Annotated in this window: 235 protein-coding genes, 4 tRNA genes and 1 other RNA gene (2 of these 240 only partly in view); 111 read left to right on the top strand and 129 right to left on the bottom strand. The window is 61.5% G+C overall.

Translation table 11 applies throughout. The features are described from left to right. From gp17 to E4662_RS11205, 22 genes are all read right to left on the bottom strand, one after another. Positions 1-341, bottom strand: the 5' portion of a protein-coding gene (gene gp17 / locus E4662_RS11310; RefSeq protein ID WP_136441632.1) for a tail completion protein gp17. The gene continues 64 nt to the left of window position 1, outside the view; 341 of the gene's 405 nt are visible here — the first part of the coding sequence; its start codon is at positions 339-341; its stop codon lies beyond the left edge, outside the window. Beyond that, positions 338-778 carry an HK97-gp10 family putative phage morphogenesis protein gene (locus E4662_RS11305; protein ID WP_136441631.1) on the bottom strand — a complete coding sequence of 147 codons (441 nt, stop codon included), beginning with the start codon at positions 776-778 and terminating at the stop codon, positions 338-340. Before E4662_RS11305 ends, gp17 begins: the two co-directional genes overlap by 4 nt. Then, positions 762-1,109 (bottom strand): phage head completion protein, encoded by a 348-nt coding sequence (locus E4662_RS11300; protein WP_136441630.1) that lies wholly within the window; start codon positions 1,107-1,109, stop codon positions 762-764. Before E4662_RS11300 ends, E4662_RS11305 begins: the two co-directional genes overlap by 17 nt. Continuing rightward, the gene (locus tag E4662_RS11295; protein ID WP_136441629.1) at positions 1,106-1,396 is read right to left on the bottom strand and encodes a head-tail connector protein; all 291 of its coding nucleotides are present in this window, start codon (positions 1,394-1,396) and stop codon (positions 1,106-1,108) included. The genes E4662_RS11300 and E4662_RS11295 overlap by 4 nt, the downstream gene beginning before the upstream one ends. Before the next feature lie 5 nt (positions 1,397-1,401). Then, on the bottom strand, positions 1,402-2,016 hold the full coding sequence (locus E4662_RS11290; protein WP_136441628.1) for a hypothetical protein: 615 nt from the start codon (positions 2,014-2,016) through the stop codon (positions 1,402-1,404). A gap of 70 nt (positions 2,017-2,086) precedes the next feature. Beyond that, positions 2,087-3,391 (bottom strand): phage major capsid protein, encoded by a 1,305-nt coding sequence (locus E4662_RS11285; protein ID WP_136441627.1) that lies wholly within the window; start codon positions 3,389-3,391, stop codon positions 2,087-2,089. Positions 3,392-3,403: 12 nt separating this feature from the next. Then, positions 3,404-4,252 carry a head maturation protease, ClpP-related gene (locus E4662_RS11280; RefSeq protein ID WP_136441626.1) on the bottom strand — a complete coding sequence of 283 codons (849 nt, stop codon included), beginning with the start codon at positions 4,250-4,252 and terminating at the stop codon, positions 3,404-3,406. Then, positions 4,252-5,475 (bottom strand): phage portal protein, encoded by a 1,224-nt coding sequence (locus tag E4662_RS11275; RefSeq protein ID WP_136441625.1) that lies wholly within the window; start codon positions 5,473-5,475, stop codon positions 4,252-4,254. Before E4662_RS11275 ends, E4662_RS11280 begins: the two co-directional genes overlap by 1 nt. After that, positions 5,472-7,196 carry a terminase large subunit domain-containing protein gene (locus E4662_RS11270; protein WP_136441624.1) on the bottom strand — a complete coding sequence of 575 codons (1,725 nt, stop codon included), beginning with the start codon at positions 7,194-7,196 and terminating at the stop codon, positions 5,472-5,474. Before E4662_RS11270 ends, E4662_RS11275 begins: the two co-directional genes overlap by 4 nt. Beyond that, on the bottom strand, positions 7,196-7,678 hold the full coding sequence (locus E4662_RS11265) for a hypothetical protein (RefSeq protein ID WP_136441623.1): 483 nt from the start codon (positions 7,676-7,678) through the stop codon (positions 7,196-7,198). Before E4662_RS11265 ends, E4662_RS11270 begins: the two co-directional genes overlap by 1 nt. A gap of 105 nt (positions 7,679-7,783) precedes the next feature. After that, positions 7,784-7,912, bottom strand: coding sequence for a hypothetical protein (locus tag E4662_RS24420; protein ID WP_276606305.1), 129 nt, complete (start codon positions 7,910-7,912; stop codon positions 7,784-7,786). 314 nt (positions 7,913-8,226) lie between these two features. Continuing rightward, on the bottom strand, positions 8,227-8,481 hold the full coding sequence (locus tag E4662_RS11255) for a hypothetical protein (RefSeq protein ID WP_136441621.1): 255 nt from the start codon (positions 8,479-8,481) through the stop codon (positions 8,227-8,229). A gap of 108 nt (positions 8,482-8,589) precedes the next feature. After that, the gene (locus E4662_RS11250; RefSeq protein WP_168797958.1) at positions 8,590-9,285 is read right to left on the bottom strand and encodes a hypothetical protein; all 696 of its coding nucleotides are present in this window, start codon (positions 9,283-9,285) and stop codon (positions 8,590-8,592) included. A 5-nt stretch (positions 9,286-9,290) separates the two neighbouring features. Further along, positions 9,291-9,890, bottom strand: coding sequence for a hypothetical protein (locus tag E4662_RS11245; protein ID WP_136441619.1), 600 nt, complete (start codon positions 9,888-9,890; stop codon positions 9,291-9,293). A gap of 15 nt (positions 9,891-9,905) precedes the next feature. Continuing rightward, a complete protein-coding gene (locus E4662_RS11240) occupies positions 9,906-10,586 on the bottom strand; it encodes a helix-turn-helix domain-containing protein (RefSeq protein WP_136441618.1) in 681 nt (226 codons plus the stop codon). Next, positions 10,583-10,885, bottom strand: a complete 303-nt coding sequence (locus E4662_RS11235; RefSeq protein WP_136441617.1) for a DUF4031 domain-containing protein — start codon at positions 10,883-10,885, stop codon at positions 10,583-10,585. The genes E4662_RS11240 and E4662_RS11235 overlap by 4 nt, the downstream gene beginning before the upstream one ends. Continuing rightward, positions 10,885-11,169: a hypothetical protein gene (locus tag E4662_RS11230; protein WP_136441616.1), complete on the bottom strand. Its 285-nt coding sequence runs from the start codon at positions 11,167-11,169 to the stop codon at positions 10,885-10,887. The genes E4662_RS11235 and E4662_RS11230 overlap by 1 nt, the downstream gene beginning before the upstream one ends. 190 nt (positions 11,170-11,359) lie before the next feature. Continuing rightward, complete coding sequence (locus E4662_RS11225) at positions 11,360-11,845, bottom strand: hypothetical protein (RefSeq protein ID WP_136441615.1); 486 nt, start codon at positions 11,843-11,845, stop codon at positions 11,360-11,362. After that, a complete protein-coding gene (locus E4662_RS11220; RefSeq protein WP_136441614.1) occupies positions 11,842-12,252 on the bottom strand; it encodes a hypothetical protein in 411 nt (136 codons plus the stop codon). Before E4662_RS11220 ends, E4662_RS11225 begins: the two co-directional genes overlap by 4 nt. Continuing rightward, positions 12,249-12,452 (bottom strand): hypothetical protein, encoded by a 204-nt coding sequence (locus tag E4662_RS11215; protein ID WP_136441613.1) that lies wholly within the window; start codon positions 12,450-12,452, stop codon positions 12,249-12,251. The genes E4662_RS11220 and E4662_RS11215 overlap by 4 nt, the downstream gene beginning before the upstream one ends. Next, positions 12,449-12,658 (bottom strand): hypothetical protein, encoded by a 210-nt coding sequence (locus E4662_RS11210; protein ID WP_136441612.1) that lies wholly within the window; start codon positions 12,656-12,658, stop codon positions 12,449-12,451. The genes E4662_RS11215 and E4662_RS11210 overlap by 4 nt, the downstream gene beginning before the upstream one ends. Next, positions 12,658-12,903 carry a hypothetical protein gene (locus E4662_RS11205; protein ID WP_136441611.1) on the bottom strand — a complete coding sequence of 82 codons (246 nt, stop codon included), beginning with the start codon at positions 12,901-12,903 and terminating at the stop codon, positions 12,658-12,660. Before E4662_RS11205 ends, E4662_RS11210 begins: the two co-directional genes overlap by 1 nt. Positions 12,904-13,097: 194 nt before the next feature. Here E4662_RS11205 and E4662_RS11200 point away from each other — a divergent pair, with 194 nt between their 5' ends. Continuing rightward, on the top strand, positions 13,098-13,952 hold the full coding sequence (locus E4662_RS11200) for an exonuclease domain-containing protein (protein WP_136441610.1): 855 nt from the start codon (positions 13,098-13,100) through the stop codon (positions 13,950-13,952). Between the two features lie 128 nt (positions 13,953-14,080). On the opposite strand, the gene E4662_RS11195 is transcribed toward E4662_RS11200, so the two are convergent. Then, positions 14,081-14,323 (bottom strand): hypothetical protein, encoded by a 243-nt coding sequence (locus tag E4662_RS11195; protein WP_136441609.1) that lies wholly within the window; start codon positions 14,321-14,323, stop codon positions 14,081-14,083. On the opposite strand from E4662_RS11195, the gene E4662_RS11190 reads away from it, so the two are divergent. Further along, positions 14,313-14,726, top strand: a complete 414-nt coding sequence (locus E4662_RS11190) for a hypothetical protein (RefSeq protein ID WP_136441608.1) — start codon at positions 14,313-14,315, stop codon at positions 14,724-14,726. The two genes, E4662_RS11195 and E4662_RS11190, sit on opposite strands and share 11 nt — an antisense overlap. A 174-nt stretch (positions 14,727-14,900) precedes the next feature. Next, positions 14,901-15,629, top strand: coding sequence for a helix-turn-helix domain-containing protein (locus E4662_RS24515; RefSeq protein WP_420819265.1), 729 nt, complete (start codon positions 14,901-14,903; stop codon positions 15,627-15,629). Here the strand turns inward: E4662_RS24515 and E4662_RS11185 are convergent. Next, positions 15,522-16,250: a hypothetical protein gene (locus E4662_RS11185; protein ID WP_136441607.1), complete on the bottom strand. Its 729-nt coding sequence runs from the start codon at positions 16,248-16,250 to the stop codon at positions 15,522-15,524. The genes E4662_RS24515 and E4662_RS11185 overlap by 108 nt on opposite strands. Before the next feature lie 234 nt (positions 16,251-16,484). Between E4662_RS11185 and E4662_RS11180 the strand changes: the two genes are divergently transcribed. The 11 genes from E4662_RS11180 (at position 16,485) to E4662_RS11130 (ending at position 21,646) form a co-directional block, all read left to right on the top strand. Next, positions 16,485-16,757 (top strand): hypothetical protein, encoded by a 273-nt coding sequence (locus E4662_RS11180; protein WP_136441606.1) that lies wholly within the window; start codon positions 16,485-16,487, stop codon positions 16,755-16,757. After that, the gene (locus tag E4662_RS11175) at positions 16,754-16,945 is read left to right on the top strand and encodes a hypothetical protein (RefSeq protein ID WP_136441605.1); all 192 of its coding nucleotides are present in this window, start codon (positions 16,754-16,756) and stop codon (positions 16,943-16,945) included. Before E4662_RS11180 ends, E4662_RS11175 begins: the two co-directional genes overlap by 4 nt. Further along, positions 16,942-17,250 (top strand): hypothetical protein, encoded by a 309-nt coding sequence (locus tag E4662_RS11170; protein ID WP_240705169.1) that lies wholly within the window; start codon positions 16,942-16,944, stop codon positions 17,248-17,250. The genes E4662_RS11175 and E4662_RS11170 overlap by 4 nt, the downstream gene beginning before the upstream one ends. Then, positions 17,250-17,525 (top strand): hypothetical protein, encoded by a 276-nt coding sequence (locus tag E4662_RS11165; RefSeq protein ID WP_168797957.1) that lies wholly within the window; start codon positions 17,250-17,252, stop codon positions 17,523-17,525. The genes E4662_RS11170 and E4662_RS11165 overlap by 1 nt, the downstream gene beginning before the upstream one ends. Positions 17,526-17,636: 111 nt before the next feature. After that, positions 17,637-17,942 carry a hypothetical protein gene (locus E4662_RS11160; RefSeq protein ID WP_136441603.1) on the top strand — a complete coding sequence of 102 codons (306 nt, stop codon included), beginning with the start codon at positions 17,637-17,639 and terminating at the stop codon, positions 17,940-17,942. 16 nt (positions 17,943-17,958) lie between these two features. Beyond that, positions 17,959-18,282, top strand: coding sequence for a hypothetical protein (locus E4662_RS11155; protein ID WP_136441602.1), 324 nt, complete (start codon positions 17,959-17,961; stop codon positions 18,280-18,282). A gap of 33 nt (positions 18,283-18,315) precedes the next feature. Then, a complete protein-coding gene (locus E4662_RS11150) occupies positions 18,316-19,125 on the top strand; it encodes a DUF2303 family protein (RefSeq protein WP_136441601.1) in 810 nt (269 codons plus the stop codon). A gap of 67 nt (positions 19,126-19,192) precedes the next feature. After that, positions 19,193-19,615, top strand: coding sequence for a hypothetical protein (locus E4662_RS11145; protein ID WP_136441600.1), 423 nt, complete (start codon positions 19,193-19,195; stop codon positions 19,613-19,615). A 96-nt stretch (positions 19,616-19,711) separates the two neighbouring features. After that, positions 19,712-20,392, top strand: a complete 681-nt coding sequence (locus E4662_RS11140) for a hypothetical protein (RefSeq protein ID WP_136441599.1) — start codon at positions 19,712-19,714, stop codon at positions 20,390-20,392. Position 20,393: 1 nt separating this feature from the next. After that, positions 20,394-20,606, top strand: a complete 213-nt coding sequence (locus tag E4662_RS11135) for a hypothetical protein (protein ID WP_136441598.1) — start codon at positions 20,394-20,396, stop codon at positions 20,604-20,606. Next, positions 20,603-21,646: a tyrosine-type recombinase/integrase gene (locus E4662_RS11130; RefSeq protein ID WP_136441597.1), complete on the top strand. Its 1,044-nt coding sequence runs from the start codon at positions 20,603-20,605 to the stop codon at positions 21,644-21,646. Before E4662_RS11135 ends, E4662_RS11130 begins: the two co-directional genes overlap by 4 nt. A 79-nt stretch (positions 21,647-21,725) precedes the next feature. Here the strand turns inward: E4662_RS11130 and E4662_RS11125 are convergent. Further along, positions 21,726-21,809: transfer RNA gene (locus E4662_RS11125), tRNA-Leu, on the bottom strand. Between the two features lie 147 nt (positions 21,810-21,956). On the opposite strand from E4662_RS11125, the gene E4662_RS11120 reads away from it, so the two are divergent. The 3 genes from E4662_RS11120 (at position 21,957) to E4662_RS11110 (ending at position 24,238) form a co-directional block, all read left to right on the top strand. After that, positions 21,957-22,571 (top strand): exopolysaccharide biosynthesis protein, encoded by a 615-nt coding sequence (locus E4662_RS11120; RefSeq protein WP_136441596.1) that lies wholly within the window; start codon positions 21,957-21,959, stop codon positions 22,569-22,571. Positions 22,572-22,639: 68 nt separating this feature from the next. Next, positions 22,640-23,098 (top strand): disulfide bond formation protein B, encoded by a 459-nt coding sequence (locus E4662_RS11115; RefSeq protein WP_136441595.1) that lies wholly within the window; start codon positions 22,640-22,642, stop codon positions 23,096-23,098. Positions 23,099-23,155: 57 nt separating this feature from the next. Next, the gene (locus tag E4662_RS11110; protein ID WP_136441594.1) at positions 23,156-24,238 is read left to right on the top strand and encodes an AbrB family transcriptional regulator; all 1,083 of its coding nucleotides are present in this window, start codon (positions 23,156-23,158) and stop codon (positions 24,236-24,238) included. Here E4662_RS11110 and E4662_RS11105 read toward each other — a convergent pair. The 3 genes from E4662_RS11105 to E4662_RS11095 form a co-directional block, all read right to left on the bottom strand. Beyond that, the gene (locus E4662_RS11105) at positions 24,235-26,043 is read right to left on the bottom strand and encodes an ABC-F family ATP-binding cassette domain-containing protein (protein WP_136441593.1); all 1,809 of its coding nucleotides are present in this window, start codon (positions 26,041-26,043) and stop codon (positions 24,235-24,237) included. The genes E4662_RS11110 and E4662_RS11105 overlap by 4 nt on opposite strands. 137 nt (positions 26,044-26,180) lie before the next feature. After that, positions 26,181-26,909, bottom strand: a complete 729-nt coding sequence (locus E4662_RS11100) for a GNAT family N-acetyltransferase (protein ID WP_136441592.1) — start codon at positions 26,907-26,909, stop codon at positions 26,181-26,183. Between the two features lie 44 nt (positions 26,910-26,953). Continuing rightward, entirely contained in the window at positions 26,954-27,436 is a 483-nt protein-coding gene (locus E4662_RS11095; protein ID WP_136441591.1) for an outer membrane protein assembly factor BamE, read from the bottom strand. Between the two features lie 97 nt (positions 27,437-27,533). Here E4662_RS11095 and E4662_RS11090 point away from each other — a divergent pair, with 97 nt between their 5' ends. The 8 genes from E4662_RS11090 (at position 27,534) to E4662_RS11055 (ending at position 34,512) form a co-directional block, all read left to right on the top strand. Next, positions 27,534-28,091 (top strand): YceD family protein, encoded by a 558-nt coding sequence (locus E4662_RS11090; RefSeq protein ID WP_136441686.1) that lies wholly within the window; start codon positions 27,534-27,536, stop codon positions 28,089-28,091. 170 nt (positions 28,092-28,261) lie between these two features. Further along, positions 28,262-28,468 (top strand): 50S ribosomal protein L32, encoded by a 207-nt coding sequence (rpmF, locus tag E4662_RS11085; RefSeq protein ID WP_136441590.1) that lies wholly within the window; start codon positions 28,262-28,264, stop codon positions 28,466-28,468. A 23-nt stretch (positions 28,469-28,491) separates the two neighbouring features. After that, complete coding sequence (plsX, locus tag E4662_RS11080) at positions 28,492-29,604, top strand: phosphate acyltransferase PlsX (protein WP_136441589.1); 1,113 nt, start codon at positions 28,492-28,494, stop codon at positions 29,602-29,604. After that, the gene (locus E4662_RS11075) at positions 29,601-30,572 is read left to right on the top strand and encodes a beta-ketoacyl-ACP synthase III (RefSeq protein WP_136441588.1); all 972 of its coding nucleotides are present in this window, start codon (positions 29,601-29,603) and stop codon (positions 30,570-30,572) included. The genes plsX and E4662_RS11075 overlap by 4 nt, the downstream gene beginning before the upstream one ends. Positions 30,573-30,671: 99 nt before the next feature. Continuing rightward, complete coding sequence (ihfA, locus tag E4662_RS11070; RefSeq protein ID WP_136441587.1) at positions 30,672-30,974, top strand: integration host factor subunit alpha; 303 nt, start codon at positions 30,672-30,674, stop codon at positions 30,972-30,974. A 10-nt stretch (positions 30,975-30,984) separates the two neighbouring features. After that, positions 30,985-32,265 carry a MerR family transcriptional regulator gene (locus E4662_RS24320; protein ID WP_136441586.1) on the top strand — a complete coding sequence of 427 codons (1,281 nt, stop codon included), beginning with the start codon at positions 30,985-30,987 and terminating at the stop codon, positions 32,263-32,265. Between the two features lie 181 nt (positions 32,266-32,446). Beyond that, positions 32,447-32,523, top strand: a tRNA-Pro gene (locus tag E4662_RS11060). A gap of 231 nt (positions 32,524-32,754) precedes the next feature. Next, positions 32,755-34,512: a PA14 domain-containing protein gene (locus E4662_RS11055; RefSeq protein WP_136441585.1), complete on the top strand. Its 1,758-nt coding sequence runs from the start codon at positions 32,755-32,757 to the stop codon at positions 34,510-34,512. 2 nt (positions 34,513-34,514) lie between these two features. Here the strand turns inward: E4662_RS11055 and E4662_RS11050 are convergent, their stop codons facing one another. Both E4662_RS11050 and E4662_RS24070 read right to left on the bottom strand, forming a co-directional pair. Further along, a complete protein-coding gene (locus tag E4662_RS11050) occupies positions 34,515-35,345 on the bottom strand; it encodes a sulfotransferase family protein (protein WP_136441584.1) in 831 nt (276 codons plus the stop codon). A 62-nt stretch (positions 35,346-35,407) separates the two neighbouring features. Further along, positions 35,408-36,406, bottom strand: a complete 999-nt coding sequence (locus tag E4662_RS24070) for a hypothetical protein (RefSeq protein ID WP_168797956.1) — start codon at positions 36,404-36,406, stop codon at positions 35,408-35,410. Between the two features lie 347 nt (positions 36,407-36,753). On the opposite strand from E4662_RS24070, the gene E4662_RS11040 reads away from it, so the two are divergent. Beyond that, the gene (locus E4662_RS11040; RefSeq protein WP_136441582.1) at positions 36,754-37,833 is read left to right on the top strand and encodes a 2'-deoxycytidine 5'-triphosphate deaminase; all 1,080 of its coding nucleotides are present in this window, start codon (positions 36,754-36,756) and stop codon (positions 37,831-37,833) included. A gap of 2 nt (positions 37,834-37,835) precedes the next feature. On the opposite strand, the gene E4662_RS11035 is transcribed toward E4662_RS11040, so the two are convergent. From E4662_RS11035 to E4662_RS10990, 10 genes are all read right to left on the bottom strand, one after another. Further along, positions 37,836-39,218: a GGDEF domain-containing protein gene (locus tag E4662_RS11035; RefSeq protein WP_136441581.1), complete on the bottom strand. Its 1,383-nt coding sequence runs from the start codon at positions 39,216-39,218 to the stop codon at positions 37,836-37,838. A 130-nt stretch (positions 39,219-39,348) separates the two neighbouring features. Continuing rightward, positions 39,349-40,647, bottom strand: a complete 1,299-nt coding sequence (locus tag E4662_RS11030) for a hypothetical protein (RefSeq protein ID WP_136441580.1) — start codon at positions 40,645-40,647, stop codon at positions 39,349-39,351. A gap of 86 nt (positions 40,648-40,733) precedes the next feature. After that, positions 40,734-41,345 carry an SMC-Scp complex subunit ScpB gene (gene scpB / locus E4662_RS11025; RefSeq protein WP_240705173.1) on the bottom strand — a complete coding sequence of 204 codons (612 nt, stop codon included), beginning with the start codon at positions 41,343-41,345 and terminating at the stop codon, positions 40,734-40,736. 58 nt (positions 41,346-41,403) lie between these two features. Next, positions 41,404-42,201 carry a segregation and condensation protein A gene (locus tag E4662_RS11020; protein ID WP_136441578.1) on the bottom strand — a complete coding sequence of 266 codons (798 nt, stop codon included), beginning with the start codon at positions 42,199-42,201 and terminating at the stop codon, positions 41,404-41,406. Then, on the bottom strand, positions 42,198-43,199 hold the full coding sequence (locus E4662_RS11015) for a glycoside hydrolase family 3 N-terminal domain-containing protein (protein WP_136441577.1): 1,002 nt from the start codon (positions 43,197-43,199) through the stop codon (positions 42,198-42,200). Before E4662_RS11015 ends, E4662_RS11020 begins: the two co-directional genes overlap by 4 nt. Beyond that, complete coding sequence (locus E4662_RS11010; RefSeq protein ID WP_136441576.1) at positions 43,196-44,188, bottom strand: SPOR domain-containing protein; 993 nt, start codon at positions 44,186-44,188, stop codon at positions 43,196-43,198. The genes E4662_RS11015 and E4662_RS11010 overlap by 4 nt, the downstream gene beginning before the upstream one ends. Positions 44,189-44,266: 78 nt before the next feature. Continuing rightward, positions 44,267-46,009, bottom strand: a complete 1,743-nt coding sequence (argS, locus tag E4662_RS11005) for an arginine--tRNA ligase (RefSeq protein WP_136441575.1) — start codon at positions 46,007-46,009, stop codon at positions 44,267-44,269. 60 nt (positions 46,010-46,069) lie between these two features. Beyond that, positions 46,070-47,917 (bottom strand): cation:proton antiporter, encoded by a 1,848-nt coding sequence (locus E4662_RS11000; RefSeq protein WP_136441574.1) that lies wholly within the window; start codon positions 47,915-47,917, stop codon positions 46,070-46,072. An 87-nt stretch (positions 47,918-48,004) separates the two neighbouring features. Beyond that, entirely contained in the window at positions 48,005-48,619 is a 615-nt protein-coding gene (locus E4662_RS10995) for a hypothetical protein (protein ID WP_136441573.1), read from the bottom strand. 131 nt (positions 48,620-48,750) lie between these two features. Continuing rightward, positions 48,751-49,911, bottom strand: a complete 1,161-nt coding sequence (locus E4662_RS10990) for a deoxyguanosinetriphosphate triphosphohydrolase (protein WP_136441572.1) — start codon at positions 49,909-49,911, stop codon at positions 48,751-48,753. Positions 49,912-49,991: 80 nt separating this feature from the next. On the opposite strand from E4662_RS10990, the gene E4662_RS10985 reads away from it, so the two are divergent. Beyond that, positions 49,992-50,315 (top strand): HesB/IscA family protein, encoded by a 324-nt coding sequence (locus tag E4662_RS10985; protein WP_136441571.1) that lies wholly within the window; start codon positions 49,992-49,994, stop codon positions 50,313-50,315. A gap of 58 nt (positions 50,316-50,373) precedes the next feature. On the opposite strand, the gene E4662_RS10980 is transcribed toward E4662_RS10985, so the two are convergent. The 3 genes from E4662_RS10980 to E4662_RS10970 form a co-directional block, all read right to left on the bottom strand. Next, positions 50,374-51,246 carry a DMT family transporter gene (locus E4662_RS10980; protein ID WP_136441570.1) on the bottom strand — a complete coding sequence of 291 codons (873 nt, stop codon included), beginning with the start codon at positions 51,244-51,246 and terminating at the stop codon, positions 50,374-50,376. Then, positions 51,243-52,304: a DUF6902 family protein gene (locus tag E4662_RS10975; protein ID WP_136441569.1), complete on the bottom strand. Its 1,062-nt coding sequence runs from the start codon at positions 52,302-52,304 to the stop codon at positions 51,243-51,245. Before E4662_RS10975 ends, E4662_RS10980 begins: the two co-directional genes overlap by 4 nt. 67 nt (positions 52,305-52,371) lie before the next feature. Continuing rightward, complete coding sequence (locus E4662_RS10970; protein ID WP_136441568.1) at positions 52,372-52,974, bottom strand: DUF6749 family protein; 603 nt, start codon at positions 52,972-52,974, stop codon at positions 52,372-52,374. Between the two features lie 376 nt (positions 52,975-53,350). Between E4662_RS10970 and xth the strand changes: the two genes are divergently transcribed. The 10 genes from xth to E4662_RS10920 all read left to right on the top strand — a co-directional run bounded on the left by xth (position 53,351) and on the right by E4662_RS10920 (position 60,492). Then, positions 53,351-54,160, top strand: coding sequence for an exodeoxyribonuclease III (xth, locus tag E4662_RS10965; protein WP_136441567.1), 810 nt, complete (start codon positions 53,351-53,353; stop codon positions 54,158-54,160). Between the two features lie 86 nt (positions 54,161-54,246). Continuing rightward, positions 54,247-54,594: a transfer-messenger RNA gene (gene ssrA, locus E4662_RS10960) on the top strand. Positions 54,595-54,695: 101 nt separating this feature from the next. Next, a complete protein-coding gene (locus E4662_RS10955; protein ID WP_136441566.1) occupies positions 54,696-55,070 on the top strand; it encodes a DUF4345 family protein in 375 nt (124 codons plus the stop codon). Positions 55,071-55,101: 31 nt separating this feature from the next. Next, entirely contained in the window at positions 55,102-55,746 is a 645-nt protein-coding gene (locus E4662_RS10950) for a DUF1194 domain-containing protein (RefSeq protein WP_136441565.1), read from the top strand. 123 nt (positions 55,747-55,869) lie between these two features. Then, positions 55,870-56,685 (top strand): chromate resistance protein ChrB domain-containing protein, encoded by an 816-nt coding sequence (locus E4662_RS10945; RefSeq protein WP_136441564.1) that lies wholly within the window; start codon positions 55,870-55,872, stop codon positions 56,683-56,685. A gap of 1 nt (position 56,686) precedes the next feature. Further along, positions 56,687-57,922 (top strand): chromate efflux transporter, encoded by a 1,236-nt coding sequence (gene chrA, locus E4662_RS10940; protein WP_240705172.1) that lies wholly within the window; start codon positions 56,687-56,689, stop codon positions 57,920-57,922. A gap of 66 nt (positions 57,923-57,988) precedes the next feature. After that, positions 57,989-58,456, top strand: a complete 468-nt coding sequence (locus tag E4662_RS10935) for an SspB family protein (protein ID WP_136441562.1) — start codon at positions 57,989-57,991, stop codon at positions 58,454-58,456. A 142-nt stretch (positions 58,457-58,598) separates the two neighbouring features. Next, complete coding sequence (fumC, locus tag E4662_RS10930; RefSeq protein ID WP_136441561.1) at positions 58,599-59,993, top strand: class II fumarate hydratase; 1,395 nt, start codon at positions 58,599-58,601, stop codon at positions 59,991-59,993. Positions 59,994-60,079: 86 nt separating this feature from the next. After that, a complete protein-coding gene (locus E4662_RS10925; RefSeq protein ID WP_136441560.1) occupies positions 60,080-60,253 on the top strand; it encodes a DUF4169 family protein in 174 nt (57 codons plus the stop codon). Then, positions 60,250-60,492 (top strand): ribbon-helix-helix domain-containing protein, encoded by a 243-nt coding sequence (locus tag E4662_RS10920; protein WP_136441559.1) that lies wholly within the window; start codon positions 60,250-60,252, stop codon positions 60,490-60,492. Before E4662_RS10925 ends, E4662_RS10920 begins: the two co-directional genes overlap by 4 nt. Here E4662_RS10920 and E4662_RS10915 read toward each other — a convergent pair. The 4 genes from E4662_RS10915 to E4662_RS10900 all read right to left on the bottom strand — a co-directional run bounded on the left by E4662_RS10915 (position 60,487) and on the right by E4662_RS10900 (position 64,897). Then, positions 60,487-61,578: an ABC transporter ATP-binding protein gene (locus tag E4662_RS10915; RefSeq protein ID WP_240705168.1), complete on the bottom strand. Its 1,092-nt coding sequence runs from the start codon at positions 61,576-61,578 to the stop codon at positions 60,487-60,489. The genes E4662_RS10920 and E4662_RS10915 overlap by 6 nt on opposite strands. Before the next feature lie 47 nt (positions 61,579-61,625). Further along, positions 61,626-62,996 carry an SLC5/6 family protein gene (locus E4662_RS10910; RefSeq protein WP_136441557.1) on the bottom strand — a complete coding sequence of 457 codons (1,371 nt, stop codon included), beginning with the start codon at positions 62,994-62,996 and terminating at the stop codon, positions 61,626-61,628. A gap of 156 nt (positions 62,997-63,152) precedes the next feature. Then, positions 63,153-63,701 carry an RSP_2648 family PIN domain-containing protein gene (locus E4662_RS10905; RefSeq protein WP_136441556.1) on the bottom strand — a complete coding sequence of 183 codons (549 nt, stop codon included), beginning with the start codon at positions 63,699-63,701 and terminating at the stop codon, positions 63,153-63,155. Beyond that, complete coding sequence (locus E4662_RS10900) at positions 63,698-64,897, bottom strand: RSP_2647 family RNA methyltransferase (protein WP_136441555.1); 1,200 nt, start codon at positions 64,895-64,897, stop codon at positions 63,698-63,700. Before E4662_RS10900 ends, E4662_RS10905 begins: the two co-directional genes overlap by 4 nt. Positions 64,898-65,032: 135 nt before the next feature. On the opposite strand from E4662_RS10900, the gene edd reads away from it, so the two are divergent. Both edd and eda read left to right on the top strand, forming a co-directional pair. After that, on the top strand, positions 65,033-66,838 hold the full coding sequence (gene edd, locus E4662_RS10895) for a phosphogluconate dehydratase (RefSeq protein ID WP_136441554.1): 1,806 nt from the start codon (positions 65,033-65,035) through the stop codon (positions 66,836-66,838). Positions 66,839-66,898: 60 nt separating this feature from the next. Then, positions 66,899-67,543, top strand: coding sequence for a bifunctional 4-hydroxy-2-oxoglutarate aldolase/2-dehydro-3-deoxy-phosphogluconate aldolase (gene eda, locus E4662_RS10890; protein WP_136441553.1), 645 nt, complete (start codon positions 66,899-66,901; stop codon positions 67,541-67,543). Between the two features lie 45 nt (positions 67,544-67,588). Here eda and mfd read toward each other — a convergent pair whose 3' ends face one another. Both mfd and E4662_RS10880 read right to left on the bottom strand, forming a co-directional pair. After that, positions 67,589-71,059: a transcription-repair coupling factor gene (gene mfd, locus E4662_RS10885; RefSeq protein ID WP_136441552.1), complete on the bottom strand. Its 3,471-nt coding sequence runs from the start codon at positions 71,057-71,059 to the stop codon at positions 67,589-67,591. A gap of 48 nt (positions 71,060-71,107) precedes the next feature. Continuing rightward, positions 71,108-71,632 (bottom strand): component of SufBCD complex, encoded by a 525-nt coding sequence (locus tag E4662_RS10880; RefSeq protein ID WP_136441551.1) that lies wholly within the window; start codon positions 71,630-71,632, stop codon positions 71,108-71,110. 110 nt (positions 71,633-71,742) lie between these two features. Here E4662_RS10880 and hemB point away from each other — a divergent pair, with 110 nt between their 5' ends. Together hemB and E4662_RS10870 are read left to right on the top strand one after the other, a co-directional pair. Next, positions 71,743-72,741: a porphobilinogen synthase gene (hemB, locus tag E4662_RS10875; protein ID WP_136441550.1), complete on the top strand. Its 999-nt coding sequence runs from the start codon at positions 71,743-71,745 to the stop codon at positions 72,739-72,741. A gap of 132 nt (positions 72,742-72,873) precedes the next feature. Next, complete coding sequence (locus E4662_RS10870) at positions 72,874-73,428, top strand: lipid-binding SYLF domain-containing protein (RefSeq protein WP_136441549.1); 555 nt, start codon at positions 72,874-72,876, stop codon at positions 73,426-73,428. A 97-nt stretch (positions 73,429-73,525) separates the two neighbouring features. Here the strand turns inward: E4662_RS10870 and E4662_RS10865 are convergent, their stop codons facing one another. Then, on the bottom strand, positions 73,526-73,795 hold the full coding sequence (locus tag E4662_RS10865) for an usg protein (RefSeq protein ID WP_136441548.1): 270 nt from the start codon (positions 73,793-73,795) through the stop codon (positions 73,526-73,528). Positions 73,796-73,986: 191 nt separating this feature from the next. Between E4662_RS10865 and gyrA the strand changes: the two genes are divergently transcribed. Both gyrA and E4662_RS10855 read left to right on the top strand, forming a co-directional pair. Then, complete coding sequence (gene gyrA / locus E4662_RS10860) at positions 73,987-76,728, top strand: DNA gyrase subunit A (protein ID WP_136441547.1); 2,742 nt, start codon at positions 73,987-73,989, stop codon at positions 76,726-76,728. A 50-nt stretch (positions 76,729-76,778) separates the two neighbouring features. Continuing rightward, a complete protein-coding gene (locus E4662_RS10855; protein ID WP_136441546.1) occupies positions 76,779-77,129 on the top strand; it encodes a DUF6614 family protein in 351 nt (116 codons plus the stop codon). 271 nt (positions 77,130-77,400) lie between these two features. On the opposite strand, the gene E4662_RS10850 is transcribed toward E4662_RS10855, so the two are convergent. After that, positions 77,401-78,372 carry a DUF808 domain-containing protein gene (locus E4662_RS10850; RefSeq protein ID WP_136441545.1) on the bottom strand — a complete coding sequence of 324 codons (972 nt, stop codon included), beginning with the start codon at positions 78,370-78,372 and terminating at the stop codon, positions 77,401-77,403. Positions 78,373-78,645: 273 nt separating this feature from the next. Here E4662_RS10850 and gap point away from each other — a divergent pair, with 273 nt between their 5' ends. Then, complete coding sequence (gene gap, locus E4662_RS10845; protein WP_136441544.1) at positions 78,646-79,650, top strand: type I glyceraldehyde-3-phosphate dehydrogenase; 1,005 nt, start codon at positions 78,646-78,648, stop codon at positions 79,648-79,650. A 218-nt stretch (positions 79,651-79,868) separates the two neighbouring features. Here the strand turns inward: gap and E4662_RS10840 are convergent, their stop codons facing one another. The 7 genes from E4662_RS10840 to purC form a co-directional block, all read right to left on the bottom strand. Next, positions 79,869-81,203, bottom strand: coding sequence for a sigma-54-dependent transcriptional regulator (locus E4662_RS10840; RefSeq protein ID WP_136441543.1), 1,335 nt, complete (start codon positions 81,201-81,203; stop codon positions 79,869-79,871). Between the two features lie 11 nt (positions 81,204-81,214). After that, positions 81,215-82,978: a sensor histidine kinase gene (locus E4662_RS10835; protein WP_136441542.1), complete on the bottom strand. Its 1,764-nt coding sequence runs from the start codon at positions 82,976-82,978 to the stop codon at positions 81,215-81,217. 37 nt (positions 82,979-83,015) lie between these two features. Continuing rightward, complete coding sequence (gene purQ, locus E4662_RS10830) at positions 83,016-83,681, bottom strand: phosphoribosylformylglycinamidine synthase subunit PurQ (RefSeq protein WP_136441541.1); 666 nt, start codon at positions 83,679-83,681, stop codon at positions 83,016-83,018. Positions 83,682-83,750: 69 nt separating this feature from the next. Then, complete coding sequence (locus E4662_RS10825; RefSeq protein WP_168797955.1) at positions 83,751-84,248, bottom strand: hypothetical protein; 498 nt, start codon at positions 84,246-84,248, stop codon at positions 83,751-83,753. Positions 84,249-84,261: 13 nt separating this feature from the next. Beyond that, positions 84,262-84,492: a phosphoribosylformylglycinamidine synthase subunit PurS gene (purS, locus tag E4662_RS10820; protein WP_136441539.1), complete on the bottom strand. Its 231-nt coding sequence runs from the start codon at positions 84,490-84,492 to the stop codon at positions 84,262-84,264. A 91-nt stretch (positions 84,493-84,583) separates the two neighbouring features. Further along, complete coding sequence (locus E4662_RS10815) at positions 84,584-86,788, bottom strand: right-handed parallel beta-helix repeat-containing protein (protein ID WP_136441538.1); 2,205 nt, start codon at positions 86,786-86,788, stop codon at positions 84,584-84,586. Between the two features lie 269 nt (positions 86,789-87,057). Continuing rightward, on the bottom strand, positions 87,058-87,819 hold the full coding sequence (gene purC / locus E4662_RS10810; protein WP_136441537.1) for a phosphoribosylaminoimidazolesuccinocarboxamide synthase: 762 nt from the start codon (positions 87,817-87,819) through the stop codon (positions 87,058-87,060). A gap of 194 nt (positions 87,820-88,013) precedes the next feature. On the opposite strand from purC, the gene E4662_RS10805 reads away from it, so the two are divergent. Then, the gene (locus E4662_RS10805) at positions 88,014-88,328 is read left to right on the top strand and encodes a DUF1476 domain-containing protein (protein ID WP_136441536.1); all 315 of its coding nucleotides are present in this window, start codon (positions 88,014-88,016) and stop codon (positions 88,326-88,328) included. A gap of 70 nt (positions 88,329-88,398) precedes the next feature. Here the strand turns inward: E4662_RS10805 and prfB are convergent, their stop codons facing one another. From prfB to E4662_RS10780, 5 genes are all read right to left on the bottom strand, one after another. Next, positions 88,399-89,523 (bottom strand): peptide chain release factor 2, encoded by a 1,125-nt coding sequence (prfB, locus tag E4662_RS10800; protein ID WP_136441535.1) that lies wholly within the window; start codon positions 89,521-89,523, stop codon positions 88,399-88,401. 163 nt (positions 89,524-89,686) lie between these two features. After that, on the bottom strand, positions 89,687-89,914 hold the full coding sequence (locus tag E4662_RS10795; RefSeq protein WP_136441534.1) for a hypothetical protein: 228 nt from the start codon (positions 89,912-89,914) through the stop codon (positions 89,687-89,689). Positions 89,915-90,076: 162 nt separating this feature from the next. Then, on the bottom strand, positions 90,077-92,614 hold the full coding sequence (locus tag E4662_RS10790) for a penicillin-binding protein 1A (RefSeq protein ID WP_136441533.1): 2,538 nt from the start codon (positions 92,612-92,614) through the stop codon (positions 90,077-90,079). Between the two features lie 92 nt (positions 92,615-92,706). Beyond that, positions 92,707-93,876, bottom strand: coding sequence for an N-acetylmuramoyl-L-alanine amidase (locus E4662_RS10785; RefSeq protein WP_136441685.1), 1,170 nt, complete (start codon positions 93,874-93,876; stop codon positions 92,707-92,709). Positions 93,877-94,032: 156 nt separating this feature from the next. Then, positions 94,033-95,187 (bottom strand): pyridoxal phosphate-dependent aminotransferase, encoded by a 1,155-nt coding sequence (locus tag E4662_RS10780; protein ID WP_136441532.1) that lies wholly within the window; start codon positions 95,185-95,187, stop codon positions 94,033-94,035. Between the two features lie 57 nt (positions 95,188-95,244). Here E4662_RS10780 and E4662_RS10775 point away from each other — a divergent pair, with 57 nt between their 5' ends. The 3 genes from E4662_RS10775 to E4662_RS10765 are packed head-to-tail and all read left to right on the top strand — an operon-like array spanning position 95,245 to position 97,848. Next, entirely contained in the window at positions 95,245-96,576 is a 1,332-nt protein-coding gene (locus E4662_RS10775; RefSeq protein WP_136441684.1) for a M48 family metalloprotease, read from the top strand. 25 nt (positions 96,577-96,601) lie between these two features. Beyond that, entirely contained in the window at positions 96,602-97,375 is a 774-nt protein-coding gene (locus E4662_RS10770; RefSeq protein WP_136441531.1) for a DsbA family protein, read from the top strand. Then, positions 97,375-97,848 (top strand): hypothetical protein, encoded by a 474-nt coding sequence (locus E4662_RS10765; protein WP_136441530.1) that lies wholly within the window; start codon positions 97,375-97,377, stop codon positions 97,846-97,848. The genes E4662_RS10770 and E4662_RS10765 overlap by 1 nt, the downstream gene beginning before the upstream one ends. Here the strand turns inward: E4662_RS10765 and E4662_RS10760 are convergent. The 4 genes from E4662_RS10760 to hemA form a co-directional block, all read right to left on the bottom strand. After that, positions 97,833-99,218, bottom strand: a complete 1,386-nt coding sequence (locus tag E4662_RS10760) for a sensor histidine kinase (protein ID WP_136441529.1) — start codon at positions 99,216-99,218, stop codon at positions 97,833-97,835. The two genes, E4662_RS10765 and E4662_RS10760, sit on opposite strands and share 16 nt — an antisense overlap. Before the next feature lie 4 nt (positions 99,219-99,222). Beyond that, complete coding sequence (ispG, locus tag E4662_RS10755) at positions 99,223-100,356, bottom strand: flavodoxin-dependent (E)-4-hydroxy-3-methylbut-2-enyl-diphosphate synthase (protein ID WP_136441528.1); 1,134 nt, start codon at positions 100,354-100,356, stop codon at positions 99,223-99,225. 105 nt (positions 100,357-100,461) lie between these two features. Then, positions 100,462-102,087 carry a helix-turn-helix domain-containing protein gene (locus E4662_RS10750; RefSeq protein WP_240705167.1) on the bottom strand — a complete coding sequence of 542 codons (1,626 nt, stop codon included), beginning with the start codon at positions 102,085-102,087 and terminating at the stop codon, positions 100,462-100,464. A gap of 156 nt (positions 102,088-102,243) precedes the next feature. Next, positions 102,244-103,473 carry a 5-aminolevulinate synthase gene (gene hemA / locus E4662_RS10745; protein WP_136441526.1) on the bottom strand — a complete coding sequence of 410 codons (1,230 nt, stop codon included), beginning with the start codon at positions 103,471-103,473 and terminating at the stop codon, positions 102,244-102,246. 219 nt (positions 103,474-103,692) lie between these two features. Here hemA and E4662_RS10740 point away from each other — a divergent pair, with 219 nt between their 5' ends. After that, on the top strand, positions 103,693-104,553 hold the full coding sequence (locus E4662_RS10740) for a VPLPA-CTERM sorting domain-containing protein (protein WP_168797954.1): 861 nt from the start codon (positions 103,693-103,695) through the stop codon (positions 104,551-104,553). Between the two features lie 65 nt (positions 104,554-104,618). Continuing rightward, positions 104,619-105,992, top strand: a complete 1,374-nt coding sequence (locus E4662_RS10735) for a M20/M25/M40 family metallo-hydrolase (RefSeq protein ID WP_136441524.1) — start codon at positions 104,619-104,621, stop codon at positions 105,990-105,992. A gap of 159 nt (positions 105,993-106,151) precedes the next feature. On the opposite strand, the gene E4662_RS10730 is transcribed toward E4662_RS10735, so the two are convergent. Beyond that, positions 106,152-106,562 (bottom strand): SufE family protein, encoded by a 411-nt coding sequence (locus tag E4662_RS10730; RefSeq protein ID WP_136441523.1) that lies wholly within the window; start codon positions 106,560-106,562, stop codon positions 106,152-106,154. Positions 106,563-106,683: 121 nt separating this feature from the next. Between E4662_RS10730 and E4662_RS10725 the strand changes: the two genes are divergently transcribed. The 4 genes from E4662_RS10725 (at position 106,684) to grxD (ending at position 108,156) form a co-directional block, all read left to right on the top strand. Continuing rightward, positions 106,684-107,187 (top strand): hypothetical protein, encoded by a 504-nt coding sequence (locus E4662_RS10725; protein WP_136441522.1) that lies wholly within the window; start codon positions 106,684-106,686, stop codon positions 107,185-107,187. Positions 107,188-107,316: 129 nt separating this feature from the next. Continuing rightward, positions 107,317-107,553 carry a BolA/IbaG family iron-sulfur metabolism protein gene (locus tag E4662_RS10720; RefSeq protein WP_136441521.1) on the top strand — a complete coding sequence of 79 codons (237 nt, stop codon included), beginning with the start codon at positions 107,317-107,319 and terminating at the stop codon, positions 107,551-107,553. A gap of 1 nt (position 107,554) precedes the next feature. After that, entirely contained in the window at positions 107,555-107,797 is a 243-nt protein-coding gene (locus tag E4662_RS10715; protein ID WP_136441520.1) for a hypothetical protein, read from the top strand. Continuing rightward, on the top strand, positions 107,794-108,156 hold the full coding sequence (gene grxD, locus E4662_RS10710) for a Grx4 family monothiol glutaredoxin (RefSeq protein ID WP_136441519.1): 363 nt from the start codon (positions 107,794-107,796) through the stop codon (positions 108,154-108,156). The genes E4662_RS10715 and grxD overlap by 4 nt, the downstream gene beginning before the upstream one ends. A gap of 70 nt (positions 108,157-108,226) precedes the next feature. Here grxD and E4662_RS10705 read toward each other — a convergent pair whose 3' ends face one another. Both E4662_RS10705 and E4662_RS10700 read right to left on the bottom strand, forming a co-directional pair. After that, complete coding sequence (locus E4662_RS10705; protein WP_136441518.1) at positions 108,227-108,634, bottom strand: cell division protein ZapA; 408 nt, start codon at positions 108,632-108,634, stop codon at positions 108,227-108,229. Next, the gene (locus E4662_RS10700) at positions 108,634-109,257 is read right to left on the bottom strand and encodes a hypothetical protein (protein WP_136441517.1); all 624 of its coding nucleotides are present in this window, start codon (positions 109,255-109,257) and stop codon (positions 108,634-108,636) included. Before E4662_RS10700 ends, E4662_RS10705 begins: the two co-directional genes overlap by 1 nt. Positions 109,258-109,504: 247 nt before the next feature. Between E4662_RS10700 and tkt the strand changes: the two genes are divergently transcribed. Continuing rightward, the gene (gene tkt, locus E4662_RS10695; RefSeq protein ID WP_136441516.1) at positions 109,505-111,523 is read left to right on the top strand and encodes a transketolase; all 2,019 of its coding nucleotides are present in this window, start codon (positions 109,505-109,507) and stop codon (positions 111,521-111,523) included. A 265-nt stretch (positions 111,524-111,788) separates the two neighbouring features. After that, a complete protein-coding gene (locus E4662_RS10690; protein ID WP_136441515.1) occupies positions 111,789-113,351 on the top strand; it encodes a Ppx/GppA family phosphatase in 1,563 nt (520 codons plus the stop codon). A 27-nt stretch (positions 113,352-113,378) separates the two neighbouring features. On the opposite strand, the gene E4662_RS10685 is transcribed toward E4662_RS10690, so the two are convergent. The 3 genes from E4662_RS10685 to E4662_RS10675 all read right to left on the bottom strand — a co-directional run bounded on the left by E4662_RS10685 (position 113,379) and on the right by E4662_RS10675 (position 116,493). After that, positions 113,379-113,735 (bottom strand): hypothetical protein, encoded by a 357-nt coding sequence (locus E4662_RS10685; protein ID WP_136441514.1) that lies wholly within the window; start codon positions 113,733-113,735, stop codon positions 113,379-113,381. A 330-nt stretch (positions 113,736-114,065) separates the two neighbouring features. Then, complete coding sequence (locus tag E4662_RS10680) at positions 114,066-115,862, bottom strand: methyl-accepting chemotaxis protein (protein WP_136441513.1); 1,797 nt, start codon at positions 115,860-115,862, stop codon at positions 114,066-114,068. 58 nt (positions 115,863-115,920) lie between these two features. Then, positions 115,921-116,493, bottom strand: coding sequence for a hypothetical protein (locus E4662_RS10675; RefSeq protein ID WP_136441512.1), 573 nt, complete (start codon positions 116,491-116,493; stop codon positions 115,921-115,923). A 141-nt stretch (positions 116,494-116,634) separates the two neighbouring features. On the opposite strand from E4662_RS10675, the gene E4662_RS10670 reads away from it, so the two are divergent. The 3 genes from E4662_RS10670 to E4662_RS10660 all read left to right on the top strand — a co-directional run bounded on the left by E4662_RS10670 (position 116,635) and on the right by E4662_RS10660 (position 119,463). Further along, positions 116,635-116,964, top strand: a complete 330-nt coding sequence (locus E4662_RS10670; protein ID WP_136441511.1) for an SMR family transporter — start codon at positions 116,635-116,637, stop codon at positions 116,962-116,964. Positions 116,965-117,075: 111 nt separating this feature from the next. After that, a complete protein-coding gene (gene typA, locus E4662_RS10665; protein ID WP_136441510.1) occupies positions 117,076-118,893 on the top strand; it encodes a translational GTPase TypA in 1,818 nt (605 codons plus the stop codon). 231 nt (positions 118,894-119,124) lie between these two features. Next, complete coding sequence (locus E4662_RS10660; RefSeq protein ID WP_136441509.1) at positions 119,125-119,463, top strand: hypothetical protein; 339 nt, start codon at positions 119,125-119,127, stop codon at positions 119,461-119,463. Positions 119,464-119,513: 50 nt separating this feature from the next. On the opposite strand, the gene E4662_RS10655 is transcribed toward E4662_RS10660, so the two are convergent. The 3 genes from E4662_RS10655 to recA all read right to left on the bottom strand — a co-directional run bounded on the left by E4662_RS10655 (position 119,514) and on the right by recA (position 123,873). Then, positions 119,514-119,801, bottom strand: a complete 288-nt coding sequence (locus E4662_RS10655; RefSeq protein ID WP_136441508.1) for a DUF1330 domain-containing protein — start codon at positions 119,799-119,801, stop codon at positions 119,514-119,516. Positions 119,802-119,882: 81 nt separating this feature from the next. After that, entirely contained in the window at positions 119,883-122,558 is a 2,676-nt protein-coding gene (alaS, locus tag E4662_RS10650; RefSeq protein ID WP_136441507.1) for an alanine--tRNA ligase, read from the bottom strand. A 244-nt stretch (positions 122,559-122,802) separates the two neighbouring features. Then, positions 122,803-123,873 carry a recombinase RecA gene (gene recA, locus E4662_RS10645; protein ID WP_136441506.1) on the bottom strand — a complete coding sequence of 357 codons (1,071 nt, stop codon included), beginning with the start codon at positions 123,871-123,873 and terminating at the stop codon, positions 122,803-122,805. A 181-nt stretch (positions 123,874-124,054) separates the two neighbouring features. Here recA and E4662_RS10640 point away from each other — a divergent pair, with 181 nt between their 5' ends. Then, positions 124,055-124,648, top strand: coding sequence for a sulfotransferase family protein (locus E4662_RS10640; protein WP_136441505.1), 594 nt, complete (start codon positions 124,055-124,057; stop codon positions 124,646-124,648). Here the strand turns inward: E4662_RS10640 and E4662_RS10635 are convergent. Continuing rightward, entirely contained in the window at positions 124,645-125,661 is a 1,017-nt protein-coding gene (locus E4662_RS10635) for a nuclear transport factor 2 family protein (RefSeq protein ID WP_136441683.1), read from the bottom strand. The two genes, E4662_RS10640 and E4662_RS10635, sit on opposite strands and share 4 nt — an antisense overlap. A 117-nt stretch (positions 125,662-125,778) precedes the next feature. Between E4662_RS10635 and E4662_RS10630 the strand changes: the two genes are divergently transcribed. From E4662_RS10630 to E4662_RS10560, 15 genes are all read left to right on the top strand, one after another. Continuing rightward, on the top strand, positions 125,779-126,828 hold the full coding sequence (locus tag E4662_RS10630) for an ABC transporter ATP-binding protein (protein WP_136441504.1): 1,050 nt from the start codon (positions 125,779-125,781) through the stop codon (positions 126,826-126,828). A gap of 79 nt (positions 126,829-126,907) precedes the next feature. Then, positions 126,908-128,134: an ABC transporter substrate-binding protein gene (locus E4662_RS10625; RefSeq protein ID WP_136441503.1), complete on the top strand. Its 1,227-nt coding sequence runs from the start codon at positions 126,908-126,910 to the stop codon at positions 128,132-128,134. A gap of 71 nt (positions 128,135-128,205) precedes the next feature. Next, positions 128,206-129,231, top strand: coding sequence for a carbohydrate ABC transporter permease (locus E4662_RS10620; RefSeq protein ID WP_136441502.1), 1,026 nt, complete (start codon positions 128,206-128,208; stop codon positions 129,229-129,231). A 1-nt stretch (position 129,232) separates the two neighbouring features. After that, complete coding sequence (locus tag E4662_RS10615; RefSeq protein ID WP_136441501.1) at positions 129,233-130,114, top strand: carbohydrate ABC transporter permease; 882 nt, start codon at positions 129,233-129,235, stop codon at positions 130,112-130,114. Between the two features lie 27 nt (positions 130,115-130,141). Next, complete coding sequence (gene hisD, locus E4662_RS10610; protein ID WP_136441500.1) at positions 130,142-131,452, top strand: histidinol dehydrogenase; 1,311 nt, start codon at positions 130,142-130,144, stop codon at positions 131,450-131,452. After that, on the top strand, positions 131,449-132,489 hold the full coding sequence (locus E4662_RS10605) for an ester cyclase (RefSeq protein ID WP_136441499.1): 1,041 nt from the start codon (positions 131,449-131,451) through the stop codon (positions 132,487-132,489). Before hisD ends, E4662_RS10605 begins: the two co-directional genes overlap by 4 nt. Continuing rightward, entirely contained in the window at positions 132,486-133,253 is a 768-nt protein-coding gene (locus E4662_RS10600; RefSeq protein WP_136441498.1) for an SDR family NAD(P)-dependent oxidoreductase, read from the top strand. The genes E4662_RS10605 and E4662_RS10600 overlap by 4 nt, the downstream gene beginning before the upstream one ends. Next, complete coding sequence (locus E4662_RS10595) at positions 133,253-134,290, top strand: LacI family DNA-binding transcriptional regulator (protein ID WP_136441497.1); 1,038 nt, start codon at positions 133,253-133,255, stop codon at positions 134,288-134,290. Before E4662_RS10600 ends, E4662_RS10595 begins: the two co-directional genes overlap by 1 nt. Next, positions 134,287-135,255, top strand: a complete 969-nt coding sequence (locus tag E4662_RS10590; RefSeq protein ID WP_136441496.1) for a nuclear transport factor 2 family protein — start codon at positions 134,287-134,289, stop codon at positions 135,253-135,255. The genes E4662_RS10595 and E4662_RS10590 overlap by 4 nt, the downstream gene beginning before the upstream one ends. Before the next feature lie 12 nt (positions 135,256-135,267). Next, a complete protein-coding gene (locus E4662_RS10585; protein WP_136441682.1) occupies positions 135,268-136,257 on the top strand; it encodes a nuclear transport factor 2 family protein in 990 nt (329 codons plus the stop codon). After that, positions 136,257-136,868 (top strand): pyridoxamine 5'-phosphate oxidase family protein, encoded by a 612-nt coding sequence (locus E4662_RS10580; protein WP_136441495.1) that lies wholly within the window; start codon positions 136,257-136,259, stop codon positions 136,866-136,868. Before E4662_RS10585 ends, E4662_RS10580 begins: the two co-directional genes overlap by 1 nt. A gap of 139 nt (positions 136,869-137,007) precedes the next feature. Beyond that, complete coding sequence (locus tag E4662_RS10575; RefSeq protein WP_136441494.1) at positions 137,008-137,973, top strand: cupin domain-containing protein; 966 nt, start codon at positions 137,008-137,010, stop codon at positions 137,971-137,973. A 63-nt stretch (positions 137,974-138,036) separates the two neighbouring features. Continuing rightward, positions 138,037-139,158, top strand: coding sequence for a cobalamin-independent methionine synthase II family protein (locus E4662_RS10570; RefSeq protein ID WP_136441493.1), 1,122 nt, complete (start codon positions 138,037-138,039; stop codon positions 139,156-139,158). Next, complete coding sequence (locus E4662_RS10565; RefSeq protein WP_136441492.1) at positions 139,155-139,847, top strand: alpha/beta fold hydrolase; 693 nt, start codon at positions 139,155-139,157, stop codon at positions 139,845-139,847. The genes E4662_RS10570 and E4662_RS10565 overlap by 4 nt, the downstream gene beginning before the upstream one ends. Beyond that, a complete protein-coding gene (locus E4662_RS10560) occupies positions 139,847-140,551 on the top strand; it encodes an RraA family protein (RefSeq protein WP_136441491.1) in 705 nt (234 codons plus the stop codon). Before E4662_RS10565 ends, E4662_RS10560 begins: the two co-directional genes overlap by 1 nt. Here the strand turns inward: E4662_RS10560 and E4662_RS10555 are convergent. Next, on the bottom strand, positions 140,548-140,736 hold the full coding sequence (locus E4662_RS10555) for a hypothetical protein (RefSeq protein ID WP_136441490.1): 189 nt from the start codon (positions 140,734-140,736) through the stop codon (positions 140,548-140,550). The two genes, E4662_RS10560 and E4662_RS10555, sit on opposite strands and share 4 nt — an antisense overlap. A gap of 179 nt (positions 140,737-140,915) precedes the next feature. Between E4662_RS10555 and E4662_RS10550 the strand changes: the two genes are divergently transcribed. After that, a complete protein-coding gene (locus tag E4662_RS10550; RefSeq protein ID WP_136441489.1) occupies positions 140,916-142,235 on the top strand; it encodes a cytochrome-c peroxidase in 1,320 nt (439 codons plus the stop codon). 65 nt (positions 142,236-142,300) lie between these two features. After that, positions 142,301-142,735, top strand: coding sequence for a type II 3-dehydroquinate dehydratase (gene aroQ, locus E4662_RS10545; protein WP_136441488.1), 435 nt, complete (start codon positions 142,301-142,303; stop codon positions 142,733-142,735). A 1-nt stretch (position 142,736) separates the two neighbouring features. Here the strand turns inward: aroQ and E4662_RS10540 are convergent, their stop codons facing one another. After that, complete coding sequence (locus tag E4662_RS10540; protein ID WP_240705166.1) at positions 142,737-143,924, bottom strand: FAD-dependent monooxygenase; 1,188 nt, start codon at positions 143,922-143,924, stop codon at positions 142,737-142,739. 74 nt (positions 143,925-143,998) lie between these two features. Continuing rightward, positions 143,999-144,421: an RNA polymerase-binding protein DksA gene (gene dksA, locus E4662_RS10535; protein WP_136441680.1), complete on the bottom strand. Its 423-nt coding sequence runs from the start codon at positions 144,419-144,421 to the stop codon at positions 143,999-144,001. Between the two features lie 165 nt (positions 144,422-144,586). Between dksA and E4662_RS10530 the strand changes: the two genes are divergently transcribed. The 8 genes from E4662_RS10530 to E4662_RS10495 all read left to right on the top strand — a co-directional run bounded on the left by E4662_RS10530 (position 144,587) and on the right by E4662_RS10495 (position 153,590). Continuing rightward, positions 144,587-145,429, top strand: a complete 843-nt coding sequence (locus tag E4662_RS10530) for an AAA family ATPase (protein WP_136441487.1) — start codon at positions 144,587-144,589, stop codon at positions 145,427-145,429. Between the two features lie 72 nt (positions 145,430-145,501). Beyond that, the gene (locus E4662_RS10525; RefSeq protein ID WP_136441486.1) at positions 145,502-146,647 is read left to right on the top strand and encodes a cytochrome-c peroxidase; all 1,146 of its coding nucleotides are present in this window, start codon (positions 145,502-145,504) and stop codon (positions 146,645-146,647) included. A gap of 46 nt (positions 146,648-146,693) precedes the next feature. Continuing rightward, positions 146,694-147,596 (top strand): AEC family transporter, encoded by a 903-nt coding sequence (locus E4662_RS10520; RefSeq protein WP_136441485.1) that lies wholly within the window; start codon positions 146,694-146,696, stop codon positions 147,594-147,596. A gap of 357 nt (positions 147,597-147,953) precedes the next feature. Continuing rightward, a complete protein-coding gene (locus E4662_RS10515; RefSeq protein WP_136441484.1) occupies positions 147,954-148,409 on the top strand; it encodes a GNAT family N-acetyltransferase in 456 nt (151 codons plus the stop codon). Next, positions 148,409-149,794, top strand: a complete 1,386-nt coding sequence (locus E4662_RS10510) for a DUF2927 domain-containing protein (protein WP_136441483.1) — start codon at positions 148,409-148,411, stop codon at positions 149,792-149,794. Before E4662_RS10515 ends, E4662_RS10510 begins: the two co-directional genes overlap by 1 nt. Next, positions 149,791-149,958, top strand: a complete 168-nt coding sequence (locus E4662_RS10505) for an apolipoprotein acyltransferase (protein WP_136441482.1) — start codon at positions 149,791-149,793, stop codon at positions 149,956-149,958. Before E4662_RS10510 ends, E4662_RS10505 begins: the two co-directional genes overlap by 4 nt. A gap of 144 nt (positions 149,959-150,102) precedes the next feature. Continuing rightward, positions 150,103-151,287: a vWA domain-containing protein gene (locus E4662_RS10500; RefSeq protein ID WP_136441481.1), complete on the top strand. Its 1,185-nt coding sequence runs from the start codon at positions 150,103-150,105 to the stop codon at positions 151,285-151,287. 236 nt (positions 151,288-151,523) lie between these two features. Continuing rightward, positions 151,524-153,590 carry a methyl-accepting chemotaxis protein gene (locus tag E4662_RS10495; RefSeq protein WP_136441480.1) on the top strand — a complete coding sequence of 689 codons (2,067 nt, stop codon included), beginning with the start codon at positions 151,524-151,526 and terminating at the stop codon, positions 153,588-153,590. Between the two features lie 65 nt (positions 153,591-153,655). On the opposite strand, the gene E4662_RS10490 is transcribed toward E4662_RS10495, so the two are convergent. Continuing rightward, a complete protein-coding gene (locus E4662_RS10490; protein WP_240705165.1) occupies positions 153,656-154,219 on the bottom strand; it encodes a putative pterin-binding protein in 564 nt (187 codons plus the stop codon). 369 nt (positions 154,220-154,588) lie between these two features. Here E4662_RS10490 and E4662_RS10485 point away from each other — a divergent pair, with 369 nt between their 5' ends. From E4662_RS10485 to E4662_RS10425, 13 genes are all read left to right on the top strand, one after another. Next, positions 154,589-155,332 (top strand): ChaN family lipoprotein, encoded by a 744-nt coding sequence (locus E4662_RS10485; protein WP_136441479.1) that lies wholly within the window; start codon positions 154,589-154,591, stop codon positions 155,330-155,332. Positions 155,333-155,518: 186 nt separating this feature from the next. Continuing rightward, complete coding sequence (locus E4662_RS10480) at positions 155,519-155,779, top strand: DUF1289 domain-containing protein (protein WP_136441678.1); 261 nt, start codon at positions 155,519-155,521, stop codon at positions 155,777-155,779. 44 nt (positions 155,780-155,823) lie between these two features. Next, positions 155,824-156,246, top strand: coding sequence for a hypothetical protein (locus E4662_RS10475; protein WP_136441478.1), 423 nt, complete (start codon positions 155,824-155,826; stop codon positions 156,244-156,246). A gap of 103 nt (positions 156,247-156,349) precedes the next feature. After that, on the top strand, positions 156,350-156,820 hold the full coding sequence (locus E4662_RS10470) for a Dps family protein (RefSeq protein ID WP_136441477.1): 471 nt from the start codon (positions 156,350-156,352) through the stop codon (positions 156,818-156,820). Between the two features lie 162 nt (positions 156,821-156,982). Then, positions 156,983-157,417, top strand: coding sequence for a hypothetical protein (locus E4662_RS10465; protein WP_136441476.1), 435 nt, complete (start codon positions 156,983-156,985; stop codon positions 157,415-157,417). Beyond that, positions 157,414-158,073: a MotA/TolQ/ExbB proton channel family protein gene (locus tag E4662_RS10460; protein WP_136441475.1), complete on the top strand. Its 660-nt coding sequence runs from the start codon at positions 157,414-157,416 to the stop codon at positions 158,071-158,073. The genes E4662_RS10465 and E4662_RS10460 overlap by 4 nt, the downstream gene beginning before the upstream one ends. Further along, positions 158,066-158,449, top strand: coding sequence for a biopolymer transporter ExbD (locus tag E4662_RS10455; protein ID WP_136441474.1), 384 nt, complete (start codon positions 158,066-158,068; stop codon positions 158,447-158,449). Before E4662_RS10460 ends, E4662_RS10455 begins: the two co-directional genes overlap by 8 nt. Then, positions 158,446-158,832, top strand: a complete 387-nt coding sequence (locus E4662_RS10450; RefSeq protein ID WP_136441473.1) for an ExbD/TolR family protein — start codon at positions 158,446-158,448, stop codon at positions 158,830-158,832. The genes E4662_RS10455 and E4662_RS10450 overlap by 4 nt, the downstream gene beginning before the upstream one ends. After that, entirely contained in the window at positions 158,832-160,043 is a 1,212-nt protein-coding gene (locus tag E4662_RS10445) for a TonB family protein (RefSeq protein ID WP_136441472.1), read from the top strand. The genes E4662_RS10450 and E4662_RS10445 overlap by 1 nt, the downstream gene beginning before the upstream one ends. A gap of 139 nt (positions 160,044-160,182) precedes the next feature. Beyond that, entirely contained in the window at positions 160,183-161,442 is a 1,260-nt protein-coding gene (locus E4662_RS10440; protein ID WP_136441471.1) for an imelysin family protein, read from the top strand. 69 nt (positions 161,443-161,511) lie between these two features. Beyond that, complete coding sequence (locus E4662_RS10435; RefSeq protein ID WP_136441470.1) at positions 161,512-163,065, top strand: di-heme oxidoreductase family protein; 1,554 nt, start codon at positions 161,512-161,514, stop codon at positions 163,063-163,065. Next, positions 163,062-164,048, top strand: coding sequence for an imelysin family protein (locus E4662_RS10430; RefSeq protein WP_136441469.1), 987 nt, complete (start codon positions 163,062-163,064; stop codon positions 164,046-164,048). Before E4662_RS10435 ends, E4662_RS10430 begins: the two co-directional genes overlap by 4 nt. Positions 164,049-164,052: 4 nt before the next feature. After that, positions 164,053-165,123, top strand: coding sequence for a DUF1513 domain-containing protein (locus E4662_RS10425; protein ID WP_136441468.1), 1,071 nt, complete (start codon positions 164,053-164,055; stop codon positions 165,121-165,123). A gap of 84 nt (positions 165,124-165,207) precedes the next feature. Here the strand turns inward: E4662_RS10425 and E4662_RS10420 are convergent. From E4662_RS10420 to E4662_RS10410, 3 genes are all read right to left on the bottom strand, one after another. Next, a tRNA-Val gene (locus E4662_RS10420) sits at positions 165,208-165,283 on the bottom strand. A gap of 116 nt (positions 165,284-165,399) precedes the next feature. After that, positions 165,400-165,474 (bottom strand) — tRNA-Val (locus E4662_RS10415). Between the two features lie 18 nt (positions 165,475-165,492). Then, positions 165,493-165,918, bottom strand: coding sequence for an HU family DNA-binding protein (locus tag E4662_RS10410; protein WP_136441467.1), 426 nt, complete (start codon positions 165,916-165,918; stop codon positions 165,493-165,495). Between the two features lie 201 nt (positions 165,919-166,119). Here E4662_RS10410 and E4662_RS10405 point away from each other — a divergent pair, with 201 nt between their 5' ends. Both E4662_RS10405 and E4662_RS10400 read left to right on the top strand, forming a co-directional pair. Next, on the top strand, positions 166,120-166,308 hold the full coding sequence (locus E4662_RS10405; RefSeq protein ID WP_136441466.1) for a hypothetical protein: 189 nt from the start codon (positions 166,120-166,122) through the stop codon (positions 166,306-166,308). A 177-nt stretch (positions 166,309-166,485) separates the two neighbouring features. Next, positions 166,486-166,965, top strand: a complete 480-nt coding sequence (locus E4662_RS10400; RefSeq protein WP_136441465.1) for a tail fiber domain-containing protein — start codon at positions 166,486-166,488, stop codon at positions 166,963-166,965. Positions 166,966-167,033: 68 nt separating this feature from the next. On the opposite strand, the gene lon is transcribed toward E4662_RS10400, so the two are convergent. The 3 genes from lon to tgt form a co-directional block, all read right to left on the bottom strand. Next, entirely contained in the window at positions 167,034-169,442 is a 2,409-nt protein-coding gene (lon, locus tag E4662_RS10395) for an endopeptidase La (protein WP_136441464.1), read from the bottom strand. 201 nt (positions 169,443-169,643) lie between these two features. After that, the gene (locus tag E4662_RS10390) at positions 169,644-170,198 is read right to left on the bottom strand and encodes a hypothetical protein (protein ID WP_136441463.1); all 555 of its coding nucleotides are present in this window, start codon (positions 170,196-170,198) and stop codon (positions 169,644-169,646) included. Positions 170,199-170,218: 20 nt separating this feature from the next. Further along, positions 170,219-171,346 carry a tRNA guanosine(34) transglycosylase Tgt gene (tgt, locus tag E4662_RS10385; RefSeq protein WP_136441462.1) on the bottom strand — a complete coding sequence of 376 codons (1,128 nt, stop codon included), beginning with the start codon at positions 171,344-171,346 and terminating at the stop codon, positions 170,219-170,221. Positions 171,347-171,505: 159 nt separating this feature from the next. On the opposite strand from tgt, the gene E4662_RS10380 reads away from it, so the two are divergent. The 4 genes from E4662_RS10380 to E4662_RS10365 all read left to right on the top strand — a co-directional run bounded on the left by E4662_RS10380 (position 171,506) and on the right by E4662_RS10365 (position 176,395). Next, a complete protein-coding gene (locus tag E4662_RS10380) occupies positions 171,506-173,239 on the top strand; it encodes a glycosyltransferase family 2 protein (protein WP_240705164.1) in 1,734 nt (577 codons plus the stop codon). Next, positions 173,236-174,210, top strand: a complete 975-nt coding sequence (locus E4662_RS10375; protein WP_420819264.1) for a glycosyltransferase family 2 protein — start codon at positions 173,236-173,238, stop codon at positions 174,208-174,210. Before E4662_RS10380 ends, E4662_RS10375 begins: the two co-directional genes overlap by 4 nt. Before the next feature lie 58 nt (positions 174,211-174,268). Next, positions 174,269-174,736 (top strand): cupin domain-containing protein, encoded by a 468-nt coding sequence (locus E4662_RS10370; RefSeq protein ID WP_136441461.1) that lies wholly within the window; start codon positions 174,269-174,271, stop codon positions 174,734-174,736. A 240-nt stretch (positions 174,737-174,976) separates the two neighbouring features. Further along, entirely contained in the window at positions 174,977-176,395 is a 1,419-nt protein-coding gene (locus E4662_RS10365; protein WP_136441460.1) for a DEAD/DEAH box helicase, read from the top strand. Positions 176,396-176,472: 77 nt separating this feature from the next. On the opposite strand, the gene E4662_RS10360 is transcribed toward E4662_RS10365, so the two are convergent. The 25 genes from E4662_RS10360 to E4662_RS10240 form a co-directional block, all read right to left on the bottom strand. Continuing rightward, positions 176,473-178,140: a ribonuclease J gene (locus E4662_RS10360; RefSeq protein WP_136441459.1), complete on the bottom strand. Its 1,668-nt coding sequence runs from the start codon at positions 178,138-178,140 to the stop codon at positions 176,473-176,475. Continuing rightward, positions 178,137-178,931: a type III pantothenate kinase gene (locus E4662_RS10355; RefSeq protein ID WP_136441458.1), complete on the bottom strand. Its 795-nt coding sequence runs from the start codon at positions 178,929-178,931 to the stop codon at positions 178,137-178,139. The genes E4662_RS10360 and E4662_RS10355 overlap by 4 nt, the downstream gene beginning before the upstream one ends. Before the next feature lie 13 nt (positions 178,932-178,944). After that, complete coding sequence (locus E4662_RS10350) at positions 178,945-179,676, bottom strand: biotin--[acetyl-CoA-carboxylase] ligase (protein ID WP_136441457.1); 732 nt, start codon at positions 179,674-179,676, stop codon at positions 178,945-178,947. 139 nt (positions 179,677-179,815) lie between these two features. Continuing rightward, positions 179,816-181,258, bottom strand: a complete 1,443-nt coding sequence (nuoN, locus tag E4662_RS10345; protein ID WP_136441456.1) for an NADH-quinone oxidoreductase subunit NuoN — start codon at positions 181,256-181,258, stop codon at positions 179,816-179,818. A 12-nt stretch (positions 181,259-181,270) separates the two neighbouring features. Further along, a complete protein-coding gene (locus tag E4662_RS10340; RefSeq protein WP_136441455.1) occupies positions 181,271-182,824 on the bottom strand; it encodes an NADH-quinone oxidoreductase subunit M in 1,554 nt (517 codons plus the stop codon). Next, positions 182,824-184,899, bottom strand: a complete 2,076-nt coding sequence (gene nuoL / locus E4662_RS10335) for an NADH-quinone oxidoreductase subunit L (RefSeq protein ID WP_136441454.1) — start codon at positions 184,897-184,899, stop codon at positions 182,824-182,826. Before nuoL ends, E4662_RS10340 begins: the two co-directional genes overlap by 1 nt. A gap of 117 nt (positions 184,900-185,016) precedes the next feature. Further along, on the bottom strand, positions 185,017-185,322 hold the full coding sequence (gene nuoK / locus E4662_RS10330; RefSeq protein WP_136441453.1) for an NADH-quinone oxidoreductase subunit NuoK: 306 nt from the start codon (positions 185,320-185,322) through the stop codon (positions 185,017-185,019). 129 nt (positions 185,323-185,451) lie between these two features. Beyond that, positions 185,452-186,054 carry an NADH-quinone oxidoreductase subunit J gene (locus tag E4662_RS10325; protein WP_136441452.1) on the bottom strand — a complete coding sequence of 201 codons (603 nt, stop codon included), beginning with the start codon at positions 186,052-186,054 and terminating at the stop codon, positions 185,452-185,454. Further along, complete coding sequence (locus E4662_RS10320) at positions 186,051-186,458, bottom strand: carboxymuconolactone decarboxylase family protein (RefSeq protein WP_136441451.1); 408 nt, start codon at positions 186,456-186,458, stop codon at positions 186,051-186,053. Before E4662_RS10320 ends, E4662_RS10325 begins: the two co-directional genes overlap by 4 nt. An 84-nt stretch (positions 186,459-186,542) precedes the next feature. Then, positions 186,543-187,037 carry an NADH-quinone oxidoreductase subunit NuoI gene (gene nuoI / locus E4662_RS10315; RefSeq protein WP_136441450.1) on the bottom strand — a complete coding sequence of 165 codons (495 nt, stop codon included), beginning with the start codon at positions 187,035-187,037 and terminating at the stop codon, positions 186,543-186,545. Between the two features lies 1 nt (position 187,038). Continuing rightward, positions 187,039-188,076: an NADH-quinone oxidoreductase subunit NuoH gene (gene nuoH, locus E4662_RS10310; RefSeq protein WP_136441449.1), complete on the bottom strand. Its 1,038-nt coding sequence runs from the start codon at positions 188,074-188,076 to the stop codon at positions 187,039-187,041. A 7-nt stretch (positions 188,077-188,083) separates the two neighbouring features. Beyond that, a complete protein-coding gene (locus E4662_RS10305) occupies positions 188,084-188,455 on the bottom strand; it encodes a hypothetical protein (protein ID WP_136441675.1) in 372 nt (123 codons plus the stop codon). Positions 188,456-188,475: 20 nt separating this feature from the next. Continuing rightward, positions 188,476-190,494 (bottom strand): NADH-quinone oxidoreductase subunit NuoG, encoded by a 2,019-nt coding sequence (gene nuoG / locus E4662_RS10300; protein WP_136441448.1) that lies wholly within the window; start codon positions 190,492-190,494, stop codon positions 188,476-188,478. 273 nt (positions 190,495-190,767) lie between these two features. Continuing rightward, complete coding sequence (locus tag E4662_RS10295) at positions 190,768-191,175, bottom strand: DUF5333 domain-containing protein (protein ID WP_136441447.1); 408 nt, start codon at positions 191,173-191,175, stop codon at positions 190,768-190,770. Positions 191,176-191,290: 115 nt separating this feature from the next. Continuing rightward, entirely contained in the window at positions 191,291-191,641 is a 351-nt protein-coding gene (locus E4662_RS10290) for a hypothetical protein (RefSeq protein WP_136441446.1), read from the bottom strand. 219 nt (positions 191,642-191,860) lie between these two features. After that, positions 191,861-193,159: an NADH-quinone oxidoreductase subunit NuoF gene (gene nuoF, locus E4662_RS10285; RefSeq protein ID WP_136441445.1), complete on the bottom strand. Its 1,299-nt coding sequence runs from the start codon at positions 193,157-193,159 to the stop codon at positions 191,861-191,863. 6 nt (positions 193,160-193,165) lie between these two features. Further along, the gene (locus E4662_RS10280; protein ID WP_136441444.1) at positions 193,166-193,387 is read right to left on the bottom strand and encodes a DUF5337 domain-containing protein; all 222 of its coding nucleotides are present in this window, start codon (positions 193,385-193,387) and stop codon (positions 193,166-193,168) included. A 12-nt stretch (positions 193,388-193,399) separates the two neighbouring features. Then, entirely contained in the window at positions 193,400-194,014 is a 615-nt protein-coding gene (locus tag E4662_RS10275) for a hypothetical protein (protein ID WP_136441443.1), read from the bottom strand. Positions 194,015-194,229: 215 nt separating this feature from the next. Further along, positions 194,230-195,318 carry a hypothetical protein gene (locus E4662_RS24225; RefSeq protein ID WP_206080284.1) on the bottom strand — a complete coding sequence of 363 codons (1,089 nt, stop codon included), beginning with the start codon at positions 195,316-195,318 and terminating at the stop codon, positions 194,230-194,232. A 34-nt stretch (positions 195,319-195,352) separates the two neighbouring features. Further along, positions 195,353-196,483, bottom strand: coding sequence for an NADH-quinone oxidoreductase subunit E (locus E4662_RS10265; RefSeq protein WP_136441442.1), 1,131 nt, complete (start codon positions 196,481-196,483; stop codon positions 195,353-195,355). 59 nt (positions 196,484-196,542) lie between these two features. After that, complete coding sequence (locus E4662_RS10260) at positions 196,543-196,848, bottom strand: hypothetical protein (RefSeq protein WP_136441441.1); 306 nt, start codon at positions 196,846-196,848, stop codon at positions 196,543-196,545. A gap of 50 nt (positions 196,849-196,898) precedes the next feature. Further along, a complete protein-coding gene (locus E4662_RS10255; protein ID WP_206080286.1) occupies positions 196,899-198,119 on the bottom strand; it encodes an NADH-quinone oxidoreductase subunit D in 1,221 nt (406 codons plus the stop codon). A gap of 266 nt (positions 198,120-198,385) precedes the next feature. After that, on the bottom strand, positions 198,386-198,982 hold the full coding sequence (locus tag E4662_RS10250; protein ID WP_136441439.1) for an NADH-quinone oxidoreductase subunit C: 597 nt from the start codon (positions 198,980-198,982) through the stop codon (positions 198,386-198,388). Continuing rightward, on the bottom strand, positions 198,979-199,503 hold the full coding sequence (locus E4662_RS10245) for a NuoB/complex I 20 kDa subunit family protein (RefSeq protein WP_136441674.1): 525 nt from the start codon (positions 199,501-199,503) through the stop codon (positions 198,979-198,981). Before E4662_RS10245 ends, E4662_RS10250 begins: the two co-directional genes overlap by 4 nt. Continuing rightward, entirely contained in the window at positions 199,503-199,868 is a 366-nt protein-coding gene (locus tag E4662_RS10240) for an NADH-quinone oxidoreductase subunit A (RefSeq protein ID WP_136441438.1), read from the bottom strand. Before E4662_RS10240 ends, E4662_RS10245 begins: the two co-directional genes overlap by 1 nt. A gap of 319 nt (positions 199,869-200,187) precedes the next feature. Here E4662_RS10240 and E4662_RS10235 point away from each other — a divergent pair, with 319 nt between their 5' ends. Further along, positions 200,188-201,147: a hypothetical protein gene (locus tag E4662_RS10235; RefSeq protein WP_168797952.1), complete on the top strand. Its 960-nt coding sequence runs from the start codon at positions 200,188-200,190 to the stop codon at positions 201,145-201,147. Between the two features lie 12 nt (positions 201,148-201,159). On the opposite strand, the gene E4662_RS10230 is transcribed toward E4662_RS10235, so the two are convergent. The 14 genes from E4662_RS10230 to E4662_RS10165 form a co-directional block, all read right to left on the bottom strand. Then, complete coding sequence (locus E4662_RS10230) at positions 201,160-201,543, bottom strand: hypothetical protein (protein ID WP_136441436.1); 384 nt, start codon at positions 201,541-201,543, stop codon at positions 201,160-201,162. 35 nt (positions 201,544-201,578) lie between these two features. Then, positions 201,579-202,100 carry a P-loop nucleotide/nucleoside kinase family protein gene (locus tag E4662_RS10225; protein ID WP_136441435.1) on the bottom strand — a complete coding sequence of 174 codons (522 nt, stop codon included), beginning with the start codon at positions 202,098-202,100 and terminating at the stop codon, positions 201,579-201,581. Continuing rightward, positions 202,097-202,948 carry a hydroxymethylglutaryl-CoA lyase gene (locus E4662_RS10220; protein ID WP_136441434.1) on the bottom strand — a complete coding sequence of 284 codons (852 nt, stop codon included), beginning with the start codon at positions 202,946-202,948 and terminating at the stop codon, positions 202,097-202,099. The genes E4662_RS10225 and E4662_RS10220 overlap by 4 nt, the downstream gene beginning before the upstream one ends. A gap of 41 nt (positions 202,949-202,989) precedes the next feature. Beyond that, on the bottom strand, positions 202,990-203,655 hold the full coding sequence (locus tag E4662_RS10215; protein WP_136441433.1) for a glutathione S-transferase family protein: 666 nt from the start codon (positions 203,653-203,655) through the stop codon (positions 202,990-202,992). A 17-nt stretch (positions 203,656-203,672) separates the two neighbouring features. Further along, the gene (locus E4662_RS10210) at positions 203,673-205,616 is read right to left on the bottom strand and encodes an acetyl-CoA carboxylase biotin carboxylase subunit (RefSeq protein ID WP_136441673.1); all 1,944 of its coding nucleotides are present in this window, start codon (positions 205,614-205,616) and stop codon (positions 203,673-203,675) included. A 20-nt stretch (positions 205,617-205,636) separates the two neighbouring features. Next, the gene (locus E4662_RS10205; protein ID WP_136441432.1) at positions 205,637-206,059 is read right to left on the bottom strand and encodes an ASCH domain-containing protein; all 423 of its coding nucleotides are present in this window, start codon (positions 206,057-206,059) and stop codon (positions 205,637-205,639) included. A 4-nt stretch (positions 206,060-206,063) separates the two neighbouring features. Further along, positions 206,064-207,665, bottom strand: a complete 1,602-nt coding sequence (locus tag E4662_RS10200) for a carboxyl transferase domain-containing protein (protein ID WP_136441431.1) — start codon at positions 207,663-207,665, stop codon at positions 206,064-206,066. A 50-nt stretch (positions 207,666-207,715) separates the two neighbouring features. Continuing rightward, on the bottom strand, positions 207,716-208,303 hold the full coding sequence (locus tag E4662_RS10195) for a hypothetical protein (RefSeq protein ID WP_136441430.1): 588 nt from the start codon (positions 208,301-208,303) through the stop codon (positions 207,716-207,718). Next, positions 208,300-209,847 (bottom strand): AMP-binding protein, encoded by a 1,548-nt coding sequence (locus E4662_RS10190; protein WP_136441429.1) that lies wholly within the window; start codon positions 209,845-209,847, stop codon positions 208,300-208,302. The genes E4662_RS10195 and E4662_RS10190 overlap by 4 nt, the downstream gene beginning before the upstream one ends. Further along, positions 209,847-210,335 carry a lysozyme inhibitor LprI family protein gene (locus E4662_RS10185; protein ID WP_136441428.1) on the bottom strand — a complete coding sequence of 163 codons (489 nt, stop codon included), beginning with the start codon at positions 210,333-210,335 and terminating at the stop codon, positions 209,847-209,849. The genes E4662_RS10190 and E4662_RS10185 overlap by 1 nt, the downstream gene beginning before the upstream one ends. After that, on the bottom strand, positions 210,332-210,649 hold the full coding sequence (locus E4662_RS10180; RefSeq protein ID WP_136441427.1) for a hypothetical protein: 318 nt from the start codon (positions 210,647-210,649) through the stop codon (positions 210,332-210,334). The genes E4662_RS10185 and E4662_RS10180 overlap by 4 nt, the downstream gene beginning before the upstream one ends. A 3-nt stretch (positions 210,650-210,652) precedes the next feature. Next, entirely contained in the window at positions 210,653-211,816 is a 1,164-nt protein-coding gene (locus E4662_RS10175) for an isovaleryl-CoA dehydrogenase (RefSeq protein WP_136441426.1), read from the bottom strand. Between the two features lie 375 nt (positions 211,817-212,191). Further along, a complete protein-coding gene (locus E4662_RS10170) occupies positions 212,192-213,385 on the bottom strand; it encodes a DegT/DnrJ/EryC1/StrS family aminotransferase (RefSeq protein ID WP_136441425.1) in 1,194 nt (397 codons plus the stop codon). A gap of 31 nt (positions 213,386-213,416) precedes the next feature. After that, positions 213,417-213,758 (bottom strand): DUF2794 domain-containing protein, encoded by a 342-nt coding sequence (locus E4662_RS10165; RefSeq protein ID WP_136441424.1) that lies wholly within the window; start codon positions 213,756-213,758, stop codon positions 213,417-213,419. A gap of 214 nt (positions 213,759-213,972) precedes the next feature. On the opposite strand from E4662_RS10165, the gene E4662_RS10160 reads away from it, so the two are divergent. Both E4662_RS10160 and serA read left to right on the top strand, forming a co-directional pair. Continuing rightward, positions 213,973-215,127 (top strand): phosphoserine transaminase, encoded by a 1,155-nt coding sequence (locus E4662_RS10160; protein ID WP_136441423.1) that lies wholly within the window; start codon positions 213,973-213,975, stop codon positions 215,125-215,127. Positions 215,128-215,208: 81 nt separating this feature from the next. Next, positions 215,209-216,810 carry a phosphoglycerate dehydrogenase gene (gene serA / locus E4662_RS10155; RefSeq protein WP_136441422.1) on the top strand — a complete coding sequence of 534 codons (1,602 nt, stop codon included), beginning with the start codon at positions 215,209-215,211 and terminating at the stop codon, positions 216,808-216,810. A 75-nt stretch (positions 216,811-216,885) separates the two neighbouring features. Here serA and E4662_RS10150 read toward each other — a convergent pair whose 3' ends face one another. Next, positions 216,886-217,374 carry a response regulator gene (locus E4662_RS10150; protein ID WP_136441421.1) on the bottom strand — a complete coding sequence of 163 codons (489 nt, stop codon included), beginning with the start codon at positions 217,372-217,374 and terminating at the stop codon, positions 216,886-216,888. A 160-nt stretch (positions 217,375-217,534) separates the two neighbouring features. On the opposite strand from E4662_RS10150, the gene E4662_RS10145 reads away from it, so the two are divergent. Further along, on the top strand, positions 217,535-218,314 hold the full coding sequence (locus tag E4662_RS10145; protein WP_136441420.1) for a metallophosphoesterase family protein: 780 nt from the start codon (positions 217,535-217,537) through the stop codon (positions 218,312-218,314). 9 nt (positions 218,315-218,323) lie between these two features. Here E4662_RS10145 and E4662_RS10140 read toward each other — a convergent pair whose 3' ends face one another. Continuing rightward, positions 218,324-219,673, bottom strand: coding sequence for an aminotransferase class III-fold pyridoxal phosphate-dependent enzyme (locus E4662_RS10140; protein WP_136441419.1), 1,350 nt, complete (start codon positions 219,671-219,673; stop codon positions 218,324-218,326). Positions 219,674-219,932: 259 nt separating this feature from the next. Between E4662_RS10140 and E4662_RS10135 the strand changes: the two genes are divergently transcribed. Next, positions 219,933-221,276, top strand: coding sequence for a sensor histidine kinase (locus E4662_RS10135; RefSeq protein ID WP_136441418.1), 1,344 nt, complete (start codon positions 219,933-219,935; stop codon positions 221,274-221,276). A 56-nt stretch (positions 221,277-221,332) separates the two neighbouring features. On the opposite strand, the gene E4662_RS10130 is transcribed toward E4662_RS10135, so the two are convergent. Further along, entirely contained in the window at positions 221,333-222,790 is a 1,458-nt protein-coding gene (locus E4662_RS10130) for a DegQ family serine endoprotease (RefSeq protein ID WP_206080285.1), read from the bottom strand. A gap of 263 nt (positions 222,791-223,053) precedes the next feature. On the opposite strand from E4662_RS10130, the gene E4662_RS10125 reads away from it, so the two are divergent. Continuing rightward, positions 223,054-223,791, top strand: coding sequence for a hypothetical protein (locus E4662_RS10125; RefSeq protein ID WP_136441416.1), 738 nt, complete (start codon positions 223,054-223,056; stop codon positions 223,789-223,791). Between the two features lie 3 nt (positions 223,792-223,794). After that, a protein-coding gene (locus E4662_RS10120; protein WP_206080283.1) for a pentapeptide repeat-containing protein crosses the window boundary here: on the top strand, positions 223,795-223,821 show its start. It continues 1,440 nt past the right edge of the window; only the first 27 of its 1,467 coding nucleotides appear in the window; the start codon lies at positions 223,795-223,797; its stop codon lies off the right edge, out of view.

Raw genomic sequence — 223,821 nt, 5'->3', positions numbered from 1 at the left:
CCGGTTGTCTTGTCCGTCAGGTCGCGCTCATCGCTCACGAAAACACCCTGAAAATGGATGCCGCCGGATGTGCCGCGATAGCCTGACAGGAAGTCGTCCACCGTCCGCGACACAGCCTTCGCGGCGGCATAGGTTTCGGCCCAGGCGTCCACCTGAACCCGTGTTGAGCGCAGCGCCGAAGCGCCCGCCATGTGATAGGCGCGCGGGTCGGAAATCACCGCCAGGTTCACATAAGGAAACCCGGACACGCTTCTGGGCTGCATGCGCCAATGAACCCGGTTTTCGACCAGAGCGGCCAGGGGCGCATGCCCCAACATGAGGGCTGTCAACGCTTCGTTCATCGCTTGGCCCTCTTCGCTGCGCGTCTTTGGTATCGGGCGATGGCTTTGACCACATCCGCCCAAAGGAATTCCTTGATCACATCCAGCAGCGAGCCTTTGTGCGCATCCCACGCAGGGCGCAAATGCGGCTCCGCCTCCTGATGCTCATTGCCAAATTCAGTCTGGATCGCACCCGGATCGTTTGGCCCGGCGTAAACCTCGACCTCGCTTTCCTTCCGCGACAGTTTGCGCTGGCGCTTGGTCAGGCGCGTGCCGACACCGTAGCTGGCTTTCAGATCCCCCATGCGCTCCGGGGCATTGCCGCGCCCGGCGTCCGCAATCGGCTGAGCCGCCCGTTTCAGGACCCGCCGCACGCTGGCTTTCGCCGCAGCTTTCGGCAAGTCCATCAAAGCGTTTTCGAGATCCCGGAAACCCTGGACCTTAAAGCTGGTGCGCATCGGTACTCACCGCCGAGATTTCCAGAAACAGGTTCCTGCCTTCCGACACCTGCTTGATGCCCTCGATCGACCAGCGACGGCCGTCGCAGTCAAACACATCAGCTGCTGTGATCTTCCGTGTCGCCGGTCGGGAAAGCAGAAGAAAGCGCGCCATCACGACACTGGCTTCTTTGCCAGCGGACACCCGCTCCTGATCGGAAACATCCCTCCGCCGAACCTTGGCCCGCAGCTTGGTCGGCGCACCCATGACCGGCTCGTTAAATGCGTTCCGGCTAGTTTCGCGCTCCTGCAGAAAGACCACCGTCCTGTCCAACTCCCCGAGGCCGATCATGACAAATCCCGAAACCCCGAAAGCAAGTCCCGAGCGCCAAGCGGAACCTCGTTGACAGTTCCGCTCGCCGTGGCCTCGCGATGGCTGAAAAAGTGGATCGCGATCATCCGATGCGCCTGTTCCAGATCAGCAGGGATTCCCGTTGAGAAGTCCGCAGTCAGGTCGCGGCGCGTGAACCGGCAGCAATAACTCCAGGCCGCGTCGATGAACGACTGCAGCATGGCATCCTCGACGGCGTCGCCTTCATCGAGGATGCCCAGAAAGGGCCGAAGATCAGCCGGCGTCATGTGGCTCACTTCTTAGCCTCTTCAAGCGCGGTCAATTTAGCCTTCAGATCAGCGTTTTCCGACTGTGCGGCTTCGAGCTGGGTCCCCGTTTCGGCCAAGTCGGCTGCCGATGCGCTCAGCTCGGCCTGAACCTTGACAAGTTTCGTTTCCGACTCGGACAGCGCCTTCTCCGCCTCGACGGCGCGCTGTTCTGCGGCCGCCAGCCGCTTTCCCGTTTCGGCCAAGTCGGCTGCCGATGCGCCCAGCTCGGCCTGAACCTTGGCAAGTTCTGCTTCCGACTCGGGCAGCGCCTTCTCCGCTTCAATGGCGCGTTGTTCTGCGGCTTCCGTCTCCGCCTCGGCCTCAGCCTTCGCCTTCTCGGCCGCCGCAAGTTTACCCCGCAGGTCTGCGGCAGACGCATCCACATCCGCAGGCGTCGCCTTCGGGGTAAACTGCATTGGCGCGGACCGCTCCTTTTCCGCCTGCGCTTTCGAGATTTTCTCAAGCGCGGGCGTGTCGCCCCCCAACAGAGGCAGAACATGCTTGCGGATGCCCCCGTCCTTTTCGTCGATTTCGTACACAACGCCATAGCGAAAAGTCCCTACGGTGGTGTGCCGCGTCGATAGTCCTTTGACGAACATAGTTTTTGTCTCCTGAAACGATTAACGGCGCTCTCTGAGAGCGCCGTTGATAGAGGATTGCAGACGCCGATCAGGCGAAGGTGAAGTTGCCCTTGCACATGGCCAGCGCGCGTTTGATCGCAAGAACAACCCGCTTCTTGGCTTTCATCGTCACCATGTCTTCGATGAAGTTCTGATCATGCTCCGTCGAAAGCGTAACCTCGGTTTCAGCGCGGTCATAGTAGGTTGCCGCCATGGCCAAATCACCGGCCAGCCATTCCCCTGCCGAGATGGTATTGGTTTCCGCAACGTCCTTGCCCCAGAGCCGCGGCGTCGCCTGGGCGCCAGGGTTGCCATAGATGTAGCGTTCATCGGTGCCGCCAACTTTCTGAAGCTCGATCGCGGCCCAGTCGGTTGGGTTCAGCAGGATTTCAGCGGGCATGTAGTTTTCCAGCGTGATCTGCAGAAGCGCCAGGCGCAAACGATCAATGCGGTTGGCGTTGGGCAGACCAGCCGCCGCGACAAATGCCGGCGCTTCAGTCAGCAAGCCAGACAGGTTTTCACCTACCCCGTCCCCGGCGACAATCTGGCTTTCTTCCTCGAAGTCGATCAGGTAACGCAGCTCGCCATCAACCTCCGACTGCAACTGGTCCGCGTCCTGGAGAGCCTCTTCGCTGATGTTGGTGTGCGTCGCGATCTTCTTGACGCGTTCGACGGCCTTGTCCCAACCGAAGTCCGATGCGCCACTGGCTGCGGTCTCAGCCACCATGCCTGCCCCGCTCGTGCGCAGAACCTGTTTGCGGTAGTGAACCTGATCCGATCCGGTCTTGGCCTGGGTCAACATCGAGCGAACAAGAAGGCGGCGGCGCGGCATACGAACCGGCTCACGTTCTTCTTCGTGATAGATCAAGCCGCCACCGGAACCCGTACCAGTGGTGACGGCGTTGGAGATGGTCAGGGACAGTGTGCCGCCCTTGTAGTTCTTCAGCTTCTCATGTTCCGCGACCACGGCCTGACCGAGGGTCATCACGGCGGATTTACCACCCGAGCCGCCTTCGGCGACTTGTTGGGAAATCTCCAGGACCTTGCCATCAACGCCCTCGACGAGCGCCTTCAACCCTTCAACGACCTTGTTGGTTTCGGTCTGAGCTGCAAGAAGCTTGTCAGCCGTCGCCTTGGTCTCGGCAGAAACATCGCCGGCCGTTTTGGCCTGTTTCAAGGCGTCTTCTGCGGTCTGTTTGATCTCGCCGTTCAGCTTGTCGAGCTGCTGACTGACCTTCTTCAGCATGACCTCCGGATCTTCGCCACCGTCTGCACGAACGCCGCCAATGATGGCTTTCGGGCGCGAGTCTGCCATTGCCGCCATGGCAATGGCGGGCATCATAAGCTTTTTCATCTGCTTACCTCTTTAAAGTGAGTTGAGTTTGTCCAGCGCAGATTGCGCCACTTCGGTAACGGCAGCGCTTGACGTGCCGGATGGGGCAGCGCCAGACATGCCCCCTTTCACAGCGGCGTACAGTTCACGCCGCTGGGATTTCGTGAAATCGCTGCGTGCCAGCGCGATGTCGATTTTCTTCTGGGCCGCCTGCGGTGTCAGAGCGGTAGAATTGGACGCACCAGACCCCACCTCTTCCGCGCCCAAAAGCCCGTCCGCAAACCCGTTTTCGACGGACTTTGAACCCGGGAGCCAGGTTTCCTTGTCCAGCATGTTCTGGATGTCCTTCAGATCCATTCCGGATCGGTCCTGGTACAGCTCGGCCGCGGCGAAGTCGAAGGGCTCAAGCCAATCCGCGACTTCGCGAAACGCGTGTCGGTCTCCCGCGGCCACCACCCATGTGTTGTGGATCATGAGGAATGCCGACTTCGCGATCAGGACATTGCTGCCCCCCATAGCTATGACCGACGCTGCCGATGCGGCAAGGCCAAGCACTTTGACCGTAACGGCGCCTTTCTCTCGTGCGTGTTCGGCCAACAGATTGTAGATCGCCAGACCTTCGAAGAAGTCGCCACCGGGTGAGTTGATGTTGACCACCACATCACGCGCCCCGATGTTTCGCAGCGCCGAAGCGATGCGCTTGGCGGTTACACCTTCCCCCCACCAGTCCTTCCCGATCGTGTCCAAGACCGAAATCGTTGCTTCATCATCGCTCGATGATGCACGAATATCCGGGTTCCATTGCTTCAGAGCTTTCAGCGAGAAATCAGACCGCAACCCGCGCTCGCGGACGTCCCCGAGATTGATCACTTTCGAAGTCATCACTTGTCCTTTCCGAGATTTTCGAGCGGCGTCATTTGCGCCTGCGCCAAAAGTTTGTCCGCGTTGGCGTCTTCATGGCGCGGCAGGTTGAGACGCGCCCGGCGCTCATTGGCCGTCATGGTCCCGCCCATGCCCAGCTTGAGCATCAGGTCACCCTTGGCCTTGCTGTCCATCTGGATCATGGCCTCGCGGTTGTATTCAAAATACTCGCTGCGGCGTTTCGCTGCCGGGATCAGGTCCTTCTTCAAACGCTTCTCCAAGCGAATGAGGAACGGGTTAATCCCCAGAGTCAGCCAGGAAAGCAGAATTGCTTCGACACCGCTGCCCCACATGGTCTGCCCCTCCGACGCATGCCCAATCACAATGGGCGGCACCCCGAACCAGCGGCAGATGTCTTCGATACTGAAGCGGCGCGTGTCGAGTAGCTGCGCATCCTCGGGATTCATTTGGAGCTGCAACCATTTCAGGCCCGCCTCAAGCACCATGGTTTTCCCTGACTTCTTGGAGCCCGTGTACTCATCCATAATCGCTTGCAGCTGATCGCGCTGGTTAGGACTCAATGTCTGATCTGAGTACAAGACCCCTGCAGGCATCGCCGAATTCGAAAAAATGGAGCTGGCCGTTTCGTCCGCAGCCAGAGCTGCACCGATCGAATTTGCGCCGTACCGGACTACGGACATTCCGAGCCCATCGCCCGCGCCAAAGCCACGCAGATGAAAAACCTTGTCAGCCGGCAGGACTTCCTTCTTGCCGCGGTCGATCACGCCATACCGAAAGCTCCCATCACGGCCGCGCTCTGGCGTGCACCCGAGCAAGGGACGAAGGCCGACAAGGCGATTGCCGATGAAAAGCCGTTCCGAATAGGCGTTGCCCTGCAACAAAGTCTGAGCAACCACCCCTTCCCAGTATTCCGTCGCGGTCTGATCGCGATTGGGAGAGTCCTTGATGATCTCCGCCAGATCATCGTCCATACGCTCTCGGCTCCCGCTGGACGTCTTGCGGTAGTGATCAACCGGCAAAGCCGAAATCATTTCGGCGGTCTTGCGCACGCAAGCCCAAACAGCGGAATGCTCCATTGATGACTTGGCGCTCACCATCGTTCCGGCTTTGGACGTCACGCCGCCCGAAACCCAGGGCGAGCCTCCCGCGTAAGGAACCCAACCGGCCCCCACAGAGTATTCGGCCCGAACGCCCTGGACGGCAGCTTTCAAGAAACGGATCATATGACCTTCACCGGGTTTGCAAGAAAATCATCCAGGCCCCGCCCTGACGGGACCGGATTGCGAAACATCAGCTCGGATGCGTTCAAAAGGCCGATCACAACGTCGATCTTGGCTGCACCGGCCAGTTCCTTTTCGATGTAAGAGTTAGACCGGCGCACCTCGACGCGGGCATTGCCGATCGACCATGCGAAAATCGGTTGAGCACCATGCAACATCAGGCGCGCTTTCAACCGCAGCGGCAGAGATTTGACCGCAGACTGCAACCGCCACCCCTGAGGAACAGACGTGATGAACGGCTCTTCAAGACCTTCCAGGTTCAAGGCTGTCAGCAGTTCAGGCAAACCCGCGATGTCGAGGCCAACAGCAAACTCTTCAGGCATCTTTCCCGTCGCCTTCAGTTTGCACGTCAGCTCCACGACCTGGTCGACGTGTTCGAAAGGCTGCGAACAGATCACCAGATCCCCGTCCTTCTTGAACGTTTCAAGTGACGGCGCGATCGACTTTCGAAGCTTCAGAACCTCAGGTTGACACCATGCCCGGCACCAGGCGAGATAGACGCCAGTGTCTTTTTCCTTGCCCAGAACAACCGCACCGCAAAGGTCATCGTCACCGCCCCCGTCAACGCCTAGAGTGATGACTTCGGATCGTTCTATCAGCTCATCCAGAGTCAGGGTTTCCTCCCCCGCTCCATCCCAATAGGCCTGTGCGCGCCAGCCATCGTCGCCCTGCGCCGTCCCGATCTCGACGTTGAAATGCTGGCTCGCAACCAAAGCCAGAGATTCCGCGCCTTCGTCCTCCGCCGTTTGGACCGCGTCGCGCAAAAAATCCCAATCAACGCTGCGCCCCAGATGCGGATTGACCAGCGCCCATGTGTCTTCGTCCTTCCAGCCGCCGTCTTTCACCAGCTCGGTCGGCAACTCATACAGCAGCGCCAGCATCGGCTTCTTGATCTTGCCGTCACGCACACGGCGGGCCGTGGTCACCTCGCTGCGAAACACGCCCACCGGCGGCTTCTTCGACTGCGTGGTGATCTGCAGAAGGAAGTGCTTGTTCGATGGGTGCGAAAGCGCACCCCGGATTTCCACGAACAAACCCTTGGCCGCGGGCTTGGTGGCGAACACATGCGTCTCGTCGATCAACACTGTTGCGTTCTTCAGGCCCGTGATGATGTCACCATCAGCGGCCTTGATCATGATTTTTGACGGGATCCGCTTGTTCAGATTGAAAATGGTCCGGGTGCTTTCCCGAGGCTCCGAAAAGACCTTGGTAATGCGCGCTGTGCGTTTGATGATCCCGGCTGCGCAATCAAAGGCGTTGCGCGCCAGTTCGATCGATGGAGCCACCAGGATGAACTGCGCTTCCGGGCTCATGTTGAGAACACAGGCCGTGACAATGATAGCGGCTGCGATGGCTGTCTTGCCGTTCTTCTTCGGGATCATCACGAAGAACTCGCGAAGATACCGTTTTTTGATCTCGGGATCGAAGCTTCCGAAGATCACCCGAACCAGGTCAAAGACCCAGACGTCACAGGTCTCGCCAAAGGTCGGAAACCCATCAAGGTCTGGGTTCCTCAGCTCCTTGAAGATTGCCAACGCCTTCTCGGCGTAGGCGTCATGCAGCGGCAACTCCGGAACCAGCGAGCGACCGGACTTGATACGATCCGCCCAATCCGGAACGGCGGTGCACCACTCGTTGAACGCTGCGTGGTTCAGAGCCGACATCAGTGCAAGTGCTCCGGATTCAGCAGCGGGTCAGCATCGATCGCTTGTTCAGCCGCCGCCGTCAGGGCTTCCTTCTTACCCTTCGGCAAAGCGGCCGGCTTAGTGGCCGTGGGTGCCGTCGCAGCTTCTTGAGCTGCGTCACGAACATCCTCTTCGTCAAGGATTTGCTTCATGGTGCGCATTGCGGACACGTTGCCTTTGCCGACTTGCTCATCGAGCTTCAGCATCAGCTTTGCCCGCAGATCGGCGCGCGCTTTGCGCCGCGCATTCTTCACGCTCAGCTTGCCAGATTGAAAATAATGCTTCGTCAGCGTCGGAAGAGTGATCCCCAACTCAAGGGCAATGTCCCGCTTGTCTTTGCCAGACGCGAGCAAGCCTCTGACTTTGCTAACATTTTCCGCAGTCGCAATATGCCCGTTGGCGCCGGGTTTCCCGTGATTGTCCGGGATGGGGTCACCAAGTAGGTCAAATTTCTGAGTCACAGAAAAAAATTCTCCGAATGAGGGGGGCGCGGGTCTAGGGTCTGGCACCTTTCAGACTTTTGACCGCCCCCCCCCTTTCATTGATGGTTGGTGATGCGCCGGGCATCAGTATTGCCCGCGCTTCTCGATGCTTTGCTTGACCCCGTCGTGGTATTCCTTCGACACGGCCTGAAGGTTGTCTTCATCCCAGAACAGGTGAAGGTCACCACGGTGAGGGATCTTATGATCGATCACAGCACTGTTCCGCGCGTGCTTGCCACCGACAAGCAGGACACCAGTTTGTTGGCATACAGGCCAGAGCCATGGGTGATCCCGGAAGAGTGGCGTCCGCTTAAAATCCGGCCACTCGTTTAAGGGAACCAGTTGCGGGCGCGATCGGAAGCACTGTGCATCCCGAAACAGTATCTTGATCCGCAACCTTTGCCACTTTGCAGTGTTAACCGGACCATCCGAACGCCGAATTCCCTTTCGCGCGCCATCCGTCGCGGCGCCCAAGCGCGACGGCATGGACCCAAGACGCGGCTTTGCCGCAGATAAGCGACCCACCGTTAGACCGGGTCAGGCTCCGGGCCGACACTCAGCATCATCGGTGCTGGCATCGTGCCGTCGATGTGAACGTGGATCGCGGCACCGGCATTCAGCGCCTTCAGCTCTTCCGGAGACGGGAACCAAGCGCTGGTCATGGTTGGAACCTCGCCACCCGCGACGTCGCAATGCCGCGTCCCGTCACGCAATGGCAACCCAAGGAAGCCTTGAGACTTGCCGCAGATGCGGGTCACGCCTTCGATTGTTCCAATGTCCATTTCTTCGCCCTTCAACCACGGCCACAAGTTCAAACGAAAAAGCGCCCGGCAGTTTCCTGCGGGCGCAATTCGGTTCGGAGGCAAGATGTCAACAGAAGCTCGATTGTGTCAACAACTATTTCGCCAAGGCTGCATCGGAGGCATGCGATCGGACACTGAATAGCGGGCCAAATCCATCCTCCGCAGGTCAGACCGCACCGACAGAAGAGCGCCCCACCACCGCAGATAACCACGGCGCGCAGCAGCGACTTCGCCAACGGACGGCGCCCAGACACAGGGCACCCAAAGCTCCTGACGAACCCGCTTCCTCCGGCCCTGCATGTACTCGACCTCGCGGCAGACTTCCGTTTTGCCGAGCTGGCCCAAATGGTTGCGCTTGGACCACGCACGCGGTTGCAACTTGGGCTGCCCCAAATTCCAGCGCGGCACGCGGCACATGCGCGCCAGTTCAGCCACCCAAATGGCCACGTCAAAAGGCACCGCATTGCGAAGCGCTGTCGCGACCAGCTCCGCGTCATCATGCGGGTGACTGCGCCCGAAAGACGTATCAGGCCGAACGCCCTCACCCCGCTCGAAGCCCATGGCCAGCATCTCACCAACCCGATGTTCTGCACTGACCCCCGGCAAGCCGATCCCAAGGGCGGCGCCAACCTCATCGAAATCGAGAGTGGCGCATTCCGTCGCGAACGCCCATTCCAGCAGCCGCTTGATCGAAATGATCTCACGCCCCTGCTCATCAACATTCCGCTCTCCGACATCAGCCGCTACCATTGACTCCGCCGCGTGCTCTTTGCCTCTGCTCATGACCGTCACGCTGCGTCCCCTTGCTCAGCCGCCTCAACATAGCCGCGCACCCGAGCCTCAAGGCTCCGATACCACGCCAACCACTGCAGATCGTCCGGCCAGCGCGGCGGCATCCCCCGCTCCTGCCGGTCCTCGATCTTCTTCCGCTTGTCCCGGTGCTCTGCCGCCCTCGCCTGGACCGCCGCCTGATGCTCTGGCTTGACCGGCGGAAACTTTTTCGCCTCCCAGAACTGATACTCCGCGACAAGCCGATCCCCCTCCAATGCCGCCCTGCCCGCAGCCGAGGCAAACCACCGCAACAGGTTCGGATGCTCGACCAAAGGCCTACGCTCAAACGACTCGGCAATCCCGAGGAACGCAGCCCGGCTCGGCCAGAAGTCCTTGCTCGCACCCTCACCCTTCGTGGCCATGCTCGCCACAAGCGCCCGCAGCGCATCATCGCTCAAATACGCCAGGTCATCGCAGATCTGATCAAGCATGCCCCGGCCCTGCTCAGCCGTCACGCCTTTGCGAAACCGAAAGCCCCTGCGCTCCAAAGGCTGGATCAACAGCACTCGCACCCGGTCCCGCTTGCTCTGAAAGTCGCCTGTCTCACTGCCCGTCATGATCGTTTCCCTTTCTCAGCAAATCCCGGCTTGCCGACACTCGGCATCGGTCAGCATTCCCGCAGCGACGATATGCCGAGACACGAGCCCCGCAGGATCGTGCAACTCGCGGATCGCATTCGCTCGCCCTTCCCGGAAATCCCGCACCGCCCGCTCGGCCTGCGAAACGGTCATCGGATTGTCCGAAAACCCGGCTGGCTTCTCGCGCGCCTTGGTTATTTCCTGGTTACTTACAGGTTCCTCTCCAGTGGGCTGGAGACGGGTCGGCCCTGAAATTGGAGTCGGGTCTGCCTCCAGATTGGAGACGGCTCCGACTCCAGATTTTGGAGACGGCTTTGTCGATTTTTTGGACCCACCACCGCCCGACTTTGGCGGATTTCCGTCTCCAGATTCTGGAGTCGGGTCTTGTGGGCCGTCAATTTCAAAGCCCAAGATGTAGCGCGTCGGGTTCTGGCGTTTCGTCCGGCCATCGCGCGTCTGGTGCCGCTTGATCAGCCCCTTGCGCTCAAGGCTGTTCAGAACGTTGTTGACGGTCCCGTTCGACACACCGGCCCGCTCCCGCAGATAGGCCTGCGACGGAAAGCACCCGGCGCTTGCGTTGTGACAATCGCACAGATGAAACAGCACCCGGAACTCACTGGCGCCGAGCAATGAGGGGTCCAGATCACTCAGCCAATTGGTTGCCTTGTGGCTCATCTCAGGCCACCTTCCGCGCACGTCACGCAGTCCGGGTCAAACGATTTGCCACTGCGCTTGCGCATCAGCATGCCCAAATCACGGCGCTTGACCTCGACTGCACCGCCAGCGACGGCCAGCCGCCTCTTGGACAGCGCAATGTCAAAGTGCTCCCTATGGGAACCGGGTTTCTGAAGCCATTTGCGTGACACACCGATCCGGTCGGCCATCGCCAACAGCTCTTCGGTCGAATCCGCCATCATGTGGCACATTTTCATCCGGCCAAAAGGCGCCTGCATGTCATCGACATAAACGGCCATCACGCCCCCTTTCCCAGCGCCATATCGCGCCAATACCCATGCACCGCCGTGAAGAGCGCATAGCGCCCCGCCGCGAACGCTTCCTCATCCGCGCGCAACTGCGCGGTGATCACATCACCGGCCGGGCCAAAGAGCGGGCCCAAACGGCCACCTCCGCGCGGCAGCACCTTCAACGCATCCGAAACGGCGCAAACAAGCGGCGCGCTTTCAACGAGACCGCCCCTGGACAGCGCCAAAGCGCTGCAGGACGCCACGAAGGCCGCGCGTGGAGGCAATCCGCTCATGACCGCCCTCCCCGCCCGAAAGGCGTCCCAAAGGCTTCGCAACACTGAAACCCGCGCGTGTCCGTCAGGCAGATGTCAGGCACGGCCTCATCCGGCAAAGCATAGCTCGGGAACAAGCAGGCCCCTCGATCCGCTGTCCGGCACGATGCCACAAGGAACGGAACCCACCACGCGCACACCGCACAGCCCATCAGCGCCCCCACTCCAAACGTGACCGCCCGCGTATCGCTTGCGCATCCGCATGCATTCGCGCGAGCACCGGGGCGAGCTGCGGACGCGCTTTCTTTGGCTCCACAGGTGGCGGCGGCGCGTCCAGAACAGGCGCAGACAATTCAGGCGCCGGCTCAACATCACCGCCGTGATCAACCATATCGAGCCGATCCCGCCGCGCGACGTGCCGCACCCGCGCCTCTGTCGTTTTGAGAAACACCGCCGCCGACTGCACGGAATGCCCCAGCGCCGCCGCACTTTGAAAGGCACGCGCCGATGGCGAAACACCATCCGGAAACGTGACCCCCAAATAGCCCGCCATCCGATTGACAGACCGCTTGTCCAAACCGATCACCGCGGCGGCCTCGGTGCAACAAAGCCCCGCATCCGCAAAGGACTGGAGCCACGCGCGCCGCAAGTCGCGCTCTCGCTCCAACTGTTTGGCGTACGTCACGAACCCCGTCATGCCCGCCTCCGCGCCTTACGGGTTTGCGCCGAATTGTACAGGTTCCGCTCACCATGAACGGTCTGCCACCAGCGCAGCGGCTCACCCGCCGCAATGAAATCCTCCTGGAACAGACGCCAACGCGACATCACCGCCCCAGGGTCAAGCCCCGCCAAATGGACAACATCCGCAAAGTCAGCCGTTCCGAACCACGCCCGAGCCGAGGAAAGCAGCTTGCCCCGCCCCCAGACCGGATCTCTGCGAAGCTCCGACGCGGTCCACGACCCGGAATTGAAGCTGTCGAGCCATGATTGCATCAGAACAAACGCCCACAGATCACGACACCGCACCGCATCAACCGGCCCTTCAAGATCAGCCGGAATCACGCGCAGCGCACTGTCATCAATCGGAAATCTGGCAAGGTTCACCGGCCAATATCTCCCTCGGAAAGGCCCCGGGGCACAGTGGCCCCGGAGAAGTCCAACAGGGAGGCGCGTGGAACCGCCGCCACGCCCGGCATCCCGGAAAAAGCCCGCGCGAGGAACGCCCCCGCGCGGGTCAGGTGGCCGCGCACCATCAGGCGCGGCGCAGGTATCGGGCAGGCGCCCGACTGAAATTCGGAACTCATGACGGCACCGCCTGGGAAACCCCATCGAGGTGATCCGCAACGGCCCGCAGCTCGGCGGCCAGATCAGAGGCCGCACAAACCCCCGTCGCCAAGGCTTTCTCTTTGCCGAACTCAGGCGACGGCGCGAGCCGCCAGCACACGTCCCCACCACCGGCAGGCGTCACGCGCAGCGCAACATGATCGACATCGAACACATGCCCCGCCATCACGCCCACCAGCGCGCGGGCATGCCGCCGTCCTGGTTTTCCGGCTTGATCGCAGCATCAGGACAAACCTTCGACGCTTCGATCATCCGGTGCTTGATGCCGGAAACCTGACCTTTGGTGAGACCCATCCCGCGCCCAACCTGCGCCGGACTGGCCAGATCCACATCAAGCCGCGCCATCACTTCGAGATCGAACTCATCGTCCTTGCGCGTTTGCTCGGCTACCAACCCATTCACACGGCCCATGTCAGACCTCCACAGCCGAACGCCCGGCCCATCCACCCCACACGCCCCGCGAGTGTTGGAAAGGAACACAGGCCCGGATGGGCCGGGCGTCCGGCTCGAAAAGATGAAAGGAAGGCGCGCGCGGCAGAACTGGACTTCCCCCGCTCGCTGAGGATAGCGTCAACCTGACGTTGATCAGTAACAAAGGATTTCAAATGAACTTTTTTGCATTGGATTATGAAACCGCGAACGCAGACCAATCGAGCATTTGCCAAATCGGCATGACAGAAGTCCGAGACAGCGCGATCCTCGGAACGAAGACATGGCTGGTAAACCCGGAAGTCGAGTTTGACCCCATCAACAGCAGCATTCACGGCATTAGTGCCTCTACGGTCTCCGGTTCTGAGAAACTCAGCAACCGACTGCCGACCCTCATAGCATCGCTGGAAGGTTCTACGGTTGTCAGCCATACCGCGTTTGATCGCGTCGCGACCTTCCGAGCATGCAAAAAGCTTGGAATCGCCCCACCGCAATCCACTTGGATGGATAGCGCCAGAATTGCACGGCGGGCATGGCCAGATGATTTTGGCAGTTCTGGTTACGGCTTGAAAAACGTTGCCAAAGTCCTCGGGATTTCTTTTGAGCATCACGACGCCGGCGAAGACTCCAGAGCATGCGCCCAAGTCGTTCTGCTCGCCTCCGAACATACGGGATTCACGCTTGCAGATTGGCAATCCCGGATTAAGAAACCGATTATGTCGATGCCTGAACAGACTGGGACGCCAAGTCCGGATGGGCCTTTCTTTGGTGCGACGCTTGTTTTCACAGGAAGCCTGGACCTCCCGCGCAGAGAAGCGGCGATGCTCGCTGCGGCAGTCGGCTTTTCCGTGGGCAAAAGCGTTACCCAAAAAACTGACTTCCTCGTTGTTGGCGATCAAGACGTTTCCAGGCTCGCGGGCAAAGAAAAGAGCAGCAAACACATCAAGGCAGAGCAACTTGCGAGTGGTGGCCACCCAATCCGAATTCTTTCCGAAAGCGACTTCCGATCTCTGATACCGGTCACTCCCTGATGCAGAAAAACCGCCTTTCACAGCTTTTGCGTCCCGGCTCAGGGAGGAGGCGAGAGCCGAGGTGCGCTGACCTGACGCCGGGAGGAGGTTGGCGACCGGTGTTTCGTGAAATGGGGCATCAGGACGGGTCATTGCGGGGCCTCGATGTCGTCGGGGCGCAGACAGTGAAACTTGGAACGGTCGAGGCCGCGCTTGTCGACTTCCTCGCCGAGTCTCTCCTCGGCTCGCCTTAAGGTCTCGGGAAAGTTCCTGCCGTTGTTCTTCAATCGGCTCACCAGCATCCCATTGCTAGCCAAGAGCCAGCCGACCCGGTAGTCGCTCAAACCGGTGAGATCTTGGAACTTAAGGATGTCTTCTTTGATGCTGCTCATGGCGGCATTATGCACTCTAAAGAGTGCAGTTCAAGGTGCAAAAATTGTGATGCATCGCACTCAGGCGAGTGCAATAATTAACGCCATGGAAGATAATCGCTTGAAAAGATTGCTCGAAGTTTTGGAGCGCGACCCTAGATCACCGAACCGCATTAGCGAAGACGCGCGGCTCGGAAGGAATTACGTGCGCACCATTACCAAAGACGGCAAAATGCCGAAACTCGATCATTTCGACGCACTCCTTAACACTATGAGCTATCAAGATAAAATGTACGTCTTAATCGGTCAGCGCCTAACGGAACAGGATCTTGAATTCGTCAGAATTCTGGCTGATCTTTCTCCTGAAGCTCGCCGTCATGCTGTAGATTTTTTCCGCGCTCTCGCAGAGCCCGCAGATAGCTAAGCGCCTCGCTTTTCCCCTCCTCTGAAAGCTTCACCCAAAGGTCGACTAGAACGCGATAGTCGCTCTCAGAATCGGTCATTTTAATATTCCCCACAACAAAGCACACCTGAGGGTTGCATTCTAAATCATCATATGCCTAATAGTAGGTTATTCAATATACAAGTGTAGATTGTCATGACTGACCTTGGACGAAGAATTGAAGAGATTTGCCGTCAGCGCGGCTTGAAGCTCAAACACCTCTGCGATGATGCTGGCGTTCCATACGGAACCCTCCACCAACAGCTAGCTCGCGGCTCCCGGATCCCCTTTGATACGGTTGATCGACTTTCGGATGCACTAGGGTTGCCGCTTGAGCACTTCAGCTCCATGCCATCACGAAAAAGAACAATGGAGGAAATCACGGGAGAGATTGTCTCGCTATTGCAGAGAGCGGAATCAAATCAGACGCATGAAATCGATACCCGCCCGACCGTTGAGACCATCTTTAGGCGCCTCAATGAAGCTGACTTTCGCACTGATCGGCTTGGCGACTTAGCGGATCGTTGTGATCTCTACCACCCGCTAGCGCCAGAAGACCGTTGCGCCCACCCCGTCTCCTTTGGGATGCGCAGCCTGTCGAGGCATGTCCTTGGAATGACAAGCACAACGGAATACTACAAGCGTATCGCAAAATTCGACGCCGACTTGAGACGCAGATCCTTTACCTCCCATAGAGACGCCACCGAACAGCAGTTCAATGTAAGCTCTGAGAACATAAACGAGGTTATTGAGGGTCAAAAGGTTAGCGGATGCTATCTAAGAGCTACTGCGCGCGTCCTCGACAACAGAAAGAGGGACAGAACCCTTATCTTTACTCAGTTCGTGTTCGCCAACGAAAAGGAGTTCAATCTGCCTTCGTGTTGACGCTAGCAGCGCATGTGAATCCTTGCGCCCGTGCGGTTCTGGCTTTCGCCAAATCATTGCTCGCCGAATGACGCAGGAAAAGCCATACAGCCGATTCAACGGAATGTCTGTTTCATCAACAAACCCATACATCCAATCGAATTTCCAGCGAGATACTATGATCAGCTTCATAACTTTCAGAAATTTTGCGAGATCGGTTATGGAGATGTTGTCGCGACCTTGGACTTTTTCGACGGTTTGCACCTGGCCAGTGTAAACAACCACACCGCGTATCAAATCAAACATCTGATCCAAGTAATCTATCGCGTCAGACCGCCGATCGTACTGACCAACAGAGACACGTCGAGTATAGGAACCCAATGTTTCATTCCGAAGATCAATAACTCGGGCTGAAACACTGGCTACAGGAACTCCATCACGTTCCAAGAAAAGCCAATATGCCTCGCCCTGCTCGAAGTCGAGCCTGCTTGGATCCATCATTGGAATAAACTCGAGCCTGCCGATCTCTCCAACTTTTGAAACAGCGCGTTCGTAATCATCCTCAATCGAGACGACATACCCCTTACCCTCCAGGGCCTTAATCAAGGGGCCTCCAAGACGTATTAAGTCGATCTCGTTCATGCGTCCCCCTCAGGCCTGTCACAAGGCTTGTGTGCCGCAGACGTTACCATGATTCCAGTATGGCGGAACGAAAACGGCGAACCCCTCATGCACTGGACGCACCTTAAAGAGTGCATCTTTCTTGACAATGCACTCGATAGAGTGCAGTTTCTCCACACCACCGAAGAGGCAAATGCCCGATCCGGCCATCGAGCCAACAGGGCGCTGATCGTGGACACATGATGGAGTGACCTTATGCGGAATGCCCCCGACTTGATCCATAGCCTGACCTGCAACAACCCGATCCCTTGCCTCGCACAGGACGCATGGCTGTCCTTGAAAGAAGCGCAACGGCTCGAAGACGGCACCAGCGGCGCAATCAACCCGGAACGTATGGCCCGGCTCGAAGCCATGCCCTCCCACTGGCCCACCGTCCGGCAGCAGCAGAACGAAGTACTGGCCAGCCTCGACGCCGCCCGCCCCCGCATCACCGCCGCGATCCTGCGGCTTCAGGGGGCCAGCGCATGACCTTGCTCTTTTCAATCTTCACCGCCTTCAGCGGCGCAGGCCTCTTCCTCTCCGCCCTCGCGATGATCAGCATGGCGCGGAGCTGGCCGGAGCTCGAAACCGGATCACGCACGATCGGCTTCACCATCATCGGCGGCCTGATCACCGTCTCCGGATGCTCAGGCACCGCCGCGTGGGTGCTGGCATGAAATCCCGCCAGCCCATGTCCGCCCTGCCCCGATCCCAACAGGCCGGGATCCTCTGCAACGATGAAACCTTTCAGAAATTCGTCGGCGCGCGGATCGGTCTGGCAGACGGCGAACCCGCCGCCCCCGGCATCGCGGCGGATCACGTCCGCTGGCAATGCGGCGTCCACACCCGCGGCGATCTGGACAACCCGGACACCCGCGCCTTCCACAACCGCCGCTCTGCCGCCGAGCTATGGGACGAACTCCGCACCGAATACGACGCCTGGCGCGGCGCCATCCCCCGCCCGGAAAGGGAGCCAAGCTGATGAATGACGAAAACATCCAAATAAACCGGATCATGATCCTTCGCAGACCCACCTTACCAAGGGCGCTGATTGCTCCCGGCCTACAACTCACTCTGATCGGCGTTGGCATTGCCACGGACAGCGCTGCGATGCAGTGGTCCGGCTTCGTCGCGCTTTGCCTGATGGCGCTAGCCGCCGCTGTGCTGTCTCGGATCGAACCTATGACCGTGGAAGAAGCGCGTCAGACGCTGGACACAATCGAAGCCAAAGAAGCCCTGCACACTCCCCGGCCTTGAGCCGGGGGCTTTGATGGCTTGCCGGGCCGACAGCCCCACGCGGTGTGGGGCGGGCACATCCTGGCAGATATTCCGGCAAGCCTTCCAAGCCACCACGAAGGGAACCAACACATGACCCGCGCCACCCCGGACAGCGTGATCGCCGCGCTGGACCTGACCGACCCGCCACAGCGCCACGCCGCAGACATGATCCGCCATCTCGCCGCCAAACGCAGCGACCAGCGCGGCTTCTACATGATCTGCCGCAAGCCCACGCACCAAGGCAGCAAGACCGAACCCAAGGCCCGCATTGCCCACTTCAACACCGCCCGGGACGACGCCCGCCGCCTCGCCCGCAGCGCAGGCGCCCCTTTCGTGGTCCTGGGCGTGGTCGATGTCGTGAACCCCACCGACGACCTCACCGGTCGCCTTCTCTGAGAAAGGACCCCAGCCGATGAAAGACCATTCCATCAACTTCCTCGAATTCCTGCAGACCTTCCGCCGCGGCGAGCTTCTGCGCGAAGTCGATCACCAGCTCGCAAAGGTTACGGACGCCATGCACGAGACCGGCGGCGACGGTGAGCTGACTATCAAGCTGCCCTTCAAGTTCAACAAGGCCGGGCAGATCGAATGCGTGCCCAGCATCGCTGCGAAACCGCCCAAAAAACCCATGGGCACCGGCCTTTACTTTCTGACGGACGAAGGTCGCCTTTCGCGCCGCGACCCCAATCAGATGGACATCGAAGACGAAATCGAACGCCGCCGCGCGGCGGAATGATCCTTACCAAAACTGACCAAACGGAGAAACGAAATGGAACAAACCCAAGACCCTCGCGCCGTTCTTGACGCGACCATCGACGCGGCGCGCCTGGCCGAGCCTGTGATCCAGCACGACGACGGTCGCAAGCACGCCTTCATCCCCGAGGGCTATGATCTGAAGGACGTGTCCGACCCGTACCTTTTGCCGCCTCACATCAAGCGGCATCTGATCGTGGATGATCGCGCTTCGCTCTCTGCCTATGCCAACCGGTTCAGCGACAAGCGCAGCCTGATCGTGGCCGACTATGACAACGGCAAGATCACGGCGTTCCTCGACTGGGACAGCGACAACCAGAACAAACTGCAGCCGCAACCTCGTGATCACAGTGCAACGCTGCTCCTTCGCGACAGCGAGGAATACAAGCGCTGGAGCAAGATGGAGGGTGCTCTGCATTCACAGGAAGACTTTGCCTTCTTCATTGAAGAAAACGTCGCCGACGTGACGTACCCCGACGCCTCCACCCTTTTGGAAATCTGCCGGGAACTCGAAACGACCTCTGGCACGGTGTTCAAGAGCGGCGTGCGCCTCGACAATGGCGACCGGTCCTTCACCTATGAGACCGAAACCCGCGTGAAAGGCGAAATGGTCGTTCCGACCGAAATCACCCTCGCCATCCCGCTCTATCAGGGCGAAGAACCCACCACGATCTCCGCAAAGTTTCGCTTCCGGCCCCGGCCCGATGGTCTGGTGCTTGGCTTCCAGTGGCACCGGGTCGAGTACCAGCGCCAGGCCAAGTTCACCGAACTGGCAACCGCCGCAGCCGAGGAAACCGGCCTGCCGGTCTTCTTTGGGCGCTCCTGATTTCTCTTTCTGGCCATCGGCGACGGTGGCCAGCGACGGAAACCAGCCCCCAACCGGGAGACACCCCATGCTCCAAAAACCAATTCTGAGAATCCTCCCCCTCGCCAGCGCCCTGCAGGCCCTCAAAGAAGCGCCGACAGCGGAAGCCCGCACCGAGGTCATGGCCAACATCATCATCGCAGGCGGCGGGATCTGGATGTTCGGCCCGGACCAGCCCGAGGGCATGGCCGAAATCTCGCTGTGCAATGTCGTCGGTCTCGGCGAGACCGCAGAGCAAGCCACGGCCGATTGGATGGCAGCCGCCGCGCGGACTCTAGAACATGGCGTCTGCATCCTTTGGTACGCCCGTCAGGTTCAGGCCGATTGCACCCAACACGACGACGTCACCGTCGCCGAGGCCTGTCGCATCATCGAGGCGCGCAGCGACGACCCCACCGAATCCGCACGCGCCCGCGACCTGCGGGTCCTGATCGAAGGCGAAGCCGCCTAAGCCCCCATTCGACCGCCGGTCGAATACCCCCGCCGCACAGATGCAAAGCCGGTGTTTGAAAGCGGCGGGGGTTGGAAATCCGAAAGGATCGAAGCCATGAAAGTGCTGATCGGATGCGAAACAAGCGGCATTGCGCGGCGAGCCTTCGCAGCTCTCGGGCACGACGTTTGGTCCTGCGACATCGAGGCCGCCGAAGACGGGAGTAACCGCCACATCCGCTGCGACATCCGCGACGGTATTCTTTCCGAAGGCTGGGACCTGCTCGCAGTTATGCACCCGCCATGCACCCGGCTTTGTCGATCGGGCAGACGCTGGATGTCCGGCCCGGGCAAATGGACCCAGCCCAAGCGCCTGCCGAACGGGCGAACATGGGCCGACATGCGCGCGGAGTTTGAAGAGGGCGTCGACATCTTCACAACGTGTTGGACTGCTCCCATCGAACGTGTCGCGATCGAGAACCCTGAAATGAACGACCTGGCGAAAGACCGCATGCCAGCCGATCTGCCGCCGCCCGCATTGGTACAACCGTTTTGGTTCGGGGAACCCGCATACAAGGCGACTGGGTGGTATCTACGCGGCCTCCCCGCCCTGCAGGCAACCAACAAGCTACAAGAGCCCCGTCGCGGCAGCGCCGACTGGAAAGCATGGAATGCGGTGCACCGCATGCCACCCGGCCCGGAACGCGCCCGCCTTCGCAGCCGGAGTTTTCCCGGCATGATGCAAGCCGCCGCGCATCAGTGGACAGATGCTGCAACAACCGAAATCAGGAGTGCATGACATGGGAGCCCCGAAAATCGTCTTGGCACTGGACGAAAAAGGAGCCGCTGCCGCGCTGACCTTGTCCGTTGCCAAGTTTCGACGCCTGGTCAATGCTGGGTCTTTGCCCCAGGCGCGCCGCGTTGGCGACGAGGAAAGGTGGTGGGTTGCCGATCTGGAAGCAATTCGTACCGGGGAGAAAGCCATCCCAGAGGATGAAGGATTCACGATGTGAGACCGCCAAAGCCGCGCATAACGAAGCCAAAGCTTGTCTGGAAGCTGAACCGCCAGAAGACTGCATGGGTGCCATATCACCGGGTGCGCTGGACCGTGAACGGCAAGCGCAAGGAAAAGGCGATCATGCTCGACTGGAAGGGCGATGCGCGCCTTCTCGACGAACTATATTGGAGTTGCGAAAGCGGAAGACACGAAGGGCAGAAAAGAAAGCCCAAGCACACTTGGCGCGAATGCATCGAGGCGTGGCGCAAAGATCCTAAAGGGCAAGGCAGGTTGGCGCGCAGCACCCGGGCCAGTTACCGCCGAGCAATGGACCGGATCAATGTGAAGAACGGCGACAAGAGTATGGGTCAGACCACGCCAAAAAACCTGTACCAAGCGCATCTCGCCATGAGCGCCACGCCGCGCGAGGCTGACCGGATGCTGCAAACCGTGTCTCTTCTCTGGAACTACGCCAAGTCAAAACTGTTCTGGCCGATCGGCGACAATCCGGCCAGCGGGATCGAACACTTTGGCAAGCAGCGCGAGTTTGAGCCTTGGCCCGCATGGATGGTTGGCAAACTGGACGAAGCGCCGGAGACAGTGAGAACCGCTGCAAAGCTGATCCTTGGCACCGGGCAGAGACCAGGAGCCGCGATCCAAATGCGCCGCGACGCCTTCGAGGGCGAGTATATGACGGTGACAGACGAAAAGGGCGGCCAGAAATTCGAGGTCTATGCTCCGGATTTCCTGCGCTCCTACGTGGCGTCCCTGCCTCACCGGGGCGATTACCTGCTGGCCCGGAACATCAAGCAGCCCCTTGGCTATGACGCCGTAGAGAAGGCGTTCCGCGCGTGGCGTAAAGACCTCGGGGTCAAGGCCAAGCCCTTTGTCCTCCATGGGCTGCGGAAGCTGGCAATCATCGAGCTGGCAGAATCAGGCGCAACCGATGCGCAAATTCAGGCGGTCACCGGACAGTCCGCTGAAATGGTCGCCTTCTACAGGGCCAAGGCAAGTCGCAAGGCATTGAGCCGAGCAGCGCAAAAAGGCCGGGAATAGAACATGAACAGAACAGGAATGGGGGAGTCGCTTCGGGGAGTCGCTGCGGAAGATGACCGCCAAAGATCGGCTAAGTCATTGGTACCCAAGGCCGGACTCGAACCGGCACGCCCGAAGGCGGGGGATTTTGAATCCCCTGCGTCTACCATTCCGCCACTTGGGCACGAGGCTGGTTTATCGCCCTGCCAAAGCGCCTGCAAGGGACTTCTTGCCGATCTTTGCCGGTCCCGATGGATTGCCCGGCCATCGCGGTTGACCTCTGGCGGCGTGCGTGATCTGACGCGGCCTATACCAGTTCGGAGCCGCGCAGATGACAGGTCATTCCTCGCAGACCATGGCAATCTCGGACCGGCTCGACCGATTGGCGGACGAGGCCGAGGGCGAGGCCGTGACGCTTGACTGGGTGTTGGCGCAATTGCACGAGCGCGCCTTTGGCCTGTTCCTGCTGATCCTCGCCCTGCCCTGCTGCATTCCCTTTCTCTATGGCATCCCGCAGGTGGTGGCGCTGCCGTTGATGTTTGTCTCGGCGCAGATCGTGTTTGGACGCGATGTGCCGTGGCTGCCGAAAAAGCTGGGCGCGCGGAGCGTTTCTGCCGAAGGGCTGCGGTCGCTGGCGGAGCGCGCCGGGCCGTGGCTGCGCCGGATCGAAGCGGTGAGCCGACCGAGGCTGACCGGGCTGACGCGCCGCCCGGCGGACCGTGTTATCGGTCTGGCGCTGGTGCTGTTCGGCGCGTCGATCCTCGTGCCGCTGCCCGGCACCAACACCGTGCCCGGTTTTGCCGTGGTGGTTGTGGCCATGGGGCTGTTGCAGCGCGACGGCGTTCTGGTTCTGCTCGGCGCGCTTCTGGGGACTGCCTGGATTGCCTCGCTGATCTTTGCCGGGGCCACTCTCATCAACGTGATCAGGACCTGGATCGGGCTTTGACCACACCGCTTGCAAACGGCCCCGCCATGGCGCACCAGTTGTGCGGGCAGGCCCATTAAGAGGACACCATGAACCGCACCCTTCTGATCGCAATTGCCGCGGGCGGCTCCGCCGCCATGATGCTTGGGGCTTTTGGCTTCCAGTTCCTGGGCGAGATGCCGCCCTGCAAGCTGTGCATCTATCAGCGCTACGGCCATGTGATCGCCATTCTGGCCGGTCTGGTGGCTTATATGCGCCCGGTGAACCCGGTGCTGTGGATCGGTGCTTTGGGCGCGCTCAGCAGTTCGGTGATCGGTGCCTATCACGCCGGGGTCGAGCTGAAGTGGTGGGAAGGCCCCAATACCTGCACCTCCGGCTCGATCGAAGGGCTGACACCGGAAGAACTGCTGGCGCAGATCACCGCCGCACCGATCGTGCGCTGCGACGAAATCCCGTGGGAGATGTTCGGCATCTCCATGGCAGGCTGGAACGCCATCGCCTCGCTGGGACTGGCTCTGATCTGGGTGCTGGCGACGCGCCAGCGCTGATCCCGCGCCGGGTTTGGGGCCATTGTCGCGGCCCCGCTCAGGCGGTAAAACACCGACATGTTTCACGCCAAAGGTGCGCTGCGCACCGGCCTTATCACCTGTGTCCTTTTGGTTTTCGGCGCATTGGGCGGCTGGTGTGCTGCGCTGTTGGCCGTGCCGATGCCGTGGATGCTGGGCAGCCTGCTGGCGACGGCGCTGCTTGTGCTGTGGGTGAAGCCGACCAGCCTGACCGGCTACAGCTTCCCCCTGCCCTTGCGCACCGGTTTCATCGCCCTGATCGGCGTGATGATCGGCGCGCAGCTCGAACCTTCGTTCCTGTCGATGATGGCAGAGCTGGCGCTGAGCGTCAGCATGCTGGCGCTGTTTGTCGGCCTGACCCATGCGGGCAACATGCTGATCTTCCGCCGTCTTGGCGGCTATGACCGGGCCACGGCCTTCTACGCGGCTACACCGGGCGGGTTGATGGAGAGCATTCTTCTGGGCGAATCCGCCGGTGCGGACCTCAAGATCCTGACCGCGCAGCAGTTCCTGCGCATCATCTTTGTCATCACGCTGGTGCCGTCGGGCCTGTCGCTCTGGCTCGGCCATCCTGTGGGCAGCGCGGCCGGTCTGAACCTTGGGGACGCGCCCGAGGCGCCCCTGACCGCCGTGGATTTCGGCGTGATCAGCCTCATCGGCCTGACCGGCCTTGGCATCGCGCGGCTGATCCGCCTGCCCGCCGGGCATCTGACCGGGCCGCTCCTGCTCGCCGCCGCGTTTTCCGTGGCAGGGGTGCTGGACCTGCATGTGCCGTTCTGGCTGGTCTCTACCGCGCAGGTGGTGATCGGCGTGAGCCTCGGTCTGCGGTTCAACGGCATGAACGCCCGGCTCTTGCGCAATTGCGCCGGGTTGTCCTTTGTCTCGGTGGTTTTCATGCTGGGATTGGGCGCGGGGTTTGCCTCTGTGCTGCACGTGATGACAGAGCTGCCGTTCCTGCATCTTTTCATCAGCTACGCGCCGGGCGGCGTGACGGAAATGTCGGTGATCGCGCTGAGCCTCGCCGCCAACCCGGCCTTTGTCAGCCTGCACCATGTGCTGCGCATTCTGATGACGGTGTTGGAACTGACGGTCTTGTCGAAACTGGTCGACTTGAAGCGTTAGGCCTCGGCCTTCTCCGCCAGTTCCAGCCATTCTTCCTCGGCGGCGGCCAGCGCCTCCTGCCGTTCGACCAAAGCCTCTGTCGCCTTTTGAAACTTCACCGGCTCTTTGGAAAACAGCTCCGGATCCGCCATGAAGTCCTCTAGCTTGGCAATCTCCGCCGTCAGCCGGTCAATGACCCCCGGAAGCGCTTCGAGCCGGTGTTTTTCCGTATAGCTGAGGCCGGATTTCGGCTCTGCTGCGGGTTTGGCCTTTTCTGCGGCCTGTTTGGCTTTGACCTTCTCCTGTGGGGCTTCCGCTTCCCGTCTCTGGCTCTGATAATCGCTCCAGCCGCCCGCATAGACCGTCGCCCGCCCGCGCCCTTCCATGGCGATGGTTTGCGTCGCCACCCGGTCGAGGAAATCGCGGTCGTGGCTGACCAGCATCACCGTGCCGTCGTAGTCGTCCAGAAGCTCCTGCAAAAGATCGAGCGTTTCCACGTCGAGATCGTTTGTCGGCTCGTCCAGAACCAGAAGATTCGACTCGCGCGCCATGATTTTCGCCAGCAGAAGCCGCGCTTTTTCGCCGCCCGACAGCGAGCGTACGGGCGCGCGGACCTGCCGTTCATCGAACAGAAATTCCTTGAGATAGCCCACCACATGTTTCGGCACGCCGCGCACCATGACCTGATCGGACTGGCCTGAAACACGCATGTCCGGGTCCGTGGTCATATTGTCCCAAAGCGAGGCCTCAAGGTCCAATCGTGCACGATTTTGGTCGAAAATGGCCGGAACGAGGTTCGTACCCAGCTTGATCTGCCCGGAATCCGGCGCGATCTCCCCCATGAGGATCTTCAAAAGCGTGGTCTTGCCGACGCCGTTGGGCCCGACAAAGGCCACGCGGTCACCGCGCTGGATGGTCAGATCGAGGCCGCGGATGATCGGCTTGTCGCCAAAAGCATGCGCAATCCCCTTGGCGTCCACCACCTTCTTGCCGGACTTCGGCCCGGAGGCGAGGTCCATCGCCGCCTGCCCCTGCCGCCGAATCTGGCCCGCCCGCTCGCTGCGCATGTCCTGAAGCCGCCGCACACGGCCCTGGTTGCGCTTGCGCCGGGCGCTGATGCCTTCCACGGCCCAGCGGGCCTCGGACTTGATCTTGCGATCCAGCTTGTGACGCTGAACGTCTTCCTCATCCCAGATCTTGTCGCGCCAGGCCTCGAAGGCGGCAAAACCCTTCTCCTGCCGCCGCACCGCCCCGCGATCAATCCAAAGCGTGGCGCGGGTCAACTCGCTCAGAAACCGCCGGTCGTGCGAAATCAGGACAAAGGCCGAGCGCGTGGACTTCAGCTCATCTTCGAGCCACTGGATAGCCTCGATGTCGAGATGGTTCGTCGGCTCGTCCAGAAGCATCAGTTCCGGCTCTTCCGCCATCAGCTTGGCCAGCGCCGCGCGCCGCCGCTCCCCGCCCGAGGCCGTGGCCACAGGACGATCCGGATCGAATTTCAGCCCCTCGCTCGCCCGCTCCACCCTGTACATTTCGGACGCCTCCAGTGCCGAGGTGGCAAACTCCCCCAGCGTCTCGAATCCGGACAGATCGGGCTCCTGCTCCATGTAGCCTACGGAAACACCCGACGGGACCACGCGCGCGCCTTGGTCGGCTTCTACCAGCGCCGCCATGACCTTCATCAAGGTCGACTTGCCGGAGCCGTTGCGCCCCACCAGCGCCACCCGATCGCCGGGCTGCACGGTCAGTGACAGGTCATGAAAAACGGGCTCTCCCCCAAAGGTCAGAGAGATATCGGTGAGTTGCAAAAGCGGTGCCATAGCCATGCGCGCCAGCTAGGCAGACATGCGCCAGAGGTCAATCCCCTGCACCCGCCCCCTGTTTCTTCTCTGTAAAAATATCCAAAGAATCGCGCCCGCAGGGCGCGCCGGTCGGCCAGCGCCAGTTGGCCGAAACCCCTCCGTCACCCGGCCAGCGCCCGCAAGAGCCGTTTGCGCTCCGGGGGAATCGCCGCAACTTCGACGCCGGTGAAGACGTGCAGCGTGTTCATCTCAGTGTCCACCACAGCGTGATCCGACACCCAGCCGCCCATCATCAGGTAGGTCCGGAGCAGCGGCGGGATGGCGGAGAGCGCCGCGCGCCCGGGCGCTGCCCGGTCCGGCAGGTCCGAAAAGCGCACCACGTCCGAGGCTCCGATCCCCGGTCGCCAGCGGTCCGGGCCGAGGTGGCGGGCCTGCAAAAGCGCAAAGGCGGCGGCATAGGGCGCCGGGTCCGTGCCGGGGAACGACGAGCAGCCGAACAGCATCTTCACGCCCCCCGCATCCACCTGCGCCGCGATCATCCCCCAGGCAAGACGCAGGATGTCCGGGTCGGTGCAGTCCGGGTGCAGGCAGAAGCGGCCGATCTCCATCATCGCCCCGTCAAACGCCTCGAGTTTAGACAGATCATAGACCTGCGACGCATAGCTGCGATGGATATCCCGCCCCTTGGCCAGCGGCAGGAAGCGAAAGCAGCAGACCAGATCGCCGCCGGTCTCTTCGATCAGCACATGAGAGCAGAAGGCGTCAAATTCATCCGCGTCCCGCGCGCCATCGCTGCGAAAGGCCAGTCCGCGCAGGTCCTGCGCGCGGCGGATGTCCGCCGCCTCATGCGCCAGCCATGCGCGGTATCGACCTTTGCTCAAGGTTGTCATGCCACGCTCCTGTGGCAACAGCAGATCACGTGCAGAGCCGGGCCTCAGCCGCCGATGTCGCCGAGGTTGAGCGCCCCGAGGTTGCCGAAGAGTTTGCGCACAAAGCTGATGTCGCCATCGGTGGTGCGGGTGATGCGGCGCTCCAGCGGCACCACGATCCCGTCCTCCAGACCGTAGGTTGTGATGTTGGACACCACGCCGGCCTCATCGAAAGCGATTTCAAGAATGGTGCGGTCCACCACTTCCGGCCTGCGCCAGGCAAAATGCTTCACTTCGCTCTGGATGTAATAGAACCCCGTGTCGCGGCGAACGCCGGAGGTGGTCGGCACGCCGATCAGATCCTCGACCGAGGCGCGGGTGTCCACGCCGGGGATGATCTGCTGCAATTCGTCTTCGGGCGGCACAAAGCCATGGTTGCGGTAATTGGCCGTACACGCGCTCAGAACGGCCACGGCGACCACCGCCAGAGCCAGTTTCGATCGTGTCCGTGTTTGGGCACCTGTTACACCCGGAAACCTGCGTCGCATCCCACACCTCTTGCCTAAGCCGTTCCGGCCTCTTAATTCCGATTACAGAAGGACGCCTCTGCATTCAAGCCAAGGAAATCCCGACCTGATGCCCAAGATGACCCAAAGCAACGCCCGTTTGCGTGTTTCAGACCTGCGCCAGCGCCGCGAAACGCCGTTCCTGCTGGAGCCGGATGCCACCGGACGCGCGGCCGCGGCCGAAGCCGCCGGAGCGGACAGTTTGCGCAAGCTGCGCTTTGAAGGCGCCCTTGCGCCGCGTGGCAAATCGGGCTGGGAACTCAAGGCCCGGCTGGGCGCAACCGCCGTGCAGCCCTGTGTGGTCACGCTTGAGCCGGTAACGACCCGGGTGGACACGGACGTGCTGCGCCGCTTCCTGCCCGAAGACCAGATGGACGCCCCGCCCGAATCCGGCAGCGAGACGGAAATGCCCGAGGACGACAGTCTCGAACCTCTCGGAGAGGTGATTGACCTTGAGGCGGTGATGGTCGAGGCGCTCTCGCTCGCCCTGCCCGCCTACCCGCGCAAGGATGGCGCGGATCTGGGTGAGGCGGTCTATGCGGAGGACGGCGCAGAGCCTTTGAAAGACGCGGATTTGAAGCCATTTGCCGGGCTGGCCGCGCTGCGCAGCAAGTTGCAGGAAAACGGCGGCGATTAATTCTGCGCGCGCGAAAGAATCACCTTGCCAAAACGCGCTTTGTGCGTATTTTCGCGCCTTCACGAGAAATGATCCTTGTGTCCGATGCTTTCTTGGCATTAAGAGGCCGGACACGAATGCAAATCACCGGGCAGAGCCCCTGCCCGGATTACTGAGATAGAGGTTGAGACATGGCTGTCCAGCAGAACAAAGTGTCCAAGTCGCGCCGCAACAACCGCCGCGCACATGATGCACTGACCGCAGCGAACCCGAACGAGTGCCCGAACTGCGGTGAACTCAAGCGTCCGCACCACGTCTGCCCGTCCTGCGGCCACTACGGTGATCGCGAAATCGTCGCCATGGCCGACGAAATCGAACTGGACGAAGACGCAGCATAATCCATAACGATCTCGGGCCCGACATGACCTCATTGAAGGATCACACACGGACGGGTTCTGACAAGGTCGTTATTTCCGTCGACGCCATGGGCGGAGACAGCGGACCGGCAACCGTGGTTGCCGGTATTTCGCATTCTGCGGAAAAGAATCCGCGTCTGCACTTCCTGCTGCACGGCCCCAAGGACACGCTTGAAGCGCTTGTCGCCAAGCGGCGTGTGCTTGATGGGCGCTGCGAGATTCGCGCGGCTGATGGTGTTGTCTCGATGGAAGACAAGCCGAGCCAGGTGATGCGCAACGGCAAGGGGACCTCCATGTGGTCCACCCTTGAGGCCGTGCGGGACAAGGAAGCGGAAGTGGCCGTCTCCTGCGGCAACACCGGCGCGCTGATGGCGCTGTCGATGATCCGCCTGCGCAAGCTGCCCGGCGTGGACCGCCCCGCCATCGCGATTCTCTGGCCCTCGCGCAACCCGCAGGGCTTCAACGTGATGCTGGACGTGGGCGCGGATATCCGGGCCGACGCGCGCGATCTGCTGCAATACGCCCTGATGGGCGCATCTTACGCACGCAACGGGCTGGACCTGCAAAAACCGCGCATCGGGCTGCTGAATGTCGGCACCGAAGAGCACAAGGGCCGCGCCGAACTCAAGGAAGCCTATGAGCTGATCGGCGATCACGCCGAAATCGGCCGCTTCGAGTTTGTCGGCTTTGTCGAAGGCGGCGATATTCCCGGAAACCGCTGCGACGTGATCGTGACCGACGGGTTTACCGGCAACGTCGCGCTGAAAACCGGTGAAGGCACCGCCAGCCTGATTGGCGAGCTTCTGCGCGAGGCCTTTGCCTATTCGCCGCTGTCGCGCCTTGCCTCCCTGCTCGCCCTGACCTCCCTGCGCCGCCTGCGCAAGCGGATTGACCCGCGCCGGGTGAACGGCGGGGTGTTCCTTGGCCTCAACGGCACGGTGGTGAAGTCCCATGGCGGGGCAGATGCCACCGGGGTTTCGGCGGCGGTAAAGCTGGCCTTTGAACTGGCGGACAGCGGATTTGGCGATCGCCTCGCCGCTCGGGTTGCGTCTACCGCCAAGCAGGCGCAGGATGCCCCTCAGAAAGACGACGACCAAAAGGACAGCAAAGCCTCATGACCACCCGTTCCGTTGTCATCGGCGCAGGCCATTATCTCCCCGAACGCGTCGTTGAGAACGCTGAATTTGAAAAGACCCTCGATACGTCAGACGAATGGATCCGCGCGCGCTCGGGCATCGAGCGCCGCCATTTCGCCGCCGAGGGGCAGACCACCTCTGATCTCGCCTGCCGGGCGGCCCGTGCCGCCATCGCAGACGCGGGGCTTGAACCCGATGACATCGACGCCATTGTACTGGCGACTTCCACCGCAGATCTGACCTTCCCCTCCGCCGCCACCATGGTGCAGGCGGAACTGGGCATGACGCGGGGCTTTGCCTTTGACGTGCAGGCGGTCTGCGCCGGGTTCGTCTTTGCCCTGACCAACGCCAATGCGCTGATTGTCTCCGGCCAGGCCAAGCGCGTGCTGGTGATCGGCGCCGAGACCTTCAGCCGGATCATGGACTGGACCGACCGCGGCACCTGTGTGCTCTTTGGCGATGGCGCGGGCGCAATCATCCTTGAGGCGCAGGAGGGCGACGGCAGCAGCGCGGATCGCGGCATCCTGTCGACGGACCTGAACAGCGATGGTCGCTTCAAGGACATTCTGTACGTCGATGGCGGCGTGTCGACCCAGAGCACCGGCTATCTGCGCATGGAAGGCAAGGAAGTGTTCCGCCATGCCGTGGAAAAGCTCGCCTCGACCGCCACAACCGCGCTGGAAAAGGCCGGGTTGGCCAGCAGCGACGTCGATTGGGTGGTCCCGCATCAGGCCAACATCCGCATCATCAAGGGCACCGCGAAAAAGCTGGGCCTGCCGATGGAGAACGTCGTGGTGACGGTTCAGGACCATGGCAACACCTCTGCCGCGTCGATTCCCCTCGCCCTGTCTGTTGGCAAGGCGCGCGGGCAGATTCGCGAAGGGGATGTGCTCGTGACCGAGGCAATTGGCGGTGGCCTGGCCTGGGGTGCCGTGGTTTTGCGCTGGTAAGCGGCTTTCGCGTCACCTGAAAACGTTAATGCAAGTCGTTGATATTGACTTGGCTTTTGCCATGCGCCTATCCTTCTGAAAACCTCGGGAGGGATGAAGATGAGTGACAAGACGCTGACCCGGATGGATCTGAGCGAAGCCGTGTTCCAGGAAGTGGGACTCTCGCGGAACGAGAGTTCAGAACTCGTCGAATCCGTGCTGCAAATGATGTCCGACGCGCTTGTCGCCGGGGAGCAGGTGAAGATTTCTTCCTTCGGCACCTTCTCTGTCCGCGAAAAAGCAGCGCGCATCGGGCGCAACCCGAAAACCGGCGAAGAGGTTCCGATCCAGCCGCGCCGCGTGTTGACGTTCCGCCCCTCGCATCTGATGAAAGAGCAGGTCGCCGCCGGCAACAAACGCTGAGGACTGCCCCATGGCGAAATCCCGTGACGCCTTCCGGACCATCTCGGAGGTGGCGGAGTGGCTCGACACGCCGGCCCACGTTCTGCGGTTCTGGGAAAGCAAGTTCACCCAGGTGAAGCCGGTAAAACGCGCCGGTGGACGGCGTTATTACCGACCTGCGGACATGGACCTGCTGGGCGGGATCAAGAAGCTGTTGCACGACGATGGGATGACCATCAAAGGCGTTCAGAAAATCCTTCGCGATCAAGGCGTTAAACACGTCTCTTCACTCTCTGACCAACGCGCGGACGATGACGCCGCAGGCGGCGAGGTGATCGAGGACGCGCCGTACGTCGAAGTTGAGATGGACCCGCCGGAAGACACGGTGGTGGCCTTCAACCGCGAGAAAACAACAGATTTGTTCGAGGCCGAGCCCGAAGCGGATGGTGCCGAGCCAGAGCAGGAAACGCCCCCTGCAGAGCCCGTAGCAACCGAGGTTGCGCCGGACCCAGAGCCGGAGCCGGAACCCGCGCCCCCGGAGCCTGAGCACGTTGACGTAGCCGCCGAACCCGAAGCGGTCGTGGAAGAGTCGCCGGAGCCGGATCCGGTTCCTTTTGCCTCTGAACCGATGGATGCAGCCCCGGAACCGGAGCCCGCGGCACCCGAGATCGCAGACTCGGAGCCGGTCCCAGCCGCAGCACCCGAAGACGCGCAACCTTTGGATGAGGATGCGCCGGTGATTTCCGAAGCGGAGGCCGCGCCGGAACCTGAGCCTGCCGCCGCGCCCGAAGAATCGCTGCAAGAGGCCGAGCCTGTGCCAGAGCCGGATCCCGTGCCGGACCTTGAGCCTGTTCCAGAGCCTCTACCGATGGCCGCAGATCAGGCCGCGCCCGAAACGCCGCAGGACTTGGAGGACGGTCCGGTGGATGCCGAAGCCATTCCCGCAGACCCCGAGCAAGCGCCCGAGCCGGAAATCGCCGCAGCAAACCCCATTCCTGAGGCGGTTGAAAGCCCTTCGGCGGAGCCCGAACCGGTCCCTGCCCCGGAACCGGAGGCCCCTGCCCCTGAGCCAGCCGCTGCCGAGGAACCGGCAGAGGAGCGCCCTGTGGCGCCCGGTCTCAGCGCGCGTCCGCTCGATTTGCCGGACTTCGAAACATCGCCTCTGCCGGAGGTCGCGGACACGTTGCCTGCGCCCGCCACACCCGGCCCGTTGGCGTATCTGTCCGGTTTGGATCGGCTTTCGGGTGGTGATCTCAAGCAGCTGCAAAGCCAGCTTGCCGCGCTGCGCGCGCTGGTGGAAAACCGCACCTGAGCGGTTCGCAGACAAACCCCGGACGCGGTGCAGAAAATTGCAGCTGGGGGGTTGCTCCCGCGCGGAATTCCAGTATGACACACCTCATTCAGGCGTTGCCAAACGCCGCTGATGTGTCCCCCTGAACCCCTTCGGGAGACCACGACCACCCGGTCAACCAGCGACATGGCACAACTGGCGTCGGGCTATGGCGCAGCCTGGTAGCGCGTCCGTCTGGGGGACGGAAGGTCGCAGGTTCGAGTCCTGCTAGCCCGACCAATTCACACCAATCAACAATGCAAACCACCGGCAAGCATTGTCTCGCCCATGGAAACAGCGATGCGTGACGATCCGCTCATCGTTTTTTTCCCCCTCCCAAACGCAGCTGTCGCCTTTTAGGACTTGGTTAAGCTAGAATCGCCCTGGGTGATACGAGCAGCGCGAACACAACCCATGAGCGTGGCAGTTTCCGCACGCGTTCGGCGGTCAGATCAGAGGGGTGACAGCACAGTGCCTGTCAGCGTTTCACAATATCTCTTTGGCAATTCCCTTGTGAACTATGCCGAAGGCGGGGATTTGACCAATGTGCCGCATTGGATGGACCTGTTCGCCGATACCGCCGGCCACACCTATGAAGTGGCCGGGGGGTATGGGTTTCTCAGGGAATTTGCCGATGCGGTGGAGCCGCCCTCGCTTTGGGGGTTTGCCGGGGTGGATGCCTCGATCGAGGAAGGGGAGAGCTTTTCCTCTGTTGAGTTGAACTCCGTGCTGATCACCCCGGCCAATTTCATTCAGGACAACAGCCCGGACACGAACTACGCCTTTGACACGCGCAGCCCGCTCGACGCAGTGATCGACACGGTGCAGACGGCGCTGGCCAGCCAGCCCGGTGCGCAGATCCTGATCTACGAAGGCTGGGCCGATATGGCGCCGTTTGACAGCAGCGGCAGCCCGGATGCGGCGGCGCTGGCGGCCTATCATGACTACAACATGGGGGCGTATCACGATTGGTACGTGACCCTGGTTGAACAGGTGAACGCCGCCCTGCCCGAAGCGGATGTCCAGCTTTTGCCGATTGCCTCTATCCTGTCGGATCTTCTGACCACGACGCTGTCGGATATTCCTGCGGACGAGCTCTACGTCGACGACGCGCCGCATGGGACGGAGACGGTTTATTTCCTGTCCGCGATGATCACCTACCAGGCCAACTATGGTGAGCCCGCGCCGCTTCCCGCAAGCCTGCCGGACGAGATACACCCTTCGGTGTTCGAGCACTTCGACGAGATTAACGACGTGATCGAAGCCGGGCTGGCGGAGACCGGTGTGGATCAGGCCGGTGACGAGGTTGTAGTGCCGGGTGATCCGGATCCGATCCCTGATCCTGAACCCGAGCCTGCACCCGAACCCGAGCCACAGCCAGAGCCGGAACCTGAGCCGGAGCCTGCGCCCGAACCTGAGCCGGATGTGGATGACAGCGACGATGCCGAAGCCCCTGCCCCGGATGCACCGGTGGAGCCGGTTGCCCCCGAATTGCCCGCGGGAGACCGCGAACCCCCCGATCCGGTCCCGGAACCGCCCGCGCCCGAACCCGTGCAAGAGCAAGGCTCCGATCAGGACGAGCCGGACACCGCCGCGCCGCCTGCCCCTCCCGTTGGCGTCTTTGCCGCGAACTTCTTTACGCTGGCCAATGCGGATATGGCGCTTGAAGAGATAGACTTTGCCGCCACGCCCGATGCCACCGGCACCGAAGATGCGCTCAACTTCGTGGGTGAAGCGGGCGGCATCTGGGACGGTGGCCCGTCCGATCAGGTGGCCGCGCAGTACTTGCAGACGCTCGAATCGCCCGAGGGCGGCGTGTATCTGTTCAACATGCTGGCGGACGATCAGGCGCAGCTGTTCGTCGACGGAACGCTGGTGGCCGACACCCGCGATGTGCCGTTCGAGACCGCACAGGAAATCACCGTGGAACTGCAACCCGGCGATCACGAAATCGAGGTGCTCTACGTGGAGCACACCGGCGAGGCCAGCCTGCAGATGAGCGTCAACCGCATTGGCGATCTGCCGACCAGTCAGGAACAGGCCGAAGAAACACCGACCTTTCAGGAGCAGGTTGACGATACGCCGACCATTCAGGAACAGGTTGTCGATCTGGACGACATCAACGCTATCTTCATGGCCCTGGCGAACAATTGGAACGCCATGGAGGCCGAAGCAGAAAACAACGGCCGCTTGGAAGCCGAAGCGGAAGAAAACGACCCGCTAATCTGACCTCAGCCCGGCTCTGGCAGCACTGTCGGGATGCCAAGCGCCAGCATTTCCGGGCTGGCCCAGAAGGCATCGTGGTTGAAGTGCTCAAAGAGGTCCGGGGGCAGAACGGTCTTGCGCGGCTTCCATTCGACCTTGCGCCGCACCGTGTGCAGATCGGGCGTGCCAAGCGCCATGTCAAAATCGCGCGCGTCATAATCGACGTTGTTGAAATCGTGCGGGTACCACGGCTCGCCGATGAAGTCATACAGCGCGCGCAGCGTGCGTTCCGGATCCTGCACCAGCGCCTCGTAGCTGACGAGGAAGAGCCGGTCGGACTGACCGCCGAAATAGGCCTCGCGCAGTGCATCGAGCGCATAGCCCACAAGCCCGTCACTGCCAGCCAGACGGCTGACGCGGGTGAACACAGTGCTGGACGGCTCGTAGCCAAAAATACCCGAGAGTTCAAAAGGATTGGCGCGGATCAGCCGTTCGATCGAATCCATGATCCAGGCCACGTTGCGCACGCAGCAAATCACCTTGGCCTCCGGGAACATCTGGGCAAGCGCGGGCAGTTTGGAGTTCCATGCGCGGTTGGTGTCAAATACCACGTCCTTGTCCGGATAGGCGGAATAGACTCCGGTGAAGACACCGCGCAGAAGCTCGATTTTCTGCTCTTCGTTGAGGAAAACAGCGGTCTCGTTGCGGCGGCTGGTTGCGCCCTGCATGGCCATGAAGAGCGAGGCGACCGGGCTCGACATGCCCGCGTGAAAGCGCGGGTTCTGCCGCAGGATGGCAGAGAGCAGCGTGGAGCCCGACCGCGGCAGGCCGGATATGAAATGGGTGGTCTTGTCCATGGGATCCTCAAAAAAATGGAGGCCGCGCAGTGGCGGCCTCCGAAATCATATCTGCAAAAGGCTCAGGCGGCTTTTGCCTTTTTCCGCCGACGCAGGCCAGCGCCGCCAAGCGCGGCCACACCAAGACCCAGCATCGCAGCACTTGCGGGCAGCGGCACCGGAGACGGGCCGCTTGCGGGCGGGGTCTGGTTCTCTGCCAATGCGAAGTACAGCGAACCGTGCCCGGGATCCTCTGCCAGGCTGAAGCTGCCCGTCACACCGTCTACCAGGAACGAAGAGCCGCCCTGCGCAGACGCCGAGCTGGTTCCGCCCGCGCCGCCGGTGAAACCGCCACCGCCGCCGCTGCTGTAAGTTGTCACCGACAAGATGTAACCGGGTAGAGGCACGTTGCCGTAGAATCCGCCGCCGCCGCCACCAAGGCCGCCGTTCGGAATGCCGTAGCCGTAGTAGTTGGAAAACCCGGTTCCGCCCGCGCCTCCGCTGGCAAAGGACGCGCCGCCGGTGTTGCCACCGCCGCCACTGGGGGCCTCGCCCGCGCCATAAGCGCCGCCGCCACCGGCACCGCCAAGATAGGTTCCGGAGCCAACGTCAACACCCGGTGCAGCACCGCCGAGGCCGCTGCCCGCGCTGCCTCCGCCGACATTGCCCGCCGTAGCCGCAGTGCCGTTGTACGTCAGAGACCCACCGCCGCCGCCACCGGCCACGGCAAGGAGCGTGCCAGCCGAGCTCAGGAAGGAGCCGCCGCCGCCGCCCGAAGCGTAATAGTTGAAGCTGCCCATGCCACCGGCAAGGAAATCCAGCGTTGTTCCGGCATCGAACCAGAAATCGGCCTTTACAATGCCACCCGAGCCACCAAGTCCTTCAAGAGAAGAACCGCCGCTCGCCCCGGTGAGGGTGATGGTGTAGCGCGCCGCCTGATAGGTGGTGCAGCTTCCCGCCGCATTTGTGAAATAGTGGTGGCCCAGACAACCGGCTATGCCAGCATAAGACGACCGTGCGCCATAAGAAAAACTCGCAACTGCAAGTGCGGCCCCCGCGAGGGTCGTTTTCGTATCACTCAAAGGAAATCCCCCTGCAACCCACAGCACCCTAATGCGCGCTGCTTAGACTTACCCAAGGGTATGAATAAGAAAAACCTTCGTTTGTCGCAACCATTTGTTAACTTCTCCGGCACCGGATCGGGTTGACTTATGAGATAGTTACGCTGTTTTGAGCTTGATGTGACCGTCATCACACCCCTTGACCTTTCGTAAAGCACGCCGCCGCGGCCTTGCCTTCTTTCGGGGCCCTGCAATCCCGCCCCCGGCGCGCGGGCTTTCCTTTTGCTGCGCCTGCGCCTATTGCTGAGGATCAGGAAAAGTGGTGCCTTGAGCGCCTTTGGGCCGGAATGAATTGGGGGCAAATGCGCATGACAGGCGTCTTGGCAAGCCAGCAGATCGAACAGCTGATCACCAACGGGGCGCTTGGTGCCGAAGAGGACTTCGTCGAAGGACAGGTTCAGCCTGCCAGTCTTGACCTGCGGCTGGGCCGGGTGGCGTACCGCGTGCGGGCGTCTTTCCTTGCCGGTCAGGGGCGCACGGTCTCCAGCCGGGTTGATGATTTCGAGATGCACCGGATTGATCTGACGGACGGCGCGGTGCTGGAAAAAGGCGCGGTCTACGTGGTGCCGCTGATGGAGCGGCTCGCCCTGCCGGATGGCATTCAGGCGATTGCCAACGCCAAGAGCTCCACCGGGCGGCTGGATCTGCTGACCCGCGTCATCACCGATGGCGGCACGGAGTTCGACCGGATTGCACCGGGCTATACCGGGCCGCTTTATGCCGAGATCTGCCCGAGGAGTTTTTCGGTGCTGGTGCGACCCGGCATGCGGCTCAACCAGATCCGCTTTCGCGACGGGCGCGCGGTGCTTACCGATGGCGAGTTGGACGATCTGCATCAGGCTGAAACGCTGGTGAACGGCGGCCCGGCGGTGATTGGCGAGGGGCTGGGGTTTTCCGTGGACCTGCGGCCCGAAGGCAGCACGCTGGTCGGCTACCGCGCCAAACCGCATACGGGTGTGATCGATCTGGACCGGATCGGCCATTATGATCCGGCGGAGTTCTGGGACCCTTTGCACACCACGGACGGGCAACTGGTGCTTGATCCCGGCGCATTCTACATCCTCGTCAGCCGTGAGGCGGTGCATATTCCGCCGGGCTATGCCGCTGAAATGGCGCCTTATCTTGCCATGGTCGGCGAGTTTCGCGTGCACTACGCGGGCTTTTTCGACCCCGGGTTCGGCCATGACGCGGTGGGCGGCACCGGCGCGCGCGGCGTGCTGGAAGTGCGCTGCCACGAGGCGCCTTTTGTGCTGGAACACGGGCAGATCGTCGGGCGGCTGGTGTATGAGCGCATGAGCGTGGTGCCCGATCAGCTGTATGGCGCGGGGATTGCGTCAAACTACCAGGGCCAGGGGCTCAAGCTGTCGAAACACTTCGCCGCGCCGTAGGGTCAGGACGCGGCGCGCAGCCAATTGTCCGATGCCGCCACCGGCCCTTCGACCATGGGCCAGAGCGCATCGCCATCCAGCACAACACGATCCCGGCCCGCGTCTTTCGCGCGGTAGAGCGCCTGATCGGCCTTGTGGACAAACGCGCCGAGCTCCGGCTCCTCGCGGGGATCCACCAACACCGCGCCGAGCGAGGCCGTGACAGGCTCGCCGCCAGAGCCGGGCACAGTGACCAAGCAAACCGCCTCGCGCAGATCTTCCGCCATTTGGCGCAGCTCCGCCAGACTGTCCAAACGGCACAGGATCAGGAACTCTTCCCCACCCCAGCGCGCGACCATGTCGGTGCCCTGCATCCGCGTCTGCAACTGTGCGGCCACCGCCTGCAGCACGCGATCCCCCACGATATGGCCAAAGCGATCATTGACGCTTTTGAAGTGGTCGATGTCGAGCAGGATCAGCCCGATCTGCTGCCGCCCGGTCAGGCTCAGGAAGCGGTCAACCGCCGCCTTGCGAGATGCGACGCCGGTCAAAGGATCGCGGGCGAGGTCTGACAGCAGGGCGTTTTCCGTATGCCGTGCCTTGTCAATGAGCCGGATCTGGCGAGTGCCGAAGTAGACCAGCGCGGCCATCACGAGGAACAGTTCAAAAGTGTGCAGAACAGAAAGACTAAGGCTGTCTCCCATCCCTGAAACACTGCGCAGCAGCGGCACGCCGATGAACAGAGCGCAGCAGAACAACAGATGACGGCGCAAGAGCCGCCCGGACGGATCTTCGCGCAGCAGCACCATCACCGCTTGGGTTCGGGCAAAGCGCATCAGCGACACCAGTGAAAGCGGCAGCAGAACGGCCAGCGTTCCGGGCGCAAGTGCACCGTAAAAGCCGGTCTCGCCCATCAAATAGCCGCTGATTGCGAGGCCCATCGTTCCCAGCGCCAGCACCAGACACACAAGCGCGGCGCGCCGCTGTGATGCGGGCATCATCTGGGACAGCGCCAGCAGCCCGATGGCCAGCGCCGTGTTGATGCCCGTGCGCCCCCAGTCGCCCGGCCCCAGAACCGCGCGCGCGACATCTTCTGAAATAGGCGCAAGCGCGACAAAGAACATGGCAAACGCCCAGCCCAGACGCGACGGCCCCGGCACCGCCAGTCCCGGCCGCTGCATGAGACTGGCCAGAACCCCGCTCAGGAGCGCCAGAAAGGTCAATGGGTTGGTCATGGCAGCGACGGCGGGAAACAGGTTTTGCTGCCAGTCCGTCATGTACTGCAGGACGAGTCCCGCCAGCCCGAGAAAGCAGATGGCATAAGCCGCAATGCGCAGACGTATGGCATAACGCAACACGCTGACAGGCTTTCTCTGCCTGCCCTGCTCAACCCCATGTGTCTGCATGTGCGCCCTCGGCTCTATCAATACGTGGATGGATCAATAGCGTGGAGGGATGGCAAAATTTCCTTAACAGTTTCTTTACGGAATTGCGATTTGCGACAAGAAACCGGGTAACGTGCCGGTCACGATCTGATCAGCTTCCGGCTGGCTCCGGTGCGGGCGCATCGGTGTTGCCTGCTTTGTCTCCCTGTTTGTCTCCGTTCTGTTCAGCGTTCTTGTCGCCGAAAATCTCGCCGCCCTGCGCGCGGATCTTGTTGAAGGCCTGTTCGGACATGAAGCCGGACAGGAACGCGAGGAATGCGACGGTGAACGAGCTGAGTTCCAATCGGTCCTCCACCCCGCCGCCTTGCGTCAGCACCAGCATCCCGGCCCCGGCAAAGAGGAACACGGCAATCGCGGCGGCAATGCCTTCGGCAATGTTGATCATCAGGCGTCCGGCGGTGGGCTCGACCTTGCTCTCGGGCGAGGCGCGGGAAAAGGACACCAGCGTGCCAAGCGCCCCGGCGGCGATGGTGGCCATGAGGGTCAAAAGGATCGTCGGCGCGGGCACCAGCTTTTGCATGACCACCCAGGTGTCATCGCCGTAAAACTCGCTGTAGCGCGCGCGGTGCGGCGAGATGATCGGCAGGTGATCGGTGCGCAGCTTGGTCAGGGCCTCCTGCAGTTCCTTGTTGTCGTCAGCCAGCGCGTCACGCCGTTGCTCCACCCATTTCAGATCGCCCTGCGCCGCAAGCTGCGTCTGCCCGGCAAAGCGCAGCGCGCTGTCGCTGGACTTCAACTCGGTCTTGAGCGCAAGCGCCCGGTCCCGCCCGGCGATGCGGCGCGCGATCCATTCGGTTTGCGGCCCGAGCAGGACGTCACTTTTGGTCATATCCGGTACGGAGGCCAGCGTGACCGGCGTGCCGTCTTCCTCTTCGATATGGATGCTCTCGATAAAGACAAGCGCCGTCATGACCTTGTTCAGGTCATTGTCTGCGCCCCCGTCCTCCGGCATGAAATGCGCAAGCCGTGCCTGTTCATCTTGATCGAGGAAACTGTCGGCACGGCGGATATGCACCTGTGCCGCGGCCATGTTTTCATCGAGCCCACGCCGCGCCTCAAAATACTTCGCATCGGCCGCGTTCTGGGCCAGGACCATTTCAAAGCGTTGCTTTTCAGCCGCTTGCAAGTCCGTCTGCACTTCGGCGATGCGCGCTTCCAGCTCGGCCTCGCGTTTGATCAGAAAGCCAAGACTGTCGAGATCGGAAAGCTCGCCGCCGTTGGCGGCCAGCGTGGCGTCCCAATCGGAACGCAGGACATAGGCGGAAAAGCTGATGACAACCAAAAACATGAAAAACAGGTAAAGCGTGATCAAAAGCCCCCCGACAGAGATGCTGCGGCGCAGGCCCGGGGCCTCGGTGCTACGGCGGATTTCTTCTGTGAGCGATGTCATGAAACCTCTTGAAAACAAATGGAGAGAATGCCTCATGCTACCATAAGGCGTGCAAAAAATCCACTGTTCCCGTTGTCGCGGAGGCTTCAGTCCTCGAAGAGCTCGCTCTGACCTTCGTCGGTTTCTTCGTCCAGATCGACGTCGCCCTCGCCCAGTTGCGGCGCGCCGGAGGGCAAGGCGCGGCTTTCCAGAAGGCCTGCGGCGCGCAGCTCGGCCAGACCGGGCAGATCGCGCGCGGATTCAAGACCGAAGTGATCGAGGAAGCCTTGGGTCACCACGAAGGTCACCGGTCGGCCCGGCGTCATGCGACGGCGACCAAAGCGGATCCACTCCATCTCCAAGAGCTGATCAATGGTCCCCCTGGAGACCGCAACCCCCCGGATTTCTTCGATTTCCGCGCGGGTGCAGGGCTGGTGATAGGCGATGATCGCAAGCGTCTCGATGGCGGCGCGGCTGAGTTTGCGCTGCTCGACGGTTTCGCGCTGCATGAGGAAGCCCAGATCCCCCGCAGTGCGGATCGCCCAGGCATCCCCGACCTTCGTGACCTGCACACCGCGCCCTTCATAGCGCTTGCGCAAGTGCACCAGCGCCTCGGCGGCGTCACAGCCGTGCGGCATGCGATCGTTGAGATCACGCACAGAGACAGGCTCCGCGCTGGCAAAGAGGATCGCCTCGACCATGCGCTCCTGTTCGCCCATGGGCGGCGCTTCGAAAAGGCTTTCGCGCGGGGTCTCGTCCCCGTCGGCTTGCAAATCGTCACTCACGCGGGCTCTCCCGTCGGCGCATCTGGATCGGTGCAAAGAGATCGGACTGTTTGATCTCCGCATGTCCTTCCTTAACCAATTGCAGCGAGGCGGCAAAGGTCGCCGCCGTGGCCGAGCGCCAGCGCACCGGATCGCCGTCCCAGCCTTCGGGCAGATAGCTCTGGATATCGGTCCACTGCCCGGCAAAGCCGATCATGCCGCGCAGCCGGTCGAGCGCCTCTTCCATGGTAAAGACATTGTTTCGGTCCATGACGAAGGGGCGAAATTCGTCACGGGTGCGAATGCGGGCATAGCCCTGCATCAGGTCAATCAGCGTGGCGGTGTAGGTGACCTTGCGCACGCGGGTCATCTCTTCGGGCAGGCCACGGGCAAAGAAATCCTTGCCCAGCTGATCGCGCGCCATGAGCTGCGCCGCCGCCTGCCGCATAGCCTGCAAGCGTTCCAGCTGGAACGCGAGATGCGCGGCGAGGTCTTCGCCCGAGGGGCCTTCCTCGGTGGGATCGGGCGGCAGCAGCAGGCGCGACTTGAGGAAGGCGAGCCAGGCGGCCATCACGAGGTAATCGGCGGCCAGTTCGATCCGGAGCTCCTTCGCCTTCTCCACAAAGGCCAGGTACTGTTTGGACAGCTCCAGCACGCTGATCTTGCGCAGGTCCACCTTCTGGGTGCGCGCCATGTTGAGCAAGAGATCCAGCGGCCCTTCGAACCCGTCCACATCCACAACCAAAGCCTCCGCAGCGAGGCGGTCTTCTACGGTTTGGGGTTGATCAAAGAGACTGGGATCGTCGTTCATTGCGGGTGCTGTTGGCTCAAAGCCTCAAACTCCGCCGTCAGGGTTTCGATGTCAACGGGATTGCGTGCCTTGCGGTGGTTGAGCGCCTGCTCTGCGCGGGTCTGCGCCGCTTCGGACATGGGGCCGATCCGCGCCATGAGCGCCTGCATCTCCGCCAGATCGCCGTTGCAGTGCAGCACCGCATCACAGCCCGCCGCGAGCGCCGCCGAGCCGCGTTCCGGGATCGTGCCCGAAAGCGCTTCCATGGAAATGTCGTCGGTCATCAGGAACCCCTCGAAGCCGATCTGGCTGCGGATCAGGTCAATCATGACCGGAGAGAGGGTGGCGGGACGCGGGTCGATCTCGTCGAACACGAGATGACAGGTCATGCCAAGCGGCGACTGGTTGAATTGCGCAAAGACCTCGAAGTCGATCTTGTCGAGCACGTCGCGACCCGCCGCAACACGCGGCAGTTCAAGATGGCTGTCGAGCGTGCCCAGCCCATGGCCGGGCATATGTTTGATCACCGGCAATACGCCCTGATCCATATGCGCCAGCGCCACGGCTTTGCCGAGCCGCACCACATCGCGCGGATTGTCGCCCAGAAGGCGATTGCGCAGGACGGCATGCGTGTCGGGGCGGGCCACATCGAGCGCGGGAGAGCAATTGCCGTCAATCCCGAGCGCCAGCAATTCGCGGCTGATGATCGCGTAGCGCAGGTACATGGCCGTCTCGGCATCCGCGCCAAACCGCGCCACGTCGTCCAGTGGCGGCAGCCAGTCACGCACAAGCGGCGCGCGCATACGCTGCACGCGCCCGCCTTCCTGATCAATGAACACGGGGGCATTCCGTCCGACGCTCTCGCGCATCTCAGCGGTCAGCGCACGGATTTGATCAGCATCGCTCAGGTTGCGGGTGAAGAGGATGAAGCCGAACGGGTTCGTGTCCCGATAGAGCCGCTTTTCCTCTGCCGTCAGCCGTTCCCCGGCACAGCCGAGGATCGCCGCGCCAAAACTCACCGCGTCACCACCGGGATGCAGTCGACGTTTTGCGCCACGAAGGCCGCACAGAAGCGGCGGGCATCAGAGAGGTCCGCAAAGCCATGGGCGCGCAGACGGTAGAACACCCGCCCGCCGCTGCTGGCTTTCTGGATCACACGATCCTTGCCGTCGAGATAATCGCCAAAGCGCACCTCCAACCGTTTCCATTCGGCGCGGGCGCTTTCGGGGCTGTCAAAGGCACCGATCTGCACAAGGCGGGTGCCGGTAGGCAGGCTCGCGGCTTCGATTTCGGGGGCATCGGCGGCGGCCACAGCGGCGGCGATTTCCTCTGGCGCAACCGCGCCGACAGAGGCGGTCTTGATCGTGCTCGGGCGCAGTTTGGGCCGGAGCGAGCGCGCAAGGCCGGGGCCGGGTTTCGGCGCGGAGCCGGTCTCTTCGACGACGGGCGCAGTTGGCGTGACGGCGGCGGTCACCGGCTTGTCCTCGCCAGGGGCGAGATCACTCAGCGGCGCGGCGCCTGCGGCCAGTTCTTCGGCCAGTGCCTGCAAAGGATCACCGGGCTGGGCCAGCGGCTGCGCCGGTTCCGGCGCGCGCAATTCAGGTGCGGGCATCACCGCGACCGGACGCGGCGCGTCCTGCCTCGGGGCGATATTGGCCAGAAGGCCCTGCGCCACGTCTTCCTCGGAAAGCCCGGCCGGGCGCGGCGCAAGAACCAGACGATCCGCCGGACCCGCAGCCAACCCGCTGCCAGCCACGCCGTTCACCGCAAGACCCTGATGATCCGCCAGAGTGCCGCCGGGGTTTTCCGGCGCGATGCGCATCGGTGTGCCCGTGGCGCGCACCACCGGAATGCCGGAGACGTCGCGTGCCAAGGTTTGATAGCCCCACACGCCCACGCCAACGACAAGCGCCAGCGAGGTCACCGCCCCGGCGATATTGGCCATGGAGCCTGCACTTCTTCCGACAGGAGCCGCAGGTGCGGCCCCGTGATAGCTGTGATCGGTCATTTCGCCTCGTCTCGTCCGAACGGTGCGTGCCGTCCGGATCCACTGCTCTGCCTTTGCCCGATCAGCTGCGCTTGTTGGTCAGCGCATTTCCTGCATCGGAGTCACGCCCAAAATACCCAAAGCGGAGGAAATAACAACCGCCGTGGCGCGTGCGAGCGCGATCTTCGCCTGCGATGTTGCAGGATCGTCCTGCACGAAACGCAAGGCCGGCTCATCGTTGCCCCGGTTCCACAGTCCGTGCAGTTCCGCAGCCAGCTCGCTCAGGTAGGTGGCGACGCGGTGCGGCTCGTTGCCCTTGGCCGCAATCTCGATAAGACGCGGGAATTCCGCCAGCTTGCCCGCCAGCGCCAGTTCCGCCGTATGGGTCATGCCGGAAAGGTCCACATCGGCCAGGGTCGCGTCAGAGACGTCGATCCCCTGCTCTGCCGCCTTTCGCAGCACCGAGCAGATCCGCGCGTGCGCGTATTGCACATAGAACACCGGGTTTTCCTTGGACTGCTCGACCACCTTGTCGAAGTCAAAGTCCAGCGCCGCATCGTTCTTGCGCGTCAGCATGTGGAAGCGCGCAACATCGGGGCCAACCATATCCACCACGTCGCGCAGGGTGACAAAGGTCCCTGCCCGCTTGGACATTTTGAACGGCTCGCCGTTCTTGTAGAGCTTCACAAGCTGGATCAGCTTGATATCGAGCGGCGTTTGCCCGTCCGAGAGCGCCGAGACCGCCGCTTTCATCCGTTTGACATAGCCGCCGTGATCCGCGCCGAAAATGTCGATCAACAGATCATAGCCGCGCTGCACCTTGTCCCAGTGATAAGCGATGTCCGGGGCGAAGTAGGTCCACGCGCCATCCGATTTCATGATCGGCCGGTCCACATCGTCGCCATGGGCGGTGGATTTGAACAGCGTTTGCTCGCGCGGCTCCCAGTCTTCGGGCTTTTTGCCTTTGGGCGGCTCCAGAACGCCGCGATAGATCAGATCCTTGTCCCGTAAGCTGTCAATCGCCGCTTCGATCTTGCCGGTGCCGTAGAGCGATTTCTCCGAGAAGAAGTGATCCATCTCAACGCCGAGCGCTTTGAGATCAGCGCGGATCAGCGCCATCATCGCGTCGGTCGAAAACTCGCGGACATCCTGCAGCCAGTACTGCTCGCCTTTGTCGAGATAGTCGTCGCCGACTTTCTCTTTCAGCGCTTGCCCGACGGCCACGAGATAGTCGCCCGGATAGGTGCCATCGACAAACTCGACTTCCTGTCCATGGGCTTCGAGATAGCGCAGGTAGACAGAGCGGGCGAGCACGTCGACCTGTCCGCCACCATCGTTGATGTAATACTCGCGCGTGACATCCCAGCCCGCGAAATCCAGCAGGCTGGCGATGGCATCCCCCACCACCGCGCCGCGCGCGTGGCCGACGTGCATTGGCCCGGTGGGGTTGGCGGAGACATATTCGACGTTGACCTTTTTACCCGCGCCCATGGCGGAGCGACCAAACTGATTGCCCATTTTGAGGATCGCACCGGGCAGCGCCTGCCAGACGCCATGCGCCAGCCGCAGGTTGATGAAGCCGGGGCCTGCCACTTCGGCGCTTGCCACGCGCTCATCTGCGGCCAGACGCGCCACAAGAGCTTCGGCAATATCGCGCGGCTTTTGTTTGGCGGGCTTGGCCAGCACCATCGCGGCGTTGGTCGCCATATCGCCGTGCAGCGGATCGCGCGGCGGCTCGACCGTCACGGGGCCGAGGTTCAGATCGCCGGGCAGATCGCCCGCCGCCTGCATCGCCTCGATCGAAGCAATCACAAGGGTACGGATATCGGTAAAGAGGTTCATGTCAGGCTCCAGACTCTTGGGGCCTCCTCTATCATTTTGATGGGCGGGGTCAAATGGCCTCTATGCCTGACCCGCGCTTGTGCCGGCCTGCGCGTCCCGCCGCTCTTCGCGCATGGGGCTGTAAGCCAGCAAACGCGCCACATCCTTGGGTTTTGGTGTGTCTTTCGTCGTAAGGAAACGCAGCGTGCCTTTGGGGCCGAGGGTCGCGACGAGGATCGCTTCGGGATTGGTTTCCCGCCAATCTTCCAAAGAAAACTCATCGCTCAGGCTTGTGACCCGGAACTCCCAGCCATCCGCCAGCCGCGCATTGGCCTCAAGATAGGTCTCATCCGCGCCAATAGTCCGCCCGCCAAGCGTGGCTGGCAGGACGTGGCGCGTGCTGGTTTGTTTGACGCGTTTGAGCTGGAAGACGTTTTCGCGCCCGAACTCCGGCGCGAGGTCCGTCGCCACAAGCGTGTTGTAGGCGTCATTGTCCGTGGCGCAGATCAGCTTTTCGTACGCCGCCAGTTCCAGCCGGTGCTCCGCCGCCTCCGACAGAATGTCACCGAACCATGTCTCGATCCCCGCTTCCCGCGCGGCGCGCAGATGGCCGTGATTGGGATCGGCGATGATCACCGGCAGGTCCATTTTCTTCAGCGCCCCGGCGAGGGCCACGGACCAGCGTGAGCCACCAAGGATCATGACGCCCGGAGCGCTGCTGGCGGTCAGGCCAAGGGCGCGGGCGAGCGGCGTCAGGGTGAAACCGTGCAGGACAACGGTGGCAGCGACGAGCGCAAAGGCCAGCGGCGCGATGCGCGCGCCGTCTTCCACGCCAAGCGTGGCCAACCGTTCGCCAAAAAGCCCGGCCACTGCCACAAGCACCACGCCGCGCGGGCCGGTCATGGCCACCAGCGCCCGCTCTTTCCATGGCACATCGGTAAAGGCGAGCGAGGCAAGAACCGGCAAAGGCCGGGCCAGCAGGATCACCGCCAGAACAAAGGCCCCTGCCCGCCAGTCGAGTGTGGCCAGTACGTCAAAACTCATGCCTGCGGCCAAGAGGATAAAGACGCCCGAGACGAGCAGGACCGTGGCGTGTTCCTTGAAACGGCGCAGTTCGGTGTAGCTCGGCAGATCGGCGTTGGCGATCCAGAGGCCCATGATGGTCACGGTCAGAAGCCCGCTTTCGTGCAGGACGGAATCGGCCAGGGCAAAGACCCCGATCAACACCACAAACAACACGGGAACTTTCATGTATTCAGGCACATAGGCAAGGCGGAAGGCCCGAACGATGCCCCAGCCCGCCGCCACGCCAAGCACCGTGGCAATCAAGATGCCCAAGGCCAGAAGCTGGATCGCATGGCCGACGCCCGTGGCGGTTTGCATGACGATCACCACCTCGAAGGCGAGCACAGCCGCCAGCGCGCCCACCGGATCGTTCACAATGGCTTCCCATTGCAACAGGGCGGCGGGGCGTTTCGACAGTTTCGCCTGCCTGAGCAGCGGCGCGATCACCGTGGGGCCGGTGACAATCATGATGCCGCCAAAGACCGCAGAGCTGGCCCAGCTCAACCCCGCCACGTAATGCAAGGTGAGCGTCGAGGCGAGCCAGCCAAGCGGCGCGCCGACAATCACAAGGCGGCGCACCCCAGTGGCCGCATCGCGCAAGGAATGGAAATTGAGGGTCAGACCGCCTTCAAACAGGATGATCGCCACGGCGATGGCCACCATGGGTGAGAGCATGTCGCCAAACTGTTCCGCCGGGTTCAGGATGCCCAGGACCGGCCCGACGATCAGCCCGGCGGCGAGCATCAGGACAATGGCCGGGAGGCGCAGACGCCATGCCAGCCACTGGCTGCCAACCCCCAGCGCGCCCACAAGGGAAAACGCCAGAACCGGGGCGAGCCCGGTTGCTGCTTCGCTGATTGCCATTCGTCGAACCCCGTCCTGACCGCGCACGTTTCGCCAGACCATACCGCAAGTGGCTTGAAGGCAAAGCGCTTTTCTATTGACGATGGGTCAAGGGGCCCAGTTCAGCACCGTGCCGGATTTCACCCCGCGCGAGATCGGATGGCAAAGCATCAAAACCGCATCCCCGGCAGAAACCAGCGCGGCGTCGGACCAGTTGTTGCCCGCGTCTTCGATCTTCAACCCATGGAAGCGTCCCGGCGCGCATTCCTTGCCGAAATGACCCACCATGCCCGCATAGCTGGCCGCGCGGGTGCCGCGGTTGGGCGTGCCGCCCTGGGCCGCCGGAAAGCAGAGCACCGCGCGCGCCTCCCCTGCCCGCATACCGTGCACGAGGGCGGCGGCCAGCGCGGCGCTGCGGGAGAAGACATCGCGGGTTTCGGCCATGCTGGTTGCCTCGGCCATCGGGAAGAGATCAACGAAAAGATGCACCGGCTCATCGGCCCAGCAGTCCTGCAAGATCCGCAGCACATCGCGCCAGCCGCGCCCAAGCCCAAGCGTTTCAACTGAGCCATTACAGCGCTGCGCCAAGCGCCACAGCGCCTCTTCTTCTTCGCCCAGAGCCACCACATTGGCCCCGAAGCCCACCAACCGACGCGTCAGCGAGGCACCGAGCGGATGCTCGACCCCGGCAACAAACACCGTCTGGCCTTTGAATCTCGACACGCTGAACACGCCGCCCCACCATCACGCACCCGCCTCTGGCGCACTGCCCTTTACCGCAGGTCACCTTCGGATTTGGACACTTATAAGTTGCGCAGCGTGGAAGAATAAAGAGCGTTTTGCACCAAGGCCGATCAAATGCCGTCGTGCAGAATATCTGTCCCGGTGAATTGCGCGTGCTGTTGCAGGGCGTACCGGTCCGTCATCCCGGCGATGTAATCCGCCACAAGCCGCGCGCGCGCCGTATCATCCTGCGCCGCCTCAGCCTCACCGTGCCAGCGTTGCGGCAGAAGCGTGAGGTCTGCCATGTAGATCGGGAAAAGCGCCTCGACGACCTGCGTGACCTTGGCGCGCTGCTCCATCACGCTGGGGGCGCGGTACATGTTCTTGAATAGGAAAGCACGGATCTGCTTCAGATCGGCCCACATGGGTTTGGAGAACGCGATAACCGGCCCCCCCAGCTCGCGAACGTCCCGCGCAGAACGCGCGCCGCTTTCCTTCAGCTTGCCCGCCGAGGTGTCGATCAGATCCGCCACCATCACGCCAAAAACCCGGCGCAGCGCCTCGTGCCGCCGCCGGTAAGCGTCAGTGTCCGGATAGAGCCGATCGACCTCGTCATAGGCCGCACCAATGATCGGCAGATCGTAGATGTCCGCCTCCGAAAACAGCCCGGCCCGCAAACCGTCCTGCAGATCGTGATTGTTGTAGGCCACATCGTCCGACAGCGCCGCCACCTGCGCTTCGGCGCTGGCGTGGGTGTGCAGTTCCAGATCGTGGCGGGCGTTGTATTCGGCCAAGGCATAGGGGATCGGATCTGCGACCGGACCATTATGCTTGGCAATGCCTTCCAGCGTGTCCCAGGTCAGGTTCAGCCCGTCGAACTCCGTGTAATGGCACTCGAGCTTGGTCACGATCCTCAACGTCTGGGCGTTGTGGTCAAAACCGCCATAGGGCGTCATGAGCGCGTGCAGCGCGTCTTCGCCGGTGTGGCCAAACGGCGTGTGCCCCAAATCATGCGCCAGCGCCACGGCTTCGGTCAGATCGGTGTTCAGGCCCAGTGCATTGGCGATGGTGCGCGCGACCTGCGCCACCTCGATGCTATGCGTCAGGCGGGTGCGGTAGAAATCGCCCTCGTGCTCGACGAACACCTGCGTCTTGTGCTTGAGCCGCCGAAAGCTGGATGCGTGGATGATCCGGTCCCGATCCCGTTGAAAACAGGAGCGAAAGGCGCTTTCCTCTTCTACGATCAGACGACCGCGCGCCCCTGATGGCTCGCAAGCAAACTCTGCACGCATGTCAACCTTATCCTTGTCGTCTGTCCCTTGCGCCCATATATTCCAAGCCTGATTTGATTGAAAGCAAGAGGATCGCCGCGATGCAGCTCCCTCCGAAAGTAACGGACCGCGCCTTTGAACGGCTTGCCGAGATCGGCGCCGGGGACGAGGGCAAGGCGCTGCGCGTGGCTGTCGAAGGCGGCGGCTGCTCGGGGTTTCAGTACGACATCCGGCTCGATGATGCCGAAAGCGAGGACATGGTGCTCGAAGGCCATGGTCAGCGCGTTGTCGTGGACCCGGTGTCCCTGCCGTTTCTCGCTGGCGCGGTGATTGATTTCAGCGAAGAGCTGATCGGCGCGCGCTTTGTCATCGAGAACCCGAACGCCACCAGTTCCTGCGGCTGCGGCACCTCTTTCTCAATGTGATTTTCACACATGAAAACCGCCCCTTGCAAGGAGCGGCTCATGTAGTGCGTGAAGGGGTTCAGGCGTTTTGCGAGCCTGCCTTTGCAATCGTCTCCTCGGCCACGAGGTAGAGGCCCGAGGCGATCACCAGCATGACGCCCATCACCGTGCCAAAGCTCGGGATTTCGCCAAAGGCGTAGATGCCGATCGCCACCATCCAGACAAACTGTACGTTCATCACCGGCATGGCCACATAGGCTGGCAGGAAGCGCATGGCTTCGGCGGAGACATACCGCGCGCCAAACAGGAATCCCGCGTAGGCCACTATCCAGATCATGTCCATGAAAGCCATCGGTTTCCAGACAAAGGGCAGTGCCAGCGCCATGACAACGGCAAGGCCGAGATTGGGCCAGAAGACCTGCGCCAGCGGCACACGCTCGACCTTGGCAATCACCCGTGCCAGCAACATGGAGGCCGCGCCGCTGAAAGCCGCAACAAGCGCCCAAACGTGCCCTGCCTGCGCGCCGGTCAGACCGCCGGGCATCAGGAAGACAACGCCGCAGGCACCGATGGTCAGCGCAAGCCAGGCCACGGGGCGCGGCGCTTCGCCAAGGATCGGGCCGGACAGGGCCGCTGCGATCAGCGGGATCAACCCGATGAACAGGAACACATCCGCAAAGGGCAGATGGCGGAATGCCTGGAAGAAGGCGAGCGCCGCGATGATCGTCAGAATCGTGCGCAAGATCATGGGCTTGACGGATTTTATCCGCAGGCTTTCACCGGCGCTGGCTTTCGATGCGCCAAAGGACATGAGCGCCACCAAGGCGGCGGCAAGGGCGTAGAGCTGCGGCGCTTCATAGCTGCCGGCCACCAGCTTGGTGATGGCATCAGCGGCAGCGATCATCCCGGTGAAGAGGATCGCCAGAACGGCGCCTGTGACCGAGGGGTTCATTGGGTCCCTGCCCGGGCGAACCCTTCAAAATAGGCTTCGAAATGGTCGCTCGTGGTGGCGGCGACTTCCAACATGCCAAGCGCTTCTTCGGATACGGTGTCTGCCATGCGGCGTTTCATGATGGACCAGTCCCCCACCCGCGCATCATCCAGCGCCAGCATGGCCTGGCTAATCTCGCGCAACGCGGCGGCGTGATGCGGCTGTTTTTCAAACCGCATGCGCCCACCCGAGAGCGGCTTGCGGAATGCCTCGCCGCCGCAGGTGGCTTCGTGCCAGTTGCAGATCAGGAAATCGTGGTAGTTGTCATTGATCGACACGGTCTCGCCCTCCTCCACGGTAAAGGCCGCGGTCTCGCGGCGCAGCCACCCTGTCCAGACCGGCGGCGGAACTTCCCCCAGAAACCGCATCGCGATGCAGATCTCTGCCAATAGGTCCGCGTTCTGGTCAAGAAAAGCGGTCAGGCCGGCAAAATGCAAGCTGGTCACGGCGTCCGGGCCGAGGTCCGCTTGGCGGTGGCCATATTGGGTAAGGTAGAACACGATATGGGTCAGCTCATAAGCCGCTTTCTTGTTGGGCAGGGCAAAGGTCTTTGTCCTGCTTACGAAAGCGCGCAGGCGGTCGTCTAGCCTTGTATCCCGAACAGGGTCGACGCCACGGCGCGTCATCAGGCGACGCGCTTCCGCGCGCTGCAGGTCGGACATCTCTGCATCGACCAGCCCCTCCTGAGCCGCGTAGTGCACCATCTTTTCAGCCTCCTGCCCCGGCATGCCCAGATCCTCTAGATCCAGAGCAAGGCTAAGCAGGAAACGATAATACTGTGGAAAGAATTGCAGCCTTTTGGCGGCATTTGCATAAAATCCTGCATGCACGGCCAGCGCCTCGCCGGGCACAGGAAGCCCCGTGCTTTGCAGGATATTCAGCATCTCTCCGTTCTCTTTGAGCCAGAACACGTCATCGCCGGTGCGGCGGTGTTCGGCAAAGAGACCCAGAAGCGCGGTGATCCGCGCTTCCAAGGGCAGGATCCGGGACGGGACGGCCAGTTGGATAACATTGCTCATGGGTTGGCTCTCCTCATTGGGTGGACCAGCAAGGCGGCAACCCGCCCCGCCCGGGTATCTGCATGGATCAGGCGCGGGTCGGCTTGGACCAGCTCATGAAGGCTTCGACGTTGTCACCGGATTCGGCGCGCGTACCTTCGGGCTTGGACCAGCTCATGAACGCCTCAACCGCGTCGCCGTTTTCGGCAGAGGTGGCTTTCGGGCCGGACCAGCTCATGAAGGCTTCGACATTGTCGCCATTTTCAGCGCGGGTGCCTTCGGGGGAAGACCAGCTCATGAAGGCCTCAACCGCATCGCCGGTTTCCGCAGCGGTGGCTTTCGGGCCGGACCAGGACATGAAGGCTTCGACGTTGTCGCCATTTTCGGCGCGGGTGCCTTCGGGGGAAGACCAGCTCATGAAGGCCTCAACCGCGTCGCCATTTTCGGCAGAAGTGGCTTTCGGGCCGGACCAGCTCATGAAGCTCTCGACGGCGTCGCCATTTTCTGCACGAGTATCGGTGGGACCGGACCAGGACATCAGACTCTCAACAGCGTCACCTGAGGTCATGTCGTGCCCAGAAGGGCCGGACCAGGACATGCAGCTTTCGACGGCGTCGCCGTCAAATGCGCTGTTTGTGCGGTCGTTGGAAAGGATTTCTTTAAGGGTGCTGTGCTTACGTTGTGCGGTCATTTTCGTGTTCCTCGAAGGGGTTGCGTGGTATGCCCTTTCGAGTTGCCCGGAAAACGCGTTTGCAAAAAAGTTAATTCTTGTTAAAGTTGATTAATACCGAAAGTATTCACATCAAATCCGCGTCACACTGACGTCTCTTAGCTTCACTATCTGAGTTATCCCCAGAGAATTTTTTTCTGTGGATAGTTTCGAAATTTGCAACGCAACGGGGGTTTGCAAAGTTGCAAAGTCGCGAATCGCATGGCTGAAAGCGCGACTCGCGCGGGGTCTGGCCCGGCAAATTCACGGGCGCCCGGCGCGTGTTTGCCGTTTTTCGGACTTGTGCCGAGGGCAGAAGTTCGGGAGTTTGAGCCCCTGACATCAGGAGACTGCGCCCGTGAAAATCGCCACTTTCAATATCAACGGAATCAAGGCCCGCCTGAACGCTCTCACCGACTGGATCGATGAAGCGCACCCCGACGTCATCCTATGCCAGGAGATCAAGTCGGTCGATGAGGCCTTTCCGGGCGAAGTCTTCGAAGAGCGCGGCTATAATGTGGAAACCCATGGTCAGAAGAGCTTCAACGGTGTCGCTATTCTGTCCAAACTGCCACTGGAAGACGTCACCCGGGGCCTGCCCGGTGACGACAGCGACGAACAGGCGCGCTGGATCGAGGCCACTGTCATGGGCGAGACCCACGCCTGCCGGATCTGCGGGCTGTACCTGCCGAACGGTAATCCGGTGGAGCTGAACCCGGACGGCAGCCCGGTGGAAGGGGGCAAATACGCCTACAAGCTGGATTGGATGAAGCGGCTGGAGGCGCGGGCGCGCGCGTTGATGGCCGATGAGATGCCGGCCCTGATGGGCGGGGACTACAACATCATCCCGCAGGCCGAAGACGCCGCCAAACCGGAGCAATGGACCGAAGATGCCCTGTTCCGGCCCCAGAGCCGCGAGGCCTTTCGCCGGATCGTCAATCTCGGCTTCACCGAAGCCTTCCGCGCCCGGACGCAGGGGCCGGGGCATTACAGTTTCTGGGATTACCAGGCCGGGGCGTGGCAGCGGAACAACGGCATTCGGATCGACCACTTCCTGCTGACGCCGCAGGCGGCCGATCTGATGGTGTCCTGCGAGATCCAATCAGACGTGCGCGGGCGCGAGAAGCCGTCGGATCATGTGCCGGTGATGCTGGACTTGGCGCTGTAGCGCCTTTGGCCTGCAGTCGGCATGGAACCACCCCGTCCCGGATCGGGTCCAGGACGCGGCCTGTTATTCCCGTCCGGCCCCTGTAATCGCTTGAACCCCCATCCCAACGTCCCTATATTCAAGTCGTTCCCTCGGGGACTATGGGCATAAACGCGCATGTAATAAACGGATCGGACCCGGGGGCGGTACCCGGCGGCTCCACCAACATCCTTCGTTTGAGGATCATGGGGCCGAAATAGGATCGACGAACGCGTAAAGATGTAGCTTTGTCCCGGTGAGATACCACCGTTATCGGTTCACAAAGTACAATTGCAAACGACAATCGTGCTCCGGTCGCAGTTGCTGCGTAAGCAGTAACAAGATCGAAATCTAAGTCCTTGCGCCTAGCCGCGTAAGGCGGGGTTCGCAGGTACCTGGCAACAGAAACCTGCACTTACTCCCCCTGCCGAAACATGATGCGCATGGAGACAGCGCCAAAAACGCTGGACTTCCCCCGAACCTGCGCCAGCTTGCTTCGGCAAAGGAGAGACGCCCCATGATCGACCTCATCAACAGCGCCATCGCCCTGCTGACCATCGCGCTGGGTCTGTTCGGCTTCCTTGCGCCGCGCTATACCGCCGAGGCGCTGGACTTCAAGCTGGCGGATACGACCATGGGCCTGAGCGAACTGCGCGCCTCTGCGGGCGGGCTTTTTGTCATTATGGGGCTGGCCTGCCTGATCACCGGCGCGTCCGGGGCCTATGCCATGCTCGGTGTCGCCTATGCGGGCGCTGCGCTTGGCCGGTTGCTCTCCATCGTGCTCGACAAGCCGCCGCTGCGCAAAGCCACGCTCTGGTTTGCCTTCGAAGCCCTGCCCGCCTGTTGGCTGCTTGCCGCCAATCCGGGCCCGTGGAACGCGGTCGTGACTTGACCGCCCCTCCGCATCACAGCAGGTTGGCGAAATGCTCCGCATTTTCCTCGCCAGTCTTCTCTTTGCCACCAAAGCGCAGGCCTGCCAGACCGCGTTGATCCTGGCCATGGATGTCTCGCAATCCGTAGACGTGGGCGAGTTTCGCATTCAGAAGGATGGCCTTGCCCTCGCGCTGCGTGATCCGGAGATTGTGGAGACGCTGGTGCGCGACGAAATTGCGCTCAGCGTCATCCAATGGTCCGGCGCTGACAAGCAGGAGGTCAGCATCGACTGGGCCCGCATGCGCAGCGCTCTGCATGTGGCGAATTTCGCGGCGCGGGTCGAGACGCTGGAGCGCGCCTTTACCCTGTCCGACACCGCCCCCGCCGAGGCTATCCGCTTTGCCATGCGCCGGTTTGAGCAGGTGCCCGATTGCCACAGGCGGGTGATTGACGTCTCCGGTGATGGCACTCCCAATGCCGGGGCGGACGTGCGCCAGATGCGCGCGCAGGCGCAGCGGGTTCGGATCACCATTAACGGACTGGCCATCGAGGGCATGGGCGTGGCGGTAACCAACTTCTATAGACGCCATCTGATCACGCGCGACGGCTTTGTCGAAACCGCACGGGGCTACCGCGATTACGCCCGCGCGATCCGCGAAAAGATCCTGCGGGAAATCAGCAGGGTGCTGTTCTGAGCGCGCCATTGACATCAGCGCCCTAAGCAGATCACCATATACCCATGGGGCAGGCGACCGCGCCCCATGAGGCTCAGGCCCAAGCGTCGCATCCTTGTTACTCCATTCATGGAAGGATGCCTTATGCCTGCACCCAATGAAATCACCGCCCCGCAACTCCTGCGCAAGATCGGCCTGCCGGACTGTCCGGTCCTGATCGACGTTGGCATTCCCGAAGACGTGGCCCAAAACCCGGTGCGCCTGCCCACGGCCCTGCGCCATGCCCATGGGGCGCTTGAATCCTTGCCGGAGCGATTGGGCGGACGGCCTGCCGTTGTGATCTGCCAAAAAGGTCTCAAGCTCAGCCAGGGGGTGGCCGCGTGGCTCCGGGCGCAGGGGCACAGGGCAGAATACCTCGGCGGCGGAATGGCCGAATGGCAGGCGCAAGACGGGCCGGTTGTCGCAGAGAGCGCCCTGCCCCAAAGCACGCTTTGGATCACCCGCCATCGCCCCCGGATCGACCGCATCGCCTGCCCCTGGCTGATCCGGCGGTTTGTCGATCCCGCTGCACAGGTGCTCTATGTTGCGCCCTCCGAGGTGACAGAAGCGGCCAGACGCCTGAACGCCATTCCTTTCGATGTGCCCGAAGTGGCGCTGACCCATACCGGCGATCACTGCAGCTTTGACGCGATGCTGGCCCGGTTCGGTCTGCGTTACACACCGCTGGCGCGTATGGCCGACGTGATCCGCGCCGCCGATTCCGGACGGCCCGAAGACCATCCGGTTGCAGTGGGATTGCTGGCCGTTTCCATCGGCCTTTCGAGGCAATATGCGGATGACAACGCACTCTGTGAGGCGGGTCTGCCGCTTTATGATGCGCTCTTTCGCTGGGCGCGCGACGGCTATACGGAAACCCATGACGCCTGCGCGCAGCGGGCCGGAGGATTCGCCCGTGCCTGACCTGACCCCGATTCCGCTCAGCACTCTGTTCGGGGCCTTCCTGAAGGTCGGGCTGCTGTCCTTTGGCGGCCCCGCCGCGCAGATCGCTGTCATGCACCGCGAGTTGGTCGAAGAGCGCCGCTGGCTGAGCGAAGAGCAGTTCCTGCGCTCGCTGTCGTTTTGCATGTTGCTGCCCGGCCCGGAAGCCATGCAGCTGGCCACCTATGCAGGCTGGCGCTTGCGCGGTGTGCCGGGCGGGTTGATCGCTGGGCTGCTCTTTGTCTTGCCCGGCGCATTGGTGATTGCTCTTCTGGCCTTGCTGTATACGCATTACGGCGCAACTCCGGCGGCGCAGGCGCCCTTGCTTGGCATCAAGGCCTGCGTGCTTGTCATCGTCGCCCAAGCGCTTTGGCGGCTGTCACGCAAGGCGCTGAAAACCAACGCAGACCGCCTGCTGGCGCTTGGCGCTTTTATTGCGCTCTACAGCCTGTCCTTGCCATTTCCTCTGGTGATAGCGGTGGCGGCGGTCTGGGGCGCTTTTGCTGCGTCCAACCATAATGACGAGACAACGCCCACAGCAGGCACAACGCCGTGGCAGACGCTTGTTGTCTTTGCCATCCTCTGGCTCGCGCCCCTGCCCGTCCTCTATGCGCTGGGCCAGACTTTCCTGCTCGATCTGGCACTGTTCTTTGGCAAGCTGGCGGTGGTCACTTTTGGCGGCGCCTACGCGGTGCTGGCCTATATGGCGCAGGAGGTGGTCGAGGCGCGCAACTGGCTCACCGCCCCGCAGATGATCGACGCGCTGGGCCTTGCCGAGACAACGCCCGGTCCGCTGATCCTCGTGACGCAATTTGTCGGCATGTTGAGCGGGGCGGCGCAGGGCGGCACGGGCCTTGCCCTGACCGCCGGAGCGCTGACGCTCTGGATGACCTTCTTGCCTTGCTTCTTGTGGATCTTCGCCGGTGCGCCGCATCTCGAATCCTTGCTGGCCCGGCCCAGATTGCGCGGCGCTTTGCAGGCCGTGACCGCGTCGGTTGTGGGCGTCATTGCCAATCTTTCGCTGTGGTTTGCCCTGGGCGTGCTCTTTTCGCGCCAGCAGGACACGGCGCTGGGACGCCTGCCCGATTTCACATCTTTACAAGCCGCGCCTCTGCTGTTTATCGCCCTAGCGGCAGGCATCCTGTGGATAAGGCCGGGCGCGGTGCCGCTTGCGGTGGCGGTCTGTGCCGGATTGGCCGGATTGGGGGCGCTGCTGTAGAAAACAGCCCTTTTCCTCAGCGTCAGTTTCAATATGCTGAGGACAAAACAAAAGAAGGCTCCGGGGATGTCTGACGGGATCGACTATGGACGACTGATGCACCGCGCCATGCGTGGTCTGATTCAGGAGGTGCTGGAGGACGTGCGGGACAATGGCCTGCCGGGCGAGCATCATTTTTTCATCACCTTTGACACCGGTCATCCGGACGCCGAACTGGCCGATTGGCTCTCGGATCGCTATCCCGGCGAAATGACGGTGGTCATGCAGCATTGGTTCGACGATCTTGATGTCTCGGACGAAGGTTTCGCGGTATCGCTCAACTTTGGCGATGCGCCGGAGCGGCTGTATATCCCCTATGACGCGATCAAAACCTTCGTCGATCCGTCTGTCGAATTTGGTCTGCGCTTCGAAAGCCAGGACGACGAGGAAGACGACGACACGCCGCCTGATGACGGCCCCGGCGGCGGCGATGACGCGCCTGAACCGGTGCATCAGGACGCCGAAGTGGTCAGCCTCGACCGGTTCCGCAAGTAAACCCGCCCGCCTGCGTCCATTCGCGCGGGACCTTTGCTCCAATGTTAACGGTATCCAACGGTATACCGCCTTGTCTTTCTCTTTCCGTGCGTTAAGAGAAGTGCAGCTTTGATTTTGCAGCTCTGGCGAGGAGGATACCCCCATGTGTGCAACCCGTACCGAGACCGACAGCTTTGGCCCGCTTGAGGTGCCCACCGAGAAATACTGGGGCGCGCAGACGCAGCGCTCGATCATGAACTTCCCCATCGGCTGGGAAAAGCAGCCGGTCGCCATCGTGCGCGCGCTGGGCGTGATCAAGAAAGCCTGCGCGCAGGCCAACATGGCATCCGGCGCTCTGGATGCGAAGCTGGGTGATGCTATCGTACAGGCCGCAGGCGAAGTGTTCGAAGGCAAGTTTGACGACAACTTCCCGCTGGTGGTCTGGCAGACCGGCTCCGGCACCCAGTCCAACATGAACTCCAACGAGGTCATCGCCAACCGCGCGATCGAAATCCTGGGCGGCGTGATTGGCTCCAAGGACCCGGTCCACCCCAATGACCACTGCAACATGGGCCAGTCCTCCAACGACACCTTCCCCACCGCCATGCACATCGCCACCGCGATGATGGTGCGTGATGTCCTGATGCCGGGTCTGACCAAGCTGGCCGAAGGGCTGGAAGCCAAGTCCGAAGAGTTCAAGGACATCATCAAGATCGGCCGCACCCACACGCAGGACGCGACGCCGCTGACGCTTGGCCAGGAGTTCTCTGGCTACGCCATGCAGATCCGCAATGGCATCAAGCGCGTCGAAATGGCCCTGCCGGGCATTTATGAGCTTGCACAGGGCGGCACCGCCGTGGGCACCGGCCTGAACACCAAGAAAGGCTGGGGCGAGACCGTTGCGGCCAACATGGCCGAAATCACCGGCCTGCCGTTTGTCACCGCCCCGAACAAGTTCGAATCGCTGGCCGCCCATGACGCCATGGTCTTCATGTCCGGCGCCTTGGCCTCTGTCGCGGGCGCGATGTACAAGATCGCCAACGACATCCGCTTCCTCGGCTCCGGGCCCCGCTCGGGCCTCGGCGAGTTGATCCTGCCGGAGAATGAGCCGGGCTCCTCGATCATGCCGGGCAAGGTGAACCCGACGCAGGCCGAAGCCATGACGCAGGTCGCAGCGCACGTGATGGGCAACGATGCGGCAATCAAGTTTGCCGGCTCCCAGGGCCACTTTGAACTGAACGTCTACAATCCGATGATGAGCTACAACCTGCTCCAGTCGATCCAACTGCTGGGCGATGTGGCGGACAGCTTCACCGAGCGCATGCTGATGGGCATCGAAGCCAACAAGCCGCGCATCCAGAAGCTGATGCAGGAGAGCCTGATGCTCGTCACGGCGCTTGCCCCGACCATCGGCTATGACAACGCCACGAAGGTCGCCAAGACGGCGCACAAGAACGGCACGACGCTGAAAGAAGAGGCGATTGCGCTGGGTTTCGTGGACGAAGAGACCTTCGACAAGGTTGTGCGCCCCGAGCAGATGATCGGTCCGAAGGACTGATCCCAAATCTGGTTCTGGTGGATTTCACCAAGAAGAAACAGCAGGTCCGGCCTTTCGCCGGGCCTGTTTTGCGTTAAGGTGTTGCCATGAGCAATGTCGTGAACCTGAACCAGTTTCGCAAACGCAAGACGCGCGAAGACAAGCGGCGCGCGGGCGATGAGAATGCCGCAAAACACGGTGTGTCCAAGGCTGAGAAAACGCTCGCAAAGGCCCGCCTTGAAAAGGAAAACCGGGATCTGGACGGGCACGAGAAGGAATGAGCGGCAGGCCTGTCAAACGGTCCCTGACGCTGCGCGGGCATCGCACGTCGGTCTCTTTGGAAGACGCTTTCTGGACAGCATTCCGCGCCATGGCTAAAGCCGAAGGTGTGGCGATCAACGAGTTGGCAGCGCGGATCGATGAGGCGCGTGACCCCGAGGTCGGGCTGGCCTCCAGCATTCGTGTGGCCATTCTGGATAATCTTCACGCAAAACTTGAAGATCGACGCGAAAGCCTATGATTTTGCTTTGAAAATAAAGCATCTATTGCGGCGAACCGTGAGCCACATCGGCGTGCCTGAGCCGGGTAGAAAGACGTTCGGCACCGTGGCATGCAAAAGAGAGCCGTCGTAGTCCATGCGGAACTCCACAAGGCTCTCTGATCCCATGAACCGCGCCCGTTCGACGGTGGCGCGGGCGGGTGTTCCGGCCATGTCGGTCGCATTCGGGCCTTTGCCGTTTCTGTCGAAATCGATGCTGACGTGCTGCGGGCGGAAGACAATCTCAACGTTGCTGCCGTCTTCGAATCCGGGCGCGAGGAATGCGCCGAAGGGCGTATCGACCAGAGCACCTTGAACTTTGCCACGCAAGACATTGACATCGCTGAAAAAGGACACCGCTTCGCGATCCACGGGTGCGTTGTAAATGTTGTATGGCGCGCCCTGTTGGACGATCTTCCCGCCGCGCATCAGGGCGATTTGATCCGCCATGCGCATCGCCTCTTCCGGCTCATGGGTCACCAGAAGGACGCTGGCGCCTTCTTCTTTGAGCAGGTCCAGCGTTTCGTCCCGGATCCCGTCGCGCAAGCGGTTGTCGAGGCCAGAGAACGGCTCGTCCATCAGCATCACACGCGGTTGCGGAGCAAGGGCGCGCGCCAAGGCCACGCGCTGCTGCTCCCCGCCGGACAGCTGATGCGGATAGTCGTCGATAAAACGCACCAGCCCAACGCGATCCAGCAAGGATTGGGCGCGGCGCCGTTTGTCCGCGCCGCTTCCGCTCAGACCGAAGGCCACGTTCTGGCCTACGGTCAGATGGGGAAACAGTGCGAAATCCTGGAACATCAGCCCGATGGATCGGCGTTCGGGCGGTACGCGGAACACCGTGTCACAGACCAGTTCGCCGTCTACGTGGATCGTTCCGCTGTCCTGCATGTCGACGCCAGCGATCATGCGCAGCGTCGTGGACTTGCCGCAGCCTGACGGGCCCAGCAGACACATGACCTTACCCGGATCAATCGCCAGCGAGACATCGTCGACAACCGGCGATCCGCCGAAGTTTCGCACGAGGTTGCGGATTTCAAGACGCGGAGAAAGTGCCGTTTCCGTCAATGCTGCCCCCAAGCGCCCTTGCAGTGGTGAATTCGGGCCGAGGGGTATCAGCCGCGCGGCACCGCCGCAACCCTGCGGGCACTGATCAGCACAGCGGCGAAACCGGTGATCAGCACGACGATACAGATGGCAAGGAGTTGCTCGTACTTGTGCCCCTCCGGCAGGAGCGCCGCGATCCATGGCGTGGCGCGGGCGAAGTAGGCCGCAGCCCCAAGCATCGCTGCGCCCCAGGCGACCATGTAGGCCCAGGGTGCAATGGTGCGGCGCAGCACCAGACCGCCGATCAGCACAGGCGTCAGGAAGAGGCTGGCCGTGCCGCTGACAGCCACCGCGTCAAACAGGCTCTGGCTGCCCCAGAGGGTCAGGGCCGTACCCGCAAGCGCAAAAGCGATCATCGCAAGACGCCCGCCCAGAAGGCTGCGGGGGGCAAGGTGCAATTCTTCGACCACCAGACGGGCGGCGGAAGACAGGGCTGAATCCAGCGTCGAGAGCGCCGAGACAAGCAGCGAGAGCATCAGCGCCGCGAACACCCAAGCCGGGAACATACCGGCCCAGGTGCCGATCAGTTGTCCTTCGTACTCAGCGCCTTGCAGGCTCGCTTCGATGCCGAAGAGGCCAAAGCCGAAGATGCACAAGGCGGAGATCCAGAAGGCGTGCAGGAAGGAGGCCTTGGTGGTTTTCTCATCAGCGAGGAAACCGCGGTCCATCATGACCGGATCATGCGCCGGGTAGGAGAAGACCTGCAGCGCCGCCACGGCCAGCAGAACCCAGCCGTTGTAGGCACCCGAGGTGCCCGAAGCGGTCAGCGCTGCGCCAAGCGAGAAGCCCGGCGTCAGGAAAAGCGCGATCAGCGCCGCGCCGAAAACCGCCAGAAAGAGCACCATTTGCAAAACATCCGTGCGCAGCGCCGCGCTCAACCCGCCCCACGCGGAATAGGCCAGCGCCAGAACCGCGACAATGACAATCGCGGCGGTGTCGGTGCCTCCCCAGAGCGCGCCGAAGATCAGGCCGACAACCAGCAGGTTGGCGAAGACTTCCGACAAAAGCCGCAGGGCGATGACGAGGTTATAGGTGCCCTGCCCCATGCGTCCAAAGCGCTCGCCGAGCCAGTCCTGAACGCTGCGCGCGCCTTGGGCTCGCAGCCGCGCCACGATGAAACCGCCGGTGAGGAAAGAGCCGTAATAGGCGGTGTAGGCCAGCACGCCGGGCGCCCCGTAGAAATAGCCCAGAATGGCGGAATTCATCAAAGAGCGGGCGAAAATCCACGTGGTGACCTGACTGAGCACAAGGGTCCAAAGACCCGGCGCGTCGCCGCTTTGCGTGCGTCCCCCAAAGAAGCCTTCCACGCTGGCCCGGCGTGGGGCGAGGATCAGGCTGGCAATCAGGATGGCACCGAAAAGGGCAAGGACAACAGGCATTTGTGGGGGCTCCGCGCGTTAAGGTCCTTTCCGGGTAGCAGGCGAAAGGGAGGCGCGATAGCCGCGTTACAGCGAACTTGCGAAAGCGTGATGCGGCGTTAGAGACCCGCGAGACACCGCGCCGGACCCGATCCGGGGCCTCCCCGTGCGCCTGTCTCAGGTCAACCCGGCCAGCGCCTTGCCCAGACGCGGAAGCCGTGCCTTTTTCATCAGGGCGCGCATTTGCCAGTCTTCGCCGGAAAGTCGCCGCGCCTCATCCAGAACCTGTGCGCCAACGCGCTCAAGCGCCTCGGGAGAGGCTTGCAAGAGCCCGTGTAGGAACCCGTCCGGATCGGCACGGGCAACACCTTCTTCGGAGAGAATCTGCCCGGGAAAATCCTTGATATTCATGGTCACAAGCACGTCTGCCGAGCCGGCGATGGCGGCGGCCAGCACGTGGGTATCGGCAGGATCCGGCAGCCAGAGCCGATCTTCCAAAGACGGCTTCCACCGCACCGAAGCCTTCGGCCAAGCGCTTGAAGCAAGCGCAATCTCACCGCGCGCCTGCGCCTCGCCTTCGGGGCCGAGTTTGCGGGCAGCGCGCGCCCATTCTTCAAGGATCCGGTCGGACCAGAGCGGCTCGAACAGCCCTGCGCGGGCCGCCCCAAGCAGCATTTCGCGCATCACCGTGGGGTAGATCACGCAGGTGTCGAGCAGAACCTTCACAGTCGGAAGAACAGCGCCTTGAGATAGCCGCTTTCCGCCAGCTGTGGCAGCAGCGGATGGTCCGGTCCGGCCTGCCCGGTGTGAAGAAGCTGTGCGCGCCGCCCGGCCCGGCCAATGCCGCGCAGGCACGCCCCGGTGAAGGCGTTCAGATCGGCGGCATGGGAGCACGAGCAGAGCACCAGATAACCGTCTTCTGCCACCAGAGGCGCCGCAAGCCGCGCCACGCGTTCATAGGCGCGCAGGCCCTTGTCCAGGGCAGGTTTGTTGGGGGCAAAGGCGGGCGGGTCACAGATGACCACTTCGAATTGCGCGCCCTCGTCTTGCAGAGCCGTGAGCGTGTCAAAGGCATCGCCTTGCCGCGTCGTGAAACGGCTCTGCGCGCCCATACGCGCCGCGCCTTCCTCGGCCAGAGCCAAAGCCGGAGCCGAGCCATCAACGGACATCGCTTCGGACGCCCCGCCCGCCAGCGCCGCCAGGGCAAAGCCCCCCACATGGCTGAACACATCCAGTACGCGCGCGCCCTGCGACAGGCGCGCCGCGAAGCCGTGATTGTCCCGTTGGTCAAAGAACAGCCCGGTCTTTTGCCCGCCGGTCAGGTCCGCCATATACGTGGCCCCGTTCATCTCCACGGGCACAGGCGCATCGGGGGCTGTTCCCCGCAACACCACGTCTTCGTCGTCGAGCCCTTCAAGCGCCCTGCCCCGTCCGCCCGCGTTCTTCATCACGCAGGTGACACCGACAACGGCCATCAAAGCCTCGGTCAGATCCTCGAGCAGCACCTCTGCCCAGGCCGCGTTCGGCTGAACCACGGCCACATCGCCAAAGCGGTCAATGATCACACCGGGCAGCCCATCCGCCTCTGCATGAACAAGCCGGTAGTACGGCGCATCATAAAGACGCTCGCGCATCTCCAGAGCCTTGCGAAGCTTGGCCTCCAGCCATGTCCGGTCAATAATAGCGGCAGGATCCCGGTCCAGAATCCGCGCCACGATCTTGGACTTGGTATTGACCCCGACCAGCCCCAGCGGCGTGCGCTCATTGTCTTCGAGCCGCGCAATGGTGCCCGGCGTAATCGCGCGCGAGCGGCGGTCCATGACCAACTCGTTGTCAAACACCCAAGGCGCGCCGCGGCGGATCGCGCGTGCGTTGGCTTTGGGTTTCAGGCGAAGGACGGGAAGATTGGCTGGCTCACTCATGGCGGCGGCTTACCGCGCTTTTTCCGGCTTGGGAAGCAACAAAACCTTTTCACCCCCTTTACTGTTAGCGCTAACTGATTTAAGGCAGCGCCAGTGCCAGGCCATGGCGCACCGCGCGCCCGCAAGGAGACTGCAATGCCGCTGAACGATACCATTGCCCGGGTGACAACCCGCATCGAAGAGCGCTCAAAGCCGCTTCGCGACACCTATCTTGATCGCATGCGCCGCGCAGCCGAGGAAGGCCCGCGCCGCGCGCATCTCAGTTGTGGCAACCAGGCCCATGCTTATGCGGCCATGTCCGGGGATCAGGACGCTCTGGCCACGGGCAAGGCTCCGAACATCGGCATCGTCACCGCTTTCAATGACATGCTCTCGGCCCATCAGCCTTATGAACGTTATCCTGACCTGATCCGCGAAACAGCGCGTGCAGCTGGCGGCACAGCGCAGGTGGCGGGCGGCGTTCCGGCCATGTGTGACGGGGTCACGCAAGGTCAGGTTGGCATGGAACTGTCGCTGTTTTCGCGCGATGTCATTGCTCTTGCCGCCGGGGTGGCGCTTTCGCACAACGTCTTTGACAGCGCGCTGTATCTGGGTGTCTGCGACAAGATCGTGCCGGGTCTGATCATCGGGGCCGCCACCTTTGGCTATATCCCCGGCATCTTCCTGCCTGCGGGCCCCATGCCCTCCGGCCTGCCCAACGACGAGAAGGCCAAGGTGCGCCAGCAGTTCGCCACCGGCGAAGTGGGCCGCGAGGCCTTGATGAAGGCCGAGATGGCCTCTTACCACGCCCCCGGAACCTGCACATTCTACGGCACCGCCAACACCAACCAGATGCTCATGGAGTTCATGGGGCTGCACCTGCCCGGCGCGTCATTCGTGAACCCGAACACGCCTTTGCGCGATGCTTTGACCGTCGCCGGGGCGAAACGCGCGCTTGAGATCACCAATCTCGGCAACGATTACCGCCCGGTCTCGGAAATCCTGAACGCCAAGGCCTTTGTCAACGGCATGGTCGGCCTGATGGCCACAGGCGGCTCGACCAACCTCGTGCTGCACCTGCCAGCCATGGCCCGCGCCGCCGGGATCGTTCTGGAGCTTGAAGACTTCGACGACATCTCCAATGCCACGCCGCTGATGGCCAAGGTCTATCCAAACGGGCTGGCAGATGTGAACCACTTCCACGCGGCAGGCGGTCTGCAGTTCATGATCTCCGAACTGCTCGACAACGGCCTGCTGCACGAAGACGTCAGCACCGTCATGGGCGATGGCCTCTCCCACTACCGGCAAGAGCCGCGCCTCTCCGAAGGCCGCGCAACTTGGGTTGACGGGCCGCGCGTGACGGAAAATGACCGTATCCTGCGCCCTGCCACCGAGCCGTTTCAGGCCACGGGCGGTCTCAAGCAGCTGATCGGAAACGTCGGTCATGGCATGATGAAGGTCTCGGCCGTCGCCCCGGAACGCCACATCATTGAAGCCCCGGCGCGCATTTTTTACGATCAGGAAAGCGTCAAAACCGCCTTTCGGAACGGAGAATTCACCTCTGACACCGTTGTCGTTGTCCGCTTCCAAGGACCAAGCAGCAACGGGATGCCGGAACTGCACGGGCTGACACCGACCCTCGCGGTGCTGCAGGATCGTGGCCTCAAGGTGGCCTTAGTCACCGATGGCCGCATGTCCGGCGCCTCCGGCAAAGTGCCCGCCGCCATTCACATCGCACCGGAGGCAAGCAAGGGAGGCCCGCTGGCGAGACTCAAAGACGGCGACATCCTGCGTGTGGACGCGGTGAACGGCAAAATCGACTGCCTTGCAGAAGATTTCGAAAACCGCACCGCTGTCACAGCCGACCTGACCGACAATGGTCACGGTGTCGGGCGCGAACTATTCGCCGCCTTCCGCGAAAACGTCGGCCTGTCGTCGAACGGCGCGGCCGTAGTGGTTTGACCGCGTCTTCTTCTCTGTAAAAATATCCAAATCGACCGCCTGACACACAAGGACAGCGCCATGATCACGCCCGCCGAAGCCTCCCAGAAATCCGAACAGCTCTGCCGCCTCGCACCGGTGATCCCGGTTCTCGTGGTCGATGACGCGGCGCACGCCCGCCCGCTGGCCGAAGCGCTGGTGGCTGGAGGCCTGCCTGTTCTGGAAGTGACCCTGCGCACCCCGGCGGCGCTCGACGTGATCTCGGAAATGGCCAAGGTCGAAGGCGGCGTTGTTGGCGCGGGCACCCTGCTGACCCCTGCGGATGTGGCAAAGGCCGTCGCGGCAGGCGCGAAGTTCGGCGTCTCCCCGGGCGCGACGGATACGATCCTGGGCGCCTGCGAAGAAGCCGACCTGCCACTCCTGCCCGGCGCGGCGACCTCCTCCGAGGTCATGCGTCTGCTGGAGCGCGGCTACACGGTGCAGAAATTCTTCCCGGCAGAAGCCAACGGCGGCGCAAAGGCGCTTGGAGCCATCGGCGCGCCGATCCCGCAGGTACGGTTTTGCCCCACGGGTGGCGTCTCGCCGAAGAATGTCGGCGATTACCTGTCGCTTTCCAATGTGCTCTGCTGTGGCGGCAGCTGGGTCGCACCGAAGGATCTTGTGACCAAAGGGGACTGGAAAGCAATCGAAGAGCTGGCGGCAGAAGCTGCCGCATTGCCGCGCTGATCCCGCAAGCGAAACCGCCCCGGCCCTGAGCCGGGGCCTCAACGCTCAGCTCTTTTCCTTCCGCTTCTTGATCGTCCCAGCCGCTTCCGCCAGATCGCGGGCGATGGCAAAGGCGCCCTGTATCTTGTCCTTGTCGGACTTCCAGTTGCGCCGCACCACGATCTTGTTGTCCTTGACCTTGGCCAGTTCCTTCTGCGCCCGGATAAACTCCACCAGCCCTTCGGGACGCGGGAATTTATCGTTATGGAACTGGATTGTCGCGCCTTTCGGCCCGCCGTCCAGTTTGGCGATATGAGCGCGGCGGCACATGGCCTTGATCCGCACCACCAGAAGCAGCGTGTTCACCTCACGCGGCAGCTTGCCAAAGCGGTCAATGAGTTCAGCTGCGAAGCCTTCCAGCTCCACCTTCGTCGACAAGCCGGACAGCCGCCTGTAGAGGCCCAGCCGCACATCAAGGTCCGGCACGTAATCCTCTGGAATCAAAACAGGAACGCCAAGGTTGATTTGTGGTGCCCACTGGTCGTCCGCTTCCGAGAGCCCTTCCATCTGTCCGGAGCGGATCTTGGCAATCGCCTCTTCGAGCATGGATTGATACAGTTCGTACCCGACATCGCGCATCTGCCCGGACTGCTCTTCACCCAGAAGGTTCCCCGCCCCGCGAATATCGAGATCCTGGCTGGCAAGGTTGAACCCGGCTCCCAGCGTGTCGAGACTGCCCAGAACGCGCAGGCGCTTTTGCGCCGTATCGGTCAGCTTGGCGCGGGGCTTGGTGGTCAAATAGGCATAAGCCCTTGTTTTCGAACGACCCACGCGGCCGCGGATCTGATAAAGCTGGCTGAGGCCAAACATGTCCGCGCGGTGCACAACCATGGTGTTGGCCGTGGGAATATCGAGACCGGATTCGACAATCGTTGTCGCCAGCAGCACGTCATATTTGCCGTCGTAAAAGGCGTTCATCCGGTCATCAAGCTCGCCCGCCGCCATCTGGCCATGAGCAACCACGTAGGACACCTCCGGCACTTGCTCGCGTAGAAACTCTTCGATTTCAGGCAGATCTGCGATACGCGGCACGACATAAAAGGATTGCCCGCCACGATAGTGTTCGCGCAGCAAAGCTTCGCGGATGGTCACAGGGTCAAACTCGCTGACGTAAGTGCGAATGGCGAGGCGGTCCACCGGGGGCGTGCCGATGATCGAAAGGTCCCGCACCCCGGTCAACGACAGTTGCAAAGTGCGCGGAATCGGCGTGGCCGTCAGGGTCAGCACGTGAATGTCCGAGCGCAGCTGTTTCAGCCGCTCTTTGTGCTGCACCCCGAAGTGTTGCTCTTCGTCGATGATCAGCAGGCCAAGGTTGTTGAAGCGAATGCCCTTGGCCAGAAGCGCGTGCGTGCCGACAGCGATGTCGACGGTTCCCTTGGAAATCCCTTCACGTGTCAGATTGCCCTGTTTCGTGCCGACAAAGCGCGAAAGTGGGGCAACCTGTACAGGAAAGCCCCGAAATCTTTCCGCAAACGACTTGTAATGCTGGCGGGCGAGCAATGTCGTCGGCGCAATGACAGCCACCTGAACGCCGCTCATGGCCGCAACAAAAGCCGCGCGCATGGCCACTTCAGTTTTGCCAAAGCCCACGTCGCCGCAGATCAGGCGGTCCATCGGCTGACCCGAATGCATGTCGTCCATGACGTCGCCAATGGCCGAAAGCTGATCGTCGGTTTCCTGATACGGGAACCGCGCCGCAAAACTCTCAAACGCGCCGGGCGGCGGGTCCATGACCGGGGCTTTGCGCAAGGCGCGTTCGGCGGCGATGCGGATAAGCTTGTCCGCCATCTCGCGGATGCGCTCTTTGAGCTTGGCTTTCTTGGCCTGCCAAGCACCGCCGCCAAGCCGGTCCAGCAGCCCCTCTTCATGACCGTATTTCGACAGCAGCTCGATGTTCTCGACCGGCAGGTAAAGCTTTGAACTTTCGGCATATTCCAGAAGAAGGCATTCGTGCGCCGCGCCCGCCGCCGTGATCACCTCCATGCCCTGATAGCGCCCGATGCCGTGGTCCACATGCACCACCAGATCGCCGGGGCTGAGGCTTTGGTGTTCAGTGAGGAAATTCTCGGCGCGGCGCTTTTTCTTGGGTTGCCGGATCAGGCGATCCCCGAGCACGTCCTGCTCGGAAATGACTGTCAAACGCCCATCTTCACGCGGCGCTTCAAACCCCGCCTCCAAGGCCCAGATCGCCAGATGCAGACCGCGTTTGCCGATGCGACCCCCGTCCTTGATCGGGATGGCTTCCGCCAGACCTTCGTCCTCGATCAGCCCCGAAAGCCGCTCGCGCGCGCCTTCCGAATAGGAGGCGATGACCACCGGCCCTTCCTGCATCTTTGCTTTAACATGTGCGGCCAAAGCGCCGAAAAGGCTGATATTTTCCTGCTGCCGTTCCGGCGAGAAAGACCGCCCGATACGGCCGCCTGCATCCACAACCCCAGGCCCGCTGGCCTGCGGCAAAGGGTGGAACTGCACGGCGCGCCGATCCCCAAGTGCCGCGAGCCAGGCGGCATCATCAAGATACAACTGATCCGGCGGGATCGGTTTGTAGACGCTGCTGCCCATGGTCTTTTTCTGCGCCATGGCGAGACGGCGAGTCTCATATTGGTCGGCGATGCTCTCCCACCGCGCAAGCCGCGCCGGGGTGAGTTGATCGTCCATGACCACGGGCGCGTTCGGCAGGTAGTCAAACAGCGTTTCCAACTTGGCATGGAAAAACGGCAGCCAGTGCTCGATCCCCTGGTGTTTTCGCCCGGCGCTGACCGCCTCATAGAGCGGATCGTCCGTGCCTGCTGCGCCAAATTCGATGCGATAGTTTTGACGGAACCGCGTGATGGCGGCGTCGTCGAGGATAACCTCGGAGACCGGGGCCAGCTCGATCACGTCGAGCGTTTCGGTGGTGCGCTGGCTGGCCGGATCAAAGCGCCGCGCGCCATCGAGAATGTCGCCAAAGAAATCAAGCCGAACAGGCCCGCCATGGCCCGGCGGGAAGATGTCAATGATCCCGCCGCGAATGGCGTAATCCCCCGGTTCCATCACAGTGGGCGCTTGGGAAAAACCCATACGGACAAGGAAGTTACGCAGCGCCTCTTCATCCACACGCTCGCCCACGCGGGCCGAAAACGCCGCTTCTCGCAGAACGCTGCGGGCGGGCAAAAATTGCCCCACAGCGGAAAGCGTGGTCAGCAGGATATACTGCCCCGGCATCCCGTGCACGAGCCCCGCCAAGGTCGCCATGCGGGCGGCGGAGATGTCGGCATTCGGAGAGACGCGATCATAGGGCAGACAGTCCCAGGCCGGGAAGCTGAGCACCGGCACATCGGGCGCAAAGAAAGCCAAGGCATCGCGCATGGCCGCCAGCCGTTTGTCATCGCGCGCCACATGGATGACCGGCCCTCCGGCCTTCTCCATTTCGCGAAGCAAGAGCGTTGCGTCAAAGCCCTCGGGGGCGCCGCCGATGGTGATGCTGTTCTGTGCCATGTCGCCTGACATGGCCCGCGCGCCGGGCGGCGTCAATGGCCGAATGGGTCAGTGCAGAACGTGCGCCGACAGGTTTTGATACATCCCCCAGAGCGCCGTGAAGAAAATCGACAACATGCCGATGAACTGCGTGATGGTGCGGTGAATGCGCAGACGCCGCCAGAGCGCCTCGCCCTGCCCTTCACCGGCCTGAATCTTGCGCGAGGAGTGCAGGCTGAGCAGGCCGACCATGCTCATGGGAAAGGCCAAGAGAAACACCGCCTGCGCAAATTCGATGTCGTACCCGATCCCCAGCACCACAAGCCCGGTCAGCAAGGCAGACCCGATGGCCGTGATCCACAGACCGGCCTCTTCTGCGATAAAAATCAGACGGTTGGTGTTGATGCGCACGAGATCTTCGAGATCCTGTTCCGCCTGACCGCCGTTGCGGCGCGCACGGGCGACCATGTCGAATGGCACCCCCAGAACCCAATGCGACGCAGAGGACCAGACCACCGCCAGCACGATCCAGAACCACAGGTTCGAAAAGGAGCGCATGTCGATCAGTTCGAAAACGGTGCTGTACCAGTCCAAGCGTCTTGTCTTTCTGCTTTGGCCGCGGGTCGCGAAAATGCGCCTCGCGGGTCTTGTCGGAGCGGCTTTTCCATGCCACCCAAAGAGCGCGTTTACAAGGACCAAGCCCCATGAAGCCGACAATTGCCGCTTTTCCTGCCACACGCCTGCGCCGCACACGCCGCACGCCCGCTATTCGCGCGCTGGTGCAGGAGACCACGTTGTCCCCGGCTGACTTCATCTGGCCGGTGTTTGTGCGCGACGGGATCGGGATGGTCGAGCCGATCCACTCCATGCCCGGCGTCAACCGGCTGTCGGTGGACAAGGTGGTGGAGGCCGCAAAGGACGCTTTTGCCCTCGGCATCCCGGCAATCTGCCTGTTTCCCTACACCGATCCGTCTTTGAAAACAGAGGATTGCGCCGAGGCTTGGAACCCGGAGAATCTTTCGAACCGCGCCACGCGGGCGATCAAGGCCGCTGTGCCGGAGATGGCGATCATGACCGATGTGGCGCTCGATCCGTATAACATCAACGGCCATGATGGCTTTGTCGAGAATGGCGAGATCGTCAATGACCGCACGGTCGAAGCCCTTGTCAAGCAGGCGCTGTCGCAGGCCGATGCTGGCGCGGACATCATAGGGCCGTCCGATATGATGGATGGGCGCATCGGCGCGCTGCGTGCCGGACTGGAAGGCGCCGGCCATCAGAACGTCATGCTTTTGAGCTATGCCGCGAAATACGCCAGCGCGTTTTATGGCCCGTTTCGGGACGCCGTGGGCGCGTCCGGCGCGCTCAAAGGCGACAAGAAGACCTATCAGCAGGATCCGGGCAATTCGGACGAGGCCATGCGGCTCATTCACCGGGATCTGACCGAAGGCGCGGATATGGTCATGGTCAAACCCGGCATGCCTTATCTGGACATCTGCCGCCGCGCCAAGGAAATGTTCGGCGCGCCGACCTTTGCCTATCAGGTTTCTGGCGAATACGCGATGCTGGCGGGCGCGGGCGAGCGCGGCTGGGTCGACGCTGAGAAGGTCATGCTCGAAAGCCTGATGAGTTTCAAACGCGCGGGCTGCGACGGCGTGTTGACCTATTTCGCCCCGGCAGCGGCGAAATTGCTGAACGGCTAACCCCCATGCGCAGCAACATCCCGCCCACGCCGCATTCTCAAGCGTGACAGGGCTGCGGCAACCGCCTATACTCTACGTCAACCGGCGAGACAGCCGGACCTGAGGCCATGCAACACAACAACGAGCAGTGAGATGACACTTTCCAGACGCAACACCCTTTTGGGGCTTGGCGCCCTGCCCCTCGTGGCGGCCTGCGGCAATGGTATTGGCGGGCGTGGCCCGGCGACCATTGATGCGCGGGTTGATACCACGCTGAGCCAGCTTTACGCGGATTATCCCGCCACCCGCAATCTCGCGGCGAAATCCACCGGCATTCTGGTGATGCCGCTGGTCACCGAGGCCGGGTTCGGCTTTGGCGGCGGGTACGGTCGCGGCGCGCTGCGCGTCGGCGGCGCAACAGTGGATTATTACTCGGTCGCAAAGGCCTCGGGCGGTTTGCAGATCGGTGGCCAGCAGTACAGCCACGTGCTGTTCTTTATGACCGAGGCGGCGCTTGAAACCTTCCGCCGCTCGCCGGGCTATGCCGCCGGGGCCAATATCGAATACGCAACGCCCGCGCAGGGTGAAACGCTGGCCGCAGAGACGACCACGTCGCTCGCGCCGGTGATTGCCGTGATCTTTGGCCAGTCCGGCCTGCATCTTGGTGCCACGCTGGAAGGCGTGAAATACACCCGGATCATTCCCTGAACCAAACGGCCTGAGGGGCGCTGCCCCTCTTGCCCCTTCGGGCCAATTCACCCTGAGGTATTTCGGGCCCAAAGAAACCGGCGCGCCGGATCAATGATCAGTGGTACCGAAATTCGCCCACCACGTTGCGCCATTCGCCCGGTGAGATCATCTTGCGGTGGGTGAAGCGGATCGAATGTAACGGACCTTCGATTTCATCCTGCCAGAACTCGATGAACTTGAACAAGCGCGGATGGTCCGGTGCCAGATCATACTCCTGCCAGACAAATGTATTCAGAACATGGGTGTAATCGGGCATGTGGTAGAACACCTCTGCCGTGGTCAGCCCGTATCCCTTGAGCATCAGTTCCGTTTCGCTTTCCTTCATGGGTCTGCCTCTTTTGCTGCTCTGAAACCATGGTGCCGGGCAAATCTTTACTTTTCAATAAAAACAGTGTGTTAGCAGAGCGCGGCCCCGGCTGCCAAAGGCCCGGATACCAGCGCCATTGCACCCTACAACTTGTCTGGGGTATAAGGTCCCACAACAAGATATAGACCCCAGAACAGCAGGTCCCACTCGTGAGCGACACGCCCGAAACCCCTGAAAACGAAGAAGAAAATCGCCCCGCCTACAGTGGGCCTTCGATCTCGATCGAAAACGAGATGAAGAACAGCTATCTCGATTACGCCATGAGCGTGATCGTGAGCCGTGCGATTCCCGATCTGCGCGACGGGTTAAAACCTGTGCATCGACGCATCCTTTATACGCTGTGGGAGAACGGCCAGACCCGCGCCAAACCCTATCGCAAATGCGCGACGGCGGTGGGCGATGTCATGGGCCGCTACCACCCGCACGGGGACGGCGCGGTCTATGATGCTCTGGTGCGGATGGCACAGGATTTCTCTATGAGCCTGCCGCTGATCGACGGTCAGGGGAACTTTGGCTCCATGGATGGCGATCCGCCCGCCGCCTATCGTTACACCGAAAGCCGCCTGCAAAAGGTGGCCGAGGCGCTGCTTGAGGACATCGACAAGGAAACCGTCGATTTCGTGCCGAATTATGCCAACGAGCGCATGGAGCCGACGGTCCTGCCCGCGCGCTATCCCAACGTTCTCGTCAACGGGGCCGAGGGTATCGCCGTCGGTATGGCAACGCGCATCCCGCCGCATAACCTTGGCGAGGTGATCGACGCGACACTGGCTCTGATGGAGAACCCGGATCTGTCGTCCGAAGATCTGATCGAGTACATCCCTGCCCCGGATTTCCCCACGGGCGGTGTGATCCTTGGCCGCTCTGGTGCGCGCAAGGCGTATCTTGAGGGCCGCGGCTCTGTGATCATCCGCGCCAAGACGCGCATCGAGGAAATCCGCAAGGACCGCTACGCGATCATCATCGACGAGATCCCCTATCAGGTGAACAAGTCCACGATGATCGAGCGCATCGCCGAGGCGGCGCGTGACAAGAAGATCGAAGGCATCGCCCACGTTCAGGACGAATCCGACCGCGACGGCGTGCGCGTCGTGATCGAACTGAAGCGCGATGCGACGGCAGAGGTGGTGTTGAACCAGCTCTACCGCTTTACGCCGATGCAGACCTCCTTTGGCTGCAACATGCTGGCGCTCAACGGCGGCAAGCCGGAGCAACTGACGCTGCGCGGGTTCCTGTCGGCCTTTATCGATTTCCGCGAAGACGTTGTGGCGCGGCGCACGGCTTATCTGCTGCGCAAAGCGCGCGAGCGCTCACATATCCTCTGTGGTCTGGCCGTGGCGGTTGCGAATGTCGACGAGGTGGTTCAGACCATCCGCGCCTCTGCCGATGCGGCCGAGGCCCGCGAAAAACTGATGGCGCGCCGCTGGCCCGCCGAGGAAATCCTGCCCTACATCGCGCTGATCGACGATCCGACTCATAAAGCGAACGACGACGGCACCTATAACCTCAGTGAAACACAAGCCCGCGCGATCCTTGAGTTGCGTCTGCAGCGTCTCACGCAGCTTGGCGTCAAAGAGGTCACCGACGAGCTTGAAGAACTGGCGTCCAAGATCAAGGACTACCTTGATATCCTGTCCAGCCGTGAGCGGATCATGGCGATCATCACCAATGAGATGACGGAAATCCGCGAAAACTACGCCGTCCCGCGCCGCACCCAGATTGTCGAATGGGCCGGCGATATGGATGACGAGGACCTGATCGAACGCGAAGACATGGTCGTGACCGTCACCGCAGAGGGCTACATCAAACGCACCGCTCTGGCCGATTTCCGCGCGCAGAAGCGTGGCGGCAAAGGGCTGTCGGGCGGCGCGATGAAGAACGACGATGTGGTGACGAACCTATTCGTCGCCAACACGCACACGCAGCTGCTGTTCTTCACCACCGATGGCATGGCCTACAAGCTCAAGACATGGCGTCTGCCGCAGGGCGGGCGCACATCCAAGGGCAAGGCGATTGTCAACATCCTGCCGATCCCGCAGGGCGTGTCGATTGCCGCCATCATGCCTGTGGACCGGGACGAAAAAGAGTGGGACGATCTACAGATTGTCTTTGCCACCTCCAAGGGGTCTGTCCGGCGCAACCGTCTGTCTGATTTCACCAATGTGAAGTCAAACGGCAAGATCGCCATGAAGTTCGAAGGCGAGGACGAGAATACCCGCCTGATCAACGCCCGCATCTGCTCCGAAGACGATGACGTGATGCTGGTGACCAACTCCGGCCGTGCCATTCGTTTCCCGGTGCCGGATGTGCGCATCTTCAACTCGCGCAACTCGACCGGTGTGCGCGGTGTGCGGCTGGCCGAAGGGGCGGAGGTTGTCTCGATGTCGATCATCCGCCACTTCGACGCGGAAAGCGACGAGCGTGCGTCGTACCTCAAGATGCGCCGCCTGATGGCCGGTGTGACAGAGGATGAGGCCAGCGACGAAGACGGCGATGCGGATGCGCCTTTGGCGCAGGAACGCTATGCGGAGATGTCGGCGGCAGAGAATCTGATCCTGACGATCACCGCCAAAGGCCTCGGCAAGCTGTCCTCCAGCCATGATTATCCTGTGCGCGGACGCGGCGGCCAGGGTGTCACCGCGTGGGAGAAATCCATGCGCGGCGGCGATATCGTTGCCTCCTTCCCGGTCGAAATGGACGATCAGATCATGCTCGCCACCTCCACCGGGCAATCGATCCGCTGCCCCGTTGACGGCATCTCCTTCCGCTCCCGCAGCGCGGGCGGCGTGAAAGTGTTCAACACCGGCAAAGGCGAAGAGGTTGTCTCGGTGGCCTGGATCGCCGAACAGAGCGAAGAAGACGACGGCGGCGAAAGCCCGGCCGAAGAATAAGCTCAAATTAACCTCGGGCCTTCATAACCCTCGCGGAATGGAGGCCCGCGATGAATCTCTACACCTGCTCGATCGATCTGCGGAATGATGGGGTTGCCCTCAAATTTGCCAAGGCTCTTGATGACTGGATGGGACATCTGAAGTCCAAGGGCGTTATCCTCGATTGGCAGTTATACCGACGCAAACTGAACCTCGCGTCAGACAGTCACCGGGATTTTCTGCTGCAGATCGCCGTTGAGGATCTGTCGATGCTCGATCAGGCCTTTTTCACCCTGGGTGCCCAGGACGAAGACGTGGACAAGCTTTACCGCGCCGTTCACGATCTGATCCTGAATGCCGATTTCGGCCTCTACCGGCCGTTCCCGGACCCTGAGCGGGCGGAACGCATGGCGCTTTTGTGAGGTTTTGGCCGTGAGCGGTCATTGGGTGCACCGTCCCGGATTTGATCCGGGACCTCGTGACTGAAGAACAAGCCGCGCCATCGACGGGCCGTGGTACGGCGATGCTGCCTCTGATCCCCTCGGTTTATCCCTGTAGCTGGCGCGCTAGACCAGTGTGGCACGATACGACAACCCAATCGCCGTGCCGCAGGGACGGCCCGTCGATGGCGCGGCGGCCTGCGGCCTTGATTCCGCGCTTGGGTGCAAGAAACAACCGCTTCAGGCCAAACCCTCAATGCGCCCCGGCATCCTTCTTGCCACCAAACAAGGCGGACCAGATCGGCGCCACGACCTTGACCCCAACCGGGATCAGCAAAAGCCCCCAAAGCAACCCGAGAACAAAATCAATGGCTGCCGTGATCACCCACTCCATGAAAGGCTGGCCACCGCCGTAGTCCACGGCCAGATGATGAATGTATTCTTCCAGCGCCGGGTAGCCCATCTGCGCCAGCGAATGCACGATGATCGAGCCACCAACCCAGAGCATCGCCGCCGTACCAACCACCATCAAGGCTTTCAGGAGCCACGGCATGAACTTGACGATCCCCCGTCCCAAGGACCGGATCAGAGCAAGTCCGGCCGACTGGCTCAGCCACAGGCCCACATCGTCCATCTTCACGATAATCGCCACCGCGCCATAGACCGCAAAGGTGATCATCACACCAACAACGGCCAGGGTCGCCCCTTGCATCCAGATGTTGGTGCTTTCAATCACAGAAAGCGAAATCGTCATGATTTCCGCTGAGAGAATGAAGTCCGTCTTGATCGCACCTTGAATTTTCTCTTCTTCAAGGTGCATCGGATCGCCAATGTCATGGCTCCCATCCGGCCCGCCGGAGTGGTCATCATGCGGCAGGACCACATGCGCAATCTTCTCCGCCCCTTCGAAACACAGGTAACTGCCGCCAAGGATCAGGAGCGGCGGAACCATCCAGGGCGCAAATGTCGCCAAAAGCAGCGCAGCGGGCAGCAGAATGACCAGCTTGTTGAACAGCGAGCCCCGCGCAATGCGCCAGATGATTGGCAATTCCCGTGCCGGTTCAAAGCCTTGCACGTATTTCGGTGTTACGGCGGCGTCATCGATCAGCACACCTGCGGTTTTGGTGCCGGCTTTGGCCGCCGCCGTTGCGATATCGTCCACAGAGGCCGCCGCAACCTTGGCGATCCCCGCAACATCATCCAATAGCGCCAAAAGACCGCTCATGCTCTTAACTCCCGTAACCCGTGCTGCGCACTCTATCCGCCTTTGCGGCGGGTGCAAGACACCCCAAAAGTCCTGATAGCGCCTGACTGATTCCCCCGCTTCATTGTTACAGCCTCGCGCGTTAACGCAAACGTCGGAAACAGTTAGCGCAACCACGGCGGAAAGCTGCAGGTTTACCGCTAACACACTGTCGTGAAACACTAATTTACTTTGCACAGGCAGCATGCCCCCCTATACCGCACGGTAACGAACGTATTGATCGGAGACACGCGCATGACCGTCACGGTAGGTATCAACGGATTTGGCCGCATCGGCCGCTGCACCCTCGCCCATATCGCGGAGAGCGCGCGCAATGATGTGCAGGTCGTCAGGATCAACGCCCCCGGCCCCCTCGAGACCCACGCCCACCTGCTGCGCTACGACAGCGTGCATGGCCGTTTCCCCGGCGAGGTGCGCGTCACCGACAACACCATGGACCTCGGCCGTGGCCCGATCGACGTGATGTCTTCCTACGAGATGAACGAGCTTGACTGGGGCGGCTGCGATGTCGTTCTCGAATGCACCGGCAAGTTCAACGACGGTGAGAAAGCCAAGGGCCACATGTCGCGCGGCGCCAAATCAGTGCTGATCTCCGCACCGGCCAAGAACGTTCAGAAAACCATCGTCTACGGCGTCAACCATCGTGACCTTGTTGCTGGCGACACTGTGATTTCCAATGGGTCCTGCACCACCAACTGCCTTGCGCCGCTGGCGAAGGTACTGGACGAAGCCATCGGCATCGAAAGCGGGATCATGACCACGATCCACAGCTACACCGGCGACCAGCCGACGCTGGACCGCCGCCACAAGGATCTTTACCGCGCCCGCGCCGCCGCCATGGCGATGATCCCGACCTCCACCGGTGCGGCAAAAGCGCTGGGTGAAGTCCTGCCGAACCTCAAGGGCAAACTCGACGGCACCGCCATGCGCGTGCCGACACCTAACGTCTCCGCCGTGGACCTGACATTCTACGCGGGCAAAGACGTCACTGTTGAGAACGTGAACGAAGTGGTTGCAGAGGCCGCTGCCGGTCACATGGGCATGGTTCTGGGCTATGATGCAGAGCCCAAGGTTTCCATCGACTTCAACCACACCACGGAATCGTCCATCTTCGCCCCGGACCAGACCAAGGTCACGGGCAAACGCCTCGTCCGGGTTCTGGCATGGTATGACAATGAATGGGGTTTCTCGGCGCGCATGGCCGATGTTGCGGGCGCCATGGGTCGCCTGCTGCACTAACCCTGCACCAGATTGCTGTTACACGGTGCCCGGCCTATGGCCGGGCGCTTTGTTTTTTGGGTAAGGGGCGTTGCCCCTCTGGCCTGCAGCCATTCACCCCAGGATATTTGCGGCACAAAGAAACTGGGGGCTCATAGCCTTGTTTCTTTGTGCTCAAAATATCCCGGGGAGTCCGAGGGGCTGGCCCCTCGGTCCCGCAGGTGAACATACGCGCTGGCTCAGAGGTAATCTGCGCGCTGCAAACCGTATTTGGCCATTTTCTCGTTCAACGTCCGGCGCGGCAGACAAAGCTCTTCCATGACTTGTGCAATCGAGCCTTTGTGACGGCGCATCGTGTTGTCAATCAACATGCGTTCAAAGGCTTCGACATATTCCTTCAGGGGTTTGCCTTCGGTCGTCATGACCGGTTGCATTTGATCATGATCGCTCATCAGAAGTGAAGCGATGGTGCCCTGCCCGCGCCGCGATTGCAGCACCGCGCGTTCGGCGAGGTTGATCAACTGGCGCACATTCCCCGGCCAGGGCGCTTGCAAAAGTTGCGCCGCTTCCTGGGCGGACACCTTGGGCGCATCGCAGCCGTATTCGTCGGCGAATTGTTCAGACAAGCGGGTAAAGAGCGTCAGGATGTCTTCGCCGCGGGCACGCAGCGGCGGGACGGTGATTTTCAGCGCAGCGAGACGGTAGAAGAGGTCCGGCCGCATGGCGCTTTCGCAGGTGCGCCCTTCATCCTGCAGGTTGCAGATCGCGACCACGCGGGTTTCCGGTGGGTTGCCCTGTTCATCAAGGAGCGAGAGCAGACGGGCCTGCGCCGCGTCGCTGAGCGACTCGATGTCTTCAAGCACCAATGTGCCGCCCCGCGCTTCCTCGATCGCTGGCAGGCGGCTTTCTTCAGGCTGCATCGGGCCAAAGAGCCGGTGCATCAGGGCGTCTTCATCGAGGGCAGAGCAGCTGACCAAAACGAATTTCTTGCCGGCCCGCGCGCCAACCGCATGCAGAGCATGGGCGACAAGGGTTTTACCGGTGCCGGTTTCACCTTCGATCAGGACGTGGCCATCAGCCTGCCCGAGATCGAGGATGTCTTCGCGCAGACGCTCCATCACCGGAGACGCGCCGATCAGCTTGCGCATGATCTGTTCGCCCCCGGCCAGTTCCCGGCGCAGCGCGCGGTTGTCGAGGGTCAGACGGCGCGCGTTGGTCGCTTTCTTCGCCAGTTCCGACATGCGGTCCGGATTGAACGGTTTCTCAAGGAAGTCGAAGGCACCGATGCGCATGGCCTCCACTGCCATCGGCACATCACCGTGGCCTGTGATCATGATGACCGGCAGCGCGGAATCCGCGCCCATCAGCTTTTTCAGGAACTGGATGCCATCCATGCCCGGCATCTTGATGTCCGAGATCACGATGCCCGGATAGTCGCCGCCAAGGCTGCCCAGAGCCTCTTCGGCGCTGGCAAAGGTTTCGGTGTCATAGCCCGAGAGCGCCAGCCATTGGCTGATCGATTGGCGCATGTCCTTTTCATCATCGACGATGGCGATTTTCATGGCTGTGGACATATGATTTTTCCTTATTCCGCTGCCTCGGAGCTCTCATTGAGCACCGGCAGTTGCATTTCAAAAACCGCACCGCCGCGTTCGGAGTTGCGGGCGGTCAGGCGGCCGCCGAGGTCAGCCACGATCCCCGAAGAGATCGCGAGGCCCAGACCAACGCCGTCGCCCGGTTGTTTGGTGGTGTAGAAAGGCTCGAACAGCGATTCCAGATCCTCGATCCCGTGGCCATTGTCGCGCACGGACAGCGTTGCCGTTTCCCCGGCGGCGAGAATGATCTCGACCTGCGGGTCATCTACGGATTTGGTGGCGTCGAGCGCGTTGCGCAAGAGGTTGACCAGAACCTGCTCGATCCGCATCCGGTCACCCATGACGCGCACCGCATCATCCGGCAGGATGCGGGAGATCTTGACGCGGCGGGATTTGAGCTGCGGCTCCATCATGGAAAGCGATGAGGCAAGCGCTTCGGCCATATCGACGGGGCTCAAGGCCTCCTGCCCTTTGCGGGCGTAGGATTTGAGTTGGCGGGTGATTGCGCCCATGCGTTCGATCAGATCGTCAATGCGGTGGAAGGCAGAGAGCGCCTCTTCGGGACGGTTGCGGCGAAGCAGAAGGCGCGCGCCTGCAAGATATGTCTTCATCGCCGCGAGCGGTTGGTTCAACTCGTGGCTCACAGCCGCCGACATCTCGCCCAAGGCAGCCAGTTTCGAGGACTGCGCGAGCGACTGTTCAGCGACCGCGAGGTTCTCCTGCACCCGCTCACGCTCGGCCATTTCTGCCTGCAATCGGGCGTTCAGGGCACGAAGTTCGGCACTTTCACGCTGAAACAGCGCCATCCGCACAGCGGTTTTCCGGGACAGGGAGTAGAAGGCAAGTGCGGCCAAAATGGCAAAGCCCATGATCTCCAGCGCCAGAACTGCGTTCACCTTTTCGCGGACGGAGGCATAGGTGGTGAAGGTTGTCAGCGTCCAGCCGCGGAACGGGATCCGCCCGTCGATGCGCATCACCGCCTCACCCGAGAGATAAGCGTCCGGCTCGTCGCTGGTCCAATCCGAGGTTGCCCGGATCGCGCGTTCAATGGCGTTTTCCGCCGGTTGCCGCTCCAGCGCTTCGGGTGTTGTCAGCCCGCGCCAGCGCGGTTCGGTGGCCAGAATGATGCGCCCGTCGCTGTCCGTCACCATGACCGCGTCGGAAATTCCGGCCCAGGCGCGCTCGAACTTGGCGAGATCCACTTCAACCACGATGACGCCAATTGCCTGGTTCTGGCTCTCGACGCGGCGTGAATAGGTGAAGCGAAAGCCACCCGCTTCGCGTTCGATCACGGTAAACACAGTGGTCGAGGAACGCAGCGGGTCGACGAAATACGCAAGGCTCTTGTGCGTCTCGCCCAGCCGGTTGCGATCCGTGGCGGCAACAGTCCGCCCGTCCGCATCCAGCAGCATCAGGGAGGCCGCGCCGATCTCATCCACAAATGAGATAAGGCGTTGAGAACTCTGGGTATAATCCTGAGCGTTCAGGGCCCCGATCAGCGCGGCATCGCGCGCCAGAAGCTGCGGCACAATCGCGTTGCGGCGCAGCTCGGAAATCAGGTTCCCGGAGTATAGCGCAAGCCGGAGTTCCGCGCGGTTGCGCGTGGTTTCGGTAAAGCGATCCGTGAGCAGTGTGTTGGTGACCCAGATCGTCGCAAATGCCGCGACCGCAAGACCAAGCAACGCCGCGCGCACCCGCCATGACAGCGGGCCGGAGCGGCGGGTTCTGGAAAGCGGGGTGCGACGTCGGACCATGGCAGGGAGGATACGCCCCTGCCCGCCGCGCCTCAAGTCAGGCGTCGCTAAGCACTTCTGTCAAATGAGCGAAAAGGCGCGCACCATCTTCGTTACCATGAGCGGATTCCGCCGCCCGTTCCGGGTGCGGCATCATCCCGAGCACACGGCGGTTCGACGACAGAATACCCGCGATGTCGCGCGCTGAGCCGTTCGGGTTGTCGGTGTAGCGGAAGGCGACGCGGTTCTCACCTTCGAGCGCGTCGAGCGTGGCCTCATCCGCGAAATAGTTGCCGTCATGGTGGGCAATCGGAACGCCGATCTCATCGCCAAGGCCATAGCCCTTGGTAAAGACGCTCTCGGTGGTCTCCACCTTCAGCCCTACGGTGCGGCAAATGTACTTCAGGTTTGCATTGCGAAGCAGCGCACCGGGCAGGATGCCGGTTTCTGTCAGCACCTGAAAGCCGTTGCAGACGCCAAAGGCATAGCCGCCGCGTTCGGTGTGAGCGACGACTTCGCGGCAGATCGGGGATTGAGCCGCAATCGCACCGCAGCGCAGGTAGTCGCCAAAGGAAAAGCCGCCCGGGATACCGACGATGTCAACTTTCGGAAGGCTGGTGTCCTTGTGCCAGACCATCTCTACGCCGAGGCCCGCCTGTTCAAAGGCGCGCTTGAGATCGCGGTCACAGTTGGAACCGGGAAAGACGATGACGGCAGCTTTCATGGATCACCTTTTAGAGGTTTGGGCTTTGAGGATGCTGCTACAGGCTTGCCCCGCCCGGCGCAAGACCGCTCAGGCCCGCAGGCCCCGCGCTTTCCAGCGCCAAAGCAGCAAAGACAGAAGAAGCGATGGCAAAACCAGCAGAAACCCGAGCTTCAGCACAATCCAGCCCGCCGTGTAGTTGTGCGGCCCCGGCACCATCACATCCCGATCCTGATTTGGGAAAATGACGATTTCATGGGTGCTGCCAACCTCAAGGTTGAGCGACGGGTCCGACATGTTCGACGAGCCTCCTGTCTCGCGCCCATCCGGCTGGGTGTAGCGGAACACGGGCGCGTAGACATGGGTGGCATCGGACAGGAAAGTGGGGATGTTGGTTTCCCACTCATAAACCCGCTCAACCGTGCCCGTGACCCGAACGCCTTGGCTCAGGGTCCAGTTCTGCAACAGCAGTTCCACAACCCCGCCCCCGATCATGCAGACCGGCAAAACCCAGACCAGCACCCAGACGCGCCAGCTGATGTCGCGGCTGCCGTCCCGATTGGTGCGCATGAGAAAGGGTTTTGCCATGGGTCTCCTGCGGTCAGGAAAGCTCGATCGTGTAGCTTTCGATAACCGTGTTGGCGAGCAGCTTTTCGCACATCTCCTTTACGGTCGCTTCGGTGGTGCCGTCGGCGAGATCGAGCTCGATCACCTTGCCCTGGCGGACGCCGGACACGCCGTCAAATCCCAGAGCGCCAAGCGCGTGGCGCACGGCCTCACCCTGCGGATCAAGAACCCCGTTCTTCAGCATCACATGTACCCGAGCCTTCATCTCGCCGTCCTTTTCCAAAGCCGGACGATCCCGCCCGGCGCGTTGATGTTCTGGGATCGGGTGAAACCCTGACGCGGCGGAAAATGCAACCCTATTCCTTGTTCCCACGGCGGCTGAGACGCCCGGCCTTGCCATCAATCAGGAAAGCCCCGTCCGGATTGCCGGTCAGATCGTTGTTTTCATAGGTGCCTGCGCCGCCCTCCAGCACTTCGATGGCATAGTAACCGCTGCGGCTGATGCGGTTGCCGCGAAAGATCGGGGCTGCGCCGTCCTGCACCACCACGCCGGAATAAGCGTTGCGGAAGATGTCATTGTTTTCCACCACGCCGCGCGCGCCGCCCTGAAAGAACAGTCCGCCCTGTTTGCCGTCGCGGATGGTGTTGCCCTTGATCCATGGATCGGCCCCGCCGCGCACTTCGATCCCGGCATAGGTGTTGCCGTAGATCGTATTGCCTTCGATCCGGGCCAGAGCCTTACCGTCGACAAGAATCCCGCCTTCACCGCCATCGCGAACCACGTTGCCTTTGATCACCGGGTTATCAGATCCGTTTAGCGAAATCCCGACCAGACGATTGCCGTAAATGATATTGTCGCTGATCGTTCCACGCCCACCTTCGTTGACATAGAGGCCCTGCCCCGCCCCGTCCCGGAAGGTGTTGCCGGTCACCAGCGCTTCGCCGCGATCCCGCAGTTCAAGCCCGGCGAAAGTGTTGCCGTAAAAGACGTTGTCCCGAACGGTGCCTTTGCCATCATCAAAGATGAACACGCCGCCTTCGGCACTGTCGTGGATTTCATTGCCGCGCACCATAGCGTCGACATTGGTGCGCAAAACAACGGCAGAAAGACCTTTGGAAGAGATGTCATTGCCTTCGATCGTGGCAGACCCGGCCTTGATATCAACGCCAAAGTACTTGCCGCCCAATTGCCGAATGGTCAGGTTGCGGATCACCCCTTTGTCCGCCTCCCAGGCGATGACATTGTCACCCTCCACTTCCAATATGATGTCGGCCCGATTGCCAACGCCGACCAGTTCAACAGGCCGCGTGATATCAAGCCCTTCGTTGTACCGGCCCGGCATGATCTCGATGGTTGCCCCATCCTTGGCCGCTGAAATGGCCCGCGCCAGCGTGCGGTAGTCGCCGCTGCCATCCGCCGCGACGCGGATTGCGCCACTAGCCTGTGACGGTGCCACGGGCACGGCAACCGGCTTTGCCGCGGGGGCCGCGGGGGCTGCAGCCGTATCGGTGCACTGCCGTTTCATCATCGCCTTGGCCATGAGCGCGAAGGTATGGCGCTCACATTGCGCGAGATAGGCTTCGAATCCACCGCAGCCGAGCTGTTTCGCCTCGGTCCAGAGGGTGTTGCAGGCCTCCGCCTCGGGCAAAACCGCAACTTTCGGCGTGGGCGCCACCGGGGCAACAGGTTTTGCGGGCGGCGCAGCCGGGACCGGAACCGTGCCTGCCGCGGCTTTGAGAACCCGGCTCTGCGCGAGAATCCGGGTCATGGGGATCGCCATGTTATAACCCGTGCGGTTGTCGCCCGCGTGGTGCAGGCCAATCACCCGCTTGTCGCTGATGCGAATGACCGGCGAGCCGGAGTTGCCGCCAAGCGTGTCACAGCTGTGGACCAGTTTGCCCTCCTGCGAGATTGCCGGCGCGGCGGCCGCGCAGCCTTCCCGCGAGATGTGCTGAGACTGACCCTGCGGATGGCCGATGATCCACAAGAACTCCGCGTCCTCCGGATCCGCCGCCGCCAGTTCCATCCTGCCGAACTTAGCCGACGGGTTTCCGAAGACCCGCAGAACCGTGTAATCCAGCGCCCGGTTCGTTTCGACAATCTGCGGCGAGACCGTAAAGCGCGTCGCCCCTTCGCTGCGACCCGGCTTGATATAGCCCGCCACAAACTGTGCCGCCTGCACATTGCTGTCCGCTCCGGTTGGGTCACCATCCATGCCCGGGATGCAGTGGTGATTGGTTACGATATGCTTGTCATCGACGATAAATGCGGTGCAAAAACCCGTCTGGCCATTGGCGTAAAGCGTATCGAGCCGGCCAATCGGACGCCCGAGCCGGACGGCGGGAGAGGTCTCGCCATATTCGATGATCGGCTCGTTCTGGTAATCCCCGAAAGCCTGTTCAAGCGTAAAGCCGCCGGGGGTACCCGCGGCCTGGCGTGGCTGAATAACAATGTTTCCAAAGTCTTCAGGGTCAAACTCCGCCGGGGCCTGGGCTAGGCTCGCGGCGGCAAAACAGGTCAAAACACTTAACATGGACAGATTGAAAAGCGGGCGGCGCATGGTCGTGTCCCCAATCGGATGGCGTGGAATACCGCCAGCCTAGCCCGCACGGACCGTTTGCGCCAAGTCCGGAATCTCGGACAGGGACGCAAGAGAGGTTTCGCCGCGCTGCGCGCGACGACCGGAACGCGGGCCATTAGGCCCGCGTGCAGGGGCGCTGCCCCTACGCCCCAAAGGGGGCTACCCCGGGATATTTGAAGCACAAAGAAACAAAAAAGCGGCCTTGAGCTCGCGCGGCCGCTTGATTGATTTGTCTGAGCCGGGGGCGATCAGTTGATCAGCGTCGGCTTTGTTGGATGGGTCGCCTGCTTGGGCATGACGCCAAAGCGTTTGGCGACTTCGGTGTATGCATCCGTGAGCGAACCAAGATCGCGGCGGAAGACGTCTTTGTCCAGCTTTTCGCCGGTCTCGATGTCCCACAGGCGGCAGCTATCTGGGGAGATTTCATCCGCCACAATCAGGCGCTGGAAGTCGCCTTCGTAGACGCGACCGATCTCGATCTTGAAGTCGATCAGTTTGATGCCGACGCCGTACATCAGGCCGGAGAGGTAATCGTTCACCCGCAGCGCCAGCGCTACGATGTCGTCCATGTCGTGCTGGGAGGCCCAGCCGAAGGCGGCGATATGCTCTTCGGATACCAGCGGATCGCCGAGTTTGTCGTCCTTGTAGCAGTATTCCACGATCGGGCGCGGCAGTTGCGTGCCTTCTTCGATGCCGAGACGCTTGGACATGGACCCCGCAGCGTAGTTGCGCACGATCACTTCAAGCGGCACGATCTCGCAGGCGCGCACAAGCTGCTCGCGCATGTTCAGACGCTTGATGAAGTGAGTCGGCACACCCACGGTGTTCAGGCCGGTCATGAAGAACTCGGACAGCATATTGTTAAGCACGCCCTTGCCTTCGATCACGTCCTTCTTTTCGGCGTTGAAGGCGGTCGCGTCGTCTTTGAAGTATTGCACGATAGTGCCCGGCTCCGGGCCCTCGTACAGGGTTTTTGCCTTGCCTTCGTAGATTTTCTTGCGACGTGCCATCTTGGGCCCTTCCGGAAATACAAAGAGCGCCCGAAATTGGGCGCGTTCGCCGCTCTCTTACTCCAAGCCCCGCATCGCCGCAAGCGCACGATGCACGCGCGTGTTGCCGCAGAGTTGCACTCCCCCCTTGCACAGCGCGCCGCCGGGCGTCATATCAAAATGGAACGCGAAACACAGCCCAGGGAGCCTGCCCCATGTCCACATTTGACGAACGCGAAAGCGCCTTCGAGAACAAGTTCGCCCATGACGCGGAAGTCATGTTCAAGGCCGAAGCCCGCTGCAACAAGCTGCTCGGCATCTGGGCTGCAGAGCTGATGGGCAAAACCGGCGACGACGCCGCAGCCTATGCGCGCGAAGTCATCAAGGCCGATTTCGAAGAAGCCGGTCACGAGGACGTGGTGCGCAAGGTTGCCGCTGACCTGGATGGTAAGGCAAGCGCCGACGAGATCCGTGAAAAGCGCGCGGCGCTTCTGGTGATCGCCAAAGGGCAGATGCTCGAAGAGCACTGATCCCGGTTACCCAGACCAAAAAGAAAAGGCGCTCGGTTTGAGCGCCTTTTTTCGTGTCCAGTGTTTGCCGTCAGTCTTCGGCTTTGGCATCCGCCCGGCTCTTGCCCGCCACCTGCATGGCCAGCGTCGCTTCCATGAACCCGTCGAGATCGCCGTCGAGCACCCCTTGGGTGTCGGCAGTCTCATGGTTGGTGCGCAGGTCTTTGACCATTTGGTATGGCTGCAAGACGTATGAGCGGATCTGCGCGCCCCAGCCTGCATCGCCCTTGGCCTCGTGCAGCGCGTTCACCTCGGCCGTCCGCTTGTCCAGCTCCAGCTGATACAGCCGCGATTTCAGGGCCTTCATGGCGATATCGCGGTTCTGGTGCTGCGATTTCTCCGACGATGTGACCACAATCCCGGTCGGATGGTGGGTGATGCGCACCGCAGAGTCGGTGGTGTTCACGTGCTGGCCGCCCGCGCCGGAGGAGCGATAGGTGTCAATTCGGATATCCGCCGGGTTCACTTCGATCTCGATATTGTCGTCGATCACCGGATAGGCCCCGACGCCCGCAAAAGACGTCTCGCGCGTGCCTTTGCCAAAGGGCGAAATGCGCACAAGCCGGTGCGTGCCGCTCTCGGACTTCAGCCAGCCGTAGGCGTTTTTGCCCTTGATCTGATAGGTCACGGATTTGATCCCGGCTTCGGTGCCCGGCGTCTCTTCCTGCAGGTCCACCTCGAAGCCGCGCTTTTCGGCCCAGCGGACATACATCCGCGCCAGCATGCTGGCCCAATCACAGGCCTCCGTGCCGCCCGCGCCGGATTTGATTTCGAGGAAGGCGTCATTGCCGTCGGTCTCGCCGTTCAGCAGCGCCTCAAGCTCTTTCTTGGCAGCCTTTTCGACAAGGGCGGCAATCGCGCCTTCGGCCTCTTCGACAACCTCTTCGTCTTCTTCCATCTCGCCCAGTTCGATCAGCTCAACCTGATCGTCGAGATCCTGTCGAATGGAGGTGTAGGTCTCCATCGCGTCCACCAGGGACTGACGTTCGCGCATCAGCTTTTGCGCCGCTGCCGGATCGTCCCAGAGGTTCGGATCCTCGACCCGCGCGTTGAATTCTTCCAGCCGATGCTGCGCCGTGTCCCAGCCAAGCCGTTGTTTCAGCAGCTCAAGCGACTTCTCGACCTTGTCGACATTGTTCTGGACTTCGGCGCGCATGGGGGAGTTCCTGTAATCAAAGACCGCATCGGGTTCCGCCTGATAGCAAGCGCGCGCGGTCGGGGCAAGGTGAGGAAACAGGACCGGCGCCCCCGGGTAACGCGACCGCAAAAAACAAGGGCGCCCCGAAAGGCGCCCGCGTCATTCTGTACAAGGAGACATATCACCCAAGGTGCTCTTTGACCTTTTCGATCACGTCCTCGACAGAAAGACCCAGCCCTTCGAGCATCGAAAGATCGATCCCTTTTTCTTCGAGCAGCGTCGCTACGGCCTCCGCGTCAAGCTCTGCCAGCGAAGACAGGTCAATCCCGCTTTCCCCGATCTTTTCGACGATCCCGTCTACCCCGCCAAGCGCGCTCACGGCATTGCCGAGCAAATCTCCAAGTCCCATAACACCACTCCAATTGCATTGCGTTCAGTCTTGCCCCGGAATGATGCCTGAAGACATCACCGGACCACTGACGGTTTCAGGCAAAACCGGCCAAATGTCATCGGGGAAAAAACGGCTTGTTTCGGCAGGGTTACGTGATCCGCTCCCCTGCCCTTGCCGCGCTTAGTAGAGCCCGCCGGAGGACAGTGTTCCAAAGCCCGCTTTGGGGCCCACAACGGCTTTGCGACCCGTAGACGTGGTCACCTCGCGCGCCGCTGTTGCGCCTTCCGGGCGGATCAGGTCGAAGTTGCCGGAGACCGCAAAGCCGCCGTCGAACTGGATGCCGAAGAGCGGCTCTTCGCCCTCGCGGAAACACTCGGCCACAACGTTTTCGCCCGAGGCACCGTCGGAGAGGCGCGCACCGGAGAAACGGTCGATCTTGATGAACTCGCAGCCCGGCGGGACGACAAACTCACCGCCGCCATATTTCGCCACGGCCTTGTGCATGAACCGGTTGAACACCGGGCCGCACATGCCGCCCCCGGACGCGCCCCGACCCATGGGTTTGGGCGTGTCGTAGCCAATGTAGCACCCGGCCACGATGTTCGAGGTGAAGCCCACGAACCAGACATCCTTGGCGTCATTGGTGGTGCCGGTCTTGCCCGCCGTGGGGACCGGCAGGTTGACCGTCTTGGCCGCCGTACCGCGATCCACAACGCCGCGCATCATCGAGGTCAGCTGATAGGCTGTCACAGGGTCCATCACGCGTTCACGGTCATTGACGATCCGCGGGCTGCGGTTCGCGGGAATGCCGGGGTTGTCACAATCGACGCAGACCCGTTTGTTGCCGTCCGCCGCATCGTGGCTGTAAATCGTGTTGCCGTAGCGATCCTGAACCCGGTCCACGAGCGTCGGCTCAACCCGCTCGCCACCGTTGGCGAACATGCCGTAAGCCGCAACGATCTTGAACAGCGTGGTTTCATCCGCCCCCAGCGCGTTCGCCAGAACCCGGCCCATGTTGTCATAAACGCCGAACTTTTCCGCATAGCGGGCCACGGTCTGCATGCCCACTTCCTGCGCCAGACGAATGGTCATCAGGTTCCGCGAACGTTCGATCCCGGTGCGCAGCGGCGTCGGGCCGTAGAATTGGTTCGATGCGTTCTTGGGACGCCATACGCCCTGCGGCGTGTTGATCTCGATCGGCGCGTCCACAACGATGGTCGCCGGGGTATAGCCGCTGTCGAGCGCGGAGGCGTAGACAAACGGCTTGAAGCTCGAACCGGGCTGGCGCAGCGCCTGCGTTGCGCGGTTGAACACCGAGTTCTGGTAGGAAAAACCGCCCTGCATGGCGATAACGCGGCCCGTGTTCACATCCATCGCCATGAACCCGCCCTGAACTTTCGGCACTTGCCGCAGGGTCCAGCGGATAAACGCGCCGTTGCCGTCTTCGATCATCTCGCGGACGTGGATCACGTCGCCTTTTTCGAAGTTGTCAAAGAGGTTGCCAGCAAACCAGGAGGTGTCCTTGCGCGGCACGCTGCGCCCGCGCGCATCGTCCTGAGACACGCCTTCGATGCCGATGATCAACTCCTGATCGCGCACATCAAGCACCACGGCGGGCAGCCAGGGCCGTACCAGATCAATGTCCCGCGCCACGCGCGTCTCTGCCAGCGCTTCACGCCAGGCGGTCTCGCTGCTCAGCGCATCGGGCGGCAGGGTCTTGCCCGTGCCGTTCCACTTCCCCAAGCCCCGGTCGTATTGCTCCAGAGCAATCCGCAGGGACTTGGCCGCCTCAATCTGCATTTCGGGATCAAGCGTGGCCCGTACGGAATAGCCGCCGGAGAAGAACTGTTCTTCGCCAAAGTCCTTCGACAGTTGCCGCCGGATTTCATCGGTGAAGTAATCGCGCGGCGGCAAAGACCGGTTGTACGGCTCAAAATCACCGTTCTGCACGGTGCGCAGCGGTAGAGCGACTTCGCTCTCATAGGTAGCCTGCGTGATATAACCGTTCTCCATCATCTCCTTCAGCACGAAGTTCCGGCGCGACAAAAGCCGATCCTTGCGGCGCACCGGGTGGAACGAAGACGGGGCCTTGGGCATGGAGGCGAGCATCGCCGCCTCATGCGGGGCCAGTTCGGACAGCGTCTTGTTGAAGTAAACCTGCGCTGCCGCGGCAACGCCATAAGCGTTCTGGCCGAGGAAGATTTCGTTGAGGTAGAGCTCCAGGATCTTGTCTTTGGACAGCGCATCTTCCACGCGCGAGGCAAGGATGATCTCCTTGATCTTGCGCTCCGCCTTGCGATCCCCGGACAGAAGGAAGTTCTTCATCACCTGCTGCGTGATCGTCGACGCCCCGCGCACGTCGCGCCCCCGCGAGCGCACCGCTTCCACAGCCGCCGCCGCGATGCCGCGCACGTCATAGCCCTGATGTTCGTAGAAATTCTTGTCCTCGGCGCTGATAAAGGCGTTCTTGACCAGCGGCGGGATTTCATTGGCAGGGGTGAACAGACGCCGTTCCTGCGCAAATTCGTCGATGACCTGCCCTTGGGTGGAATAGATCCGGCTGATCGTCGGGGGTGTGTATTGCGCAAGGCTTTCGTGGCTCGGCAGGTCATTGCCGTACATCCAGAACACCGCACCGATGGTCAGCGCGACCATCATGGTCCCCAGCGTGATCACACTGAAGATGGCGCCGAAGAAGGAAAAGATAAAGCGAGTCACGCGGGCGGGCCCCTTAATTGCCTGTGGGCTGAGTATACGCAAAGCGCAATCTGGTCAAAACACATCCACGCGGGAATTTGCCGAGCAAATCGTCATTTAAGGCGCAGGCGGGACAGGGCTTCATCTTCCACAGCCCATGCTTCGATCCCGTCGCGTACGCCAGCGGCCATGCCCGCCCGCCAAATCGGATCCTGCAGGTTTTTCAGATCCTGTGCCGTGGACAGAAAGCCGAGCTCCAGCAAAACCGACGGCACATCCGCGGCCTTGAGCACAGAGAACCCCGCCTGCCGCAAAGGGCGTTTGTGCACATGGCCAACAGCGTTCTTGATCCCGCCTACAAGGTGCTCCGCGAGAGAAACCGAGCGCGGCGTGTTGTCCAAACGGGCGATCTGCATCAGAACTTGCGCCACACGGTCGTCCGAACCCGAGAGGTCCAGACCCGCGAGGATGTCATCCCGGTCATGGCGCTCGGCCAGAGCGGCCGAGGCCGCATCAGAGGCGTCTTCGGACAGTGTATAAACGCTCGCCCCATGCGCCACGCCTTGTTCAATGGCATCAGCGTGCAGCGAGACAAAGAGATCCGCGCGCAGATCATGCGCCATGGCCACGCGCGCCTCGAGCGAGACAAACACGTCCGCATCGCGCGTCAGGAAAATGTCATACCGCCCGGTTCTGGCCAGAACATCGCTCAGCTCATGGGCAAATTGCAGGACCAGATCCGCCTCGTTCACCCCGCCACGTTGCGCGCCGGGGTCGATGCCGCCGTGACCGGGGTCCAGCACAATGACCAAAGGCGCTCCCGCTGGCGGCGGCGCTGCGCGCACCGCTGATGGCTCGGGCAGATCCCAGTTCGGATCACGCGGCAGGCCCGCATTGGCCGCAAATGCCGCTTCATCCGCGCCACTCAACGAAACCGTCAAAACGGCCTTTCCCGTCTCCGGATCAAGGCGCAGCCCGGCCTCATCTACCGCCACCGGCGCATTCAGGTCAGCCACCAGCCGGGACCAACCGGGGCGGAAGCCGCCCACGCGCAGACTGGCGACCCTCTCGGATTGGTCGAGCGCCGCGCCATCCGCGCCCTGCCAGTCGACTTCGCGAAAATCCACCACAAGCCGCTTTGGCTCATCCAGCGTGAAAATCCGCCAAGGCACACCCTGGCTCAGTTCCAGCTCCAGCGTGCTCTTGCCAAACATGCCATCAGTGACACCGCCGCCCTCGAAGCGCGCCAAACCGGACGCCTCCTGCGCCTCGGCCCCGCCCATCAGGCAAACCGCCGCCAATGCTGCAAAAATTCCGTGTCTCACTGCTCTGCCGCCTCTTTGTGGACCGCCTTTTTGCAACAGTAACACGCGGGCACAGGCTTTGCACCTCACGCTTTGACGAATCTGGCCGATGCGACGCCAAAGAATGGCGCGGGCCTACTCTACAAACCCGCGCGCGCGCATGAAGCGCGTCAGCCGTTCCAGCCCTTCGGCAATATCCGCCGTCGACCGGGCATAGGAAAAGCGCAGCGTTCCGCCACCGCGCGCCGGATCGAAATCCAATCCCGGCGTGACGGCCACACCGGCCTCGTCGAGGATCTCGCGGGCAAAGGCGCGGCTGTCGTCCGTCAGGTGGCTCACATCGGCGTAGACATAAAACGCCCCGTCCGGCGGCGCGATGCGGTCGAACCCGGCTTTGGGCAAGCCTTCGAGCATCAGCGCCCGATTGGCCCGGTAGACGGCCATATTCGCCTCAAGCTCTTCGCCCGCGTCCATCGCCGCAAGCGCGGCAACCTGCGAGGCATGAGGTGCACAGATGAACATGTTTTGCGCCAGACGCTCGACCTGCCGCAGGTTTTCCTCGGGCAGCACCAACCAGCCGGCTCGCCATCCGGTCATAGAAAAGTACTTCGAAAAGGAGTTGATCACGCAGACATCTTCGCTGATCTCCAGCGCGGTGACCGCCGGGCGGTCATACTCGATACCGTGATAAATCTCATCCGAAAGGAACGACGCCCCCTGCCCCTGCACCGTGTCAATCAGCGCGGACAAAGCATCGCGATCCAGCATCGTGCCACTGGGATTCGCCGGGCTGGCGACCATCGCGCCTTGATATGACAGCCCTGCGAGGTCTGCGGGCACCAGTTGCAGGCGGTTTTCCGCCCGTGTCTCGACCTCCAATGGCGCGATGTTCATGGCCTTCATGATCTGGCGATAAGAAGGGTATCCGGGTGCGCCCAACACGATTGTGTCGCCCGCATCAAAAAGCGCCGAAAACGCGAGGATAAAGCCCCCGGACGAGCCCGGCGTCACCACCACGCGGGCCGGATCAAGATCGACGTTGTACCAGTCCCCATAGAGTTTCGCGATGCGTTTGCGCAAAGCGGGCAGCCCCAAAGCCACCGTATAGCCAAGCGCATCATCCGACATCGCCCGCGCCAAAGCGTCCCGCGCCGCAGCCGGTGCCGGGGTGCCGGGCTGTCCCACTTCCATGTGAATGATGTGCCGCCCGGCGTCCTCGGCCTGGCGCGCGGCTTCCATCACATCCATCACGATGAAGGGATCAACCGTCCCACGGGTTGAATTTCGCATGGCGACCTCTCTACTCTGCCCGGAGGCAGACTTATGTCCGCATTCGGTGAGGCGTCAATGATCCAAATCCCCTTCTTCCGTCTACTTGGCTCTTGCCTTGTTCTGATGTTGGTCCTGACCGCCCCGGCGCGGGCCGGTCTTTCGATCCTGCGCGACGCGGATGTTGAATACGGGCTGCGCAAACTGGCTGCGCCGGTGCTCAGCGCTGCAGGGCTCAACCCGAACCGGATCAAGATGATCCTGATCGATGACAGCGCGCTGAACGCCTTTGTGGCGGACACGTCCCATATTTTCATCAACTACGGGCTGATCATGAAGCTGGACAGCGCGGCGCAGCTTCAGGCGGTGATTGCGCATGAGGCCGCGCATATCGCCAATGGGCACATCGGGCGGCGGCTCGACAACATGCGCACCGCGCGCACCGCCGCGGGGCTTGGCCTGATCCTTGGCGCGGCGGCGGGTGTTGCCTCGCGCAATGCAGAAGCCGGGTTCGGCGTGGCCATGGGGGCGCAAAGCTCTGCGATCCGGCTGTTCCTGTCCCATACCCGGTCAGAGGAAAGCTCCGCCGATATTGCCTCCGTGCGCTACCTTCTGCGCGCCGGAATCGACCCGACTGGCGCGGTTGAAGTCCAGGACCTGTTTCGCGGACAAGAGGCGCTTTCTGTCGGCAGGCAGGACCCCTACATGCGCACGCACCCGCTCTCACGCGAACGTTATCGCGCGCTCAAGGGACTCGTTGCGGGCCATCAGACGGGCCAGAAGAACCCCGGCGCGGATTATTGGTTCAATCGCATCAAAGGCAAAATCACCGCCTTCAAGCGCGCGCCGAACTGGACGTTGCGCCGTTCAAAGGATAGCGCCAGCCAGGACATCGCGCTGATGCGGCAGGCGGCGGCTTGGCATCGTCAATCCAACCTCAAGAAGGCTTTGGGGGCCATCGATGGCGCGATCAAGCTGCGTCCCAATGATCCGTACCTGCGTGACCTCAAGGGGCAAATTCTGTTGGAATCCAGACAGTTCGGGTCCGCAGTTCAAGTCTATTCAAGCGCCGCCAAAATGGCGCCGAACGATGCGCTGATCCTCGGTGGTCTTGGCCGGGCGATGCTCGCAAATGGCCAGCCAAAGCGGGCCTTGCCGGTTTTGGAGCGCGCCCGCTCGCGCGATTTTTCGGACCCGCGCCTCCTGCGCGATCTTGCCGTGGCCTATGCCCAGACCAAACAGAACGGCATGGCCTCGCTCGTGACCGCTGAACGCTATGCCCTTCTGGGACGGTTCAAGGACGCCGCGCTGCACGCCAAGCGCGCGGAGGGCCTCTTGCCGCGTGGGTCTGGCCCATGGCAAAGAGCACAGGACGTGTTAACAGCAGCCAAACGCGCCCCTCGGCGCTGATCCCTTTGATATCTCTGGAGTTCCTATGACAAAGACCCTGTTCCGCCCTCTGCGCCCGTTGGCCTTTGCAGCCGCGCTCGCCGCCAGTGGCGCAGCCCATGCCGAGGACTTCGACTTCGGTTCCATGACCCCGGAACAACAGGCTGCCTTTAGTGCGCAGGTGCGGGCCTATCTTCTGGAAAACCCGCAGGTGATCATGGAAGCGGTGGCCGTGCTCGAACAGCGCGACGCGAACCAGCAGGCCAACGCCGACAAAGCCATGGTCGCCGACAATATGGAGGCGCTGGTCAATGACGGCTATTCCTGGGTGGGCGGCAATCCCGATGGCGACATCACGATCATCGAGTTTTCCGACTACCGATGTGGTTACTGCCGCAAGGCGCACCCGGAAGTGGCCGAACTGGTCGAAAGTGATGGCAACATCCGCCTGATCATCAAGGAGTTTCCGATCCTTGGTCAGGATTCGCTGACGTCTTCGAAGTTTGCAGTCGCCACGCACATCGTGGCCGGTGACGACGCCTATGCGCAGATGCACGACGCCCTGATCGCCCTTGGCGGTGCGCCCTCGGACGCCGCGCTGTCGCGTATCGCGAAGGGGCTCGGTCTTGATGCCGACGCGATTCTCGCCGAGATGGAAAGCGATGAAGTGCTGCGCCGGATCAGCGAAACCCGGGCGCTGGCACAGAAAATGCAGATCAACGGCACGCCGAGCTTTGTCATGGCCGGGCAGATGATCCGTGGCTATGTCCCGCTTGCCGGGATGCGCCAGATCGTGGCCGAGGGCCGCGCCGCAAACTGATGCGGACCCGCGCTGCGGCAGCCCTGCTCAGCGTGATCTGTGCCGCGACGCCTCAGGGCCTCGCGGCGCAAAACGCCAGCGACCTGCGGGCACGGATCGACGCACTGCGCGCGGCCCCGCAGGAAGACCCGTTTGCATCGGAAAAGGCCACGGATCTCGCCCGCATCGCTGCCGAGTCCCCTTGGCTCTTTGCAAGGAGATCTGACACGCTTGGCCCGGTTGGCTCTCCTGTAGCCGTGGTGCTGTTCACCGCCCCGGATTGCGGCAGTTGCGCCGCCGCTGAGGCAGAGCTGGAAGCGCTGGCTTACGACATTGGCATTGGCGCTACGATCATGAGCACAGAAGACGGGGCTTTTGTTGCCGCTGGCATGGGCCGCCTGTCGCTCGATCTGACGCCGTCTTATGTCACGCGAAACACCTTGATCCGAGGCCACATACCGGCCTTTGTCCTGCAGCGTTATCTCGCGGAGTGATCACGCGCCGGAGGCAGGTGGATATAGACGGTTGTTCTCACTCCCTGCTGCGACGTCATCTCCATGCGCCCGCCAATCTGCTCGACGATGCCGCGCGCCATGGCCAGCCCAAGCCCCGTGCCATGCCCTTTTGGCTTGGTGGTGAAATAGGGTTCAAAAACAAGCGGCAGGATTTCCATCGAAACCCCATGGCCTGTGTCGTTTACCTCGACGGTGACCCCGCCCTCTGGGACCGTGGCAGGATAGGCTGAGATTGTGATGCGTCCGTCATCCTGCATCGCATCAACCGCGTTTTCAACGACCCCGGCCAGAACGCTGCAGAACTGCGGTGCGTCCAACAAGACCATAGGCAGGTTGGCCTTTGGGTCCAAAGACAGCTCTAAAGTCTGATTGCCGGTCAAACACTCCCGCAGTCGCGGCTCGCAGTCCGCCAAAACCTCTGCAATTCCAATCGGTTTCGGAATCAGATGCGCCCTCCGCGCATAGGCGAGAAGTTGTGCGGTCAAAGTGGCTCCGCTGCGCGCCGCGGATTCTGCCTCGTACAGCAGCCCCTCTCGCTCCTTTTGATCACCTGTGATGCGCATCAATTCGAGGTTTCCAAGAACAGCCGTGAGCATGTTGTTGAAATCATGCGCGATGCCACCGCTCAGTTGGCCAATGGCCAATAAACGTTCGTCGGCAATCCGGCGGCGCTGTGCCGCCTGCGCGGCAATACGGGCGCTCCGCACGTCGCGGCACAGCAGCAGGAAATACAGATGCAGCGAAACCGCACCGCAAAGCATCAAAAACGTGTTGGTTTCCGTGTAGAATTCAGGGTGCGCCCCGGACCGGTATTCCCCCCAGATCCAATAGATCTGCAGAAGCAGCACAGTGGCCTGCACCACCATATCATTGAAAAACAGGGGCTTCAGGGCGTTCCGATCCCCAAGCGTGCGCGAATAGAACCCGGCAAACAATACCAAGGCGACAATACTATAGCTGAGATCACCACTGGTCCCGAAATACAGGATCATTGCCCCGAACAGCGCAACATTCACAAAGTCCCCCGCAATAATCTTCGCAGCAGTCCCTGCCGTGATGACCCCACGCAGCCGACTGATAAAGAAACGGATCAGGAGAACTCCGGCGAAATGGCCCAAGAAAAGAAACAAAGGAACCATGTCGTCCATAAGGACATGAACCAGCAAGACACCGAAAGCCAGCAGGACGAGCCGCAGTAGCAGTTCTGCCTGACGAAAAGCGAAAACGCTACGAAAGGCTGAAATGTCGACGTGTCGTTTTCGATCAGCGAGACAACCGAACAGGGAGATTTCCGCGCTGTTCGCGGTGTTCCTTGGGGCGGTGGCCTCTTTTGACTGATCGAAGCTCAACGCATTATTCCGCCGCTTCTGCCGCCCGCGCTTCTGCCGCGTCGAGCTCGGCCGCTTTCTTCTCGACCTGCTCGACGATGTGATCGATCATCTGGTCGTTGTTCATCTTGTGGCTGGCTTTCCCGGCGAGATACACCATGCCGCTCCCGGCACCGCCGCCCGTGAAACCGACGTCGGTCATCAAGGCCTCACCCGGACCGTTCACCACACAGCCGATGATCGACAGGCTCATCGGGGTTTTGATGTGCTCCAGACGCTCCTCCAGCGCTTCTACAGTTTTGATCACATCAAACCCCTGCCGCGCGCAGGACGGGCAGGAGATGATGTTCACACCCCGGTGACGCAGGCCCAGGCTCTTGAGGATGTCATAGCCGACCTTCACCTCTTCCACGGGATCCGCGGACAGGCTGACACGGATCGTATCGCCAATACCCATCCACAGAAGATTGCCAAGGCCGATGGCGCTCTTGATCGTCCCGGACATCAGCCCGCCCGCCTCTGTGATTCCAAGGTGCAGCGGCGCGTCCGTTGCCTCTGACAACGCCTGATAAGCGGCGGCAGACAGGAACACGTCAGAGGCTTTCACACTGATCTTGAAATCGAGAAAATCGTTGTCTTCCAGGATCTTGATATGATCCAGTCCGCTTTCGACCATGGCTTCGGGACAAGGTTCCCCATATTTTTCCAAAAGGTGCTTCTCGAGGCTGCCCGCGTTCACGCCGATGCGCATGGAGCAATTATGATCGCGCGCCGCCTTGATGACCTCGCGCACGCGCTCTTCGCTGCCGATGTTGCCAGGGTTGATCCGCAGGCAGGCCGCGCCCGCCTCCGCCGCTTCTATGCCGCGTTTGTAGTGAAAATGAATGTCCGCAACGATGGGCACCGGGCTTTCGCGCACGATCTCCTTGAGCGCGCGGCTGCTGTCCTGATCGGGCACCGAGACGCGGACAATATCCGCGCCAGCCTCGGCCGCGGCCTGAACCTGCGCGATGGTGCCCTTGATGTCGGTTGTAACCGTGTTGGTCATGGTCTGCACCGAAATCGGCGCATCGCCCCCCACCGGCACTGACCCGACCATGATTTGCCGGGATTTGCGGCGATCGATATTGCGCCACGGGCGCACGGGGTTATGAGACATCGTCTGCCTGTCCATCCATCCTAGACGCCAGTCCCGGACAAGACGGTCGCCCTAGGGGGCTGGCGAAGCGTTAAGTCTTTGAGCGGTAAACGTGTTTGAGTGCACTCATTCCTGCACTCCGGCCCGACCCGCGTTCAGTTCCGCGACAACTTTAGCCAGTTCCGCGTTCCGCGACAAATCCGCGGTCGCCATTTTTGCAGTCACATTCGTGACAGAAAGGGCAAGGTTATCCGCAATCGCGCCATTTGCGCCATACGGCCCGTAAGTCTGCCCGTTCACAGCAAAGTACACGGCCCCCGCATCCCCGGTCCGGATCGTCGGCGGGGTTTCGGTCTGCGGCACTTTGTAGGTGTCGCCGGGCTGCATGATCGCCTCGTAGAGCGTTGCCCCGGACGGTGCCTTGACCCGAACCCAGGCCTCGCGCGAGGCGACGATGGTCACGCCGGGCGTTGCGGCGGCGAGAACCTGCGGTTGCGGCACGGCAATTGCTCCGCTCGGCTGCGCGGCGGCCAGAGCCGTTCCGACGCCGCCCGCAAGCTTGGCAACCACCGGGGCAAGATCGGGATCATCCTGAGCCGTGACGGCACCGTATCCGGCAACGAGCAGTGCCCCGTCCAAAGCCAGGTCCTCGGTCACAGAGCCACGGGGGCCTGCCGGGCCATGCAGCGTGCCATTTACCGCGAAATAGACGGACCCGGATTCGCCGACCTTGATCACCGGGTCTGCGGCACTGGCAGGCACCGCGAAGGTATCGCCCGCGTTCAGAATGCCGGAAAAGAGAACCTCGCCCGCCTCTTCCTTGATCTGGACCCAAGCCGGGCGCGCGGCGACGACAGTCACACCTGAGCCGAGCGCCAAACGTTGACCGGCCAGAGGCGCAGCTCCGAAACCGGGCTCCAGCGCGGCGGCGGCCAAAGCGCTGTCCTGAACCTGCGGCAGGCGTGTCACGCCGCCGGACCCGGCAAACAAGCCGCCGGAATCAGGATCGAGTGTTGAGATCGGGGCATCGCGCGCCACCAGAACCGGCACATCCAGCGCTTGCGGGCGGTACAGCCGGTCAAAGGCTTCGCTGGTCGGCGGTGTAAAGACCCCGGCCACCCCGGCATCGGCCAGCGCGTCCTGCCCCATCGCGTCCGGTGCGGCCGGCGCATTGGCCGCATCCAGCGGGTCAAGCTCGCTCAGAACCACAGGTGTCTGTTCAACCGGCGAAAGCTGCACGCGCTGCACTTCCTGAAGCACGGTCCAGCCGCCGTATCCAATGCCGCCGATCAGCGCCAGAAGAACCAGCGACGAGCCAATTGCGCTCGGCTCGATCCGGGACAGAAAACTGTCACCCGACGGCGCGAAAGCCATGTTCGGTTCGGCAAAGGGATCCCGTGCTTTGGATTTCGGCGCCTCGCCACCTGTCGATTTTCGTATGGTCGAGGCATCCGCCGACATTCCGTGCGCAACGGAAAAGCCGCTTTCTGCGCAAAAGCCTTCGAAAGCTTCATCCGGATCCATGCCAAGGTAACGCGCATAGGAGCGCACGTAACCGGCAATGAAGCCCGGGGTGTCGAAGGCGGACGGGTCGCAGTTTTCAATGGCGGCGATGTAGCTGGCTTTGATGCGGAGTTCGCGCTGAACGTCCAGCAGAGACTTGCCCATGGTGGCGCGTTCGCCGCGCATGACGTCGCCAAGCTTCAACGCAAAATCGTCAAAGCCTTGCTGCGTCTCCTGCGAGTCCGCCAAGGGTTTCTGCTGGGATTTGCGCCCGATCATTCGGCCTGCCCCATGCTTTCCATAGCTTGCCCCATGTCTGCCCAGTCCCGACCGTCACGATTCGTATGCGGCCGTTATTGACTTGAGGTTACCACAGCACAAGCAGTTTGACAGGATTTACCGTGCTTAACCGGCCATTTCGGCACGATTCAGCGCACAATGGCTCCACAGGTCATCCATGGCATGCACAAGATGATCCATCTCCTTGGGGCCATGAACCGGCGACGGGGTGAAGCGCAGGCGCTCCGTTCCGCGCGGGACCGTCGGGAAATTGATCGGCTGAACATAGATGCCGTAGCCGTCCAGCAGCATGTCGGACAGCTGCTTGGTGTGCACCGGATCACCAACGATCACCGGCACGATGTGGCTGCCGTGGTCGATGATCGGCAGGCCAAGCCCTTTAAGGCGCAGCTTGAGGATCTTGGCCTGAGTCTGATGGCGCTCGCGCAGCGCCTGACCGCCCTCAGACTTGAGGAAGGCAACAGAGGCCGCGGCACCCGCCGCGACCGCAGGTGGCAGCGACGTCGTGAAGATGAAGCCCGGCGCGTAAGAGCGTATGGCGTCACACATTTTCTCCGATGCAGCAATATAGCCGCCCATCACGCCATAGGCCTTCGCCAACGTGCCGTTGATGATGTCGATACGGCCCATCAACCCGTCCCGCTCAGCGACACCGGCGCCGCGCGGGCCGTACATGCCAACGGCGTGCACTTCGTCGATATAAGTCAGCGCGCCAAACTCGTCTGCGAGGTCACACATGGCTTCGATCGGGCCAAAGTCGCCGTCCATCGAATAGATCGACTCGAAAGCGATCAGCTTCGGCGCATCAGGATCGTCCGCTTCAAGCTTGGCGCGGAGATCGTCCAGATCGTTGTGCTTGAAGATGCGCTTGGCCCCACCGTTGCGGCGGATGCCTTCGATCATGGACGCGTGGTTCAGCTCGTCAGAGTAGATGATCAGCCCCGGAAACAGCTTGGGCAGCGTGCTCAGAGTCGCGTCATTGGCGATATACGCCGAGGTAAACAGCAGCGCGGATTCTTTGTGATGAAGATCCGCCAGCTCCGCCTCGAGACGCTTGTGATAAACGGTGGTGCCCGAAATGTTGCGTGTGCCGCCAGAGCCTGCGCCGGTTGCGTCAATGGCTTCGTGCATCGCCTCAAGAACAGCCGGATGCTGCCCCATGCCCAGATAGTCGTTACCGCACCAGACGGTAATCGGCTGCTCCGATCCGTCCTGCTTGCGCCATGTCGCGTGCGGAAACTGCCCGTTTTGACGTTCGATATCGATAAAGGTCCGGTAACGGCCTTCTTCGTGAAGACGGTTCAGGGCTGTGTCGAGTTTCGCGGTGTAGTCCACCGGGCTCCTCCTTCTTGATCCGGGCCATGGCCGATTGCGCTACGGGCGACGGGCTTGTGCGGCATTCCTCCGCATTCAAGTTCGTGAATGATTAAAGCCCGCGTTTCCATATGTCCACTGTTTAGAACCGGACCAAGCGTCGCAGCTTTGACCTGCATCAACTTAAATCGGGCTTAACGGACACCCGGTTCAGAAAATGGAGTCTATCGGAAACATATTTTGAGCCCCCTGCCGCTTGCCCAATGTACCCCGCGCGACCGATTCCAGCAAAGAAGACGCGTACAACGCCCCTTTTGCCCGAAAATTGTGACGTTACAGGCATTCTGCTATGATCCAGACACTATTTTTTGGTCCAGACCCCTATTTTGGGAGGCTATTATGTTTCGACCCTTACTCGCAGCGGCCTTTGTTATTGCATTTGGCAGCACTGCGGCGGCGGCCACTTACGATATCGAAAGCGACTTTTCCGAGGCGGTGAACCCCAGCGGCCCGTGGAGTTTCGGGTTTTACGCGACTTTCAACGATCCAGCGTCCCTGACGTTGCTGCCCGGCGCATCAGACCTGTTTTCCACGCCGGGCCTTGATGGGTATGCCACACCAAGCACGATATTGATCATGCAGAACACAAACGCGACGGATATTGTCCCCTTTACAGGGGTTTACCCGGCAGGCGCTGTCATCATGCATCCGAGTTTTTCCAATCAACAAGCGGTTATTCGCTTTACCGCACAGACAAGCGGCCAGCACGCCTTTGATGTGCTTTGGTCGGCAGCAGACCTCGCGGGCTCGACCACGACAACGGACACTCAAGTGATTTGGAACGGCGCTGTTCAATCCGTTGGAGCGGTAAACGGGGCAAGTGGGCTGACCTCAGGCTTCAACAGCTCCCTTTCCCTGACCAGCGGCGATTTCGTGGACTTCGTCGTCGGCTACGGCAGTGACGGCAGTCATCTTTATGATTCGACACGCTTTGAAGCCGTCATCACAACCGCGCCCGTACCACTTCCCGCAGGATTGGGCTTTCTGATCCTTGCCTTGACGGCCCTTGGCTTTGCAGGAAGGCAACGCTCCTCGGACTAAGTGACCGCTCTGGACAGTGACAGGCACGATGTTAGGTTTCGGGCGAAACCCCAACAGGAGCTCTCATGTCCCTCGACCCTGTCCTCACCCGGATTGACGAAGACCTGCCCGCCGCCATGGATCGGCTGTTTGATCTGCTGCGGATTCCGTCCATTTCCACCGACCCAGCGTACAAGGCCGATTGCGAACGCGCGGCGGATTGGCTGGTGGCCGATCTTGCAAGCTTCGGGATCGAAGCCTCCAAACGCCCCACGCCGGGCCACCCAATGGTCATGGGACATGTCAAAGGCGACGGGCCCCATGTGCTGTTCTATGGCCACTACGATGTCCAGCCGGTTGATCCTCTGGAGCTCTGGGACCGGGATCCCTTTGATCCGCAAATCGAAGACACACCCAAGGGCCGCGTGATCCGGGGCCGCGGCTCCTCCGATGACAAGGGCCAGTTGATGACCTTCGTCGAAGCTTGCCGCGCCTGGAAGGCCGAACATGGCGCCCTGCCCTGCTCCATCACCTTTTTCTTCGAAGGCGAAGAAGAATCCGGCTCACCATCGCTGCTTCCCTTTCTGGAAGAGAATGCCAACGAGTTGAAAGCGGATGTAGCGCTGATCTGCGATACAGGCCTGTTCGAATCCAAAGTGCCGTCGATCATGACGCAGCTGCGCGGGCTCTGCGGCGAAGAGATCATCCTGACGGGTCCCGACAAAGACCTGCATTCCGGCATGTACGGCGGCGCGGCGATGAACCCGCTGCGCGTTCTGACACGGATCCTCGGCAATCTGCACGACGATCAGGGCCGGATCCAGGTGCCGCATTTCTATGACGGCGTGCCGGATCTGCCTGAAGACATCGCGGCGCAATGGGACGCGCTTGGCTTTGACCACGGCGCATTTCTTGGCGACGTCGGCCTGTCTGCACCTGCGGGTGAGCAGGACAAGACCCCGCTGGAAATGATCTGGTCCCGCCCCACGGCTGAAATCAACGGCATGATCGGCGGCTACACGGGCGACGGTTTCAAAACCGTCCTGCCCTCCAAAGCCTCTGCCAAAGTGAGTTTCCGTCTCGTTGGCCAGCAAGACCCGCATGCAATCCGCAAGAACTTCCGCGCTTGGGTCGAGGCGCAACTCCCATCCGACGTCACAGTCTCGTTCAAGGAGCACGGCGCGTCTCCGGCGGGCCAGATGCAAACCACCCACCCCGCTTTCGAAGCGGCCCGCGGCGTGCTTGGAGCGGAATGGGGACACGAGGCCGCCTTCACCGGCTGCGGCGGCTCAATTCCCGTTGCGGGCTATTTCAAGACGATCCTGGGCATGGACACCATGTTGGTCGGCTGGGCCAAAGATGATGACCAGATCCACTCGCCCAACGAGAAATACGACGTGGAAAGTTTTCACAAAGGGATCCGCAGCTGGGCCCGGATTCTGGACGCCATCGCGGGCTGACACAGACAGGAGCGAGGGGCCAGCCCCTCGCACACCCCAGGATATTTGGACAGAGAAGAAACACAACGGACCCGAAGACTGCCCGTTGCTTCTTCTTTGCATAAAATATCCCCGCCGGAGGCATCCCGTCCCGGGCATTTGCAGAAAATGTTGGAGTGCTTAACTGGCGGCTGCCGCCTGCTCCCTGATCCGCTCAATCATCGCGCGCAAACCGTTGGAGCGTTGTGCGGACAAGTGTTCGTTCAGCCCAAGGCGGCCCAACTCCGCGCGCGCATCGACCGCTGTGACCTCTGCCAGAGGCAGCCCGTCGTAAAGGCGGTGCAAAAGGGCAATAAGACCACGAACGATCATCGCGTCGCTTTCGCCCTGGAAATGATAGACACCATCAGCAATCTGCGGGTGTAGCCAGACCTGGCTGGCGCAGCCTTCGACTTTCGTGGCCGCCACTTTCAGTGCATCCGGCAGCGGCTCCATGGCCTTGCCCATCTCGATGACCATGCGATAGCGGTCTTCCCAATCGTCGAGGAACTCAAAATCCTCGACCACCTCTTCGAATGCTGCCTGTGCCATGCCTTGGTTCTCCTTTGGCCCGGAGTTATGCAACGCAGACAAAAAGGTCCAGTGCTTGCGACTTTTCAACGCCGTGCATTTGCGTTAACTGGAAGGTCAGGCAGGCAAAGGCGGCATTCTCATGAAGAAATCTGTTTCGATTCTGGTTCTCTCCGCTTTGGTTCTGACCAGCTGTGGCACGATCCGCGAGTCGCGGTTCAACCCGCTGAACTGGTTCGGGCGCAGCACCTCGCAGCCCGTGGCAACCGATGGCGAGGTCAATCCGCTGATCCCCCGACGCGCGGTGTCCATTTTCCGCGACAACGGTGAAGAGGCCTACAGAGGGTCTCTGATCGGCGAGGTCACCGAGTTGCTCATCGAGCGCCGTCCCGGCGGTGCGATCATCCGGGCGACAGGGATCACGAACCGTCAGGGGCCGTTTGATCTGCGCCTTGTCAAGGTTGACGCAGAAAGCGACGCGGACACGCTGACTCTGGATTTTCGTGCCCTTCAGGTGCCCGGCCCGCGTGGCAGCGATCTGTCCCGAACCTATACCGCAGCGCTCTGGATGACCGATCAGGACCTGTTTGGCGTGCGTGAAATCCGTGTCAAAGGCGCGCGGAACGTGCGCACATCGCGCCGCTGATTTCAAACCGATCCATTGACCGGAATCACGGGGCGCATGCCTTGGCGTGCCGGATTGGCTTGCACCCTGCCGCGCTGCGCACTACCTCTTGGGTGAGCAACACCAGAAATACCATGGAGACCAAAGAGCATGCCGATGGAGCGCCACGAAATCGAACAACTGCTGCGCGAGACTTTCCCGGATGCTGAAATCCAGATCGGCGGTGATGACGGCGTGCATATGTCCGCCATGGTCATCGACGAAAGCTTTCGCGGCAAGAACCGCGTTCAGCAGCAGCGGGCCGTTTATGCGGCTCTGAAAGGCAAGATGGACGGCTCCGCGGCGGAGTTGCATGCCCTTGCGCTGACGACACGCGCGCCGGACTGATATGGATCCGGTTGCCTTTATCCTGATCCTTGTGGTGCTGATCGCTGTCGTGGCGGTGGCGCTGGCCGTGGTCAGCGAAAGGCAGAACCCCGGCAAACGCGGCAGCGCGCCGGGCAGCGGTCATCACGAACTGCATTCCCGTTACACCTCCGGGGTTGGCGGCGGCCATGAAAGATCATGGAAAGTCCCCCGCGACCCACAGGAATACGCAAAACTCTTCATACCGAAGGACTCAAGGAAATGAGCGACGCCCAGACCCAGATCGACGAAACAGTCAAAGCCAATGACGTGGTCCTTTTCATGAAGGGCACGAAATCCATGCCGCAATGCGGGTTCTCCAGCCGTGTGGCTGGTGTGCTGAACTACATGGCCGTGGATTTTGCCGATGTGAACGTGCTCGAAAGCGACACGCTTCGCCAGGGCATCAAGGATTACTCCGACTGGCCCACCATCCCGCAGCTTTATGTCAAAGGCGAGTTCGTTGGCGGCTGTGACATCATCACTGAAATGACGCTCTCCGGTGAGCTGGATCAACTGTTCGAAACCAACGGTGTGACCTACGACAAGGAAGCGGCGGACAAGATCCGCGAAGCGAACGCCTAAGTCCGCACAACAAAACGAAAGAAAAGCGCCCCAGTTCTGAGGCGCTTTTTTGTTTTCTTTCAAAGCCTAATCAGGCGTTCTTCATTTTCTCGTCGAAGGTGTCCGCGAGGCTTTCGATCCGGGCCGCGACCTCGGCCAGACCGTCCGTCACATCGTCCGGAATGACCGGGACCTCGACCTTTTCCGGCTCTGGCGGCGGGGCGTCCTTGAGCGCGTCCAGCTCGGACTTCAGCGCGGCGATGCGGTCTTCGGCCTCGCTCAGGCGCTCTTCGAGCCCTGCGGTTTTGTCCGCAAGCATGAGGCCTGCCATGAGAAGCATGCGCGGCTCCGGCATACGCCCGATCTGCTCCACGAGAACCTGCGCCTCTGCGTCGAGCAAAGCCGCGGCGGACAAGAGAAACTGTTCTTCGCCTTTTTGGCAGGCCACCTCGAACGTGCGGCCACCGATCTTGATCGGCACTTCAATCTGAACGGACATCACGCACTCCCCTGCTCTTCTGCCCCGGTGTCCGCCGCCGCCGGCTGGCCCGCCAAGAGCGGCGTCAGCGTATCCAGGACAGCCCGGGCCTCCGCTGTTTCCGCAGCCTGCGCCGCGCGCAAAGCGTCCAGCTCCTCGGCCATGGCCTTGTTGATCAGCGCCGCGTTGCCCACGCCGCCTGCATTGGCTTCGCGCAAGGCCGCGATCGTTGTCCGCAACGCGGCATTCGAAGACCGCAGGCCCTGCAACTCGCCATCCAACTGGGCCAGCGCGTCGCGTGCGGATTCGACCTGCTCCTGCAACGTCGCCGTTTCGCTGCCCTGCTGCTCTGTCAGTTTGCGCAGCTGGTCTTCCAGCTGAGCCTTGGCAAGCTTCTGATCTTCCAGCTCTTCGCGCAGTTGCGACAGCTCCTGCGGATCGGTTTGAGGCTCTGGCGCGGGCGCGGCCTGAAGCGCCGCCAGCGCGGCGCGGGCCTCTTCCGCCTCTGTCATGGATTTTTCCGTCTGTGCGCGCATCGCGGCGAGCTCCGCCTGTGCTGCACCCGGCTCCCACCGGTCCAACCCCGTGCCGATGCGATCCAGCGCGCGGGTGATCCGTGCCTGCAACTCGTCTATCTGAGCCATTCCGCTCCCCTCAGTGACCTCTCGGACAGCCCTTTGCACGCGACAAGCGAATCGCTCTTGGGCCTTAACGCCGAAGTTTAACAAGAGTGCAAAAAAATTGCGCCCCCTTACGTTTCAACGGCTTGGGCGCTTCTCTTCATCCACGGCTGTGAGCGCTAACGCCGCATTGCTTGAACTTCGCCACAACGCTGCTATTGAGCGTCTCATCGCTAAACCAGCCTCAACCGCAGCCGTAAGGACGATACACGTGGACATTCAGAAGCTTCGCAGCGCCAACCCCGACCATTGGATGCGCGCCACCGCCATCAGAGCTCTCGCCCTCGATGCTGTCGCTGAGGCCAATTCCGGCCACACCGGCATGCCCATCGGCATGGCTGATGTGGCCACCGTGCTTTTCGGCAACCACCTGAAATACGACGCCCAGAACCCGGAATGGCACGACCGCGATCGTTTCATTCTGTCGGCCGGTCACGGCTCCATGCTGATCTACGCGCTGCTGTACCTTTCAGGGGATCCGGAAGTCACGCTCGATCAGGTCAAGAATTTCCGCCAGTGGGGCGCCAAGACCGCGGGCCACCCGGAAAACTTCCTGCTCAAGGCCGTGGAAACCACGACCGGCCCGCTGGGTCAGGGCATTTCGAACTCCGTTGGCTTTGCCATGGCCGAAGAGATGCTGCGCGCGCGCTTTGGCAAGAAACTGGTGGATCACTACACCTACGTCATTGCGGGCGACGGCTGCCTGATGGAAGGCGTGTCTCAGGAAGCTATCGGTCTTGCCGGTCGCTACGGCCTCGGCAAGCTGATCGTCTTCTGGGACAACAACGACATCACCATTGATGGCAAGGTCTCCCTGTCGGACAAAACCGACCAGGTGAAGCGGTTCAAGGCCTCCGGCTGGCACGTGCAGGAAATCGACGGGCATGACCCCGAAGCGATTGACGCCGCCATTGTCGCGGCCAAGAAATCCAAATCCCCGTCCATGATCGCCTGCAAGACGCATATCGCGCTTGGCCACGCGGCGCAGGACACGTCCAAAGGACACGGCGCGCTCACCAATGCTGAGCAGAACGTCGCCGCCAAGGAAAACTGGGGTTGGACCGGCGGCGCATTTGACGTGCCGGCCGAAGTGCTTGACTGGTGGCGTGCCACTGGCGCACGCGGTGCCGAGGACCGCGGCGCGTGGGAAGCCCGTCTGGCCGAGGTGAGCGCCCAGCGTCAGAAAGAATTCGAACGCGTCATGACCGGTCAGGCGCCGAAGAAGCTGTCCGCCACAGTCAAAGCGCTGAAAAAGCAGATCTCCGAAACCGCTCCGAAGGTGGCCACCCGCAAAGCATCCGAAATGGCGCTTGAGGTGATCAACCCGATCATGCCCGAAACTGTGGGCGGCTCTGCTGACCTGACTGGCTCCAACAACACGCTGACCGGCGATATGGGCGCCTTTGACACCGACAACCGCAAGGGTCGCTACGTCTACTGGGGCATTCGCGAGCACGGCATGGCCGCCGCAATGAACGGCATGAGCCTGCACGGCGGTGTGCGCCCTTATGGCGGCACCTTCATGGCCTTCACCGACTACGCCCGACCCTCCATGCGCCTCGCCGCGCTGATGAAAACGCCGACTGTTTTTGTCATGACCCACGATTCCATCGGCCTGGGCGAAGACGGGCCGACGCACCAACCGGTCGAACATCTGGCGATCAGCCGTTCTACACCGAACACGCTGGTGTTCCGCCCGGCGGATGCGGTTGAAACCGCAGAGGCTTGGGAAATCGCCTTCAACCAGACGGCGACCCCTTCGGTTCTGTCGCTGACCCGTCAGGGCCTGCCGACCGTGCGGACTGAACACAAGACGTCCAACCTCAGCGAAAAAGGCGCTTATGTTCTGGCCGAAGCCGAAGGCAAGCGGCAGGCGATTCTCATCGCCACCGGCTCTGAGGTCTCCATCGCCATGGAAGCGCGCGCCGCATTGCAGGCAGAAGGCATCGGCACGCGCGTTGTCTCCATGCCCTGCATGGAACTCTTTGCCGCACAGGATGAAAGCTACCGCCGCCGCGTGCTGCCCGCTGGCCCGGTTCGGGTCGGCGTTGAAGCCGCTGTCCGTCATGGATGGGATCGCTGGCTGCTCGGTGAGCGTGGTCGCGAGCAGAAGGCCGATTTTGTCGGCATGAGCAGCTTCGGCGCCTCGGCCCCGGCGGAAACGCTTTACGAGAAGTTCGGCATCACGGCTGACAACGTCGCCGCAAAGGTCCGCGCCCTGTTGAGCTAAGGCAACGCCCTTTGGAAAAACGAACGACGGGTCGGACAAATTGTCCGGCCCGTTTCGTTTGAGGATGAGGGACACAAGCCCAAACGACCCCTCAGGATCAGAATATATACTGGAAAATCAATGCAATATCTGGCATTCTTGACGTCAAATCCGTTCAACGCCTCCGGTCTATTGACGTTAGGTCAACCATAACATGCTCCAAGCCCCTCTTGCCTCACCTTGACCGGATAGGCCATTCCGGCACAGGGTGAGCAGAGGGATGACTATGGACGCCATGACCGATCCGGAGCAGCAAGACTGGGGCCATTTTGGCAGGCCGATCTTCGATGACCCCAAAGCGCGCTATCTCAAGCGTGTGGGCGTCGTCGACATAGGATCCAACTCCGTTCGCCTTGTGGTGTTTGACGGTGCTGCCCGCAGCCCGGCATATTTTTACAACGAAAAGGTCATGTGTGGTCTCGGCGCGGGCATCGCCGAAAGCGGCAAGCTCAATCCCGAAGGCAAGGAACGTGCGCGGACCGCGATGAAACGGTTCAAGCTTCTGGCCGATGGCATGGGATTGCCGACCCTCACGGTTGTTGCGACCGCCGCCATGCGCGACGCCAAAGACGGCCCCGCATTCAAAGCGGAACTCGAAGAGGCCACCGGCCTGAAGGTGCATGTCATTGATGGCGAAGAAGAAGCGCGCCTTTCCGCGCAGGGTGTGCTGCTTGGCTGGCCGGGTGCTTATGGGCTGATCTGCGACATCGGTGGGGCGTCCATGGAACTTGCCGAAATCCACAATGGCACGGTCGGAAAATGTGCCACCTCCCCGCTCGGGCCGCTCAAGTTCAAGGATCTCGAGGGCGGCGCAGAGGCCCGCCGCGCGCATATCAAGTCCGTGATCAAGGAATTGGCCGAGGAACTTGGTGCACAGCGCGACCGCCTGTTTCTGGTGGGAGGCAGCTGGCGCGCCATAGCGCGAATCGACATGGAGCGGCGCGGGTATCCGCTGCACGTGCTGCATGAATACCGGATGGACCCCCAATCCGTCGTGGATACGATCAACTTCATCCAGAAGTCAGATCTGGAAGAACTGCGCAAAGCCTGCTCCATTTCCGCCACGCGGATGGACCTTGTGCCCTATGCCGCCGAAGTCCTGTCACGTCTGATCAAGACCTTCAAACCGCATGATATTGCCGTGTCCAGCTATGGCATTCGCGAAGGTATGCTGTTTGAACAGATGTCGCAGGAGGTGCGTGAACGCGATCCTCTGATCGAAGCCTGTCGCTTTGCGGAGAGCAAAGATGCCCGCCTGCCCGGCTTTGGCCGCAAGCTGTACAAGTTCACGCTGCCGCTGTTTCCCGAAGCCGATGCCGCGCGCAAGCGGATCATCCGGGCTGCCTGTCTTTTGCATGACGTCAGCTGGCGGGCGCATCCGGACTACCGGGCAGAGTTCTGTTTTGACAATTCAACCCGCGCCAATCTGGGCGGTCTGAACCACTCCGAGCGCATCTATCTTGGCCTCGCCCTGCTGCACCGGTATCGGAACAAGCGCGAAGGCACACATTTCGAAGACATGTATAGGTTGCTCAAGGCTTCCGACATTTCCGAAGCGGAAACCCTGGGCAAGGCCATGCGCCTTGGCGCCATGCTCTGGATGACCGATGCCGGTCAGGACAAGGCCCGTCTGAGCTGGGATGCTTGGACCAAGCGGCTCTGCCTGCATCTGTCCGAGGAAGCCGCACCGCTCTACGGCGAGGTGACAGAGGCCCGGCTGAACTCCCTTGGCGCATCGATCGGGGCGGAAACAATCGACATGGAAATCACTCCGGATGAGGCGGACTGATTATCGGTGCGCCGTTTTCACGTACATTTAAAGTTCGATTTCCACGCCGTCATCATCCTTCTCGCGCTCTTCCGGCGTCTTCTTTCGCAGGATGATATCACCGTTCGGAAGCATCTCCGGAGGGTGATACGCGGACCAGTCTTCGACTTTCTCCATCAACTCACTCAGCGCCGGCCCCATCTCCTGCACAAAATCGTTGAAGAACGGTCTGGCCTCTTCTGCCAGCCCTTCCAGCTCTTTCAATGCGGGCTCCATCTCGGTCATCAATCCCCGCATGAAGAGCTTCATGCCCTCCTCCATGAGGCTTGATCCGTCATCCTCTTGGGCAGACGACGGAACGGCGACAATCGTTACGATGGCAAAGGCGAGCGAATACTGTTTCATGAACGAAAACATAGGTTAGTGGACCGATTGTTTTAAGAGACGGGGTGCAGTCGACTTTGTAGCACAGGTTTTGTGAAATGAACCTGCCACTTCCTACAAAGTGTCCAACGTGGTGCTACTTTTTTCCAAACGGTGTCTTACGTTCTCAGTATCTGCCCCGAGTAGTCGCCTATATGGAGAACTGGGTCGTTGACCCCATACCGTTCCAACTACCTCGCGTGATTATTATGATCCCGGTGTGCCATATCTGAAAGCTCAGGCGCGGCTCACGTCAAGTTTTTTGCAGCGGCATGGCATCGAGTGTTTATGGGACCATGGAATTTGACCGCGCTAAGCCGCGCTGTTCCTCGGAACGCCTTCGCCATCGGATTGAGTTTGCGTCAGCGTTTGTTCCGCTCCGTCTTGCGCTTCGCTCAGAGCAAAGCGCGCAACAATATCGCTCAGTTCATTGGCATCAGACTTCAACATATGTGCGGCAGCCGTCGTTTCTTCGACCATCGCCGCGTTTTGCTGTGTTACGCGATCAAGGTTGCTAACACCGACGTTGATCTCATTCAATCCTTCTGCCTGTTCGCCGGATCCGGAGGCAATGTCGGCCATCAGATCAGAAATTGTTCCCACCTGTCTGACGACGTCGCGCAGCGCGACGCCTGCCCGTTGCACTAGCACAGCGCCATCTTTGACCTGTCCGGTAGACGCATCAATCAGTTCCTTGATCTGCTGCGCCGCCTCGGCGCTGCGTTGTGCAAGGCTGCGCACTTCCGAAGCCACCACGGCAAACCCCTTGCCCGATTCTCCTGCCCGCGCCGCCTCGACACCTGCATTCAACGCAAGGAGATTGGTCTGGAACGCGATGTCGTCGATCACCGTGATGATCTCCACGACCTGTTCCGAACTTTTCTCGATCGCGCTCATCGCACCAACCGCTTCCTCCATGATCTCACCGTTCTGCTCGGCGGTCTGCCGGACCGTGCGCACTGAAGCATCGGCATCTTTGGCCCGGCTCGCAGCTTGCTGGATCGTGTTGAGCATTTGTTCCAACGCAGCGGCGGTTTCTTCCAGTGTCGCAGCCTGGGTTTCCGTCCGGTTGGACAGATCATCCGCCGCACGCGCAATTTCGCTTGCGCTGTGAAGGATGTTTCCGGCGTTGTCCGAAACATTCGTGACAGCGCTCCGCAGGGTCTCAACCGCCCGATTGTAGTTCAAGCGCAACGCTTCGTAGTCCTCGGCAAAGGTTTCTTCGATTTCGTGGTGCAGCGCGCCTGCGGCAAGCGCGTTAAGACCGTCTCCAAGATGCCGAACCACGGCCACCTGAGCCTCAAGTTTGCAAGCGCGCTCCGCTTCAGCCTCCTGAGCATCCCGCAACCGGGTGGTTAACCTGCCGAGATGGCGGGAAATCCGTCCGATTTCGTCGTTTCGGGCCGTCATGATCGTCTGATCGTCTTCGTAGCTGCCCTCGGAAACCCTTGCAACAGCCGCGCCCAAAGCATCCAGCGGTCGCCCCAGAAACCGGCGCAATAGGATAAGGGTGAGCACCATCATGATGGTGAAAATACCACCCGCCGAGACGGCAATCAGCTGCTTCTCAGCCGCCACATGGGCCAATGCCGGCACATCTGTAAACGCAAAGGCTATTGCCCCTTGGGCTGGCTGATCCGCGGCGGGGCGTACCGCATGCGCGGTATGCAACCCCCCGGTTTCCTGAGCAAGCCCCGGCTGTTCCAGGGCCGCAGTTGCCAGGGAAGTCAGTGCCTCTGAAACGCTGGAATCGCCGCCAAGAGCGATCAGAACATCCCCTGTTGCGTCAATTACGACAACACCGAGTCCGTTTTCGCCCGCCGCTGACAACGCGTTTTCCGCCGCCTCGGTGATCTTGGCCATAGCCTTGTACCGCATCGGATTGAGCAAGCCTTGCGCCTCATTAATGGCCGCGGCCTGAGCTTGATCGACAACGCCCCGTCGGGCGAGACTGTCCACCAAACGTGCAGCCTGAAGGGCCATGACACCAGCTACGACAATCGTCGTAACCGCCATAATCGCTGCGCTGCGGACAAAGATGGAGTGAATAGCTGATGTTTTTTCAGCTTTTTCCTTCGGTTCTGTGGGCTTCTGCTGCTCGATGGTCATCGCCAAACACCTGCTTGTTCCATGATGGTTCCGACGAAACTCCCGTCGGGTCGCGGACTTACATCAAGGCGTCTGCATTGACCCCGACGGTCATGGCACCGATGACCGCGCCGGTCTCCGGATTTGTCATGGTGATGGAAATCTGTGCCTGGTAGCTTTGGCTCGACTCGTCGAACTCGATTTCACTGAAATGCACAGCTCCAACACCAAGCGGATAGGTTTGCTGGAACTTCGCCTCATCCCCTTGCCAGTAGTCGGAAGTTACGCCGGACGAGGCGACGTTCAGGCCTTGGGCATCCATGATGAAGACTTCGGTAATCGCGCCGCCGGAAGCCATGACCTGATCGCGCAGATAGTCCGAAGCTGCGTTTCCAAGAACCGCATCGATGGTCGGTGTGCTGGCCGCGCCAACTTCTGCGCGCCATGTCTTGTCCAGCGTATCAATGTGAGCCGCGTCAAACCCCGCAGTCTGCACGTTCTGCGCCTCGATCGCATCGACCAGAACAGCCTCTGTCGCCCAGGGCATCACGACATTGGTCAGGAACGCTTGCATACCGGCGTGCGGCTCGCTGGCAGAAGCGGTCGACGCCAGAAGCGCGCCAACGGCGGTCAAAGTATAAAGGGGTTTCACGGCGTTCTCCTCAAACGTTGGATTCCCCACGGACTGTAGAAAACACTCCCTGATGAGCCGTTAACCCGCTTCCATATTCCAAGCCTTCACGTCAGAATTCGCCAAGCATTTTACACAACAACCACGCAGTCCGGACACCAGATGCCATACCTCATTCTCGCCTTTGCGGTTCTCGCTGAAACCATCGGAACCACAGCCCTGCAGGCCAGCCAATCCTTCACCCGCCCGCTGCCCAGCGTGATTGTGGTTGTCGCCTATGCCGTGGCGTTTTTCCTTCTGGGACAGGCTCTTAAGTACATGCCGGTTGGTATCGCCTACGCGATATGGTCCGGACTCGGGATCTTTCTGATCGCGGTGATCGGGTTCATTGTGTTTGGTCAGAAACTGGATCTGCCGGCAATTGCCGGCATGGGTATGATCCTCGGCGGGATTCTCGTGATCCATCTTTTCTCCGCAAGCGCCACCCATTGAGGCTTTTGGTCCGATCCTGAACGGGTTTTCACATGTGCGGCCGATCGCCTCTGGCCTTTTTCCGCGCAGCCCTATAGGGCCGGGCCAACTCCCATTGAATTGGCTGAACACATGGACCTGCGAAATATCGCGATCATCGCACACGTTGACCACGGCAAGACAACCCTCGTTGACGAACTCCTAAAACAATCCGGCGCATTCCGCGCCAATCAGGCCGTGGCCGAACGCGCCATGGACAGCAACGATCTCGAGCGTGAGCGCGGCATCACCATCTTTGCCAAGCCCACGTCCGTCGAGTGGAAGAACACCCGCATCAACATTGTCGACACCCCCGGCCACGCCGATTTCGGCGGCGAAGTTGAGCGTATCTTGTCCATGGTGGACGGTGTTGTTCTTCTGGTGGATGCCGCTGAAGGGCCGATGCCCCAGACCAAATTTGTGACGTCCAAGGCGCTGGCCCTGGGTCTGCGTCCGATCGTGGTGTTGAACAAGGTCGACAAACCCGACGCGGAACCCGACCGCGCGCTGGACGAGTGTTTTGACCTCTTTGCTTCGCTCGACGCGGACGAAGATCAGCTCGACTTCCCCCATATGTACGCCTCCGGCCGCAACGGCTGGGCCGACAATGACATCAACGGCCCGCGCAAGGACCTCGAAGCGCTGTTCAAGCTCATCGTTGATCACGTCCCTGCCCCGAAGCAGCTCAAGCATCAGGACGATGATTTCCGCATGCTGGCCACCACGCTTGGCGCGGACCCCTTTGTGGGCCGTCTGCTGACCGGTCGTGTTGAGACCGGAAAGATCAAGGTTGGCGCCACCGTGCAGGCGCTCTCCCGCATTGGCCAAAAGATCGAACAGTTCCGCGTGACCAAGATTCAGGCGTTCCGCGGCCTTGCCATGCAGGACATCGACGAAGCGGTCGCAGGAGATATCGTCTCCATCGCGGGCATGGCCAAGGCCACCGTGGCCGACACCATCTGTGCGCTGGCCGTCGAAGACCCGCTCGAAGCGCAGCCTATCGACCCGCCGACCATCACCGTGACCTTCGGCATCAACGACAGCCCGCTCGCGGGCCGTGACGGCAAGAAAGTGCAGAGCCGCGTGATCCGCGAACGCCTGCACAAGGAAGCGGAATCCAACGTTGCCATCAAGATTGCTGACACCCCCGGCGGTGAGGCTTTCGAAGTCTCCGGTCGCGGCGAACTACAGATGGGCGTTCTTATTGAGAACATGCGCCGCGAGGGATTTGAACTGTCGATTTCCCGCCCGCAGGTGATCATGCGCGAAGAAGACGGCAAGAGGATGGAGCCGGTCGAAGAGGCCACCATCGACGTCGATGACGACTACACCGGCGCGGTGATCGAAAAGCTCACCGGCGCGCGCAAGGGTGAGCTTGTCGAGATGAAACCGGCGGGCGCGGGCAAGACCCGGATCATCGCGCATGTGCCGTCGCGCGGCCTGATCGGCTACCACGGTGAATTTCTCACCGACACCCGTGGCACGGGCGTTCTCAACCGCGTGTTCCACGGCTGGACCGAGCACAAGGGTCCGATCCCGGGCCGCCGCGCGGGCGTTCTGATTTCCATGGAAAACGGCGAGGCTGTGGCCTATGCTCTGTGGAACCTCGAAGAGCGCGGCAAGATGATGATCGGCGCGCAAGCCCCTGTTTATACTGGGATGATCATCGGCGAGCACTCTCGCGAAAACGATCTCGAAGTGAACCCGCTGAAGGGCAAGAAGCTGACCAACGTGCGTGCCTCTGGTACGGACGAAGCGGTCCGCCTGACCACTCCGATGACGCTCAGCCTTGAGGAAGCGATTGCATACATCAACGATGACGAGTTGGTCGAGGTGACGCCGAACGCGGTCCGCCTGCGCAAGCGTTATCTTGATCCGCATGAGCGCAAGCGCATGTCCAAGACGCAGTAAGCACAGGCAATTGAACGGAAAAGGGCGGCTCGAAGGGCCGCCCTTTTTGCATATGCAGCGCATTTTTCTGCGGATGCATCCAATGGTGGAATCCCATACCCGAGCAACCGCCATGGTAGACAGTGCGCGAAATCTCGCCTACGCTTTTGAACGAGGCCCCATATTTTGGGCCCTGACCCCAAGGGGCTTCAAACCTGTTTCGAAATCAATTTTGACAGTGAGGACAAGCACATGACCTTCATCCCCAAGACTTTCCTGGCCACGGTATTTGCAGCTGCAATCGCGTCACCGGCCCTCGCGCATGGCGTACACAGCCACTCTGTTGACCTGCCCGTCATCGGCTCCGGTGCGTCCCATGAAGTGGTGATCAAATGCTCGCACGGCTACGCTCTCTCCGGCGGTGTCAAAGCCGGTGACCGCATGTCACCAAACGGCCCGCTCATGATTACCGGCAGCTACCCGAAAACCACGCGCAGCTGGGCGGTTGAGCTGACAAATCGCAGTGGCCGTCCGACCGGCGCCATGGAAGCCAGCGTCACGGTCTACGCGATGTGCGGTTACCGCCACTAACCGATTTGCCGCGTACCGCAAAGCGGTGCGCGGCGCAGGCCTACGCCTGATTATTCGCTGGTTTCAACCACCAGCAACTCGCGTTCGGACGCCCCACGCGCATGGCTCAAAGCCTCCTGGTAGGCATCCGAATGGTAGCAAGCCACCGCTTCTTCCACAGAAGGAAACTTTGCCACAACGTTGCGCGGACGATCCTTGCCTTCCAGCTGCACATAACGACCGCCCCGCGCAACAAAACTGCCGCCATGCGCGGCAATCGCCGGACCGGCAAGTTTGGCATATTTTCCATATGCTTCTTCGTCAGTAACGGTGACGTGGGCAATCCAAAGTGCGGGCATATCCGGTCCTTTCCAGTTCGTGAAACGTGCCCCCGGACGTGGTCCGGGAGCCTGCCCCGGGCCTGACCCGGGGCCTCATGCTCAACTGCTGATAACGGCTTCTGCTGCCTTGATCGCAGCTTCGGCGTTCTCCACCGAAGGTCCGCCGCCCTGAGCCATGTCCGGACGACCGCCGCCGCCCTTGCCGCCCAGTTCAGCCACGGCCGCCTTTACCAGATCAACAGCGGACAGCGTGCCTTTCAGATCCTCGGTCACCCCGGCAGCCACCGCGGCCTTGCCACCCGCATCCGCAATCAGAAGAACCGCGCCAGAGCCAAGGCGGCCCTTGTGCTCATCAATCAGCGGCGGAAGATCCTTGCCGGTCACGCCAGTGAGCACCTGAGCGACGAACTTCACACCGCCAATCTCACGCTCGTCCGAGCCGCCGCCCTGACCTGCACCACCCGCCATCGCCAGTTCACGGCGCAGGTTGGCAACCTCGTTCTCCAGCTTCTTGCGCTCATCCAGCAGCGCCTTGACCCGCGCCGGCACCTCGGCGGCCTGTGTCTTCAACACACCGGCCACTTCGCTCAAACGGTTGTCCTGATCGCCAAGATACGCGAGAGCGGCCTCTCCGGTCAGCGCCTCGATCCGGCGCACACCCGCGCTCGACGCGCTGTCGCTTTGCAGAACAAACGCGCCGATGTCACCGGTTTGGCGGACATGGGTGCCGCCACAAAGCTCCAGCGAGTAGGTATCCCCATCGGTGCCCTTGCCCGAGCCGCGCAGAGTGCCCATAGACACCACGCGGACCTCGTCGCCGTACTTCTCGCCAAAGAGCGCCTGCGCGCCAAGCGCACGCGCATCGTCCGGCGTCATGATCCGGGTGCTGACCGCGCTGTTCTGGCGGATATAGGCGTTCACGTCCTTCTCGACCGATCGCATTTCTTCGGCGCTCAGCGCCTTGCCATGAGAAAAGTCGAACCGCAGACGATCCGGCGCGTTCAAAGACCCGCGTTGCGCCACGTGGTCCCCAAGCGCTTCGCGCAGGGCTTCGTGCAGTAGGTGGGTGGCCGAATGGTTCGCCCGGATCGCCCCCCGCCGACCGTGATCAACCTCCAGCGCCACCGCATCGCCGCGCTTGATTGCGCCGCGCGTGACAGTGATGTGATGCGCAATGACCGCGCCGCCGCCCATCTTCTGGGCGTCGGTTACATCTGCGCTTTCATCCTCGTTTTCCAGACGCCGCAGCCAGCCGGTGTCCCCGACCTGACCGCCGCTCTCACCATAAAACGGCGTTTGGTTAAGTACGGCCCAACCGCTCGCGCCTTCCGCGATGTCATCAACCAGCACGCCCTCCTGGACCAGAGCCAGAACCTGACCTTCGGCAGCCTCCGTGTCATAGCCGAGAAAATCCGTCGCCCCATGCTGATCGGCAATCTCGAACCAGACAGCGCCATCCGCGGCTTCACCAGAGCCAGCCCAGGCCGCACGCGCCTTGGCCTTCTGCTCGGCCATGGCCGCATCAAAACCATCGGTGTCGACTTCACGCCCCTTCTCGCGCAGCGCATCCTGCGTCAGATCGAGCGGGAACCCATAGGTGTCATAGAGCTTGAACGCCGCCGCGCCCGGGAGCGGCGCGCCGTCGGCCAACCCGTCCAGTTCATCATCCAGCAGCTTGAGACCACGATCCAGCGTCTGCTTGAACCGCTTCTCTTCGTTCTCCAGCGTCTCTTCGATAAGCGCCTGAGCCTGCCCCAACTCCGGATAGGCCGCGCCCATTTGCGTAACAAGGCTCTGAACCAGCTTGTGCATGACCGGATCCTGTGCGCCCAGCAAATGCGCATGCCGCATCGCCCGCCGCATGATCCGCCGCAGCACGTAACCGCGCCCATCATTCGACGGCATCACACCATCGGCAATCAGGAACGAGGTCGAGCGCAGGTGATCCGCGATCACCCGGTGGTGCATCTTGCCCGGCCCATCAGGATCGGCGCTGGTCGCATGGGCAGAGGCCTCGATCAGCGCACGCATGGTGTCCGTGTCATAGTTGTCGTGGCTGCCTTGCAGCAGCGCGCCGATCCGCTCCAGCCCCATGCCGGTGTCGATCGACTGCATGTCGAGCGCCTTCATGCTGCCGTCTTCGAACTGCTCGTTCTGCATAAAAACCACGTTCCAGATCTCGATGAAGCGATCGCCATCCTCCTCAGGGCTTCCCGGAGGGCCGCCCCAGATGTGATCGCCGTGATCATAGAAAATCTCGGTGCACGGACCGCAGGGGCCGGTGGGCCCCATCTGCCAGAAGTTGTCAGAGGTTGCGATCCGAATGATCCGGTCCTCCGGGACACCAACCTTTTTCCAGATCTCAAACGCCTCGTCATCGGTGTGATAGACCGTCGTATAAAGACGTGACGGATCAAGCCCGAACTCTTTGGTCACAAGCTCCCAGGCAAACGGAATTGCATCGTCCTTGAAGTAATCGCCAAAGGAAAAATTCCCCAGCATTTCAAAGAACGTATGGTGCCGCGCCGTGTACCCAACGTTGTCGAGATCGTTGTGTTTACCGCCCGCGCGTACACATTTCTGCGCCGTTGTTGCGCGCTTGTAATCGCGCGTTTCCACACCAGTGAAACAGTTCTTGAACTGCACCATGCCGGAGTTGACGAACATCAGGGTCGGATCGTTTCGCGGCACGAGCGGGCTCGACGGGACGATCTGGTGACCCTGCTTTTCGAAGTAGTTCAGAAAGGTGGAACGAATGTCGTTCAGACTTGGCATGAGCGGCGGCCTCTTCTCGGGCAAAAAACGGTTCGCCCGGGTTTATCCCCACGCGCGGCGGCTGTCCATAAGCTGCGCCGGATCGAAACGCGCACCATGTTTCTTTGTGCTCAAAATATCCTGGGGTGAATTGGCCAACGGCCAAGAGGGGCAACGCCCCTGCCCCGGCGACGTGCAAGGCACGGCGCAAAACCAAAAAAGGGGCACCCAACGGCGCCCCTTCTCAATCCCAGGTCTGGGGCGATCAATCGTCGTCGATCATATCCGGATCATCGCGGTCCATGTCAAACTCAAGACCATGCGCCGCGCGGATCTTGTCTTCGATCTCAAGCGAAATCTGCGTGTTTTCCTTCAGGAAGTTCTTCACGTTCTCGCGCCCCTGCCCGATCCGTTCGTCCCCATAGGAATACCAGGCCCCGGACTTCTCCACGACGCCGGCCTTGACCCCCAGGTCAATCAGCTCACCGGTCTTGGAAATCCCTTCGCCATACATGATGTCGAACTCGACCTGCTTGAACGGCGGCGCCACCTTGTTCTTCACAACTTTCACACGCGTCGCGTTGCCGACCACCTCATCGCGATCCTTGATTGCGCCGATGCGGCGAATATCGAGACGGACAGAGGAGTAGAACTTCAGCGCGTTACCGCCGGTCGTCGTTTCGGGCGAGCCGAACATCACGCCGATCTTCATGCGAATCTGGTTGATGAAGATCACCATGCAATTCGTGCGGGAAATGGAGCCGGTCAGTTTGCGCATGGCCTGCGACATCAGGCGGGCATGCACCCCCACGCTGCTGTCACCCATGTCACCTTCAAGCTCGGACTTCGGCGTCAAAGCCGCGACCGAGTCGACCACCACAAGATTCACCGCGCCGGAACGCACAAGCGTATCGGTGATCTCAAGCGCCTGTTCGCCCGTGTCTGGCTGCGAAATCAGCAGCTCATCCAGATCTACGCCGAGCTTCTTGGCATAGGCCGGATCAAGCGCGTGCTCGGCGTCCACAAAGGCGCAAACACCGCCCTTTTTCTGTTCTTCAGCAATGGCATGAAGCGTCAGCGTTGTTTTACCCGAGCTTTCCGGCCCGTAGATCTCGATGATCCGCCCTTTCGGCAACCCGCCAATGCCAAGCGCAATGTCGAGGCCGAGTGAGCCGGTCGAGGTTGCCTCGATGTCCCGCATGGCGTTTTCGCCACCGAGTTTCATGATCGAGCCCTTGCCGAACTGCCGTTCGATCTGGGCCAGAGCGCTGTCGAGCGCCTTTTGCTTATCTGCTTTTTTCTTGGAATCCATGGTCAGGAGATCTGCCGTTGCCATCACTTCCGTCCTTATTTCACACGCCACCGATCGCGGCAATCACTGCATTTGTTCTCGCCTTGTTCTCAATGCTATGCGATCAAAACGAGAACATTTCAAGTTAAATCTTACTCTTCTCAGTCTGGCCGCGTACGGTTAAAACTTGGTTTACCAAGAAGAAGCACCGCCGAAGGGATTGGAAATGCTGGTTTTCTGGAAAGCGCGGCTGGTGTTTCTGGCGGTTCCCAAGACGGGAACATCGGCGTGGGAGAACGCGCTTTTGCCATTTGCGTCGATGACGGTGCTCGATCCGCCGGAGCTGAAACATGCGCCGGTTTACCGCTATAACCGCTTTTTCCGGCCCATGTATGACAAGATGGGCGCGCCGGACATGGAGCTTCTGGCCGTGGTGCGAGAGCCGATTTCCTGGCTGGGATCCTGGTATCGGTACCGCCAGCGTGGCTTTCTCGAAGGCAAACCGACATCCACGCGAGGCATGACATTCGATGCATTCTGCCAGGCTTATTCCACCGGAGAACGTCCGCCTTTTGCCAATGTCGGCAGTCAGGCCAAGTTCATAGAGCCGCGCCCCAACGGCATCTCGGTCAGCCATTTGTTCAAGTATGAGAATCAGGCCGGGTTGATCGATTTCATGCAGGATCGTTTGGGGATCGCCATAGACCTACCCCGCGAAAACGTCTCACCCCGGCGCGATCTGAGCCTGTCAGACGAGACCGAAGCGAAGCTCCGCCGCAAATGCGCGGCGGATTTCGAAGCCTGGGAGCGCGCACTCTAGGGCGTCTTCATCAGAGGAATGCGCCCCAGAACATCCAGCCCCTGCTGGTTCCAGAAGTGCAACAGGTCGATGAAGATCCAGTTCTCCGCCAGTTTGTCGCCCTCGCGCCGGTAAATGTCGATCACCCGCATGTCGCCGGGTTTCCCGGTCGCGGGCATCCCCATGAAGCCGCCCGTTGGCGTCAACGTCAGGTTCGGCCAACCGAAAAAGCCGCCATAGTGCCCTTCCGCGACTTTCGCCACATGCCCGTTAAAGATCCGTTTCTCAAATCCGGCACGGAACGGGCCGGAGTGCTGCTTGGCGTAGCGTTCAATGGTGTAGGTCGCGCCGATCCCGGCCGGGCCCCACCAAATCATGTCTTCGGTCCAGGATCTGCGCAGCTCGTCCTCAAGCGGCTCACTGTTCCCGCCGGTCCATGTCTTGATGTCCTGAACCATGAAGTTGATTGCCGCGAGGGTCTTCTCCCCTTCTTCCGGCGATTGCACATCAAAGAGCAGGCCATCATGCGTCAACGGCCCCGGTTGCACCATATGCGCGGCAGTTTGCGCCGGGAAAGGCTGCAAACCCGCCTGCATCATCAAGTGCGGGATGTCGAAATACATCGCTTCGGCGGTGATGCGCCCGTCCTCGACCTTGTGAAAGGCACAGTAGCGCAGCAGCACCATCTTGCCGGTTGGCGGGATGCCAAGCCACGGCGCATCGAACAGGCCCATGAGATGCCCCATGGAGACAACCCAGACGCCATCGTCGCCTTCGATGGCATTGCGCCCCGCCATAAAGACGTCGAGCCGACGCTGCATCGACGTCAGTGCCTGCCGCAACGGAACCCAAAATGATTCGGCGACAGTTCCCGGCCCTGTCTGCTCGTGGAACGGATGAAAGCCCCGCCAATCCAAATCAGGCGCACAGAAGGTCTCCATCACTGCGCCAAGCGCGTCGGGCGCGGCCTTGTCCAGCTCTGAATAGAAATCCAGAACCACTTGTTTTTCTGACTGAAAATCAGTTTCCGCCATGTGTTCTTCCGTCGGGTTGGGGTGATGTTGCATAGGTTTGCAAAAACATCTTGCCAAAATGTCGCGGTCGCGTCTAGGGTTTTGCATAGGAATGCAAAGGCAGCCCCGGGGGAACGAATGGCCGAGATTCAACTGCGTAATTTGTCGAAGCGCTGGGGCAGCTTTGTTGGTGTCGACAATTTCGACCTGATCATCGCGGATCGCGAGTTTCTGGTCCTGCTGGGGCCGTCGGGCTGTGGCAAGACCACGACCATGCGGATGATCGCGGGCCTCGAAGATGCCACCGAAGGCGATATCCTGATCGGCGGGTCGCGGGTCAATGACATGGAGCCGAAGGACCGCGACGTGTCCATGGTGTTCCAGAGCTACGCGCTTTACCCGAATATGAACGTCTACGAGAACATCCGGTTTCCGCTGAAGGTGCGCGGGATCGATCCCAAGACCCACGACGAAAAGGTGCGCCGCGCCTCCGCCATGGTGGAGCTTGACGACTTCCTGCACCGCAAACCTGCGGAGCTTTCAGGTGGCCAGCGTCAGCGCGTCGCCCTTGCGCGCGCCATCGTTCGAGAGCCGAACGTCTTCCTGATGGACGAGCCGCTGTCGAACCTTGATGCCAAGCTGCGGGTTTCGACCCGCGCGCAGATCAAGAACCTGAGCCACGAACTGGCGGTTACAACCATCTACGTGACCCACGACCAGATCGAGGCCATGACCCTCGCGGACCGCGTTGTGGTCATGAAGCAAGGGCTGGTTCAGCAGGTCGGCACCCCGACCGAAATCTACGACCGCCCCGCCAACGCCTTTGTGGCCAGCTTCATCGGCAACCCGGCCATGAACCTGGTGGATGGACAAATGTCCGGTGGCAAGTTCGAGGCGGAATACACCGCCATCGAAGGGCTGCAGGCCCCCGATGGTGCTGTAACACTCGGATTCCGTGCCGAAGACGCCAGCGTTGTCGAAAGCGGTGGCCAGATCAACGGTCCGATCTACACCATGGAACTCCTGGGCGAGGCGACAATGGTCTCTGTCCGCGTGGGCGGTGCCCTTGTCAGTGTAAAGGCCGACAAGAATTACCGGGCCGAGATCGGCGAAACCGTGTCGATCCACGTTCCAACAGATCACTGCCACTTGTTTGACGCGAAAACAGGTGAGCGTGTCGGGGGCTAAGGCCCCCTTCCCCGCCTTGGCGGGACAAACCGGATGCAGGCTTCGAAGATGCATCCAGCATAACAGGGAGAAGTATCACATGTTCCTCAGAACAGTAGCAATGGCTGGCGTCATGTCGGCCCTGGCGGGAACCACCGCCATGGCGTGCGAGATTTCCGCACGCGTGTCCATCGTGGGCAACGAGTTCCCGGCTATCCACGCCGTTGCAGACGGCGCCAAGGCTTGCGCCGGCGGCGAAGTGGAAGCGAACCTGACCGCTGACCACCAGAAGATCAACCTCGCAGGCATGCAGGGCAACCCGGCGGAATACACCTCCGCGATTATCGCCAACAGTTCCATCGTTGCGCTGATGAACGAAGACGTCATCCGTCCGCTTGACGATCTGGTCGCCAAGCACGGTGGCGCGCTGAAGAAGAACCAGCTGATCACCGTCAACGGACAGGTCATGGCGGTTGCCTTCATGGCAAACGCGCAGCATCTCGTTTATCGCTCCGACATTCTGGAGCAGGCCGGGATCGAGCCGCCGAAGACCTACGAAGACATGCTGGCCGGCGCGAAAATGATCCGCGACAAAGGCCTGCTGGAGTACCCGCTGGGCGGCGCCTATGCCTCCGGTTGGAACCTCGCTCAGGAATTCACCAACATGTACATCGGCCATGGCGGTGCGTTCTTCGAGGCAGGCAGTGCAACGCCGACCGTGAACAACGAAACCGGTGTCGCCGCGCTTGAGATGATGAAGGCGCTGAGCGAGTACATGAACCCCGACTTCCTGACCCACGATTCCAACGCCACCTCGGCAGAGTGGAAAGCGGGCAACGTCGCCATGATGAACATGTGGGGCTCGCGCATGGGTCCGCTCAAGGATCCTGAGCAGTCCACCCCGGAAGTTGTGGCCACCACAACTCTCGCCGCGCCGATGACCGTCGCGGGTGGTGACACCCCGGCAACCACCTTGTGGTGGGACGGCTGGACCGTGGCCAAGAACATCCCCGAGGCCGAAGCCGAAGCGACCTTCCTTGCCATGATGAACGGCATCAGCCCGGACCGTCTTGATGACGAGATGACGCCTCTGGCCGTCTGGCTGATCGATGGCTACGAGCCGACAGACGCCGCCGTGGGTGTCTTTGCTGCGGCCAACATGAACGCCGTGCCTTACCCGATGCTGCCCTACCAGGGCCTGATGCACACCGCTCTGGGTGCGGAGCTGTCTGACTTCATGCAGGGCAAGGAAAGCGCCGAGCAGGCGCTGGCCGATGTTGAAGCCGCCTACACCGCGGCTGCCAAAGAAAAAGGCTTCCTTCAGTAAGCCTCTGACACCGTCCGGGGGGCGCGCAGTCCCCCGGATCTCTTCCCTTCCTCCTGACAAACGGCCTTACGATGAAGCACAGAACGTTTTTCTGGTTCTTCCTGCCCACGGCGCTGGCGATGTTGCTCTTCATCGCAATGCCCATCGTTTCCGTGGTCACGCAGAGCCTTTTCACTCCGCATGAGGCGGTTCTGATCACCTCGGAAAACTGCGGCCCCTTCGGCTGCAAGACAGAGACCACCATCGACCAGGAGGCCACCGAGGCCCTGCGCGCCGAAAAACCGCTCGGCCGGTTTGCAGGCCTGAGCATCTATCTCGACCGCGGTCACCTTGCCATTGCCGAGGTCTCGGACGCCTGGACCAATCGCGAAAGCTTCGGCGGCTTTGTGTCTGCGCTTGGCAACCTGCCATTCTACCGCGCAATTGGCTTCACGCTGACCTATACGTTCACGGTTACACCGCTTCTGATCATCCTCGGATTGATGATCGCGCTGGCCGTCAACTCGCTGCATCGCCACCTCAAAGGGCTGATGATCTTCTTCTCGCTGCTGCCCATGATCGTGAACCCGCTTGTCGGCTCGCTGATCCTGTTCTGGATGATCGACGCCCGCGGCATCATCGGCTCGGCTCTGCAATGGATGGCCGGAGATCCCGACCTGTCATTGAAAGCCTCCACCCCGATGATGTGGATCGCCATCATTGTCTACGGTGTCTGGCACTCTGCCCCCTTTGCCTTCGTGGTCTTCTATGCGGGCCTGCAAACCCTGCCGAAGGACCAGCTTGAAAGCGCGCAGATCGACGGCGCGACCCGCTGGCAACAGGTTCTCTACGTTGTGGTGCCTCACCTGATGCCGCTGGTGACCTTCGTGGCGCTCATCCAGCTCATGGACAACTTCCGGGTGTTCGAACCGATTGTCGGCTTCAACGCCGCCGCCCATGCCACCTCGCTTTCGTGGATCATCTTCAACGATCTCGGCGGCGAAACACGGCAGCTTTCCGCGGCCTCCGCAACCTCGGTGCTGACGATCCTCGGCGTCGCCATTCTGCTCTCACCGGTGCTTGTCCGCACCTGGCGTGACTTCAAAGGGAAGACCTGACATGGCCAGCAAAGCTCAACGCATGCCGCGCAGCTTGCGCACTGCGACCAACCTCTTCGTGCTGACATGGCTGATCCTTGCGGCCTTCCCCTTCCTGTGGACGCTCTGGGGCTCGTTCAAGATCGAGGCGGACTTCTTCTCGATCGCCAACTGGACCGACGCGCTCACCGGCGACAAGACCCAGGCCATCCACGGCTCCCGCTTCACCGACGCCGGCTATCAGGGCGCCTGGGTTCAGGAAGAGTTCTGGCGCGCGGCGATCAACACGCTGATCGTGTGTTTCTTCGTGGTCTGTACCTCCCTGACCATCGGCACGCTTGGTGGTTACGCGCTGTCGCGCTCCTCCTATCGCTATACCTTCTGGCTGCTGATCACCGCGCTGATCTTCCGCGCCATGCCGCCGATCACTCTGGTCTCGGGCTACCTGTTGCCGTTCTTTGAATGGAACCTTTGGGGGATCCTGCCGACCACGATCATCGTTCTGGTGGCGATCAACCAGCCGTTCACGCTTTGGATGCTGCACTCCTTCTTTCAGAATATCCCCAAGGAACTCGACGAGAGTGCCAAGGTGGATGGCTGCACCCAGTTCCAGGCTTTCCGCCGCGTGATCATCCCCGTGATGTGGCCCGGCGTGATCACCACCGGCCTGTTCAGCTTCCTCTTGGCCTATAACGACTTTGCGGTGACAACGATGCTGCTCGCCAAGGAGAACCAGACCATGGTTCCCAAGATCGCCAGCTTCCTCGGCACCACGCAGACCGAAGGCAACGTCATGTTCGCCGTCGCCGCCGTGGTCTCGGCCACCGTACCGCTCTTCATTCTCGTGATGTTCTTCCAACGCCAGATCGTTTCCGGCCTGACCGCAGGCGCTGTGAAGGGCTGAGACGGGACAAAAACAAGGACAAATTCCATGGCAATCACCCATCTCAAACGATCCAAACCCGAAGCGGAAAAGGCCACTGAGGACGCCAAGGTGCGCGGCACCGTCGAAGCGGCGCTGGCGGATATTGAGGCGCGCGGCGACACGGCAGTCCGCGAGATGTCGCAAAAGTTCGACGGCTACGCGCCCGAGAGCTTCCGCCTGAGCCAGAGCGAGATCGAAGGGCTGATGTCCAAGGTCTCGGCGCGTGACATGGAAGACATCAAGTTCGCGCAAGAGCAGGTGATGAACTTCGCCCGGGCTCAGCGCGCGTCCATGACCGATATCGAGGTTGAAACCCTGCCCGGCGTGATCCTTGGCCACAAGAATATCCCGGTGCAGTCGGTCGGCTGCTACGTACCGGCGGGCAAGTTCCCCATGGTCGCCTCAGCCCATATGTCCGTGGCCACTGCCACTGTCGCCGAAGTGCCGCGCATTGTTGCCGCCACCGCCCCCTTCAAGGGCGAGCCGAACCCGGCGGTGATCGCGGCCATGCATCTGGGCGGGGCACATGAGATCTACGCGCTTGGCGGCATTCAGGCGATTGGCGCCATGGCCATCGGCACCGAGACCATTGATCCAGTGCATATGCTTGTTGGTCCCGGCAACGCCTTTGTGGCCGAGTCCAAACGCCAATTGTATGGCCGGGTCGGCATCGACCTCTTTGCAGGCCCGACCGAAACCATGGTCATTGCGGACGACACCGTGGATGCAGAGCTCTGCGCGACGGATCTGCTGGGTCAGGCTGAACACGGCTACAACTCCCCGGCCTGCCTGATCACCAATTCGAAGAAGCTGGCCGAAGACACCCTGACCGAATGCGAACGCATCCTTGGCATTCTGCCCACCGCAGAAACCGCGCGCGCGTCCTGGGAAGATTACGGTGATGTGATCCTGTGCGACACCCATGAGGAAATGCTGCAGGTCGCCAATGACATGGCCTATGAGCACGTTCAGATCATGACCGACCGGGATGACTGGTATCTGGAAAACATGCACTCCTACGGCGCATTGTTCCTTGGCCCGCGCACCAACGTGGCCAATGGCGACAAGGTGATCGGCACCAACCACACCCTGCCGACAAAAAAGGCCGGGCGATACACCGGTGGTCTTTGGGTGGGCAAATTCCTGAAGACCCACAGCTATCAACGTGTGACCACCGATGAGGCGGCGGCGATGATTGGCGAATACGGCTCGCGCCTGTGCATGCTCGAAGGCTTTGTTGGCCACGCAGAGCAATGCAATATCCGCGTGCGCCGATACGGCGGGAAAAACATCGCCTACGGGACGGCCGCCGAATGACACCGGACGGTTTGAAATCTGCGCTGCTACCCTTGCGCACAGCCACGGCGACCTTTGAGGAAGCCACCGTACGCAAAGCACTGGGCGCCATCATGGCGCCCGACGCGACTTTGCACCTGTGCCATCCGTTCGGCGATCTGACCGGACCGGACGCGTTCTACGACACCTGTTATGCCCCCCTGCTGACCGCCCTGCCCGATCTGGAACGCCGTGACATGATCGTCATGGCCGGCACCACGCCCGAAGGGCAGGACTGGGTCGGGACGATGGGCCAGTACATGGGCACCTTCACCGCGCCGTTTCTGGACATCCCGCCCACTGGGCATCTGGTGCATATGCGCTATCACGAGTTCTTCCGCCTTGAGGACGGCAAGATCACACAAATGCAGGCGATCTGGGACATCCCGGAGATGATGATGCAGGCCCGCGCCTGGCCCATGGCGCCGCAGCTGGGCGCGTTTCTCGCCACACCCGCCCCCATGACGCAGGACGGGCTGATCGTTTCCGGCGACGGCTCTGCCGCGCTCAAACGGGTTGTCGATATGCTGACGGACCTGTGCAAATACCCGGCCAATCCTGACCCCGCGATCATGCAGTTGCCCACCCATTGGCATCCGCGTTTCAACTGGTACGGGCCAACTGGCATCGGCACCGGGCGCGGCATCGCGGGTTTCCGCAACTGGCACCAGATCCCCTTCCTGCGCGCCATGCCGGACCGCAAACTCGACGCGATGGGCGATCTTATGTCCCATTGGGTTGGTGAAGGCAACTATGTCTGCGAGACGGGCTGGCCCAACATGCGCCTGACGCTGAGCGATGATGGCTGGATGGGCATTGCCCCGGCGGGCCGCGAGGTGCTTCTGCGCAGTCTCGATTTCTGGCGGGTCGAGGACGGGCTGATCCGGGAAAACTGGGTTCTGGTCGATCTTCTGGACCTTTACCGGCAAGTCGGCGTTGACGTGCTCGCCCGGTTGCGCGAATTCAACAAGGTGCGCCCCATGCACCCGTTGATGATTGACCAAGGGCTTTCCGCATGACCGATCTGCCCCAAACCCCCAGCTTCTCGCTTCAGGGAAAGCGCGCGCTTGTCACCGGCGCCTCGTCCGGGATTGGCATGGCCTGCGCCGTGGCGCTGGCCGAGCACGGCGCCGAAGTCACGCTCTGCGCGCGGCGCGAAGACAGCCTGAAGGCGCTGGCCGAAGAAATGCGCAGCAAGGGCTGGTCTGCAAATGTGCTGGCGCTTGACGTCTCCGACGTCGAGAAAACCGCGCAGGCCGTGGCCGATCATGGCCCCTTCGACATCCTGCTCAACTCCGCCGGTCTGGCGCGGCACGGCAAAGCCGCCGAAACACAGCTTGATGACTTTGACGCAGTCATGAACATCAACCTGCGGGGTGCCTATTTCCTGACGCAAGCGGTGGCCAAAAGTCTTCTGGCCGCAGGCAAACCCGGCTCCCTGATCAACATCTCTTCGCAGATGGGGCATGTGGGCGGGCTGGATCGTGCGGTCTATTGCGCGTCCAAATTCGCCGTGGAAGGTTTTACCAAAGCGATGGCGCTTGAGTTCGGCAAGGCAGGCATTCGCGTGAACACGATTTGTCCGACCTTCATCCTGACGGATCTGACACGTGGCACCTTCGAAGACCCGGACAAACGCGCCTGGATCCTCGACAAGATCAAACTGGGCCGTCCCGGCGAGGTCGAGGACATCATGGGCGCGGCGGTCTACCTCGCATCCGATGCCTCGAAACTTGTCACTGGCACCGCCATGCTCATTGATGGAGGCTGGACCGCGGACTGATGTTGAAAGGCAAGGCCACATCCTTTGACGTAGCCAAACTCGCCGGGGTCAGCCAATCCGCGGTGAGCCGGGTTTTCACACCCGGCGCATCCGCTTCCAAGAAAACCGCCGACAAGGTCCGCGAAGCGGCGACAAAGCTGGGATACCGACCCAATGCGCTGGCACGGGCGGTGGTCTCCGGCCGGAGCCGGATCATCGGGTTGGTCGTGGCCTATCTGGAAAACCAGTTTTACCCTGATGTTCTGGAAAAGCTTTCCAACGCCTTGCAGGAACGCGGTTACCATGTGCTGATCTTCATGGCGGCCCAAACCGCTGGGCGGATCGACGAGGTTGTCGATGAAATCCTGGATTATCAGGTGGATGGCATTATCGCCGCCTCTGTCGCCCTGTCCTCTGAACTGACCGAACGGTGCAATGCCGCTGGCGTGCCTATGGTGCTGTTCAACCGCTCTCAGGATGATCCCGGCATGTCTGCTGTCACTTCCGACAACGTGGCGGGTGGGCGCAAGGCCGCAGAGTTCCTGATCGCTGGCGGTCACACCAAGATCGGCTATGTTGCCGGTTGGGAGGGCGCTTCGACCCAGCGCGACCGTGAAGCAGGCTTTGTCCGGGCCCTCGAAGCGCACGGCTTGAGACTGCACGCGCGCGAGGTCGGCCAGTTCACCACCGAAGCGGCCCGTGAAGCCGCCCGGCGCATGTTCGCCCAAGACCCGCCCGATGCGGTTTTTGCGGCCAACGATCACATGGCTCTGGCGGTCATGGACACGGTGCGGTTCGAGCTTGGCCTCGATGTGCCCGGAGACGTCTCGGTCATCGGATACGATGACGTGCCCGCCGCCGACTGGCCCGCTTACGCGCTGACAACCGTGCGCCAGCCTGCCAACCGGATGGTGGCCGAAACGGTCGACATCCTGCTCAACACAATTGAAGACACAAACACGCCCCCCCGCCGCATCGCCATCGACGGGCCGCTTATCGTACGCGGCTCGGCCAGGGTGCCGGACGGCTGGGAGACGGGCAAAGGACCAGACACATGAGTTATGCATCGAACCGCTGGAAAGACTTCCCGGACTACATTCTGAAGATCACCCATGAAATCTGGGAAGAGCGCGGGCTGGCCACGCTCAACCACTACTATGCGCCGGACATCCCCATGCGGTTTCCTGAAGGGCTTTCTGTCGGCAATCAGCGCACCATCAACGGCACGCTGGCCACGCTGGCCGAGTTTCCGGATCGGGAACTGACCGGCGAAGATGTGATCTGGTCGGAAAGCGAAGAGCATGGTTTTCTGTCTTCGCACCGGCTGCTGACCATGGGCACACATACGGGCGGCGGCTATTTCGGCCCGGCCACCGGAAAACGCTTTGTCATCCGCGCGATTGCCGATTGCGCTGCTGTTGGCGATCAGATCAATGACGAATGGCTGATCCGCGACACCGCCGGGATCGTCAAACAGCTCGGCATGGACCCGGCCGAGTTCGCCCGCGGCCTGATCGTACGTGAAGGCGGGCCGGAACACTGTGTCAAACCTTTCACCCCCGCCATAGACATCGAAGGCCCTTACAAAGGGCGCGGCAACGACAATGAATGGGGCGCGAAGCTGGCCGATATCCTGACCCGGATGATGGACAAGGACTTTGGCGTGATCCGGGCCGAGTATGACCGGGCCGTGCAAACCGAACACCCGGCTTCGACCACCGTGCATTCCTGGGCCGATACGGAGCGGCTCTGGATGGGGCTGCGCGCCGCGTTCCCGAACGCCACCTTCAAGATCGAGCATCAGATTGGCCGCGAAGATCCGATGTTGTCGCCTCGCGCCGCCATCCGTTGGAGCCTGCACGGCAAACACGACGGTTGGGGTATGTTCGGCCAACCCACGGGGGCGGATGTCTATGTGATGGGCTTCACCCACGCCGAGTTCGGCCCCTACGGGCTGCGCCGCGAATGGACGCTGTTTGATCACGTCTCGATCTGGAAACAGATCTTCATGGCGCAGGGGTAACCCCTCATGGCGATGCCCGGTTTTGATCCCAAATGGCGTGACCCGCCGGATTACATCCTTGGCGTGACCAAGGAGATCTGGGAGGATCGCGGCATCTCCACGCTTACCGGCAGCTATGCGGACGATATCGTTGTGCGCTCGCCTGCCTCTGTCGTCATCGGCAACGCCAACGTTATCGGCGCGACCATGGCAACACTGGCGGAGTTCCCGGACCGGCAACTTCTGGGCGAAGACGTGATCTGGTGCGAAGCGCCGTCGGGCGGTTTTCTCAGCTCGCACAGGCTGATCTCCACCGCCACCCACATGCGCCCCGGTGCCTATGGCCCGGCCACCGGCAAAACCCTGCGGTATCGCATCATTGCCGATTGTCATGCGGTGGATAACCAGATCAACGACGAATGGCTGATCCGCGATCAGGGAGCCATTGTCCGGCAGATCGGCATGGAACCCAAGGATTTTGCGCGCGACATGATCCATCGCGAAGGCGGACCGGAGCGTTGTGTTCAACCTCTCACGCCAGCCAATGACGCCCCCGGCCCTTACGCTGGCTCCGGCAATGATGACGAATGGGGCGCGCGCGCAGCCCAGACGATCAGCGCTATCATGGACGCCGATTTCACGGCCATTCCGCGCGCCTATGACCGCGCCGCGTTCCTGTCTTACCCCGGCGGCGAGAACGCTCTGTCCTATCACGGTGCCGATCAATTCTGGATGGGCCTGCGCGCCTCTTTCCCGAACGCGACCTTTACCATTCATCACCAGATCGGCCGGACCGATCCGGACATGCCTCCGCGCGCCTCTGTACGGTGGAGCCTTTTTGGCAAACACGATGGCTGGGGCCGGTTCGGCACACCCACGGGGGCAGAGGTCTATGTCTTGGGCCTAACGCATTTCGAGTTCGGCGCGGTTGTCACGGGCGAGCCTCGCATCCGGCGTGAGTTTACGCTCTTTGACGAGACCGCGATCTGGAAGCAGATCCTTCTGCAAACGGGGGATTTGTGATGCAGACCTTTGGCGAGCTGATGTTCACACAGGACGTTCGGGACATTCAGGAAGAGCGCGGCTCCCGGCAGCACTACGCCTTGGGCTATCGCAGGCTCGGCCTTGGCCCGGATGAGCGCAATTTCATCGAGACCCGCACCCATTTCTACATGGCGACGGTGAACAGCGACGGCTGGCCCTATGTGCAGCATCGCGGCGGGCCCGCCGGGTTTCTGACCGTATTGGATGAGGAAACGCTGGCTTTTGCCGACTATCCGGGCAACCGCCAGTATGTCTCCACCGGCAACCTAGCGGGCGACAACCGCGTTTCGCTGTTTCTTGTGGACTATCCCCGCCGTGCCCGATTGAAGATCCTGGCCCAAGCTGAAGTGGTGGCCGTAGAAGACGCCCCCGAGCTTGCCGCCAAACTGACCGCGCCAGAGAAGATCATGCCCACGCATGTGACACGGCTGACCGTCACCGCACTGGACTGGAACTGCCCGAAGTATATCACCCCGCGTTTCACCGAAGCCGACATCGACCAGATGCTTGGCCCGGAAATGCGCCGGATGGCAGGACGTATCGAAGAGTTGGAGGCCGAATTGGCGGCGCTCCGCAAAGGGAAGGAGTGAGCCATGCTGCCGCTTGACCCAAGCTTGCGCCGTAGACACGGCTATCTTGCCAGCCTTCGGGCGCGGCGTCTGAACCTGAGACCCCCGGGGATTTGAGGCCTTTCACACTCAACCCAAATTATCATTCAGGACCAGACACATGAACGCACAAGACATGGAATCCCGCATCGTTCGCTACGGCGATCTTCAACCCTGCAAAACCGCCTTTATCGACGCCCACACACCGGGCTCCGATCAGAAGGAAAACTTCACCATCATCGGCGGCGGCGTCTCCGAAAGCCCCGATCAGCACGTGCATATTTCCATCCCGCACGGTTTCAACATTGGCGCGGCGGGCCAGCCGCCAAAGTGCCGCAACTCGCTGCACGATCACCGCACCGCCGAGGCCTTCTTTGTCCTCTCCGGGCGCTGGCGCTTCTTCTGGGGCCGCTGGGGTGATGCCGGTGAAGTGGTCATGGAGCCGGGCGATATCTTCAACATCCCCACCGGCGTGTTCCGTGGGTTCGAGAACATCGGCAATGACTACGGGATGATCATGGCGATCCTTGGCGGCGACGATGCCGGTGGCGGCGTGATGTGGGCACCGCAGGTGATCGAAGACGCCGCTGACCACGGGTTGGTGCTCGGCGAGGACGGCAAGCTCTACGACACCAAGAAGCAGCAGCGCCTGCCCGAGGGCGTTGCGCCCATGCCGCTGATGAGCGACGAGGAACTGGCCAAGCGCCCCGAGCCGACCACCGCCGACGTGCTGCCCAACCACGTCGCCCGCTACTGGGACATGGTGGCGCTCGCCGACAAAAAGCCGGTCAGCGTGATTTCCGAGACCGGCCTTTTGCGGGACAAGCCGGGCTTCGAGGTCGATTTCATGACCCGCGCGTCCGCCAGCGACACCAAAACCAGCCACAAGCACCCCACCGTGTTGATGCCCGTCACCGGCCATTGGCGTGTGGAATGGGACGGCGGCACAGCAACGCTGGCGCCGGGCGATACCATGTCCGTGCCTGAAAACCTTGCCCATAGCGCCGTGCCGTCGATGACCGGAGACGCCGCGCTGTACCGGATCGTCGCCACCGATGACCCGGCTGGTCTGACTTGGAAAGGCTGATCACAAGAAACGACGCGCCCCGGACCTGATCCGGGGCCTCACCGCTCGGGAGGAGACAACCCAATGACCGTCAAGACAACCCATGTGGGCTCCCTGCCCCGCACACAGGACGTGGTCGATTTCATTTTCGCCCGCGAACACGGCAAGGACTATGACGCCGCCGCCTTTGACGCCTGCATGACCGCAGCCGTCTCTGAAACCGTCCGCAAACAGAAAGAGGCCGGCGTCGATATCGTCTCCGACGGCGAGACCTCCAAGATCAGCTATGCCACTTACGTCAAGGACCGCTACACCGGCTTTGACGGCGACAGCCCGCGCAATGCACCAGCCGATCTCAAGAAGTTTCCCAGCTTTCTCAAACGTCTGGCCGACGACGGCGGTACCCCGCAATACGCGCGGCCCATGTGTGTCGGTGAGGTAAAGTCCAAAGGACAGGGCGAGTTGGAAAAGGACATCGCCAACCTCAAATCCGCCATGGCGGGTCATGGCGTCGAGCGCGGCTTCATGAACGCTGCATCGCCCGGCGTGATTTCCCTCTTCCTGCAAAACGATTTCTACAAGACCCGCGAAGCCTATCTCGCGGCGCTGGCGGACGCGATGAAGGAGGAATATGAAACCATCGTGGCCGCCGGTCTCGATCTGCAACTTGATTGCCCCGATCTGGCCCTGTCGCGCCACATGCTGTTCAACGATCTTTCGGACGATGAGTTCCTGAAAATCGCGGCCTCCCATGTCGAAGCCCTGAACCACGCGTTGCAGGACGTCCCGCAAGAGCGTGTCCGCGTGCACATCTGTTGGGGCAATTACGAAGGTCCGCACGTTTGCGATATCCCCATGTCCAAGATGTTCGACACGCTCATGGCCACGAAATCGCGCTATGTTCTGTTCGAGACATCGAACCCCCGCCACGGCCATGAATGGACCACCTTCCGCGACCGCAAGTCCGACATTCCCGATGACAAGGTGCTGGTGCCCGGCGTTGTCGACACCACGACCAACTTTGTCGAGCACCCCGAACTGGTGGCGCAACGTATCGCGCGCTTTACCGACATCGTGGGCGAAGATCGTGTGATCGCCGGATCCGATTGCGGCTTTGGCACCTTCGCAGGTTTTGGCGCGGTGGACCCGGACATTGCCTATGCCAAGCTCTCGGCCCTTTCCGAAGGGGCGGCGCTGGCACAATGACACCGCTTGTCCTGATCCCCGGAATGATGTGCGACGCGCGGCTTTATGCGCCTCAGATCACTGCTTTTTCCGGGGAGACCGATCTTTTCCTGGCGAGCATTGGAGCCCACGACAGCGTCGAGGCCTTGGCCACCGACATTCTGGACCGCGCACCAAAGCGTTTCGCGCTTTGCGGGCTTTCCATGGGTGGAATCGTTGCGATGGAAGTGCTGCGGCAAGCGCCGGAGCGCGTGGAGCGGATCGCCCTTCTGGACACCAATCCTCTGGCGGAACTCGATGCCGTCAAGGCGCGTCGCCAGCCCCAGATGGAGGCCGTGCGCCAAGGGCATCTTGACCGTGTCATGCGCGACGAGATGAAGCCAAACTACCTGAGCAACGGACCGCAGCGCACTGAAATTCTTGATCTTTGCATGAATATGGCCCTGTCGCTCGGACCGGAGGTTTTCCTGCGCCAATCCGTTGCGCTGATGAACCGCCCTGATCAGTCGGACACGCTGCGCGCCGCCCGCCTCCCGGCCCTTGTGCTGTGCGGCGTGGACGATGCGCTTTGCCCCGTCGCGCGCCATGAGTTGATGGCGGAGCTGATCCCGGGCGCGACGCTCAAAATCATCGACGGCGCGGGGCATCTGCCCACGCTGGAACAACCGGACACGACAAACGCGGCGCTGCGGCGCTGGATGGAGACCTGATGGACACGCTCGACACCGACCTTCTGGACCTTTTGCGCAAGGTGGATACCCCCACTGTCTGCAACGCCATCGAGGTGGCCGAGGGCAAGCGCGGCTTTGCCAATTTCACCCGCGGCACCATGCTCGCGTCAGACGCGGAGGCTCCGGCCATGGTTGGCTTTGCCCGCACCGCCAAGATTGCCGCCGTCGAGCCGCCAACCGAGGCGCCGGAGGTGATCAAAGCCCGCCGTATGGACTATTACCGCCATATGGCCAGCGGTCCCCGCCCGGCGGTAACGGTGGTCGAAGACCTGGATTTCCCGCATTGCATCGGCGCTTACTGGGGCGAGATCAACACCACGGTGCACAAAGGCTTTGGCCTCGCGGGTGCGCTCACCAATGGCGTGATGCGCGATCTGGGGGATTTGCCGGACGGGTTTCCCGTCGTTGCCGGCTCCGTTGGCCCAAGCCACGGGTTCGTTCACGTCCGGGAAGTTGGCACCGAAGTGACGATTTTTGGCATGATGGTGGCTGACGGCGACCTGATTCATGCCGATCGTCACGGTGCACTGGTGATCCCGCCCGCCGTGATCCCGACGTTGAAATCGGCCATCGAAACGCTTCTGAACAGTGAAAAACTGGTTCTGGATCCGGCGCGGCAGGATGGGTTCACTTTCGAGGACTTCGAGCGCGCCTGGATCGCCTTCGAAAAGGCCCGAACTTAAACCCTGCGATCAAACACGCCGACCTGGCTTTTCGTATCGATCAGCCAGCCTTCCGGGCCGACCACATCACGCGGCAGCCACGTCCCCGTCCAATGGATGGCGACGGCGATCATCCGTTCCAGCAACCAAAGCGCAAGCAATCCGCCGATACACGCAGCGAAACCGTAGAGCAGCAACATACCCATCTTGTCCCCCAATGGATCTCTCACGCGCGGATTTAGCGAGGTGATGAATCAAGGATGTGACAGCCTGCGCGCCCGAATGCCTTTTGTGACGTCATACCAACGGCTCATGCCTTCTGATGCCGCAGACAGGGTTGCGCCCGGCAAAACTGAGCATACACTCCCCGCCGGGGAGAGAGACAATGCGCACAGTGATTTTGGTCGGAATTGGAATGCTTTGCGCGGGGTTGGCGCAGGCTCAGACAGCTTTGCCCACAGCTGTTACGGACGAGGATTACACGCCCACCAACCAAGCCGAAGCACGTTTGGGCCAGCAGCTTTTCTATGATCCGATCCTGTCAGGAAACCGCAATATTTCCTGCGCCACCTGCCATCACCCAAAGTTTGCCACCGCCGATGGCCTCAGTCTCGGACTTGGGGAAGGCGCGGTTGGCCTCGGCCCGGACCGCAAACCGACGCAAGACAACATGCCCGAGCAGCGCATTCCGCGCAACGCGACCGCTTTGTTCAATCTGGGCGCACATGAGTTCACCACGCTGTTCCACGATGGTCGGGTCAAAGCCGATCCAACCCGCAAGGGCGGCATGCGCACACCGATGGACGAGGACATGGTGCTCGGCTTTTCCGGTGTTCTGTCGGCGCAGACCATGTTTCCCGTGCTCTCCCCGGATGAGATGGCCGGGCATTACTCGGAAAATGACGTCTCCAAGGCGGTGCGTTCCGGCCTGATCACCGGAGACGGCGGGGCCTGGGATATCATCTCCAAACGGGTGGCCGGGATCCCTGAGTATCGGGCTCAGTTCGAGGCACTTTATCCGCATGTCGCCGGTGGATCGCCAATCGCCTTCACCGATATCTCCAATGCCATCGCAGTTTTCATTGCCTTTGAGTGGCGTTCGGACGACAGCCCGTTTGATGCTTACCTGCGCGGCACGGCAGATTTGCCGGACGCGGCGGCCGCGGGGATGGAGCTGTTTTACGGCGAGGCTGGCTGCGCGACTTGCCATTCCGGGCCCTTCCAGACCGATCACGTATTTCACGCCATGGGCGCGCCCCAACTTGGCCCCGGCAAGGCGGCACGCTTCGAGCGCCACGCCCGTGATGACGGGCGCATGCGGGTCACGGGACGCGAGGAGGATCGCTACGCCTTCCGCACCCCTTCTCTGAGAAACGTCACGAAAACAGGCCCTTGGGGGCACGCTGGCGGGCATGATGATCTTCGAAGCTTTGTCGGCGATCACGCTAGGGGCGGCGCTTTGGAAGATTACCAATTCGCTGCGGTGCTGCCCGAATTGCCGGGTATCAAACCCGATTGGACAGTGATGCAGGATGAAGACCAGCGGCGCGCAATAGCCGAGGCGGCGAGGCCGGGCCGCGCGCTTAGTGATGCTCAAATCGACGCGCTCATGGCGTTCCTCGCCGCGCTCGATGACCCGGTGGCGCTCTCCGGACGGCTGGGCATTCCGGAAACAGTGCCGTCCGGACTGCCCGTGGAACGCTAACCTGCGCTTTTCAAACCCCTGCCGCTTCGCTACTCCAAGGCAAAAGCCAAGACCAAGAGACCGCGATGAAAACGATCTACGTGCTGAATGGGCCAAATCTGAACCTTCTGGGCAAACGCCAGCCGGAAGTCTACGGGCATGAAACGCTCGAGGATGTGACCGCCCTGTGTGAGCAGGCCGCCGCCGCGGGCTTTGCCATCCACCCGGCTCAATCGAACTACGAAGGCGGGCTGGTCGAGTTGATCCACGAGGCGCGCGAAAAAGCCTGCGGGATCGTTCTGAACGCGGGCGCGTATACGCACACGTCCGTCGCGATTTTGGACGCGCTCAACACCTTTGACGGGCCGGTCATGGAAGTGCACATCAGCCAGGTGCACAAGCGCGAAAGCTTCCGCCATCACTCGTATATCGCGATGCGGGCCGATGGGGTGATTGCCGGTTTGGGGACCGAAGGCTATGCCGCCGCGGTGCGCCGCATCTGCCAGCTTTGCGAAAGCTGAGCTAGCCCTTCGTCACATCGTGAGCATAGAGCCAGTCGAACTGATGTAGAAGACGGTCCGGCGCGATCCGACCCAAAGCACCAAGCCCCAGATGCGCGGCCAAACGCATGGGACCGCGCAGGTGGTATTTCCAGGCGTTGCCGCTGGCCGTGTCTACAGCGCGGATCACCCGGTCCCGGCGGCGGGATTGGTATCGGGCCAGCGCTGTCTCCTGATCCGGCTCCGCCGCGAGACAATCGGCGAGCACATAGGCGTCTTCCATCGCCATATTCGCCCCCTGGGCGAGGAACGGCAGCGTGGGATGGGCCGCATCCCCCAAAAGCGCGAGCCCCGCGCCATGCCAGCGCTCTGCCACAGGATGCCGGAACAATCCCCAGAACCCCGGTGCTTCAACCCGTCGGAGCATCTCTGAGGCCATGCCACCAAACCCCGCGAAACTGCGGCGCAGGTTGGCCGGGTCATCGCTGTGGTGCCACCCTTCGGCGGTCCAGGTCTTGCGTTCTTCGGCCGCCACGATGTTCACACAGGTGCCGCCACGAAGCGGGTAGCTCACCAGATGCCGTCCCGGCCCCATGTGAACCTGCGCCTCGTTCGGGTGACCGAAAGTATTCGGCACGATGGCCCGCCAGGCGACCTGACCGGTGAAGAACGGCTTGGCCGTCCCGTTCAGCACCGGCCTCACGATCGAATGCAGCCCGTCCGCGCCAACGATCAGCTGATCGCTGACCGCATCGCCATTGCACAATGTCAGGACCGCAGGTTGTCCCGGCTCTGCCGAAAGCCCTTTTTGCAGCAGGCGGATTCGAATGTTCGCCGCGCGCGTGGCCTCGGCCAGCAGGTCGATGAGATCCGCCCGGTGCACAAAGCGGTAGTCCTGCCCCGCAGGCAATCGCGTGAGATCGAGCCGGGTCACCTCCCGTCCCCCCCGATAATCCCGGAGGGAAACCGCCCTGCCCTTGACCGAAATCTCGCGGAACCGCGCGCCAAGCCCCAATGCTTCGAGCACCCGCAACCCGTTTGGGCTGACCTGGATGCCCGCGCCCACCTCGGTGATCGCCTCGGCCTGTTCCAGAACACGCACCATTGCGCCGCGCTGCGCCAGAGCCAGGGCCGCCGTCAGCCCGCCAATGCCGCCGCCCAAAACAGTCACGCTGCGCTCTGTGAGGGCCGTATGAGAAGTCTGTGTCACGCGTTCATCCTGAAACAGAAACGCCGAGGCAATCACCCCGGCGTTTCTTATGCTTTGCTCAAGTCACACCACGATCAGTCGTCGCGGTGCACTTTCTCACGGCGTTCGTGACGCTCCTGCGCCTCGAGGCTCATGGTGGCAATCGGACGGGCATCCAGCCGCTTGAGGCTGATCGGCTCGCCGGTCACTTCACAGTAGCCGTATTCGCCTTCATCGATCCGGCGCAGAGCCGCATCGATCTTGTTCACAAGCTTGCGCTGGCGATCCCGGGTGCGCAGCTCCAATGCGCGATCCGTCTCCTCGCTGGCGCGGTCGGTCACGTCGGGGATGTTCCGCGTGCCCTCCTGCAAGGTCTCAATCGTATCCCGGCTATCCGCCAGAAGATCCTGCTTCCATGTCAAAAGCTTGCGCCGGAAGTACTCCAGCTGCTTTTCATTCATGAAAGGTTCATCTTCGGCTGGACGATAATCTTCCGGGAGAAAACTTTCCGCTTTCATCTTGGCTTCCTCGTCAACGCCAATATCCGCCATGGTATTTCCTTCAGATATCTGGCACCCCTACGCGAGTGCACTTACCCCAAGCCCCGGGGGTTGTCACTACTCAATAGCGACGTAACGTGGCGTTTTCGGGGCTGAAATAAAACAACCGTGAGGACAGGCGTAATGCGTTTTGAAGGAACCGAAAGCTATGTGGCCACCGGCGATCTGACGATGGCGGTCAATGCGGCCGTGACGCTGGAACGCCCGCTTTTGGTCAAGGGAGAGCCCGGAACAGGCAAGACAGAGCTGGCACGGCAGGTGGCCGATGCCCTTGGCGTCAGGATGATCGAGTGGAACATCAAGAGTACCACGCGGGCGCAGCAGGGTCTCTATGAGTATGACGCGGTATCACGACTTCGTGATAGTCAGCTTGGGGACGAGCGCGTAAATGATGTGCGCAACTACATCCGCAAGGGTAAGTTGTGGGAAGCGTTTCAGGCCGGAGAGAAGGTTGTTCTGCTGATCGACGAGATCGACAAGGCCGATATCGAGTTCCCCAATGACCTGTTGCAGGAACTCGATCGCATGGAGTTCCACGTCTACGAGACCGGCGAGACCATCCGCGCCGATGTGCGCCCCATCGTCATCATCACCTCGAACAATGAAAAGGAACTGCCGGACGCCTTCCTGCGCCGCTGCTTCTTTCACTACATCAAGTTCCCCGAAGCGGATGTCCTGCGCCAGATCGTCGAAGTGCACCACCCCGGCATCAAGCCGCAGCTTCTGACCACCGCATTGACGCAATTCTACGAGCTGCGCGAACAGCCGGGGTTGAAGAAGAAGCCCTCGACCTCTGAAGTTCTGGACTGGCTCAAGCTGCTTTTGGCCGAAGACATGGATGCCGAAGACCTCAAGCGCGACGGGGCAAGCGCCCTGCCCAAGCTTCATGGCGCCTTGCTCAAGAATGAACAGGATGTGCATCTGTTCGAGCGGCTCGCATTCATGGCGCGGCGTCAGGGCCGTTGAGGACTTGATCCGTATCAAGGCGGGCCGTAAATAACCGAGTCAAACAGTCGGAAACCCGATGGAGGCTCGGCCATGACATCCCTGTTTATCAGATCGCTTGGCGCCGCGTGTATTGCCGGGGCGCTATGGGTGCCGGTTGGCACTGCAACGCCGACAGAGCCTGCCTCGGACAAAGCGGCGCTTGGAGCGCTGCTTTTTCATGACGTCAACTTGTCGAAGAACCGCACGCAGTCCTGCGCCAGCTGTCATGACCCGGAGAATGGCTTTGCCGATCCGCGCGGCATGGCCTCTCCCGGCGATAACGGCACCTCGCTTGGCGACAGGAACGCGCCAACGGCCGCCTATGCATCTTTCTCTCCTCAGTTTCACCAGAACGCCGAGGGCGAATGGATCGGCGGGCAGTTCCTTGATGGGCGCGCCGCAAACCTCGTTGAACAGGCCGGTGGCCCGCCCCTGAACCCGGCCGAGATGGGGATGCAGGACGAGAGCGCCGTGGTTGCGCGGCTCAAGGAGAACCCTGTCTACATGGCAAGCTTCGCGGGCCTTTACGGCGCAGACATCTGGGACGATGACGCCGCGGCCTATCTTGCCATGACCGACGCCATCGCGGTCTTTGAAAGCACGGACACCTTTGCCCCCTTCGATTCCAAATACGACCGTTTCCTGCGCGGCGAGGCAGACCTGACCCGTGACGAAGAGCTTGGCCGCCTTTTGTTCTTTTCCGAGCAGTTCACCAACTGCGCTCTGTGTCACCAATTGAGCCGCTCTCCGATTGACCCGAAGGAGACCTTCTCGGACTACCGCTATCATAACATTGGCGTGCCGCAGAACACGGCGCTGCGGGACATGAACGGCGCAGCCGGGACCATCGACGAAGGGCTATACGCCAATCCGCTGGTTAACGATCCCAAGCAACGCGGCAAGTTCCGGACACCAACCTTGCGCAACGTGGCTGTGACCGGCCCTTACATGCACAACGGCGTGTTTGCGGATCTGCGGACGGTGATCCTGTTTTACAATCGCTACAACACCCGCAACGAAGCGCGGCAGATCAACCCCGAGACGGGCGAACGCTTTGGCAGCCCGGAGATCGCAAAGACTTTGGCCTTCAAGGAACTGACACATGGGCCCGCGCTGGATGATCAACGCATTGATGCGCTTGTGGCCTTTCTGAAAACACTGACGGACGCACGTTACGAGCCGCTTCTCGAGGAGTGACAGCCCCCCCCTTGCGCGCCGCGCAGGAGCGTGGTCTGCAAGGCCCATGCTGCAGATCCTCACCCATGACATCCTTCCGGTATTTTCCGTTCTGGCCCTCGGCTTCCTGCTGGGTCGGGCGGGCAAGGTCAGCCGGGATGAGGCCGCTGCCATTAACCGGGTGGCCTTTCTGGTGCTGCAACCGGCGCTGATCTACCCGCTGATGGCAAGCGTGGACTTCGAGGCCTTCGCCTTTGGTGCTCTGGGGCTCTACGCGGTCTGCCAGGGAGTTGTCTTCGTTTTGGCGCGCTGGGTCGCGCTGTCGGTCTTTGAGCGCGAGCCGCTCGAAGCCTGGTTGCTGGCCATGACCACGGTGTTCGTGAACTCTCTGCTCTATATCTGGCCGATCTCTTTCCTCATCTATGGTGAGGCCGCAGCTTTGCCCATCACCGCCGCCGTGGCTTGGGATGCCTCTGTCACCTTCGCCTTCTTCATCATTTCCACGGACCTGATGGCCAACCGTCAGGCCAACCTCGCGCAATCACTCTCGCGCGTCGGGTCAAACCCGGTGTTGATTGCCATTGCCCTGGGCGCAGCCGTCAATCTGGTTGGGATCACAACACCGGAGCCATTTCTGACGGCCATGGATTTTGCGGGGGCTGGCGCGGCACCCCTGACACTGTTTGCACTTGGCGTGATCCTCTCCGGGCACAGCATGGTTCCCAACGGGACCGTGATGGGCATGAGCGCCATCAAGCTGCTGGCCTTCCCGGCATTGGTCTGGGCCGCGCTGCTGATCTTTCCGCAACCGGGCAACTGGAGCCAGATGTTCTTGCTGAACGCCGCTGGGCCTTCCGGTGCAATGGCTTTTGCGCTGGCGATGCTGCATGGCGTGCGCACGGACACCATTGCGCCGGTGATCATCTGGACCAGTCTTCTGTCGCTGATTTCGCTCTCTGCATTGGCTTGAAACCGGGTGATACCCGCCAAACGGGTGACTTAACGTCAAATTTACCTATATGGCGAACAGGTCAAGAAACTGTACACGCAAAAGCGACAATTAGGCGGCGCGGAGCCGCAAATTGGCCCTGTTTCACAGGCGAACAATCACCCGAAAAGCGTACGATTGTTGCAGCTATGCACAGGGTAAGCACCTGAAAAATATAATATTCCCCCGAATGATAACAATTCGTTAAAAAAATGGACTCTGCACCAAGCCGCCTCTGTGCAGATACCCTTTTTTTGCCCTATAGTTCCCAAACAGAGGACAGAAAAACACCGGATGACTTGAGCATCCGAGTAAAACAACGAGCAGGCAGGCTTCTTAATGTCCCAAACGAATGACGTGGTCGTCCGCGCTTTGCGTGGCGAAGACGAAGAGCAATGGCGTGCGCTGTGGACGGAGTATCTGACGTTCTACGAAAGCAGCGTGAGCGAAGAGGTGTATCAATCCTCCTTTGCCCGTCTACTGGGGAACGACCCACAGGATTTTCACGGCCTCGTGGCCGAACTGGACGGCAAGCTTGTCGGTCTGGTGCATTACGTCTTTCACCGTCATGGCTGGAAGATCGAAAACGTCTGCTACCTGCAGGACCTTTATGCCGACCCCTTTGCCCGCGGACGCGGTGTTGGGCGCGCGTTGATCGAAGCCGTCTATGCCGCAGCCGACAAGGCCGGTGCGCCCTCGGTCTACTGGATGACGCAGGAGTTCAACCACACCGCACGGCAGCTCTATGACCGTATCGGCACCGTCACGCCCTTCATCAAGTATCAGAGGTCGTGATGCGTAGCAGAGCCCGTCGTTTCCTCATCCCGTTCTATCTCTTGCTTGGCGCGTGTATGCCGGTCTCCCCGTCCGACACACCCACCCGCGCCGCCGCCGCCGTGGAAAGCAGCCTGCCCCCGGTCAAGACTTTCTCGGTGCCGCAACCGACACGCCCGCTGGCCTCGAATTCGGACATCGCACGCGATTTCCTCGATCTGGCGTTTTCGCTGGAATCGGGTCGTGGCTTGCAGTCTTTCACCCGTTTCGAAGGGCCAATCCGGGTTCGCGTCACAGGCGCACCGCCGCCAACGCTGAACGCAGATCTCAATCGTTTACTGCATCGCCTGCGCAATGAGGCCGGAATTGACATCGCCCGCGCCGACAGCGGCCCGTCCAACGTGACGATCCAGGCCGTCACCCGCGCCGAAATCCGAGATCACCTGCCGACAGCCGCCTGTTTCGTGGTGCCCAATGTAAACTCGCTGAAGGAATACGGCGCAGCGCGGCGCTCGACCCGTGTGAGCTGGTCGCGTCTCAAAAGCCGCGAGCGGCTGGCGATTTTCCTGCCCAACGATTCCAGCCCACAAGAGGCGCGCGACTGCCTGCATGAAGAACTGGCACAGGCGCTTGGCCCCCTCAACGATCTTTATCGCCTGCCGGATTCGGTTTTCAACGATGACAATGTGCACACCGTGCTGACCGGCTTTGATATGCTGATCCTGCGCGCCTATTACGATCCGGCACTGCGCAATGGCATGTCGCGCAACGAAGTGGCAGACCGCCTGCCGGGCATCCTCGCGCGGATCAATCCGGCCGGTCAGAACGGCGCGCCGCGGCGCGTCACCAAAACGCCGCGCGTCTGGATCGAAGCGGTTCAGACCGCGCTTGGCCCCGGTGCCGGCCCGTCAGAACGCCGCGTGGCCGCCAATGAAGCGCTGAACGTGGCCAGTGCCATGGGATGGCGCGATCACCGCCGGGCCTTCTCGCACTATGCCATGGGACGTCTGCTGCAGAGTGTCGACCCCGAAGCCGCTCAGGATCAGTTTGTCCTCGCGCAGCGCTTCTTTGGCACCTCCGAAGAAACCCGGCTGCACCGCGCCTACGTGGCCTCGCAACTGGCGGCTTATGCGATCAGCGCAAACCGTCCCGAAGACGCGCTTTACCTCTTGTCCGCCCATCTCGGCACCGCTGCGCGGCACGAGAACGCGGCGCTCCTGGCAACGCTGATGATGTTGCGCGCCGAGGCGCTGGAGATGTCCGGGCAGGTCAGCGAAGGGCGTCAGGTGCGTCTGGACAGTCTTGGCTGGGCACGTTACGGGTTCGGCTCGGACTGGGCGGTTCGGGCCAAACTGCGTGAGATCGGCTCGCTCAGCCCCCTCAGACGGAGCCGCAGCGCGCTATGATCGTGATCTTTCTCGCCCTTGTCGGGGCCGTGCTGGGCGGCATCACAGCCGCCCGCCGCAAAGGCAACAAGCTCGACATCGCGCAATATGTGGTCGTCTACATGATCCTGTTTGCGGTTGTCGGTCTGGCCCTGACGATTGCGATCGAGAAACTCGCCGCCTGACTTTCTCAAGAGCGAAAATTTTGCCGGGACAAAATTTTGGATGGGGCCCTGCCCCGTCCTTCGGACTCCCCGAGGTATTTTTCGCCCAAAGAAGACGCAAAGCCGCGCTTGTGTTCCGACCCGTTGCGCGGCTAGGTGTGGGGCATGTTTGTGCCATTCTTCGAAAACCTGCGCAAAGGTGGCGTGCCTGTCAGCTTGCGAGAATACCTCACGTTTCTTGAAGCGCTGAAGGCCGGGATGGCCACCTATGACGTGGAGGCCTTCTATTTCCTGGCGCGCAGCGCCATGGTCAAGGATGAGCGGCATCTGGACCGCTTTGACCGCGCGTTTTCGCAGACATTCAGCGGGCTTGAAGCGATCAGTGCCGAGCAGGTTCTGGAGGCCGTCAACTTGCCGGAAGACTGGCTGCGCAAGCAGGCGGAGAAGATGCTCAGCCCTGAAGAGATGGCCGAGATCGAGGCGCTTGGCGGTTTTGACAAGCTGATGGAGACGCTCAAGGACCGCCTCAAGGAGCAGGAAGGGCGCCATCAGGGCGGGAACAAGTGGATCGGCACCGCCGGGACATCCCCTTTCGGCGCTTATGGGTACAACCCCGAAGGCGTGCGCATCGGGCAGGACAAGAGCCGCCATAAGCGCGCCGTGAAGGTTTGGGACAAGCGCGAATTCCGCAATCTCGACGACAGCATCGAGCTCGGGACGCGCAACATCAAGGTTGCGCTGAAACGCCTGCGTCGCTGGGCGCGTGACGGGGCCGACGAAGAGCTGGATCTCGACGGGACCATCCGCGCTACGGCGGAACACGGCTATCTTGACGTCAAGACCCGCCCGGAGCGGCGCAATGCGGTAAAAGTGCTTCTGTTTCTGGATGTTGGCGGCTCCATGGACCCGTTCATCAAGCTGGTCGAAGAGTTGTTTTCCGCTGCAAAGGCAGAGTTCAAACACCTTGAGTATTACTACTTTCACAATTGTCTCTATGAGGGTGTCTGGCGGGACAACCGACGACGGTGGGATCAGCAAACGCCGACTTGGGAGGTGCTGAACACCTACGGGCCGGACTACAAATGCATCTTTGTCGGAGATGCCAGCATGAGCCCTTATGAGATTGCTTACCCCGGAGGCGCCAATGAGCATTGGAACGCGGAAGCGGGACAGGTTTGGCTTGAGCGCGCACGCCAGCAATGGGGGGATCATCTCTGGCTCAATCCGGTGCCGGAGCGCCATTGGAGCTACACGCAAAGCATCGGGCTGATCCGCGAGATATTTGATGATCGCATGGTGCCGATGACTCTGGACGGGATCGACAGAGGCATGAAGCTTCTGAGCCAATAGGCGCGCATCGCACTGGAAATCGCAAACAATTGTTGTGGTGATCCGGGGCTTGGCCGTACGCGTGAAGTCCAAAGAAAAATATTCAATATCAATAATTTAGACAGCACACCCAGAGAGTCCACTCGACGGGGATTCAAGTTTTCGTTAAAAAACCGAGAAACCGACAAAGCCGAATTTACTCAAACGCAAGCCTTCAGACGCTACCCCGGTTCAAACTGTTTCCGGAGTGCTTCTGAATGTCGCTCAAACTGCGCATCATCCTTGCCATACTTGTCTCCTCCATCGTGTCCGTCGCGCTGGTCTCGGCACCATTGTACCTCGGCATGCAAAAACTCATCGCAGGAGGCAGCGATCAGCAGGTTTCTCAAATGCAGGTGCGTTTTCAGGAAGGTCTTGATTCCCGGATTTTCACAGCCCTGTCCATGGCCCAGACCATTGCTGCAATTCCTCGGGTGCAAAGGGCCGTGGAAAAGGGGGACACCAAGGGGTTGCACCGGCTTTTCGTCAAGGAGTTCGCCGCCCTGGAAGCCGCGACCGGCGTCGCGCAGTTTCAATTCCATTCTCCTGAGGCCATTTCGATTTTGCGTGTTCACAATCCCAAGAAACATGGGGACGATCTGTCTGCCTTTCGCCCCATGGTTGTCGAAGCCAATGCAGGAAGTATGTCTCTCTCAGGCCTTGAGCGCGGGCGAGCGGGGCTCGGCATTCGCGGCATTGCGCCCGTCACGGACGACGACGAGCATCTTGGCACCGTGGAAATCGGTCTTCGATTTGACACGGCACTGATGAACGAGTTGATCGAAGGCAGCGATGCGCAGATCGAAGTATACTTCCTCCCTGATGACAGCATTGAAGTTTTCGAAACCGCAGACAAAACGGAAGTGCGCATCACTGGCAACTACGACGGTCCCGCGCTCTTGACGCCTGAGCAGGTTGCCGGCGTTCTGAACACGCAGCCGGCGCGCAGCACAGTGGAACTGGGCGGTGACGTTTTTGCGCAGGCTCAGTTTTTGATCAATGATTACTCCGGCAGCCCTGTCGCGGTTGCAAACCTCCTTGTTCCCAAGGGGAGCGCCATGACAATTTCCAAGGAAATGACAAATCTTGCGATCGGCGCGGCAGCGGTTGCTGTCATACTGAGCGCACTGATGGCATGGCTATTGGGCGCAAGGCTGACCAAGGCGCTGCACAGGGTCACCGAGCGCATGCGCACCCTGGCCCAGGGGGACACTTCCGTCACGTTGGACTCGTTAAAAGAAGGCGGCGAAATCGGCGAAATGGCAGCTGCTTTGACCGTGTTTCGGGATGGCCTTGTCGAAGCAGAAACGCTGCGCGACGAGCAGTTCGCGCGGCAAGCTGCGCAGGAGGACGTTGTCAAACATTTGGCCAAGGCGTTGCGCGGGCTTGCGGATGGCGCTCTGGATACGCGGATAACCCGGGACCTGGGCGACGGGTATGCACAGCTTGTGACCGACTTCAATGCGGCGGCCAACGGCCTCAACGAACTGATTTCAGAGATTGCCGGCGTTGCGGGCGCCGTGACAGACCGGGCCAAGGATCTTTCCGAATCCGCTGATGATCTGTCCAGCCGCACAGAGAACTCTGCCTCGACACTGGAGCAGACAGCCTCCGCCCTGAAACAGGTGACTAGCAACTTGCGGACCACGACAGCAGGAGCACAAAGCGCAAACTCTGCAGGCGAAAGCGCAATCGACAAGGCGCGCGCCGGTGCGGATGTGGTGTCCGAGACAGTCCAGGCGATGACAGCAATAGACGACTCGGCCGAAGAAATCGCAAGGATCATCGATCTCATCGACGACATCGCGTTTCAAACCAACCTGCTAGCCTTGAACGCCGGAGTTGAAGCGGCGCGCGCGGGCGAAGCGGGCAGCGGTTTTGCGGTAGTGGCGTCCGAAGTTCAGGCTCTGGCCCGGCGTACCGCTGATGCGGCGGGACAGATTGGCCTGCTGATCACGTCTTCGGGAGAAAAAGTCAAACATGGTGTGCACCTCGTCAACCGGACCGGTTCGGCGCTCGATGACATCGTCGCCGCCGTTGACGGGGTTACAGAACAAATCAGCACAATTGCGGATCTCGCCCAGGAGCAGCGCCAGAGCCTTTCGGAAATCAACGTCGCCGTGACCGAACTCGACCAAACGACCCAAAAGAACGCCGCAATGTTCCAGGACACCAGCGCGATCAACACGGCTCTGCTTGAACAGGGTGAAAAACTCAAAGGTCTTGTTGAAAAATTTCGCTATGACGCGGACATCGAACTGATCAACAAGGACGAAGCCGCATAGCGCCAATTCGGCGTTCCGCTAATCGCGCGGCCTTGCTCTCGATGCATGTCAGCAGCCAAGCGCCGTTATTCCTCGATATGAAGCCGATTGAGTTGCCAGATGCTGCGCGCATAGATCACCTCGGTTCGGTACTCCGACCCGCTGGAATAGGGATAGATGATCCACAGCGGCCCTTTTTCCCGGCGCGACATGGGTTGCCCATCCATGGCAAAAGCAACAATTGGACCGGCGTCCGTGGCGTCGGAAATTGGTATGACCACGCTATAGTCATTGATTGCAAAAGCGGTGACGCGGCTCCCGCTTGCGCCAACCTCTTTAAGCAGTGTTTTGAGCAGAACGCCTGAGAACTGATGCGTGCCCGGCGTCCAGATCGTATCAGTGGTGATTTCGCTTTGCTCCAAACTGTGAAGCAACGCCATATCAAAGGATGCAGCAGCCTCTCCGTTGATCCTTTCAATCGCCCCCGTCACCGAAAGCACAACAGGGCCGGTCGGGTTCGGCAGGGAGTTCGCGGACAAGGAACCCGCGAAAATGCCGGCTGCCAATGCCAACGACGTACCGATAAAACTCAGGTTCATGAATCTCTCCTTCCTGAACTGACGTTTGACAGCATCAGCCGCGAAAATCATCCTAGCTTTCGGATGGGGCCTCATACCCCAAAGAATAGGTCGCCCTTTGTTCCCGAAAATGCGGACCGGACTGCACCAGTGTCGAAAGCCCTCCCAAACTTGCTTTTCTGCATCCTAAGACATCGCCGTCAGGTCGCAATAAAACAGATCACATTGCGACGCGCATCCAACGGATCAAGATCCGGGACACCAACACGACCTACCCGTTTAAACTGCGGTCTCAAGGCGTTGCCAAGCGAAAGGGCTTTCGGTCGAGGTGATCGGTCCCCTGCCCCGCGCTTTTGGCTGGATTTCGTCAGTTTCCACTCCACCGTTGTCCGATGCGCGCTGTATCCTGAAGCACGTTGCGTCTGCCTGATTGGAAAATCCATGCGTCTCTTTCTTGCCCTTGCCCTGCTGTCCTCCCCGGTTTTCGCAAATTCAGGTGCCGACATCGTCATCCTTGGCGAAGTGCACGACAACCGTAATGCACACATTGGACAGGCCGCGGCGCTCGAAGCGCTCGGGCCGAGTGCAGTGGTCTTCGAAATGCTCACGCAAGAGGAAGCCGCAAAGGCGGATGCGGACCGGAGCCAAATCGAAGCGGCTTGGGAGGCGAGCGGCTGGAGCCGGTTTGAGCTGTACAAGCCAATCTTCGATGCCCTCGGCGACGCCCGGATTATCGGAGCAGCCGCCCCCCGCGAGGCCGTGCGTAGCGTCTTCAGCGATGGCGCCGCTGCGCTTTTCGGTCCTGATGCGGCAGACTTTGGTCTGGACGAGGCTTTGCCAGAGGAACAGCACGCTGCGCGGGTCGAGTTGCAGTTCAACGCCCATTGCGAGGCCATGCCGCGCGAAATGATGGGTGGCATGATTGCCGTTCAGCGCTACCGCGACGCGGTCTTTGCGCGCGCGGCGCTTGAAGCTTTGGAGGCCTACGGGCCGCCCGTTGCAGTGATCACCGGCAACGGCCACGCCCGCACGGATTGGGGAATCCCGGCAATGATCGCGCATGCCGCACCAAACGTCACAACCCACGCCATCGCCTTTGCCGAATCTGACGGCGGCGTACCGTTTGACGAGATCAAAATCGTCCCGCCTGCCGAGCGGGAAGACCCCTGCAAGGCGTTCAAATAACCTCCGCCAGGAGCCGGAGATCTTCGATCGGGCCGAGGTTGGGTGCGACACTTGAATTCTTGACTAAATAAGTCAGCAAAATTAGGTATCATCTTGAAACCTGAGATTTCATCCGAAACCAGTTAACCGACAGAGCGTGCTTCCATGCCAGACGAGCAGAGACAGCCCGCTCCCAGCGAGACCGACATGCCAAAACAACCCAGCCCCTGTATCGGCGTCTGCAAGTTCAAGCGCGAAGGCCATTGTATTGGATGTTCGATGACCAAGGCCCAGAAATCGGCTTTCAAGGAGCTGAAAAAGGACAGGCATCGCGAAGCCTTTGTCGAACTCGTGATGGCTCAGCAAAGCATGTTGGGTCGCTACAAGCACTGGGAAGCCTCATATGAAAAGCGGTGTAGGAAAAAGAAGGCAAAATTGATGGTGCTGGACGGCAGCAAGGCGGCCTGAGACCCCACCAAACAAGACGCCGCTCGGCGAAGGACCAAACACAAATGACAGCCGTTCTGCGCAGCCTCTCACAAAACAGCCGCCCCCCTTCTGGGCCAGACGCGGATGCACGCGCGCTGTTGGATCACTTGCGCCACGTGGCGCGTGCCAACCGCTGCAAATGCTACCTCGATTTGTTCGGAGCCTGTGCAGCGCTGTCCGGGAACCGCATCGTTGCGCCGCGGGCAGCGTCCGAAGTGCTTATGCGCTGCTTGTCCCAGGCCCTGGGCCGCAGGCCGATTTTGTTCCAAGAAGGCGAAGCGGAAACCTCCTTCGACGAAGCGTGGTTGATGACCCTTGCGAGCAGTCTCAAACGCGAAGACGAAGCAAGCACCACTTTCCTACTGCACTCCCGTGTGCCGAAGCATTTGCACAGGAATGTGGTCTTTCTGCTCAAGACCGTAATTGGCAAATCGAACATTATTTAGAATTATTCTAAAAATATTTGCAAAACCTCCGGCTGAAGACTAGTTTGCATTTGCAAGCCAGCCTAGTCGCCAGCCAGTCGATTCCTTCAAACAAGAGGCAGCCATGACCCAGACCGCTCAGACACTTTCGACCGACGCAACAACACAGATCGCCGATGCACTGAACCAGTGCGTTGCGGAAACCGCTGTCGCAACGATGCTTGCTCAGAACTTCCATTGGAACGTCACCGGCATGGCCTTCGGCCCGCTGCACGATCTGTTCCAGAAAATCTATGAAGACCACTTCGTGGCGCAGGATGATCTCGCGGAACGCATCCGTGCGCTGGATGTCTACGCAAAAGGCACGCTGGCCGGAATGCTCAAGCGATCCAAAATCTCCGAAGCGGATGGTGTTCCCTCCGCAGAAGAGATGATCCGGCTGATGAAAGAAGCGCAGGAAACGCTGGCCGAAACACTTGCAGGCGCTGGCGAGTTGGCGGCAAGCCTTGGGGATACGCTGACCGAAGACCTGTGCATTGCGCGCGGCCAGACCCATGAGAAATTCGCATGGTTCCTGCGCTCGCACCTGGCCTGATCCGGCTCCGGGCAGGCCCTTTTCGGGGCCTGCTTTTGTCTATCTGACATCCCTCCGCAACCCTTGACCCATCCGCTGCCGACGTGCAGCGGAATTGCCATTCAGCCAAGGGCGCTTTAAGCCTCAGCCAAACATCCATTCTGAGTTCTGGAGGCTGAAGACATGATCACCCCTTTCGCAAAGCGCGCCGTGCTGTGTCTCACAGCCCTGACAATGGCTTCTCCGGTGCTGGCCGAGGACGCGCAAAACGCGCAGGTGTCCATCGAGCTCAACGCACTGGAGACGGTGGAAGACGCCTGCCGGATCAGCTTTCTTATCCAGAACGGACATGACACCGACATCTCGAAAGCCGTCTATGAAACTGTCTTGTTTGACACCGATGGACGGGTTGAGCGGCTGACGCTCTTTGACTTCGGCGAGTTGCCCTCTGCCCGCCTGCGGGTGCGCCAGTTTGTTGTCCCCGGCCTGCCATGCACGAGCCTTGGCCGGCTGTTGATCAACGGCGCCCAGACCTGTTCTGGCGAAGGCCTGCCGGATGGCGCCTGCACCAAGGATCTCAAAGTCAGCAGCCGCACGGATGTTGAGGTGCTGGGATGATCGTGACGGTTCAGGACGCCATTTGGCGCATTTACGAGCTGGGCGGTCCTGTTGTCCTGATCCTGGGGGTGATCTCCATCCTTGTTCTGGCCGTGGTGCTCTTCAAGCTCTGGCAATTTGCCGTGGCCGGCGTCGGCCGTCACAAAGCCTTGGCCAGGGCCGTCGAAGCCTGGGACGCGGGCGACCGGACCGCCGCGCGCGCTCACATGGACCGCTCGCGCAGCTACCTCGTTCCGGTTGTGACCATGGCGCTCGACGGCCAGACCGATGCCAGCCGTCTGGAGGCCGAAGCAGAAACCCGGTTTGCCCAATTGGAAAGCGGCTTCCGCTTTCTTGATTCCGTGGCACAGCTTGCCCCCCTGCTCGGCCTGTTTGGCACCGTTCTGGGGATGATCACCGCCTTTCAGGCGCTTCAGGAAGCAGGGGCTCAGGTTGACCCGTCGATCCTCGCTGGCGGCATCTGGGTCGCTCTGCTGACCACTGCCGTGGGCCTTGCCGTAGCCATGCCAACCTCCGTTGTGCTGAGCTGGCTTGAGGCCCGGATGGACGCGGACCGCGTTCTGGCACAACGGATCGTGCACACCATTCTGGCCCCCGAAGGTCGCGGCGCGACCTCGGAGGAAGCTGATCCGGAGCGCGCGGCCTCCCATGCGTAGCAGGCGGCGCAGACGCAGGCTGTCGATGACGTCGCTGATCGACGTCATCTTCCTGCTTTTGCTTTTCTTCATGCTGTCCTCGACCTTCACCCGCTTTGGCGAAGTCGCACTTGCATCCGGCGGCTCCGGCGCTGCCGCCACAGCGGACTCGCGCCCGGTTTTCCTGACGCTGGGCAGCTCATCGCTCAAGTTGAACGGCAGTGATGCAGCGCTTCAGGCCCTGCCCGCCGCAATTGACGAGCTCAAACCCGAAGACGGCCCATTGACGGTTTTGATCTCCGCCAAACCCGATGTCACAGCGCAGCGGTTGACCGATATTCTGGTGGTCCTGCAGCGCCTTCCCGACGTCCGCGTGACCGTGCTGGAGGCGACATGAGACGGCACCGCAGCAAAACCGAACGGGAGCCGACGATCGCCCTGATCAACGTCGTTTTCCTGATGCTGATTTTCTTTCTCGTGGCCGGGACGATTGCACCGTCTCTGAACAAGGATCTGAAACTTGTCAGCACCGCAGACATCGAAGGCACCGCCCCGGCGGACGCTTTGATTGTGCATGCGGACGGCCGCTTGAGAAATCGCGGAGAAGACATTGAAAGCGCATCACAATTCCTGATCAGCCTCCCCGAAGAAGCGCGCGAACGGGTGCGCATCGTGCCGGACAGGGACCTGCCCGCAGCAACCCTGATCGCCCTTGGCCGGGCCCTGCGGGAAGCCGGGGCCAGAGAGGTGGTTCTGGTCACTGAAAGAGGGCTTGAGTGATGCGCGGCGGTGCCAGCATCGCACGCATTGCGGCGCTTTGCGTCGCCATCGCGGCGCACGGCGCGCTGGCAGTGACCTTGGCCAAACACGACGTGGCGCGGGTAGACGCTGCGGGCGCCCTCGCGGATGTGCGGCTTGGGAATGCCTTTGCGGATATGACTGAGGGCACTTTGACCGCGACGCCTCCGGAGGAGTCCAAAAGAGCCGCCTCCCCGCCCCCTAATGTTTTGGTCCCGGATTCCCCGTTGGAAACGCTGGCCGAGCAACCGCCGAGCGTCACCGAAGCGGTCACCCCCGATAAAACCGAAGCCGTGCAGAGCGACCCCGTGACGCCCACGGAGCCTGCGGCTGAAACGCTTCAAAACCAACCGGTGGAGACCGCCGAACAGGTGCAGCCGGTCGAGATCGCCCAAGCCGAACCACCGCTGACAGCAATGCCAACCTCGGTTGCCGAACAGCAAGTAACCCAAGCGGCAGAGCCAAGTGCGGCGCTCAGCGCGACCTCCCTGTCTGCGGCTCTGCCGTTGCAGGCAGCGCCGGTCACACCGCAGGCCAAGGTCCTCACTGCCCAACCGATCCAACCCGAACCACTGTCTGAGGCACGCAAGGCGCCCGCCGCGTCAATCGCGGCGGACAGGCTCGAAAGTTCCGAACCCGAGAGCGCGGCGGTTGCGCGGTCCTTGCGCCCAATCCCGCGCAGCGCCGCGTTTGAAGCCAAACACAAACCGGCTCAGACCGCGAAGCCAAAGCCAAAATCCAAGCCGAAACCGCAAACGGCGGCCAAACCGAAGCCAAAGCCAAAACCCCGCGAGCAGGCAGCAAAGCCGCGCCCTGCCAAACCGAAGAAAGGCGACGCGGCACGAAACGCTACAGCCGGATCGTCACAAGGGCGGGAAAAAGGAAAGGCCACGACACGGGGCGCGGGGGGCAAACCAAAGGCCAGTGGTAATGCCGCAGCAAGCAATTACTCCGGACGCGTCAGTCGAAAAGTGTTTTCCCGCTCAACGACTTCTGTCGGCAGACGCGGCAGTGTCGGCGTTCATTTCGTGATCAGCGCCAACGGCAGCCTCAGTTCGGTGTCCATAATCAAGAGTTCGGGTTCGTCCAAAATCGACAAGGAGGCCATCAGGCACATGCGCCGTCTCGGACGGTTCCCCAAACCGCCGCCCGGCGCGAAACGCGATTACCGCTTCATCTTGAACTTCAGGTAGTGGCGTTTCATGTCAACCAATTTCAAAGTAAATTAATCAGGTATTGTAAATTCCGATCAATTTAGTCAATTACTCCCTCATTGGCATTCGAAACGCGCGATTCGTCCCGAGTCGTCGAAGTTCAACAGGAGGGAGCCGCATGGCCCGTTTTCTCACCACCACCGCAATCGCCCTGGGTTTGGCCAGCGTGGCACAAGCGCAGAGCGCCAGCGACGTTCTGACCACCTATGCAAACATCGCAGAGGCCAACTACGCGGACAGCCTTGCCGCAGCGCAGGCACTCGACGCGGCCATTGATGCGCTGATCGCAGAGCCGTCCGCCGAAGCGCTGGAAGCCGCGCGCACAGCATGGCTCGAGTCGCGTGTGCCTTATCAGCAGTCCGAGGTGTTCCGGTTCGGCAACGCCATCGTCGACGATTGGGAAGGCAGGGTGAATGCATGGCCGCTGGACGAGGGTCTGATCGACTATGTGGATGGCTCCTACGGTGGCCCGACTGATGAGAACCCGCTTGCCGCGCTGAACGTTGTGGCCAACGCGAAGTTCGACATGTCCGGCGCCATGGTTGACGCCTCCACGATCACTCCGGCACTGCTTGAAGAGGTGCTTCAGGAAGCTGACGGTGTCGAAGCCAACGTCGCAACCGGCTATCACGCCATCGAATTCCTGCTCTGGGGGCAGGACCTGAATGGGCACGGGGATGGTGCGGGCAACCGTCCGTGGACGGATTATGCCGCTGGCGATGCCTGCACCAACGGCAACTGTGATCGCCGGGGTGCATACCTTGCCGCTGCCAGCGAACTGCTGATCTCCGATCTGGAGTGGATCACCGCGCAGTGGGCCGAAGGCGGCGAAGCGCGCGCCACGGTCATGGCCGACGAAAAGGCTGGTCTCACAGCGATGCTGACCGGCATGGGCAGCCTCTCCTACGGCGAGACCGCCGGAGAGCGCATGCGCCTTGGCCTGATGCTGAACGATCCCGAAGAGGAGCACAGCTGTTTTGCCGACAACACCCACAACGACCACTACTTCAACGGCGTGGGCATTCAGAGCGTCTATCTTGGCAGCTATACCCGCACCGATGGCACAACCGTCAGCGGTGCGTCGCTTTCCGATCTGGTGAAAGCCAGCCATGCCGAGCTTGACGCGGAAATGCGCGCGCGCCTCTCCGAGGCTGTTCTGGCGCTTGGCAAGATCAAGACCGCAGCCGAAGGCGGCTTTGCCTATGACGAAATGCTTGAGCGCGGCAATGCGGGCGGCGAAGCGCTCATCATGGGCGGTGTCGATGGGTTGATCAACCAGACCCGCTCCATCGAACGCGTCGTAACGGCGCTCGATCTCGGCGGCATCGAGATCGAAGGCTCCGACAGCCTCGACGACCCATCCGCCGTGTTCCAGTAAACACATCCCGGCATCAGGCAGGAGGCGTGGACCATCGCGCCTCCCAACCCAACAAAGAACGAGAAGACAATGCGCGCACCGCGTCTCTTCGCCCTGCCCCTTTCGGCAGCCATTGCCTTTTCGGCGCAGCCCCTTCCCGCGCAGGGGCTGGCCCTTTGGGAAGATCTTCGCGATCACCACCTCTCGTACACGCCGCGAACAGCCCAGGAACGCGACCGCGTGCGCGCCGTTACGGCCCTGCCCACCGATTTCGAAGGGCCTTGGGCCTTTGAGAAAAACGCAGGCGGCGCGCAAACCGTCCGGGCGCGGCGCACCCCGGATGCGTTTTCACAGCCCGCGCATAATCTGACATTCGAACAGGAACTCGACTTCCGCGTGGGAAATGGCCTGTTCAAGCGGCTCTGGGTTTCGCCCCCCGCCTCCACCATCGCGTCCGACGGACTCGGGCCGCTGTTCAACGCGCGTTCCTGCCAGCGCTGTCACATCAAGGACGGACGCGGCCATCCGCCGGAAGGACCGGACGATCTGCCCATTTCCATGTTCCTGCGCGTGTCCATTCCGGCCCCCGATACCGCCGAGATCGCGCATTTTATCGACGGCACGCACCCTACCGTGCCCGAGCCGACCTATGGGTTGCAGTTGCAGGATTTCTCCCTGCCCGGACACAAGTCCGAAGCGCAGATGACGATCACCTACGAAGAGATCACAGTGCCGCTGTCCGGCGGCCAGACCGCATCGCTGCGCAAACCGACCTATGCGGCCACAGATCTGGGCTATGGTCCGATGCACCCCGAAGCCATGCTGAGCCCGCGTGTGGCACCTCAGATGATCGGCATGGGTCTTCTGGAGGCGATCCCAAGCGCAGACATCCTCGAGTGGGCAGACCCCGAGGATGCGGACGGCAACGGGATTTCCGGCAAGCCGCAGATCGTCTGGTCCGAAGCGTTTGATGCGCCGATGCTGGGCCGTTTTGGTCACAAGGCGGGCAACGCCAGCCTGATAGAACAGAACGCGGACGCGTTCTCCGGCGACATCGGGATTTCCAACCCTTTGAAACCCGCACTCGCAGGCGAATGCACGAAGGCGCAGGCCAGCTGCCAGAACGCCCTGCACGGCGGTGATCCAGAGCAGAGCGGGTTCGAGGTGGATCAGATCGGGCTTGATCTGGTGACCTTCTACAGCCGCACGCTCGGCGTGCCTGCGCGCCGCGGTGTGGATGACCCGGAAGTGTTGCGCGGACGCAGGATTTTCTATGACAGCGGCTGCGCGGATTGCCACCGCCCGACCTTTGTCACGCACCGCCTAGAGGGGGATGATCCCGCCTCTTTCCAACTGATCTGGCCTTATTCGGACATGCTGCTGCATGACATGGGGCCGGGACTGGCCGACAATCGCCCCGAGGGCCGCGCGGACGGGCAGGAATGGCGCACTGCGCCGCTCTGGGGTATTGGCCTGACCAAGCAGGTCTCGGGACACAGCGATTTCCTTCACGATGGCCGTGCGCGATCCTTGCTGGAAGCCATTCTCTGGCACGGCGGTGAGGCCGAAACCGCGCGCAGTATGGTTGTGGACATGCCCGTCCCGGACCGCGTCGCCCTGATCCGTTTTCTGGAGAGCCTATGAGAGTTCTATCCGCACTGGCCCTGAGCCTGTCCCTCGCCGCCCCGGCATCTGCTGGCGTCAAGGAAACCCTGAGTGATCACATCCTGCCGGGGTTTGCGCGTTTCGGGGCAGCCTCGGACGCGCTCGCCAAGGTAGCTGAGGCCGACTGTACCGCCCCCGCGCTGCGCCCGGCGCTGCAAGAGACCTTCGACGCCTGGATGGCCATCGGCGATCTGCGGATCGGCCCATCGGAAACCGGCGCGCTGTCCATCGCCTTCTGGCCCGACACGCGCGGCTTCACTCCGCGCACCCTGCGCCGCCTCATTGCCGAAGAGGATCCGGTTGCCGGGGACGCGGCGGCCTATGCGGAAGTCTCCATCGCCGCGCGCGGGCTGTTTGCACTGGAGATGCTGCTGTTTGACCCCGAATTGTCGACCTACAAAGCGGGCAGCTACACCTGCCTGTTGGCCGCTACCCTTGCCGCCGACCTCGGCAATCAGGCAAGGGATCTGAAGTCAGGCTGGAGCGAGACGTTTGCCGAAACTCTTTTGACCGCGGGAGAGGCCGGAAACGCCACCTACCTCACGCAAGCCGAAGCGACACAGGCGCTTTATACGCAAATCCTGGCCGGGCTGGAGTTTACCCAAGCCAGACGGCTGGGCGCGCCGCTTGGCACCTTCGAACGCCCCCGCCCCGCCCGCGCCGAAGCCCGCCGGTCCGCGCGCAGCCTGCGCAACGTTGTTCTGGCCGCTGAGGCGGCGCACAGCCTTGCCACGGCTTTTGCCGATTGGGAGATCCCCGTCACGGACGCCGCCTTTGCCCGTGTTCTCGAAGTCGCGGACGCCATCGAAGACCCGGCCTTTCAGGACATTCGCGATCCTTCCTCCCGGCTGCGCGCCGAGATCCTTCAGCAATCGGTGCACGCCCTGAGCGAAGCGATTCAGGCCGAAATCGGCGCGCCGCTTGGCATCTCTGCCGGGTTCAATTCTCAGGACGGGGATTGATCCGGTGACAACGCGGCGCGGTTTTATCGCCTCCCTGCTCGCGGCCAGCACCACGCCTGCGCTTGGCTGGGCGGCTGTGGGCAATCCGGCATATCTCGCCGCGGCAAAGGAGCCCGATGGCGCGTTTGCCTTGCACGGGCTGAGCGCAAATGGCCAGTCGACCTTTCGCATCCCCCTGCCCGCGCGTGGCCATGCCGGTGCGGGCCACCCTTTCCGTGCCGAAGCCGTGGCCTTTGCCCGCCGCCCCGGACCTTTTGCGTTGGTGCTCGATTGCGCGCGCGGAGACGTGATCCATAGGCTCACCCCCCCGGAGAACCGCCAGTTCAACGGCCACGGCGTCTATTCGGCGGACGGCTCCATACTCTATACCAGCGAACAACAAAGCTCGGACAGCGCGGGGTTTGTTGGACTGTGGGATGTGGAAAGCGGCTACCGGCGGATCGGCGAAGCGCCGACAGGCGGGCTTGGGCCGCATGAAATTCACCTGCTGCCAGACGGCGCGACTTTAGTGGTCGCCAACGGCGGAATCGCCACCGACGCAGGCAATCGGCGCAAACTGAACACCGATCAAATGCGCCCGTCGCTTGTCTATCTTTCAACCGATGGCGCACTGCTGGATCGGCTGGACCTTGCACCCGAGTTGCATCAGAACTCGATCCGCCATTTGGCCATTCGCAAAGACGGGCTGGTCGGCTTTGCCATGCAGTGGGAAGGCGCACCGGATGCCGCGACGCCTCTTCTGGGGCTGCATCGCCTGGGCGAAACACCGCGGCTCGCGGAAGCACCGCTGGCGCATGAGATCGCCATGAAAGGCTACGCCGGCAGCGTGGCGTTCTCGGGCACCGGCGAGGAAATCGCCATCACTTCGCCGCGCGGAAACAGGCTGCACCGTTTCACAGCCGAAGGGCACTTCCTCGGCGCGGTTTCCCGCAGCGACATTTGCGGCCTGGCGCCGCTTGCAGACGGCTACCTTGCCAGCGACGGAGGCGGCGGACTGCTGGCCATCGAAATGGGCAAGCCCCGCGCGCTCGCCCTGCATAGCTGCGCCTGGGACAACCACATCGTGACACTCTAGGCTTCGCCAGTTTGATGAACCAGTTTGGCCGCACTCCAGCGCAACGCACTGAAATCCGGTCTATTTCACATCTTGAGAGAAGGATGGTGGGTGATGAGAGACTCGAACTCCCGACATCTTCGGTGTAAACGAAGCGCTCTACCAACTGAGCTAATCACCCGGTGAAGCGGCTTTTAGCGGCAGGTTGCGGGGCTTGCAAGAGACCTTTCGCCGTCATTTTCAGAAATATTGCCGCCCAACGAAAAAGGCCCCGGCTTGCGCCGAGGCCCTGGAAACTGGTGGGTGATAAGAGATTTGAACTCCTGACATCTTCGATGTGAACGAAGCGCTCTACCACTGAGCTAATCACCCGTGACGCGCGTCTTAGCCTTACTCGGCAGAGGGATCAAGAGGGGTCGGCGCGGAAATTTCGCTGCGCTTCGGCTGGCGCAGCCGCATGTTGATGATGCGTGCGTTTTCCTTGTCCTTGACCGCAACATGTTTGGCCTTGCCCAAAGGTGCAAGGTTCAGCGGCCTGCCTTCGGCAAGGGCCTGCCCCAAGATCGCGAGCGCGGCTTCAATCGCCGGTTTGGCATCGCGTTTCTTCACGCCGCTGCGCGAGACGACCAGATCAATCAGTTCCGATTTCTTGAGGTCAGGCACAGCGGGCGCAGCATCAACGGAAGCGCCCTGCCCCGCGCCTTCGGTTGGTAGGGGCTCTGCCTCGACAGGTGCAACGGGCTCGGCGGCCACCGCCTTCTTGCGGGATTTGCGCGGAGCGCGGGGTTTGCGCGGGGTGGTGGTGCCTGTTGCCATGACCTGCTCTTTCCTCATTGTTCCTCTGCACAAAGAGTGCCCCAAGCGCCTGTCTGCGTCCAGCGTCCCGCTGCAACCGCGCCCGAAAAGCCACGCCTCCCCCTGCAAAACACCGCGAGGGCGCCTTCCCGTCACCGCTTGCTTGACAAGGCTTCCTGCGCGGCTCCACAGTTTTTGCGCTAAATACTTCTGGGGACTGTTATGAAAAAACTTGCCACTGCCATGGTTTTTGCTCTCGCCGCCACAACCGCCAACGCGGACGGCTATTCCGATCCTATTGTTGCACCGGCTGTCATCGCAGACGCTGCCGTTGAAAGCAGCGCGCCGTCCGCGACGCTGGTCATGGTGCTTGCCACGCTGACGGTTTTCGGAACCGCGCTGTCGCACTGATCCGCGAACACCACGCAAATACAAAGGGCGCAGCCGGGGATCTCCCAGCTGCGCCCTTTTGCTGTTCCGGCAAAATCCTTTGATTAATTGGAAAATCGGTTTACGCTGGGTAAGACAGGGCCGCGGTTCTGGCCCTGCCTGAGTGAATTTAGAAACGAATTCTTCCTGGGGGACAGTATGAAAAAACTTCTACTTACCACATCTTTGACGTGCAGCCTTGCCGGGGCCGGTTATGCCCAGCAAGCCGCGCCAAGCATGTCCAAAGAGCTTTTGCGCAGTGACATGATGATCTCGAGCCAATCGTCCGCAGCAGCGTCGTCTTCGGCTCTGGAGTTGCTCATTCCGCTCATGTTCCTTGTGATTGTGGGCGCAGCTTTCTGGGGCAACGGCGCCAGCTCCAGCGGCTATTACCCGATGTATCCCGGATACTATGTCAGCGACGCATCGGTCAAAACCGACGTGGTGCGCGTCGGCGAGACGGCCTCCGGCCTGCCGCTCTATCACTATCGCTACGAAGGCTTTGATGAGGTTTTCGAAGGCGTGATGGCACAGGATCTGCTGAAGCTGCGCCCCGAAGCGGTGAAGCGGCTCGACAATGGCATTCTGCTGGTGAACTACGACATGATTGACGCGAAGCTGAAACTCATCAAGAGCTAAGCCTTTGTCGTAAAACAAAAAAAGCGCCGCGCATCTCTACGCGGCGCTTTGCTTTTTCATATGGGGCGTTAGTGGGCTGTGACGCCCGCCTCGGTCTCTTTGGCCTTCGCTGCCGCAGCGGCGGCGGCCTCTTCGGCCTCTTCATCCCATTCGATCGGCGTCGGCTCTTCGATCAGCGCCAGCTTGAGCACTTCGGAGACGTGTTTGACCGGCACAATCTCCAGCCCGTCCTTCACATTGTCCGGCAGCTCCGCCAGATCCTTCACGTTCTCTTCGGGGATCAGGACTGTCTTGATCCCACCCCGAAGCGCCGCGAGGAGCTTCTCTTTCAGACCGCCGATCGGCATCGCATTGCCGCGCAGGGAAACCTCGCCGGTCATGGCGATATCCTTGCGGATCGGAATGCCCGTCAGCACCGAGACAATCGACGTCACCATGGCCAGACCCGCAGAGGGGCCATCCTTCGGCGTTGCCCCGTCAGGCACGTGCACGTGGATGTCCATCTTGTCGAATCGCGGTGGCTTCACCCCGATCTGCGGGGCGATGGAACGGACGTACGACGAGGCCGCATCAATCGATTCCTTCATGACATCGCCTAGTTTACCGGTGGTTTTCATCCGGCCCTTGCCCGGCAGACGCAGCGCTTCGATGTGCAGAAGATCGCCGCCCACGGAGGTATAGGCCAGGCCGGTGACAACACCGACCTGATGCTCGTCCTCGGCAAGACCATAGCGATGCTTGCGCACCCCAAGGAAATCATCAAGGTTTTCGGAGGTGACATGCACCGTCTCGGTTTCCTTCTTGACGATCTTGGTAACGGCTTTGCGCGTCAGCTTGGCAATGTCGCGCTCAAGGTTCCGCACCCCCGCCTCTCGGGTGTAGTAGCGGATCACGTCGACCAGCGCCTCATCGTCCACAGAGAACTCCGATTTCTTCAAACCGTGGTTCTTGATCTGCTTGTCCAGAAGGTGCCGCTTGGCGATTTCAAGCTTTTCATCCTCGGTGTAGCCAGACAGCGGAATGATCTCCATCCGGTCCAGAAGCGGACCCGGCATGTTGTAGCTGTTCGAAGTGGTCACGAACATCACGTTCGAGAGGTCATATTCGACCTCCAGATAGTGATCCACAAAGGTGCTGTTCTGTTCCGGATCGAGCACTTCAAGCATGGCCGACGCCGGATCACCCCGAAAGTCCTGACCCATCTTGTCGATCTCGTCGAGCAGGATCAGCGGGTTGGTCGTCTTGGCCTTTTTCAGGGCCTGAATGATCTTGCCCGGCATGGAGCCAATGTAGGTCCGGCGGTGACCGCGGATCTCGGATTCGTCGCGCACGCCGCCGAGGCTGATGCGAATGAACTCGCGCCCCGTCGCCTTCGCCATGGACTTGCCCAGCGAGGTTTTACCCACGCCCGGAGGACCAACAAGGCAGAGGATCGGGCCTTTCAGCTTGGCCGAACGCGCCTGCACCGCGAGATACTCGACAATACGTTCCTTAACCTTATCAAGGCTGTAGTGATCCGCATCGAGGATCTCCTGCGCCCGGTTCAGGTCTTTCTTGACGCGGGAGCGTTTGCCCCACGGAATGGACAGCATCCAGTCGAGATAGTTGCGCACAACAGTCGCTTCGGCGGACATCGGGCTCATGTTCTTGAGCTTCTTCAGCTCCGCATCAGCTTTGTCCTTCGCCTCTTTCGACAGCTTCGTTCCGGCGATTTTCTCTTCGAGCTCGGCAATTTCGCCTTCGCCCTCTTCGCCGTCGCCAAGTTCCTTCTGAATGGCCTTCATCTGCTCATTCAGATAATACTCGCGCTGGGTCTTCTCCATCTGCGTCTTGACGCGGGTCTTGATCTTCTTCTCGACCTGCAGAACCGACATTTCGCCCTGCATCAGGCCATAGACCTTCTCAAGCCGCTCGCTGACGGACAGCGTTTCCAGCAATTCCTGCTTCTGCGGCACTTCGATGCCCAGATGCCCGGCCACAAGATCGGCCAGCTTGGCAGGCTCCTGCGCCTCCCCGACGGCGGTCAGCGCCTCTTCGGGGATGTTCTTCTTGACCTTGGCATAGCGCTCGAACTCTTCGGCGACGGTATGCACCAGCGCCTCGATCGCGGCCTCATCGCCCGGCATCTCGGTGAGATACTCGGCGGAGGCTTCAAAGAAGTTCGGATTGTCCAGGTATTCGGTGATGCGCACACGGCTCTGGCCTTCGACCAGCACCTTCACTGTGCCATCGGGCAGCTTCAGAAGCTGCAGCACATTGGCCAGAACCCCGGCCTTGTAGATGCCCTTGGTGTCCGGATCGTCTTCGGACGGGTCAATCTGCGACGCAAGCAGGATCTGCTTGTCATCGTTCATCACCTCTTCCAGCGCGCGCACGGATTTGTCGCGCCCTACAAAGAGCGGCACGATCATGTGCGGGAACACCACGATATCACGCAGCGGCAGCACCGGGTAAGAGGGATTGAGAGGAAGTTTCATGCTCGTATCCTGTTCTTGGCAAGAGGTCCTGCCCCGCTCTGCGGCAGCGTTGGACCCCTCCGGTCTCGGACTATTTAGATGGGACGGGTTAACGGATTTTCAACCCGCGCACCGTCTCATCGGATTGCCTGACAGAATGACCTCTGCGCCAGAGAGGTGCAAGGACACAATGGGGGGTATTGTCGGGAAATGACGGGCGGTTCACTGCGCCTTGGGACGCAGCAGCGCGGTTTCCGTCATGAACAGAATGGTTTCGTCGGACTTCAGCTCCAACCGGCCAATTTCCAGAATCCTGTCATCAAAATACGGAATGTAAGTGACCGTCCCGATAACCTGAAAATCCCCCGCATCCGCAAGGTTCAGCGTCACCGACAGTTGCGGCAGTTGCTCCGGGCCGCAAAGGGTATCTGACAGATCATCCGCAAGATCCGCCCGCCCGGTTGTGTCCAGCATGTCATCAACCAGATCAACGTCATAGGGGCGTGGGTCCTTCAGTTCCGCCGGCAACGCCTCGCCCGTCACCCCGTCAAAGAACGCGTTGGCAATCTGCCCGTTCGCCATGAAATCGGTCACGTAGTCGGCAGACGGGCGCACAACGTCGGTGGTTTCATTGACAATCGACGCTGTTCCTTCGCGCTGCCACGCCCCAGCAATCCGCGCCGTAATCTCGGCGAGGTTTGTCACGCCGCAGAAGCCTTCGGCCAGGGCGTCAAGCGGCCAGAGCGCGAGAATACCACAGGCAAAAATGCGTTTCATCAAGGCGACCTCCCTCAAAGTCACAGCGGTTCAATATCCCCAAGCGCCTGACCCGCATGGAAGTCCTCCTCCCACTGATCAAACCGCCCTTCGGCAATCGCGGCGCGCATCCCCTGCATGATCTCCTGGAAATAATGCAGATTGTGCCAGGTCAGCAGCATCCCGGCGATCATTTCATTGGACCGGTAAACATGATGCAAATACGCGCGCGAATAGCTCCGGCAGGCCGGGCATGTGCACTGCTCATCCAAGGGGCGCGGATCATCCGCATGGCGCGCGTTCTTGATGTTCACCACCCCGCGCCGGGTAAACGCCTGCCCGGTGCGCCCGGACCGCGACGGCAACACGCAGTCCATCATATCAACCCCGCGCTTGACCGCGCCGACGATGTCCCCCGGCTTGCCAACGCCCATCAGGTAACGCGGCTTGTCCTCGGGCAGGAACCCCGGCGCATAGTCGAGACAGTCGAACATCGCCTCCTGACCTTCACCAACGGCCAGCCCGCCAATCGCATAGCCGTCAAACCCGATGGATTTCAGCGCCTGGGCGCTTTCCTCACGCAGATCGCGCTCAAGCCCGCCCTGCATGATGCCGAACAACATATGTCCGGGCCGATCCCCAAAGGCATCGCGCGACCGCTGCGCCCACCGCATGGAAAGCTGCATGCTCTGCTCGATCCGCGCCCGATCCGCGGGCAAGGCCGGACATTCGTCAAAGGCCATGACAATATCCGAGCCAAGCAGCTTCTGGATCTCCATCGACCGCTCCGGGCTGAGCATATGCTTGGAGCCATCGATATGGCTTGAGAACCGCACCCCCTCTTCGGTCAGCTTGCGCAGACCCGACAGGCTCATCACCTGAAAGCCCCCCGAATCCGTCAGGATCGGCCGCTCCCAGTTCATAAACTTGTGCAACCCGCCCAAACGGTCGATCCGCTCCGCACCGGGCCGCAGCATCAAATGATAGGTGTTGCCCAAGAGGATATCCGCACCGGTCTCCCGCACGCTCTCGGGCATCATGCCCTTTACCGTCGCCGCGGTGCCAACCGGCATGAACGCGGGCGTCCGGATTTCGCCGCGCGGGGTGGAAATCACACCAAGCCGCGCCCGTCCGTTGCGCGCCTGCACTTCAAAGGATGTCTGTGTCATACCCCCCTTTGCCCCAGACAGTTTGCCTTGAAAAGCCCCCTGCTTCTTCTCTGTCCAAATATCCATCTGCAACGCCGGCCCAAAGCTCGGCCACAGGGAAGGCATAGAAAGCCCCCGCCACCGCTTGCCCAATCGGCGCCCACACGCCAAAGTAGCGCTATGAGCAGCACATACCCCGGCGGCATGCCCGCGCTTCTGGCGCAATATGAAACCCGCCGCGACGCCTTTGATTATGCCCCCGGAGAGGGGCTGCCGCCCGTGGACGTGGATCTTACGGCCCTGTCCTCGCAAGCGATTTCGGACCCCTCCGGCGACCCTGACGAAGCCCCGCCCTTCCGCTCGTCCTTCCATCGCAAACGCTTCACCCTGCGCGAAGAACTCACCGGCCTGTCGGAGCTGGCCTATCTCAACGGCATCCTCATCGCGCATCTGCGCAAGCGCGCCTGGCCGGATCACGCCCCGGCCCTTTTCTGCCGCCTTTGGGACGAGTTCGGCGCGCAGCTGATAACCGAACTGGATGCCCGCTGGCTGGTCTCTGCCGTCACCACCTTTGGCGATCACGGGTTGAGCACCACGCAGCGTAGCACGGGTCTGGCGCTCTCAACCCTCTTCGGGACGATGAAGCTCTACGAATCCGAACGGCTTTACTCCGGTCACACGCCGGACCAGCCCTTCACGCTCGACGGCAAAGCCCGCGCCAAGCTGCCGATGGAGATGGACAGCTATGCGCTCACCTCCGGCGGGCTGGACGTGAACCTGATTGCCCGGCTGTGGCAGGAGGCCGAGGCCGATCCGGTGATCGCCCCCCTTGCCCATCATCTCCTGACCCGGCTCATCGAAGACGACCGCAGCGTGATGCGCCGTCTCATGACCATGCGCCAGCGCAAGATCCGCCGCGAGACCGCGCAGCAGACCGGCTCCAACATCGCGCCCTCCCCGGCCCGCGCTGCAAAGCTGACCGAGGAGACATTGAAATGGGGGCTTGTGAGCACGGTCAAAGCGCCGCTCTCCGCCATCGCCCGGTTTGCCGCACATCACATCGAGATGGGCGCTCATGCGCTCTACATCCATCTCGATGCGCCAGACGCCAAAGCCGCAGCTTACCTCACCAAACATCCAAAAATCCATGTGACCCAATGTGATGACGCCTATTGGCAGGCCACGGGCCGCAAACGCATGGAAGAGCACCAGCGCCGGCAGGCCTATAACGCCACGCGCATCCTGCGTGACACCGGCGAGAACCTCGACTGGCTCGGCCATATCGACGTGGATGAGTTCCTGATCAGCGACGAGCCGATCGCCCGCAAACTCGCGCGCATCGGCACCAACAACGTCATCGCCCGCATTCCCCCCGTCGAAGCCCTCGCTGTCAAGAAAGGCCGCCCGACGCATTTCAAGCTGTCGCACAAGCAGGCGGGCGTCAAGAAATCCGAACTGCAGGAGATCTACCCGACCTTCGGCATGCATCTTTATGGCGGGTTCCTGTCGCATACCTCTGGCAAAGTCTTTGCCCGTACCGGCATCCCGGACACGCGGCTTGGCATTCACACGATGAAAATGGGCGGCGAGGACATCACCAACCGCATCAAGCCGCCGGGGCTTTTCCTTGCGCATTTCCACGCGCCAAACTGGGAACACTTCCGCAAGCACCTGAAATTCCGGCAGGATAAGGGATCGTATCGGCCCCGCTCTGAACGGCCCGAGCTGGGTCAGGGCGAGTTGCTCAAATTCCTGGCCGAAGAGGAAGGCGACATGGGGCTTTATACCTTCTTCGAAGAGGTCTGCGCCGACACGCGCACCTTGCGCGCACGCCTGGAGGAACGCGGTATGCTTTTGACCCATGAGTTTGACCTCGACGGGGCCGTGACCCGGGTGTTCGGGGAAAAGCCGTGAGCGACCTGCCGACATGGGGCACGGTGTCCACGATCAAAGCCCCCCTGCCGGACATTCTCGACTTCGCGGCCTGGCATTTGGAGCTGGGCGCGCATCGACTCTACATCTATCTCGACGCGCCGGAGGCCGAGACGGAGGCCGTTCTGGCGGCACATCCGAAAATCCGCGTCTGGCCCTGCGATGAGGCGTGGTGGGAGAAACGCGGCGGGCGGCCTGCCAAACACCAGGTACGGCAATGCCGGAATGCCCGCCACGCGAACAACCGCAAGCCGGAGGTGGACTGGCTTGCCCATATCGACGTCGACGAGTATCTGCTGCCCGCCTTCCCAGTAGCCGAACAACTGGCCGAGCTGGACGCCGAGACGCTTTGCGCCCGTGTCCGCCCCGTGGAAGCGCTTGCGCCTGCCCACGGCACGTCACCGCAGGACACGGTTTTCAAAGCCTTTCACCTGAACCAACGCGCCCGACAAGAGGCCGCCGAGGCTTGTTTTCCAACCTTTGGCGCGCATCTCTCAGGTGGTTTTCTGAGCCATGTGGCGGGCAAGCTGTTCTTTCGCACCGGCCTCAAAGGGCTCGACATCAAGATCCACAATGTCACGCTGGACGATGTGCAGAACCCCGGTCAGGTAGAGCTTGCCACCTGCGAGCTTGGCCATTTCCATGCGGCCAACTGGGAGCATTTCCTCTCCGCCTACCGCTTCCGCCTGACACGCGGATCCTATCGCGCCGAGTTGAAGCCGCAGGTGCGCCGGGACAATGCGCTCAACCTGCATGATCTCTTTGCCCTGATCGAAGAGAGCGGCGGCGAGGTCGCGCTGCGCGCCTTTTATGACGAGGTCTGCACCGCCACACCGGAACTTTGCGCCAAGCTCGAAGACCATGGCCTTCTGAGGCGGCGCGTGATGAACCTCGCGGGGTTGCGCCACAAGCATTTCCCTGAATACGGGTATCGGCAAATTCCAATCACGTAATGATTGATCTTCCCACAAAATCAGCCCACAAACGAGCTGATATCAGTGGGAGGACGATATGCGTATCACCAGAACTCTTGCCTGCGGGCTTGCCTTGACCGTCGCCGGAACCGCCGCCGTGGCGCACAGCTGCGAACACTCGGGCTGGGACATCACGACCAAAATCAACGGTGAAATCCCGCCGGGTGAGGTCAAAAGCCTGGTTGATACATCCATCATGGCGGACACGATCACCTCGGATGGGCAACGGCTGGTGGTGATGAAAGGCACGCGCAAGGCAGGCACACGCGTCGGCATCCACATTCACAAATTCGGCGGCCATACCTGTGTGCTCTCCGGCGCGATCACGGATTTCGTCGAAGGGCTCAATCCCGGCCTCTACCCGGCCGGCACCTGCTACTACATGCCACCCAACACGCCGATGACAGCGGCGAACCTTGGAACAGAAGATGCGGTGCTGATCGACACCTTCATTCTGCCGCCGGGCGAAGACACCATCACAATCGTCGAAACCTGCGACGAGTAAACGCGCATTCCCATGCGTTTTCGCGAAAATCCGCCCTCTCGGCACAATTTGTTAACGTTTTGGAAACGATTGACCCTGCCGAGAGCGCTGCGGAGCCTGCCCGCAATTGACCTTTTGACCAGTTTTCACTATGGGACCGGGATACGAGTCACGAACGCGGCGAAACGCGGGGCCAAACGGGCCTTGGCTCACATGGGACGCGCAGGCGATTGGATAGCTGCCTGCATTGATCGGACAGGCATGACTGACACCAATACAACACCAAAATTCGCGGATCTCAATCTGAATCCCAAGGTCCTCAAGGCCATCACCGAAGCGGGTTATGAGACCCCCACCCCCATTCAAGCCGGGGCCATCCCCCCTGCCCTCGAAGGCCGCGACGTGCTCGGCATTGCACAGACCGGCACAGGCAAGACCGCCTCTTTCACCCTGCCCATGATCACCATGCTCGCCCGTGGCCGCGCCCGCGCCCGGATGCCGCGCTCTCTGGTGCTCTGCCCGACACGGGAACTGGCGGCACAGGTGGCTGAAAACTTTGACGTTTACGCCAAGAACGTGAAGCTGACCAAGGCACTGCTGATCGGCGGCGTCTCCTTCAAGGAACAGGACCTGCTGATCGACAAGGGCGTTGATGTTCTGATCGCCACGCCCGGCCGACTGCTTGACCATTTCGAGCGCGGCAAGCTGATCCTGTCGGACGTGAAGGTCATGGTGGTCGACGAAGCAGACCGCATGCTCGACATGGGCTTTATTCCCGATATCGAACGCATCTTTGGCCTGACACCCTTCACCCGTCAGACGCTGTTCTTCTCCGCCACCATGGCGCCTGAGATCGAACGCATCACCAACACCTTCCTGTCCTCCCCGGCCCGTATCGAGGTTGCCCGTCAGGCAACCGCGTCGGAGACCATCGAACAGGGTGCCGTCTTTTTCAAAGCATCCCGCAAGGACCGCGAAGGCAGCGAAAAGCGCCGCGTTCTGCGTGGCCTCATCGATCTCGAAGGCGAGAAACTGACCAACGGCATCATCTTCTGCAACCGGAAGGTTGACGTGGACATCGTTGCCAAGTCCTTGAAAAAATACGGTTATGACGCGGCCCCGATCCACGGCGACCTGGACCAGTCACAACGCACACGCACGCTCGACAGCTTCCGTGAAGGCAACCTGGGCATCCTCGTAGCCTCTGACGTGGCCGCGCGCGGGCTTGATGTGCCCTCCGTCAGCCATGTATTCAACTACGACGTTCCCGGCCATGCCGAAGACTACGTGCACCGCATCGGTCGAACAGGCCGCGCCGGGCGCGAAGGCAAGGCACTCACCATCGTTGTGCCGCGTGACGAAAAGAATTTCGACGACGTCGAAGCGCTGATCCAAAAACAGATCCCGCGCATCGAAGCGCCGGGCAAACCGGCCCGGCCCGAGAAAAAGGACCCTGTCGCGCCCGAAGCCGCCGAGGAAACCCCGAAGCCGCGCAACACCCGCAGCCGCAACCGCCGTTCCGAAGAGGACAAGCCGAAGCCGCGCCAGGAAAACCGTCAAGACAACCGCCAGGACAAAGGTGGCCGTGGCCGCCGCGGCGGCGACAACAACGTGGTGGGCATGGGCGATCACATGCCGGAGTTCATCGCGCTGAGCTTTGAGGAACGGCGCGCCAGCTAAGCGCCCTCCCAACCAAACGAAAAAAGGACAAATGAGCGGCAGCCCATTTGTCCTTTTTCTTTTGCGATGTCAGCGCCTTACATCAGGCGACTGACAACCACGGTCACTTCCGGCTTCTTGCCGATCTCATTCTGCGACGTCTGGCGCACGATGCGGCGCAGGCCTTCTTCGATCTTGTCGTCGTCGGTCAGCGTCTTGGTGCCTGCACGGCCCAGCCACTGGCCAAGATCCTCTTCCAGAATGTCCGTCAGCGGCGCACGCGACCGGCCCATCTCTGCCAGCCCCATGACCTCGCACCACGGCTCACCAATCACTTCGTCTTCTTCGTCAATCAAAACGGTGACAATCACATGGCCGTTGAGCGCCATGCGAATGCGGTCCCGCACAATCCCATCCAGCGCGCCGATCTGCACGGTGCCATCGAGATAGGTCCGGCCCGTCTCCACGTATTCCGTCACCTTCGGCTCGTTGCCGCTGAGGTCAATCATCATGCCGTTGACCGCCAGCACCCCGGCGCGCCCCTTGGCTTCGGACAGCTTCACGTGCTCGCGCAGGTGGCGGTGTTCGCCGTGCATCGGGACCACGATCTGCGGTTTGACCACATCTTGCAGCGTTTCAAGATCGGGTCGGTTGGCATGGCCGGACACGTGATACAGACCATTGGAATCATCAACCACATCAACACCTTGCTCGGAGAGCTGGTTCATGATGCGGATCACCCCGCGCTCGTTTCCGGGGATCGTCTTGGAGGAAAACAGGAAGAGATCTCCCTCTTTCAACGTCATCCCGTTATACTTGCCCCGCGCCAGCTGCGCACTGGCCGCGCGCCGCTCGCCCTGCGATCCGGTGACCAGCAGCAAAAGGTTTTCGCGCGGGATCTGGCTCGCCTCGTCCGGCTGCACCACCTTTGGAAAGCTGTCGAGCACACCGGTTTCCACCGCCGCCTCGATCATCCGCCGCATGGCCCGGCCCATCAGGCAAATCGAGCGCCCGGCCCGTGCCCCGGCTTCCGCCAGCGTCTTGACCCGCGCGACGTTGCTGGCAAAGGTCGTCGCAACCACCATGTTCGGCGCTTCGGCCACCAGCTTTTCCACATTGGGGCCAACCTCGGCCTCCGAACGGCCGGGGTGAGGCGAGAACACATTGGTGGAATCGCAGACCAGCGCCTTCACACCGTCCTTCGAGACGTCCGCCCAAAGCTCCGGATCCCAAGCCTCGCCCACAAGCGGCGTCGTATCGAGCTTGAAATCGCCCGAATGGATCACCCGCCCCGCCGGCGTGTCGATCACCAGCGCGCTGCTTTCGGGAATGGAGTGAGAGATCGGCAGGAAGCCCACCTTGAACGGCCCCTCACTCACCGTCTCCGGCCATTTGGACGCGGTGCGCACCGCCTTGCCCTCGACACCGTATTCCTTGAGCTTGTGCCGCGCGATATTGGCAGTGAACGCCCGTGCATAGATTGGCGCGCCAAGGTCTTCGAACGTATGACCCACGGCGCCCACGTGATCCTCATGCGCATGTGTGATGAACACCGCTTCGATCCGGTTGCGGTTTTCCTTCAACCAGGTGATATCCGGCAGGATCAGGTCCACGCCCGGCGTGCCGTCCATGTCCGGGAACGTCACACCAAGATCCACGACGATCAGCCGCTCTTCCCCCGGTTTGCCATAGCCGTAGACATAGCAGTTCATGCCGATCTCACCGGCGCCTCCAAGCGGGAGGTAAATCAGTCGCTCTGTGCTCATGCCGTGCTGGCCCCTGCTTCAGTCATTGCTTTGTTATAGTCATAAATGACCGTCAGACCATGCATGGTCAGATCATCTTCGATTGTGTCGAACAGCACTTCACCGCTGGCGAAAAGCGGTGCAAGCCCGCCGGTTCCGATCACCTTCATCGGGCGACCGTATTCGGCCTTGATGCGCTCGGTGATGCCCTGGATCAGGCCCACATAACCCCAGAACACGCCGGACTGGATACAGCCCACCGTATTGGTCCCGATCACCTTGTCCGGCTGGGTGATGTCCACATGCGGCAGCGCTGCAGCGCCCTGGTGCAGCGCCTCAAGCGACAGGTTCACACCCGGCGCAATCACCCCGCCCACATAAGCGCCATCCTCGGCCACCACGTCAAAGTTCGTGGCAGTGCCAAAGTCCACCACCACGCAATCGCCGCCATGCCGCTCAAAGGCCCCCGCCGCATTGGCGAGACGATCCGGGCCCACCCCGGTTCCCGTGTCCACACGCGGCGTGATCGGCAAAAAACACTCGTTCCGGCCCACCACAAGCGGCCGGCACCCAAAGAAGCGGTCCGCAAAGACCCGCAGGTTCCAGACCACGCGGGGCACGGTTGAGGAGATCACCACATCGGTAATCTCCGCGTCGATCCCGTAGTGCGTCACCAGCGTCGAGTACCAGGTGAAATAAGCGTCGGCGGTGCGGCTGTGGTGGGTCGAGGTGCGCAGCGTGCACAGGAACTCTGTCCCGTCCCAGATCGAGAACACCGTGTTGGTGTTGCCGCAGTCGATGCAAAGCAGCATGGGCCGCCCCTTCCTAGAAAAACACGTCTGCCGCGGAAATGGCGCGGCGGGCTTCGGAGGTCTTTAGGACAAGATTACCCTGCTCGTCCACCGTCTCGAATGTTCCGCGATACGCATTGCTGCCGGTTCGGGCGATGATCTCTTCTCCAACACGGGCCGCCCGGGCGAGCCAGGCTTCGCGGATGGGCGCAAAGCCATAGGTGACAAAGGCCGCTTCGCGGACCGCATAGGCCTCGGCCAGCGCATCCAGCAGGGCTTCTGGCAACACCCGTTTGCCTGTTTCGGCGAGCAAGGACACGGGCGGAACCGCACCGGCCTCCACCTGCGCAGCCTGCGGCGCGGCAATCAGGTTCACGCCGACCCCGATGATCAGATGGCCCGCCGCGCTTTCGAGCAGGATCCCTGCCAGCTTGCCCCCGTGCAACAGCACATCATTGGGCCACTTGAGCGCCAATCCGCTGGCATCCCCAACCACGGCCTCCAACGCATCATAAAGCGCCAGTGATGCCACAAAGGACCGCAGCGCCACCACTTCGGGTGCTTCCGTCGGGCGCAGGACTAGGGACGCGGCAAAATTGCCAGCCGGATTGACCCAAGGACGCCCGCGACGCCCGCGCGCCGCCGTCTGTTTGAGACCCAGAATCCACTCCGGACCGGACAAGGACCGGGCAATGCGCGCGCCTTCCGCGCTTGTGCTGTCCACCTCGGCCAGCACCCGCCGACCATATCCCTCAGGCCACGCCATGGTCACCGTCCCCTTGTTTCTTTGTGCCTAAAATATCCCGGGGAGTCGCAGCTTTGCTGCGGCGGGGCAGCGCCCCAATACCCCCAAAAAACTGCGCCGCGCCTAAAGGCGCGGCACCGCGTAATAGCCCATAAGACGATCAGTTGACCAGCGTTGCCGCAGCCGCCTGTGCCGCGCCTTCGATGCCGAACAGGTTCACAACGCCAACCACCATGATAACGGCGGACGCCATCAGGAAGCCCCAGAGCACCGGGGATTTTCCGCCGTCCAGCGCATCCGCACGGTCTTCGCCGAAGTACATGTAGTAAACGATGCGCAGGTAGTAGAAGGCACCAATCACCGAAGCGATCACACCGGCAATCGCCAGCCACGCCATGTTGGCCTCATAGGCCGCGCGCAGCACGTAGAACTTGCCGAAAAAGCCCACCAGCGGAGGAACACCGGCGAGACTGAAGAGCAGCACCAGCATGGCCAGCGCCTTGCCCGGCTCGCGCTTCGAATACATGCCAAGCGCTTCGATATCCGTCACCGGCTGACCGTCGCGCTCCATCGACAGGATGAAGGCAAAGGTGCCGACATTCATGGTCACGTAGATCGCCATGTAGATCAGCATGGCCTGCACGCCCAGTTCTGAGCCCGCGGCCAGCCCCATCAGGGCAAACCCCATATGCGCGATTGACGAATAGGCCATCAGGCGTTTGATGTCGGTCTGCCCGATCGCCGCAACCGCGCCGTAGAACATCGACAGAACCGACAGCAGCGCCACAACCTGCCCCCAGTCATGGGTTGCGCCACCAAAGGCGTCGAACATCACGCGGGCAAACAGGCCCATTGCAGCGACTTTCGGCGCGGTGGCGAAGAAGGCCGTGACCGGCGTCGGAGAGCCCTGGTAGACGTCCGGCGTCCACATGTGGAACGGCACGGCCGAGACCTTGAAGGCGAGGCCCGAGATCAGCAGAACAAGGCCGATCAGCAGACCCACGGACAGGTGCCCGTCGCTTGTTGCCGCGATGATGCCCGCAAAGTCAGTGGTCCCGGCATAGCCGTAGATCAGGCTGCAACCGTAGAGCAGCAGGCCGGAGGACAGCGCGCCGAGCACAAAGTACTTCAGGCCCGCCTCTGTCGATTTCACCGAATCCCGACGCAGCGCAGCCACCACGTAGAGCGACAGCGATTGCAGTTCGAGCCCCATGTAAAGCGACATGAGATTGCCTGCGGAGACCATCATCATCATGCCAACCGCCGCCAGGGCCACCAGCAGCGGATATTCAAACCGCAGCAAGCCACGCGCCGACATGTAGCCTTCGCTCATCAGCAAAACCGCGGCGGCGGCCAGCAGGATGGTCACCTTGGCAAAGCGCGCAAAGCCGTCATCGATGAACATGCCGTCAAAGGCGGTGCTGCCCGGCGTGCCCACGGTGCCGATCCAGAAAGCGACCAGGACAAAGAGCCCCGCCGTGCCCCAGAGCAACGCGGAGGCCAGCTTGTCCTTGCCCGTATACACCGCGCCGACAAGCGCCAGCATGGCATAAACGGCCAGCACGATTTCCGGCAGGATGATGTTGAGATCAGCCGAGATCATTGCCCCGCCCCCTTAATGGTCTGCTTCGGCCACTTTGGCCATGCTGCCCAGATCGGCAGCGGCCACAGCCGTGTCATAGTGTTCAACCAGCGCGGCCACGCTCGGCCCGATGCGGTCAAGGATCGGTGCCGGATAGACCCCCATCCAGATCGTCATGATCACCAGCGGGGCAAAGATTGCCTTTTCGCGTGTGGTCATGTCGGTGATGGTCTTCAGGCTTTCCTTGATCAGATCGCCCATCACCACCCGGCGGTAGAGCCAGAGCGCATAGGCCGCCGAGAGGATCACCCCGGTTGTCGCCCCTGCCGCAACCCAGGTGTTGACCTGGAACACGCCCATGAGCGTCAGGAATTCACCCACGAACCCGGAGGTGCCCGGCAGGCCGACGTTGGCCATGGTGAAGAGCATGAAGATCAGCGCATAGGCGGGCATGCGGTTCACAAGGCCGCCATAGGCGTCAATCTCGCGCGTGTGCATCCGGTCGTAAATCACGCCAACACAGAGGAAGAGCGCGCCGGAGATGAAGCCGTGGCTGATCATTTGGAAGATCGCGCCATCAACCCCCTGCTGGTTTGCCGCGAAGATGCCCATGGTCACATAGCCCATGTGCGCGACGGACGAATAAGCGATGAGCTTTTTCATGTCTTCCTGCACCAGCGCCACCAGCGAGGTGTAAATGATCGCAATGACCGACAGGGTGAAGACCAGATCCTGCATCACGTCCGATCCCACCGGGAACATCGGCAGGCTGAAGCGCAGGAAGCCGTAGCCGCCCATCTTCAGAAGGATCGCCGCCAGCACGACAGAGCCTGCAGTCGGGGCCTGCACGTGGGCATCCGGGAGCCATGTGTGCACCGGCCACATCGGCATCTTCACCGCGAAGCTGGCGAAGAAGGCGAGGAAGAGCAGCGTCTGCATGCCACCTACGATGGTGATCCCGAGGACAGAGAAGCTTTCGGTGCCGAACTTGTGGTTCAAGAGAACCGTGATGTCGGTGGTGCCCGCGTCCGAATACATCGCCACCATCGCAACCAGCATCAACACAGAGCCGAGGAAGGTGTAGAGGAAGAACTTGAACGACGCATAGATGCGGTTCGCCCCGCCCCAGATGCCGATGATCAGGAACATCGGGATCAGGCCCGCTTCGAAGAACAGGTAGAAGAGCACCAGATCCAGCGCCATGAACACGCCAAGCATCAGCGTTTCAAGCAGCAGGAAGGCGATCATGTATTCCTTGACCCGCGTCTTGACGTCCCAGGAAGCCGCGATGGTCAGCGGCATCATGAAGGTGGTCAGCATGACGAAGAGTACGGAAATCCCGTCGACGCCCATCTTGTAGCTGAGGCCCAGCAGCCAGCTGCGCTCTTCGACCATCTGAAAACCGGTGTCCGAGGCATCGAACTGGAACAGGATGAAGAGCGAGATCAGGAAGGTCGCCGTGGTGGCAAAGAGGGACAGCCATTTGGCATTGCGGTTCGCCGCCTCATCATCGCCGCGCAGGAAAACCGCGAGGATCAGCGCTGCCAGAGCAGGCAGGAAGGTGACAATGGAAAGAAGGTTATCCATCAGTGCGCCCCTCCGCTGAGCGTCATCCAGGAGATCAGAACCACGATCCCGATCACCATCGCAAAGGCATAGGTAAAGATGTAGCCGGACTGTGCGCGGCCCGCGAGCCGGGTGAAGAAGGGCACGATGCCCATGGCCACGCCATTGATCGAGCCATCAATCACATCCGTGTCGCCGCGCTTCCACAGGAAGCGGCCAAGCGCCTTGGCCGGGCGGACAAAGAGGAAATCGTAGATCTCGTCAAAGTACCATTTGTTCAGCAGGAACAGGTACAGCGGGCGCTGGTTCTCGGCCAGACGCTTCGGCAGGCTCGGGTTCACGATGTAGAACAGATAGGCCATGCCAAGACCGATCAGCATCACCACGAAGGGCGAAAGCTTGACCCATGTCGGCACGTAATGCGCCTCATGCAGCACGGTGTTTTCCGGCGCGATATAGATCGCCGCCTCACCCGGTGCGCTTTCCATGACGTAGTGCAGCTCGGAAGCTTTCGGGCTGCGTTCAGCCACGGCCTCGACCAGTTCCTGCGTCGGCTCGCCATAGCTGCCGCCAAAGAACTTCACCACCTGGTTGGTCTTGCCGAAGAAGCTGCCGTACCAGATCGCCCCGGCAAAGACCGCCCCAAGCGCCAGAACACCAAGCGGGATCAGCATGACAGTCGGGCTTTCATGCGCGTGGTCATGGGTGTGCTTATCGCCGCGTGCCTCGCCATAGAAGGTGAGGAAGATCAGGCGCCAGCTGTAGAAGGAGGTGAACAGCGCCGCGATCACCAGCATCCAGAAGGCATAGCCGCCCTGGCTGCCGACAAAGGCGCTTTCGATCACCGCGTCTTTCGACGCAAACCCGGCAAAGCCGATCCAGCCGGTCAGCGGGATGCCCACCCCGGTGATGGCCAGCGTGCCAATCATCATCGCCCAGAAGGTATAGGGCAGTTTCTTGCGCAGCCCGCCATAGTTCCGCATGTCCTGCTCATGGTGCATGCCGTGGATCACGGACCCGGCGCCAAGGAAGAGCATCGCCTTGAAGAACGCGTGCGTGAAGAGGTGGAACATGGCGACCGAGTAAACGCCAACTCCCGCCGCCACGAACATGTAGCCAAGCTGCGAACAGGTGGAATAGGCGATGACGCGCTTGATATCGTTCTGCACGAGGCCAACGGTGGCTGCAAAGAACGCCGTGGTCGCGCCAAGGAAGGTGATGAACGCAGTGGCGTTTGGCGCAAATTCCATCAGCGGCGACATGCGGCACACGAGGAAGACGCCTGCGGTCACCATGGTTGCGGCGTGGATCAGCGCCGATACTGGCGTCGGGCCTTCCATCGCGTCAGGCAGCCAAGTGTGCAGGATCAACTGGGCCGATTTGCCCATCGCGCCGATGAACAGCAGCAGCGCGACAATCTCGGCGGCATTCCATGTGGTCCACAGGAAGGTCAGCTGCGTTTCGGCAATGCTCGGCGCAGCGGCAAAGACATCGTCAAAGCGGATCGAGTCCGTCAGGTAGAACAGCGCAAAGATGCCAAGCGCAAAGCCAAAGTCACCGACGCGGTTGACCACAAAGGCCTTGATCGCGGCGGCGTTGGCGCTCGGCTTGCGGTAGTAGAAGCCAATCAGCAGGTAAGAGGCAACGCCCACGCCTTCCCAGCCAAAGAACATCTGAACAAGGTTGTCAGACGTGACCAGCATGAGCATGGCGAAGGTAAAGAACGACAGGTACGCAAAGAAGCGCGCGCGGTAGCTTTCCTCACCTTCCCTGAAGTTCTCATCATGCGCCATGTAGCCAAAGCTATAAAGGTGCACGAGCGAGGAAACCGTGGTCACGACGATCAGCATGATCGAGGTCAGCCGGTCAAGCCGGATCGACCAATCGGTGCTGAGCGAACCACTTTCGATCCAGCGCAGGATCTGAATGTGCTGCGTCTCGGCCCCGTGGGTGAAGAAGACGATCCAGCTCAGGAGCGCCGCGAGGAACAGCAGACCCGTGGTCACATACTGTGCGCCCTTGATCGAAATGATCCGCCAGCCGAAACCCGCGATCAACGCGCCAAGCAGCGGGGCAAAGAGGATGATGCTCTCCATGGATCTACTCTCCATCACCGGATTCGTTGCGAGTTCTGCCTCGCAGCCAAACAACCGAAGCGCCGACGACCGCTCCGAGCAGCGCAATCAAGATATAGTTTTCGCTGGACATCCGGCTCAGCCCTTCATCACGTTGACGTCTTCCACGGCAATGGTGCCGCGGTTGCGGAAGAAGCAGACGAGGATCGCAAGGCCAATGGCGGCCTCGGCGGCGGCCACGGTGAGCACAAACAGCGTGAACACCTGTCCCGTCAGATCCCCCAGATGCGTGGAGAAGGCCACAAGGTTGATGTTCACCGCCAAGAGCATCAATTCGATGCTCATCAGCAGGATGATCACGTTCTTGCGGTTCAGGAACAGGCCGAAAATGCCGATGACAAACAGCACCGCCGCCACCGTCAGGTAATGTTCCAGTTCTATCATCTCACGTCCCTCCGGGTTTGACCCGATTGTCGTCTTTTGATGCGGTCCGCTCTCGCGGTCCGCAGTCCCGGACCTGATCCGGGACCTGTCTGTCTGTCCCGGCTTACCCGGGGTGTCGCTGTGCGCGCCTCAGAGCCCCTGCCCCGGTTTCACGTCCTTGAGTTCCATCTGCTCTTTCGGATCGCGCAGGATCTGGCTCACAATGTCCTGGCGTTTGACGTCCGAGCGGTGGCGCAGGGTCAGAACAATCGCCCCGATCATGGCGACCAGCAGGATCAGACCCGCCAGCTGGAACAGCAGGAAGTACTTGTCATAGAGGATCAGCCCGAGCGCCGCGGTGTTGTGCACATCTGCCGGTGTCGGGTTGGCCATCTGGCTGGCCGCCATCTCCGACGCTTCCCAGACGCCAAAGGCCATGGCCAGTTGCATCAGAAGCACCAGACCGATCAGCAGGGCAAGCGGCATATATTGCGCCATCTCCGCCTTCAACTCGGCAAAATCGATGTCGAGCATCATCACCACGAAGAGGAAAAGCACCGCCACCGCGCCCACGTAGACGATGATCAGCAGCATGGCGACAAATTCCGCCCCCATCAGCACGAACATCCCCGCCGCCGACAAAAAGGCAAGGATCAGCCAGAGCACCGAGTGCACCGGGTTGCGCGAGATGACCGTGAACAGGCCCCCGGCAATGACACCCAACGCAAAGAGATAGAAAGCAAAGGCGATCATGTCTCGTCATCCTTTTTGTCTTCCATGACAGATTTGGCCATATCCATGGCGCGCGTCATGGCAGGAATACCGGCGAACATCGACATCTGGGCGATGGTCTCGGCAATCTCTTCTTTCGTGGCCCCGGCCTCCAGCGCATGGCGCACCGTCATGCGAAACGGCGTTTCCGCCTGTGCACCCTGCATGGTCAGCCCTGCAAGAGTCAGCAAAAGGCGGGTCTTGGCGTCGAGCCCTTCCTTGGAAATCCCCTTGCCGAACCACATCTCCATGGCGTCTTTCGGCATGGTGGGCCACATCTTCTCGAAGCCCTTGGGATCAAACGAAGACAGCGCCGGGTTGAAGGCCTTCGCCATCTCCTGCGCCTGCTCCATCATCAGCTCAAACGGGGTTTTGGGGTCAGACATTTTCGCCTCCACGCTCGCCGCTTGCTCCACCAAGGATTTTCGAAAATCCTTGGCAAAAATCTTCAAAGATTTTTGCGGAACAAATCATCGGTACGGTGCATCCAGTTCGAGGTTGCGGGCAATCTCGGCCTCCCAGCGATCCCCGTTCGACAGGAGTTTTTCCTTGTCATAGAACAGCTCTTCACGGGTTTCGGTCGAGAATTCGAAATTCGGCCCCTCAACAATCGCATCCACCGGGCAAGCTTCCTGGCAGAATCCGCAGTAGATGCACTTGGTCATGTCGATATCATACCGCGTGGTCCGGCGGCTGCCGTCCTCGCGTGGCTCGGCATCAATGGTGATCGCCTGCGCCGGGCAGATTGCTTCGCAGAGTTTGCAGGCAATGCAGCGCTCTTCCCCGTTGGGATAACGGCGCAGCGCGTGCTCACCGCGGAACCGCGGGCTGAGCGGGCCTTTTTCGTGCGGGTAATTCAGCGTCGCCTTGGGCGCAAAGAAATACTTCAACCCCAGCTTGAAGCCTTCGATGAAGTCAAACAGCAGGAAATACTTGGCCGCGCGGCCGTAGTCGATATTGGCCATCTTATCCTCCTACGCTCCAGCGGGCATACGCCCCGAAGAACCAGCCGAATTTTGCCGCGAAGGCGACGAAGACCACCCAGACGAGGCTGAACGGAAGGAACACTTTCCAGCCCAGACGCATCAATTGGTCATAGCGGTAACGCGGCGTGATCGCCTTCACCATTGCGAAGATGAAGAAGAAGAACGCCATCTTCGCCACCATCCACAGCGCGCCGTCCGGCAGGCCGGGGATCGGCGAGAGCCAGCCGCCGAAGAACAGCAGCGAAGTCAGCGCGCACATCAGGAAGATGGCGATGTACTCGCCTGCCATGAACAGCAGGAAGGGCGTTGCGGAGTATTCCACCTGGTAGCCCGCGACGAGTTCCGATTCCGCTTCCGGCAGGTCGAACGGTGGGCGGTTGGTTTCCGCCAAGGCGCTGATGAAGAAGAGGAAAACCATCGGGAAGTGCGGCAACCAGTACCACGAGAAGAAGCCAAGACCCCCGTCCTGCGCCCGCACGATATCGCCGAAGTTCATCGACCCGGTCGAGATGATTACGCCGATGATGATCAATCCGATGGACACCTCATAAGAGATCATCTGCGCCGCAGAGCGCAGCGAGCCGAGGAACGGATATTTCGAGTTCGACGCCCATCCGCCCATGATCACGCCGTAGACCTCAAGCGAGGACATGGCGAAGACGTAGAGAATGGCGACGTTGATGTCGGAGATCACCCAGCCGTCCGCAAAGGGGATCACCGCCCAGACGATCACCGCCAGAACAAAGGAGGTCATCGGCGCCAGCATAAAGACCGGACGGTCTGCACCAGCGGGGATCACCACCTCTTTTACAACGTATTTCAGCGCGTCAGCCACGGATTGCAGGATGCCGTAAGCCCCAACAACGTTCGGGCCGCGCCGCATCTGCACAGCCGCCCAGATCTTGCGGTCGCCATAGACGAGGAACAAGAGTGAGACCATGACAAAACCCAGCACGGCGAGGCATTGCGCGAAGATAATCACAAAAGTGCCTAGGGGCGTGGAAAAGAAGTCTGCCATCGGGTCCTCACACCATCGGTATTCCGTTTTCGGCACAGGCCAGCGCGACAACTTCCGCGTCGATGGTCCTCAGCCCCTCGGGCAGCGCGGCGGAGATGGTGTAAACCGCATCCCCGCGCCAAATGCCGCCCTCTTCCGTCACATTGGTCCGCAGGTGCCGGGCAAAGCCGTACCCCCGGATCAATGCATATTGCGCCGCGGCGCATTCGGCGTAGTCCGCCACATCCGTTTTGCCGCGCGCACCGCGCATGGCCACGTCAAACTGCACCAACTCGCCTTCCAGAAGGCGGGTTTCAATGCCATCGTAAACCGGGGAAAACGCCCCCGTCTGCGGTGTTGTGCATGCACACACCGCACCCGCCAGGCTGATCAGGCTTATGGTCAACCAGGCCTTCAAGATCACTCAGCCGCCATCGCCGTATTGCGCCGATCCTTGGCGTTGCGCGACAGCTCCGCCATCACCTCGCTTGCGCGCGCAATCGGGTTGGTCAGGTAGAAGTCCTTGATCGCATAGCGGAAATCCGCATCCCCGAGCGCGCCTGCCGGTTCAGCCTGCCAGTCGTTTTCCGGCACGCTGTCGATCTGCGCCAGATGCGGGACCTCAGCCACCAGCGCCTGCCGCAGTCCGGCAAGGCTGTCCCAGGGCAGCGTCGCACCCAGCTCACCGGACAGCGCACGCAGGATTGCCCAGTTCTCCTTGGCCTCGCCCGGCGCAAACCCGGCGCGCAGCGCCAGTTGCGGGCGGCCTTCGGTGTTGACGAAAAGCCCCTGCTCTTCGGTATAGGCCGCGCCCGGCAGGATCACGTCAGCGCGGTGCGCGCCGCGATCCCCGTGGGAGCCTTGGTATATGACAAAGGCCCCTTCGCCGATTTCAAGCTCATCCGCGCCAAGGTTGTAGATCACATCAGCGGATTGCACCGCTTCCATGCCCTTGTCGTTGACCGCCCCGATGTCCAGCGCCCCCACGCGGCTCGCCGCCGTGTGCAACACCATGAACTTCGACGATCCGGCCTGCGCCATCTGCATCGCCGTGCCAAGCACCGCCGCGCCATCCGCTTCGGTCAGAGCGCCCTGACCAAGGATCATGACACCTTTGACGCCGTCCTTGTCCGCGTGATCCTGTTTGGACAGGCTGTCGAGCGCTGCCCGCCCTGTCCCCAGTTCGATCACATCGTAGGTCAGATCCACCTCCGGACCGATCCGCGCCACCTTGGCACCGCGTGCCCAGGCTTTGCGAATGCGCGCATTGAGCACCGGCGCTTCGTCGCGCGGGTTGGTGCCGATCAGCAGAATCATGTCTGCCTCGTCGATGTTTTCGATCGACGCGGTGCCGACATAGCCGGAGCGGTTACCCGCAGGCAGTTTCGCCCCGTCGGTGCGGCATTCAACAGCGCCGCCCTGCCCTTCGATCAGGGACTTGAGAGAATAGGCCGCTTCAACAGAGGCCAGATCCCCAACAAGACCCGCCAAAGACGTCGCGCCCTTGATGGCCTCGGCGGTCTTGGCCAGAGCTTCACCCCAGCTTGCCGGACGCAGCTTGCCGTTCTCGCGGACATAAGGACGGTCCAGTCGCTGGCGGCGCAAGCCGTCCCACACGAACCGTGTCTTGTCCGAAATCCATTCTTCGTTCACGCCGTCATGGTTGCGCGGCAAGAAGCGCATGACTTCGCGCCCCTTGGTATCCACGCGGATCGACGATCCCAATGCATCCATCACATCCACGGACTCGGTCTTGGTCAGCTCCCAGGGCCGCGCCGTGAAGGCATAGGGCTTGGAGACCAGCGCGCCAACCGGACACAGGTCGATGATGTTGCCCTGCAGGTTCGAGTCGAGCGTCTCGCCAAGGTAGGAGGTGATCTCCGCATCCTCACCGCGCCCGGTCTGACCCATCTGGGTGATCCCGGCGACTTCCGTCGTAAAGCGCACACAGCGCGTGCAGGAAATGCAGCGCGTCATATGCGTCTCGACCAGCGGACCAAGATCCAGATCGGTCACCGCGCGCTTCGGCTCGCGGAAGCGAGAGAAATCAACGCCATAGGCCATGGCCTGATCCTGCAGATCACACTCGCCGCCCTGATCGCAGATCGGGCAATCGAGCGGGTGATTGATGAGCAGGAACTCCATCACCCCTTCGCGCGCCTTCTTCACCATCGGCGAATTGGTTTTCACCACGGGTGGCTGGCCTTCGGGGCCGGGGCGCAGATCGCGGACCTGCATGGCGCAGGAGGCGGCGGGTTTCGGCGGGCCGCCAACAACCTCAACCAGACACATGCGGCAGTTGCCCGCGATGGAAAGTCGTTCGTGGTAACAGAAGCGCGGCACCTCGATTCCGGCGACCTCACAGGCCTGAATCAAGGTCATGGCCCCGTCTACCTCCAGCTCGTTGCCGTCGATGACGATCTTGCGCAAATCTGTCATGCCCATGCCCTTCAGTTATCGTGCCTAGGGTCGGCTCCGGCGTGCCAAACATGCGCATTGGCGTTGCGGGCCGAGGTCCCGTCACTCCTAGCGTGTACGCTTGGAAGTTACCAGCGTATATCCTAGGCACAGGCGTGAAAAATCGCCGCAATCCCGGTGATTTAATGCACATTTGTGAATACGTTAAAGCGCCGGGATTGCATGATAATATGCAAAAGGCCGATCCTGTGGGATCGGCCCTAATCTGATAGATTCTCTCGGATTTCCGCCGGTTTAGCGGAGCAGCACACCGATCGCCGTGCCCTTGGCAATCTGCCGCTCGCCAAAGGCGCAGAGCGCAGCCGCGTTGTCCGCATCCACGCCCTGACCGGCCAGATAGGCCGAGGCCTTCGCCCGCATGCGTTTCTTTTCCGTTTTCGAGGTCACGTAGTCCTCGATTTCCTCTTCCGAATACCCCAGTTCTCCAGCGCGGCTCTCCAGCGCCTTGATCGTGGAATAGGCTCGAATCATACGGGCGCTGATCCCGTCGCAGGTCTTTCTGATCTCATCGGCGATGGCGATGGCCATCAAACCATTGTCAATTTCAGCAACATCCCTGAGCGGCGGTTTCGCCGCGAGGGATTGCCCCGCCAGACCCAACCCAAGGGCCAGCACCAGTACTCTTTTCGAAATCGGACGCATCACTGCCGCCTCCTTGCTCGATATCACAGGTCAAGACATGGGGGCATGGACTGCTGTTATACAATAGCAGCGCAGCAAATCCCTGAATTTCAGCGGTTTTCCGCGAAACCCCGGATCAGATGTCCAGGCAAGTTCCGACAAATGTCAGCGTATCATCTTCGATCTGCAACGCTTCGCGCGGCGTATCGGGACCGCTCGCCCAGTCAATATCGGACGTGCCGAAATACCGGATGCAGTGCTGAATGCTCTCGTACCGCGCGGCTTCAATCGCCCCGTCCAGCGAGGCGGACACGGGACGGGCCGTCGCGACAAAGGAAGCCCGGTTCCCCCGCTCGGACTTGGCGGCGGTCCGATAGCGTTGGCCGTCGAAAACCTCCGGGTTCTGACCAAAGCCAAAGCGATCATTGATGCTGCTGCACCCAGCCGCGGACAAAGCCAATGCGCTCAACAGGACGACACGGATCATAACACTCTGCTCCCTCGCACCACCCAAGGTGCTGTTTGGTCTTCGCCCTAGGCGACTTTGCGGCGCAGTTTCGCCACTCCAGCCGGAATGGTCAAGCAATCAGAACGCCAAACGGCGGGTCGCGCGCACCTGCCCGGCCAGTAGAAAATCAGAAAGAAGCGAGCCACCGCAACACCCGCCTTGAACAACCGAGCAAGGACGGGTCAGCGCGCCGTTGCATCACTCCGCCGCAACAGCACTCATCTTGCCGGATTTCTGCGCCTTGATCCGATCTTCGATCTCGTCGCGGAAGTTGCGGATCAGGCCCTGGATCGGCCAGGCCGCCGCATCGCCAAGCGCGCAGATGGTGTGGCCTTCGACCTGCTTGGTCACATCCCACAGCATGTCGATCTCTTCCTCGTCGGCCTCGCCTTTCACCAGACGATCCATGACGCGCATCATCCAGCCGGTGCCTTCGCGGCAAGGCGTGCACTGGCCGCAGCTTTCGTGTTTGTAGAACTTGGACAGACGCCAGATCGCCTTGATGATGTCGGTCGACTGATCCATCACGATCACCGCCGCCGTGCCAAGGCCAGAGCCCAGCTCGCCGCGCAGATAATCAAAATCCATGATCGCATCGCGCATGTTCTCGCCGCGCACGCACGGCACGGACGATCCACCGGGGATCACGGCCTTCAGATTGTCCCAGCCGCCGCGAATACCGCCACAGTGCTTTTCGATCAGTTCTTCAAAGCTGATCGACATGGCCTCTTCGACTACGCAGGGGTTGTTCACATGGCCCGAGATCGCAAACAGCTTCGTGCCCGCGTTGTTCTGACGGCCAAAGCCCGCGAACCACTCGGGGCCGCGCCGCAGGATTGTCGGAACAACAGCGATGGATTCGACGTTGTTCACCGTGGTCGGGCAGCCATAAAGACCCGCGCCCGCCGGGAACGGCGGCTTCATGCGCGGCATGCCTTTCTTGCCTTCGAGGCTTTCGATCAGCGCGGTCTCTTCACCGCAGATATACGCGCCCGCGCCGTGGTGCAGGTACAAGTCAAAGTCCCAGCCGGACCCGGCGGCGTTCTTGCCCAGCAGTCCTGCGTCATAAGCCTCGTCAATCGCCGCCTGAAGCGCCTCTTTCTCGCGGATGTATTCGCCGCGAATGTAGATGTAACAGGCGTTCGCCTGCATGGCGAAACTGGCGATCAGGCAGCCTTCGATCAGCGTGTGCGGATCGTTGCGCATGATCTCGCGGTCCTTGCAGGTGCCCGGCTCGGATTCGTCGGCATTCACAACAAGATAGCTCGGGCGACCATCGGATTCCTTGGGCATGAAAGACCACTTCAGCCCGGTCGGGAAGCCCGCGCCGCCCCGGCCCCGCAGGCCCGAGGCCTTCATCTGGTCGATGATCCAGTCCCGGCCGTTCTGGATGATCTTGGCGGTGCCGTCCCAATGCCCGCGCTTCTTTGCGCCATCAAGCGTGCGGTCATGCATCCCATAAAGATTGGTAAAGATGCGATCCTGATCCTGAAGCATGGTCTTTTAGTCCTGTTGCTGCTGGCGCGCGCGCCAGAGTCCGAAAATCATCCAGATGGCCCACCCGAACGCGGCAATCGCTGCAAGGTCAAACAGCGCAAGCGTGCGAGCGGTCCATCCCATCGCCGCGCCAAGCGCGTTGATGGCAATCCAGGCGACACCGGTCCCGGCAATCAGAAGCGCGATTCTGCGCCCTGTTTTCTGCTGATCCGGTGTCGCCTTTGTCATCTTGTCTGCCCGTTAGCCTTTCGCTGCCGTCTTGGCGGGCGCTGCCGCCTTGACCGGCTTGGCCTCGGCGGCCTTGGGCTTGGCCGCTGCGCTCTTGGGCGCGGGCTTGGCCTTTTCAACAGCCGGAGCTGCAGCCGCCTTGGGCGCTGCGGGGGCCGGTTTTGCAGCGGGCTTCGGCGCGGCTTTGACTGCGGGCTTTTCAGCGGCAGGTTTCGGCGCGGCCTTCATAGCGGCGGCCTTGCGCGCCGGTGCCTTACGTGCGGCCGGAGCTGCCTTGGCCGGGGCTGTGGGCTTCGCCGGTGCCGGCTCAACAGCGGCCGGTTTCACGGCCTTGACAGGGGCAGCTTTGGCCGGGGCCGCCTTGGCGACCGGCTTCGTCCGGGCGGCGCGCTGCGGTGCGGGCTTCGCCTTGGCTTTCGGCGCGGCTTTCGCCTTCGGGGCCGGTTTGGCAACCGGGGCCACCGGAACGGACCCGCGCATGGTTTTCGCCATGCTCAGCGGCATATCCAGCGCCGCCTGTGTCACGGCATAATTCATTTCGATCATCAGCTCGGCCTGCTTGGCCCACATTTCGATCATCGCGCCATAGGCAGGCGCCATTGCATTGGCAATCTTGGAGGTCTTCATGGTCACGTCTTCGTTCCCGTCACTGGTTCAAACGCAGGGGATCCGCGTTCTTCGCTGGCCCCGCTCCTCCCAGGCGAGACTACAAGTTGAGGCCTCGCACACACGCAAGAGCGGTGCAAGGCCTCCCGTCGTCGCAGGGCTCAGGCACGCGCGCCCTGCCCCGTCCATTTTAGACGCCGGACCTTTCGGTTTTCTTCCGAAAGGCCGCTGCGGCGTCAGTATACTTTGCCATCCTCGACGCGCTGCGAGAACTCCGTCTCGCCGCCCGAGGCCAGAATCTTGGCCTGTCCAACCCAGTCGTCGCGGGTCGCGCGGCCCTTGAACCCGGCAAGGTTCGAGTCGATCCACGCAAGCTCATCCTTGCTCCAGGCGGCAATCTGATCGAAGTGATAGATACCGAGGCTGTTGCACAGCTGCTCCAGCTTCGGTCCAACCCCTTTGATTTCTTTCAGGTTATCCGCGCCGCCGTCGCGCGGGCCGTCGAGCATCGCGGGTTTGCTGCCCTCATCGGTGCCCTCGATCACGCCGTCGCCGTCCCGATCAACCTTGTCTTCGGAAGCTCCCGAAGGTGCCGGATCGCCGCCGTCGTAGCGCCATGTGCCCTTGCGCGCGGCAAGATCGTCTTGCCCGGCCAGAGGTTTGGACGGCTTGATCACGCCCACGCCGTCACCACCGGACGCAGCCACGCCAGTCTCTGCCTCCGAAGCCGCGCTCTGCGCAGGCGCTTCTGCCGCAGCGGGTGCACTCGCCTCAGCAGCTTCCGAATCCGCGTCATCAGAGCCAGCCGCTTCGCCGACTTCCGCGTCGCCTTCGTATTTCCATTCACCTTTGCGCGCCGCGAGATCTTCTTCACCTGCGAGCGGCTGGGACGGCTTCACAGCTGCATCATCCTCGTCGGACGTGTCCGCTGCCGCGTCGGCACTCTCAGCCGCACTTGCCGCATCTGCCTCAGAGCTGCTTGCAGTATCCGAAGCAGCCTCCTCCGCTGCCTCTGCCGCACGCGCTGCGCTTGTGGTCGGTGCCGCAGACGCTGCACCGGCCGCCCCGGCTACTGCTGCGCCCGTAGCCGCCGCTGTTGCCGTGCCAGCACCAGAGGCGGCTTCACTGGCTTCCGACTCCGAACCCGATTTGCAGAAGAGCCAGTTGAAGAGCAGACCCAAAAGGCCAAAGACCAGAAGCCCCAAAATCAGCGAGGCAAAAAAGCCCCGCCCTGCCACTGCCATGTTCAGCAGGAAACTCAGGGCACCCAACGCCCCGGCCACCGACCAACATTTCATTGTACAGCTTCCGTTCAGATCACTCATTGGATCACTCCCCTGTCCCGAGCAATGGGACGCCTTACTCGTAGACATCCCCTTTCTTAACGCGGCTAGAAAACTCGGTTTCTCCCCCCGATGCCAGCGTTTTTGCCTGGGAAACCCACGCGTCGCGCGTCACGCGGCCCTTGAAGCCTTCCAAATTTGCATCAACCCAGGCCACTTCGTCCTCGGTCCAGGCGGCGATCTGATCAAAGTGATAAAAGCCCAATGCGTTGCAGAGCTTCTCAAGCTTCGGACCTATGCCTTTGATTCTCTTGAGATCATCCGCCTCGCCCCCCTTCGGCGCGTCCAGCGCTTCGGGTTTGGTGCCCACGTTTTCGCCATCGCTTTCGGGCTTGGCTTGCGGCGCCGGTTTCAGGGCTTCTGCTGCTTTGGTCTTAGACGGCGCGGGCGCGGCGGGTTTGGCCCCTTCTGCGGGCTCTCCGGCGGTGGTTTTCTCCGATGCGTTGCCCCATGGCGCGCGCAGCGGCACCTCGGTGCCGTCGATCCGCTTGACCGTATCGCCAATGTCATCGGCCAGCTGCGCCGAGGCATTCAGCTTGATCGAAGCGTTCACATATTCGGTCAGCGAGGTGATGCCGCTCTTCGGCTCGGAGGCAAACCGACCGTTTTGCGGACCAACCTGCGGCACCTCACCCTTGCCAAGCCGCGTCAGCAGATCGCGCAGACTGTCCTCTGTGAGGTCTTCGTAATAATCCTTGCCGATCTGGGCCATCGGCGCGTTGGTGCAGGCCCCGAGGCACTCCACCTCTTCCCATGAAAACTTGCCGTCTTCGCTGACCTGATGGGCTTTCGGTGCGATCATGTCTTTGCAGACGGCAATCAGATCCTCGGCGCCGCAGATCATGCAGGAGGTCGTGCCACAGATCTGCACATGCGCGACAGAGCCAACCGGCTGCAGCTGGAACATGAAGTAGAAGGACGCCACCTCAAGCACCCGCATGTAGGGCATGCCCAGCATCTCGGCCACGCCTTCAATTGCCGGGCGCGTCAGCCAGCCTTCCTGTTCCTGCGCGCGCCAGAGCAGCGGAATGACCGCGCTCGCCTGACGACCGGCAGGATACTTTGTCATCTGCGCTTCCGCCCAGGCCAGATTGTCCGGCGTAAACGCAAAGCTTTCGGGTTGGTCTTGGTGCAAACGACGTAGCATCTGGCTCGGTCTCCGGAATGGCGCGGCGCCCGGACGCGGGCGGCGCGGTCTTTATAGGGTCAGGCTTCGGGCGCTGCTGCCACGGCCTGCGGCGCACAGCCACCAACCACGGAGCGCACACCGCCGTTTTCGATCGAAACGGCCTCTTCGCGCTGAACTTTGTATTGCGCCACCTGGATCAGCATCTCGCGCGGCATGCCGGTCTGCAGTTCCATGGGCAGGTAATGGTTTTCCGTCGACAGCTCGCAGCCGATGGACGCAAGTGCCGCGTCAAACGCCGCCAGATCCTCCGGGGTTGTCCCTTCGGGCGGCAGACAGGCGGCAAGCAGGGGCACAGCGCCCAAAGTCAAAACGATCTTCTTCATGTCAGAGGTCCCTCGTAAATCTGTCTGCTCACCGTTCTAACCATCGGCCTTCAGCGGTCAATCTCTCCGAACACCACGTCCATCGTGCCGATGATCGCCGCCACATCCGCCAACTGGTGGCCCTTGGAGACGTGATCCATCGCCTGCAGGTGAAGGAAACCGGGCGCGCGCAGCTTCGCGCGATACGGTTTGTTGGACCCGTCAGACACCAGGTAGACGCCAAACTCCCCCTTCGGCGCCTCGACAGCGGCGTAGATTTCACCCTCCGGCACCTTGAAGCCTTCGGTGTAGAGTTTGAAGTGGTGGATGAGTGCCTCCATGGAGGTCTTCATGTCTGAACGTTTCGGCGGCGTCAGCTTGCCCCGCGCCAGCACATCGCCCTGCCCTTCGGGCGCGCGCAGCTTGGCAATCGCCTGATGGATGATCGACACGGACTGGCGCATTTCTTCCATGCGGCACAGGTAGCGATCATAGCAGTCGCCGTTCTTGCCCACGGGGATCTGGAACTCGAACTCGTCATAGCACTCATAGGGCTGCGCGCGGCGCAGGTCCCATGCGAGGCCAGAGCCGCGCACCATGACGCCGGAGAAGCCCCACTCGTTGATCTCTTCTTCGCTCACCACGCCGATATCGCAGTTGCGCTGCTTGAAGATGCGATTTTCGGTCAGCAGCCCGTCGATGTCCGCCATGACTTTCGGGAATTCGTTGGCCCAGGTCTCGATGTCGTCGATCAGCGCATCGGGCAGATCCTGATGCACCCCGCCGGGGCGGAAATAGGCCGCGTGCAGACGCGCGCCGCAGGCACGCTCGTAGAAGACCATGAGCTTTTCGCGTTCTTCAAAACCCCAGAGCGGCGGCGTCAGCGCGCCCACGTCCATGGCCTGAGTGGTCACGTTCAGAAGGTGGTTCAGCACCCGGCCAATCTCGCAGAACAGCACGCGGATCAGGCTGGCGCGGCGCGGGATTTCGATGCCGCAGAGCTTTTCAATGGCCAGGCACCAGGCGTGTTCCTGGTTCATCGGGGCCACGTAATCGAGCCGGTCGAAATACGGCAGGTTCTGCAGGTAGGTCCGGCTCTCCATGAGCTTTTCCGTGCCCCGGTGCAGCAGGCCGATATGCGGGTCCGCGCGCTCGACGATCTCGCCGTCAAGCTCCAGAACCATCCGCAAAACCCCGTGCGCCGCAGGGTGTTGCGGGCCGAAGTTGATGTTGAAGTTGCGGATCTTCTGCTCGCCCGTCAGAGCGTCTTCGAAGCCTTTGGAGCCGTCCATCATTTATGCATCCTTCCTCAGAATGAGGTCGCGCGGTATTTTCGGAAGAGCAGGCGATGGCCATTCGATGTCTTCTTTAACACGGAAGACCAAACGCCAGTGCAGCAAGATCAGCGCACCCGGCGTAAGGAATGCCCACAAGCACCAGATTCCTGAGTAGTTCAATCGCTTGCGCCCAAACCAGATCGGAACCATCCACAACAAAGACACGCAGGCGTAAAGAGCCATGTCATAAAGCGTACCTTCAACCGGGAATCCCAATACTCTTACCTCTTCTCTTCGGTCTTCTCATCCCCGGGCAGCACATACTGCGCGCCTTCCCACGGGGACATGAAATCGAACTGGCGGTATTCCTGAACCAGCGAGACCGGCTCGTAGACCACCCGCTTTTGCTCTTCGTCGTAGCGCACCTCGGTGTAGCCCGTGGTCGGGAAGTCCTTGCGCAGCGGATGGCCGCGGAAGCCATAATCCGTCAGAATACGCCGCAGGTCCGGGTGGCCGGTGAAGATCACGCCGAACATGTCGAAGACTTCACGCTCGAACCAGTTGGCCGAAGGGTGGACCGATACGATCGACGGCAACATCTCGTCCTCACGGATCGAAGCGCGCAGCCGGATGCGCTGGTTCTGGTACATCGACAGGAAGTGATAAACCACGTCGAACCTCTTCGGGCGCTCCGGGTGATCAACGCCGGTGATGTCCACCAATGTCGTGAATTTGCAGGTCGAGTCGCGCTTGAGGAACTCCACCAGCCCGCGAATGTTGGCCGGGGCCACTTCCATGGTCAGCTCGCCATGGGCCACGGACCAGTCCAGAATGCAATCCGGGCGCTTCAGCGCGATATGTTCACCAAGTTCGTTCATCGCACCAGGGTCCCCGTTCTGCGGATCTTCTTCTGCAGCGCCATCACCCCGTAGAGCAGCGCCTCGGCCGTCGGCGGGCAGCCCGGCACGTAAACATCAACCGGAACAATCCGGTCACAGCCGCGCACAACGCTGTAGGAATAGTGATAATAGCCGCCGCCATTGGCGCAGGAGCCCATGGAGATCACGTAACGCGGCTCCGGCATCTGGTCGTACACCTTGCGCAGCGCCGGGGCCATTTTGTTGGTCAGCGTGCCGGCCACGATCATCAGATCAGACTGACGCGGAGAGGCGCGCGGCGCGGTGCCGAAACGCTCCATGTCGTAGCGCGGCATGGCGGTGTGCATCATTTCAACCGCGCAGCAGGCCAGACCAAAGGTCATCCAGTGCAGGGAGCCGGTGCGCGCCCAGTTGATGATGTCTTCTGTCGAGGTGAGCAGAAAACCTTTGTCCTGCAGCTCGCGGTTCAGGGTCTGGGTGGCGACTTCCTTGTCGGCGCCCGCCGTGTGCGCGCCCGTCATCACTCCCATTCCAGAGCCCCCTTCTTCCATTCATAGGCAAAGCCCGCCGTCAGCACGCCGAGGAACACCATCATCGACCAGAAGCCCACCATGCTCACATCCTTGAAGGCGACAGCCCAGGGAAAGAGAAAGGCAATTTCGAGATCGAAGATGATGAAGAGGATCGAGACGAGGTAGAATCGAACGTCGAACTTCATGCGCGCGTCGTCAAAGGCGTTGAACCCGCACTCGTAGGCGGAAACCTTTTCCGGGTCCGGGTTCCGGACGGCAAGGATGACAGCAGCGAGGATCAGGACAATGCCAAGTCCAATGGCAATGGCCAGAAACACGAGTATGGGAAGGTACTCCCGCAACATCTCTTCCACGAGGCGGCTCCTTCAGTGTGGCGTGCGCGACATGCGCGCGGCTTCGTATTCGATGTATCCCCGCCAGAGAGGGGCGTCAACAAGCCTAATCCACATTCAAAAGCGTGAAAGCGTTCACTTTTTCCACGCATTTCTCCTTTTTCCATCAATCGCATGGCCATAAACCGGGCCTGGGCGGCCAATGCACCGCGACAATATACATCACCGGATCTGAAAGAAGACCCGGACGCGGCGCCGCGCGGATCGGTTTAATCAAAAATTGTTAAATCCCCGATACCGTCTTCGATGTATTCATGGGTGCCGGAGGTGCCACGGGATTATGCGACGTTGGCTCGGTTGGGTTTGTTTTGTTTTGATGGCGTCCGGTGTTGCTGGCCAACCCGCGGATCTGGCCAGCTGCGAACTGCCATCCCCCGTCCAGAGCTTGCGACACATCCTGCACAGCAGCGTCGAAACCGGCCGGGTGCCGGATGACGCCGCGATGCGCGCCTTGGCCACCGCGCTGCGCGATATTCAGAGCCTCGACCAGATCGCGCCGGACCGCAGCCCACCCGGCCTGCCCTACTTGCGCGACGCTGCCACCTCGCTGCGCGACGAAGGCACAGCGCAGGCCTTGCGGCGCAGTGCAAGGCAGCTTGAAAAATTCGAAGCCGCGCTTGTTCCTTATTGTTCAAGAGGCAGCAAATACGCGGATGGCGCCGCACGGGACAGTCCCGGATTCTACCCGGCCTGGCTGGAGGCAATCGTGTCGCGGATCGTGTCGGAACCGCCGCCCCGCGACGTGGTCAAGCAAACCGTATCCCTGCTGGGTCTGGCGCTTGCGGCGATTGCGCTCCTGCTGCTCTTTTTCCGGGGGCAGGCCGTCTATCGCGCCTATCGCCTCAATCGAAAAAGCTGCCTGATTCCGGCGCGGCTGATGATCCACGACCGTGCCCTCATGGGTCATGTCACCATTCTGGGCCTCAAGGGGTTTCGCTTTGTCGCGGAGGATCCCGACGCCACACCAACCGTCCTGTTCCTCGCAAAGATGGGCGAAGCCTCGCTTTACGCAGGCGGGCTGATTTGCCCGTGCGCCTTGCATTTCGTGGATGAGGACGGCGTCATCGGCTTTTTCGAGGTCGGCTTGTCGCTCGCGCATCACAGCGCCTTGTTGAAGGCATCCACCCGCACGCCGGCGTTTGTCCCCTCGCGGCGCATTCCGCCGCGCAATATTCCGGTTGTCGCCTCGGAGCACGCACCCCGGCGCGCGTTTGACGACCCAAATCACAGGCCGCCCTGAGCCCTGCGGCCATCACCCCCAGGTCGTCAAGACCATCACGTAAAGCGCGAGCGCCAGCATCACCGTCATGATCGGCCCCCAGAGCGCCCGCTCTTGCCGGCTTTGCGTGATCCAGTTCAACACGAACCCCACGAAAGAGACGCCCGTCGCCGCCCAGCCGGTCCACCTTGGCCAATCGAGGCCGGGAAACCCGGCTGCGCTGACGATGGCCAACCCCTGGAAAATCAGGATGAGAATCGAGACCGCCGCCACGATCCGCCCCTTGAGCGGCAGCGCGCCTTCGACCTGCCCGCCTTGCGTGTAAACCCCAAGCGGCAGCCCGGCGATCAGGGCCACCTGAAAAAACACGATGGCCAGACAGCCGGTGGCGTAAAGATGTGCGATCTGGGTTGTCATACCTTTTGCCTTGCCCCTTTTGGCGGTTCCGCCGCTCAGACGGTCCAGCCCAAACGTGTCATCTCGCGCCGGATCTCGTGCACCGCGTCCTTTGCGGAGGCTCGGCTTGTATCAATCTGAAACGCATTTTGAAACGGCAGGTATTCCCGACCTTCCACCGCCGCCCAATCCGGCATGCCGGGGCTCGCAGCACGCTTGCGCCGGTCTTCGACCCTGCGGCGGTGCGCGCCCCGATCGCTACAGACGATTTCCACATCAAGATGCGGCGCACCGGTCCTTTGCGCGGGCACCTGCCAGGCCGCGCGCGTCAGGGCAATCGGGTTAACGCAGTCGGCCACCACGCAGAACCCTTGAGACAGCGCCGCCTCGGCCACCGCCTGCGCCGCCGCATAGCCGCCGTCAGCCATGTCATCGGTGCGCATGTGAGAACGCCGCATGGCGTCCTCGATGGCATCAATCCGCAGCCAGAGCGCGCCTGTCTCCTGCGCCAAGTCACGGGCAATCGTGCTCTTGCCCACCCCCGGCAGGCCGCAGAAACAGACGATCCAGGGGCTCACGCCCGCATCGCCTGCGCCATCATTGCCGCCCGGCTCAGGGTTTCGCGGTCGAGACCCGTCTCGAAGCCTTTGGACAGGACAAAGTCATGCACGGATTCGGTTGCCACATTGCCCGCCGCGCCCGGCGCGTAAGGACAGCCGCCCAGACCGCCCACCGCCGCATCAAAGACCCTCAGCCCCCGCTCAAGCGCCACGGCGATATTGTCCAGCGCCCGCCCGCTTGTGTCGTGAAAATGCCCTGCGAGCTTGGCGGCAGGCACCTCCTGCAAGACAACCTCCAACATGGCGTGCACTGCCTCGGGCGCGCCGCGTCCGATGGTGTCACCCAAGGAAATCTCATAGCACCCCATGTCTCGCAACGCGGCCACAACCCGCGCCACGTCTCCCGGCGGCACCGCGCCATCATAGGGACATTCGACCACGCAGGAGACATAGCCCCGCACCGGCAGACCCGCCGCTTTCGCCGCCTCGGCCACCGGGCGGAACCGCTCAAGGCTTTCGGCAACCGATGCGTTGATATTGGCCTTCGAGAACCCTTCAGAGGCGGAGCCAAAGATCGCCACCTCATCGGCCTTCGCGTCAAGAGCGCGCTCCAACCCTTTGATATTCGGCGTCAAAGCCGCATAGGACACCCCCGGCTTGCGGGTAATCCCCTCAAGAACCGCGCCGCTGTCGGCCATCTGCGGCACCCATTTAGGGCTTACAAAGCTGGCGCATTCGATCCGGCGAAACCCCGCCTCGCTCAGGCAGTCCACAAGCGCGATCTTGTCCGCCGTGGCAATCTCCTTCGCCTCGTTCTGAAGCCCGTCCCGCGGGCCAACCTCGAAGATTTCGACGACCTCAGACATGCTCCGCGCCCTTTTGCTTTCTCTCGGTCAAAGTACTCAACTCAAGCCTCCGGCACCGGATAAAAGTCCTGCGTGTAAAACCGCTGCGGCCCTTCCCGTTCAACCGCGCGCTGATAGGCTGGCCGCGCTTCGATGCGCGCCTTGTAGGCCTGCAACTTCGGGAACGGATCGAGATGCACGTAGAACGGCGCCGCAAATAGGTTGAAACCCATCATGATATCCGCCGCCGAAAACCCGCCGGGCAGCAAGTAGTCCCCTTCGAGCCGCGCTTCCATCCCGGCCAGCGTGCCTTTGAGCCGTGCCGCCAGCAATTTGAGCAACACCGGATCCTTCGTCGCAGGCGGCCGCAGGAAAAGATGGATCAGGTTGAGCGTTTCGATCAGGCTCGCCTGTGTCTCCGCATAATGGACCCATTGCAGATACGCGGCCCGCTCCGCATGCCCCGCCGCGCGCCCAAGCTCCGGCGCATGGACCTCGGTGAGATATTCGACAATGGCCCCGGATTCGGCCATCTCCAGCCCGTCATGTTCGATCGCCGGAATGCGGATCGCCGGAGAGACGCGGCGCAAATCGCCCTCGCGCATCTCCTTGGTCCCGATCCGGTGTTCCTCGATCTCCAGCCCGCCAAAGACATCCGGCCCGATCTCCTCGATCAGCCAGAGCACGCGGAACGAACGCCCGTATTGGACATGGTGCAGTTTGATCATGGCTCCCTCCCCTTTGATCAGGCGTCGTCGTTCAGGTCATCGAGACGGATCAGCGGCGCGCCCGCCTCCACCTGATCACCATCCGAGACAAGCACTTCGGCCACCGTGCCATCCAGCCCCGCGGTCAGCGTGTGCTCCATCTTCATCGCTTCCAGCACGGCCAGACGATCACCCGCGGCAACGCTTTGCCCGGCCTTAACAAAAACCGTCACAACCTTGCCCGGCATCGGCGCAAGCGTGATCCCGTCACCGCCCGCAGCCTCGCCCGCGCGGTCCAGCGGATCAACCACGTCAACCGGAATGCCGTAGTCCTGCAAAACCGTCATATGGCCGCCCGCCGCATGAACCTTCGGCCCCGGTGCGCCGTTGAGCCACCAGCGCCCGCCGCGATGAACGGCGCTGACCGCCTCACCCGCGACATCCACCTCTGCGCTGTCCGGCCCTGTCACCTGCACGCGGCAGGTCACCTCATCCGAGGAGCGCAGCACAATCGTGCGGTCCAGCGGCTGCCAAAGTGTGAAACCACGGTCAAACGCGCCCGGGTCTCCCAGACCCGCCGCCTCAAGCGCCGCTCCCGCCAGCACCTCGGGACTGACCACGGGCTGAACCGTCAGCGCATCAAGATCACGGGCAATCAGCCCGGTATCGACCTCTCCCGCGCCAAAGCCGCCATGTTCCGCCAGAGCCCCCAGAAACGCGAGGTTCGTAACCGTCCCGGCCACTTCCGTCTCCCGCAGCGCCCGCGCCAGTTTGCGCAAAGCCACCGCCCGCGTCGGCCCGTGCACCGTCAGCTTGGCGATCATCGGATCGTAATGCGGGCTGATGGTATCGCCCGAGCGCACGCCGCTGTCCGCGCGCACACCTTCGGGGAAAGCCAGGTGATCCAGCGTGCCCGTCGCGGGCAGGAACCCCGCTGGCACGTCCTCCGCATAAAGCCGCGCTTCGAACGCATGGCCGGTGATCGTCAGATCTTCCTGTGCCACCGGGAGTGGCTCTCCGGCTGCCACGCGGATCTGCCATTCGACCAGATCGACACCGGTGATCTCCTCCGTCACCGGATGTTCCACCTGCAAGCGCGTGTTCATTTCCATGAACCAGAAACCGTCCGGTTTCAGCCCGTCCGAGCCGTCCACGATGAACTCCACCGTACCCGCGCCCTTATAGCCAATCGCCTCGGCTGCCCGCACACCCGCCGCGCCCATGGCCGCGCGCATTTCCTCGGTCATGCCCGGCGCGGGCGCCTCTTCGATGACCTTCTGGTGACGGCGTTGCAACGAGCAATCGCGTTCAAACAGATGCACGGCGCGGGTGCCGTCGCCAAAGACCTGCACTTCGATATGGCGCGGCTGGCTGACGAACTTTTCGATCAAGACCACGTCATTGCCGAAGGCCGTGCGCGCCTCGGCTTTGGCCCGTTCCAGACCGTCGGCAAAATCCCCGGCCTGCTCCACAAGCCGCATACCCTTGCCGCCGCCGCCCGCAACCGCCTTGATCAGCACCGGATAGCCAATGGCCTCCGCCTCCCGCGCGAGCATCTCCGGGTCCTGATCAGTCCCGTGATACCCCGGCACCACGGGCACGCCCGCCTCCTGCATCAACGCCTTGGCCGCGTCCTTGAGACCCATCTTGCGGATCGCCGCCGCAGACGGCCCGACAAAGGTCAGCCCCGCTGCCTCAACCGCATCCACAAACTCCGGGTTTTCGGACAAGAAGCCATAGCCCGGATGGATCGCCTGCGCGCCCGTCTCCTGCGCCGCCGCGATGATCTTCTCACCGCGCAGGTAGCTCTCTGCCGGAGCCGCGCCGCCGATGCACACCGCGACATCTGCCATCTGCACATGTTTGGCCGCCGCATCCGCGTCCGAGTACACCGCCACCGTGCGCAGCCCCATGGCGCGCGCCGTCTCCATCACCCGGCAGGCAATCTCGCCCCGGTTGGCGATCAGAATCGTGTCAAACATGCCGTGCAAACCCTTATCAGTCATGCATAATCCTCCACCACGCGGAAGGTCTCGTACAAGATCCGCATGTCATCGCTCACGCCGCCATTGCGCGAGAAATACGCGCGATAGCCCTTCTGCCAGTGCGCCAGATCGCGAAACTCGCCCTGCGCTGCGACCTTCTCTTCGGTCATCTCATCAAAGCGCATCACCTCGACCGCGACCGTCTCGATCATCGCCGCGGGCGCGCCCTCCCAAGTCAGCGCAATGTCGCGCCGCCCCACTTCGGGCAGCGCGTCGCCTTCTTTCTCGAACGCCCGCATCGCCTCGACCGTGGCGGTCTTCTGCCCCGATCGCACCAACGCGAGGATCTCGTCACAGAGCGTCTTGCTGTCGCCAAACCGGAACGTCTCGGCCTGCGGGTTTTCGTCAACCAACTGTTGCAGTGTTTTTTTCTGGGTCATCGGATCACATCCGGAACACGCCGAAACGTGTCTCCTCTATCGGGGCATTCAGCGCCGCGCGCAGGCTGAGCGCGAGGACTGTTCGGGACTTGCGCGGGTCGATGCAGCCATCGTCCCAAAGCCGGGCAGAGGCGTACAGAGGATGCGACTGGCGTTCGAACATGTCGATGGTCGGCTGCTTGAACGCCGCTTCCTCATCTTCGGACCACGATCCGCCACCGCGCTCGATGGCGTCGCGTTTGACCGTGGCCAGAACCCCCGCCGCCTGCGCGCCGCCCATGACGGAAATGCGGCTGTTCGGCCACGTCCAGAGGAACCGCGGCTGATAAGCCCGGCCCGCCATTCCGTAGTTGCCCGCCCCGAACGAGCCGCCCACCAGCAGCGTGATCTTGGGCACGGAGGTCGAGGCGACGGCGGTCACCATCTTCGCCCCATGCCGCGCGATGCCTTCGTTCTCATACTTTCGGCCCACCATAAACCCGGTGATATTCTGCAGGAAAACCAGAGGGATACGCCGCTGCGAACAAAGCTCGATGAAATGCGCACCCTTCTGCGCGGCTTCTGAAAACAGCACGCCGTTGTTGGCGATGATGCCGCAGATCATGCCTTCCACATGGGCAAAGCCGCAAACCAGCGTCTCGCCAAAGCGCGCCTTGAACTCGTCAAACCGCGAGCCATCCACGATCCGTGCGATCACCTCGCGAATGTCGTAAGGCGTGCGCAGATCCGCAGGCACCGCGCCGAGGATTTCGCTCGGGTCATAAGCCGGTTGCTCGACAGCCTGTAGGCCGGGGCTCTGCCCCGGCACCCCCAGCGATGACACCGCGCGCCGCGCCAAAGCCAGCGCATGGGCGTCGTCTTCCGCCAAGTAGTCCGCCACACCGGAAAGCCGCGTGTGCACGTCGCCGCCGCCTAAGTCTTCGGCAGTCACAACCTCCCCCGTCGCCGCCTTCACCAGCGGCGGTCCGGCGAGGAAGATGGTCCCCTGTTCCTTTACGATGATCGACACATCCGACATGGCCGGCACATAGGCCCCGCCCGCCGTGCAGGATCCCATCACCACGGCAATCTGCGCAATCCCCTTCGCGCTCATCCGCGCCTGATTGTAGAAAATCCGGCCAAAATGGTCGCGGTCCGGGAACACCTCGTCCTGGTTGGGCAGGTTCGCGCCGCCGCTGTCCACAAGATAGATGCATGGAAGGTGGTTTTCCTCGGCAATCTCCTGCGCCCGCAGGTGTTTCTTCACCGACATCGGGTAATAGGTGCCGCCTTTCACCGTCGCGTCGTTGCAGACCACCATGACCTGCCGCCCTTCAACGGTGCCTACCCCGGCGATCACCCCCGCCGCGGGCGCAGCCCCGTCATAAAGCGCATGCGCCGCCGTAGCCCCGATCTCCAGAAACGGTGCGCCGGGATCAAGCAGGTTCGCCACCCGCTCGCGCGGCAGCATCTTGCCCCGCGCCACATGCCGCGCGCGGGATTTCTCACCGCCACCTTCAGCCGCAGCCGCAGCCGCCTCTTCGATCTCGCGCAGCGCCTCCAGATGTGCCGCCTGGTTGGCCTTGAAGGTCTCGGACCCCGTGATGACCTGCGATTGCAGTTTCATGTCGCCTTCCTCGTTCTACGTTCTTCCGGCGCCGCGCGCCCTGTCGTGTCTCAATTCTCGTCCGGTCTGGCCTGTGGCCGCACGGGCGGCGGCACCTTGGCCCAACCTGCTTCGATCGCGTCCGGCGCGGCGTTCAGAAACCGCGCCAATTGCCAGGCCAGAACCGCGTTCATCAGCCGCCGGTTCGCCTCGCGGGCCTCGCACCAGGCTGCCATGACATCGGTATCACCGCCGCAATCCGGCCCCGCGGATGTGCCCTGCGCCAGCGCCAGAACCAGCGGATACAAGTCATCCGACCATTGCCCGGCTCGCCCCTGAACCGCTCCCGGCTCCGGCAGAGTCGCCAAAATCCGCGCCCCCAGCGCATCCTGCTCTTCGGCAAAGGCATGCTGGCACGGCAATTTCTCTTCGGAGCGGTCGCAGGTCACAATCCCGACCGAGCCGCAAAACTCCGTCCCGCGCATATCGCCAATCTCGAAGGGCTGCGTTTCCGGCATATCCTGCACGCGCCGCAGCGCCCGCTCGTAACGTGCCACTTCCTTGTCCATGCAGGTGGCAAAACTCGGCAGCAACTCCGGCTCTTGCGCATGAAGCGCAAACCCGGTGCAGCCGCACAGGACAGAGAAAACCGCTCTCATCCCGCCACCTCCGCCATGGCCATGGCCTTCAAATCCTTGCGGATCACCTTGCCCGTCACCGTCATCGGCAAGGCTTCGAGAAAGGCAATCTCTCTTGGATAAGAATAACTTGCGAGCCGCTCTTTAACCCATGCCTGAAGATCCTCTGCCGCGCAGGTATGGCCCGGCTTCACCACGACATAGGCTTTCACCAGTTCCGTCCGAAGCGGGTCCGGCTTGCCCACAACCCCCACCGTTGCCACTGCCGGATGGGTCAGCAGGCAGTCTTCGATCTCTGCCGGGCCGATGCGGTAACCCGCCGAGGTGATCACATCATCCTCGCGCCCAACAAAGCGAATGAAACCCTCTTCGATCACACCGCGATCCCCGGTCAGCATCCAGTCGCCCCGGAACTTCTCATCAGTCTCAGCAGGCTTGTTCCAATACCCCAGCATCATCGACGCCGCCCCGCGCCGGACCGCGATATCGCCTTCGTCCCCCGTCTTCCGGCCCGCCGCGTCAATCACCGCAACGTCGAACCCCGGCACCGCCCTGCCGAGGCAGCCCGGTTTCGGGCTGAAGAGGTGCGCGCAGCTCGACGCAACCATGTTGCACTCGGTCTGGCCGTAAAATTCGTTGATCGTCACCCCGAGACTCTCCTGTCCCCAGGCCAGCATCTCCGCCCCCAAAGGCTCCCCGCCGGAGGCCACGCTGCGCAGCCCACTGATCCGCGCGCCCTCGGCTTTCAACATCCGCAGCGCGGTCGGCGGGAAAAATACGTTGCGCACGCCCGCCTCTGCAATGATCTGCTGGCAACTGGCCACGTCAAACCGCCCCATGCGCGCCGCCACCACTGGCACCCCAAGCGCCAGCCCGGGCATGAGCACATCGAACAGCCCGCCGATCCACGCCCAATCCGCAGGAGTCCAGAGCACATCGCCGGGCGCGCCCAGCAGATCATGACTGATCTCGACCCCCGGCAAATGCCCGGTCAAAACCCGATGCCCATGCAGCGCGCCTTTGGGGCTGCCGGTGGTGCCGCTGGTGTAGATCAGAACCGCCGGATCCTCCGGCCCGGTCTGGGCCGCGCCTGCCTCAGTGGCTTCAGGGAGGTCTTCCGCCCTCAAGGCCTTGACGTCCAGCCCGGACAGCATGCCCTCACCTTCCGCGTCGGTCACAATCACCTGCGCGCCGCTGTCGCCCACCCGCGAGGCCAAGGCGTCATGGCGGAACAGCTTGAACAAGGGCACGGAAATCGCCCCCATCCGCCACGCCGCGATATGCGCCGCTGCGCAGAGCGGCGATTGCGAGAGCAACACGCCAACCCGGTCGCCGTGCACCACACCCCGCGCCATCAGCGCCGCCTGCACGCGCAAGGACAACTCCCGCAGTGCGCCATAGTTCCAGTCGCGCCGCACCCCGTCGCTCAGATCAATCAGGGCAAGCCGCTCCGGCGCTCGCGCGGCCCAACCATCGCAGACCTGTTCCGCCATGTTCAGTCGCTCCGGAAGATCCCAGCGAAACCCGGCTTTCAAGGCCTCGTATGTCGCGCCCCGCTCCAGCATCACCGCGCCAAAAGAGCCGCCCGCAGATCCCGCACCTGCCGCGCGGTCTCATACATCAGACAAGACAGGGTCGCCGGCCCGCCGCCCGTACCGCCGCCCCACTGGCTGCGCTCATAGGCACATTTTGCATCGCGAAACGGGATCCACGCCCGCTGCATGGCGCGCAAAGCCTCTGCCTGAGACGGTGCATAGGCGCCGTTCTCCGCGTCCATCTGCTTCGAAAGCGCCATGACGTCCTTGTAGACGCGATTCAACTCCGCGTCCCACGCCGCCCGCTCCTGCTCATAGCAAAAGCCCATGCCCACGGTTGTGAACCCGGCGTCATCCCCCTCCATACACGCCAGCGCAGACGCCCCAACGCATTCGTCAAAGGTGCCTTCGGAGGCAAAGCATTCTTCGGTTGTGGCCATAGAGAAGGACAGGTCTTGTGCAAAGCCCAAGGCCGGAGCCGCACAGCTCATCGCCGCGATCAGCAGAAGTCTCTTCATGCGTCCACTCTCCCTTTCGATGCGCCGCCGCCCGGCGGTATGATCCCGACAAGCCCGCCAAAGCGGTTGACCTGATAGGTCCACGTGCGCCCCTCTCCCGTACAGCGCACCAAGAGCCAGACCGCCTCGCCCGGCTCGCCAAAGCAGTTCCAAGGCTCCAGCCCCTTGCCCTCACGGGTCACAAAACGCTGCGCGTAGGCTTCAATGGCCTGTGTTTCGTCCAGATTTGCCGCGATCCAGCCCAGCCGAAATGCCATCAGGCTCCCGACCAGAACGATCAATCCAAGCGGCAGAAACCAGAGCCATTTTGGCAAGCGTCACCTCATTGCGGCCATCAATTCGCGTCCCACAAGCATCCGGCGGATTTCCGAGGTCCCTGCCCCGATCTCCATCAGCTTGGCATCGCGGAAGATTCGGCTCACCGGGCTGTCGGTCAGGAACCCTGCGCCGCCCATGGCCTGCACCGCCTGATGCGCCACCACCATGGCCTCTTCGCTGGCATAGAGGCAACAGGCCGCCGCATCCTGACGGGTCACTGCGCCGCGATCACAGGCCTTGGCAACCTCGTAGACATAGGCGCGGGCCGAGTTCATCTTGGTGTACATATCGGCGATCTTGCCCTGCATGAGCTGGAAATCCCCGATGGACTGGCCGAACTGCTTGCGTTCCACCATGTAGGGCATGATCTCATCGAGACAGGCCGCCATGATCCCGGTGCCGATCCCGGCCAGAACGACGCGCTCATAATCAAGCCCCGACATCAACACGCGCACGCCGCGCCCTTCTTCGCCAAGGACGTTTTCAAACGGCACTTCCACGTCTTCAAACACCAGCTCGGCAGTGTTCGAGCCGCGCATCCCCAGCTTGTCGAAATGCTGAGAGGTGCTGAAGCCCTTCATGCTCTTTTCAACGATAAAGGCCGTGATACCCTTGGAGCCCGCCTCCGGATCCGTCTTTGCATAGACCACCAGCGTATCCGCGTCCGGCCCGTTGGTGATCCAGTATTTGTTGCCGTTGAGCGTGTAATAGCCGTTCTTCTTCTCAGCCTTCAGTTTCATCGAAACCACGTCCGACCCGGCGCTCGGCTCACTCATGGCCAGCGCGCCGATGGAGGTCCCGGCGATCAGCCCCGGCAGGTATTTGTGCTTTTGCTCTTCGGTGCCGTTAAGCTTGATCTGGTTGACGCAGAGGTTCGAATGCGCGCCGTAAGACAGCGAGACAGAGGCGCTCGCCCGCGCGATCTCCTCAACCGCAACCACATGCGCCAGATAGCTCATGCCCGCGCCGCCGTACTCTTCCGGCGTGGTGATGCCCAGAAGGCCCAGCTCGCCCATCTCCGGCCAAAGCTCATTGGGGAACTCGTTGTCCGCATCCACCTGCGCGGCGATCGGCTTCACCCGCTCCTGCGCCCATTTGTGCACCATCTCACGGAGCGCATTCACGTCCTCGCCAAGGTCGAAAGTCATGCTGGCCTGAAACATCCCGCGCCTCCCCGCGTCGGTTATTGAACATGCGTTCATTTAAACGAGCAAAGCGAGTCGCGTCAATGGGCTGGTTGAACCCGTCTGGTTTGGAGGTGGAGGGATTGGTCTTGAGTGGCCATAGAACACACTCGTCCCGGACTTGATCCGTGACCTCATGCCTGGAGAAAAAGCCGCGTCATCGACGGGCCGTGGTACGGCGAAGCAACTTCTGATCACCTCGATTTATCCCTGCCACTGGAGCGCTAGGCCGGCGCGGCTCGGTACGACAACCCAATCGCCGTGCCGTGGGGACGGCCCGTCGATGGCGCGGCGGCCTGCGGCCTTGATTCCGCGCCTGGGTGCAAAGAACGAAGGTTGGCTACAGGCCCAACCCTATCCGGCCTGAAACACGGCCCCCACCTCATCGCGGATAATCCCCGCGATCAGGGCGCAGTCATCCAGACTGAACGTCAGCGGCAGCCGCATGTCCACGATCCCGCGCAGCACGCGGTCGCTGGCGGGCAACGGCTCGGACGGCGCATAGCGCCAGCTGTCATAACGCGACGTGAACCCTGCCGGCTCCGCGCCGCCAAACCACTTGAGTTCGACCCCGCGCGCAGCGCAGCGGGACAGCACCGACTGCACCCCCTCCGCCGACCAATCCAGCAAAAGAAACTGGATCGACGAGCCGACATAGGTCTCTTCCTCGGGCCGCTCCACGACGGTCAGACCCGGCGTGCCGCGCAGCCCATCCTCGACCACGCGGTAGCGATCATTCCACCGCGCCACCTGCTCGGGCAAAGCGCGAAGTTGCGGGCGCAGAATGGCGGCGCGCAGGTTGTCCATGCGCCCAGACACGTTGGGCGTCTCGTATTTGATCCGCTCGAACACCTCCGGGCCGGGGGCCGCCAGATGCCGCTCATACAGCATGTAAGAGCCGGAAAGCATCACCGCCCGCGCCGCGATCTCCTCGTCGTCGGTGACAAGAAACCCGCCCTCGCCCGAATTCATGTGTTTGTAAGTCTGCGTCGAATAACAGCCCACCGCGCCCTGCCTGCCCGACGGGACGCCCTTCCAGGCCGCGCCCATGGTGTGCGCGCAATCTTCGATCACCGTAATCCCGTGCGCGTCGCAAATCGCCATCAGCCGATCCATGTCACACAGATGCCCACGCATATGGCTGAGCATCAGAACAGAGGCCGCGCCCGCTTTGGCCTCCAGATCGTCAAGATCAATGACCAGCCCTTCCGTCACCCCGACGAAAACCGGCACCGCGCCCACGGCGGCAATCGCACCGGGCACCGGGGCCAGCGTAAAGGCATTGGTCAAAACCCGATCACCCGGTTTCACTCCAATCGCCCGCAAAGCGCAGCCCATGGCATAGCCGCCCGAAGCCACCGCCAGCGCGTATTTCGCGCCGGTAAAGGCGGCAAACTCCTGCTCCAGCAAGGCCGCCTCTGAAAGCTCGCCCTCGGCCACGTTGTAACGGTGCAAACGCCCGCCGCGCAGCACCGCCATCGCGGCGGCGATGCCCTCATCGGGGATGGCTTCCTGCTGGGTGAAACTGCCGGTGAATCGCGTTGTCATATCGCATACATGGCGCGGCAATGGCGCCCGGTCAATCGACAGAGCGGATCAGCTTGCGTTCAAGCACCCGCAAAACCGTCCGCAAATCATGTCCGCGCTTCAAAACCTGCCCTTCCGCGCCAAAAACCGCGTATTCGCCCTGCTTCGTGCGCAGCTTGGGGCGCTTTTCGATCCGGTAAAGCGGATTTTCGGCGGTTCTTCGGAAGACGGAGAAAACCGCTACGTCCTTCAGCGTGGAAATCCCGTAGTCGCGCCAGTCTCCGGCAGCGACCATGCGCCCGTACAGCGACAGGATGACGTTAAGCTCGGTCCGGTGAAACATCACCACCGGGTTCGAGGGGTGCGATGCGGGAAACGGCGTGAGGCTGTTCATGACCTCAGGTTCGCGCCAATCCCCTGTGAAATCAAGCAAATTGAACCGCCAAATCCTTTCAAGGTTTCCGATCCGCTCCAATCGCCGCCCGCAATTGTGCAAATACGACCATTCCCGCCCAATTTACGTCTTGCCCCTCAAAGCCGAGTCGCGTTACGAGGCGCGTGGGACACCTCTCCCCAACGAGAGGCATCTATCTGGAAGGTTAGCAGATATGGCTATCAATGCTCCGGTCACGCGGCCGGCAAATCCGCGTTTTTCTTCGGGCCCTTGCGCCAAAATCCCCACATTCGAACTCTCGAAGCTCAGCGATGCCGCGCTTGGCCGCTCGCACCGTGCCGCTGTCGGCAAGGCCAAGCTCAAAGCCGCGATCGAAGAGACGCGCGAGATCCTTGGCATCCCCGCAGACTACAAGATCGGCATCGTCCCGGCCTCTGATACAGGCGCGGTTGAGATGGCAATGTGGTCCCTGCTGGGCGAACGCAAAGCCACCATGGTCGCCTGGGAATCCTTCGGCTCCGGCTGGGTTTCCGACGTGGTCAAGCAGCTGAAAATCGACGCCGACGTCAAGGAAGCCGGGTACGGTGAGATTGTCGACTTCGCCGAGATCGACTTCGACACCGATGTTGTCTTCACATGGAACGGCACCACCTCCGGCGTGCGTCTGCCGAACGGCGATGCGATCCCGGCGGACCGCGCTGGTCTGACCATCTGCGACGCCACCTCCGCCGCCTTTGCGCAGGATCTGGCCTGGGACAAGCTCGACGTGACCACCTTCTCCTGGCAGAAGGTCATGGGCGGCGAAGCGGCCCACGGCATGCTGATCCTCTCGCCGCGCGCGGTTGAGCGCCTCGAGAGCTACACGCCCGCATGGCCCCTGCCGAAAATCTTTCGCCTGACCAAGGGCGGCAAGCTGATCGACGGCATCTTCACCGGCGCAACCATCAACACGCCCTCCATGCTGGCGGTTGAGGACTATCTCGTGGCGCTCGACTGGGCCCGCTCCATCGGCGGCCTGCCCGCTCTGATGGCCCGCGCCGACGCCAACGCAAAGGTGATCTGGGACTTCTGCGAAAGCCACGACTGGATCGACAACCTCGCTGTGGATGCGGCCACACGCTCCAACACCTCCGTGTGCCTGAAGTTCACCGATGCGCGCATCACCGATGGCGCGACCTTCGCCAAGGCCGTGGCCAAGCGGCTCGAAGCCGATGGCGTGGCGCTTGACATCGGTGCCTATCGCGATGCCCCGGCGGGCCTGCGCATCTGGTGTGGCGCCACCGTCGAGACCTCCGACCTTGAAGCGCTCATGCCCTGGCTTGAGTACGCGTTCGAGGCCGAGATCGCCGCGCTGACCGAAGCCGCCTGAGCAACACCTGTCCCGGCCCCGCGCCGGGACCTCCCCCTTTTCCAATAGGAGGCCCCGGATCAGGTCCGGGGCGCGCATACCATGACCGCACCCAAAGTTCTCGTCTCTGACAAGCTTTCCGAAACCGCCGTTCAGATCTTCCGTGATCGCGGCATCGACGTCGACTTCCTGCCCGATGTGGGCAAGGACAAGGAAAAGCTGGCGGAAATCATCGGCCAGTATGACGGCCTCGCCATCCGCTCCGCGACCAAGGTCACGCCGTCCATCCTCGAGCACGCCACCAACCTCAAGGTTGTGGGACGCGCGGGCATCGGCACAGACAACGTCGACAAGGAAGCCGCCTCCAAACACGGTGTGATCGTCATGAACACGCCTTTCGGCAACATGATCACCACCGCCGAACACGCCATCGCCATGATGTTCGCTGTTGCTCGCCAGATCCCCGAGGCCTCCGCCTCCACCCACGCGGGCAAGTGGGAGAAATCCAAATTCATGGGTGTCGAGCTGACCGGCAAGACCCTCGGCGTCATCGGCGCAGGCAACATCGGCGGCATCGTCTGTGATCGCGCCCGTGGCCTGAAGATGAAGGTTGTGGCCTATGACCCCTTCCTGTCTCAGGAAAAGGCCGACAAGATGCAGGTCGAGAAAGTCGAGCTGGACGAGCTGCTCAAGCGCGCCGATTTCATCACCCTGCACGTCCCGCTCACCGATCAGACCCGCAACATCCTCTCCAAGGAAAACCTTGAAAAGACCAAGAAAGGCGTGCGCATCGTCAACTGTGCCCGTGGCGGTCTGATCGACGAAGAGGCGCTGGCCGAAATGCTCCAGTCCGGCCATGTGGCGGGCGCGGCGCTCGACGTGTTTGCGGTTGAGCCGGCCAAGGAAAACGTCCTGTTTGGCCTGCCGAACGTGGTTTGCACCCCGCACCTTGGTGCCTCCACCACCGAAGCGCAGGAAAACGTTGCCCTGCAGGTCGCCGAGCAGATGTCCGACTACCTGATGACCGGTGCCGTGACCAACGCGCTCAACATGCCGTCCGTGACCGCAGAAGAAGCCAAGGTCATGGGCCCGTGGATCAAGCTGGCCGAGCACCTCGGGGCCTTCATCGGCCAGATGTCCGACAATGAGCCGATCAAAGCGATCAACATCCTTTATGATGGTGAAGCCGCAACGATGAACCTCGACGCGCTGAACTGCTCGCTGATCGCGGGCATCATGAAGTCCATCAACCCCGACGTGAACATGGTCTCCGCGCCGCTGATCGCGAAGGAAAAGGGCATCCAGATCTCCACCACCAACCAGGAGCAATCCGGTGCCTTCGAAGGCTATGTGAAAGTGACCGTTGTGACGTCCCAGCGCGAGCGCTCCATCGCGGGCACCGTGTTCAGCGACGGCAAGCCGCGCTTCATCCAGATCAAAGGCATCAATATCGACGCCGAAGTGGGCCGCCACATGCTCTACACCACCAACAACGACGAGCCGGGCATCATCGGCGCGCTGGGTGTGACCATGGGCAGCAACGGCGTGAACATCGCGAACTTCACCCTTGGCCGCAACGAGGCCGGTGGCGAGGCGATTGCCCTGCTCTACGTCGACGCCCCGGTCCCGGCCGAAGCCCGCGCCAAGCTGGCGGAAACCGGTCTGTTCAAGCAGATCAAGCCGCTCGAATTCGACGTCGCCTGATCTCTCAGGCCCTTGAAAGCAACAAAAAGGCCCGGGCGCATCCGCTCCGGGCCTTTCTCATGTCAGCGCCCGAAGTCAGTGCTCGCGCCTCTGCCGCGCCCGGTGCCGCTCTGTTGCCGCCTGGGCCAGACCGGGCCGAAAGGCGCGGGGCACCTCCGTTTCACGCTGCGCCGCGCGGGCGGCGGCGATACACTCCTTGATCAGGCCGAGCGTGGACTCACCGCGCAGCTGATCCTTGGCCAGCACATGTTTTACATTGGCCATTTTCGCCTTGGCAAAGATGAAGGGCGACGGCCATCCGGTGACGATCAGCACCGGGATCCCGTCAAACCGGACATCCTCCGACAGCTCCATCACAAAATCCGCCCCGTTCCCGTCGGGCAGGGAGTTGTCGAGCACGACAAAATCAACCCCTCCGGCGGACAAACACCGGCGCGCCTCTTCCAGCGTTGTGACCATGACCAGCTGAAGCTCCGGCTCCAGCCGGTGCAGCACACGGCGCAACGTAAAGCGATCCATTTCGCTGTCATCAACAACAAGACAAGTCAACGGTTGGTACGGCATGGCGCGTCAGCCCCTAATAACAAACACCCGGCCCCAAGGGTTCCACCTCGCGCTTTCGATTTCGTTAAACCGGGGGTGAATCTCCGCGCCGCAGCCGTTAATGCTGTCGCAAATTGAAAACAAACCGTCTGCACACAGGCTTGCAACGTAAGGACACGCCATGACCCGGCTTTATGCCATCGGAGACATTCACGGCCAGAAGTCCGCCCTCGAAGATCAGCTCGCGCTGATCGACAAGGACGGCGGGACGCAGGCGCGCGTGGTCTTTCTCGGGGATTATGTCGATCGCGGCCCGGACTCCAAAGGTGTGCTTGACCTCTTCATCAACGGCATCAAAGAGGGGCGCGACTGGGTCTTTCTCAAGGGCAACCATGACCGCATGTTCGAGCGGTTTCTGGACAGCGGCCAAACCCGGGACGAACGCATTCTCTCGGGCAAGCTCTGGCTGCACGAACGGCTCGGCGGCACGACCACGCTGGAGACCTACCTCGACACCGCCGCCGCGCTGGAGGCGATCGGCGCGCCAACCCGGCGGCTCGAAAGCTACGGGATCGATCCGATGCCGGACGATCTGCTCCTGCCTTTCCTGTCTCACGTGGCCGAGGCCGTGCCGCAATCCCACCGCGACTTTCTCGCAAATCTCTCCCTAAGCCACGAAGAAGACGGGTATTTCTTTGTGCATGCGGGCATCCGCCCCGGCCTGCCTCTGTCGTTGCAGGAAGAGGACGACATGCTCTGGATTCGCGACGAATTCCTCACCGACCAGCGCAACCACGGCGCGCTGGTCGTGCATGGCCATACCCCCGTTGACGCGCCCGAAATGCGCATCAACCGCCTCAACCTCGACACCGGCGCGGGCTATGGCCGGGCGCTCAGCACCGCCGTCTTCGAAGACGGCGCGGTCTATCACCTCAACGCCTTTGGCCGCGCCGCGCTCTGAGCCTTCGCCTCAGGCCGCGGCAAACCCCGCATCGAGCGCCTTGACGATGACGTTGACCTCCGCCTCGGTGATGGTCAGTGGCGGCGACATCAAGAGGTTGTGCCCGCCAATCCGCACCATCGCGCCGCTCTCGTAAGCCACCTGATGGATGCGCGCCACGGTGCCTGCATCAAGCGGCGTTTTCGCCGCGCGGTCACTGACCAGCTCGATCCCGGTCATCAGCCCATGCCCGCCGCGCACGTCGCCAATCAGATCGTGTTTGGCCGCAAGCCGCTGCATCCCTTCGAAAAGCTGCTTGCCCCGCGCCGCCGCGTTGGTTTTGACATCGAGCCGGACCGTCTCGGCAAGGCAGGCCGTCACCGCCGCCGCCCCCACCGGATGCGCCGAATAGGTGTAGCCATGGCTGATCGCGCCGTCCGCGTCCGCGCTTTCGAACACCTCCGCCACCTTGCCCGACATCATCGCCGCCCCCACCGGGAAATAGCCCGAGGTGATGCCCTTGGCCGTGCTCATCATGTCAGGTTTCACACCCCAGTGCCGCGCGCCGGACCAATCGCCGGTGCGGCCAAAACCGGTGATCACCTCATCCGAGATCAGCAAAATCCCGTGCCGGTCACAGATCTCGCGCATCAGCGGCATGAAGCTTTCATGCGGCACCAAGACCCCGCCCGCCCCAAGGATCGGTTCCATGATCAGCGCCGCAATGCTGTTTGCCCCCTGAAAGGCGATCTCATCCTCAAACGCCTGCGCGATCAGCTGCGCCAGCACAGCCGGATCGGTTTCATTGAACGGATTGCGGTACGGGTACGGTGCGGGCAGATGGAAACACCCCGGCAGAAGCGGCTCGTAATTGATGCGGAAACGGTTATTACCGTTGACCGAAGCGCCACCGAAATGCGTGCCGTGATAACCCTTCTTCAAAGAGATGAACTTCGTCCGGGTCGGCTCTCCGCGCAGCCGGTGATACTGCCGCGCCAGCCTCAGGCAGGTCTCGACGCTGTCGCTGCCGCCGGAGGTGAAGAAGACCCGCTCCATCCCGTCTTCGGCAAAGAATTCCTGCACCGCATGAGCCGCCTCGATCGCGGGCGGATTGCTGGTTCCGGCAAAGGCGGAATAGTAAGGCAGTTCCTGCAACTGCCCGGAAATCGCGTCTTTCACCACCTGGTTCGAATAGCCGAGGTTCACGCACCACAGCCCGCCGACCCCGTCGACCACCCTGTGCCCGTCAATATCGGTGATCATGGATCCTTCGGCACTGGCGATGATCTTCGGCGGTTGCTCCTGCATCTCGCGCGGATGCCCCATCGGATGCCAAAGCTGGCGGGCGTTTTTCTCTTTGAGGAAGTTGGCGTCTTTCATTTCGCGACTCCGAAAGCAAAATTTGATCAAATGCTGACAGGCGCCGCCGCACTTGTCCAGATGCGCTCTGACCACAGGCATTCACGCAGCACCGGGCAGGCCCGATACCCCTCTCTCCAAGCGCCGTTTGAAAGCCGTGGGAAGCCGCCGTTAACCTCCCGTTAACCAATTCGACGTTTCACTGAATTGCAGAAAATCCTTCTCACGAACGCGTAATTTCCTCCGTAATCATAAAAATCAGTCGGTTAGTTTCACACCAATGCTCCACCAAAAGGAGAACCCCACCCCAAACCCGGCCGAAACCACCCGCGAAATCGCGCGGCTTTACGAGGTCGAATATGGTGACACGCCGGAACTGATCGTCCGGATGCTCGGCGTGGGCGGCGGGACGGCTCTGTTCTATGTCTATTCGGGCTGGATGATAGCCTGGATCTGGCCTCTGGCCTTCTACATCTGCCACGCCGTCTTCTTCACCTTTCTGCGCAGCCAGCGCAGCGCGCCCGGACCACGCGCGCCGCATCTGGCCTGCGCCCTGTTTTTCGTGGTCATGCTGTCTTTCCTGTGGCTCCCTGCCTACCTCGCGGCGCAGCCCGACATGGAACTGAGCTATATCGGCACGATTCTGATCGCGACGTTGATCATTTTCCTGATCCGGCGCGGCGACACCTATATCTGGCTGATCGTCTCCGAAGCCTGCGCGATCCTGATCAGCCTGCTCTACGTTCTGTGGGCCAAGCTTGACCGAACCGACGACACCTTGGCCAAGATCGCGCTTGCGGTGGTGACATTTGTTGTCTGCGGCTATCTCCTGCGCGGCCTGACCGCTGCCCGGCGGCTGCGTATGACAACCGAAGCGGCGGCGGTCAAAGCGCTTCAGGAACAAAAACTCGCGGCCATCGGCCAGTTGGCGGGCGGGGTTGCGCATGACTTCAACAATGTTCTGACCGCCATCAGCGGCAATCTCGAACTCTATGATCACCTGCACGATCCGGACGAGCGCCACCACGTCATTGGCGAGGCCCGCACCGCTGCCAATCGCGCGACAGAGGTTGTGCGGCAATTGCTGATCTACGCGCGCAAAGCCCCGACGGTGCGCTCCACAGTCGACATCAACGCCTGCGTCACGGAGCTGTCGAACCTGTCGCGCAGCCTCGTCACTGAGAAGGTCCGCGTCAAACTCGACATGCCCCCGGCCCCGATGCACGTGCATGTGGACGAAGGCCAGCTTTTGACGGCCATGCTGAACATCGTGGTCAACGCGGTCGACGCCATGCCAAGCGGCGGCAGCCTGACGATCTCGGTTGCGATCAGCAACCTGCGGTCTGCGCGCCCGATGGCCGACGGCACGGACCTGCGCAAGGGGCTCTATCTGCGCCTCGATTTTCGCGACACGGGGAGCGGCATTTCGGACGCGGTTCTGGGCCGCGTGATCGAACCTTTCTTCACCACGAAACCGCCCGGCAAAGGCACCGGCCTTGGCCTGTCCATGGTTCAGGGCTTTGCGCGGGAAAGCGGCGGCGGGCTGGCCATCGCCACAGGGCCTACCGGCACCATGATCAGCCTCTACCTGCCACAGGTCGACCCACCCGCAGCGCCAAAATAAGAAAGGGCGCCCCCGGATGGGAGCGCCCTTCGTGGTCCTGTCAGACCGGCCTTGGCTTATTCGCCGCTCTCAAGGCTCAGCGCCACGAACCGTGGATCCCCGCCCCGGCGCACCAGAAGCAGGATCGACTTGCGCCCGGCTTCCTTGGCCTCTTCGATGCGGGCCTCCAGATCATCGATGCTCAGCACCTGGCTCTGGCTGGCTTCGGTGATGATGTCACCGGCGCGCAGGCCCTTCTCGAAGGCTTCCGAGGTTTCGTCCACGGACATGACCGCAAGGCCCTTGGCGGACTCGTCCAGTTCCATCTCCGCGCGCAGCTCATCGGACAGCGGCTGCAGGGTCAGGCCCATGATATCCGCCGTCACCGGCGCGTCCGGCTCCTCTTCGCCCGGCATCGCGGCAGGCACGGCCCCTTCGGCCTCTTCGCGGCGGCCAAGGGTGATCTTGAGCGTCTCGGTCTCGCCTTCACGGTTCACCACCACGCGCACGGACTTGCCGACCTGCGTGTTGGCCACGACACGCACCAGCTGGCGGGTGTCGATCACCTCGACGCCGTCAAAGCTGACAATCACGTCACCGGCCAGAACACCGCCCTCTTTCGCCGGACCATCCGGCACGTCAGAGACCAGCGCGCCCTTGGCTTCCGGCAGACCCAGCGCTTCGGCCACGTCATCGGTCACGTCCTGAATGCGCACGCCAAGCCAGCCACGGCGGGTCTCACCGAACTCCTTGAGCTGATCGACCACCCGGGTCACAACATTCGATGCCATGGAAAAGCCGATGCCGATGGAGCCGCCGTTGGGCGACAGGATCGCGGTGTTCACACCGATCACATCGCCATCCATGTTGAACAACGGGCCGCCCGAGTTGCCCCGGTTGATCGCCGCGTCGGTCTGGATGTAATCGTCATAGGTGCCGCTCAGCGCCCGGTTGCGGGCGGAGACGATGCCAGCCGAAACAGAGAAGCCCTGCCCCAGCGGGTTGCCCATGGCCATGACCCAATCGCCAACACGGGCGGTGTCGCTGTCGCCAAAGTTAACGAACTTGAGCGGGCCATCCGCCTCGACCTTCAAAAGCGCGATGTCGGTGTTCGGGTCCGTCCCGATCAGCTGCGCGGGCAGCTCCATGCCTTCAAAGAACTCGATCTGGATCTCATCGGCGCCTTCGATGACGTGATTGTTGGTGACGATGAAACCGTCCTCGGAAATCACGAAGCCGGAGCCAAGCGCCGACGAGCGGCGCGGACGGTCCCCTTGCGGACCGTTGCGGTCCTGGAACTCGCGGAAGAAATCCTCGAAGGGCGAGCCTTCCGGAACAATGCCTTGCGGGCCGGTGCGGCCTGCAACGGTGGTGGATGTGGTGATGTTCACAACCGACGGGCTGATCTGCTCTGCAAGATCGGCAAAGCTTTCCGGCGCGCCGCGTGCGTGCGCCATCAGCGATTGCGACAGGATCAGCACCATCGACAGCGTGCCGAGCCAGAACAGCCTGAGCGGCGTTGCCTGGTCCCGCATCAATGCTTGGGTTTGGGGTTTCACTTGGAACTCCTTCGTCTCTGCCAGTCGGCGTGCGCACTCCCGGTCGCCGCCGCCTGCCTCCTGATGTCAGTGTGTCAAAGATAGGGTCGATTGTGCAACACCAAAGGCGGGAATCCCTGACCTCAAGCAAGCGTGATTGGTTTGTGACTGGGCGCATCCCATCGCTTTTTCTTGACCTGCGGGTCTTTTTGCGCTCGCCTGTAGGGAGAAAGCCCTTATCACAACGCATTTTGCAGGCCATGGAACAGGAAGATTTTCACAGGCGGGTCGTCGCTGTCCTTGAGCGCTGGCAGCCCGAGGTCTCGGACGAAGACAAGGCTGCGAGCGCCGCGCGCAAAGCCCGAAAGGAGGCCGATGCCGCCCGGATCAAACGGGTGGAGAAGGTCTCGTCCGCCGCGCGGGGCAACTGGTTCTGGTTCTTCGGCGTCCTGGCCTATGCGATGGTCACGGTCATGGGGCTTGATGATCGCAGCTTCTTCACAGGCGGCGCGGCGACGAAGCTGCCGATCCTGAATTTCTCGGTGGATTTCTCCTATTTCATCCTGATCGCGCCGACGCTGATCGCGCTGGTCTATGGCTATCTGCACAACCTGATCGAGCAGCTTTGGTACGATCTGGCCACCCTGCCCGCGCGCGGCGAGGACGGCCAGCCGATCTCGGCGCATCTGCCGGTCTGGCTTTTGATCGACAGCGCCCTGATCCTGCGCCGCTGGTTTGGGGACGACGACGCGCCGCCCGTGGACCTCTCGCCCCTGTCGATCATCGGCATGTTCGGCATCACGGTGCTGATCTGGGGGGCGGCCCCGGCGGTGGTGGCGGTCTTCTGGCTGAAGGCCTCTGTGCTGCATGACATGGGAATCCAGCTCTGGATTGGACTGGCGCTGTTCTACTGTCTCGCCTCCGCCTGGTGGAGCGCGGTCTCCCTGATCGGCACCATGATCACCGAACGCCCGGCCGCCGCCGCAGAGGAGGCCTGAGCCATGACGATCACCAGCCAACCGCTCAAA

This window comes from Pacificoceanicola onchidii (assembly GCF_004804335.1).
GTDB lineage: Bacteria > Pseudomonadota > Alphaproteobacteria > Rhodobacterales > Rhodobacteraceae > Pacificoceanicola > Pacificoceanicola onchidii.
This window is presented reverse-complemented; position numbering and strand designations above follow the sequence as displayed.

Coding starts and splice junctions, on each gene's coding strand:
- E4662_RS11305 (WP_136441631.1), bottom strand. CDS start 778: ATGCGCACCAGCTTTAAGGTCCAGGGTTTCCGGGATCTCGAAAACGCT.
- E4662_RS11300 (WP_136441630.1), bottom strand. CDS start 1,109: ATGATCGGCCTCGGGGAGTTGGACAGGACGGTGGTCTTTCTGCAGGAG.
- E4662_RS11295 (WP_136441629.1), bottom strand. CDS start 1,396: ATGACGCCGGCTGATCTTCGGCCCTTTCTGGGCATCCTCGATGAAGGC.
- E4662_RS11290 (WP_136441628.1), bottom strand. CDS start 2,016: ATGTTCGTCAAAGGACTATCGACGCGGCACACCACCGTAGGGACTTTT.
- E4662_RS11285 (WP_136441627.1), bottom strand. CDS start 3,391: ATGAAAAAGCTTATGATGCCCGCCATTGCCATGGCGGCAATGGCAGAC.
- E4662_RS11280 (WP_136441626.1), bottom strand. CDS start 4,252: ATGACTTCGAAAGTGATCAATCTCGGGGACGTCCGCGAGCGCGGGTTG.
- E4662_RS11275 (WP_136441625.1), bottom strand. CDS start 5,475: ATGATCCGTTTCTTGAAAGCTGCCGTCCAGGGCGTTCGGGCCGAATAC.
- E4662_RS11270 (WP_136441624.1), bottom strand. CDS start 7,196: ATGTCGGCTCTGAACCACGCAGCGTTCAACGAGTGGTGCACCGCCGTT.
- E4662_RS11255 (WP_136441621.1), bottom strand. CDS start 8,481: ATGGACATTGGAACAATCGAAGGCGTGACCCGCATCTGCGGCAAGTCT.
- E4662_RS11250 (WP_168797958.1), bottom strand. CDS start 9,285: ATGAGCAGAGGCAAAGAGCACGCGGCGGAGTCAATGGTAGCGGCTGAT.
- E4662_RS11245 (WP_136441619.1), bottom strand. CDS start 9,890: ATGACGGGCAGTGAGACAGGCGACTTTCAGAGCAAGCGGGACCGGGTG.
- E4662_RS11240 (WP_136441618.1), bottom strand. CDS start 10,586: ATGAGCCACAAGGCAACCAATTGGCTGAGTGATCTGGACCCCTCATTG.
- E4662_RS11235 (WP_136441617.1), bottom strand. CDS start 10,885: ATGGCCGTTTATGTCGATGACATGCAGGCGCCTTTTGGCCGGATGAAA.
- E4662_RS11230 (WP_136441616.1), bottom strand. CDS start 11,169: ATGAGCGGATTGCCTCCACGCGCGGCCTTCGTGGCGTCCTGCAGCGCT.
- E4662_RS11225 (WP_136441615.1), bottom strand. CDS start 11,845: ATGACGGGGTTCGTGACGTACGCCAAACAGTTGGAGCGAGAGCGCGAC.
- E4662_RS11215 (WP_136441613.1), bottom strand. CDS start 12,452: ATGAGTTCCGAATTTCAGTCGGGCGCCTGCCCGATACCTGCGCCGCGC.
- E4662_RS11210 (WP_136441612.1), bottom strand. CDS start 12,658: ATGGCGGGGCATGTGTTCGATGTCGATCATGTTGCGCTGCGCGTGACG.
- E4662_RS11205 (WP_136441611.1), bottom strand. CDS start 12,903: ATGGGCCGTGTGAATGGGTTGGTAGCCGAGCAAACGCGCAAGGACGAT.
- E4662_RS11200 (WP_136441610.1), top strand. CDS start 13,098: ATGAACTTTTTTGCATTGGATTATGAAACCGCGAACGCAGACCAATCG.
- E4662_RS11190 (WP_136441608.1), top strand. CDS start 14,313: ATGCTGCTCATGGCGGCATTATGCACTCTAAAGAGTGCAGTTCAAGGT.
- E4662_RS11195 (WP_136441609.1), bottom strand. CDS start 14,323: ATGAGCAGCATCAAAGAAGACATCCTTAAGTTCCAAGATCTCACCGGT.
- E4662_RS24515 (WP_420819265.1), top strand. CDS start 14,901: ATGACTGACCTTGGACGAAGAATTGAAGAGATTTGCCGTCAGCGCGGC.
- E4662_RS11185 (WP_136441607.1), bottom strand. CDS start 16,250: ATGAACGAGATCGACTTAATACGTCTTGGAGGCCCCTTGATTAAGGCC.
- E4662_RS11180 (WP_136441606.1), top strand. CDS start 16,485: ATGCGGAATGCCCCCGACTTGATCCATAGCCTGACCTGCAACAACCCG.
- E4662_RS11175 (WP_136441605.1), top strand. CDS start 16,754: ATGACCTTGCTCTTTTCAATCTTCACCGCCTTCAGCGGCGCAGGCCTC.
- E4662_RS11170 (WP_240705169.1), top strand. CDS start 16,942: ATGAAATCCCGCCAGCCCATGTCCGCCCTGCCCCGATCCCAACAGGCC.
- E4662_RS11165 (WP_168797957.1), top strand. CDS start 17,250: ATGAATGACGAAAACATCCAAATAAACCGGATCATGATCCTTCGCAGA.
- E4662_RS11160 (WP_136441603.1), top strand. CDS start 17,637: ATGACCCGCGCCACCCCGGACAGCGTGATCGCCGCGCTGGACCTGACC.
- E4662_RS11155 (WP_136441602.1), top strand. CDS start 17,959: ATGAAAGACCATTCCATCAACTTCCTCGAATTCCTGCAGACCTTCCGC.
- E4662_RS11150 (WP_136441601.1), top strand. CDS start 18,316: ATGGAACAAACCCAAGACCCTCGCGCCGTTCTTGACGCGACCATCGAC.
- E4662_RS11145 (WP_136441600.1), top strand. CDS start 19,193: ATGCTCCAAAAACCAATTCTGAGAATCCTCCCCCTCGCCAGCGCCCTG.
- E4662_RS11140 (WP_136441599.1), top strand. CDS start 19,712: ATGAAAGTGCTGATCGGATGCGAAACAAGCGGCATTGCGCGGCGAGCC.
- E4662_RS11135 (WP_136441598.1), top strand. CDS start 20,394: ATGGGAGCCCCGAAAATCGTCTTGGCACTGGACGAAAAAGGAGCCGCT.
- E4662_RS11120 (WP_136441596.1), top strand. CDS start 21,957: ATGACAGGTCATTCCTCGCAGACCATGGCAATCTCGGACCGGCTCGAC.
- E4662_RS11115 (WP_136441595.1), top strand. CDS start 22,640: ATGAACCGCACCCTTCTGATCGCAATTGCCGCGGGCGGCTCCGCCGCC.
- E4662_RS11110 (WP_136441594.1), top strand. CDS start 23,156: ATGTTTCACGCCAAAGGTGCGCTGCGCACCGGCCTTATCACCTGTGTC.
- E4662_RS11105 (WP_136441593.1), bottom strand. CDS start 26,043: ATGGCTATGGCACCGCTTTTGCAACTCACCGATATCTCTCTGACCTTT.
- E4662_RS11100 (WP_136441592.1), bottom strand. CDS start 26,909: ATGACAACCTTGAGCAAAGGTCGATACCGCGCATGGCTGGCGCATGAG.
- E4662_RS11095 (WP_136441591.1), bottom strand. CDS start 27,436: ATGCGACGCAGGTTTCCGGGTGTAACAGGTGCCCAAACACGGACACGA.
- E4662_RS11090 (WP_136441686.1), top strand. CDS start 27,534: ATGACCCAAAGCAACGCCCGTTTGCGTGTTTCAGACCTGCGCCAGCGC.
- rpmF (WP_136441590.1), top strand. CDS start 28,262: ATGGCTGTCCAGCAGAACAAAGTGTCCAAGTCGCGCCGCAACAACCGC.
- plsX (WP_136441589.1), top strand. CDS start 28,492: ATGACCTCATTGAAGGATCACACACGGACGGGTTCTGACAAGGTCGTT.
- E4662_RS11075 (WP_136441588.1), top strand. CDS start 29,601: ATGACCACCCGTTCCGTTGTCATCGGCGCAGGCCATTATCTCCCCGAA.
- ihfA (WP_136441587.1), top strand. CDS start 30,672: ATGAGTGACAAGACGCTGACCCGGATGGATCTGAGCGAAGCCGTGTTC.
- E4662_RS24320 (WP_136441586.1), top strand. CDS start 30,985: ATGGCGAAATCCCGTGACGCCTTCCGGACCATCTCGGAGGTGGCGGAG.
- E4662_RS11050 (WP_136441584.1), bottom strand. CDS start 35,345: ATGGACAAGACCACCCATTTCATATCCGGCCTGCCGCGGTCGGGCTCC.
- E4662_RS11040 (WP_136441582.1), top strand. CDS start 36,754: ATGACAGGCGTCTTGGCAAGCCAGCAGATCGAACAGCTGATCACCAAC.
- E4662_RS11035 (WP_136441581.1), bottom strand. CDS start 39,218: ATGCAGACACATGGGGTTGAGCAGGGCAGGCAGAGAAAGCCTGTCAGC.
- E4662_RS11030 (WP_136441580.1), bottom strand. CDS start 40,647: ATGACATCGCTCACAGAAGAAATCCGCCGTAGCACCGAGGCCCCGGGC.
- scpB (WP_240705173.1), bottom strand. CDS start 41,345: ATGGGCGAACAGGAGCGCATGGTCGAGGCGATCCTCTTTGCCAGCGCG.
- E4662_RS11020 (WP_136441578.1), bottom strand. CDS start 42,201: ATGAACGACGATCCCAGTCTCTTTGATCAACCCCAAACCGTAGAAGAC.
- E4662_RS11010 (WP_136441576.1), bottom strand. CDS start 44,188: ATGACCGATCACAGCTATCACGGGGCCGCACCTGCGGCTCCTGTCGGA.
- argS (WP_136441575.1), bottom strand. CDS start 46,009: ATGAACCTCTTTACCGATATCCGTACCCTTGTGATTGCTTCGATCGAG.
- E4662_RS11000 (WP_136441574.1), bottom strand. CDS start 47,917: ATGGCAATCAGCGAAGCAGCAACCGGGCTCGCCCCGGTTCTGGCGTTT.
- E4662_RS10990 (WP_136441572.1), bottom strand. CDS start 49,911: ATGCGTGCAGAGTTTGCTTGCGAGCCATCAGGGGCGCGCGGTCGTCTG.
- E4662_RS10985 (WP_136441571.1), top strand. CDS start 49,992: ATGCAGCTCCCTCCGAAAGTAACGGACCGCGCCTTTGAACGGCTTGCC.
- E4662_RS10980 (WP_136441570.1), bottom strand. CDS start 51,246: ATGAACCCCTCGGTCACAGGCGCCGTTCTGGCGATCCTCTTCACCGGG.
- E4662_RS10975 (WP_136441569.1), bottom strand. CDS start 52,304: ATGAGCAATGTTATCCAACTGGCCGTCCCGTCCCGGATCCTGCCCTTG.
- E4662_RS10970 (WP_136441568.1), bottom strand. CDS start 52,974: ATGACCGCACAACGTAAGCACAGCACCCTTAAAGAAATCCTTTCCAAC.
- E4662_RS10955 (WP_136441566.1), top strand. CDS start 54,696: ATGATCGACCTCATCAACAGCGCCATCGCCCTGCTGACCATCGCGCTG.
- E4662_RS10950 (WP_136441565.1), top strand. CDS start 55,102: ATGCTCCGCATTTTCCTCGCCAGTCTTCTCTTTGCCACCAAAGCGCAG.
- E4662_RS10945 (WP_136441564.1), top strand. CDS start 55,870: ATGCCTGCACCCAATGAAATCACCGCCCCGCAACTCCTGCGCAAGATC.
- E4662_RS10935 (WP_136441562.1), top strand. CDS start 57,989: ATGTCTGACGGGATCGACTATGGACGACTGATGCACCGCGCCATGCGT.
- fumC (WP_136441561.1), top strand. CDS start 58,599: ATGTGTGCAACCCGTACCGAGACCGACAGCTTTGGCCCGCTTGAGGTG.
- E4662_RS10925 (WP_136441560.1), top strand. CDS start 60,080: ATGAGCAATGTCGTGAACCTGAACCAGTTTCGCAAACGCAAGACGCGC.
- E4662_RS10920 (WP_136441559.1), top strand. CDS start 60,250: ATGAGCGGCAGGCCTGTCAAACGGTCCCTGACGCTGCGCGGGCATCGC.
- E4662_RS10910 (WP_136441557.1), bottom strand. CDS start 62,996: ATGCCTGTTGTCCTTGCCCTTTTCGGTGCCATCCTGATTGCCAGCCTG.
- E4662_RS10900 (WP_136441555.1), bottom strand. CDS start 64,897: ATGAGTGAGCCAGCCAATCTTCCCGTCCTTCGCCTGAAACCCAAAGCC.
- edd (WP_136441554.1), top strand. CDS start 65,033: ATGCCGCTGAACGATACCATTGCCCGGGTGACAACCCGCATCGAAGAG.
- eda (WP_136441553.1), top strand. CDS start 66,899: ATGATCACGCCCGCCGAAGCCTCCCAGAAATCCGAACAGCTCTGCCGC.
- mfd (WP_136441552.1), bottom strand. CDS start 71,059: ATGGCACAGAACAGCATCACCATCGGCGGCGCCCCCGAGGGCTTTGAC.
- hemB (WP_136441550.1), top strand. CDS start 71,743: ATGAAGCCGACAATTGCCGCTTTTCCTGCCACACGCCTGCGCCGCACA.
- E4662_RS10870 (WP_136441549.1), top strand. CDS start 72,874: ATGACACTTTCCAGACGCAACACCCTTTTGGGGCTTGGCGCCCTGCCC.
- E4662_RS10865 (WP_136441548.1), bottom strand. CDS start 73,795: ATGAAGGAAAGCGAAACGGAACTGATGCTCAAGGGATACGGGCTGACC.
- E4662_RS10855 (WP_136441546.1), top strand. CDS start 76,779: ATGAATCTCTACACCTGCTCGATCGATCTGCGGAATGATGGGGTTGCC.
- E4662_RS10850 (WP_136441545.1), bottom strand. CDS start 78,372: ATGAGCGGTCTTTTGGCGCTATTGGATGATGTTGCGGGGATCGCCAAG.
- gap (WP_136441544.1), top strand. CDS start 78,646: ATGACCGTCACGGTAGGTATCAACGGATTTGGCCGCATCGGCCGCTGC.
- E4662_RS10840 (WP_136441543.1), bottom strand. CDS start 81,203: ATGTCCACAGCCATGAAAATCGCCATCGTCGATGATGAAAAGGACATG.
- E4662_RS10835 (WP_136441542.1), bottom strand. CDS start 82,978: ATGGTCCGACGTCGCACCCCGCTTTCCAGAACCCGCCGCTCCGGCCCG.
- purQ (WP_136441541.1), bottom strand. CDS start 83,681: ATGAAAGCTGCCGTCATCGTCTTTCCCGGTTCCAACTGTGACCGCGAT.
- E4662_RS10825 (WP_168797955.1), bottom strand. CDS start 84,248: ATGGCAAAACCCTTTCTCATGCGCACCAATCGGGACGGCAGCCGCGAC.
- purS (WP_136441539.1), bottom strand. CDS start 84,492: ATGAAGGCTCGGGTACATGTGATGCTGAAGAACGGGGTTCTTGATCCG.
- E4662_RS10815 (WP_136441538.1), bottom strand. CDS start 86,788: ATGCGCCGCCCGCTTTTCAATCTGTCCATGTTAAGTGTTTTGACCTGT.
- purC (WP_136441537.1), bottom strand. CDS start 87,819: ATGGCACGTCGCAAGAAAATCTACGAAGGCAAGGCAAAAACCCTGTAC.
- E4662_RS10805 (WP_136441536.1), top strand. CDS start 88,014: ATGTCCACATTTGACGAACGCGAAAGCGCCTTCGAGAACAAGTTCGCC.
- prfB (WP_136441535.1), bottom strand. CDS start 89,523: ATGCGCGCCGAAGTCCAGAACAATGTCGACAAGGTCGAGAAGTCGCTT.
- E4662_RS10795 (WP_136441534.1), bottom strand. CDS start 89,914: ATGGGACTTGGAGATTTGCTCGGCAATGCCGTGAGCGCGCTTGGCGGG.
- E4662_RS10785 (WP_136441685.1), bottom strand. CDS start 93,876: ATGGGCGGGGCCGAGGCGCAGGAGGCGTCCGGTTTGGCGCGCTTCGAG.
- E4662_RS10780 (WP_136441532.1), bottom strand. CDS start 95,187: ATGCGAAATTCAACCCGTGGGACGGTTGATCCCTTCATCGTGATGGAT.
- E4662_RS10775 (WP_136441684.1), top strand. CDS start 95,245: ATGATCCAAATCCCCTTCTTCCGTCTACTTGGCTCTTGCCTTGTTCTG.
- E4662_RS10770 (WP_136441531.1), top strand. CDS start 96,602: ATGACAAAGACCCTGTTCCGCCCTCTGCGCCCGTTGGCCTTTGCAGCC.
- E4662_RS10765 (WP_136441530.1), top strand. CDS start 97,375: ATGCGGACCCGCGCTGCGGCAGCCCTGCTCAGCGTGATCTGTGCCGCG.
- ispG (WP_136441528.1), bottom strand. CDS start 100,356: ATGTCTCATAACCCCGTGCGCCCGTGGCGCAATATCGATCGCCGCAAA.
- E4662_RS10735 (WP_136441524.1), top strand. CDS start 104,619: ATGTCCCTCGACCCTGTCCTCACCCGGATTGACGAAGACCTGCCCGCC.
- E4662_RS10730 (WP_136441523.1), bottom strand. CDS start 106,562: ATGGCACAGGCAGCATTCGAAGAGGTGGTCGAGGATTTTGAGTTCCTC.
- E4662_RS10725 (WP_136441522.1), top strand. CDS start 106,684: ATGAAGAAATCTGTTTCGATTCTGGTTCTCTCCGCTTTGGTTCTGACC.
- E4662_RS10720 (WP_136441521.1), top strand. CDS start 107,317: ATGCCGATGGAGCGCCACGAAATCGAACAACTGCTGCGCGAGACTTTC.
- E4662_RS10715 (WP_136441520.1), top strand. CDS start 107,555: ATGGATCCGGTTGCCTTTATCCTGATCCTTGTGGTGCTGATCGCTGTC.
- grxD (WP_136441519.1), top strand. CDS start 107,794: ATGAGCGACGCCCAGACCCAGATCGACGAAACAGTCAAAGCCAATGAC.
- E4662_RS10705 (WP_136441518.1), bottom strand. CDS start 108,634: ATGTCCGTTCAGATTGAAGTGCCGATCAAGATCGGTGGCCGCACGTTC.
- E4662_RS10700 (WP_136441517.1), bottom strand. CDS start 109,257: ATGGCTCAGATAGACGAGTTGCAGGCACGGATCACCCGCGCGCTGGAT.
- E4662_RS10690 (WP_136441515.1), top strand. CDS start 111,789: ATGGACGCCATGACCGATCCGGAGCAGCAAGACTGGGGCCATTTTGGC.
- E4662_RS10685 (WP_136441514.1), bottom strand. CDS start 113,735: ATGAAACAGTATTCGCTCGCCTTTGCCATCGTAACGATTGTCGCCGTT.
- E4662_RS10680 (WP_136441513.1), bottom strand. CDS start 115,862: ATGACCATCGAGCAGCAGAAGCCCACAGAACCGAAGGAAAAAGCTGAA.
- E4662_RS10670 (WP_136441511.1), top strand. CDS start 116,635: ATGCCATACCTCATTCTCGCCTTTGCGGTTCTCGCTGAAACCATCGGA.
- typA (WP_136441510.1), top strand. CDS start 117,076: ATGGACCTGCGAAATATCGCGATCATCGCACACGTTGACCACGGCAAG.
- E4662_RS10660 (WP_136441509.1), top strand. CDS start 119,125: ATGACCTTCATCCCCAAGACTTTCCTGGCCACGGTATTTGCAGCTGCA.
- E4662_RS10655 (WP_136441508.1), bottom strand. CDS start 119,801: ATGCCCGCACTTTGGATTGCCCACGTCACCGTTACTGACGAAGAAGCA.
- alaS (WP_136441507.1), bottom strand. CDS start 122,558: ATGCCAAGTCTGAACGACATTCGTTCCACCTTTCTGAACTACTTCGAA.
- recA (WP_136441506.1), bottom strand. CDS start 123,873: ATGGCAACGGCAGATCTCCTGACCATGGATTCCAAGAAAAAAGCAGAT.
- E4662_RS10640 (WP_136441505.1), top strand. CDS start 124,055: ATGCTGGTTTTCTGGAAAGCGCGGCTGGTGTTTCTGGCGGTTCCCAAG.
- E4662_RS10635 (WP_136441683.1), bottom strand. CDS start 125,661: ATGGCGGAAACTGATTTTCAGTCAGAAAAACAAGTGGTTCTGGATTTC.
- E4662_RS10630 (WP_136441504.1), top strand. CDS start 125,779: ATGGCCGAGATTCAACTGCGTAATTTGTCGAAGCGCTGGGGCAGCTTT.
- E4662_RS10625 (WP_136441503.1), top strand. CDS start 126,908: ATGTTCCTCAGAACAGTAGCAATGGCTGGCGTCATGTCGGCCCTGGCG.
- E4662_RS10620 (WP_136441502.1), top strand. CDS start 128,206: ATGAAGCACAGAACGTTTTTCTGGTTCTTCCTGCCCACGGCGCTGGCG.
- E4662_RS10615 (WP_136441501.1), top strand. CDS start 129,233: ATGGCCAGCAAAGCTCAACGCATGCCGCGCAGCTTGCGCACTGCGACC.
- hisD (WP_136441500.1), top strand. CDS start 130,142: ATGGCAATCACCCATCTCAAACGATCCAAACCCGAAGCGGAAAAGGCC.
- E4662_RS10605 (WP_136441499.1), top strand. CDS start 131,449: ATGACACCGGACGGTTTGAAATCTGCGCTGCTACCCTTGCGCACAGCC.
- E4662_RS10600 (WP_136441498.1), top strand. CDS start 132,486: ATGACCGATCTGCCCCAAACCCCCAGCTTCTCGCTTCAGGGAAAGCGC.
- E4662_RS10595 (WP_136441497.1), top strand. CDS start 133,253: ATGTTGAAAGGCAAGGCCACATCCTTTGACGTAGCCAAACTCGCCGGG.
- E4662_RS10590 (WP_136441496.1), top strand. CDS start 134,287: ATGAGTTATGCATCGAACCGCTGGAAAGACTTCCCGGACTACATTCTG.
- E4662_RS10585 (WP_136441682.1), top strand. CDS start 135,268: ATGCCCGGTTTTGATCCCAAATGGCGTGACCCGCCGGATTACATCCTT.
- E4662_RS10580 (WP_136441495.1), top strand. CDS start 136,257: ATGCAGACCTTTGGCGAGCTGATGTTCACACAGGACGTTCGGGACATT.
- E4662_RS10575 (WP_136441494.1), top strand. CDS start 137,008: ATGAACGCACAAGACATGGAATCCCGCATCGTTCGCTACGGCGATCTT.
- E4662_RS10570 (WP_136441493.1), top strand. CDS start 138,037: ATGACCGTCAAGACAACCCATGTGGGCTCCCTGCCCCGCACACAGGAC.
- E4662_RS10565 (WP_136441492.1), top strand. CDS start 139,155: ATGACACCGCTTGTCCTGATCCCCGGAATGATGTGCGACGCGCGGCTT.
- E4662_RS10560 (WP_136441491.1), top strand. CDS start 139,847: ATGGACACGCTCGACACCGACCTTCTGGACCTTTTGCGCAAGGTGGAT.
- E4662_RS10555 (WP_136441490.1), bottom strand. CDS start 140,736: ATGGGTATGTTGCTGCTCTACGGTTTCGCTGCGTGTATCGGCGGATTG.
- E4662_RS10550 (WP_136441489.1), top strand. CDS start 140,916: ATGCGCACAGTGATTTTGGTCGGAATTGGAATGCTTTGCGCGGGGTTG.
- aroQ (WP_136441488.1), top strand. CDS start 142,301: ATGAAAACGATCTACGTGCTGAATGGGCCAAATCTGAACCTTCTGGGC.
- dksA (WP_136441680.1), bottom strand. CDS start 144,421: ATGAAAGCGGAAAGTTTTCTCCCGGAAGATTATCGTCCAGCCGAAGAT.
- E4662_RS10530 (WP_136441487.1), top strand. CDS start 144,587: ATGCGTTTTGAAGGAACCGAAAGCTATGTGGCCACCGGCGATCTGACG.
- E4662_RS10525 (WP_136441486.1), top strand. CDS start 145,502: ATGACATCCCTGTTTATCAGATCGCTTGGCGCCGCGTGTATTGCCGGG.
- E4662_RS10520 (WP_136441485.1), top strand. CDS start 146,694: ATGCTGCAGATCCTCACCCATGACATCCTTCCGGTATTTTCCGTTCTG.
- E4662_RS10515 (WP_136441484.1), top strand. CDS start 147,954: ATGTCCCAAACGAATGACGTGGTCGTCCGCGCTTTGCGTGGCGAAGAC.
- E4662_RS10510 (WP_136441483.1), top strand. CDS start 148,409: ATGCGTAGCAGAGCCCGTCGTTTCCTCATCCCGTTCTATCTCTTGCTT.
- E4662_RS10505 (WP_136441482.1), top strand. CDS start 149,791: ATGATCGTGATCTTTCTCGCCCTTGTCGGGGCCGTGCTGGGCGGCATC.
- E4662_RS10500 (WP_136441481.1), top strand. CDS start 150,103: ATGTTTGTGCCATTCTTCGAAAACCTGCGCAAAGGTGGCGTGCCTGTC.
- E4662_RS10495 (WP_136441480.1), top strand. CDS start 151,524: ATGTCGCTCAAACTGCGCATCATCCTTGCCATACTTGTCTCCTCCATC.
- E4662_RS10490 (WP_240705165.1), bottom strand. CDS start 154,219: ATGATTTTCGCGGCTGATGCTGTCAAACGTCAGTTCAGGAAGGAGAGA.
- E4662_RS10485 (WP_136441479.1), top strand. CDS start 154,589: ATGCGTCTCTTTCTTGCCCTTGCCCTGCTGTCCTCCCCGGTTTTCGCA.
- E4662_RS10480 (WP_136441678.1), top strand. CDS start 155,519: ATGCCAAAACAACCCAGCCCCTGTATCGGCGTCTGCAAGTTCAAGCGC.
- E4662_RS10475 (WP_136441478.1), top strand. CDS start 155,824: ATGACAGCCGTTCTGCGCAGCCTCTCACAAAACAGCCGCCCCCCTTCT.
- E4662_RS10470 (WP_136441477.1), top strand. CDS start 156,350: ATGACCCAGACCGCTCAGACACTTTCGACCGACGCAACAACACAGATC.
- E4662_RS10465 (WP_136441476.1), top strand. CDS start 156,983: ATGATCACCCCTTTCGCAAAGCGCGCCGTGCTGTGTCTCACAGCCCTG.
- E4662_RS10460 (WP_136441475.1), top strand. CDS start 157,414: ATGATCGTGACGGTTCAGGACGCCATTTGGCGCATTTACGAGCTGGGC.
- E4662_RS10455 (WP_136441474.1), top strand. CDS start 158,066: ATGCGTAGCAGGCGGCGCAGACGCAGGCTGTCGATGACGTCGCTGATC.
- E4662_RS10450 (WP_136441473.1), top strand. CDS start 158,446: ATGAGACGGCACCGCAGCAAAACCGAACGGGAGCCGACGATCGCCCTG.
- E4662_RS10445 (WP_136441472.1), top strand. CDS start 158,832: ATGCGCGGCGGTGCCAGCATCGCACGCATTGCGGCGCTTTGCGTCGCC.
- E4662_RS10440 (WP_136441471.1), top strand. CDS start 160,183: ATGGCCCGTTTTCTCACCACCACCGCAATCGCCCTGGGTTTGGCCAGC.
- E4662_RS10435 (WP_136441470.1), top strand. CDS start 161,512: ATGCGCGCACCGCGTCTCTTCGCCCTGCCCCTTTCGGCAGCCATTGCC.
- E4662_RS10430 (WP_136441469.1), top strand. CDS start 163,062: ATGAGAGTTCTATCCGCACTGGCCCTGAGCCTGTCCCTCGCCGCCCCG.
- E4662_RS10410 (WP_136441467.1), bottom strand. CDS start 165,918: ATGGCAACAGGCACCACCACCCCGCGCAAACCCCGCGCTCCGCGCAAA.
- E4662_RS10405 (WP_136441466.1), top strand. CDS start 166,120: ATGAAAAAACTTGCCACTGCCATGGTTTTTGCTCTCGCCGCCACAACC.
- E4662_RS10400 (WP_136441465.1), top strand. CDS start 166,486: ATGAAAAAACTTCTACTTACCACATCTTTGACGTGCAGCCTTGCCGGG.
- lon (WP_136441464.1), bottom strand. CDS start 169,442: ATGAAACTTCCTCTCAATCCCTCTTACCCGGTGCTGCCGCTGCGTGAT.
- E4662_RS10390 (WP_136441463.1), bottom strand. CDS start 170,198: ATGAAACGCATTTTTGCCTGTGGTATTCTCGCGCTCTGGCCGCTTGAC.
- tgt (WP_136441462.1), bottom strand. CDS start 171,346: ATGACACAGACATCCTTTGAAGTGCAGGCGCGCAACGGACGGGCGCGG.
- E4662_RS10380 (WP_240705164.1), top strand. CDS start 171,506: ATGAGCAGCACATACCCCGGCGGCATGCCCGCGCTTCTGGCGCAATAT.
- E4662_RS10370 (WP_136441461.1), top strand. CDS start 174,269: ATGCGTATCACCAGAACTCTTGCCTGCGGGCTTGCCTTGACCGTCGCC.
- E4662_RS10365 (WP_136441460.1), top strand. CDS start 174,977: ATGACTGACACCAATACAACACCAAAATTCGCGGATCTCAATCTGAAT.
- E4662_RS10360 (WP_136441459.1), bottom strand. CDS start 178,140: ATGAGCACAGAGCGACTGATTTACCTCCCGCTTGGAGGCGCCGGTGAG.
- E4662_RS10355 (WP_136441458.1), bottom strand. CDS start 178,931: ATGCTGCTTTGCATCGACTGCGGCAACACCAACACGGTGTTCTCGATC.
- E4662_RS10350 (WP_136441457.1), bottom strand. CDS start 179,676: ATGGCGTGGCCTGAGGGATATGGTCGGCGGGTGCTGGCCGAGGTGGAC.
- nuoN (WP_136441456.1), bottom strand. CDS start 181,258: ATGATCTCGGCTGATCTCAACATCATCCTGCCGGAAATCGTGCTGGCC.
- E4662_RS10340 (WP_136441455.1), bottom strand. CDS start 182,824: ATGGATAACCTTCTTTCCATTGTCACCTTCCTGCCTGCTCTGGCAGCG.
- nuoL (WP_136441454.1), bottom strand. CDS start 184,899: ATGGAGAGCATCATCCTCTTTGCCCCGCTGCTTGGCGCGTTGATCGCG.
- nuoK (WP_136441453.1), bottom strand. CDS start 185,322: ATGATAGAACTGGAACATTACCTGACGGTGGCGGCGGTGCTGTTTGTC.
- E4662_RS10325 (WP_136441452.1), bottom strand. CDS start 186,054: ATGATCGCCTTTGCTTTCTATCTCTTTGCGTTGGGTGTCATTGCCGGG.
- E4662_RS10320 (WP_136441451.1), bottom strand. CDS start 186,458: ATGTCTGACCCCAAAACCCCGTTTGAGCTGATGATGGAGCAGGCGCAG.
- nuoI (WP_136441450.1), bottom strand. CDS start 187,037: ATGGCCAATATCGACTACGGCCGCGCGGCCAAGTATTTCCTGCTGTTT.
- nuoH (WP_136441449.1), bottom strand. CDS start 188,076: ATGGCAGACTTCTTTTCCACGCCCCTAGGCACTTTTGTGATTATCTTC.
- nuoG (WP_136441448.1), bottom strand. CDS start 190,494: ATGACAGATTTGCGCAAGATCGTCATCGACGGCAACGAGCTGGAGGTA.
- E4662_RS10295 (WP_136441447.1), bottom strand. CDS start 191,175: ATGCGTCCGATTTCGAAAAGAGTACTGGTGCTGGCCCTTGGGTTGGGT.
- E4662_RS10290 (WP_136441446.1), bottom strand. CDS start 191,641: ATGATCCGTGTCGTCCTGTTGAGCGCATTGGCTTTGTCCGCGGCTGGG.
- nuoF (WP_136441445.1), bottom strand. CDS start 193,159: ATGCTTCAGGATCAGGATCGCATCTTTACCAATCTTTATGGGATGCAT.
- E4662_RS10280 (WP_136441444.1), bottom strand. CDS start 193,387: ATGACAAAGGCGACACCGGATCAGCAGAAAACAGGGCGCAGAATCGCG.
- E4662_RS10275 (WP_136441443.1), bottom strand. CDS start 194,014: ATGAAGACCTCCAAGATTGCCAATGCAATGGCGCCTGCCTATGGCGCG.
- E4662_RS24225 (WP_206080284.1), bottom strand. CDS start 195,318: ATGAGTGATCTGAACGGAAGCTGTACAATGAAATGTTGGTCGGTGGCC.
- E4662_RS10265 (WP_136441442.1), bottom strand. CDS start 196,483: ATGCTACGTCGTTTGCACCAAGACCAACCCGAAAGCTTTGCGTTTACG.
- E4662_RS10260 (WP_136441441.1), bottom strand. CDS start 196,848: ATGAAGAAGATCGTTTTGACTTTGGGCGCTGTGCCCCTGCTTGCCGCC.
- E4662_RS10255 (WP_206080286.1), bottom strand. CDS start 198,119: ATGGACGGCTCCAAAGGCTTCGAAGACGCTCTGACGGGCGAGCAGAAG.
- E4662_RS10250 (WP_136441439.1), bottom strand. CDS start 198,982: ATGAACGAACTTGGTGAACATATCGCGCTGAAGCGCCCGGATTGCATT.
- E4662_RS10245 (WP_136441674.1), bottom strand. CDS start 199,503: ATGACGGGCGCGCACACGGCGGGCGCCGACAAGGAAGTCGCCACCCAG.
- E4662_RS10235 (WP_168797952.1), top strand. CDS start 200,188: ATGCGACGTTGGCTCGGTTGGGTTTGTTTTGTTTTGATGGCGTCCGGT.
- E4662_RS10230 (WP_136441436.1), bottom strand. CDS start 201,543: ATGACAACCCAGATCGCACATCTTTACGCCACCGGCTGTCTGGCCATC.
- E4662_RS10220 (WP_136441434.1), bottom strand. CDS start 202,948: ATGTCTGAGGTCGTCGAAATCTTCGAGGTTGGCCCGCGGGACGGGCTT.
- E4662_RS10215 (WP_136441433.1), bottom strand. CDS start 203,655: ATGATCAAACTGCACCATGTCCAATACGGGCGTTCGTTCCGCGTGCTC.
- E4662_RS10210 (WP_136441673.1), bottom strand. CDS start 205,616: ATGTTTGACACGATTCTGATCGCCAACCGGGGCGAGATTGCCTGCCGG.
- E4662_RS10205 (WP_136441432.1), bottom strand. CDS start 206,059: ATGACCCAGAAAAAAACACTGCAACAGTTGGTTGACGAAAACCCGCAG.
- E4662_RS10200 (WP_136441431.1), bottom strand. CDS start 207,665: ATGAAACTGCAATCGCAGGTCATCACGGGGTCCGAGACCTTCAAGGCC.
- E4662_RS10195 (WP_136441430.1), bottom strand. CDS start 208,303: ATGAGAGCGGTTTTCTCTGTCCTGTGCGGCTGCACCGGGTTTGCGCTT.
- E4662_RS10190 (WP_136441429.1), bottom strand. CDS start 209,847: ATGCTGGAGCGGGGCGCGACATACGAGGCCTTGAAAGCCGGGTTTCGC.
- E4662_RS10185 (WP_136441428.1), bottom strand. CDS start 210,335: ATGAAGAGACTTCTGCTGATCGCGGCGATGAGCTGTGCGGCTCCGGCC.
- E4662_RS10175 (WP_136441426.1), bottom strand. CDS start 211,816: ATGTTTCAGGCCAGCATGACTTTCGACCTTGGCGAGGACGTGAATGCG.
- E4662_RS10170 (WP_136441425.1), bottom strand. CDS start 213,385: ATGACAACGCGATTCACCGGCAGTTTCACCCAGCAGGAAGCCATCCCC.
- E4662_RS10165 (WP_136441424.1), bottom strand. CDS start 213,758: ATGAACAGCCTCACGCCGTTTCCCGCATCGCACCCCTCGAACCCGGTG.
- E4662_RS10160 (WP_136441423.1), top strand. CDS start 213,973: ATGGCTATCAATGCTCCGGTCACGCGGCCGGCAAATCCGCGTTTTTCT.
- serA (WP_136441422.1), top strand. CDS start 215,209: ATGACCGCACCCAAAGTTCTCGTCTCTGACAAGCTTTCCGAAACCGCC.
- E4662_RS10150 (WP_136441421.1), bottom strand. CDS start 217,374: ATGCCGTACCAACCGTTGACTTGTCTTGTTGTTGATGACAGCGAAATG.
- E4662_RS10145 (WP_136441420.1), top strand. CDS start 217,535: ATGACCCGGCTTTATGCCATCGGAGACATTCACGGCCAGAAGTCCGCC.
- E4662_RS10140 (WP_136441419.1), bottom strand. CDS start 219,673: ATGAAAGACGCCAACTTCCTCAAAGAGAAAAACGCCCGCCAGCTTTGG.
- E4662_RS10135 (WP_136441418.1), top strand. CDS start 219,933: ATGCTCCACCAAAAGGAGAACCCCACCCCAAACCCGGCCGAAACCACC.
- E4662_RS10130 (WP_206080285.1), bottom strand. CDS start 222,790: ATGCGGGACCAGGCAACGCCGCTCAGGCTGTTCTGGCTCGGCACGCTG.
- E4662_RS10125 (WP_136441416.1), top strand. CDS start 223,054: ATGGAACAGGAAGATTTTCACAGGCGGGTCGTCGCTGTCCTTGAGCGC.